Origin of the sequence: Streptomyces sp. NPDC051211 (assembly GCF_040689505.1) — a bacterium.
Classification (GTDB): Bacteria; Actinomycetota; Actinomycetes; order Streptomycetales; family Streptomycetaceae; genus Streptomyces.
In genome coordinates this window covers 55,697-246,188 of sequence record NZ_JBFBAV010000007.1, presented here as the reverse complement: position 1 = coordinate 246,188, position 190,492 = coordinate 55,697, and the positions used below count along the sequence as shown (strand labels likewise).

Below are 190,492 nucleotides of genomic sequence, written 5' to 3'. Positions count from 1 at the left end.
GGGCCCCCGGGCGGGGGGGGGCCGGCCCCCCCCCCCCCCCCCGCCCCGGGGGGCCGGGGGCAGCGCCCCCGGTTCGGGAAGGGGCGGGGTGGGGGAGAAGCCCCGCAGGGCCCCACCCCCACCCCACCTCCATGTCACCCCTTCGCCGCAGTGAGGTCGTACACCGTCACCCCACCCACCTCCACACCCGCATACTCCTCCGCCACCCACGCGGCGATCGCACTACTCCCGGCCCCACCAGGCCCCCCGCCCCGCGCACCAGCCCCAAACCCATCCCCGGAACCAGAGCCGGAGCCGGAACCGGAACCGGAACCGGAGCCAGAACCACTTCCCACGTAGTAGTGGATCTTCCCTGCCCGCACATACCCCTGGAACTGCGCCAACGTCGGCGAAGGATCACTCCCGTTGAACCCGCCGATCGGCATCACCGCACGTTCACTCGCCAGTTGGTAGCTCGCCGCGTTCTGTGCCCCCACGGCCGCCGCCACCCAGGTGTACCGGTCCGCGTCCTTGCGCAGCAGCGCGGTCAGTTCCTCGCTGACCCGCGCCCCGTTCAGCAACCCACCCATACCGCCCCCGGCCCGGGCACCCGCGCCCGGCATCTGCTGCGGCCCCCCACCACCCATGCCCCCAGGCGGCACCGGCGCAGTCCCAGCCCCGGCCCGCCCCCCAGGCGCCTGCCCCGGCCCCTGCACCATCCGCGGCCCCCGCCCCTCACCGCCGCCGCCGGCACCGGTACCGGCACCGGCAAGCCCCAAGGGCCCACCCCGCCCACCCGCAACCGCCGGCCCGGCCGTCACGATCGACCCGGTGTGCCCGGTGTTCACGGTGGTCAGGCAGTACGCCAGCGGCCCGGCCAGGATCACGCCCAGCCCCAGCCCCGCCGCGCCCAGCGTGAGCCGCCGCCCCAGCCGGCCGGCCGCGAGCAGTCCGGCCGCGGCCGCCGCCCCCGCACCCAGGACCGCCCACCGCAGCCACGGCAGGTAGTCCGGCGACCGCGACAGCAGGACGTACGACCACCAGGCGGTCAGCGCGACGGTTCCGGCCAGGGTGGCCGCGGCGGCGATGCCGTGCCGTTCCTCCCACAGCACCGCCGCCCCCATCCCCACCAGCGCGGCCACGAACGGCGCCAGCGCGACCGTGTAGTACTCGTGGAAGATGCCCTGCATCCAGCTGAAGACCGCCATGGTGATCAGCAGGGCGCCGCCCCAGGCCAGGAAGGCCGCCCGGGCCATGGCCTCCAGCGAGTCGGTGGCCCGCCCGGCCCGCCAGGTCACCACCAGGCCGACCACCAGCAGCACCAGCGCGGCCGGCAGCAGCCAGGAGATCTGCCCGCCCACGTTTCCGGAGAACAGCCGGTCGATCCCGGTCTCCCCCCAGCCGCCACCGCCGCCACCGCGGCCTCCCCCGCCCACGCTCCCCGTCTCTTCGCCGTTCAGCCGGCCGAGCCCGTTGTAGCCGAAGGTCAGCTCCAGGAAGGAGTTCGTCTGCGAGCCGCCGATGTACGGACGGGAGGCCGCGGGCCACAGCTCCACGATCGCCACCCACCAGCCGCCGGCCACCGCCATCACCAGCCCGGCCAGCCCCAGCTGGCCCAGTCGGCGGCGCAGCCGGGTCGGCGCGCAGACCGCGTACAGCAGGGCCAGCGGCGGAAGGATGACGAAGGCCTGCAGGGTCTTAGTGAGGAAGCCGAGTCCGAGGGCGACCCCCGCCCACACCAGCCACCGGGTGTGCGCGCCTTCGAGCGCGCGCAGCACGCAGTACACGGCCACCGTCATCAGCAGGGTCAGCAGGGCGTCCGGGTTGTTGAACCGGAACATCAGCGCGGCCACCGGGGTCAGCGCGAACACGCTGCCGGACAGCAGGGCCGCGCCGGGCCCGAACTGGCGCCGCACGGAGGCGTACAGGACCGCCGTGGTGCCCACCCCCATCAGGGCCTGCGGCAGCAGGATCTGCCATGCACCGAGGCCGAACAGCCGCACGGACAGGGCCATCGGCCACAGCGCGGCGGGCGGCTTGTCGACGGTGATGGAGTTCCCGGCATCCGAGGAGCCGAAGAAGAACGCCTTCCAGCTCTCGCTGCCCGCCTGGACGGCGGCGGAGTAGAAGGAGTTGGCGTAGCCGGACGCGCTCAGGTTCCAGAGCAGCAGGACGGCGGTGCCCAACAGCAGGGCGGTGAGGGCCGGGCGCTCCCAGCGGGGGCGTTCCGTGGTCATCGGGTGTCCTTCGGGTGGGTGGTCCGGCGCTCGGGGAAGACCCAGGCGCGGAAGAGCAGGAAGCGCAGCACGGTGGCGGCGAGGTTGGCGGTGACGAGTACGGCGAGTTCGGTGCCGTGCGCCGGGTGGTCGGTGGCGGCGCTCAGCGCGGCCAGTGACCCCGCGGTCAGGGCCAGCCCGATGGCGAACACCAGCAGCCCCTGCGCCTGGTGCCGCAGGGCCCGCTCGCGGCCGCGGACGCCGAAGGTGAGCCTCCGGTTGGCGGCGGTGTTGGCGATCGCGGACAGCAGCAGGGCGGCCGCGTTGGCCGCCTGTGCCCCGGTGCCGAGCCGGAAGAAGGTGTAGAGGGCCAGGTAGCTGAGGGTGGAGAACACCCCGACCACGCAGAAGCCGAGGAGCTGGCGGGCCAGCCCGCGCGGCACCCCGGGCAGGGTCCGGTCGTGCGGGTGGTCGCCGAAGGGGCGGGCCAGCCGGTCCAGTGGCAGGGCGCCGGCGGCGAGGGCCCGGCCCAGCCGCCAGATGCCCTTCAGGTCCTCGGTGGCCGTCCGGATGATGTGGACGGTGGAGTCGGGGTCGTCGACCCAGTCCACCGGGACCTCGTGGATGCGCAGCCCGGCCCGTTCGGCGAGCACCAGCAGTTCCGTGTCGAAGAACCAGCCGGAGTCCTCGACCAGCGGCAGCAGCCGCTCGGCGACCTCCCGTCGGATGGCTTTGAACCCGCACTGGGCGTCGCTGAACCGGGCGGCCAGCGAGGAGCGCAGGATCAGGTTGTAGGCGCGGGAGACGAACTCCCTTTTGGCGCCGCGCACCACGCGGGAGGAGCGGGTCAGGCGGGTGCCGATGGCGAGGTCGGAGTGCCCGGAGATGAGCGGGGCGACCAGCGGCAGGAGGGCGTTGAGGTCGGTGGAGAGGTCCACGTCCATATAGGCGAGGACGGGTGCCTCGGAGCGGGACCACACGGTCCGCAGGGCGCGGCCGCGGCCCTGCTCCTCCAGCCGGGTGCTGCGTACGCCCTCGAAGTCCGCCGCGAGGGCGGCCGCCACCTGCGGGGTGCGGTCGGTGCTCGCGTTGTCGGCGATGGTGATGCGGAAGGGGTACGGGAAGGTCCGGGTCAGGTGCTCGTGGAGCTGGCGGACGCACGGCCCGAGGTCCTTCTCCTCGTTGAAGACCGGGATCACCACGTCGAGTACGGGCCGGCCGGGCATGGCGGCGAGCGGCGCCCGGGCCGGGAGGGACCCGGCGGCCGGAGAGGTGTCGGTTGGCATGGTCCGACCCTCACCGGCCGGGCTGTCACGGCTGTGTGCTGAGGCTGTGCTCCGCCTGTGAGCTGCCCACGGCGGTCGCTCCGGCGCTCTCTGCGGTGCTCTCTCCGCCGGTCTTTTCGATGGTCTCCTCGAAGGTCTCCTCGGCGGTCTCCTCTGCGAGGGGCAGCCGGACGTCGAAGCGGGTGCGGCCGGGCTCGCTGCGTACGCCGACCTGGCCGCCGTGGGCCGTGACCACGGCCCGGACGATGGCGAGGCCCAGGCCGGTGGAGCCCGCGTGCCGGGAGCGGGAGGCGTCCCCGCGGGCGAAGCGCTCGAAGATGCGGGGTTGCAGCGCGGCGGGGATTCCCGGGCCGTCGTCCTCGATCTGGAGGTGGACCGAGGATGTTTCACGTGAAACACGCGCCGTGACCGTGGTGTTGGGCGGGGTGTGGGTGCGGGCGTTGGCCAGCAGGTTGACCAGCACCTGGTGAATGCGGGCCGGATCACCGTGGACGGGCGCGGGCCGATCGGGGAGTTCGAGCCGCCAGTGGTGGCCGGGTCCGGCGGCCCGGGCGTCGCTGACGGCGTCGACGACGAGCGGGGCGAGGTCGGTGTACCGACAGGAAAGCGGGCGGCCGGCGTCCAGCCGGGCCAGCAACAGCAGGTCCTCCACCAGTCCGGTCATCCGGGTCGCCTCGGACTCGATCCGGCCCAGCGCGTGACGGGTGTCGGGCCCGGGTTCTTCCCGTCCCCGGCGGGTGAGTTCGGCGTATCCGCGGATGGAGGCCAGCGGTGTGCGCAGCTCGTGGCTGGCGTCCGCGACGAACTGCCGGACCCGGGTTTCGCTTTCCTGCCGGGCGCTGAGGGCCGAACCGACGTGTCCCAGCATCCGGTTGAGAGCGGCACCCACCTGTCCAACCTCGGTACGGGGGTCGGCCTCGGCCTCCGGGACCCGTTCGAGCAGAGCCACTTCTCCGCTGTGCAGGGGCAGTTCGGAGACCCGGGTGGCGGTGGCGGCGACCCGCCGGAGCGGCCGCAGGGCAACACCGACCATGGCCTGTCCGGCCAGGCCGGCCGCAATGAGTCCGGCCAGGGTGACGCAGACCTCCACCGCGACCAGGGTGTTCACCGTGGAGTCGACTCCGGCCAGCGGAAAACCCAGGACCAGGGAGCGGTCGGCAGTGGCCAGCACCCGGTACCGGCCCAGTCCGGGCAGCTCCCGGTCCACGGCTCCCTCGGCGGCCTGGCGGGCGGCGGCCGCGAAGGCTGAGGCCTGGGCATCGGTGAGCGGGGTCTTGTGGTCGAAGGCCGGGCCGTCATCGGCCACGGTACGGAGGGCGCCGGTGACCTTGCCGTCGGAGTCCAGCCTGATCCCGGCGGTGCCCAGCGGGGTGCCGGGCGGAATGTCCGGGAGGTGGCGCACGTCGGGGCTCTGCCGGCTCGGCTTCCCGGGGCCGCGGGCGGACATCTCGACGGCGGTGCGCAGCTGCCCGTCGAGCTGGTTCACCAGGTAGGAGCGCAGGGCGAGGGTGGTGACCGCCCCGATCGCCGCCCCCACGACGGCGATCAGGGCGACCGCGGAGACCACCAGCCGGGTCCGCAGGGACCACGGTCGGCGCAGGCCCCCGCGCCGGGCCGGGCGCTCGCGCACTACTCGCCCGGCTTGATCAGGTATCCGGCCCCGCGCCGGGTGTGGATCATCGGGCTGAGGCCGGGGCCGCTCTCCAGCTTGCGGCGCAGGTAGGAGATGTAGAGCTCGACCACGTTGGCCTGGCCGCCGAAGTCGTAGGACCAGACCCGGTCGAGGATCTGCGCCTTGCTGAGCACCCGGCGCGGGTTGCGCATCAGGTAGCGGAGCAGTTCGAACTCGGTGGCGGTGAGGTGGATCTCCTGGCCGCCGCGGGTGACCTCGTGGCTGTCCTCGTCCAGCCGCAGATCGCCGACGGCCAGCACGGATCCGCCGCGCGCGGCCTGGGCGGCGCCCGAGCGGCGGACCAGCCCGCGCAGCCGGGCCACGACCTCCTCCAGGCTGAACGGCTTGGTGACGTAGTCGTCGCCGCCGGCCGTCAGGCCGGCGATCCGGTCCTCGACCGAGTCCTTCGCGGTCAGGAACAGCACCGGGATCTGCGGAATCTCCCGGCGGAGCCGGCCGAGGACGGCCAGTCCGTCCATGTCGGGCAGCATCACGTCGAGGACCACGGCGTCCGGCCGGAACTCCCGGGCCGCGCGCACGGCGGCCGCCCCGTCGCCGGCGCTGCGCACCTCGCAGCCCTCGTAGCGCAGGGCCATGGAGAGCAGCTCGGACAGCGAGGCCTCGTCGTCGACGACGAGGATCCGGCAGGGGCCTCCGTCGGGGCGGACCAGCGCCCCGGCCTGGTGCGCGGCGGTGGACGTGGACGCGTGGGAGGTGGTCGTCGCAGTCATGGCGACCACGCTCGCGTCCGCCTCTGAGAGGCCTCTTGCCGATTCCTGTGAATCTCCTGAGAAAGGCGTCAGCGGGACGGGAAGAGCCGGGCGGCGTTGTCGTGGCAGACCGCGCGGAGCCAGTCCTCGCCCAGGCCGAGCCGTTCGAGGGCGTCGAGCTGGTGCTCGTAGGGGTAGGGGATGTTCGGGAAGTCGGTGCCGAGGAGGATCCGGTCGCCGAGCGCGGCCAGCCGTCCGAGTGCGGCCGGCGGGAAGCCGGTGAAGCGTTCGGAGAAGTCGGTGAAGGCCATGGTCGTGTCCAGGCGGACCTCGGGGAACCGGTCGGCGAGGTCGAGGAAGTCCTCGTACTCCGGCATCCCCATGTGCGCGATGATCAGCGGCAGCCGGGGGTGGCGGCCGAGCAGCCGGGCGATGGGCTCGGGTCCGGTGTGCTTGCCGGGCACCGGACCGGATCCGCAGTGGATCACGGTGGGGATGCCGGTCTCGGCGAGCAGCCCCCAGACCGGGTCCAGCCGGTCGTCGTTCGGGTCGTACCCGCCGACCTGAAGGTGCGCCTTGAACACCCGTGCCCCGCTCTCGACGGCCCGCCGGACGTATCCGGCCACCCCGTCCTCCGGGAAGAAGGTCGCGGTGTGCAGGCAGTCCGGTGTGCGGGCGGCGAAGGAGGCCGACCAGGAGTTGAGCCAGGCGGCCATGGCGGGCTTGTGCGGATAGAGCATGGCGGTGAAGGCCAGCACGCCGAACTCGCGCAGCAGGGCGACGCGTTCCTCCTCCTCGTGCCGGTAGGTGATGGGCCATTCGACGCCGGTCAGCGGCCCGACGGCGTCGAAGTAGTCCCATACCTTGTCGAGGACCCGCTCCGGCATGAAATGGGTGTGCACGTCGATCAGGCCGGGCAGGCCGAGCCGGTCCCGGAAGGCGCGGACGGCCCCGGCCGTCCGCGCCGTCTCAGTGCTCGCGGACAAAGCCGGAACTCCGCTCCACGGTGCCGACGTGCAGGGTGTAGCTCTCGTACCACTCCTTGATGCCCTTGGCCTGCGCCGCCCGGTGCTCCATGTCGTTGCGCCAGGTGTCGAGGGCATCCTGGTCGCGGAAGTAGCCGACGGTGATGCTGAGGCCGCCGGGGGTGTGGGCGTTCTCGTGGCCGAGGTAGCCGGGGATCTCCTTGACCAGGGAGGTCATCCGGGCGGAGGTCTCGGAATAGCCGCCGTCCGCCTCGGTGCGAACGGAGGTGAATACGGCCATCAGATACGGCGGTTCGAACGCCGGTACGGGCTGGATGCTCATGCCCCCACCTTCGGTTCCCCGCCTCGGCCGTGTCCACCGCAAAGGGCCCGCCACTGCCAAAGGGATCCAAGATTTGACCTTCGCCGCCCAGGACTCCTGGACTCAGAACAGCCCTTCCTGGCCGTCCGGTTCCTCCCGGGCGAGGGTGGTGACCGGCACGGTGGTGACCGCGTCCGGCCCGGCGGCCGTCAGGACCCATCCGGCCAGCAGCCGGGCGTCCACCACCAGGCCGTCCGCGAAGTGCAGATCGGGGCCGGCCGCGGCCACCAGCCGGCCGGCAACAGTCCCGCCCGGCACCATCCGCTCGGCCAACCGGACCCGACGGGCCTCCTCGCCCACCCCGCCGGCCCCGTCCGGCGCATCCGCCGCGTCCGACCCATCGGACACCGTCGGCCCGGCCGGCCCGGCCAGCCCGGCCAGCCCGAAGGCCACGGCATGGTCGACCACCCCGCACGGCAGCCGTTCCAGTGACTCCGGCCAGCCGGGCAGGGCAGCCGCCCGCTCGTGCAGCGCGGTCACCTCCCGGGCCCGGCCGTCGGCGGCCGGCAGCCGGTCCCGTACGGCCCGCTTGCGCGCGTAGGCGATCCGGTCGGGCACCCCGAGTGCGGCCCGCAGCAGTTCCTCGGTGCGCCGGGTGGCCATCAGCGGCCCCCGGCCGAGCCAGGTCCAGGTCACCGCCCCCTGCTCCAGCAGCCGGGCGGAGCCCCGCTCCTCGGCCGTGATCCCGACCTTGACCAGGCCCGGCCCGAACCAGGCCAGGTAGACGCGGTAGGTGCGCGGGTCGGCCACGTTCGTGTCTGCGGCCACCGAGAAGGACCGGTCGAGGCGGGCGCACTCGGGACACTGCGCGCTGCCGGCCCGGGCCGGGACCGCGGCCGCCGTGGGGCAGGGGGTCCGGCGGCCGCTCCGCCGCACCCCCAGGCAGGCGCGGTCCCCGGCCCCGGTGAACGCGAGCCGCTGACCGTACGCGAGGACACTGGTCCGCTCGCCGCGCCCCTCCGCGTACCAGCCGATCCCGGGGCGCCCCTCGGCCCAACGCGGTCCGGTGCAGCGCCAGATCGCCGTGGTCACAGGGGCAGCGGCCGCTCGAAGAAGGTCTCCAGCGCCACGGTCGCCTGGGTGCCGCTCACCCCGTCGATGGCATAGAGCCGGCGCAGCACGTCCTGCAGCTGCTCGGTGGTGGAGGTCCGCACCTTCACCAGCACCGAGGCGCTGCCGGCGATGATGTGCGCCTCCTGGATCTCGGCGATGGCCGCGAACTGCTCGCCGGAGTCCCCCATCCAGGCGTTCGAGTCGACCATCACGAAGGCGAGCACTCCGCTTCCCACGGCAGCCGGGTCCACATCGACGGTGGTGCGGCGGATCACCCCGCGCTCGCGGAGCTTGCGGACCCGCTCGTGCGCGGCGCCGGCGGAGAGCCCTACGGCCGCGCCGAGGACGGCGTACGACTGCCCGGCGTCCTGCTGCAGCCGCGCGACGATCGCCCGGTCGATCCCATCCATTGCTCTCCTCCACTGGACCCTTGTCAGGACCGTACCGCATCCGGCAATCTTGATCGCGACCGAACAAAATTCGGCACTCAAGGAGATTGACGTAATGCCGTCACCCATAGCGGACCCTGATCTGTACGAAATCCTGGACGATCGCTTCCGGACCGGTCGCTGCGCCAACGGCGACATGCGCCTGGAGCGCCTCCACGACGACTGCCGCTGGGCGGAGGGCCCGCTCTACCTCCCGGCCTGGCGCCAGCTGGTGTGGAGCGACATCCCCAACGACCGGATGCTGCGCTGGGACGAACACACCGGCACCGTCGGGCTGTTCCGCTCCCCGGCCGGCCACCCGAACGGGAACACCCTCGACCGCCAGGGCCGCCTGATCACCTGCGAGCAGGGCGGCCGCCGGGTCAGCCGCACCGAGCCGGACGGCACGGTGACCGCCCTCGCCACGCACTACGGGAACAAGCGGCTGAACAGCCCCAACGACGCGGTGGTCCGCTCGGACGGCTCGGTCTGGTTCTCCGACCCGGACTTCGGCATCACCAGCGACTACGAGGGCCGGCGGGCGGAGAGCGAGATCGGCGCCTGCAACGTCTACCGGGCCGACCCGCTGACCGGCGAGGTCCGCCTGGTCGCGGACGGCTTCGGCGGCCCCAACGGACTGGTCTTCTCCCCGGACGAGCGGCAGTTGTACGTGTCCGACACCCGGGCGGGCCACATCCGGGTCTTCGAGGTCCGCGAGAACGGCACCCTGTCGGACGGCAAGGTCTTCACGGAGGTGGCGGCGGACCGGGAGCGGGCCCGCTTCGACAACATCCGCTTCGACGACCAGGGCCGGCTGTGGGCGGCGGCGATGGAGGACGGGGTGCACTGCTACGCGCCGGACGGAGACCTCATCGGACGCATCCGGGTCCCCGAGCCCGTCTCGAACATCGCCTTCGGCGGCCCCCGGAACAACCGCCTGTTCATCACGGCCAGCACTTCGCTCTACTCGCTGGTGATGTCGGTGACCGGACTGCCCCGCTAAGCGGCGCCCGGCGGACACGGCGTATGCCGCGGACAAAGCAAGAGGCCCTCCGGTGAACCGGAGGGCCTCTTGGGCTGTGCACTCGGCAGGATTCGAACCTGCAACCTTCTGATCCGTAGTCAGATGCTCTATCCGTTAAGCTACGAGTGCTTGTGCTTCCCGGGGTTTTTCGCCCCGTTGGCCTTGCGAGAACAACAATACATGGACCTCGCCGGGACGCGAAATCCGTTATCCAAACCGCTTCTGACCTGCGTAAACGGCCCTTCTGGGGGACCTCTGAGGAACTCCTGGGGGGACAGACGGGGGACAGTCGGCGGACTGCCGGGAACGACGAAGCCCCGGTCCACAGGGACCGGGGCTTCGGTGATCACACAAGCGGAGGCGGAGGGATTTGAACCCTCGATGGGGGGTAAGCCCCAAACCGCATTAGCAGTGCGGCGCCATAGACCGGACTAGGCGACGCCTCCAGCACACCCTCGCGTACGGGGGTGCGTGCAGATGATGACACAGGCGCGGGGCCGGTCACCAATCCGGTCCCACGGTACTAGGCGCAACGGCACCAGGGCAAAGCCTTTGGGCACCGGTCAGCGGAACGTCCGGGCCCGGCTCTCGTTGGGCAGGCGTACGCCCCCGACGTACTGGAGATCTCGATGCGTCTCGCTGCCTTCGCCGTCGCCTCCGCGTTCGCCACCGCGGCGGCCGGCCCGCTGCCGCCCCTCCCGCTGGCCGGGCTCCTCGCGCCCCCGCCCGACCGGCTCACCGTCACCGTGGAGCACAACGGCACCTCCCCGGCGGCCAACGGCACGTACAGCCTGGAATGCGACCCGGTGGGCGGCACCCACCCGGAGGCCAAGCGGGCGTGCGCGCGGCTCGACACCCTCTCCAAGGCCCGGAAGGACCCCTTCGCCCCGGTCGCCGAGGGGCAGATGTGCACCGGCCAGTACGGCGGACAGGCCACCGCGCGGATCACCGGAACGTGGCGGGGACGCGAGGTCGACGCGCGTTTCGGCAGGGGGAACGGTTGCGAGATCAAACGCTGGAAAGACATGGAACCTGTGCTTCCGAGTCCGCGTTCCTGACCAGGGCGGATACCGGAAGCAGCGCGACCGGGCCCCCGATCCGCCGTCCCATGTGAGGAACGTGGCCTTAGACTCCTCCCGTGACATGCCGGTAGTCGTGGTCAGGGAGGAAGCTCGTCGTGAGCAGCAGGCCATCCCGAGGCGCTGCTCGCCTCGCAGCAATACTCGACGCTCTGCCGGACGCGCTGCTGCTCGTCAACGCGAACGGCACCGTCGTCAACGCCAATTCGATCGCGCTCGAGGTCATGGAGAGCCCGGGGACCGGGCTGGTCGGCCGCGGCCTGCTCGACCTGCTGCCCGAGTTCGACTCCAAGCTGATCCCCGGCTCGATGCGCCGCCCCGGCGACGAAGACGCCCTGCGCACCAAACCCACCCGGATGACGGCCCGCCGCACCGACGGCAGCGAGTTCCCCGTCGAGGTGACCAGCGCCGGCCTGGACGGCCGGGACGCCTACCGCGAGCCGCACCACTCCTACACCGGCGACGAGCTGCTGATGCTCGTCGTGCGCGACCTCTCCGGGACCGTCGACACCGAGGCCGAGCTCGCCCGCTCGCAGCGGCAGACCGAGATGATCCTGCGGGCCGCCGCCGAAGGCGTGGTGGGCACCGACACCGACGGCCGCGTGGTCCTGGTCAACCCGGCCGCCGCGCAGATCCTCGGCTACCGGGCCACCGATCTCGGCAACCGCGAGCTGCACGGCCTGATCCAGCACTCCCGGGCCGACGGCTCCCCCTTCCCCTTCGAGGAGTCCCCGCTCGCCGACACCCTGCGCAGCGGGCGCAAGCACCGGGTGCGCGGGCAGGTGCTGTGGAACAAGGCCGGCCAGCCGGTCGCGGTGGACCTCACCACCTCGCCGGTGCGGGACGGCGACCAGCTCGTCGGCGCCGTGATGACCTTCACCGACCGGCGGCCGTACGACGCGCTGGCCGCGCGCCACGCCCAGCTGCTCGCGGTGCTCGGCGACGCCCTCCGCGGCCCGCTGGAGGAGCTGCGCGGCGAACTGGCGACCCTGGCGGCGGACGACGCGGGCCAGCTGTGGCCGGAGGCGAACCAGCTGCTGCACCACCTGGCCGCCGGGTACTCGCGGATGACCACCCTGGTCGACAACGTGCTGGGCTTCCAGCGGCTGGACTCGGGCACCGAGAAGCTCGCCAAGGAGGCCGTGCTGATCGACGGGGTCGTCACGGCCGGCGTCGACGGCGCGGTGGAACTGATCGGCCCCGGCCGCGCCCAGTTCGCGGTGCACGCGCCGACGATCGAGGCGGAGGTCGACCCGGAGCGGATCGCCACCGCGCTCGCCCACCTGATCGCCGATGTGGCCGGGGTCGACGCCACCGGCAAGACCCCGGCCGGCAGCGGCTACATGGACTCCACGATCGTCGTGGCCGTGGCGCAGCGCGGCGATGTCGTACGGATCGAGGTGCGCGGGCCGTACGAAGGCGGCAACCCGGTGCACGAGCCGATCGTGCGGGGCATCGTGGCCGCGCACGACGGAATGCTCCAGACCGTCGAGGTGCCGGGCGCGCCCGGCGGCGCGTACGTGCTGGAGCTGCCGCTGGGGTCGGGGGCCGGCATGGTCACCCTGCCCGATCCGGAACCCGAGCCGGAGCCCGAGGCGGAACGGGCGCCGGAAAAGCCGGGCGCCGGCCGGCGCGGGCGGCGCGGGGTCGACGCCTTCCTGGACGAAGAGGAGCCGCGCCCGGAGCCGGAGTCCGGCGGGAGCGCGCTCGCGCTGCCCTCGGGGCGGCGGCGGGCGGCCGGAGCGGCGGTCCCGCCGCCGGCCGAGCCCACCGGACCCGAGCTCGCGCAGTCCCCGGTGAACCCCGCCGGCCTGGGCACCGGGCGGCGGCGCGGCCGCGACGGTGACGGCCGACCCCTGCCGGTGCTACCGCCGGCCGCCGAGGTCCCGGCCGGGCGCCGCCGCGCCCTGGGCCCGGCCCAGCCCGCGCTCGGCCCGGTCCCCGGCACCGGCATCCCGGTGGGTACGGCGGCCCCCGGATCCGGCAGCTCCGCCGCCGACGGTGCCCCGTCGGGGCCGCCCGCCCCGGCCGCCACAGGAGACGTCCCGGCCCCCGACGGCGGGGCATCCGGCCTGGTGCCCCTCCCCGGCGGCGGTTTCGCCGTGGCGGGCGGGCCGCAGGGTGCCGGTGCGGTGCCGGTGACCGGTGCCGGGGGATCCGGTGCGCCGGACTCCGGGCCGACGGCTCTTCCCGGCGGCGGCTTCTCCGTGCCCGGCGGGCCGCAGAGCGAGGGTTCCGCGCCGGTGGCCGGTCCGCAGGGCGGCCCGGTCGGTGCGAGCCCGCGGCCGGACGGCGGTTTCGCCCTCCCCGCAGCCCCTGCCGGCCCCCCGGCGGCCCCTGCTGCCGCCGCGGCCACGCCCGCCGGGCGCCGCGGCCGCCGCGTGCTGGGAAGCCCGGAGGCCGAGGACGGCCACGAGAGCGCCCCCGAGAACAGCGGGCCGAGCGATCACACGCCCGCCCAGGCGCACCAGCCCACCGGCCGCCGCCGGGCCCTGCCGGGCACCGGCCCCGTCCCCGGCGCAGGCCCCGTTCCCGCCGCCGGGCCGGTCCCGCCGACCGGACCCGTCCCCCCGACCGGGCCTGTCCCGTCGGCCGGACCCGGCACCGCCTGGCCGGTCCCGTCCGCCCGGACCGCACCCGAGGACGACCCCGCCGCGCCCGTCGCCGTACCGGCGGCCCGGCAGCCGCAGGACAACCCGGCACAGCCCATCAGCGTGCGGACCCTGGGCCAGGGCATCAGCCTGGACCCGGCGGGCCCCGCGGCCGGCCCGGGCACGGCGCCCGGTGCGGGCTCCGGTTCGGGGCGGCGGCGCAGGCTCGCCGAACCCGCCCCGCAGGGCCGCGCCTTCGCCATAGGGGCTCCCGAGGCCGGTGCCGCCGAGGGACCCGAGCCGCTGGACGGCCCCGGCGGGGCCGTCGAGGTGGTCAACCGGCCCGTGCCGCAGCCCGTGGACGACGAACTCCCGCCGGAGCCGCTCGACAACCCGCGCCGGCTCCTGGTGTGGCCCGCACCGGACGTGGCGACCACCCAGGCGCTCAGCGACCGCGGCTACCGCCCGGTGATCGTGCACTCCCGCGAGGAGGTGGACGCACAGATCGCCGCGTTCCCCGCCGCGCTGTTCGTCGACCCGCTCACCGGGCCGATCACCCGCACCGCCCTGCAGTCGCTGCGTCAGGCCGCGGGGGCCGCCGAGGTGCCCGTCCTGGTGACGGCCGGCCTGGGCCACGCCACCCGCGAGGCGGCGTACGGCGCGGATCCGGCCGTACTCCTCAAGGCACTCGCCCCGCGCGACAGCGAGCAGCACCCCTCCCGGGTCCTGCTCATCGAGGAGAAGGACGCCATCGCCGGGGCCCTCACCGCCGCCCTGGAACGGCGCGGCATGCAGGTGGGCCGGGCCGGCGCGGACACCGATGCCGTGGAGCTGGCGACCCGGATGCGGCCCAACCTCGTGGTCATGGACCTGATGCAGGTCCGGCGCCGCCGGGCCGGCATCGTGGACTGGCTGCGCGCCAACGGGCAGTTGAACCGGACCCCGCTGGTCGTCTACACGACCAGCGGGATCGAAGAGGCCGAGCTGCCCCGCCTCGCCTCCGGCGAGAGCGTGCTCTTCCTCGCCGAGCGGTCCACCACGGCGGACGTACAGGGCCGCATCGTGGACCTGCTGGCGAAGATCGGCACCAATTAGCCACTCTGGGCCGATGGCCATCATCGAGAGAGACGACCGGTCCGAGCAGCCCGTCCCCGCCGACAACGGCGAGGTGAGCCTGCTGATAGCCCGGCAGGTGGAGCCGGGACACGAGGCGGCCTTCGAGAAGTGGGCCCGCGGGATCCTGGAGACCGCTGCGACCTTCCCCGACCACCTCGGGTACGGGCTGTTCCGGCCGGCGTCCGAGGGCGGGCCCTGGTTCCTGGTCCACCGGTTCAGGAACCAGGCGGCGTTCGAGGCCTGGCAGCACTCGCCGGAACGGGCGGCGTGGTTCGCGAACTGCCAGGGCCACCACCACACCGAGATCGCCCGCCGGGAACTCCACGGCATGGAGACCTGGTTCGCCAAGCCGGGTACGACCCGGCCCGCGCCCCCGCGCTGGAAGATGGCGATCAGCTCGGGGCTGGCCATCTTCCCGATCTCGCTGGCGGGGAACGCGCTGCTCGGGCCGTACCTGGTGGATCTGAACTTCGTGCTGCGGACCGCGGCCTTCGCCGTCGTCTTCAGCACCCTGATGACGTACGTGGCGATGCCCGCGGTCAGCAGGCTGCTGCGGGGCTGGCTCAGCCCAGCGTCGTGACCTCCAGCGCCCCGTCCGCGTACTGCTTGCGGATGACCTTCTTGTCGAACTTGCCGACGCTGGTCTTCGGTACCGCGTCGACGATCGTCCAGCGCTCCGGCAGCTGCCACTTGGCGACCGTCTCGGCGAGGAAGGCCCTCAGCGCGGCGTAGTCGGCGGTGGACCCCGCCTTCAGGACGACCGTGGCCAGCGGCCGCTCGCCCCACTTGTCGTCGGGAACGGCGACCACGGCCGCCTCCGCGACCTCGGGGTGGGCCATCAGGGCGTTCTCCAGCTCCACGCTGGAGATCCATTCACCGCCGGACTTGATGACGTCCTTGGCCCGGTCGGTGAGGGTCAGGAAGCCGTCCGGGCTGATCACGCCGACATCGCCGGTCTTGAGCCAGCCGTCGGCGCTGAACTTGTCCTCGGGGCGGAGGGGCTCGCCGTCGACCCCGTTGTAGTACGCGCCCGCGATCCAGGTGCCGCGTACCTCCAGCTCGCCGGCGGACCGGCCGTCCCAGGGGAGGACGTCCCCGCCCGGCCCTATCAGCCGGCCCTCGACGCCGGCCGGGAAGCGGCCCTGGGTGACCCGGTAGGGCCATTCCTCCTCGGCGGTGAGCCCGGCGGGCGGGTGGGCCATGGTGCCCAGCGGGGAGGTCTCGGTCATGCCCCAGGCGTGGCAGAGCCGGACCCCGAGCTTGTCGTACGCCTCCATCAGGGCGGGCGGGCAGGCGGAGCCGCCGATGGTGACCTGCTTCATCGAGGACAGGTCGCGGGGGTTGGCGGTGACCTCGGCGAGCAGGCCCTGCCAGATGGTGGGCACGGCGGCCGCGTGCGAGGGCTTCTCCCGCTCGATCATCTCGGCGAGCGGGGCGGGCTGAAGGAACCGGTCCGGCATCAGCATGTTGATGCCGGTCATGAAGGTGGCGTGCGGCAGGCCCCAGGCGTTGACGTGGAACTGCGGGACCACGACCAGGCTGGTGTCCCGGTCGGTCAGTCCCATCGACTCGGTCATGTTGACCTGCATGGAGTGCAGGTAGATGGAGCGGTGGGAGTAGACGACGCCCTTGGGGTCCCCGGTGGTGCCGGAGGTGTAGCACATCGCGGCGGCCTGGCGTTCGTCCAGCTGCGGCCAGTCGAAGGCGGTGGAGCGGCCGGCGATCAGGTCCTCGTAGTCGTGCACCTGGACGGGCAGCGGTTCGAGGCCGGAGCGGTCGCCGGGTCCGGCGACGACCACGTGCTCGACGGTCGGCAGGTGCGGCAGCAGCGGGACCAGCAGCGGCAGCAGGGTCCCGTTGACCAGCACCACCCGGTCGGCGGCGTGGTTCACGATGAAGACCAGCTGCTCCGGGGGCAACCGCAGGTTCAGGGTGTGCAGGACCGCGCCCATGGACGGGATCGCGAAGTACGCCTCGACATGCTCGGAGTTGTTCCACATGAGGGTGGCGACCCGCTCGTCCTGCTGGACCCCGAGCTCGTCGCGCAGGGCGTGGGCGAGCTGGTGGGTCCGGGTGCCGATCTCGGCAAAGCTGCGGCGGTGCGGCTCGGCCTCGCCCGTCCAGGTGGTGACCTGGGACTTTCCGTGGATCGTCATACCGTGCTGCAGTATGCGGCTGACGAGCAGTGGTACGTCCTGCATGGTGCTCAGCAAAGCGTCCTCCCGGGGGCGCTGCGGCTCTGCGGCGGCTCGGCTTGGTTCCTGCCGATTCTGCTCACGTACCGGTCGGCATGTCACTACCCGGGAGTACAAAGGCGTGCCGGAATGCATGTGTGGTTCCGTGCACAGGATCGGGGCTCACGCACCGGGCACGGCGCACTGTTTCACGTGAAACACGGCCCGGTCGGTTTCACGTGAAACACGGCAGGTCAGCGGAGCGGGCTGAGCTCCGGGCTGAGCTCAGGGTCCTGGCGCAGCTTGCCGAGCGCGCGGGAGACGGCGCTCTTGACCGTGCCGACCGAGACGCCGAGCAGCTCGGCGGTCTGGGCCTCGCTGAGGTCCTCGTAGTAGCGGAGGACGACCATGGCCCGCTGCCGGTCGGGCAGCCGGGTCACCGCCCGCCACATCGCATCGCGCAGGGCCTCGGTCTCGGCGGGGTCGGCGACCGGCGGCGCCTCGGTCTCGGGGAGCTCCTCGCAGGCGAACTCGTCGACCTTGCGCTTGCGCCACTGCGAGGTGCGGGTGTTGACCAGGGCCCGGCGGACGTAGCCGTCGAGCGCCCGGTGGTCCTCGATGCGATCCCAGGCGACGTACGTCTTGGTGAGCGCCGTCTGCAGCAGGTCCTCGGCATCGCACGGGTTGGCGGTGAGGGAGCGCGCGGTGCGCATCAGGACGGGCCCGCGCGTCCGTACGTACGACGAGAACGACGGGTAGGTCGGGCGTGTCGACGGGAGCGAGGCATCCGTGCACACAGGCGTGGTCATGCCTCCAAACTAGGAGGACGGGCATGCCTTCGGGATCGGCCCCAGGTGCCGAAGCGGTGTCCCCCTCAGGTTGTAGGGGTGGGGGTGGCCCGACCTCCTGTAGGTGGAGAGGCGGACCGGCCACCCCTATCGGTCGGCGGCCAGGATCAGGCCGGAGGTTGGCACGCCGGTGCCGGCGGTGACGAGGACGTGCTCGGCCCCGGAGACCTGGTTCACGGAGCTGCCGCGCAGCTGGCGGACGGCTTCGGCGATGCCGTTCATCCCGTGCAGGTAGGCCTCGCCGAGCTGGCCGCCGTGGGTGTTGAGCGGCAACGCCTCGGCGGCGGTGAACCCGGCGGCCTCGCCGGGCTTGCAGAACCCGAACTCCTCCAGCTGCATCAGCACGAAGGGGGTGAAGTGGTCGTAGAGGATGCCGACGTCGATGTCCGAGGGACGCAGCCCGGAGGTCCGCCACAGCTGGCGGGCGACCACGCCCATCTCCGCCAGGCCGGTCAGGTCGTCGCGGTAGAAGGAGGTCATGCCCTCCTGGCGGCGGCCGGCGCCCTGCGCCGCCGCCGTGATCACGGCGGGCGGGTGCCGCAGGTCCCTGGCGCGTTCGACCGAGGTGACCACGATCGCCTGGCCGCCGTCGGTCTCCTGGCAGCAGTCGAGGAGGCGGAGCGGCTCGACGATCCAGCGCGAGGCCGCGTGGTCGGCGAGGGTGATGGGCTTGTTGTGGAAGTACGCGGCGGGGTTGTTGGCGGCATGGCGGCGGCCGGTGACCGCTACGTGGCCGAACGCCTCGGGGGTCAGCCCGTGGGCGTGCAGGTAGCGCTGGGCGGTCATGGCCACCCAGGACGCCGGGGTGAGCAGCCCCCAGGGCAGGGACCAGCCCAGGGCCGCGCCCTCCGCCGAGGGCTCGCGCTGCTGAACGCCGGAGCCGAAACGCCGGCCGGAGCGCTCGTTGAAGGCGCGGTAGCAGACCACGACCTCGGCGATGCCGGTGGCCACGGCGAGGGCGGCCTGCTGGACGGTGGCGCAGGCCGCACCGCCCCCGTAGTGGATCCGGGAGAAGAAGGAGAGCTCGCCGATCCCGGCCGCCTGGGCGACGGTGATCTCGGGGCTGGTGTCCATGGTGAAGGTGACCAGGCCGTCCACGTCGGCGGGGGTGAGCCCGGCGTCGTCGAGGGCCGCGTGCACGGCCTCCACGGCGAGTTTCAGCTCGCTGCGGCCTGAGTCCTTGGAGAACTCGGTGGCGCCGATGCCGGCGATGGCGGCCCGGCCGCCGAGGAAATCCCGGGTGCGGACGCTCATGCCGCCACCTCCGCGGTGACCGTGCCGGTGACGTGGTGGCCGAGGCCGTTGGCGCCGGTGACCCGGATCTCGACGGTGTCGCCGTCCACGGCGGTGACCGTGCCGGTCAGCACCATGGTGTCGCCCGGGTAATTGGGCGCACCCAGGCGGATCGCCACCTTGCGCAGGACCGCGCGCGGCCCGAGGCGGTCGGTGACGTACCGGCCGACCAGGCCGTTGGTGGTGAGGATGTTCATGAAGATGTCGGGGGAGCCCTTCTGCCGGGCGAGTTCCGCGTCGTGGTGCACGTCCTGGTAGTCGCGGGAGGCGAGGGCGCCCGCGACGATCAGGGTGCGGGTCACGGGGATCTCCAGCGGCGGCAGGGTGTCGCCGATGTTCATGCCTGCTCCTTTGCCAGTACGGCCCCGAGCTCGGCCAGCAGCTCGGCTCCGCAGCCCAGGTACGCGTCCAGCTGGCGGCCCCAGAGGAAGTGCCGGTGGACGGGATGGTCGAGGTCGGCGCCCATGCCTCCGTGCAGGTGCTGGCCGGCGTGGACGACCCGGGTGCCGGCCTCGGAGGCCCACCAGGCGGCGGTCAGTGCGTGCTCCTCCGCCGGCAGGCCCTGGTCGATGCGCCAGGCGGCCTCGTAGGCGGTGACCCGGACGGCCTCGGTGTCCATGTACGCGTCGGCGGCGCGCAGCATCACGCCCTGGTTGGTGGAGAGCGGGCGGCCGAACTGCTCGCGCGTGGAGGTGTGGTCGACGGCGCGGGCCAGCGATCCGGCGCAGACCCCCGCCTGGAGTCCGGCGAAGGCGGTCCGGGCGGCCGCCAGGACGCTCGCGTACGCGTTCCCGCCGTCCGGGCGGCCGAGGGGTTCGGCCTCGGCACCGGACAGGTCCAGCCGGCCGGCGGCCCAGGGGGCGGTGGTCTCCACGGGCTCGGTCCGCACCCCGCGGGCGTCCGTCCGTACCAGCCACAGGGTCCGGTCGGTGTCCGGGACCAGCACGTGGGTGGCGTCGCGGAGCCAGGGGACGGCGGGCAGCACCCCGGTGAGGCGGCCGTCTTCGGCGCGGACCCGGCCGCGGGCGGGGAAGGCTCCGGTGGCGACCGCGGTGCCCTCGCCGAGCGCGGGCAGCAGCCGGGCCTGCTGCTCCGCGGTGCCGTGGGCGGCGAGCGGCCGGATCCCGTACACGCAGGTGGCGGCGAGCGGGACCTGGGCGGTGGTGCGGCCCTGTTCCTCCAGCAGCAGGACCAGTCCCAGCAGGCCGATGTCGAGGGCCGCCGCGGTCAGTCCGGCGGCGGTGAGGGCCTTCCACAGTTCGGCGTCGGTGCCGGTCCCGGCGGCGGTGAGCCGTTCGTGGGTGGAGAGGTCGCGGAAGATCCGGGCGGCCAGGCCGGCGGCCTCGGACTGCTCCTCGGTGGGGTGGAAGTCCATGTCAGCCCCCGTCCGCGCGGAACACGGGCAGTTCGAGGTCGTCGTCGACGCGCAGGAACTCCAGCTGGACGGGCATGCCGATGCGCACCTTGTCGTAGGGGACGCCGGTGATGTTGCTGATCATCCGGACGCCCTCGGCGAGTTCGACGAGGGCGACCGCGTACGGCGGGTCGAAGGCCGGGAACGGGGGGTGGTGCATGACCACGTACGAGAAGACGGTGCCGGCGCCGGAGGCCTCGACGGTGTCCCAGTCGGGGCTCGCGCAGTGGTTGCAGCCGGGGAGCCAGGGGAAGCGGAGGGTGCCGCAGCCGGTGCAGCGCTGGATGAGCAGCCGGTGCTCCCGGACCCCGTCCCAGAAGCCCTGGTTGTCGCGGTTGACCACGGGCCGGGGCCGGAGCGCCTTCGCGGCCCGGGGCTTTCGCTGTGCGGGGGCGTACTTGAGGATGCGGAAGCGGTGCGTGCCGGCGGGTTCGCCGTTGGCGCGCACGTCCATGCGGGTGGTCACGAAGTGGCCGGTGCCCAGCTTGGTGGTCTTGCGGGGGGAGACGGACTCGATGACGGCGTCGAAGGTGATGGTGTCGCCGGGGCGCAGCGGCCGGAGGTACTCCTGCTCGCAGTCGGTGGCGACCACGGAGGTGCAGCCGGCGCCGTCGAGGAGGGCGAACAGCTCGTCGTAGGCGGTGGACCGGCCGGTGCCGGCGGTGTGGCCGGAGAGCCCGCCCATCGTCCAGGCCTGGAGCATGGTGGGCGGGGCGATGGCGTCCGGGCCGGTGTAGGCGGGGCCGGTGTCGCCCATCGCCTCGCACCAGTGGCGGATCATGGGCTGGTTGACCGGGTCCTTGCCCTGGGCGGCGGTCGCGGCGGGCCGCCCTTCGAAGGCTTTGAGCCGGGCGAGGAACGCGTCCTCCTCGCGGTCGCCGTCGGTCATCGCTTCCTGCCCTTCATACCGAGCCGCATCATCGCGACGATCTCCCGCTGGACCTCGCTGACCCCGCCGCCGAAGGTGTTGATCTGGGCGGCGCGGTTCATCCGTTCCAGTTCGCGGCCGCGGATCAGGGCTTCCTCGCCGACGATCTCCTGACACATCCGGTACACGTCGACGGCGGTCTCGGTGCCGAGGAACTTGACCCCGCTGGCATCGCCGGGCGCCAGGGTGCCGGCGCCCACGTCCTGGACGAGCCGCCAGTTGAGCAGCCGTACGGCGGCCAGCCGGGCGTGTGCCTCGGCGAGCCGGGACCGGACCCAGGGCCGGTCGGCGGGGCGCTCGCCGGTGTCCGGGTCGGGGGTGCGGGCGTGCGCGAGGGCCTCGGCGTAGAAGTCCTCGGCCTGCATGCCGATGGCGGCGAGGGCGACCCGCTCGTGGTTGAGCTGGTTGGTGATCAGACCCCAGCCGCCGTGCTCGGGGCCGACCAGGTTGCCGGCGGGCACCCGGATGCTGTCGTAGTAGGTGGCGGTGGTGGTCAGGCCGCCGACGGTGTCGATGGGGGTCCAGGAGAAACCGGGGTCGTCGGTCGGGACCAGGATGATCGAGATGCCCCGGTGCTTGGGGGCCTCGGGGTCGGTGCGGCAGGCCAGCCAGATCCAGTCGGCGTTCTGGGCATTGGAGGTGAAGATCTTCTGCCCGTCGACGACCCAGTCCGCGCCGTCGCGGACGGCCTTCGTACGGAGGGCGGCGAGGTCGGTGCCGGCCTCGGGCTCCGAATAGCCGATGGCGAAGACCAGCTCGCCCTTGAGGATGCGGGGGAGGAAGAATTCCTTCTGCTCCCGGGTCCCGTACTTCATCAGGGTCGGGCCCACGGTGTTGAGGGTGACCATGGAGACGGGGGCGCCGGCCCGGTAGGCCTCGTCGAAGAAGACGAACTGCTCGTCGGGGCCGCGGTCCTGGCCGCCGTACTCCACGGGCCAGCCGAGACCGAGCAGTCCGTCGGCGCCGATGCGGCGCAGCAGCCCGCGCTGGGCGGCACCGTCCCGTGGTGGCCCGTCTGGCATCAACTGCCTGAAGTAGGCCCGCAGTTCGTCGCGCAGCCGCAGCTGGTCTTCGGTCGGGGCGAGGTGCACGGTGCTGCCTCCCGGCATCGCGGCATCGAATGGATCTGACTGTCCGTCAGATCCAGTCCGGATGTCAAGGTCGGGAGCACGCGGCCGGACGAGGTCCGGACATGCACAGGGGCGCCTGCGCTACCGGACCCCAGCCGGTCCGGTCGCACAGGCGCCCTCAGCACTGGGAAGGGGATCTACCACCAGGGGTGGAAGTTCGCCGCCACGTTGGAGTTCGACTGGCCGATGGCCGTGAAGGCCGAGCCGTTGACCTGGGCGGTGTTGTTCTGGTTGGACGCACCGGAGCCGGTGGCGACCTGCTGCGTGGTGGTGGAGTTGCCGTTGTTGTTCCCGCCGACCCCGCTGCCGATGATGCTGGCGACGCTCGCATTCGATCCGTCGTTCGCGAACGCGCCGTTGTCGGCCTGGGCCACCCCGCCCAAGAGGGCGACGGCGAGGGGGAGAGCGGCGACGGCTGCGATGACGCGGGCGGTACGGATGCTTGCCATGTGTGAATCCTCCAGGGACCCGAAGTGGGGGTGTTTCCAAGGCAGTTGGCCGACCGCCCCGGTCGTTGGTCACGACGTCGCGAGATCAGAAGTGCCCACCGAATCCCCGGCGAACCACCCCGGAGGCCGCGATTCCCCCGCAAGCATGAGCAACATCGGATAAACCTCATTCGCGCCCCCGGCGCCCCAGAGCACTCTTCCTTTCACTGCTGAAACCGGTGTCACACAAGGGACGAAGCGTTCCGGCAAACCCACCCGTCCCAGACATGCCGAAAGGGCCGCGACCACGCGGGAGACGGCTCTCTCCCGGGTCAGCGACCCTGCTGTTCCATGCTTCGCGCCCCCGCGCACCCCCGGCGCACGCCGGGGCTTCCGCCCCCTCCGCTGCTGCGCCTACGCGGCCAGACCCACGTCCTCCCGCCCTCCCACGCCACTGGCACCGATGCCTACTGCGGTTCCGGTTCCGGTTCCGGCGAGGGCGGCGGCGGTGGTCGACCGGCGGGCCGACGGGGACGAGCCGTGCGCCTCGGCCCGGATGCGCTGCGCGATGGTCGGCGGGAGCGCACCGTCCCGCATCACGGCCCGCCAACTGCGCGGGGCCCGTACGGCCGGCCGGCGGCCCGCGGCACCCACCGGGGCGGAGGGGGAAGCAGAACCGGCGACGACGGAGGCCGGAGCGGCGGCGGCCTTGGCTCCGAAGCCGAACGAGGCGAAGAGCGCCACGAGTGCGGCGAGAACCGCGGTGACGGCGGTCCGGATCGACGCGACCTTGCTGATGTCAGCCATGACGGCCCCTCACTTCCCGATGTTCCGACGGGCGGATCTGCATACATTCGTCATGATGCGGACGCAACCGCACCGCCGCCCACACCCGCGCCGATCTTCCGACAAACACCACTCCCCCGGAGCAACGCGCGCCCGGAGCCCCAGCACCCGAAGGGCTGTCTCAGGGGAAACGCAGAGGGCGGGCCCCCGGATCGGGGACCCGCCCTCTGACCAGGTACGTACGGCCGAGCAGGATGAGTAGACGTACTCAGGTGGCGGTCCTCGGCAGCTTCGAGACTGGGTGCAGGTCAAACGAAGCGGAACGGGAACGGGGAACGTCATGGTGCGGCGCTGGTCGAAGGCTGAGATGTGGGTGCCCGGTGCGTACCTGGCCCTGGTGGTCGCGATGCTGGTCTACGTCGCGATCGGCAGCCGGACCGGGGACATCGGGCTCTTCGCAGCCTTGCCGATCCTGGCCACCGCGCCGGTCAGCCTCCTGCTGCTGAGCACCTTCGGACCCGCGGCGGACGTCCTGGACGAGTCGGCCCCGGTCGTGGAGCCCACCTACCGCGGCTCGCAGCCGCCTCCCGAGCCGCTGCCCACGGAGTTCGTCCCGGAGTCCGCCCCGCGCCCCTCGGACTGGGTGGCACCTGACACGTCCATCGATACCAAGCTCGACATGTGGTCCGAATTCGGCTTCTACGGCGCGGTCCTGGCCGGCGCCCTGGTCAACGCCGTGGCGATCTGGGCCCTGCTCCGCTACGTGGCGCGGCGGCGCGACGCCAGGAGTGCGCAGGTCTAGCGCCGTGATCCTGGCCCACAGATGGCCCATACGCGCTGGTCAACAGCGGGATACGGGTGCATCAAGGTGAGACAGGATGAGCAGAGAGGGCGGGCACCCTGATCGGGTGCCCGCCCTCTGATCTGCTACTTCTCCGACCTGGCGGTGGGTGTGGGATTTGAACCCACGGTGACATCGCTGCCACGACGGTTTTCAAGACCGTTCCCTTAGGCCGCTCGGGCAACCCACCTGGCCGGTACAGAGTACCGGGCTGCGGGGGGTGGGCGGTGGCTGGTGATCAGGTGTGGGCGGCGGGGCCGGCCGCCGCGGGGTGCGTCAGGTGGTCTGCGCCTTGTCGTAGGCCGCCTTCGCCTCGTTGCCGAGGTACGGGCCGTACATCCGGTTCGGCAGGAAGGTGTAGCCGAAGCTGTTCACCGACACCTGGGTGCCCAGGCCGGTGGCCTCGTTGAAGTCCTGGAACCAGGGGCCGCCACTGGAGCCGCCGGTCATGTTGCAGGCCAGGCTGTGGTCCTTGGTCAGCAGGAAGTCCTTGCCGCTGTTGCCACTGCAGTAGACGAGCTTGGTGCCGTCGTACGGCGAGGCGGCCGGGAAGCCGAAGGAGTACATCCGCTTGTTGTACCCGCCGTTGAACAGCAGGCCCTGGGCTCCGACCACCTGGCTGAGCTTCTGGCCGTTCAGCGGGGCCACGACCGCGTAGCCCACGTCGTGGTTCATGTCCTCGCTGGCCGCCCACTGATCGGTGGCGAAGGTCTTGGTCGCCGACCACTGGCCGTAGGGCGCGCTGCCGTTGTTGTACGCGGGGACGAACACCCAGTTGGTGTGCCAGGCGCCCTGGTACTTCACGCAGTGGCCGGCCGTGATGACCGTGCTGCCGTTGGTGCTGGTGATCGAGTCGCCGGAACAGGAGGCGGTGCGGCCGCCCATCGTGAAGAACACCCGGCCGGACGTCTTCACCACCGCGCCGCCGCCCGTCCAGGCCCCGCCGGCCTGCGGGAACGCGGCGGGGGAGACAGCGGGGGAGGAGGCGGTGGTGGAGGCGGTGGTGGAGGCGGTGGTGGGGGCGATCCGGGTCGGGGCGGCGGAGGTTGCGACCTCCAGGCGGCCCGCGCCGGGGGCGGCCGTCACATCGAGCGGGGTCGCCGAGCGCATCCGCTCGGCGGTCCAGAAGCCCTGGCTGTGCTGCTGCCGGAACGAGGCGGGTGCGTCGGACGCGGCGGCCGTGGGAGCGGCGGCCGTCAGGACACCGGCGACCAGGGCGGCCGCGGCCATCAGGACCGAGGCGGCCGTGCGATTGCGATTCACGCATGACTCCTTCTGCCGTGCCCTGGGCCGGTCGGGCCCGGGCAGGGTGGGGGTGAAGAGCTGTCGGTGCGGATCGGGTTGCGAGGGGCAGAGTGGCACGGCCCGGGCTGATTGTCAGGTACTCGTCAGAACGTTCGGTCGGTTCCGGCCATGATTGGCCGAGGTCATACGCTCAGGAGCGAAAGACATACGCCCAGGAGCGAAGTCATACGGTCAGGAGTACGCCCGCGTACGCCACCCCGGCCACCACCACCCAGGCCCCCAATCCCAGCAGCGCGGCCCGCCCCCCGGTCCTGGCCAGCGTCGGCAGATGCACCGCGCTCCCCAGTCCGAACAGCGCCGCCGCGAGCAGCCCCTCCTGAGCCGTGCGCGACCACTCCAGAGCCGCCTCCGGCACCAGACCCGTGGTGCGCAGGGCCACCGCCGCCATGAAGCCGGCCACGAACAACGGCACCGGCGCCGGCCTGCGGCCCGAAGCCGTGCGTTCCCCGCGCCGTCGGGCCCGCAGGGCGAAGGCCACCGCAGCCACCAGCGGTGCCAGCAGCGCCACCCGCATCAGCTTGATCAGCACCGCTTCGCCGAGCGCCCCCGGGCCGGCGGTCTGGGCCGTGGCCACCACCTGGCCCACGTCGTGCACGCTCGCCCCCACCCAGCGGCCGAAACCGGGATCGGTCAGGCCCAACGGGCCCTGGAGCAGCGGGAGCACGGCTATGGCCAGGGTCCCGCACAAGGTCACCAGCGCCACCGAGGAGGCCACGTCCTCCTCGTCGCTTCCGGACACCTGGCTGACCGCGCCGATCGCCGAGGCCCCGCAGATCGAGTAGCCCGTGGCGATCAACAGCGGCTGGTCCCCGCGCAGGCCGAGCCGGCGGCCCAGCCAGAGGGTGCCCAGGAAGGTCGCGGCCACCACGACGAACACCATGGCCACCGTCGCCCAGCCCAGCCGGAGCACCTCCTCCAGGCCGAGCCCCAGCCCCAGCAGCACAATGCCGATCCGCATCAGCCGCCGCCCCGCCAGCGACAGCCCCGGGCGCGCGGCGCCGCGTACGAAGGTCCGTACGCGGGGCAGGTGCGCCACCGCGATGCCCAGCACCACCGAGGCGGTCAGCATCGGCACCGCCGGCACCAGCCGGTGTACGCCCCAGGCCAGCAGCGCACCAAGGGCCGCGGTCGCCAATCCCGGCCAGGAGGAGGGTGTTTCACGTGAAACATGCCGTCTTTTGACAACCGGGCTCTGCGGCCGGCTGAGGAGGGCCATCAGCCGGCGGGGAGGGCGTAGACGCGCCGGATGCTGGTGCCCAGCCGGGATATGTCGGCGCCGTAGACGTGGATCGATATCGCCTTCGTGCCACAGGAGTTGCGGACCAGGTGGATATCGCCGGGCGGCGCAAAACCGCACACCTCCCCCGGACCGTTGACCACGTCCTCGGTCGGCACCAGCCGTGCCACACCGCCGGCGCCCGGAACCAGCCGGAAGCGGCGCTCGCTCTCCTCGCCCTGGTGCACCCCCGCCACGCACCAGGCGACGTGGTCGTGGATACAGGTCTCCTGACCGGGCAACCACACCAGGGCGACCACGGAGAACCCGCCGTCCGGCTCGGCGTGCAGGACGTGCTGCCGATAGCGGTCCGGGTCGCCCTCCTGCTGCGCCGTGGTGAGCAGGTCCGGCCTTCCCAGGTGCGGGGCGAGGAGCTCACCGACCAGGTAGGCGGTCAGGTCCGGGGCGAGCCCCCGGTCGACGACCGTTCGGATCTCGCGGACGAGGGCGGCCATCCTCGCGGTGGTGCGGGCCGGCAGGGTCGTGGTCATAGTCGCAGCGTCCGCCGCGGCATCCATCACGTCCAACGACAGTTTCGACCCGAAATCCCAAGCCCCGCTTATGGATTCGGATACCCGCCGCCGCTCGGCGGATCAGCAGCCGACGCGGTTCGCGGCCACCCGCTTCAGCTTCTCCAGTACCACTGCCGTCGCCGGGATCCTCAGGTGGTCGCGGTAGACGTAGGCGGAGATGTGGCGGCGGGCATCGGGCTGGAGGGCCCGGCCGCACACCCGGTTCAGCGCCAGCGAGGGCAGCACCAGGGCGGGCATCATCGCCACCCCCAGACCCTGCGCCACCAGGCTCTGCACCACCAGGTTGTCATCGGTGGAGAACCGGATGTCGGGGACGAAGCCCAGCTCCGCGCATTCGTGGAGCAGATTGGCGCGGCAGCGCGGACAGCCCGCGATCCACCGCTCCTCCGCGAGGTCGGCCAGCTGCACGGCCCGCCGCCGGGCCAGCGGATGGCCGTTGGGCAGCAGCACGGTCAGCTGGTCCTCCAGCAGCCTGACCTCGGCGACCCCTTCCGGGACCTCCTCGTGCAGTCCGGGGTAGGTGAACGCCAGGGTGATGTCGCAGTCTCCGCGCTGCAACCGGTGCAGCGAATCCGGCGGCTCCCCCTCCAGCAGCTCGACCTGCACCCCGGGATGGTCCTTGGCCAGCCCGCTGAGGGCCTCGGGGACCAGGGTGACGTTGGCGCTGGGGAATCCGCACAGCCGGACCCGGCCGGTGCGCAGCCGGGCGTACGCCTTCATCTGCTGCTGGGCGGCGGTGAGGCCGGCGAGGATCTGCTCGGCGTGCCGGGCCAGCGATTCGCCGGCCTGCGTGAGCTGCATCTTCCGGCCCACGCGGGTGAACAGCGGGGTGCCGACAGCCCGTTCGAGGGCCTTCATCTGCTGGGTGATCGCGGGCTGGGTGTACCCCAGGACGCGGGCGGCCGCCGAGTAGGACCCGGAGACGACCACCTCGTGGAATGTCCGTATGTGCCGCGAGTCGAACACCTTGGAAGCATAAGCGGACGTTGGGAGGGGCCGTAGGCACATTCGCGCCTACGGCCCCTCACCATCGAGACTGCGGGGTGGGCTACTTGTCGCCGACCCGCGAGCCGAGCGTGATGTCCACCGTGGCCGGCTTCCCGTCGCGCAGGTAGGTCAGCTTCAGGGTCTCGCCCGGCTTGTGCGTCCAGATCTCGCTGATCAGGGTCGGACCGCTGTCGATCTGCTTGTCGCCGAGCTGGGTGATCACGTCGCCGGGCTGGAGCCCCGCCTTGCCGGCCGGGCCGTTGGGGTCGACGAGCTCGCTGGGCGTTCCGCCCTTCGTGGAGATGACGGCGCCGTCGGACTTGGCCTGAAGGTCCACGGAGACCCCGATCACCGGGTAGACCGGCTTGCCGGTCTTGATCAGCTGATCGGCGACGGTCTTGGCCTGGTTGATCGGGATGGCGAAGCCGAGGCCGATCGAGCCGGCCTGGCCGCCGCCGAAGCCGCCGTTGCCCGCGGACTGGATCGCCGAGTTGATGCCGATGACCGCGCCTCGGCCGTCGAGCAGCGGGCCGCCCGAGTTGCCGGGGTTGATCGAGGCGTCGGTCTGCAGCGCACTCATGTACGAGTTCTTGTTGCTGGAGCCGTCGCCGGAGGCCACCGGGCGGTTCTTGGCGCTGACGATGCCGGTGGTGACCGTGTTCGACAGGCCGAAGGGGGCGCCGATCGCGATCGTCGCATCGCCGACGGCGACCCTGTCGGAGTCGCCCAGGGGCAGCGGCGCCAGTCCGGTGGGCGGGGTCTTCAGCTTGAGCACGGCCACGTCGTAGCCCTGGGCCCGGCCGACGACCTCCGCGTCGTACTTCTTGCCGTTGGAGAAGGTCGCGGAAAGCTTTCCGCCGTCGGCGGCGGAGGCCACCACGTGGTTGTTCGTGAGGATGTGGCCCTGCTGGTCGTAGACGAACCCGGTGCCGGTGCCGCCCTCGCCGTCACCGCCCTGCGCCTGGATGGTCACCACGCTCGGCAGCGCCTTCGCGGCCAGGCCCGCGATGGACCCCGGCTCGCGCTTGAGGTCCTTGGGAGTGTTCCCGGCGCTGACGGTGGTCGAGCTCGAGGCGGTGTCCCCGCGCTCGGCGGCCCAGTACCCGATGCCGCCGCCGATGCCGCCGGCGAGCAGGGCGGCCGCCAGGACGCCCGCGATCAGACCGCCCCTGCCCTTGGGCTTGGCGGGCGGGGTGCCGTCGGTGGTCAGGGGCGCACCCCAGACACCGCCGCCGCCTCCCTGGCCGTAGCCGTAGCCGTGGGGGTGGCCGTGGCCCTGGCCGTCGGCCACTCCGTACGCCGGGACGGCGGGCGGGGGCGGCGGCCAGTGGGCGGCGCCGGCGGCGGGCGCGGCCGGCGCGGGAGCCGGCGGCTGCGCGCCGTACCCGGCGTGGACCGGGGGCTGGGCGGCAGGGGTCGGCGGGAGCTGCTGGGTCGGCGGCTCCGCAGGCGCAGGACCCGCCGGGGGTTCCGGGGTCCAGGCAGGGGCTTCGGCTCCCTGGGTGTCCGGCACCGGGGCCGGAGCCACGGGCGGGGCGGGCGGCCCGGCCGGCGGGACGGTGTCACTCGCGGGCGTGGGAGCGGCCACCGGCACAGGGGGTGCGGACGGGGCCGCGGGGGGCGTAGGGGCCGCGGTGCCCTCGTTCTCGGTGCTCACAGCGCTCTCTCCTCGTCGCATACGGCTTCTCGGATATCGACATACAACGGATATCGGTCCGACTGAACGTTCGACCGGCCGTACAAGTTCCTGGGCAAAGCCTTTCCCATGGACTGTCAGAGCACTGTAAGCCGGACCTGTGCGTTGTCGCCCGGCCCGGCACGCGCGCACCCGACAGTGGCACCATGACCCGGTGACCCCCGCAATCCCGCGCCCCATCCAGGTCGTCGCCCACCGAGGCGCCTCGGAGGAGGCCCCCGAGCACACCCTGGCCGCCTACCGCAAGGCCATCGAGGACGGCGCCGACGCGCTCGAATGCGATGTGCGGCTCACCGCCGACGGCCATCTGGTGCTGGTCCACGACCGGCGGGTGAACCGCACCTCGAACGGCCGCGGCGCGGTCTCCGCCCTGGAGCTGGCCGATCTCGCCGCGCTCGACTTCGGGTCGTGGAAGGACCGCGAGGAGTCACCCGACTGGGACTCCGACCCCGACCGCACCTCCGTGCTGACCCTGGAGCGACTGCTGGAGCTGGTCGCGGACGCGGGCCGGCCGGTGGAACTGGCGATCGAGACGAAGCATCCGACCCGATGGGCCGGACAGGTGGAGGAGCGGCTGCTCTTCCTGCTCAAGCGGTTCGGGCTGGACGCCCCGCCGGCCGAGGGCCCGCACCCGGTCCGGATCATGAGCTTCTCCGCGCGTTCCCTGCACCGGGTCCGCGCCGCCGCCCCCACCGTCCCGACCGTGTACCTGATGCAGTTCATCTCGCCGCGCATGCGGGACGGGCGACTGCCGGCCGGGGTGCGGATCGCCGGTCCGGGCATTCGGATCGTCCGCAGCCATCCCGGCTTCATCCGAAAGCTTCAGGCCGCCGGACACTCCGTCCACGTATGGACCGTAAATGAGCCAGAAGATGTTCAGCTCTGCGCTGATCTGGGTGTAGAGGCGATCATCACGAACAGGCCACGGCAGGTTCTGTCCCAACTCGGCCGCTGACGTCCCCTTTCTCCCACCCGCCACAGCACCCCCGCCCATTACAGGGTGTGCTCCGGCGCATCCGGTCCGCGTTCATCGTCATGAATGCGTCAGAGGCCTTCGGCTAGGCGGTTTCCGGTCCAGGCCATTGGGGCATCCAGACCATGGCGTGGGGCTAAGGAGGTTCCGGGGGTGGCGTTGGTGGTGGCACAGGAGGTGCCCACGTCGTCGTGCATGGCCGTACCCCATGGTCCTGCGGGCGTGGGTGAGGCGAGACACCGCATGCGTGAGCAACTGCGCATCAGCGGGGTGTCCGAATCGGTCGTGGACGATGCCGTTCTGATCCTTTCCGAGCTGCTCAGCAATGCCTGCCGGCACGGCAGGCCATTGGGCACCCAGCAGATAGGGGACGGAGACATACGCGCCGCATGGCGCGTCGACAAAGCGGGGCGGCTGACGGTCGAGGTGACGGACGGGGGCGGTCCCACTCGCCCGGTTCCGGCCACGCCTTCGGTCACCGCGCGCGGCGGCCGGGGGCTGAACATCATCAGCGCCCTCGCCCAGGACTGGGGTGTGCGCGACGGGGCGGCCGGCGAGGTCACCGTGTGGGTGATCGTTGCTTCGGGGGCCCGTCACGACGATTTCGCTACGCGCGTTGCGGCGCCGGCGATCGACTTCACCGCCCCCTTCGACGATCTGGATCTGCCGGAGATCCCCTGAGATCCGGAGACGGGATCCGGAGATGAGATCCGGTGATGAGATCCGGAGATCTGCCGAGGTCCGTCGGGATCCGCTGAACGGCCGTTCCGGGAGTGCACGCCGACCGTGCTTCCGGCAGGGCCACCGGTTCGGCGGTGCGGGCGGCGCGAGCGACTAGGCTCGCGCCGTCACGTAACCGCCGCAACCGGGAGACACCGACCATGGCCAAGAAGCGCCCCGCAGCAACGACTGCCAAGCCGCAGCTCAAGGACGGGGAGATCCCGGTTGTCGGTGCCCGCGAGCCGTGCCCCTGCGGATCCGGGCGCCGGTACAAGGCCTGCCACGGCCGCGCCGCCGCACACGCCGGCACCGAGCTGGTACAGCGCCCGTTCCAGGGTCTGCCCGGCGAGTGCGACTGGGTGGCCCTGCGCGAACTGGTGCCCGCCGCCACGGTGGAGCTGTCCCTCAAGGGCGGTCTGCCCAAGGGCGTACCGTCGGTGACGCTGGCGACCGTCCTGCCGATGGCCTGGCCGGCGCTGCGCCGGGAGGACGGCTCGGTTCTGCTCGGCCTGCAGAACGACACCTCCACCGGGGACCTGGCCCGGGACATGGCCGACACGCTGGAGCGCGCACTCGCCACGGAACCGGGGAATCCGGTTCCGGCGCGCAAGGTGCCCGCCGAGGGGCCGCGACTTCAGGATCTCCTCGATGCGGACGGCGTTTTCGAGCCGGTTGTGCACAGCGGCTTCGAATTCTGGATTCCGGATGCGGAGAGCGCCCAGACCGCCTCCCCGGAGATCGCCGCCTCGCTGGAGCGCGCCAACGCCGCCGCCATCCCGACCGTCAAGCTGACGGGCGTGGACGCGGCCTACTGGTGCGAGACCCCGGACAAGAACCACCTGCGCTGGGTCATGCCGCACCCCGAGGAGAAGCTGCTCGACGCGCTGGCCCGGCTGCACGCCGCAGGCGAGTCCTCGCTGGGCGAAGGCACCCGTCTGGTCGGGTCGTTCCGTGCCCACGGCCTGATGGTGCCGGTGTGGGACCTGCCCACCGGGGTCGGTGCGGAGGACGTGGAACAGCCGGCCGTGGCCCTCGCGGAGCGGCTCGCCAAGGCCCTGGCCGACGACGCCCCGCTGACCTCGGAGGAGCGCCGGGCGCGCGGTGGTCTCACCAACCGGCAGGTCACTCTGAGCTGATCCACGAGCACCCACAGGTCCGGTGACTGGAGTCACAACTCCCGCTAATCGTCTGCAAATCGGTGTCTGAATATCAGAGATCGAATTTGCGAACAGGCGATCTCTTGTTACCGTTCTTGTAGCCCGGTCGCTGGTGCATCCCCCGTCGCCAGCGACCGGGCCCTTCATTTTCTGCGCGGTTCAACCTTCTGCAGGGGCCGGTGAGTTGCTCCCGGACCGCAGCAGCAGCTCCCCTTCATCATCCGGAACTGCAAACTCCGCTACTGCCGTGTAGTCCCCCGGTGCTCCCGTCGACCGCTCACGCGGCGTTTCGCACAGTCCGGGCTCGTCGCCGGCGTCGATTGCGCAATGGATCTGTACGGTTCGGCCGGCCGGCCCCATCAGGGTCAGTACGGCGTCCAACGCGCGCCCGCTGGTGTTCCGGTAATAGCTTCGCCCCCAGGTGTGTCCTTCTCCGGCCAGCACGCAGGTCTGCGCCTCCAGCCCGTCGGGGGAGGAGAGTTCGGGGCCGCAGCGGGAATCCGTACGCGGCGCCTCGGGCGGGCCGGGCTGCGCGCCCGGCGCGGTTCCGGCGGGTTTCCCGCCCTCGCCGGCCCGGTCGGGGCGGCCGGAATCCTCCGCCAGGCCGAGCGCGGAGAGCAGCCCGCCGCCCTTTCCGTCGTCCTGACCGCGGAACTCCGGTCCCGCAATCGCCCCGGCGAGCGGAAGCGACAAGATGATCAGTACACCGGCGCCGATAGCGGTCAGGCGGAGATTCATTCGCCGAACATAGCGACGCGGGAAAGGGCTACGAAGATCCCCGCGCCCAATTTCCCTGGAAACTCATGCCGGTGGCACCCGTTCGAGTGAAGCCGCCTCCACTAGCGCGTCCACCACCTCGGCCACGTCCGGCAACCAGGGCCGCTGCCCGCCACCGGTACGGTCACCGCCACCGGTACGGTCTCCGGCCCCGGAACCTGCGCCTGCACCGGCGCCGGAACCTACACCGGCACCCGCACCCGCACCGGCGTCATCCACCGGCTGCGGCTCCCGCTCCCACCGCACCCGTCCCTCGCCCGACCCGCCGGAGGGCGGCAGCAGCAGATACCCGCCCTCCCCGTGGAAGCGCAGCGAGGACGGCACGTGGTCCTTCGCGTAGAGGATTTCGCCGAGCCGTTCCAGCGAGTACGGCGCCACGAGCAGCGACCAGCGTGCCGAGGTGGCGACCACCGGACCCACCCGCAGGCCCAGCGCGTCCAGCCGGCCCAGCGCCAGCGCGGCCGCCCCTGCGGGCAGGCTGACCGCGCAGGGCCCCCGGCCGCCGGTGGCCAGGATCACCGGCGCCGCCGGCCGGTTGGTCCACCACCAGCGCACCATCCGGGCATCGGTGGTGGCGGCGAGCAGGCCGGGGTCGAAGGGGTGCGCACCCGGTACCGGGCAGTCCGGGTCGGGACAGGCGCACCGCCGGCCCTCGGTGCCGGACCGGCCCACACCGGGCAGGACCGGCCACTGCCAGGTGCCGGCGCACTGGAGTGCTCCGTCGAGCGGGCCGGTCGAACCGACCGTCCGGGCCCGGGGACCGGATCGGGAGCCGGCGCGGGAGCGTGCGGACTGCAGAGAACTGCGGAGCCGCTGGAGACGCCTTCCGAGGATCTCGCGCATGAGCGCTCGTTCCTTTCCGTTGAACGCCGAGGGCCACATCACACCACGTATGCGGTGTTTCACCACACGTACACGTTTCGCGTCACTGTCCGCCTGAAGCAGGTTCACACGGTTCGTGCAGTTTTCTTACGGGTCCATGAAACGTCCGGCGGGGGTGGAACGCACCCGCACCGGGGCGAGCCCGGCCGCCGTCAACTCTCCCCGGTCAACACCGATTACGTACCCGTAGCCGTTCCACAGCCCGCCCAGTCGACCTCAAAAAGAGGCCGCTTCCAACCCTTTCCGGCCAAGATTGAGCCTTGGCTTGACGGGGAGTTGCCGCCCCACGGACACCAGGATTCCCACCTGGGCAATGCTGGACATCGATCCACCTGTGCGTGTAGATGTGGATCCATTGATGGCGGCGCAGATTGATCTGGGGGTTTGCAATGCTTTATGGCGAATCGCACCAGGTGGAAAGGCGGACGCCATGAGCGCCCCCCATCTGCCGAAAGTGGCTGGAATCGATCCAGCAGTTACGGCTTCCCCTCACACTGCGGCCCCCGTGCCCGCACGCGCCGCCCCGGACAAGCCCCCGCCGCCGACCCCGAGCACCGTCATCCAGGACCGGCTTGCGGGCATGGTCTCCGACCTCACCACCCTCCACGAACTCACCGAGCGCCTCGCCCGCGCCACCGACCTCGCCTCCTCGCTCCAGGAATTCCTGCGGGCCGGAGCCGCCCTGGTCGGCGCCCGCCGCGGTCTGGTCGTCCTCGAACCCGCCGACGGACTCGGCCCCGCCACCACCATCGGCCTCGGCCTCGGCCGCGCCGACCTCGGGCACATCGAGACCGTGCCGCGCAGCGCCACCTCGTACGGGCGGATCCTCGACGGACTCCCGGACGAGAAGGGGGGCTCCGAGGTGCTCCCCGAGCCGGGCCACGCTCCCGGCAACGGCGGATACGCCGCCCCTGTCGACCCGCGCCACCGGGAAGTCGCCGCCCGGCTCGGCTACGCCGCCAGCTACGCACTGCCGCTGGCCGCCGAGTCCACCGGCCGGCTCGGCGCCGCGGTCTGGCTGTACGACGAACCCGCCGAGCCCGGCGACCGCCAGCGCGACCTGGCCGGCCTCTACGTCCGGCACGGCGCCGAGCACCTCGCCCGGATGCTGGAGGTCGAGCGCGCCCGCACCCGGCTGGCCACCCTCTCCGAGGAACTGCTGCCCAGCCGGCTGCCCCGGATCCCCGGCGTACAGCTCGCCGCCCGCCACCGGACCGGCCCGGCCGGCGGAGGCGACTGGTACGACGCCCTGCCGCTGCCGGAGGGCGCCCTCGGCCTGGCCGTGGGCTCGGTCACCGGTTCCGGCCCGAGTGCGGTGGCCGCCATGGGCCGGCTCCGCGCGTCCCTGCGCGCGTACGCCGTCATGGAGGGCGAGGACCCCGTCGCGGTCCTCTCCGACCTGGAGCTGCTGCTCCGGCTCACCGAACCGGCACGCTCGGCGACCGCCCTGTTCGCCTACTGCGAGCCCGCCCGCCGCAAGATCATCCTGGCCGGGGCCGGGCACACCCCGCCGCTGCTCATCGGCGAGCGCCGCACCGACTACGTGGAGACCTCCCTCTCCGCCCCGCTCGGCATGCTCGCCTGCTGGGAAGCGCCGAGCGTGGAGATCGAGCCCGCCCCCGGAGAAACGGTGCTGCTGTACACCGACGGGCTGCTCCGCCGTACCGGCGACCCGATGGACCGGGCCTACGCGCGGCTGCACGCAGCGGCCGCCGGGGTGCCCCGATCGCTCCGGGACGACCCGGAGGCCCTGTGCGAGTACGTGCTGCGCACCGTCCTGCCCGAGGGCATCGACACCGCCTCCGACGAGGACATCGTGCTGCTGGCCGCACGTTTTGACTGATTTGTCACAGCCCTGCCACCTCCTTGCCCCTCACACATACGATGGATGCGGTCCTACCCGGTCCTTGTCGTGGCCGGCACCGCCGGTACCACCGGCATCGCTGACGTAGCTGTCGTAGCTGAGGAGAAGACGTGGCTGACGAGCTCACCCCGGAGACCCCGGAAGAAGAGCAGCCCAAGAAGACGCACAAGCAGCGCAAGAACGGCCTCTACCCGGGCGTCAGCGACGAACTCGCCGAGAACATGCGCACCGGCTGGGCCGACACCGAGCTGCACGGTCTGGAGCCCATCGCGCAGGCCGCCCACACCGCGGCCCGCCGTGCCGCGCTGTCCGCGCGCTTCCCCGGCGACCGCCTCGTCATCCCCGCCGGCCGGCTCAAGGTCCGCTCGAACGACACCGAGTACCCCTTCCGCGCCTCCACCGAGTACGCCTACCTCACCGGCGACCAGACCGAGAACGGCGTCCTGGTCCTGGAGCCCACCGCCGAGGGCCACACCGCGACCGTCTACCTGCTGCCCCGCTCCGACCGCGAGAACGGCGAGTTCTGGCTGTCCGGCCAGGGCGAGCTCTGGGTCGGCCGCCGCCACTCGCTGGCCGAGGCCGAGCAGCTGCTCGGCATCCCCGCCAAGGACGTCCGCAAGCTGGCCGAGGAGCTCGCCGAGGCCACCGGCCCCGTCCGCAACGTCCGCGGCCACGACTCCGTCATCGAGACCGCCCTGGCCGACAAGGTCACCAAGGAACTCGACGAGGAACTGCGCGTCTACCTCTCCGAGGCCCGCGCCGTGAAGGACGAGTTCGAGATCGGCGAGCTGCAGAAGGCCGTCGACTCCACCGTCCGCGGGTTCGAGGACGTCGTGAAGGTCCTCGACAAGGCGGAGGCCACCTCCGAGCGCTACATCGAGGGCACCTTCTTCCTGCGCGCCCGCGTCGAGGGCAACGACGTCGGCTACGGCTCCATCTGCGCCGCCGGCGCCCACGCCTGCACCCTGCACTGGGTCCGCAACGACGGCGCCGTCCGCGCCGGCGACCTGCTGCTCCTCGACGCCGGTGTGGAGACCCACTCCCTCTACACCGCGGACGTCACCCGCACCCTGCCCATCAACGGCACCTACTCCGACATCCAGCGCAAGATCTACGACGCGGTGTACGAGTCCCAGGAAGCCGGCATCGCCGCCGTCAAGCCCGGCGCGAAGTTCCGCGACTTCCACGACGCCTCGCAGCACGTCCTCGCCGAGAAGCTCGTCGAGTGGGGCCTGCTGGAGGGCCCGGTCGAGCGCGTCCTGGAGCTGGGTCTGCAGCGCCGCTGGACCCTGCACGGCACCGGCCACATGCTCGGCATGGACGTCCACGACTGCGCCGCCGCCCGCACCGAGGCCTATGTCGACGGCACCCTGGAGCCCGGCATGTGCCTCACCGTGGAGCCCGGCCTCTACTTCCAGGCCGACGACCTGACCGTGCCGGAGGAGTACCGCGGCATCGGCGTCCGCATCGAGGACGACATCCTCGTCACCGAGGACGGCAACCGGAACCTCTCCGCCGGCCTGCCGCGGCGGTCCGACGAGGTCGAGGCCTGGATGGCCAGCCTCAAGGGCTGAGCAGCCGGAAGGCCGCGCGCTTCCCGCGCGTCTTGCTCATCCTGCTTGCCTTGCACGTCCTGCGCAGCTCGCGCAGCAAGGGGCGGTGTCCGCGCGACACCGCCCCTTATGACGCCTTCAGCAGTGCACCGTCCTGCCACTTCAGCATCTTGTCGAAGCTGACCACCGCACCCCGGCCCGGCCGGTTCCGGAACCGCACGTGGTCGGCGAGCTGCTCGATCAGGCATAGTCCCCGGCCGGACTCCCGCAGCACCGGTCCGCCCCGCCCCGCCGTCAGCGGGCTGCTCCGGGCCACCGCGTGCGCCGGGAACCCCGGGCCCGAATCGGTCACTTCGATCCGGCAGCGGTCCCCGTCCAGATAGGCGGTGACCCGGTACGCCCCGCACTCGCCTCCGGGATCCCGCCCGCCGTGCTCCACGGCATTCGCACAGGCCTCGCTCAGCGCCACCGAGAGGTCGAAGGAGATGTCCGGGTCCACCCCCGCGGTCTCCATCGTTCCCAGCAGCAGCCGCCGTGCGAGCGGCACGCTCGCTGCCTCGCGCCTCAAGTGGAGAGACCACCAGATGCTCATACCTGTACCTATTGCCGCCCACGGCCGCCCGTAAGCCCCTCGCGGCCGCCAGAGCCCTCATTCGGCCCAGGGCACGAGAGGGACTCAAGGGACCTTCCGGACCTGCCGTATGGGCGGCGTGAGGGCAGTGCGATGATGGCCCGGCCATGACTGCCCCCCAGACGGCGCACGCCGGAGCCGGACTGCGGCTCATCCGGGCCGCGGTGTTCACCGCGGTCTGCGTCGTGCTGTCCGCGGCAGGGCACGCCATCGCCTCCTGTGCCACCGTGCCCTGGTGGGCGATAGGCGCCGGGTTCCTCACCGTGTTCGCCATCGCGGCGCCCCTCGCCGGGCGTCGTCGCAGCCTGCCCGGCATCGCCGCCGGACTCGCCGGCGGCCAGCTCGCCCTGCACGCCCTGTTCGGCCTCGGCCAGCACGGCGCTGCAGCCGCCGCGACACCCGCCGCGCCGGTCCCGGGCACCGCCGACACCTCCCTCGCGGCGCTGGCGGCGCGGCTGGTCTGCGGCGGCAACTCCGTTCCGCTCAGCCCCTCCCAGGCGCGGCAGATCCTCGAAACCGCGGGCATCGATCCCGACGCCCCGGCCCCAACCCTGGCCGGACAGGCCGCCCACGGCGCGCACGCCCACGCCGCCCAGGTCACGCAGCTCGCCGCCGAACCGGCCACCGGCCTGTTCAGCCTGCCCATGCTGCTCGGCCACCTGCTGGCCGCGGTCGCCGCCGGCTGGCTCCTCGGGCGCGGCGACGCCGCCCTCTGCCGGCTCGTCCTGCTGTCCCGGCGATCCGCCGAAGCCGCACCCGTACGTGCCCTGCGCGCCGCGCTGGCCTTCGTACGGGCCCTCGGGACCGGACTTCCCGGCGCGGCTCCCCGTACCGGGCGGGCCACCCGCACCACCCCGGACCGGACCGGCACCCCCGGCCGGGAAGCCCTCCAGCACACGGTCATCAGGCGGGGACCCCCCGCGGCGTACGCCCTCGCAGCCTGACGCGGCCCCAGCGCACCACCCCGGCAGAAGGGGCGGGAGCACCGGTGCCGCGCACTCCGCGCGCGTCCGTGCGCGGAGCCACCGTCACCCCTGCTTCCGTGGAGTTCCCGCCATGAAGACCTCTCGCGTCTCCTTCGCCGCCGCGCTCGCCGCCGGCTCCGTCCTCCTCCTCTCCGGCACCGCTTTCGCGCACGTCAGCGTGCAGCCCGCCGGGGAGGCGGCCCAGGGCGGCTACGCCACGATCAACTTCAAGGTGCCGAACGAGCGCGACAACGCCTCGACGAACAAGCTGGAAATCAGCTTCCCGACCGAGCACCCGCTGACCTCGGCCATGCCGCAGGACATCCCCGGCTGGACGGTGAACGTCGAGAAGACCAAGCTCGACAAGCCGCTGACGGTCCACGGCAAGCAGATCAACGAGGCCGTCAGCAAGATCACCTGGTCCGGCGGCAAGATCGAGCCCGGCAGGTTCCAGCAGTTCCCCGTCTCCGTCGGCAAGCTCCCCGAGAACGCCGACACCGTGGTCTTCAAGGCCATCCAGACGTACGACAACAACGAGGTCGTGCGCTGGATCGAGGAGACCAAGGAAGGCGCCGAGGAGCCGCAGAACCCGGCCCCCGTGCTCAAGCTGACCCCGGCCAAGGGCGACGACCACCACGCAGGCGGGGACAGCGGCAAGAACACCGACGCGAAGAACGACAAGCAGGACGCGCACGGCAAGGACGAGCAGGCCGACGGCCACGACAAGGCGGCCGAGAGCAGCTCCGACACGACGGCCCGGGCCCTCGGCATCACCGGAATCGTCGTCGGCCTCGGCGGCGTCGCCTTCGGTGTCGCCTCCCGCCGCCGCACCTCCTGACTACGCGCCTCCTGACTCTGCACCTCCTGACTCCGCGCCTTCCGATGCGCGCGTCCTGAATGCGCGCGTCCTGACGCACCACACGAACGAAGTCCGTACATCCCCGATCTCAGGGACATCTCTCCATGCGCACCACACGTGTGACGGTCGCCGCCCTGGTAGCGGCGGCCGCCCTCACCCTCTCCGCCTGCGGCGACGGCAAGCCCGCCGACAGCTCGGTGGCCCAGGTGAACGCCCCGGCCAAGACCAAGCCCGGGACCGTCCTCGACCGCCCCTTCGACAAGCCGGGCCTGATCCTCACCGACACCACCGGCAAGCCGTGGAACCTGCGGGAGCAGACCAAGGGCAGGCCCACCCTCATCTACTTCGGGTACACCAACTGCCCCGACGTCTGCCCGCTCACCATGAGCAACATCGCCGTGGCCAAGAAGGCCCTTCCGAAGGCCGACCAGGACAAGCTCCAGGTCGTCTTCGTCACCACCGACCCGGAACGGGACACCCCCGACTCCCTGGGCAAGTGGCTCAAGGCCCAGGACCCGTCCTTCATCGGGCTCACCGGCGACTTCAAGACCATCCAGGCCGGCGCCCGCAGCCTCGGCATCGGCATCGACCCGGCCAAGAAGGAGGCCGACGGCAGCGTCGTCTCCATGCACGGCGCCCAGGTCATCGCCTTCTCCCCCAAGACCGACGAGGGCTACGTCCTCTACGGGGAGGACACCAGCGCCGACGACTACACCAAGGACCTGCCGAAGCTCGTCAAGGGGGAGAACCCGTGAACCGCCGCACCACCCGCACCCTCGCCGCCGCCCTCTCCCTGACGGCCGCCCTCGCCATATCCGGCTGCTCCTCCGACTCCGGCTCCGACAAGCCGGAGAAGCCCGCCCTGACGGTCAGCGGCGCCTTCATGCCCGAACCCGTCAACGACAAGATGGCCGGCGGGTTCATGGTCATCAAGAACGGCTCGGGGACCGCCGACAAGCTCACGGCGGTCACCAGCCCGCTCTCCGACGACGTGCAGATCCACGAGACCAAGAACCAGAAGATGCAGCAGGTCCCGTCCCTGGACGTGCCGGCCAAGGGCGAGCTGAAGCTGGAACGCGGCGGCAGCCACGTCATGTTCATGGGACTCAAGAACAAGCCGAAGGTCGGCGACAAGATCACCATCGAACTGCGCTTCGAGAAGGCCGACCCTGTCAAGGTCGAACTCGACGTGAAGGAACGGACGCACAACCCGCAGAACGAAAACTCCCACTGACGGACCGAGGGACTGACACGCCATGACGGCCACCGCCCCATCCTTGGCCCGCACCACTGCCACGGCATTCCTGCCGCGGCTCGTGCTGGTCCTCGCAGCCCTGCTGGCAACCCTGTTCACCGCGGCCGGCCCGGCCACGGCACACGCCGCACTCACCGCGAGCGACCCCAAGGACGGGTCGGTGGTCGCCACGGCTCCCGCCCAGGTCAGCCTCTCCTTCTCGGAGAAGGTCGCCATGGGCGATGACTCGATCCGGGTCATGGACCCCCAGGGCAGGCGCGTCGACACCGGCGAACTCCGCGACATGTGCAGCGGATCCATCATTCGGTACGGCACCGCCCTGCACACCGGGCTCCCCAACGGCACCTACACGGTGGCCTGGCAGGCGGTCTCCGCCGACAGCCACCCCATCTCCGGCGCCTTCACCTTCTCCATCGGCGCCCCCTCCGCGACCAGCGTCGTCCTGCCCAGCCGACAGGCCGGCGACGGCCCCGTCGGCATCGCCTACGACATCGCCCGCTACGCCGCCTACGGCGGGTTCGTCGTGCTCGTCGGCGGCTCCGCCTTCATCCTGCTGTGCTGGCGCCGCGGCGCCGCCGAACGACCGCTTCAGAAGCTGGTGCTGCGCGCCTGGGTGACCCTCACCGCTGCCACCCTCGCCCTGCTGGTCCTGCGCAGCCCCTACACCGGGTCCGGGGAGTTCGCCGACGTCTTCGACCTCAACGGGCTGAAGGCCGTCCTGGAGACCAAGACCGGCGCCTCCCTGGTCTCCCGACTGCTTCTGCTGGGTGCCGCCGCCCTCTTCATCGCCGTGCTCTTCGGGTCCTTTGCGCGCCGACAGGAGAACGGGGACGGCTCCGAGAACGGGACCGCCACCGCCACCGCCGAGGACGCGAAGGACACCAGCGACCTCACCTTCGGACTGGGCGTCGGCGGTACGGTCGTGGCCGGCGGCATCGCCGCCACCTGGGCCCTGTCCGAGCACGCCTCCAGCGGTATCCAGACCGGCATCGCCATGCCGGTCGACATCCTCCACCTGATGGCCGTCGCCACCTGGCTCGGCGGGCTCACGGCCCTGCTGGTCACGCTGCACACCAGCACCGCCATCTCGCACGCGGCTGTCCGGCGCTTCTCCCGCATCGCCTTCATCAGCGTCCTCGTCCTCGCCGCCACCGGCCTCTACCAGGCCTGGCGCCAGGTCGGCAGCTGGTCCGCCCTGACCGGCACCGGCTACGGGCAGCTCCTGCTCATCAAGATCGGACTCGTCGCCGTCCTCATCGGCGTCGCCTCCCTGTCCCGCAAGTGGACCGCCCGCCTGGCCGCCGACGGCGATGTTTCACGTGAAACAGCGACGGCGACCACCACCACGACTGCGGCGGACGCCGAGGCGGAGCTCGAGCCCGAGGCCGTCACCGTGCCCGAGCACGAGCACGAGCCCGTCACGGTGCCCGCGGACCCCGAACGCGCCGCCCAGCTCGCCCGCCAGCAGGCCGCCCGCACCAAGGCCCGCAAGCAGCAGATCCGCGACGCCGACCCCGACCGCACCGGACTGCGCCGGTCCGTCCTCACCGAAGCCGCCGTCGCCGCCGTCCTGCTCGCCGTCACCACCCTCCTCACCAGTACCGAACCCGGCCGGGCAGCCGAACTGGAGACCGGCCGGGGCGCCGGCGCCGCCACCGCGGTCCCCAACCGCCCCATCAAGTTCACCCTGCCCTTCGACACCGGAGGCCAGAACGGCAAGGGCACCGCGCGGCTCGAGATCGACCCCGGCCGGACCGGCGCCAACACGCTCCACCTCTGGATCGACGACGCCGACGGCAAGCCCCTCGACGCCCCCGAGGTGAAGGTCTCCTTCACCCTGCCCGCCAAGGACATCGGCCCCCTGCCGCTCGTTCCCGACCGCGCCGCCCCCGGACACTGGACCGCGACCGGAGTCCAGCTCCCGCTGCCCGGCGACTGGCGCATCGACGTGACCGTGCGCACCTCCGACATCGACCAAGTGACCGTCAACAAGAACGTGAAGATCGGCTGACCAGCGTGAGCGAGAGCACCACCGACATCGAGATCTCCCGGAGGCGGCTGCTGGGCACCGTCGGCGCGGCCGGCGCGGCGGGCCTCGCGCTGGGCGCGACCGCCGGAGCCCTCGGCCACTCCGCCCTCACCGACGGAGGCAGCGGCACCGGCAGCGGCACCGCGGCCGGGACCCCCGGGGCCCTGTCCACCCTCGGCAGCACCGCGGTGGCCTTCCACGGCGCCCGGCAGGCCGGTATCACCACCCCGATGCAGGCCAAGGGGCATGTGCTCGCCCTCGACCTGGCCCCGGGCGCCGGCCGCAAGGAAGCCGCCGCTCTGCTCCGACGCTGGTCCGACACCGCAGGGCGGCTCATGGCCGGCGAACCGGCCGCAGGCTCCGACACCGGCATCGCCCTCGACGCGGGGCCGTGCTCCCTCACCATCACCTTCGGCTTCGGCCACTCCTTCTTCGACCGCACCGGGCTCACCGGCCACCGGCCCGCCGCCCTGGATCCGCTCCCCGATTTCTCCTCCGACCGGCTCGACCCCAAGCGGAGCAACGGCGACCTGTGGATCCAGATCGGCGCCAACGACGGACTGGTCGCCTTCCACGCCCTGCGCACCCTGCAGAAGGAGGCCGGTGACGCCGCCCGCATCCGCTGGCAGATGAACGGCTTCAACCGCTCCCCCGGCGCCACCGGCAAGCCGATGACCGCCCGCAACCTGATGGGCCAGGTCGACGGCACCGGCAACCCCAAGCCCGCCGACCCCGACTACGACAAGCGGATCTTCGTCCCGGATGCCGGGCCCGGGCCCGCCGAACACGCCTGGATGGCCGGAGGCTCGTACGCCGTCGTCCGCCGCATCCGGATGCTCCTCGACAGCTGGGAGCAGCAGCCCCTCGCCAGGCAGGAGCAGGTCATCGGCCGCAAGAAGGCCGACGGCGCGCCGCTCACCGGCGGCACCGAGACCACCGAGCTCGACCTCGACCGGCTCGGCACCGACGGCAAGCCGGTCATCCCCTCCAATGCGCACGCCCGCATCTCCGCCCCCGAGCAGAACGGCGGTGCCGCCATGCTGCGGCGCCCCTTCTCGTACCACGACGGGATCGGCCCGGACGGCACCCCCGACGCCGGTCTGCTGTTCATCTGCTGGCAGGCCGACCCGCTGCGCGGGTTCGTCCCCGTCCAGCGCAAGCTGGACCGCGGCGACGCCCTGTCCGAGTTCATCCGGCACGAGGCCAGCGGCCTGTACGCGGTCCCCGGCGGGCCCAGGCCGGGCGAGTACGTCGGCCAGCGGCTGCTCGAAGGATGAACGACCCCGCGGCGGGACCCGCCCCGGCATTAGGCTGACCGCATGTCGGCCACCCGCTTCACCTATCTCGGTCCCGAGGGCACCTTCACCGAAGCCGCCCTGCGCACGCTGCCGGAAGCCGCCACCCGGGAACTGGTCCCCATGGTGTCGGTCCCAGCCGCCCTGGACGCCGTACGCAACGGGGAAGCCGCCGCGGCGCTGGTGCCGATCGAGAATTCGGTGGAGGGCGGGGTCACCGCCACCCTCGACGAGCTGGCCTCCGGCGAGCCCCTGATGATCTACCGCGAGGTGCTGCTGCCGATCGCGTTCGCCCTGCTCGTCCGGCCCGGCACCAAGCTGTCCGACGTCAAGACGGTCACCGGGCACCCGGTGGCGCAGCCGCAGGTGCGCAACTGGCTCCGCGCCCACCTGCCCGACGCGGTGTGGGAATCGGCCGCCTCCAACGCCGACGGCGCCCGGCTCGTCCAGGAGGGCCGGTTCGACGCGGCCTTCGCCGGGGAGTTCGCCGCCGCCACCTACGGGCTGGAGCCGCTGGTCACCGAGATCCACGACGCGGAGAACGCAGAGACCCGCTTCGTCCTCGTCGGCCGGCCCGCCCGCCCCGCCGCCCCGACCGGTGCCGACAAGACCTCGGTCGTCCTCTGGCTCGGCGACGACCACCCCGGCGCCCTGCTGGAACTCCTTCAGGAATTCGCGGTCCGCGGGGTCAACCTCATGCTCATCCAGTCCCGGCCGACCGGGGAGGGCATCGGCAACTACTGCTTCGCCGTGGACGCCGAGGGCCACATTTCCGACCGCCGCATGGGCGAGGCCCTGATGGGTCTCAGGCGCACCTGCCCGCAGGTCCGCTTCCTCGGCTCCTACCCGAGGGCCGGTGTCGCGCAGGGTGACATCCGCGCCGCCCGCACGGGGACCACGGACGGCGACTTCACTGCGGCCTCCGACTGGCTGACACGCTGCCTCGACGGGCGCCCCTGAGTTATCCACCGAGTTATCCACAGGACCGGCTGGGGACCTGTGGACTAGTCGACAGTTGGTCCCCATAAGGTCGACAAATCGGTCCACCGGCTCAGGTTTCGCATGAGCGAGCGGTAGGTGAACGACGTCACCCCGGTATCACCAATCAACTCTTTGGGGCGAGTCATTCCCACCCGAATGAGTGTGTGAGGGTGGTTTGAACCCCGATTCGGAGCACCCAGGGCACCATGGGGAATGATCCCCTTTCCTATCCACAGATACCGACCACAGCCTGTGGACAAGCGGTTCCCGCGCTCCATTCCTGTGGACAAGTCAGCTGCTCAGGCCGTGCGGCGAGGCTGCCGATGTGCCCCATTTCGGGGAATCGGAACCCATTTACCGAACCCGTGCGGACTGCCGGGTTCCGGCCACCGGCAAGAGTTTTGCATTAGCGGCAATTGGGACATAGTGACACGCAGCGTGATATCGGTGTGATCCCTCCAGGCCCCGCCCGGTAGCCTGGAGGGGTGATTGACCTCCGGCTGCTCCGTGAAGACCCTGACCGTGTCCGCGCCTCCCAGCGCGCCCGTGGAGAGGACGTCGGGCTCGTCGACGCGCTGCTCTCCGCCGACGAACGCCGCAGGTCCTCCGGCGTCCGATTCGACGAGCTGCGCAACGAGCAGAAGTCGCTCGGCAAGCTGATCCCCAAGGCCACTCCGGAGGAGCGGGCGGAGCTGCTGAAGAAGGCCGAGCAGCTCAAGGCGGACGTGAAGGCCGCCGAGGCCGAGCAGAACGAGGCGGACGAAGCCGCCCGCGCCCTGCTGCTGCAGCTGGGCAACATCGTCCACCCGGACGTGCCGGTCGGCGGCGAGGAGGACTTCGCCGTCCTGGAGACGCACGGCACGATCCGTGACTTCGCGGCCGAGGGCTTCGAGCCGAAGGACCACCTGGAGCTCGGCGAGCTGCTGGGTGCCATCGACGTGGAGCGCGGCGCGAAGGTTTCGGGCTCCCGCTTCTACTACCTCACGGGTGTCGGCGCCCTGCTCGAGCTCGCGCTGGTCAACGCGGCCATCGCGCAGGCCACCGAGGCCGGCTTCATCCCCATGCTGACCCCGGCGCTGGTCCGCCCGCGGGCCATGGAGGGCACCGGCTTCCTCGGCCAGGCCGCGGAGAACGTGTACCACCTGGAGAAGGACGACTTCTACCTCGTCGGCACCTCCGAAGTACCGCTCGCCGCGTACCACATGGACGAGATCATCGACGGCGACAAGCTGCCCCTGCGCTACGCCGGCTTCTCGCCGTGCTTCCGCCGCGAGGCCGGCACGTACGGCAAGGACACCCGCGGCATCTTCCGCGTCCACCAGTTCGACAAGGTGGAGATGTTCTCCTACGTCGCGCCGGAGGAGGCCGAGGCCGAGCACCAGCGGCTGCTGGCCTGGGAGAAGCAGTGGCTGAACTCCCTCGAGCTGCCCTACCAGGTGATCGACGTCGCCACCGGCGACCTGGGCGCCTCCGCCTCCCGCAAGTTCGACTGCGAGGCCTGGATCCCCACCCAGGGCAAGTACCGCGAGCTGACCTCCGCCTCGAACTGCGACGGCTTCCAGGCCCGCCGCCTCTCGGTGCGGATGCGCGACGGGAAGAAGACCCAGCCGCTGGCCACGCTGAACGGCACCCTGTGCGCCGTACCGCGGACCATCGTGGCGCTGCTGGAGAACCACCAGCAGGCCGACGGTTCGGTGCGGGTGCCCGAGGTGCTCCGTCCGTACCTGGGTGGCCGCGAGCTCCTGGAGCCGGTCGCCAAGTGAGCACCGCCCCGTTCCCGTACAAGCTCGTCGCCACCGATCTCGACGGCACGCTCCTGCGTGACGACGGCACCGTCTCGGAACGCACGCGTGAGGCGCTGATCGCGGCCACCGCGGCCGGCGCAGCGCACATCATCGTGACCGGCCGGTCGGTGCCGTGGACCCGGCACGTGCTGGACGATCTGGGCTACCGCGGGATCGCCGTCTGCGGGCAGGGCGCGCAGGTGTACGACGCCGGTGCGCACCGGCTGCTGACCTCGGTGACGCTGGACCGGCAGCTGGCCGGTCTGGCCCTGGCGAAGATCGAGGCCGAGGTCGGCCCGCTGGCGCTGGCGGCGAGCCGGGACGGGCTGGACGGCGCGGTGCTGATAGGCCCCGGCTACCGGGTGCAGGAAGGCGGCCTGCCGACCTTGGACCTGGAGGACACGGCGGCGCTGTGGGCGGCTCCGCTGAACAAGCTGTACATCCAGCATCCGGGGCTCGACGACGATGCGCTGGCACAGGCTGCCCGGGCGACCGTCGGCAACCTGGTCGACGTGGTGATGGCAGGTCCGGGCGTGGTGGAGATCCTGCCGCTGGGGCTGAGCAAGGCCACGGGCCTGTCGCTGGCCGCGCGCCGGTTGGGGGTCAAGGCGGCGGAGACGATCGCCTTCGGCGACATGCCGAACGACATTCCGATGTTCGGCTGGGCCGCGCACGGTGTGGCCATGGCGAACGCCCACGCCGAGCTGAAGGCGGTGGCGGACGAGGTGACGACCTCCAACGAGGAGGACGGCATCGCGGTGGTGCTGGAACGCCTGCTGGGTGCCGCATAGCGGATTGCGAAAGGTCCGGGGCAGCCCGCGCCGTACGGCGCGCTCGAAGTGGCTGCCCCGGACCTTTTTGTTGCTCCCCGCGAGATCCACTGTGCCCGGACCCGGGGTCCCGTACCAGTGAATTTCCGTGCATCAGCCGTGAATCCGGCGGCGGCGCCAGTAGGCGGCGGTCACGATCGCCAGCAGCGGGCCCCAGAGCACGAGCGGGGCATAGCAGGCCGTCATGAGCCACCAGTAGCCGCCGCTGGGAGCTCCCGGGTCGGACATGTTGCCGCTCCAGGTGAAGGCGCCGATCACGGTGATCGCCGTGACGGCGGCGGCGCCGAGGGCGGCGGGGACGACGGCGGCGAGGGGCGGGATCCGGCGGCCGCCCAGCCGGGGGACCCAGGTCGGAACCACCTCGCCCCAGCGCTGTACGAGGCCGAGGGTGAGCAGGCCGAGGCATTCGGCGAAGGCGCTGAGGGCCAGCAGGTAGAAGGACCAGATGCCGGGGAAGAGTTCGGCTTCCAGCCCGCTGCCGGCTCCCCAGCCGACGGGTATGCCGACCGCGATGGCGATGCGCCACAGGCCGCTGGGGAGGAGGGTGAGGGCGGCCAGTCGGGCGGCCCGGTGGACGGAACGGGATACCCCGGGCACCAGGGCGGTGGCGGGAGCGGCGTCAGGTGCGGCGGCCGGGGTGAGGGTCGGCGTGGTCATCGTCCGGGTCCTTTTCGGGAGGGGTTGGTGATGGCTCGAGCCTCGTCGGACGGAGCGCTCGGGACCATCGGCCGATGAGCAGGTTGAGGGCGGCGGGTGATCTGCCGAACGGCAGATGGTCCGGGCGCGCGGACGCTCGTAGGGTCGGCCCGGTGACCGTGACTCCGCGTGCTCTGTACGCCCCTTCGCTGGCCCTGGCGGCCACCCTGTTGCTGGTTGCCTCCGCCGTGGGCGCGCCCGCGACGTGGACGTTGGTCGGGGTCGCCGTCCTGCTGCCCCTGCTCGGGCTCACGGCCCGCTGGGCCGCGGGCCGTTGGGCTTGGCCCTGCTGCCTCCTGGGCGGCGTGGCGGTGGCCTTCTGGCCCGTGTCGCTGCTGGGGAACGCGGGGTGGCCGGAGGTGTCCGGGGCGGCTCTGTTCTGGGCGCTGCCGGCGGCGGGGGCCGTGGCCGCGGGCGGCTACCTGCGACGCCAGGCCGGCCGGGCCCGGCGGGCGGTGACCGAGGCCCGGCGGGAACAGCAGCTGGAACTGGCCCGGGATCTGCACGACTTCGTCGCCCACGACGTCAGCGCGATCGTGGTGCAGGCGCAGGCGGCGCGGTTCGTGGCCGGGCAGGATCCGGCGCAGGCGGTGGCGGCGCTGGAGCGGATCGAGGCGGCCGGGCTGAACGCGCTGGCCACGATGGATCGTACGGTGCACGCGTTGCGGGTGGCGGGAGGCGGGCCGACGGCGCCGACCCCGGGGCTGGCGGAACTGCCCGCCCTGGTTGAGCGGTTCGAAGGAGGGGTACTGGAGGCGGATCCGGCGGCGGTGGCCGGGCTGTCGCGGGAGGCGGACAGTACGGCGTACCGGGTCGCGGTCGAGGCGCTGACGAACGTACGCCGGCATGCCCCCGGAGCGGCGGTGGTGACCGTGGCGGTCCGGCGGACCGGGACGGGGATCGAGCTGAGCGTGGCCAACTCCCCGGCCGGCGGGAGAGGTCGGGGGCGGTGGACACGGCGGCGGAGCGGAACCGGCCTGGAAGGCCTGCGCGGCCGGGTGGAGGCGGCGCAGGGGACGCTCACGGCCGGTGCCGTGGACGGGGGCGGCTGGCTGGTCCGTGCGGTTTTCCCGGCGGTGGCGGGCGCCCAGGGGTGATCATGGCCCGGTGACGACGCGCATTCTGATAGCGGATGACCAGGCGGATGTCCGCAGCGGCTTCCGGCTGATTCTCGATTCCCAGCCGGATATGACCGTGGTGGGGGAAGCGGAGGACGGGGAGAGCGCGGTGGCGCTGGCCCGGGAGCTGCGGCCCGATGTGGTGCTGGCGGACATCCGGATGCCGAAGCTGGACGGGCTGGAGGTGACCCGGCTGTTGGCGCCGATCACCAAGGTGGTCGTGGTGACCACCTTCGATCTCGACGACTACGTGCACACCGCGCTGCACAACGGGGCCTGCGGGTTCCTGCTGAAGCGCTCTGGGCCGGCCCTGCTGATCGAGGGGGTACGGGCGGCCGTACAGGGGGACACGCTGATCAGCCCGCAGATCACGGTGCGGCTGCTGAGCCGGCTCGGTGAGCAGCCTGCCGCGCGGGTTCCCGCTCCGCATCCGCTGACCGAGCGGGAGGTGGAGATCGTACGGCTGGTGGCGCGCGGGCTGACGAATGCGGAGATCGGCTCGGAGCTGTTCATCAGCGCGGGGACGGCCAAGACGCATGTGGCGAACGTGCAGGCGAAGCTGCGGGTGCGGAACAGGGTCGGGATCGCGGCCTGGGCCTGGGAGCACGGGGTGGTGAAGGGGGAAGCCGGCTGATCACGTTTCACGTGAAACAGCGGGTTTCACGTGAAACAGCGGCCGGGCCCTCGGCGTGCCGAGTGAGGGGTCGGGCGAGCAGGCCGACTCGGTGTGCGGCATCATGTGCCGATCACGACGCGTACGGCACTGCCCCGCCCGGCACATGGGCCGGGCGGGGCAGTGGTGCGACTGGGGCAGTGGTGCGGGTGTTGCGCGGGTGGTTACTCCTCGCCCGCGATGGTGAGGCGGCGCAGTTTCTGGCCGGCGTAGACGGTGGCACCGACGGTGACGACGGCGAGCAGGGCGACGGCCGTGGGCAGGCCGACGGTGGCGTCCACATAGCCGGGTCCGGCGACCTTCTCGGCGAGGGCGAGGGCCCACTGCTGCACGCTGAGGGTCTTGGCTCCGGAGACCAGGCTGCCGAACAGGGATTCCCAGATCAGCGCGTAGACGAGGCCGAAGACGACCGCGTGTCGGCTGACGGTGCCCAGCAGCAGGAAGAGCGCGCTGTAGGCGACGGAGGCGATGAGCGCGGCGACCGTGTAGGCGACGGCGATCTGCTGCCCGTTGCCGTTGAGGATGAAGCCGGCGATCAGGGTGGGGATGGCGGAGAACGCCATGGTGACGGCGATGGCGACGATCAGCTTGGTCATGATGATCGTCGGGCGCTTCACCGGCTTGGCGAGCAGGTAGACGATCGAGCCGTCGTCGATCTCGGGGCCGATGGCGCCGGTGCCGGCGATGACGCCGATCAACGGAACCATGGTGGCCAGGGCGAAGCCGCCGAGGAGGTCGGCGGCGACCTTGTCGTCGACGCCGGTGAAGGCGCGTACGGCGAGGGCGATGGCGATCAGCAGGGCGGGCAGCGCGAAGAGGATCAGCGCGCGGCGGCGGCCGAGCAGGGCCCGGTAGGTGAGCCGGGCCACGGTGGGGTTGTACATCGGTGCCAGCTCCTTTCAGGCCGCTACGAGGTAGGAGAAGACCGACTCGAGGGACTCGTCGGAGGGGGAGACCGTCAGCAGCCGGATGCCGTGTTCGCGGGCGACGCGGGGCAGCAGTTCGGTGAAGCGGCCGAAGTCGACGGCCTGGATGCGCAGGGCGCCTTCCTTGTGGTCGACCTCGATTCCGGCGGTGGACGGGTCGGCGATCAGGGCCGCGGCGAGTGCCCGGTCGTCGGAGGAGCGTACGAGGTAGCGGTGCGGGCGGTCCGTCATGAGGCGGCGGATCCGCCGGAAGTCGCCGGAGGCGGCGTGGCGGCCGGCCACGATCACCTCGATGTGGGAGGCGAGCTGTTCGACCTCTTCCAGGATGTGGGAGGAGAACAGGACGGTCCGGCCGTCGTCCCCCATGCGGCGCAGCAGGTCCATGAGCTGCATGCGCTGGCGCGGGTCCATGCCGTTGAAAGGCTCGTCCAGGAGCAGCACGGAGGGGTCGTGGACGAGGGCGGAGGCCATCTTGACGCGCTGGCGCATGCCCTTGGAGTAGGTGGCGATCTTGCGGTCCTGGGCGTACTCCATCTCGACGGTGGCCAGGGCCCGCTGGGCGGCGGCGTCGTCGAGGCCGTGGAGTTCGGCGTTGGCGACGACGAATTCCCGGCCGGTGAGGAAGTCGTACATGGCTTCCCGCTCGGGGACGACGCCGATGTGCTTGTAAACCGTCTCGTTGCGCCAGATCGGGGCGCCGTCGAGGGTGACGGTGCCCGTCGAGGGGGCGAGGAAACCGCCCATCATGTTGATGAGGGTGGACTTGCCGGCGCCGTTGGGGCCGAGGAGCCCGGTGACTCCGGGGCCGATGCGCATGGTCACGTCGTTGACGGCGACGACGTTCCCGAACCAGCGGGAGGTGTGGTCGATGTCGATGGTGGTCACAGCCCGGCCTTCCGGTAGCGGGCCATCAGCGCGGCGTAGGAGCCGGCGATGAGGGCGAAGACGGCGAGCAGGTAGACGATGCCGACGCCGGCCGAGGGGCCGTCACCGCCGGGGAAGGCGGAGTCGGCGCCGAGGAAGGCGGTCTGGACTCCGTCGATCAGGGTGATCGGGGAGAACAGGCCCATCCACTCGATGGCACTGCTGTTGCCGGTTTCCAGGGCGACCACCTGGATGGTGGAGACGGCGCCGTAGGGGATCAGCAGCAGGGCGATGACGGCGGCGACGCCGAAGCCGCGGCGCGGGGTGAGCGCGGCCATGACCAGGCCGAGGCCGGCGAAGAGGAGCGAGAGGAGCAGCACGGAGACCAGTCCCTGGGCGAACCCCTTGCTCTGGTCCGCGAAGTCGAATTTCGCCAGCAGCGAGCCGATGTACATGATCAGCAGCGGGGTGGCGGTGAGGATGAACAGGGCCGAGGCCATCGCGGCGTACTTGGCGACGACGTAGTCGACGCGCTCGATGGGCCGGGAGAAGTAGAGCGGCACGGTCTTGAAGCGGAGGTCCCGCGAGACCGTCTGGGGTGCCTGCGACGCGAGGTAGAGGCCGATGACCACCTGGGTGGTCAGGGCGTACGTCGTGTACTTGATCGGCAGGTCGGTGGAGCCGGGGACGGCGATGGCGACCGCGACGATGATCAGCGCGGGGATGCACATCACCGCGAAGAGGATCATCGGGAGGACCTTGGACTTGGCGGAACGGCCGAGTCCGTAGGCGCCGCGCAGGGACTGCGAGAAGAGCGAGGTCCGGGCGTACGCGCGGCCCAGCCGGGTGCCCTCGTAGGAGCGGTAGCCGATGTTGTGGATCTGGCTGGAGGTGTCAGTTGCCATCGGAACCGGCTCCCTTCGGGTCGCGGAAGACCTCGGCGATGTGGTGGCGGCGCTGTTCCATGCGGACCAGGCCGAGTCCGAGGCCGGCGACGGTGTCGCGGACGGTGTCGTGGATCTGCTCGCCGGTGGCCTCGACGAGGAGGATGTGGCCGGCGCCGGGCAGGCCCTGTTCCTCTCCCGCGTGCAGGGTGACGCCCGCGGCGGCCAGCGCGTGGCGCAGGGCCGCGGTGCCGTCGGGGTGGGTGTCGGAGTCGGTGACCTCGACCGCGAGGGTGGTGGTGGTCTGGGTGAAGTCGCTGGTGGAGCTGGAGCGCAGCAGGGTGCCGCCGTCGACGACCACGACGTGGTCGCAGGTCCGCTCCAGTTCGCCCAGGAGGTGGGAGGTGACCAGGACCGAGATGCCGAAGTCGGTGTAGACGCGGCGGATCAGGCCGAGCATCTCGTCCCGGCCGACCGGGTCCAGGCCGTTGGTGGGTTCGTCGAGGAGGACCAGCTGGGGGTCGTGGACGAGGGCCTGGGCCAGCTTGACCCGCTGCTTCATGCCGGTGGAGTAGCCGCCGATGGGGCGGTAGCGCTCCTCGTACAGCCCGACGTGGCGCAGGGTGTCGGCGGTCCGCTCGCGGGCGGCGGTCGGCGGCAGGCCGGACATGCGCGCCATGTGGACGACGAACTCGGTGGCCGAGACGTCGGGTGGCAGGCAGTCGTGTTCGGGCATGTAGCCGACGCGTTCCCGGATGGCGCTGCCGTGCGTGGCGACGTCGAGTCCGAGTACGGCGGCACGGCCCTCGGTGGCGGGGGAGAGTCCCAGCAGGATTTTGATCAGCGTGGACTTGCCGGCTCCGTTGGCGCCCACGAGGCCGGTCACGCCGGGCCCGATGTCCAGGGAGAGCCGGTCGAGGGCGGTCACTCGGGGATACCGCTTGCTCAGGCTTTCGGTCGCAATGACAGTCACGGCTTCGACGGTAGTGGCGCGGCCGTCGCAGGACGTCAGACCTGGAGCGGGACCGTGTCTCCGCCTTCAGGACTACATGCCCGTACGGGAGGCTGATGCGGGGTGGCTCCCTGGAGCCAACTTCCACTCCTGTTCCGCTCGGGTCCTTGCACAGCCCTTGACGTGACCTCCGGGCATTGTCACATTCATCAGTGTCAACTTACGGGCGCGTACGGCTACGGGACGGACGGCTGGCATGGCAGGGGACGATCTCAACGGGTTCAGGGAAGTGCAGCGGCTCGCCTACGCGTGCGCCGAGGCGGTCGCGGCGCAGCTCAAGGCCGGGATCACCGAGCGGGAGGCAGCCCGGCTGCAGCGCGACTGGCTGCGCGAGCGGGGGGTGCGGGACTGGTTCCACCTGCCCTTCGCCTGGTTCGGGGACCGCACGGCGTTCGTGAACTTCCGGATACCGCTGCAGTTCTTCCCCACCAACCGGCGGCTGGAGCCGGGGATGCCGTTCATCCTGGACGCGGCCCCGATCCTGAACGGCTATGCGGCGGACATCGGCTACTCCGGCAGCCTGGGTCTGAACCCGGTGCAGGACCGGCTGATGGACGATCTGCGGGCGCACCGCGAGCTGATCCTCGCCGAGGTCCGGGAACGGCGGCCGCTGCGGGAGATCTACGAGGACGTCGACCGGCTGATGATCCGGCAGGGGTACGCGAACCGGCACCGCGCCTATCCGTTCGGGGTCATCGCCCACAAGGTGGGCCGGGTCAAGGAGCGGCGCTGGTCGCCGACCGCCTTCGGGTTCGGCACCCAGTCACTGAAGGGGCTGGCGAGCGATGCGCTGCACGGGCACCGTGAGGGCTGGTCCCCGCTGTGGAGTCCGTACCGTTTCTCCGACCATCCGCCACAGCCGGGCCTGTGGGCGGTGGAGCCGCACCTGGGCTTCCGCGGCACCGGGGCGAAATTCGAGGAGATCCTGGTCGTCACCGACTCGAAGGATCCCGAAGAGAGTGCGTTCTGGCTGGACGAGGATCTGCCGCACGTGCGGCGCTGGGCCGAGACCGAGAAGAGGGTGGCATGAGCGGGACGGGGCTGGCGGGGGCGCGCGAGCGCTGGGTGAGCACGGGCGGGATCGAGCTGTGCGTCGTCGAACTCGGCGAGGCGGACCGGCCGACCGTCCTGCTGGTGCACGGCTACCCGGACAGCAAGGAGGTCTGGTCGGAGGTCGCCGAGCGGCTGGCGGAGCACTTCCATGTGGTGCTGTACGACGTCCGCGGGCACGGCCGGTCGACGGCGCCGCAGCCGCTGCGCGGCGGGTTCACCCTGGAGAAGCTGACCGACGACTTCCTGGCGGTCGCGGATGCGGTCAGCCCGGACCGGCCGGTGCACCTCGTCGGGCACGACTGGGGGTCCGTACAGGGCTGGGAGTTCGCGACGGTCAAGCGGACCGAGGGGCGGATCGCGTCCTTCACCTCCATGTCGGGTCCCTCGCTGGACCACTTCGGGCACTGGATCAAGAAGCGGATGCTGCGGCCCACTCCGCGGCGGGCCGCGCAGCTGATCGGGCAGGGCGCCAAGTCCTGGTACGTGTACCTGCTGCACACCCCGGTGCTGCCGGAGCTCGCCTGGCGCGGGCCGCTCGGCAAGCAGTGGCCGAAGGTGCTTCAGCGGATGGAGGACGTGCCGGCCGGCGCGTACCCGACGGCTTCGCTGCCCTCGGACGCGTCGCACGGCGCCTGGCTGTACCGGGACAACGTCCGGCCCCGGCTGCGCCGCCCGCGCGCGGACGCGTATGCGCACGTGCCCGTTCAGCTGATCACCCCGACCGGGGACGCCTTCCTTTCGGAGCGGCTCTACGACGACCTGGAGCTGTGGGCTCCCGAGCTGGTGCGGCGGACGCTGCCGGCCAAGCACTGGGTGCCGCGGACGCGGCCCGACCAGCTGGCCGCCTGGATCACCGAGTTCGTGACGGCCCGGGAGGAGGTGCCCGGCCCGGCGCCCGAGCGGCGGGCCCCGGGGAAGTACGCCGACCGGTTCGGCGGGCAGCTGGTGCTCGTGACCGGTGCGGCCAGCGGCATCGGGCGGGCCACGGCCTTCGCGTTCGCCGAGGCGGGCGCCCGGGTGGTGGCCGTGGACCGGGATGCCGAAGGGGCCGCGCGGACCGCGGAGATGGCCCGGCTGATCGGGGCTCCGGAGGCCTGGGGCGAGTGCGTGGACGTCAGTGACGAGCAGGCGATGGAGAAGCTCGCCGCGAAGGTCGCCGCCGAATACGGGATCGTGGACGTCCTCGTCAACAACGCCGGGATCGGCCTGTCGGGCGCCTTCCTCGACACCAGCTCGGAGGACTGGAAGAAGGTCCTGGACGTCAACCTGTGGGGGGTCATCCACGGCTGCCGGATATTCGGCCGGCAGATGGCCGACCGCGGGCAGGGCGGGCACATCGTCAACACCGCCTCGGCGGCCGCCTATCTGCCGTCCAAGACGCTGCCCGCGTACTCGACCTCCAAGGCCGCGGTGCTGATGCTGTCGGAGTGCCTGCGGGCCGAGCTGGCGTCCCGGTCGATCGGGGTGTCCGCGATCTGCCCCGGCATCGTCAACACCAACATCACCTCCACGGCCCGGTTCGCCGGGGTGGACGAGGCTGAGGAGAAGCGCCGGCAGCAGCGCTCGGCCCGGCTGTACGGGCTGCGGAACTTCCCGCCGGAGAAGGTCGCCGAGGCGATCCTCGACGCGGTGGTCCACAACCGTGCGGTGGTGCCCGTGACACCCGAGTCCAAGGGGGCCCTGTTCCTGTCCCGGTTCTCCCCGCGGATGCTGCGGCGGCTGGCGCGGGTGGAGCCGAAGCTGTGAGCAGCCATGCGATCACCCCGCGCCGGGTGGCCTTCGACTGGCGGACCACCCCGCTGCACTGGATACCGGACGAGCCCACCGCCACCCATGTGATCAATGTGCTGCACCTGCTGCTGCCGGCCGGGGAGCGGTGGTTCGTGAAGGTCTTCAAGGAGGGCCTGCCCCTGGTCACCGACCCGGAGCTGCGCAAGGACGTCAAGGGGTTCATGGGGCAGGAGGCCACGCACAGCGTGCAGCACTCCTACGTCCTGGAGCATCTGGCGGAGCAGCGGCTGCCGACCGAGGCGTACACGAAGTACGTGGACTTCCTCTTCGAGAAGCTGCTGGGGGACACGCCGCCGTTCGGGGCGCCGATACCGGCGCAGGAATGGCTGCGGTTCCGGCTCTCGCTGATCGCCGCGATCGAGCAGTTCACCGCAGTGCTCGGAGACTGGGTACTGGGCGCCGAGGGCCTCGACCGGGCCGGGGCGGACGAGATCATGCTCGATCTGCTGCGCTGGCACGGGGCGGAGGAGGTGGAGCACCGGTCGGTCGCCTTCGACATGTACCAGCACTGCGGGGGCTCCGGCCTGCCACGGTACGCGCGGCGGATCGAGGGCATGCTGGTGACCGCCCCGGTGCTGGCCTGGCTGTGGGCGACCGGGGCCGCGTACCTGATACGCAACGATCCGCAGCTGGCCGGCCGGATGCGGTATTCGCTGCGGGAGCACAACCGGGCGGTGGCCAAGGGGCTGCTGCCGGGCTGGAGAGAGCTCGGCATGGCCATACCCCGCTACTTCCGGCGGTCGTACCATCCCTCGCAGGAGGGCTCGCTGCGCAGGGCGGTCGAGTACCTGGCGGCTTCGCCTGCCGCCCGGGCCGCGGCGGGGGCCATCGGCCGAGCCGCCATGTCGTAGGGAGCCGGGATTGTCCGATCAGGCTGTAGCCGAGTACCGGATCGAGGATCTGGCGCACCACAGCGGGGCGACGGTGCGCACCATCCGCGCGTACCAGGACCGCGGGCTGCTGCCGAAGCCGGAGCGGCGGGGCCGCTCCAACGTGTACCGGGACACGCATCTGGCGCGGCTGCGCCAGATCGCCGACCTGCTCGACCGCGGCTACACCCTGGCCTCCATCAAGGAGCTGCTGGAGGCCTGGGACGCGGGGCGCGGGCTGGGCGGGGTGCTCGGTCTGGTGGCCGAGGTGCACGGGCCGTGGACGGACGAGGAGGCGGCCCGGATCTCCCGGGAGGAGCTCAACGAGCGGTTCGGCGGCCGGTCGGACGACCGGGCGGTGGACGAGGCCTGTGAGCTGGGGGTGCTGGAGCGGGTCCCGGGGTGCCAGGACGAGTTCCTGGTGCCTTCCCCGCAGGAGCTGGCCGTGGCGGCGGAACTGCATGCGGCGGGAGTGCCGCTGGCCGCCATCACCGGGCATCTGCGGGAGCTGCGCGGGCAGGTGGAGCACATCGCGTCGCGGTTCCTGGAGTTCACCACCGAGCACGTCTTCGCCCGCTACCTGGGCCAGCACCCGCCGACGGACGCGGATGCGGCGGAGGCCGCGACGATGGTGCGGCGGCTGCGGCCGCTGGCGCAGCAGACGGTGGATGCCGAGCTGGCCCGGGCGATGCGGCTGTTCGCGACGCGCCATCTGCAGCGGCATCTGGGGGCGGTGGGCCAGCCGCATCCGAGCGGCCCGGCTCCGGTGGCCCTGCCGGCCGAGACGGTGCGGGCGGTGCAGGAGCTGGTGGGGGCCGAGCATGTGGCGGCGTTCGTCCGGGCCGCGACGGAGCGGGAGCTTCAGGCCCGGACGATGAACGATCTGGCGAGGCGGGGCAGCGCGTAGTCCACAGCACTGAGCCGTCCACAGGGTCGTCCACAGGTCGGATCACTCGTTTGCGAGCAATTCCCACCTAAACGGCTGTGGACAAGCCCCTCAACCTGTGGATGATTCAACTGGCCGTCTCGTAGGCCTGGTTGAGCGGGGTGGTGGCGATCGGGGCGGAGGCGGCGGGCCGGCGGCCGTAGAGGACGGCCGCCAGGACCAGCCCGAGGACCCCGCCGAGCAGCTGGGCGGCGACGAAGCCGGGCAGCGATTCGGGGGCGATACCGGTGAAGGAGTCGGTGAAGGAGCGCCCGATGGTGCCGGCCGGGTTCGCGAAGGAGCCGGAGGAGGTGAACCAGATCGCGGCCGCGATGTAGGCGGCGACGGCGGCGGGGATGAGCCGCGGGCGGCCGATGCGGCCGAGGCCCTGGATGACCAGGACCAGGCCGGCGGTGGCGACGATCTCGCCGATGAGCAGGTGGCCCCCGTCGCGGACCTGGGTGGCGAAGGTCCCCGGCGTACGGCCGAACATCGCTTCGGCGAGGAGGGCGCCCGTGATCGCGCCGGCCGTCTGCGCGGCGGTGTAGAGGAGGGCCTGGCGGCCGGTGAGGCCGTCGGGGTCGCCGCCGCGCCGGCCCCACCAGGAGGTGAGGGTGACCACGGGGTTGAGGTGGGCGCCGGAGAGCGGGCCGAAGAGGGTGATGATCAGACCGAGCCCGATGGCGGAGGCGAGCGAGTTGGCGACCAGGGCCACGCCGACGTCGGCAGTGAGGGCGGCGGCCTGGATTCCGGAGCCGATCACCACGACGAGCAGGGCGGCGGTGCCGATGAATTCGGCGGCTGCCCGGCGGGCGAGTGAGGCGGGGGCGGCGGTCATGGAGTCTCCCTCGTGGCAGACGCGCGGCAGAGTTCAGCGGAAAATATATTCCGCATCTTGGAAGTGCGATAGAGGGTGTCCACGCCGGCTCAAGGGCCGAAAATGCCTGCCCCGGGCACCACCGACCAGGCACCCTGTGGGCCATGGATGAGAAACGCACCGTAAAGGTGTCCAAATACGTCTCGAAACACCTCCGACATCAGCCGGAACGCATCGGACTGGTGCTCGATCCGCAGGGCTGGGTGGAGATCGACGATCTCCTGGAGGCGGCCTCCCGCCACCACTTCCCCTTCAGCCGCGCCGAACTCGACCACGTCGTCGCCACCAACGACAAGCAGCGTTTCGCCGTGGACGGCACCCGGATCCGCGCCAGCCAGGGCCACACCGTTTCCGGAGTGGACCTCGACCTGCCGGAGGCCGAACCGCCCGCGTACCTGTACCACGGCACGGTCGCCGCGGCCCTGGACGCCATCCGCACCGAGGGGCTGCGCCCGATGCGCCGCCACCACGTCCACCTCTCCCCCGACCGGGAAACCGCCACCCGGGTCGGCGCCCGCCGCGGCCGCCCCGTCGTGCTCTCCGTGGACGCCGCCGCCATGCGCGCCGCCGGGCACGTGTTCCGGCTCAGCGCCAACGGAGTGTGGCTGGTGGACGCCGTACCGCCGGAGTTCCTGAGCCTGCCTCGAGGCTGACCGGCAGTCGGAAATTCCCCAAGAGATTGTCCGACCCTCCCCCTACGCTGATCTCCACGATCTGTGAGGGGGGGTCCTCGCGGTCGCCCCACCCACCGTGCGCACCCGAGGTGACATCTCATGACGCCCGTGAACAGCTTCCAGGTCGACCTGCGCGGCCTGGTCGACCTGCTCTCCCACCACCTCTACTCCAGCCCGCGCGTCTACGTCCGCGAGCTCCTGCAGAACGCAGTCGACGCCGTCACCGCCCGACGGGCCTGGCAGACACAGCAGGACGCCGAACCGGCCGCCGAGATCCGCATCCGGCTGACCGCCTCCGCCGGCCGGGTCTCCATCGAGGACAGCGGCATCGGCCTCACCGCCGAAGAAGCACACTCCCTGCTCGCCACCATCGGCCGCAGCTCCAAGCGCGGCGGCAGCGGTGCCGTCGACGAACTGCACGGACTGGAGACCGCCCGGCAGGAGTTCCTCGGCCAGTTCGGCATCGGACTGCTCGCCTGCTTCGTCGTCGCCCGCCAGATCCGCGTGGTCACCCGATCGGCCCGCGACCCGAAGGCCGCCCCCGTCGAATGGCTCGCCACCGACGACGGCTCCTACACCGTGCGCGAACTCCCCGACGAGGCCCGCCCCGAGCCCGGCACCACCGTGTACCTGGAGGCCCGACCCGGCGCCGAGGAGTGGACCGCCCCCGCCCGCGTCGAGCAGCTCGCCCGCGACTTCGGCGCCCTCCTGCCGTACGAGATCACCTTCGAGGACGGCACGGGCGAGGCACCCCGCCCGATCACCGACCGCCCGGCGATCTGGGACCGCGCATTCCCGACCCCCACCGCCCGCCGGGTCGCCCTCGCCGGGCACTGCGCCCAGCTGTTCGGATTCACCCCGCTCGACACCATCGACCTGGACCTGCCGGTCGCCGGAGTGCGCGGAGTGGCGTACGTCCTGCCCGAGCCGACCAGCCCCGCCCACCGGTCCGGGCACCGCGTCCACCTCAAGGGCATGCTGCTCACCGAGAAGGCCGACAACCTCCTCCCGGACTGGGCCTTCTTCGTCCGCGCCGTCCTGGACACCGACTCCCTGCGCCCCACCGCCTCCCGGGAAAACCTGTACGACGACGAGACGCTCGCCGCCGTACGGGAAGCCCTGGGCGCCCGGATCCGGGCCTGGCTCGCCGACCTCGCCGCGAGCGAACCCGAGCGACTGGCGGCCTTCCTGAGCGTGCATCACCTCGGCGTGAAATCCCTCGCCCGGCACGACCCCGAACTGCTGGGCCTGATGCTGCCCTGGCTGCCCTTCGAAACCAGCGACGGCTCCGTGAGCCTGGAGGAGTTCGCGGCCGCCCACTCCGACATCCACTTCACCCGCACCGTCGAGGAGTTCCGCCAGATCGCGCCGATCGCGGCCGCCCACGGCCTCGGCGTGATCAACGCCGGCTACACCTACGACGCCGACCTGCTGGCCCTGCTGCCCACCGTGCGGCCCGGCATCAAGGTCACCGAGCTGGATGCCGGAGCCGTCACCGACCGCCTCGATCCGGTGCCGACCTCCGCCGAACTGGCCCTGGCGCCCTTCCTGGCCACCGCCCGCACCCGGCTGGAAGCGCAGAGCTGCGACGTGGTGCTGCGCGCCTTCCAGCCGGTGGCCGTACCCGCCCTGTACCTCGACGACCGGCAGGCCCGGCAGGAGCGCGACCGGGCGGCCGCCGAGGAGAGCGCCGACTCCCTCTGGACCGGAATCCTGGGCGCGCTCCGCGGCTCCGCCCCGCGCGCCCGGCTGGTCCTCAACCACAACAACCCGCTGGTCCGCCGCATCGCGGAACTGCCCGACGAGGCCCTGACGGCCACCGCAGTGGAATCCCTCTACGGCCAGGCCCTGCTGATGTCGCAGCGCCCGCTGCGCCCCGCCGACTCCACCCTGCTCAACCGGGCCTTCCTCGGGCTCCTGGAATGGGCGACCCACTCTCCCGAGGCCAAGGAGGACCGCGCATGAGCACCATGACCTCCGACGAGGTACGCCGCGGCCTGGTCGAGAACCGGCAGGCCCCCTACGGCACCGCGCGCTGCGCACACGCCGAGGCGCTCAGCGCCGCCGCCGAGGCCACCGGGGACCGTGCCCTGCTCCGCCAGGCCCTCGACAACCAGATCGACGCCTACGAGTTCACCGCCGAGCGGACCAAGATGCTGGTCCCCTTCGCCCGGCTGCTCGCGGAGTACGACCGGGACCCGGCTGCGTTCTCCCAGTGGGAGACCCACTCGCTGTTCTGGCAGTTCAAGTGGGTGGCGACCGCCATCGCCAACTCCCCGGAGATCTCCCTCGAATCCGGGGCCGGCTGGATCGCCGAGATGGAGCGCCGCTACCGGATCGCCGGCTACAGCGAGCGGCCGGTACGCGAGGCCGAGCTGTTCCTCGCCGAGGCGATGGCCGACGACGCCCGCGCGCAGCGGGCCGCGGAGGCCTTCATGGCCGCCAAGCGCGACGCTATGAGCGACTGCCACGCCTGTGAGCTCAACACCCAGGGCTGGTTCTGGTCCCACCAGGGCGATGACACCAGGGCCGTCGAGGTCTGGCAGCCGGTCCTGGACGGCGAACGGAGCTGTGCCGAGGAACCCCACCGCACCCTGGCCAACTCCCTGCTGCCCCTGCTGCGCCTGGGCCGGTTCGACGAGGCCCGCGCACACCACCTGCGCGGCTACCGGATGGCGCGCGGCAACGAAAGCCTGCTCCGCTCCATCGGGAAGCACATCGAGTTCTGCGCGCTGACCGGCAACGAGTCGCGGGGGCTGGAGATCCTCTCCGAGCACTCCGCCCACCTGCGCCCCCTCGCCGACCTGGAAGCCCGGGTGACGTTCTACGGCGGCGTCCTCGTGCTGCTGCGCCGACTGGCCGAACTCGGGCACGGCGACGGGCCGGCCGCCCCGTTCGAGGGCACCCCGCGGACGGTCCACGAGCTGTACGAGATCCTGCACGCGGACGCCCTGGACATCGCCCGCCGCTTCGACGCGCGCAACGGCAACTCCCGGGTCTCGGAGCGGTTCGCCGAGCGGATCGCGCAGCAGCCGCTGGTGGACCTGCTGCCGCTCGGAGTGCGCAGCAGCACGCTGCCCTCGGGGCCCGTAGTGCGCGCGGTGCCGACAGCGCCGGCCCCGCATGTTTCACGTGAAACAACGACCACCTTCGCCGAGTTGGTGGCCGCGGCCCGCGCCGCCCGCGCCCAGGGGCACCCGGCGGCCGACGCGGCCTGGGAGGCCGTTTCGGCCCGCGCCGGTGAGGAGCGCGTGGACGCGGTGCTGGCTGCGGATCTGCTGGAACACCGGAGCCTGGCAGCCGCGGAGGCCGGCGACCCGTCGGCCCGGCAGCTGCTCGCCGAGGCCCGGGATGCACACCGGGCTGCCGGGCAGGAGGACCGGGCGGTGCTGGCGGAGCTGTGGCTGGCCTCCGCGGCGGCGCAGTTCGGAGCCGCCCCCGAGGAGGTCCGGGCACTCCTGGCGGTGGCGGCGGCCTCCGCCGCGGCCATGGACGCCGAGGAGCCGCTGCGAGCCCGCCGGATCGCATCGGTGGAGCTGCTCCGGATCCGTCTGGAGTCCCATCTGCGAGGGGAACAGCAGGGGGTGGACACCCGGCTGATTGCGGACCTGACGGATTTCCTGGCCTCTTTCGGGACCTCGGAGGACACCGAGTCGCTCGCCGACCTGCTGGCCGACACCGAGGAGACGCTGGCCCGGCTGGCCCTCGTCGAGGGCGACCCCGGGCGAGCGGAGGCGCTCCTCGCCTCGGCCGCCGACCGGGGTCTCGGCACGGGTCGGCCGTGGCTGGCGGTGGACCCCCTCGCGCTGCGGGCCGGGGTGCTGATGTCGCTGGACCGTGCCGAGGAGGCGGTGGAGGCGGCCCGGGCCGCACTGGCACACGAGGCCGAGCTGCCCGAAGCCGGGCGGCAGGGTGCCGTACGGCTGACCCTGGCGGACGTCCTGCTGCGCACGGGCGAGCCGGCGGAGGCCGCTGCGCATGCCCTGGAGGCGGCCCACCGGTTCGACCAGGCCGGGGCGACGGCCGGCGGCGGTGCCCAGGCCCGGCTGTTGCTGACCCGGGCGTACAGCCGGTTGGAGCGCCGGGCGGAGGCGGCCGAGGTGCTGCAGTCGGCGCTGCCGGATCTGCTGGAGCACGGCGAGCACCAGGCGGTCCATGCCCGGGAGCTGCTCGGAGACCTGCTGCGCGAACTGGACGACCCCCGGGCGGCCGCTGAGCAGTACCTGCAGGCGGCGGAGATCGCCGAGGGCTGGGAGGACCCGCGCCCGCAAGCCGGTCTGGCCCATGCGGCGGCGGAGGCGCTGTCCGGCGCCGGGCTGGTGGCGCAGGCGGTCGCCGCGTACGAACGGGCCCTGGAGCTGCACCGCGCTGCGGGGGACAACCCGGTGGCGGTGGTCCGCGTCCTGCGGTCCCTGGCCTGGCTGAACGTGCGGGAGGAGTCCACGGACGCGACGGTCGCGCCGGCCCGGGCACGGATGGCGGAGGCGGCCGAGCTCCTGGACGGGACGACGGACCCCCAGCTGCAGTACGAGCTCGCCCAGACCTGGCATCAGCTCGCGGTGCTCCTCGACCAGCAGGTGGATGCGCAGGAGGACGACGAGTACCCCGGCACGTCGGCGCCGGCCGAGACGCCGGCGGCGGGGGAGATCCGGGAGCTGCGCCTGGAGGCGATCGGCCTGTGGGACCGAGCCGCCGCCCTCTACGCCGTCCTTGGCCCGGACTACCTGCAGCAGCGCTTCCAGTGCCTGAACGGAATGGCCTGGTCGGAGCGCGAACTGGGCCGTGCGGAGGCGGGCGCCGCCCGCTTGGACGCACTGGCGGCGGAGGTCCGGGCGCTGCCGGAGAACACGGCGCCGGACTGGATAGTCCCCCAGGCGGAGGAGATGGCCAAGAGCCTCCGCTCCTGACCCGTGCCGTGCCGTGCCCGGGCCCCGCAGCGGTGCGGGGCCCGGGCACGGCGCCTAGGCTCAGCCCAGCTGGGCGACGGCTTCGGTCGCGATCCGTTCGAAGACCGCCTCGTCCGCCGCGAAGGCCGAGTCCGCGATCGGCGCGTGGATCACGATCTCGGTGAAGCCGAGCTCCCGGTGGCGGCCCGCGAAGTCGACGAAGGCGTCGAAGGAGTCCAGGACGGAGTTCTTCTCCGGGGTGAACCCCGTGAGCAGGATCTTGTCGAGTTCCGCGACGTCCCGGCCGGTCTCCGCACACGCCTTGCCGAGCTTCTCCAGCTGCCCGCGGATGGCCTCCACCGACTGCTCCGGAGTGCCCTCCTCGTACAGCTTCGGGTCACCCGTGGTCACCCAGGCCTGCCCGTGCCGGGCGGCCAGCTTCAGGCCGCGCGGGCCGGTGGCGGCCACCGCGAACGGCAGCCGGGGCCGCTGAACGCAGCCGGGGATGTTGCGGGCCTCCTCCGCGGCGTAGAACCGGCCCCGGTGGCTGACCGAGTCCTCGGTGAGCAGCCGGTCCAGCAGCGGCACGAACTCCTCGAAGTGGTCGGCCCGCTCGCGCGGCGTCCAGGGCTCCTGGCCCAGCGTGCTCGCGTCGAAGCCGTTGCTGCCCGCGCCGATGCCGAGCGTGATCCGCCCGCCGGAGATGTCGTCCAGCGAGATCAGTTCCTTCGCCAGCGTGACCGGGTGCCGGAAGTTCGGCGAGGTGACCAGCGTGCCCAGGCGCAGCCGCTCGGTCGCGGTGGCGGCCGCGGTCAGCGTGGGGACGGCGCCGAACCACGGACCGTCGCGGAAGCTGCGCCAGGCCAGGTGGTCGTAGGTGTAGGCGGTGTGGAAGCCGAGCTGCTCGGCGCGCACCCACTGGTCGCGGCCCCCTTCCTGCCACCGACGTACCGGGAGGATCACAGTGCTCAGACGCAGACTCATGTCTCAGAGCCTACGGCGGTGGGAGCGCCGACCGCGGACGGTAGCGCGCCCGCGGCCTCCCGCCATGGGCGAAGATGGACCCGTGACCTCGGCTTCCCAGCGCCCTGACGGGCAGGCACCCGCGACCCGGCTCATCGCCACCGACCTCGACGGAACCCTGCTCCGGGACGACAAATCCGTCTCGGAACGGACCGTCGCCGCGCTCGCCGCGGCAGAGGCGGCCGGGATCGAGGTGTTCTTCGTCACCGGCCGGCCGGCCCGCTGGATGGACGTGGTCAGCGACCACGTCCACGGACACGGGCTCGCCATCTGCGCGAACGGCGCCGCCGTCGTCGACCTGCACGACGAGGGCCGGATCATCGAGGTCCGGCCGCTGGCCCGGTCCGCCGCCCTCGCCGTGGTGCACGCCCTGCGCGCGGCCGCCCCCGGCACCTCCTTCGCGGTCGAGCTGACCACCGGCATCCACTACGAGCCCCACTACCCGCCGTTCTTCCAGGACCCCGGTGCCACCGTGGCGGCCGCCGAGAAGCTGCTGCACGAGGAGCCCGGTGGGCACGCCGCCCCGGTGCTGAAGCTGCTCGCGCACCACGCGGAGCTGTCCCCGGACGCGTTCCTGGCACTGGCCCGGTCCGCGGCCGGCGTGCACGCCTCCATCACCCGGTCCAGCCCCACCGCCCTGCTGGAGATCAGCGGGCCCGGGGTGTCCAAGGCCAGCACCCTCGAGATGTGCTGCGCGGAGCGCGGCATCTCCCGCGCCGAGGTGGTGGCGTTCGGGGACATGCCGAACGACGTGGAGATGCTGACCTGGGCGGGCACCTCGTACGCCATGGGCAACGCGCATCCGGATGTGATCGCGGCGGCCTCCGGGCGGACGGTCGCCAACAACGAGGACGGGGTCGCCGTCGTCATCGAACGCATCCTCGCCGACCGCGCCCGCCGCGCCGGAGACACCGCCTAGAGCGGACCCGGCCCGGCGCAAACCCGGCCCGGCGCGGACCCGGCCGAAAGCAGGCTCGGCCCGGCGCGGACCCGGCCGAAAGCAGGCTCGGCCCAAAGCAGACTCGGGCTAAAGCGGGGCCTCCCACACCAGGGTGGTCCCGCCGCCGTCCTCCCCGATGCCCGGCCCGTACGAGCTCGAGCCGCCCAGCGACTCGGCGCGACGGCGCAGGTTCCGCAGTCCGCTGCGCCGGCCGCCCTCCGGGATGCCGACGCCGTCGTCCGCCACCTCCAGCCGTACCCCGGGCCGCCCGTCCGGCAGGGTCACGGTGCAGTCGAGGACAACCTCGATCCGGGAGGCCCCGGCATGCCGGAAGGCATTGGACAGCGCCTCCCGCAGCGCCGCGATCAGGTTCTTGCCGACCAGCTCGCCGACCATTGCGTCGACCGGGCCGAGGAACCGGTGGGAGGGCTTGAAGCCGAGCGGCACGGCCGCCATGTTGATCTCCCGGAGCACCCGGGTGCGGAACCCGGACGGCGCCTCGGCCGGCCCCTGCTGCAAGGCGAAGATCGCCGTGCGGATCTCCTGGATGGTCACGTCCAGCTCGTCCACGGCCTTGCCGACCCCGTCCCGCACCTCGGGCACGATCGACCGGCGCTGGGCGCCCTCCAGCATCATCCCGGTGGCGAACAGCCGCTGGATCACCAGGTCGTGGAGGTCGCGGGCGATCCGGTCACGGTCCTCGAACACCGCCAGCCGCTCCCGGTCGCGCTGTGCCTCCGCCATCATCAGCGCGAGCGCCGCCTGGGAGGCGAACTGGGTGGCCAGGGTCCGCTCGGACTCGCTGAACGGCCGCTCCCCCAGCCCCCGCGGGGTCACCAGCGCCCCCAGCACCCGGCCGCCGCTCTGCAGCGGCAGCATCATGCACGGCCCGTACTGGCTGGTCAGCCGGCCGATCATGCGCGGGTCGGCGGAGGCGTCGTCGACGAACACCGGCTCGCCCTGCAGCAGTCTCTCCACCACGGGGCTCTCGGCCGGGATGAGCACCCCGAGCGAGGTGGCCGGGTTCTCGGCGGAGACCGCGACGATCTCCATCCCGCCGTCGCCGGCCGGCAGCATCACGATGCCCGCGGCCGAGTCGGCCAGGTGGCGGGCCTGTTCGGCCACCACGACGAGCGCGTCGTCCGCGTCGCCGCCCGACAGCAGGGCGGTGGTGACGGCGACCGAGCCGTCGATCCAGCGCTCCCGCTGGGTGGCGGCCTCGTAGAGCCGGGCGTTGCCGATGGCGATCCCCGCCTCGGTGGCCAGCACCCGGACCATGTGCACGTCGTAGTCGTTGAACTCCTCGCCGCCCCGCTTCTCCGCCAGGTAGAGGTTGCCGAAGATCTCGCCCTGCACCCGGATCGGGACGCCGAGGAAGGTCTTCATCGGCGGATGGTGCGAGGGGAATCCGGCCGACCGGGGATCCTTCGTGAGGTCGGCGAGCAGCACCGGGTCGGGATGCCGGATCAGCGCCCCGAGCAGGCCCCGCTTGCCGTCCGGCCGGTGCCCGATCAGCCGGGCCTGCTCGGCGGACATGCCGTGGGTGACGAAGTCGGAGAGTCCGCGGCCCTCGGTGTCGACCACCCCGATGGCCGCGTAGCGGGCATCGGCGAGCTCGGCCGCGGTCTCGCAGATGCGGTCCAGGGTGGAGTGCAGTTCGAGACCGGTACCGACCGAGCGCATGGCCTCCAGCAGTTGCGGTACGCGGGCGGTGAGCTCGGTGGACAGGCCCTGCAGACTCCGGGTGGCCTGAGTGGCGGCCTCCATCGGGTCCGGGGACTCCTGCGACTCCTGCACTGACATGCCCTTGAGCCTAATTAGTCCCTTTTACCGAGGAAAGTCGGCCGTCGGACAGGTCGGCGGGGCCGGCCACCGTGCCCGCCATGACCCCGGCGGCTCCGGCCGCGGCGAGATCGGCTTCCCGTTCCCGGTCCAGCAGCCTGCGCAGCGGCCCCTCGATCGCGGCCAGCTCCTCGTACGCCCCGCGCTGGACGATCCGCCCGGCGTCCAGGACCAGCACCTCGTCCACCTGCTCCAGCCCGGCCAGCCGGTGCGTGATCAGTACCGTGGTGCGGCCCTCGGTGGCGGCCAGCAGATCGGCCGTCAGGGCGTCCGCGGTCTCCGTGTCCAGGTGCTCGGCAGGCTCGTCGAGGACGAGTACGGGGAAATCGGCGAGCAGCGCCCGGGCCAGCGCGAGCCGCTGCCGCTGGCCGCCGGAGATCCGCTCGCCGTGTTCGCCGACCAGGGTGTCCAGGCCGTCGGGCAGCGCGTCCGCCCACTCCAGCAGCCGGGCCCCGGCCAGCGCCCGGCGCAGCTCCGGCTCGGTCGCGCCGGTCCGGGCCAGCCGCAGGTTCTCCCGTACGGAGCTGTCGAAGAGGTGCGCGTCCTGGGCGCACAGCCCGACGAACCGGCGCACCTCGTCGCTGTCCAGCGCGCGGGCGTCGGTCCCGCCCAGGGTGTAGGTGCCGTCCGACGTCTCCAGGAAGCGGAGCAGCAGCTGGGCGAGGGTGGTCTTGCCGGAACCGGACGGCCCGACCACGGCGATCCGCCGGCCGGCCTCCAGGGTGAGGTCGATGCCGTGGACCGCGTCCCGTTCCTGGCCGGGGTACCGGGCGGTGATCCGGGCGAGCCGCAGCGGGAACGGGGAGGCGGGCGCGGGCTCGGCCCGGTCCGGCTCGGTGACCGGCACCGGCGCGTCGAGCACCTCGTACACCCGCTCGGCGCTGCGGCGGACCCGCTGGCGGTACTGGACGGCGAGCGGCAGCCCGGTGACGGCCTCGAAGGCGGCCAGCGGGGTGAGCACCACCACGGCCATGGCCACGCCGGACAGCCGGCCGTCGGCCACCGCCGAGGCGCCCGCCACGGCGGCGAGCACCACGGTGATCCCGCACACGAGCGCGGACAGGCCGCTGCCCAGTCCGGTGGCGGCGGCGCCCCGGGCCGCGATGGCGGTGAGCGTACGGTCGCTCTCCCGCACCTGTGCCTTACGGCCGGCCAGCGCGCCCGCGACGGTGAGCTCGGCGGTGCCGGACAGCAGTTCCGCCACCCTGGTGGCGAGTTCGCCCCGGGCGGGCGCGAGCCGCCGCTCGGCCCGCCGGGCCACGGCTGCGCCGATCAGGGGGATACCGACGCCGGCGGTGAGCAGGCCGAGTGCCAGTACGGCCCCGGCCTCGGGCAGCAGCCAGCCGGTGAACGCCACGGAGCCGGTGCCGACGAGGAGCGCGGTGCCGACCGGCAGCAGCCAGCGCAGCCAGTAGTCCTGCAGGGCGTCGGCGTCGGCGACGAGCCGGGCCAGTAGATCCCCGCGGCGCTGCTCGCGCAGTCCGGCCGGGGCGATCTGCTCCAACCGCCGGTACACGGAGACCCGCAGGTCGGCGAGCATCCGCAGGACGGCGTCGTGGGAGACGAGCCGCTCGGCGTACCGGAACACCGCCCGCCCGATGCCGAAGGCACGGGTCGCCGTGACGGCCATCATGAGGTAGAGCACGGGCGGCTGTTGGGAAGCCCGCGAGATCAGCCAGCCGGACACGGCCATCAGGCCCACGCTGCAGCCGACGGCCAGCGCCCCGAGCAGCAGACCCAGCCCGAACCGCCCGCGCGAGGCCTGCGCGGCCGCCCGGACCCGCCGGAGCGGATTCCGCCCCGCGCCCGCTGCCCCCGGACCGCCGAAGCCGGCTTCCGCGCCCTCGGCTCCGCACTCCGGGCCGCCGGAGGGTGCGGCGGCCGGCTCACCGGCCGGCCCCTCGGCCTCCGCCGACGGACCCAGGATCCAGGCCCCGGGATCCGAGACCGTTCCCCGCCCGGCACCGGCTTCGCCGGCCGCGTCCGGGGCCTGCCCCGCAGGAACAACACCAGGAACAACACCAGGAACCGGACCAGGGACCGGCTCCGCCAAGGCAGGCGATGCCGTTTCCAGCCGCACCACCCGGTCCGCGACCGCGAGCAGCGCCGGCCGGTGCACCACCAGCAGGACGGTGCGGCCGGCGGCGAGCCGCCGTACCGCGTCCACCACGCCCGCCTCGGTCTCGCCGTCCAGCGCCGCCGTCGGCTCGTCCAGCAGCAGCACCGGCCGGTCCGCCAGGAAGGCGCGCGCCAGCGCGAGCCGCTGCCGCTGCCCCGCCGACAGCCCGGCCCCGCCCTCGCCGAGCACCGCCCCGGTACCCCGCGGCAGCGCGGACACGAACTCCCAGGCTCCCGCGTCCCGCAGGGCCGCGACCACGGCCTCCTCGGACGCGTCCGGGCGGGCCAGCCGTACGTTCTCGGCGATCGTGCCCGCGAACAGGTGGGGCCGCTGCGGCACCCACGCGATCCGGGACCGCCAGTCCTCCAGGGCCCCGGGCGAGAGCTCCGCCAGGTCGGCACCCCCGGCCCGCACCCGCCCCTCGGTCGGCGCCACGAACCCCAGCAGCACCGAGAGCAGCGTGGACTTGCCCACCCCGCTCGGTCCGGTGAGCGCCACGCACTCGCCGGGCCGGACGGTGAGGGTGACCGGCCCGGGCGAGGTCTCCGCCCGGCCGGGGTACCGGACGGCCACGCCCTCGACGGACAGGTCCACCGGCCCGGCCGGTACCGCTCCGGAGCCGCTGCCTCCAGGCAGCGGGGTCTCGAGGACTTCGAAGATCTCCTCCGCGGCCGCGAGTCCTTCCGCCGCCGCGTGGTACTGCGCGCCCACCTGCCGCAGCGGCAGGTACGCCTCCGGAGCCAGGATCAGGATCACCAGGCCCGTGTACAGATCCAGCTCGCCGTGGACCAGCCGCATCCCGATCGTCACGGCCACCAGCGCCACCGACAGGGTGGCGAGCAGCTCCAGCGCGAAGGAGGACAGGAACGCGATGCGCAGGGTCCGCAGGGTCGCCCGCCGGTACTCGGCGGTGATGGTGCGGATCGCTTCGGCCTGCGCCTTGGCCCGGCCGAACACCTTCAGCGTGGGCAGTCCGGCCACCACGTCGAGGAAGTGCCCCGACAGCCGGGAGAGCAGCCGCCACTGCCGGTCCATCCGGCCCTGGGTCGCCCAGCCGATCAGGATCATGAACAGCGGGATCAGCGGCAAGGTGACCACGATGATGGCCGCCGACACCCAGTCCTCGGTGACGATGCGGGCCAGCACCGCCACCGGGACCACTACGGCGAGCCCCAGCTGGGGCAGGTAGCGGGAGAAGTAGTCGTCGAGCGCGTCGACGCCCCTGGTGGCCACCGCCACCAGCGAACCGCTGCGCTGCCCGCTGAGCCAGCCGGGCCCCAGGTCCGCGGCCTGCTCCAACAGCCGGCCGCGGAGCTCCGACTTGACCGCCGCACTGGCCCGGTGTGCGGCCAGTTCGGTCAGCCAGGCCACCAGGCCGCGCCCCAGCGCCACCGCCGCCAGGAGCAGCAGGGGCGTCCGGAGCGCGTCCCCGTCGAGGCCCCGCTCGAAGGCCCCGACCACGATCTCGGCGAGGAGCATCGCCTGGCCGACGACCAGCCCCGCCCCGGCCAGGCCGAGTGCCACCACCGCGCCGAGGAACATGCGGGTGGAGCGGGCGTACCGGAGCAGGCGCGGGTCGATCGGTTTCACGTGAAACATGCCCCCTTGGCAGGAGTCAGTGGGCTTGGGCTTCGGCGATGTGCTGAGTGCCGATCCGCTTGCGGAACACCCAGTAGGTCCAGCCCTGGTAGAGGAGCACCAGCGGAGTGGCGATGCCCGCGCACCAGGTCATGATCTTCAGCGTGTACGGGCTGGACGAGGAGTTGGTGACCGTCAGGTTCCACGCCTCGTTCAGCGAAGAGGGCATCACGTTCGGGAAGAGCGTCAGGAACAGCATCGCGACCACGGCGGCGATGGTGACTCCGGACAGCGCGAACGACCAGCCCTCCCGCCCGGCGAGGTTGGCGCCGAGGGCGCCGACCAGGGCGAGCACCGCGACGACCATCGCGGCGAGGCTCGTCCCGTCGCCCTTGGACACCTGCGTCCAGATCAGGAAGACCAGGGCCAGCACTGCGGTGACCGCGCCCAGCCCGGTGGCGAGCTTCCGCGACCGGTCCCGGATCTCACCCACCGTCTTCAGCGAGGTGAAGACCGCGCCGTGGAAGGTGAAGAGGGTGAGGGTGACCAGGCCGCCGAGGATCGAGTAGACGTTCAGCAGGTCCCAGAGGGTGCCGACGTACTCCATGTCCTGGTCGATCTTCACGCCCCGGGTGATGTTGGCGAAGGCCACGCCCCAGAGGAAGGCGGGGATCAGCGAGGTCCAGAAGATCGCGCGTTCCCAGTTGGTCTGCCACTTCTCCTCGGGCCGCTTGGCCCGGTACTCGAAGGCGACCCCGCGGATGATCAGGCAGATCAGGATGATCAGCAGCGGCAGGTAGAAGCCGGAGAACAGGGTGGCGTACCACTCCGGGAAGGCGGCGAAGGTGGCACCACCGGCGGTGAGCAGCCAGACCTCGTTGCCGTCCCAGACGGGTCCGATGGTGTTGATCAGGACCCGCTTCTCGGTGCGGTCCCGGGCCAGCAGCTTGGTCAGGACGCCAACACCGAAGTCGAAGCCCTCCAGGAAGAAGTAGCCGATCCACAGGACGGCGATGAGCACGAACCAGACGTCGTGGAGTTGCATGGTGTGGTCTCCTCAGCCTCAGTACGAGAAGGCCATCGGCCGGTCGGCGTTCTTGTCGTCGCCGCCGATCTTGGTGGGCGGGTTGAGGTCGGACTCGGTGAGCTCGGGCGGGCCGGCCTTGACGTACTTCACCATCAGCCGTACCTCGATGACCGCGAGCACGGCGTAGAGCAGGGTGAAGCCGATCATCGAGGCGAGCACCTCTCCCTGGGAGACGTGCGGGGACACCGCGTCCCTGGTGCGCAGCACTCCGTAGACCACCCAGGGCTGGCGGCCCATCTCGGTGAAGATCCAGCCCCAGGAGTTGGCGATCAGCGGGAAGCCCATCGTCCAGAGGGCGACGATCCAGTACAAGCGGCCGAACTTCGGACTCAGCGCCTTGTTCTTGAAGAGGACGAGGTTCGGGACCTCGTCCTCGCCGGTACGCAGGGCCGGCGGCAGCAGGAACTTCTTGCGGGTCAGCCAGAGCCCGAGCATGCCGAGGGTGAGCGAGGCCATGCCGAAGCCGATCATCCAGCGGAAGCCCCAATAGGCGACCGGGATGTTGGGGCGGTAGTCCCCGGGGCCGAACTTCTCCTGCTCGGCCTTGTTGACGTCGTTGATGCCCGGGACGAACGAGGTGAAGTCGTCGTTGGCCAGGAAGGACAGCAGTCCCGGGATCTCCACCGCGACCTTGTTGTGGCCCTTGTCGACATCGCCGTACGCGAAGATCGAGAACGGCGCGGGCGCCTCGCCGTCCCAGAGCGCCTCGGCCGCGGCCATCTTCATCGGCTGCTGCCTGAACATGACCTTGGCGAGCAGGTCGCCGCTGATGGCGGTGCCCATTCCGGCGATGATCAGGGTGATCAGGCCCAGCCGCAGCGAGGTCCGCATGACGGGTACGTGCTTCTTCCGCGCCAGGTGGAAGGCGGAGATGCCGACCATGAACGCGCCGCCGACCAGGAAGGCGGCCGTGATGGTGTGGAAGAACTGGGTGAGCGCGGTGTTCTGGGTGAGCACCAGCCAGAAGTCGGTGAGCTCGGCCCGCCCCCGCTCCTCGTTGATCCGGTAGCCGACCGGGTGCTGCATCCAGGAGTTGGCCGCGAGGATGAAGTACGCGGACAGGACGGTGCCGATGGACACCATCCATATGCAGGCCAGGTGGATCTTCTTCGGCAGCTTGTCCCAGCCGAAGATCCACAGGCCGATGAAGGTCGATTCGAAGAAGAAGGCGATCAGCGCCTCGAAAGCCAGCGGGGCTCCGAAGACGTCACCGACGAACCGCGAGTAGTCGGACCAGTTCATGCCGAACTGGAACTCCTGGACGATGCCGGTGACGACACCCATCGCGATGTTGATCAGGAAAAGCCTGCCCCAGAACTTGGTGGCCTTGAGGTACTTCTCCTTTTCGGTGCGCACCCAGGCGGTCTGCAGGCCGGCGGTCAGCGCGGCGAGCGAGATCGTGAGGGGAACGAAGAGGAAGTGGTAGACGGTGGTGATGCCGAACTGCCAGCGCGCCAATGTCTCCGGCGCCAAAGCTAGGTCCACGTCGTCTTCTCCTTACATTCGCCGTGGTCACAGCGGGCAGACTGCCTGGCGGGTTCCTCCCATACGGGGAGAAGCAGGACACGCTTGTGAACGCGTTCACATTCACAAGCAATTATGACGCACGCCCTCTTCGATCATTCATCCGGGGGGTCCACCTCTAGCCAAGAAATTCAACAGAATGTTGAATATGGCCATGCAGATTCGTATCTCCTGGCCCGCGGGCCAGCTCACCGCCACCCTCGACGAGACCCCGACCACCAAGGCCCTCGCCGCCGCGCTGCCGCTCTCGGCCACCGCGAACACCTGGGGCGAGGAGGTCTACTTCGACACCGGCGTGTCCGTCGCGCTCGAGCACGACGCCCGGCAGGTCGTCGACCCCGGCACGGTCGCCTTCTGGACCGAGGGGGACGCGCTCGCCCTCCCCTACGGCCCCACGCCCATCTCACGCGGAGGCGAGAGCCGCCTGGCGAGCCCGTGCAACGTCCTGGGCTCCTTCGACGGCGACCCCCGCCTGCTGGCCACCGTCCGCGACGGCGACCCCATCCGTGTGGAACTGGCCTGACGCCGGTCCCACACGGACCTGAGCCGACTACAGCTCCTTGAAGAAGGCCTCCGCCGTATGCAGGAAGAGGTCGTTCGCCTCGGTCTCACCGATCGTGACCCGCAGGCCCTCGCCCGCGAAGGGCCGGACCACCACACCGGCCTTCTCGCAGGCCGCCGCGAACTCGGCGGTCCGCTCCCCCAGCCGCATCCACACGAAGTTCGCCTGGGTCTCCGGAACCACCGTCCAACCCTGCGCGAGCAGGGTCTCGTACACCCGGTTCCGCTCACAGACCAGCGAGCCGACCCGCCCCAGCAGCTCGTCCTCGGCACGCAGCGAGGCCACCGCCGCGTCCTGGGCGAGCTGGCTGACACCGAAGGGCACCGCCGTCTTGCGCAGGGCCGCGGCCACCGGCTCGTGCGCCACCGCGAAGCCGACCCGCAGGCCGGCCAGCCCGTACGCCTTGGAGAAGGTACGCAGCACCGCGACGTTCGGGCGGTTGCGGTACAGCTCGATCCCGTCCGGCACCTCGGCGTCCCGGATGAACTCCTTGTACGCCTCGTCCAGCACCACGAGCACGTCGGACGGCACGCGGTCCAGGAACCGCTCCAGCTCGGCCCGGCGCACCACGGTGCCGGTCGGGTTGTTCGGGTTGCAGACGAAGATCAGCCGGGTCCGCTCGGTGATCGCGTCCGCCATCGCGTCCAGGTCGTGCACATCGCCCGCGGTCAGCGGCACCTGCACCGGCGTCGCCCCGGAGATCCGGGTGATGATCGGGTACGCCTCGAAGGACCGCCAGGCGTAGATGACCTCGTCGCCCGGGCCGGCCGTGGACTGGATCAGCGACTGGGCCACGCCCACCGAGCCGGTGCCGGTGGCGATGTGCTCGACCGGGACGCCGAAGCGGTCGGCCAGCTCGTTCACCAGGCCGGTGCACGCCATGTCCGGGTAGCGGTTGAAGTTCGCCGCCGCCGCGACCGCCTGCTCCAGCACCCCCGGCAGCGGCGGATACGGGTTCTCGTTGGAGGACAGCTTGTAGGCCACGGGCCCGCCGGCGGCGGCGGGCTTCCCCGGCTTGTACGTGGGGATGCCATCCAGCTCGGCGCGCAGCTTCGGGCTCTTCTCGCTCACCGCAGGTCCTCCTCGACCTTCCCGTGCAACTCAATACTGCTCACCTTATGAGGATTCCGCCCGCCCGAAAACGGCGGGCGCCAGGAAAGAGGGGGAGCGCGCACATATATGCACGCGCCGGTGGCCCGCGCCGTGGCGCGCGTCCCTCGTACAGGTGAGTTGAGACCAGTCCGAGACCTCACCGACTTGGCATGCCCGTCACCGACGACAAGCGGCCTCATTACCCACAGCAAACAACTTCCTTCATTTCCAAGGTCATTCGGGGTGGCGAACCATGCAGAATCGTGCCTGTCAACGCGTGCATATGCATCCGGACCAGCCACCCCGCCGAGCCCTACTATCGGCTCGCCATGACAGCAGCAGGGAAGCATCAGGTGAGCCGGACCGAGACCACCCGGCGGGCCGCCGGCCGACAGGGCCGGGCCGGCATCAGGGACGTGGCGGCCGCGGCCGGCGTCTCGATCACAACCGTCTCCGACGCGCTCAATGGCAAGGGGCGGCTCCCGGACGCCACCCGCCGCCACGTCCGCGAGGTCGCCGACCGGCTGGGCTACCGGCCCTCCGCCGCCGCCCGCACCCTCCGTACCGGCAAGTCGGGCCTGATCGGCCTGACCGTGACGACGTACGGGGATGAACCTTTCACCTTCACCGAGTTCGCCTACTTCGCCGAGATGGCCAGGGCCGCCACCTCCGCCGCGCTCGCCCGCGGCTACGCCCTGGTCATCCTCCCCGCCACCTCCCGCCACGACGTCTGGTCCAACGTCGCCCTGGACGGCACCGTGGTCATCGACCCCTCCGACCACGATCCCGTCGTCACCGAGCTGGTCCGCCAGGGCCTCCCGGTCGTCTCCGACGGGCGCCCGGCCGGCTCCCTCCCCGTCACCGCCTGGGTCGACAACGACCACGAGGCCGCCGTACTCAACCTGCTCGACCACCTCGCCGCCGCCGGCGCCCGCCGCATCGGGCTGCTCACCGGCACCACCACCGACACCTACACCCGGCTCTCCACCACCGCCTACCTCAAGTGGTGCGAGCGCGTCGGCCAGGACCCCGTCTACGAGTCCTACCCCGCCCACGACCCGTGCGCCGGCGCCGTCGCCGCCGACCGGCTGCTCGCCCGGCCCGACCGGCCCGACGCCGTCTACGGCCTCTTCGACCCCAACGGCACCGACCTGCTGGCCGCCGCCCGGCGCTACGGCCTGCGCGTCCCCGACGACCTGCTGCTGGTGTGCTGCAGCGAGTCGACCGTGTACGCCAACACCGAGCCGCCCATCACCACCCTCTCCCTCAAACCGCGCCGGATCGGAACCGCCGTGGTGCAGCTCCTCATCGACGCGATCGAGGGCGTGGACACCGGCCGGCCGGTGGAGCAGGTGGTCCCGACCGAACTGATCGTCAGGACTTCTTCGCAGCGCAGGCAGCCCCGCACCACCGTCAGCCCGCCCCGCTCACCGGCCCGTGACTGAGGCAATTCGGGAGAAAATAGGCGGAAGGCCCGCTTCCGCCCAGGATTCACCACCCCTGGTGCGTCACAGAGCGCGAGCTGCATTCCTATGATGGGCGCACGACATCACGGACCCTCCGCGCCGGAGGGCAGGAGGGTCCGCAGGTGTACGGCAGCGCGACGGTGGTGGAGGGGTCGATGACTCAGGGGGCCGGTCAGGGACCCGTGATGCGGACGGACACGCTGCGGGACTTCCGGGTCCCCGCCGTCCCGGCCGTCGCCGAGGCACCCGTGTACGGCGAATACCCCGCCTATTACGAGGACACCGCACCCGTACCGCCTGCCGTGCCGCCGGCCGCCCCGGCGGCCGTCCCGGCGGCCGTCCCGCCGCAGCCCGGGTACGCGCCCTCGTACGACGACCAGGGCGACCGGGGGAGCGGCCCCGCCGACCACGAGGACCCCGACGGCTACACCCCGACCCAGCGCGACCTCCCCGTCATCGGCCGCGGCGCGGCCGGCGGCCCCGGGGACACCGTCCAGGTGCAGTACGTCCCGCAGGACGCCCCGGACGCCGGCCCCGGCCCGCTCTACGTCGTCGGCGACGTCCACGGCTACCTCGACGAGCTCGTCACCGAGCTCCGCGCCCAGGGCTTGATCGACGCCGACGGCCACTGGTCGGCCGGCACCGCCCGGCTCTGGTTCCTCGGCGACTTCACCGACCGCGGCCCGGACGGCATCGGCGTCATCGACCTGGTGATGCGGCTCTCCGCCGAGGCCGCCGCCTCCGGCGGTTACTGCAAGGCCCTGATGGGCAATCACGAACTGCTGCTCATCGGCGCCAAGCGGTTCGGCGACACCCCCGTCTCCTCCGGCGCCGGCACCGCCACCTTCCAGGCCGCCTGGCTGCTCAACGGCGGCCAGCGCACCGACATGGAGCGACTGGAGGACGTCCACCTGCAGTGGATGTCCCGGCTGGACGCGGCGGCACTGGAGGACGGCCACCTGCTGCTGCACTCGGACACCACCGCCTACCTCGACTACGGCAGCTCCATCGAGGACATCAACGACCGGATCCACGAGCTGCTCAACCTCAACGACGCGGACGAGACCTGGGACCTGTTCCGCAAGTTCACCAAGCGGTTCGCCTTCCGCGACCAGGAGACCGGACCCGTCGAGGTCCGCAAACTGCTGGACACCTACGGCGGCCGACGCGTGGTGCACGGGCACAGCCCCATCCCCTACCTGCTGGGCGAGGTCGGCACCGAGGACGGCGACGAGAGCCGCGGACCGGAGACCGTCGTCGGCCCGCACGTGTATGCGGACGGGCTGGCCATCGCGATGGACGGCGGGGTCACCATGGCCGGGAAACTCCTGGTCGTACAACTTCCGCTGAACGACTGATGGTTGTTATTTCCTGAAAGCCCCTGTCAGAGGGTGCCGCGGTCGCTCTACCATCGCTCTATCCGTAGCAGGCTCTCCTCCGTTTGTGCCGGCCGCCCGGTGGACACACGGGCAACACCGGCCCCTGCGGAGCATCGGGGGATGCACATGACCAGCGCTGGGCACCTGCTGAACGAAGACCGCCCGGAGTTCGCACGACTCCTCGACGAAGTGCTGCGCACCGCACACGAACGGCCGGAGCTCGCCCTGGTGGGCGAACGGCTCAACGCCGAGCAGCTGCGCACGATGGCGATCAACGCCAGCGTGCTGCTGACCACCGCGGCCTCCCCCGAGTACGACCACTACGTGAAGGTACGAGGAGAACTGCGCGAGGCGTCCCTGGCCGCACACTCGGCGGCGGCGGCGGACGTCGCGGCGGACGGCCCGGCCGGGGCGGGGGTCAGCGCGATGATCGCGGTACTGGCGCCCGTACTGGCCGGCACCGCCATGGTGATCTTCCTGCTGGTGGGCTACATCCTGAAGATGATCGAGCCCCAGCCGGCCTTCGCCGAAACCATCATCACCACCGGCTGGCTGTTCGGCGCGCTGACCGCCGTGGCCCTGCTCTGCGCTGCGGCCGGGCTGCTGGTGACGGCCGTCCGCAACCGGGCCACCGAGGTGGCGGCCGACAGCGGGGACACGGTGCCCGACGAGGTGTCGCGCGCCCGCGAGGCCTGGCGGCTCGCGCTGCTGGAGCGGGGCATCATGCCGTTCCTGCGCGATGCCCTGGCCGATCCGGGGGCGGCGGGCCTTCCGGTGCCGCACACGCCGAGGGCCGGGCGCATCCCCGATCTGGGGTACACCCGGCCCGATTTCACCAGCCCGGGACCCACCTCGCAGGGGTCCCGGCCCGGCTACACGGCTCCGGACTTCACCAGCCCGGACTTCGGCGGCCCGGAACGCGAGCCGGAGTAGCCTGCCGGCTCGGCGCCGCCTTTACTTCAGTGCTTCACCGTGGGCGGCGGGGGCGGCGGGTCGCCCGGGTTCGGCTGGACGGCCGGGTCGTCCCACACCCCGTCGCATTCGAGTTCGTTCTCACCCGGGTCGACGTTGCAGAAGGTCTCCCAGATCACACCTCCCGTCGTGACCACCTCGATCACCAGCCGGTTGGCCTGGTGGCCGATGGAGATCGCGCAGGCGCCGGACGGGAACCTGCCCTGCGGATTGAGGGTGAGGTCGTACCAGGTCCAGGGCCCCACCGTGACGTTCTGAACCTCGCGGATGCCGGCGTACGCGTTGCCGTCGCCGGGGAGCACCGCCTTGAACTCCCGGTCGTTGTTGTCCCGTACGGAGTCGATGTCCACACAGGCGCCGTCGCCCTTGGGACCGCGCGGTCCCGGCGGGCCGGGCGGGCCGACCAGGCACTTCGCCTTCTTGGGCGGGTCGGCCGTGGCCTTCCCCTTCTTCTCCGGCCCGTTCATGACCGGCTCGCACTCATCGTGCCCGTCGGCCGGGCTCGCCTGCGTGACCGGCGGCCGGAACCCCGGCACGGCCGCCATCGCGGGGGTGGTGATCCCTGCCAGCACCAGCGCGGCCGTTGCGAGGGTGCCACCCGTCAGCCGGGCCGCCCGTCTGGGCAACAGGCCGGTGAAAGTTCTGCTCGTCCTGCCTTCAGGACTCATGCGCCGCTCCTTGCGACAACCGGAAAACCGGATCGGATGATGCTCAGGAAGTCGGACAGCACTTCCGGGGCCATCCTGAGGACCACCGCCACCGCCGCGGCGCCGCCTCGCCCGTTTGTCAGCGGATCGGCCCATCACCGGCCCCCCACTTGGGTGCCCGGCGGTGCCACGCGGCCCGGCCCGGAACACGATCCGTCGGGCTCCCCCTAGCGGTCCGCGGCCGGCCGGCGCCGCTGGGCCGGGTCGGTCAGGGCGGTGGGCCGCCAGGCGCCGTCCGCCTGGTACAGGTTCGTGCCCGGCGGCACGATCTCGTCGATCCTGTCCAGGGTCTCGTCGTCCGGCACCACCGACACGCCCTTCACCAGGGATTGCATCTGCTCCATGGTGCGCGGCCCGATGATCACCGAGGTGACCGCCGGATGCACGAGCGGGAAGGCGACGGCGAGCTCGGGGAGGGTGCATCCGATCGCCTCCGCCACCTCGATCAGCCGCCCGGCGGCCTCAAGCTTCGCGAGGTTGCCGGGCACGGCGGGGTCGAAGCGCCCCGGCGTCAGTGCTGCCCGCCCGCTGGTCAGGTCGACCTCCCGGCCCGGCCGGTACTTTCCGCTGAGGAACCCGGAGGCCAGCGGACTCCAGGTCAGCACGCCCATCCCGTACCGCCGGGCGACCGGGAGCACGTCCTTCTCCACCCCGCGCGCGAGGATCGAGTACGGCGGCTGCTCGGTCCGGAACCGCGGCAGGGCGCGCCGCTCGGACACGTGGTGCGCCTCGGCGATCTCCTCGGCGGGGAAGGTGGAGCAGCCGAAGGCGCGGATCTTCCCCTCGCGCACGAGGTCGCCGAGCACACCGAGGGTCTCCTCGATGTCCGTCCGGGGGTCGGGCCGGTGCACCTGGTACAGGTCGATCCAGTCCGTACCGAGCCGGGTGAGGCTCTCCTCCACGGCCCGCACCAGCCAGCGCCGCGAGTTCCCGCTCCGGTTGCGGCCCTCGCCCATCGGGAAGTGGCCCTTGGTGGCGAGCACGACGTCCTCGCGCCGGCCCTTGAGGGCCTTGCCGACGATCCTCTCGGACTCTCCGGCGGAGTACATGTCGGCGGTGTCCACGAAGTTGATGCCCTCGTCGAGCGCCGCGTGGATGATCCGTACGCAGTCGTCGTGGTCCGGGTTGCCGACCGCGCCGAACATCATCGTGCCGAGGCAGTGCACGCTCACCTCGATGCCGGTCCCACCCAGGTTTCTGTATCGCATCGTCATACCGGCGCACCCTAAGAGCTGGAGTGCACTCCAGCTCAAGCCCCAAAAAAAATGAGCCGGGAACGGGCCGGCCCGCGACTCCCCCCATGAGGTCGCGGGCCGGCCCGTCCGCCGGGCTCGGTCCGTCCGCGCGGTCAGTCCGCCAGCGGCAGGTAGACGCGGTTGCCCGCGGCCGCGAACTCGGCCGACTTCTCCGCCATGCCCGCCTGGATCTCGTCCGCCTTCAGGTCCCCGCCGTGCTCGCGGCGGATGTCCTGGGAGATCTTCATCGAGCAGAACTTCGGGCCGCACATGGAGCAGAAGTGCGCCGTCTTGGCCGGCTCGGCCGGGAGCGTCTCGTCGTGGAACTCACGGGCCGTGTCGGGGTCCAGGGCCAGGTTGAACTGGTCCTCCCAGCGGAACTCGAAGCGGGCGTCCGACAGGGCGTCGTCCCACTCCTGGGCACCGGGGTGGCCCTTGGCCAGGTCCGCCGCGTGCGCCGCGATCTTGTACGTGATGACGCCGGTCTTCACGTCGTCGCGGTTGGGCAGGCCCAGGTGCTCCTTGGGCGTGACGTAGCAGAGCATCGCCGTGCCCCACCAGGCGATCATCGCGGCGCCGATGCCCGAGGTGATGTGGTCGTACGCCGGGGCGACGTCCGTGGTCAGCGGGCCCAGCGTGTAGAACGGGGCCTCCTCGCAGATCTCCTGCTGGAGGTCGATGTTCTCCTTGATCTTGTGCATCGGGACGTGGCCCGGGCCCTCGATCATCGTCTGGACGTTGTGCCGCTTGGCGATGGTGTTGAGCTCGCCCAGCGTCTTGAGCTCGGCGAACTGCGCCGCATCGTTGGCGTCCGCGATCGAGCCGGGTCGCAGGCCGTCACCGAGGGAGTAGGTGACGTCGTACGTCGCGAGGATGTCGCAGAGTTCCTCGAAGTTCGTGTAGAGGAAGTTCTCCTTGTGGTGCGCCAGGCACCAGGCGGCCATGATCGAGCCGCCGCGGGAGACGATGCCGGTCTTGCGGCGGGCGGTCAGCGGCACGTACGGCAGCAGCACGCCGGCGTGGACCGTCATGTAGTCGACGCCCTGCTCGGCCTGCTCGATGACCGTGTCCTTGTAGATCTCCCAGGTCAGGTCCTCGGCCTTGCCGTCGACCTTCTCCAGGGCCTGGTAGAGCGGCACGGTGCCGATGGGGACGGGGGAGTTGCGCAGCACCCACTCGCGGGTGGTGTGGATGTTGCGGCCGGTAGAGAGGTCCATGACCGTGTCCGCGCCCCAGCGGGTCGCCCAGGTCATCTTCTCCACCTCCTCCTCGATGGAGGAGGTGACGGCGGAGTTGCCGATGTTGGCGTTGACCTTCACCAGGAACCGCTTGCCGATGATCATCGGCTCGATCTCCGGGTGGTTCACGTTGGCCGGCAGCACTGCGCGCCCCGCCGCGATCTCCTCGCGGACGACCTCGGGGGAGACGTTCTCGCGGATCGCGACGTACTCCATCTCCGGGGTGATCTCGCCCCGGCGGGCGTACGCGAGCTGGGTGACGGCCTGGCCGTCGCGGCCCCGGCGGGGCAGGCGGGGGCGGCCCGGGAACACCGCGTCGAGGTTCTTGAGGCCACCGCGGGGCGAGGTGTGCTTGATGCCGTCGTCCTCGGGGCGGACCGGACGGCCGGCGTACTCCTCGGTGTCACCGCGGCCGATGATCCAGTTCTCGCGGAGCGGCGCGAGCCCGCGCCGTACGTCGGTCTCGATCTGCGGGTCGGTGTACGGGCCGGACGTGTCGTACAGCGTGACGTCCTGGCCGGTGGTCAGGTGGACCTGGCGAACCGGCACCTGGATGTCGGGGCGGGAGCCCGTGACGTATCCCTTGTGCCAGCCCGGCTTGCGCTCTTCCCGACCGACCTGGCCGTCCCGGCCCTCCTGGCCGTCCTGGCTGGTGGCAGGCGTGCGTGCATCCTGAATGGTCATGAGACCTAATCTCCCTACGCCGGCATTACCCGGTAACAGGTTCGGCGGTCGACGCAGCCTCCTCCCGTACGTGCGTACGGTGATCAGCGCCCTCTCAGCCCGGTGCTCCGAGCTCCCGCGTTGTGCAAAGTAGCCCCCACGCTAGCGTCATCTGTGGCGTGCTGAACAGTGGGCCCCCTCATCTCTTGCGATGATCAGCCCGTGACGTCCTTGCCGCAGCCCCCCACCGGTCCCACCGAACCCACAGGTAACTCCGACCCGTCCGGCCGCGGTGATCACGGCCTCCACGGGCACGGGAACCATGGGCACAGTCATGGGCACAGCCACGGCCACGGACCGGCGGCTCCCGTCTCGAAGCACCTGCGCAAGGTCATCGCCGCCGTGCTGATCCCCTTCGCCACCGCCGTCCTGGTCGGCCTGGTGGTGCTGTGGCCGGGCGGCGCACCCGCCCACGAACGCACCGGGGTCGGCTTCGACCGCCAGACCCAGCAGGCCGCGGTCGTCGCCCTGGAGACCGTCGACTGCGCCTCGGTCAACGCCGCGCAGGTGCCGCCCACCGGGGACACCTCCACTCCTCAGGGCCGTGAAGCGCAGGCCAGGCAGAACGGCCAGTGCAAGAAGGCCACCGTCGAGATCGGCACCGGCCCGGACAAGGGCCGCACCTTCGTCGAGATCGTCCAGCCGGGTGCGCCACGGCAGCTGGAGCACGGGCAGGGCGTGGTCGTCGCGTACGCGCCGGACGCCCCGCGCGACCTCCAGTACTCCGTGATCGACGTGAACCGGAAGCTCCCGATGGCGCTGCTCGCAGGCATCTTCGCCATTGCGGTGGTCGCGGTGGGACGGCTGCGCGGGCTGTTCGCACTGATCGCACTGGCCGTCAGCTTCGGCATCCTGACCCTGTTCATCCTCCCGGCCATCCTCCAAGGTTCGAACCCGCTGGTCGTCGCGGTGGTCGGGGCCAGCGCCATCATGCTGATCGCGCTCTACATGTGCCACGGCCTGACCGCGCGTACCTCGGTCGCTGTCCTCGGCACACTGGTCTCGCTGCTTCTGATCGGGCTGCTGGGCTCGCTGTTCATCGACTGGGCGTTCCTGAGCGGCAACACCGACGACAACACCGGGCTGATCCACGGGCTCTACCCGGACATCGACATGAGCGGCCTGCTGCTCGCCGGCGTGATCATCGGATCGCTCGGCGTCCTCGACGATGTGACGGTCACTCAGACCTCGGCGGTCTGGGAGCTCCACCAGGCCGACCCGTCGATGGGACCGCGCGCGCTGTACCGGGCGGGCATCCGGATCGGCCGCGACCACATCGCATCCGTGGTCAACACTCTGGTCCTCGCCTATGCGGGCGCGGCCCTGCCGCTGCTCCTGTTGTTCTCGATCGCGAACAGCAGCATGGGAACGGTGGCCAACAGCGAGCTGGTCGCGGAGGAGATCGTCCGGACCCTGGTGGGCTCGATCGGACTGGTGGCCTCGGTGCCGGTGACAACGGCGCTGGCGGCGCTGGTGGTTTCGGCCGACCGACCGGGTTCCCCGGCCGCCGGGCCGGCCGGGTCAGGGCCGGTCCGCGGCGGTCGGGGCCGCCGCCGCAAGCGCTGAAGGCACACACTGATCGCACGTGCGGCGCACGGGTGTGGTGGGGGTGAGGGCGCTCGGCGCTGGCACGCCGAGCAGTCGAGCGGTTGGTGCGCCGGGCCGGTCAGCCCGCGTTCTGCTCGTTCTGCTGCGCGCCGGCAAGGATCTTGCCGAGGGCCTCGTCGAGGTTCTCCTCGAAGTCGCCGAGGTTGCGCTCCTGACCGAGCGGCACGAGCCGGTCGGTCCGGTCGAGGAAGGCCACCAGCGGCGCGGCACCGGCCCTGAACAGCGCCCGGTCACCGCCGACCTGGAGCCGGATGTGGACATCGGACAGGTCCTCGGGATGGGTGGGGGCGATGTGCACATCGCCGTCACCGCACGGCTTGTTGATGCCGTCGAGGAGAAGCTCCCGGCCGAACGCCCAGGTCACGGGCGCATCGCCGGGAAGGTGGAAGGTCAGGCGTACGGCATAGGGGTCACGAGCTTCGTACCGGAGTTCCACCGGGATCCGGAACGAGAGCTCCTCGGAAACGAGGAAGCTCATCATGACCTCTGCCTGTACCGACTCGCGCATTGCCTACCCCGCAGTGATTGGAAGTGGCCAGGAATGGTCCCCCAAGGCCCTCTTGACAAGAGTGGTGGACGGGCTGGCAGATCACAAGGAGTGAGTTTTCAGATACTGATAGAGAAGGAGAGCGTACTCAACAGCGCGCCTACTTCACTCCGCAGCCGATCAACTGCACAGCGCAATCGGGCTTCCTGGTGCAGGGGAAGGGAAATGGCCATGGTCGCGGCGGCGTCACCCGCTGTAATCGGAATGGCTGCGCATACCGTGCCCAAGGCATATTCCTGTCGCTCGGTCACGGGTTGCATCCGCTCCATGGCGGAAATTCGTTGTTCCATCGCCCGCATGTCCTGGACTGTGTACGGGGTGACGGCTTCGACCGGGTGCCGGTCGTAATGGTCCCGGCGGGCCTTCTCGTCGAGCTGGCTCAGCAGGCACTGGCCGATGGCGTGCGCATGGCCGGTGGCGCGGAAGTCCGCCCATTCCTCACAGGCGGGATGGCCCGGGGTGTCGGCGACGCCGACCACCTCGATTTCACCCTCCCGGTACACCGCGAAGTAGACGGGGGCCCCGACCACGTCGCGGAAGTGGGCGAGCGAGTCGAGGATCATGCTGCGACGTTTCTGCTGCAGTCCACCGCCGGCCAGCCGCCCGGCAGCGTCCCCGAGCATGAAGACTCCGCTTTCCCGGCGCAAATAGCCCTCGTGGGTGAGCGTGCGCAGCAGGTGGTACGCGGTGGGAAGCGGGAGCCCGGCCTCGCGTGCCAGCTGTTTGGCAGGGGCTCCCTCGCTATGGGACCCCGCGGCTTCGAGCAGTCTCAGCGCCCGCTGCACCGAACCGATCAGCGTCGGTACAGCGGCATTGTGAACCGAAGACAAAGCTCACCCCCAGGCGTGGCGGCGGGCCTTGGGGGACCCGCCCTGCGGGGGCCGCCCCCGCTTGTGCCATGTCTCCTGGGGGTCGTGCTCGGCGGCTAACGACATAACCGCAGGTCAGAGCGGTGTTGCAGGTCGAGTGCCCAGGGTCGGCACAGATTGCCACTCTATCCGCCGATTCCCGTGGTGTGAGTGGTTTCGCACCTCACGTTCCCTCACCTGGGTTAATCCCGGGGGCTCCTGGGGCTGCCGAGCTCGGGGGGACTGACTACCAGTCGGTCGGGGACTTCGCGCCGCTGCCGGCCCCGGTGAACTTCTTGACCACGAAGACCAGACCGCCGACCAGGGCCACGAAGAGCAGCACCTGGAACGCGAAGCTGATGAGCGCACCCAGGATGCTGGTGATCACACCGCCGAAGACGAACAGAGCCAGCAGCGGAACCGCGACCCACTTCACCCACCAGGGCATGCCTGCGAATATCTGCCGGATGCCGTCCATGGCCTCGACCTCTTCCTCGTCCGTGACTTCCTGACCTCGATGCTAGGAGGAAGAGCGGCCCGTCAGGGGCCCGCGGGCCCCCGGAGTCCCCTGATCCGCCCCTTAGGGGGACAGGCCCCGGCGCGGGGTCAGGACTCCGGGTGAGGCCGCCGAAACCAGGGCTCCGGGATCAGGACTCCGGGATCAGGACTCCGGGTTCAGGACCCCGGGTTCAGGACTCCGGGGGTGAGAACACCACCAGCACCTTCAGGTCCTCGCTGATGTGGTGGAACTTGTGCGGCACCCCGGCCGGCACATAGACCACGCTGCCCCGGGCCACCGTCGTCGTCTCCTCCCCCACGGTGATGGAGGCCCGGCCGCTGACGACGAAGTACACCTCGTCCTGCCGGTGCGGGGCCTGCGGGTCGCTCTGCCCCGCATCGAGCGCGTACAGCCCCACGGACATGTTCCGTTCCCTCAGGAACTGCAGATACGCGCCCTCGTTCGCGATCCGCTCCGCCTCGAGCTCATCCAGCCGGAACGCCTTCATGCTCCTCGTGACCCTTTCTTCCGCTTCTCTGCAACGATCGGACTCATGACGAACTTCGTAGTCAAGACGCTCGCCAACGCGGCCGCCCTGGCCGTCGCCATCTGGCTGGTCGCCGGCATCACCCTGACCGGGGAGAACACCGGCCGCAAAGCCCTCACCCTGATCCTGGTCGCGCTGGTCTTCGGCCTGGTCAACCTGATCGTGAAGCCGGTGGTGAAGCTGCTGTCGCTGCCGCTGTTCATCCTCACCCTCGGCCTGTTCACCCTCGTCGTGAACGCGCTGATGCTGATGCTGACCTCCTGGCTGGCCGGCAAGCTCGACCTCGAGTTCCACGTCGACGGCTTCTGGACCGCCGTCATCGGCGCTCTGATCATCTCCCTCGTCTCCTGGGCCGTGAACCTCGCCCTCCCCGACAAGAACTGAGCGGGCTCGACGGCTTCGAGGAATGCCCGGACCTGGTCGAGGCCGCGAGCCCGGGGCTGCTGGAAGCCGTACGCCTGGCACTGAAGGAGCAGAACACGTGACCACCGCCCCCCTCGGCGACGGCACCCGGGCCGTCCGCGCCGGTCTCCCCGAACCCGTCAAGAACCGGCCCACCCTGCCCGGACCGGTCTTCGCCTCCCACTTCCACCTGCCCGGCGAGGTCGACGGCCCGTACACCTACGCCCGCGACAACAACCCGACCTGGACCCTGCTGGAGCGGGCCATCGGTGAGCTGGAGGCACCCCGCGCCGGCGCCGGCGAGTCCGCCGAAGTCCCGGAAACCGTCGTCTTCGCCTCCGGCATGGCCGCCGTCTCCGCCGTCCTGCTCTCCCAGGTGAGCGCCGGGGACACCGTGGTCCTGCCCGATGACGGCTACCAGGTGCTGCCGCTGGTCCGCGAGCAGCTCCAGGCGTACGGGATCCGGGTCCGCACCGCCCCCACCGCCGGTGACGCGCAGCTCGAGGTCCTCGACGGGGCCCGGCTGCTGTGGATCGAGTCGCCCTCCAACCCCGGGCTCGACGTCTGCGACATCCGGCGCCTGGCCGAGGCCGCACACGCGGGCGGCGCCCTGGTCGCGGTCGACAACACCCTCGCCACCCCGCTCGGGCAGCGGCCCCTGGAACTCGGCGCGGACTTCGCCGTGGCCAGCGGTACCAAGGGGCTCTCCGGCCACGGCGACCTGCTCCTCGGCTACGTCGCCTGCCGCACCCCGGAGCTCGCCGGGCGGATCCAGCACTGGCGCAAGATCGTCGGCGCGATCCCCGGCCCCATGGAGGCTTGGCTCGCCCACCGCTCGCTCGCCACCCTCCAGTTGCGCACCCACCGCCAGTGGGCCAACGCCCTGGCCGTCGCCGAGGCCCTCGCCGCCCGCGCCGACGTGTCCGGGCTCCGGTACCCGGGGCTGCCCGGCGACCTCTCGCACAAGACGGCCACCGGGCAGATGCACGGTTACGGGTCGGTGGTGTCCTTCACCCTCGCCGACCGCGGCCACGCCGAACGCTTCCTGCGGGCGCTGACCCTGGTCGAGGACGCCACCAGCTTCGGCGGCGTACGGTCCACCGCGGAGCGGCGCGGACGCTGGGGCGGGGACGCCGTGCCCGAAGGGTTCATCCGGTTCTCCGCCGGTGCCGAGGACACCGAGGACCTGGTCGCGGACGTGCTCCGGGCACTGGGCCGGGCGGCCGCCACGGAGGGTCCGGCCTCCGGCCACTGAGCCGGCGCACACCGCCGCCGATGGAGCCGGCGCGTTTCAGAACCGGAGTACTGGGCCACTCTTCTCCCATGACCGAACGTCCCGTCGTCAAACGCACCGCCCGCGCGATCCTGCTCGACGGTGATGACCTGATCCTGATCAAACGCACCAAGCCCGGAATCGACCCCTACTGGCTCACCCCCGGCGGCGGTGTGGAGCCTTCCGACGCCACCGTCGTCGACGCCCTGCACCGCGAGGTCCACGAGGAACTCGGCGCGAAGATCATCGATGTGGTGCCCTGTTTCGTCGACACCGTCGAGCACATCGCCGACGGCGGAGTGACCGGCTGCAAGGTGCAGCACTTCTTCGTCTGCCGGCTCGAATCGATGGATCCCAGCCTGCGCCACGGTCCCGAAGTGGAGCATCCCGAGGGCGAGTACGAGATCGTCCGGGTGCCCTTCAGCCGGGTGGGCATCGCCGCCGTCCACCTGGTCCCGTTGTCCCTGCGGCACTACCTCGACGGAAACATCGAGGGCGTCCGCGCCATGCACGCACCCGACCTGGGCTGAACCTCCTGGGGGAACCCCCGCGGCTGAGGGGCCTTGCGGCCCCTCAGCCCGCGACACCCGCCCCGGCCAGCTCCTCGACCGCATCGTGCCGGATCCGTTCCCTGGGTATACCGATCCGCTTCAGCGCGTCCACCCCGCTCCGGATCAGTCCCGGCGGGCCCGATATGAATGCGTCGTAGGAATTCCACGGCCCGTGCTCGCCGATCGCCTGCGGCAGCTGCCCGGCCAGCCCGTCGCCCACCACCGGCCGCACCGACAGCCACGGGTGCGAACGCTGTAGCCCCAGCAGGGTGTCCTTGTCGTACAGGTCGCTGTCCGACCGTGCCCCGAAGAACACCTCCACCGGGCGCCGTTCACCGTGCTCGGCCACATCCTCGATGAGCGCCTTGATCGGGGCGATGCCGGTACCGCCGCCCAGGCATAGCATCCCGTTGTCGGTGCTGTGGTCCACCACCATCGAACCGGCCGGCGGCCCCAGTCGCAGCACGTCCCCGGGTCTCGCGTGCCGGACCAGGGCGTTGGAGACCCAGCCCGCCGGAACCGCCTTGACGTGGAAGGACAACAGCCCGTCCGCGCGAGGCGCGGAAGCGAAGGAGTAGTGCCGCCACACCCGGGGCCACCACGGCGTCTCCAGGCTGGTGTACTGCCCCGCCAGGAACGGGTACGGCTGGTCGGGACGGACCGTCACCACCGCGATGTCGGCGGTCCGCAGATCGTGGGAGACCACCTCGGCCTGCCACCACGCCGGAGCGCGCTGCCCGTCCTGCGCCGCCGCATCGATCATGGTCTGGGAGATCGCCGTGTACGCCCGCACCCACGCGGCTTCCGTCTCCGGCCCCCAGGTCCGCTCCGCATACCGGGACAGGGCCCCGATCAGCGCTTCGCCGACCACCGGATAGTGGGCGGGCTGGGTGCCGTACTTGCGGTGGCCCGTGCCCAGCCGGCGCAGATAGGGACCGAGCACCTCCGGATTGTCGATGTGCTCGGCCGCCGTGAGCAGAGCCTTCAGCAGCCGGTCGCGCTGGGCGTCCATCGCCGCCGGGAACATCGACCGCACTTCGGGGTGGCCCGTGAACACCAGCGCGTAGAAGTAGGAGGTCACCTTGTCGGCAACGGGCGCTATCTCCGTGAGAGTGCGGCGGATGAGCACGGCATCGGGGGAGGGCTCCATGGCTTCGCAGCATGCCAGCCGGACCGGGGCCCTGTGGGCAATTGCGCAAATTCAGCGCATCGAACCCACTTCCCTCTTAAGATGTCTCAACTCCCGGGCGTGCCACATCCACCAGCCGGTACGCCTCCCGCAGATCGCGTCCTTCGTACACGTGCGTGGCGCGCTCCGCGAGATAGGGCCGCGCATTGACGGCCACCGAGATCGGCACGGCCTCGAAGAGCACGGCATCGGTCATCGAGTCCCCGTACGCCACACAGTCCGCGCGGCTCACCCCGAACCGCTCGCACAGCCGGTCCGCGACCTCCAGCTTGCCCTCCGGTGTGAGGATCCCGGCGACATCAACCGGCCGGGTGAACGGCACCTCCGGGAAGACCGAACCGTGTGCCGCGTGCGCGCCCCACTCGAGCAGCAGCTCCACGAAGAACGACGGGGACAGGGAGATCACCGCGCAGTACTCCCCGCGTTCCCTGATCTCCCGCCACACGTCCCGGATCCCCGCCAGCCACGGCGCTCCGTCGAAGGCGGCCCGCACATGCCTGGGCGTCAGCGCCGTCCACAGGGAGTGGACCCCCATCGCGAACTCCGGCGGGCCGATCTCCCGCGCGCTGAACGCCCGCTCCAGCTCGGCGATCTCCACCAGCAGGCCCAGTTGCCGGGACAGTTCCACGGGCGCAGCCGAGCCGTACATCAGGGTGCCGTCGAGATCGAAGAGGTGCAGGCGGGTCATAGCCATCGAGGCTAGTGGGTCCGTTTCACGTGAAACACCGTGTTTCACGTGAAACATCAAATCCCCTGGACGGCTTCCGGTCGATGATCCAGTCTGGGCCGGTGACACCATCACACCTCACCGACCAGCCGATCCGCCCGCTGACCGTGGACGATCTCGCCCGCTGCGCCGACCTCTCCGTGGACCGCGGCTGGCACCCCGAAGACCGCAAATGGGGGCTACTGCTCACCGCGGGCACCGGATACGGCATCGACGCACCCGACGGGCAGGGTCTTGCCGCCGCCTGCACCGTCACCCGCTACGGGTTCGCACCCGACTTCGCGGCCATCGGCATGGTCCTCGTCGCCGAACGCTACGCCCGCCAGGGCCTGGGCCGGCGATTGATGACCTACGTCTGCGACGACCTCCTCAAGGGCCTCCCCCTCACCCTGCACGCCACCCCCTACGGCCGTCCCCTCTACGAGGAGCTCGGCTTCACCACCGTCGGCCAGGCCGAGATGCTCCGCGGCAGCTTCCGCCCCGAGCCCGGCACCGACACCTCCCGGGTACGGCCCGCCACGGCCGCCGACCTCCCCGAGATCCTGCGCCGGGACCACGAGGTCCTCGGTACGGACCGGACCCATCTGCTCGCCCGCCTGCCGGCCTTCGCCGACCAGTTGCTGGTCGCCGAGAACGGCGCCGGTCTCCTCACCGGCTACGCCGCGGCCTGGCCCAATACCGACAGCGACGTCATCGGCCCGCTGATCGCCGCCGACACCGAGATCGCCAAGGCCCTGGTCACCGCCCTCGCGAGCGGCACCGATCGGCCCCTGCGCACCGATGTCGACGTACGCCACGAGGAACTGGTGAGCTGGCTGACCGCCCGCGGCCTGGAGTCGATCGCCCGCAACGCCGTCATGACCCGCTCGCTGCCCGCGCTGCCCGGCATCTGGACCCGCCGCTTCGCGCCCCTCACCGTCGCCGCCTGACCCGGCGCCAGAAGGAAAGACACCGCCGTGACCGACCTGGCCATCCGGCCCGCCACCGAGGACGACCTGCCCGAGATCGTCGCCATGCTCGCCGACGATCCGCTCGGGGCCACCCGCGAGTCCCCCGAGGACCTCACCCCGTACACGGCCGCGCTCCGGCGGATCGCCGAGGACCCCCATCAGCGCCTCGTGGTCGCCGTGCGCGGGGAACGCGTGGTCGGCACCCTGCAGCTCACCCTCGTTCCCGGACTGTCGCGCAAGGGAGCGACCCGGTCCATCGTCGAGGGCGTCCGCGTCCACGCCGAGGAACGGGGCAGCGGCCTCGGCACCCTGTTCATGGAATGGGCGATCGAGGAATCCCGCCGGGAGAACTGCTCTCTGGTCCAGTTGACCTCCGACGCCAGCCGAACCGACGCCCACCGCTTCTACGAGCGCCTCGGCTTCACCGCCTCCCACCTCGGTTTCAAGCTCCAGCTCTGACGCCGGCGGGCGGCCGCCGTACGATCCGAGGATGAGCAGCAGCCGCCCCGGGATCACCACGGCCGACCGCCGCAACCGGCTCGGAATCCGCCACCGGCTCGCCCCCTCGGCCCACGGGACCACCGTGGCCGAGGCGGCCGACGCCGTGGTCGCCCTGCACGCCACCGACGCCGCCACGATCTTCCTCTCCGTCCGGGCCCGCCTGACCGACACCGGCGCCGACACCGGACCCAGCGTCGGCTGCGGCACCGAAGCGATCGAGAAGGCGCTCTACGACGAGGTGGCCGTCGTGCGCCTGCTCAGCATGCGCAACACCCTGTTCGCGGTCTCCGCCGAACTGGCGCCGTATGTCGACTCCTCCACCGCCCGCGCCATCGCCGCCAAGGAGCGGCGCACCCTCGTTAAACACCTCCGGGAGGACGGCCGGGGCCTGGACGCCGCCTGGCTGGCCGAGGCCGAAGCGGCCGCCCTCGCCGCGCTCGACGCCCACGGACCCTCCACCGGCAGCCAGCTCTCCGCCGCCGTCCCCGCCCTGCGCCAGAAGATCACCGTCTTTCCAGGCAAGAAGTACGAGACCACCCAGGGGGTCGCCACCCGCGTGATCCGCCTGCTCGCCGCCGACGGCCGGATCCGCCGCGACCGCCCGCGCGGTACCTGGACCTCCAGCCAGTTCCGCTGGACCCACTGCGAACCCTGGCCGGCCCTGCCCGCTCCCGAGGCCCGCGCCGAACTCGCCCGCCGCTGGCTGTACGCGTACGGCCCGGCCACCGAGGCCGACCTCAAGTGGTGGACCGGCTGGACCCTCACCGAGACCCGCAAGGCGCTGGCCGCCGTCGGCCCCGACGAGGTCCTCCTCGAGGACGGCAGCACGGCAATGGTCGCCCCCGGGGACACCGGGCCCGTCCCGGCACCCGAACCGTGGGCCGCCCTGCTGCCCGGCCTCGACCCGAGCGGTATGGGCTGGGCCGACCGCGGTTTCCAGCTCGACCCCGCCCACCGGCCCGCCCTCTTCGACTACGCCGGCAACATCGGCCCGACCGTGTGGTGGAACGGCGAGATCGTCGGCGGCTGGGCCCAGCGGCCCGACGGCGAGATCGTCTGGCGGCTCCTCGGCGATCCCGGCAGCGAGGCCGAGCAGGCCATCGCCGCCGAAGCCGCCCGGCTCGGCGACTGGATCGGCGGCGCCCGGATCACGCCCCGCTTCCGTACCCCGCTCGAACGCGAACTCGCCGCCCCGTAGCCCCGTAGCCCCGGGCGGCGGGCTACCCGATGCCGCGCCAGCCCTCCGCGTCCACCCCGCCCGGTACCGGCGCCCCGCCGTCGTACGGAACCCGTGTGAACACGAACGAGCCCAGGTCCAGATGGCTCACCGCGCCGTCGGGCCGGCGCACCGCCCGCAGCGTCTCCCCCGAGTAATAGCCGTCCAACCCCGTCCATGTGCCGTCCCCCGCGGCCCGGAACCGGGCCGCCCGGCCCATGGCACCCAGCGGACTCAGCTCCAGCAGCCCCTCATGGGTCAGCCGCAGCGCGAACGGCGCCGTCCCCCAGTACCAGGGACCCACCAGGTCCAGGTCCGCCGGATCAGCCGCCCGCAACGGCCGCCACGGCTCCGGGATCCGCGGCTCCGCCTCCGCGACGATCCCCACCAGGTCCGCCGCAACGGTCCCCGGCGGCAGTCCCGACGTGCAGTTGGCCAGCACCACCGCGGCCACGTCGTCCGCCTCGCTGAACCACAGCCCCGCCACGAACCCCGGGACCGAACCCCCGTGGCCCGCCAGCAGCCGCCCGCCCGATTCCATCAGCTGCACGCCCAGCCCGTAGCCCCGCTCGGCGATCCCCTGCTCCGCCGGGGAAGCCGCCGTACGCATCTCACGCACCGACTCCGCGCCGAGCACCCGCTCGTCTCCACGGGCCAGGAACACCGCGAACCGGGCCAGGTCCCGCGTCGTCGACCACAGCTGGCCGGCCGCGGCCATCAGCCCCAGGTCCTCCACCCGCTCCGGCATCATCACGTCCGCCCACGGGTGCACCGCCCAGCCCCCCGCATGCGGCTGCTGGGGCTGCGCGCTCGTCCGCCGGAGCCCCAGCGGCTCCAGCACCTCGGCCCGCAGCGCCTCCTCCCACGAGCACCCGCGCACCGCCTCCACCAGCGAACCGAGCAGCGTGTAGCCGGGATTGGAGTAGTGGAACCGCTGCCCCGGAACGTGCCGGAACGGCTCCTTGCCCAACACGTCCGCGAGCGTCGGCCGCAGCTCGGCGGGGGTGCGCTCCCACCATTCGCCGGGCGTCTCCGCTGCCAGTCCCCCGGTGTGCGACAGCAACTGGCGGATCGTCACCTCGCCCACCCCGGTGCCCGGAAGATGCTTCTCCAGCGGATCCCCGAGCTCCAGCAGCCCTTCGTCCCGCAGCCGCATCACGAGCACCGCCGTGAACGTCTTGCTGATCGAGCCGATCCGGTACTGCACGGTGCCGTCCGGCCCGTGCCCGTCCATCATCGTCCGGGACCCTTCCCAGACGATCTCTCCACCCCGCGCCACGGCCGCCACCAGCGACGGCGACCGCCCCTCGGCCTGGGCCACCGCGATCCGGTGCAACAGCGCACGACGGGTGGAAGCGAGCAACTCGAAATCTGCGGGCACGTCAGTCATGCCCGGGATGCTACGTGTTGGCCATGTCCACGAACCGCGAATAATGACCTTGGAACGCCACGGTGATGGTCGCCGTCGGACCGTTACGGTGCTTCGCCACGATCAGGTCCGCCTCACCCGCGCGCGGGGACTCCTTCTCGTACGCGTCCTCACGGTGCAGCAGGATCACCATGTCCGCGTCCTGCTCGATGGAACCCGACTCACGCAGGTCCGAGACCATCGGCTTCTTGTCCGTACGCTGCTCGGGGCCACGGTTCAGCTGCGACAGCGCGATGACCGGCACCTCCAGCTCCTTCGCCAGAAGCTTGAGGTTTCGCGACATGTCCGAGACCTCCTGCTGACGGCTCTCGGGACGCCGCGAACCACCCGACTGCATCAGCTGGAGGTAGTCGATGACCACCAGCTGGAGATCGTTGCGCTGCTTCAGCCGACGGCACTTCGCCCGGATCTCCATCATCGACAGGTTGGGCGAGTCGTCGATGTAGAGCGGTGCCGCCGAGACGTCCGGCATCCGCCGGGCCAGCCGCGTCCAGTCGTCGTCCGTCATCGTGCCCGAGCGCATGTGGTGCAGCGCCACCCGCGCCTCCGCGGACAGCAGGCGCATGGCGATCTCGTTGCGGCCCATCTCGAGGGAGAAGATCACGCTCGGCAGGTTGCTCTTGATCGAGCAGGCCCGCGCGAAGTCCAGCGCCAGCGTGGACTTGCCCATGGCGGGTCGGGCCGCGATGACGATCATCTGGCCCGGGTGCAGACCGTTGGTCAGCGAGTCCAGGTCCGTGAACCCGGTGGGCACGCCCGACATCTGGCCGCTGCGCGAACCGATCGCCTCGATCTCGTCGAGCGCGCCCTCCATGATGTCGCCGAGCGGCAGGTAGTCCTCGGAGGTCCGCTGCTCGGTGACCGCGTAGATCTCGGCCTGGGCGCTGTTGACGATCTCGTCGACGTCCCCGTCGGCCGCATAGCCCATCTGCGTGATCTTGGTACCGGCCGCCACCAGCCGCCGCAGCACCGCCCGCTCGTGGACGATCTCCGCGTAGTACTCGGCGTTCGCCGCCGTGGGCACCGACTGCACCAGGGTGTGCAGGTACGAGGCCCCGCCCACCTTGGCGATCTCGCCGCGGCGGGTCAGCTCCGCGCCGACCGTGATCGGGTCGGCCGGCTCGCCCTTGGCGTACAGGTCGAGGATGGCCTGGTAGATCGTCTCGTGCGAGGGGCGGTAGAAGTCGTGGCCCTTGAGGACCTCGACCACATCGGCGATCGCGTCCTTCGACAGCAGCATGCCGCCCAGCACCGACTGCTCGGCGTCCAGGTCCTGCGGCGGGACCCGCTCGAAGCCGCCCCCGCCGTCCCAGGAGCCGCCCTCACGGCCCCGCTCGTGCTGCTCCTCGCCACGGCCGCGGCCTTCGCCCCGGCGCGGACGGGAGACCGGCAGACGGTCACCGGGACCGCTGTCGGCCCAGGGGTCGTCCATGGGCTCGGGGATGCTCACCGGGCCGCCTCCTCCCGTCCGCAACGCGGACCTCCCGTGCCACTCTTTCTACGACACGGCTCTGACATGTGGGGCACCCGGAACCGCGCTCGGCGCGTCGGGCAACGCACAACGGTAGGGCCGCGAGCGACGTCAGCCAATCTTGTTATCCACAGGCTGTGTGGATGAGATGTGGATGACGGGGCCGAAGCTGTGGGTAACTCGCTCCGGCCTGTGCACGGACCAGGGGACGGCGCTGTGGACAAAATCACCCGACCCACCCCGTTACCCACGCTGACCTGCGTTTTCTTCATCCACGGGCTGTGGGGGAGAAAATAATTCGACACTGTCTCAAGATCGCCCCAGACGAGCTGCGGAGAACTCCCAAGTCAGCGCCTCGGTAAGGGCCCATTAGCCATTGCATCCATTACCTGTGGAAGATTAGATTGGGCACATGACACAGGCCCCCGCGCTCCCTGCGATACCCGAGGCCGGCCCGAAACGACGGCACGACCGCGAGATCCTCGCACTCGCCGTCCCGGCCTTCGGATCCCTCGTCGCCGAACCCCTCTTCGTAATGGCCGACAGCGCCATCGTGGGCCACCTGGGCACCCCACAGCTCGCCGGTCTCGGCGTCGCGGCGGCCCTGCTCACCACCGGTGTCAGCATCTTCGTCTTCCTCGCCTACGCCACCACTGCGGCCGTGGCCCGCCGAGTGGGCGCCGGAGACCTCCCGTCCGCCATCCGGCAGGGCATGGACGGCATCTGGCTCGCCCTGCTGCTCGGAGCCCTCGTCGTGGCCTCCCTGCTGCCGGCCGCCCCCTGGCTGGTCGACGCGTTCGGCGCCTCCGAAACGGCCGCCCCGCACGCCCTCACCTACCTCAGGATCTCCGCCCTGGGCCTGCCCGCCATGCTGATGGTCCTGGCGGCCACCGGCGTCCTGCGCGGCCTTCAGGACACCCGTACGCCCCTGTACGTCGCCATCGGCGGGTTCACCGCCAACACCCTGCTGAACATCGCCCTGGTCTACGGCGCCGGCCTGGGCATCGCCGGCTCCGCCTGGGGCACCGTCCTCGCCCAATGGGCCATGGCCGCGGCCTACCTGGTCGTGGTCGTCCGGGGGGCCCGCCGGCACGGTGCCTCGCTCCGGCCCGACACCGCGGGCATACGCGCCTGCGCCCAGGCGAGCGCCCCGCTGCTGGTCCGCACCCTCTCGCTGCGCGCCGCGCTGATGCTCGCCACCTCGGTGGCGGCCCGGCTCGGCGACACCGACATCGCGGCCCACCAGATCCTGATCTCCCTGTGGAGCCTGCTCGCCTTCTCCCTGGACGCCATCGCCATAGCCGGCCAGTCGATCATCGGCCGCTACCTGGGGGCGGGGGACACCGAGGGTGCCAGGGCGGTGGGCCGCCGCATGGTGCAGTGGGGGATCGCTTCGGGCGTGGTGCTGGGCCTGCTGGTCATCCTGACCCGGCCGCTGTTCATCCCGCTCTTCACCTCCGACCCGGCGGTGGAGGCGGCCCTGCTGCCGGCGCTGCTGGTGCTGGCGGTCTCTCAGCCCATCGCCGGCATCGTCTTCGTGCTCGACGGGGTACTGATCGGCGCCGGGGACGGCCCCTACCTGGCGCGGGCCATGCTGGTGACCCTGGCCGTGTTCGCACCTGCCGCCCTGCTCGTCCCGGCCCTCGGCGGCGGCCTGACGATGCTCTGGTGGGCCATGACGCTGCTGATGCTGGTCCGGATGGTCACGCTCCAGCTGCGGGCCCGCTCGGGCCGCTGGCTGGTTACCGGAGCCACCCGCTGACCGGGCACCCCGGCCGCCGTTCGGGGTCGTGTTTCACGTGAAACATGACGAAGGGCCGCACCCCCACAGGGGTGCGGCCCTTCGTTCGCAGCACTTAGGCGGCGACGACCTCGACGCCCACGTTCGCGGCGACCTCGGCGTGCAGACGCACGGAGACCGTGTACGAACCCAGGGTCTTGATCGGGGACGCCAGCTCGACGCGGCGCTTGTCGACCTTCGGGCCACCGGAAGCCTCGATCGCCGTGGCGATGTCGGCCGGGGTCACGGAGCCGAAGAGGCGGCCGGCGTCACCCGAGCGGGTGGCCAGACGGACCTTCGTGCCCTCGAGCTTGGCCTTGATCTCGTTGGCCTGCTCGATGGTCGCGATCTCGTGGATCTTGCGGGCGCGGCGGATCTGCGCCACGTCCTTCTCGCCACCCTTGGTCCAGCGGATCGCGAAACCGCGCGGGACCAGGTAGTTGCGAGCGTAACCGTCCTTGACGTCGACGACATCGCCGGCGGCACCGAGGCCAGAAACCTCGTGGGTCAGGATGATCTTCATTAGTCGGTCACCCTTTCCTTAGCGCGCGGTGGACGTGTAGGGCAGCAGCGCCATCTCACGGCTGTTCTTCACGGCCGTGGCGACGTCACGCTGGTGCTGCGTGCAGTTGCCGGTAACGCGGCGGGCACGGATCTTGCCGCGGTCGGAAATGAACTTCCGCAGCATGTTCGTGTCCTTGTAGTCCACGTACGCGGTCTTGTCCTTGCAGAACGCGCAGACCTTCTTCTTAGGCTTGCGCACAGGCGGCTTCGCCATTGTGTCTCTCCTGTGTGATCAAGAAGTGGGGATGCGAGCTGCCCTAGAAGGGCGGCTCGTCCGAGTAGCCACCGCCGGAGCCGCCGGAGCTTCCGCCCCAGCCGCCCCCGCCGCCGCCCTGCTGCTGGCCACCGGCCGGCGCGCTGGACGCCCACGGGTCGTCGGAGGGAGCTCCGCCGCCCTGCTGGCCGCCGCTGGGGGCTCCGCCCCAGTTGCCGCCGCCACCCTGCTGCTGACCGCCGCCGCCGTATCCACCCTGGCCACCGCGACCCGTGGTCTTGGCGACCTTGGCCGTGGCGTTCTTCAGGCTGGGGCCGACTTCCTCGACGTCCAGCTCGTAGACCGTGCGCTTGACACCCTCACGGTCCTCGTACGACCGCTGCCTCAGCCGGCCCTGCACGATGACGCGCATGCCTCGCTGAAGGGACTCGGCGACGTTCTCCGCCGCCTGCCGCCACACCGAGCAGGTCAGGAACAGGCTCTCGCCGTCCTTCCACTCGTTGGTCTGACGGTCGAAGGTGCGGGGGGTGGACGCGACACGGAACTTCGCGACCGCCGCACCCGAGGGGGTGAAGCGCAGCTCGGGGTCGTCGACGAGATTGCCGACGACCGTGATGACGGTCTCGCCTGCCATGGATGGAACCTCTCGGCGGGGATTGCTGCTGGGCTGCTGTGCTACTCGATCCCGATTACCGCTGAACCGGAGTTCAGTGGGTCTCGGGGCGAAGGACCTTGGTCCGGAGAACCGACTCGTTCAGGTTCATCTGCCGGTCGAGCTCCTTGACGACCGCAGGCTCGGCCTGCAGGTCGATGACCGAGTAGATGCCCTCGGGCTTCTTCTTGATCTCGTAAGCGAGACGACGACGGCCCCAGGTGTCGACCTTCTCAACCTTTCCGTTGCCCTCACGGACGACGGAGAGGAAGTTCTCGATCAGCGGGGAGACAGCGCGCTCCTCGAGATCGGGGTCGAGGATGACCATCACTTCGTAGTGACGCATGTGGAACCCACCTCCTTTGGACTCAGCGGCCACGGTCGTTCCGTGGCAGGAGGGTCGTGATGCGTACCGCACGGTGCCGGATCGGAGAGAACAGACACCAGTGCAGACCGTACAGAGTACCTGCTCCCCTCCTTCCGGTTGAAATCCGGCGGGAGAGGTCCACAATCTGTAGGCATCGGGTGTGCTCGGTGCTATGCCCGCTTCAGCCAGGAGGTGCCTTCCGATGGCACAGGCAATGCGAAGCCAGTCCTCCATCTCTCTGCTCGCCACCGACGGCAAACCGCATCCCCTGCAGGACGCCCTGCTCGCGGTGACCCTGGTCCTCGGCGCCGTGGCGTTCGTCACGGCCTTCTTCCACAATCTGCACCTGCTCAGCTCATGGACCGGGCTGATCGGCATCCTGACCGGCGCCTACGGACAGTTCATCTCGGAGACGACGCGCGAGCGCTTCGCACTGATCATCGGGCTGGGCGCGTCCGCGATCGGCTTCTTCCTCGGCATGGCGCACGGCGGCCTCTTCGGCGGCGTACTGGGCTAGCCGGGGCACCTCCGCGGCAGGGCGCCGCTTGTCCCCCGGATGGGTGGCGCCCTTGTCACAGTAGGCTTCGCGGCATACCCAGCGAAGCCGCCGGAGGAGACGCCCCGCATGAGCCTGTCCCTGAGGACCATCAGCCGAGAGCAGCATCTGGCATATCTCCAGAGCCTGCCCTCGGCGAGCCACTGCCAGGTCCCGGCGTGGGCCGACGTGAAGAACGAGTGGCGGTCGGAGAACCTCGGCTGGTTCGACAAGTCCGGCGAACTCGTCGGCGCCGCCCTGGTTCTGTACCGGCAGCTGCCCAAGGTGAAGCGGTACCTGGCGTACCTCCCCGAGGGCCCGGTCATCAACTGGTACGCCCCGAACCTGGAGGAGTGGCTCCAGCCGATGCTGGCGCACCTCAAGCAGCAGGGTGCGTTCACCGTGAAGATGGGCCCGCCCGTCGTCATCCGGCGCTGGAACTCCGCCGCCATCAAGGCCGGCATCCAGGACCCGGAGGTCAAGCGGCTGCGTGACGTGGAGGCCTCGCACATCGAGCCCCGCGCCTTCGAGGTGTCCGACAAGCTCCGCCGGATGGGCTGGCAGCAGGGCGAAGACGGCGGCGCCGGCTTCGGCGACGTCCAGCCGCGCTACGTGTTCCAGGTGCCCCTGGCCAACCGCTCCCTGGACGACGTGCTCAAGGGCTTCAACCAGCTCTGGCGCCGCAACATCAAGAAGGCCGAGAAGGCCGGCGTCGAGGTGGTCCAGGGCGGCTACGAGGACCTGCCGACCTGGCAGCACCTGTACGAGATCACGGCCGAGCGCGACAAGTTCCGCCCGCGCCCGCTCAGCTACTTCCAGCGCCAGTGGACGGCCCTCAACTCCGAGGATCCCAACCGGATGCGGCTGTACATCGCCAAGCACGAGGGGGAGCCGCTGGCCGCCGCCACGATGCTCACCGTCGGCCAGCACGTCTGGTACTCGTACGGGGCCTCGGCCAACCACAAGCGCGAGGTGCGGCCCTCGAACGCGATGCAGTGGCGGATGCTGCGGGACTCGTACGCGCTCGGCGCGAGCGTCTACGACCTGCGCGGCATCAGTGACACGCTGGACGAGAACGACCACCTGTTCGGCCTGATCCAGTTCAAGGTCGGCACCGGCGGCGAGGCCGTCGAGTACGTCGGCGAGTGGGACTTCCCGCTCAACAAGCTGCTGCACAAGGCGCTCGACATCTACATGTCCCGCCGCTGACCAGGCAGTTACCCCCTCCCCCGCAGTTTTCGAGAAAGGTTCCGGACGGGCCATGGCGCTCACGCTCTACGTCGACACCGCGCGCTGGCGTGCGCACCAGAAGCAGGTGCTGGACCAGTTCCCGGGGCTGATCCCGGTCTGCAAGGGCAACGGCTACGGCTTCGGTCACGACCGGCTGGCGGAGGAAGCGACCCGGCTCGGCACGGACATCCTGGCGGTCGGCACCACCTACGAGGCTGCCCGGATCAAGGACATGTTCAGCGGTGACCTGCTGGTCCTGACCCCGTTCCGGCGGGGCGAGGAGCCGGTGCCGCTGCCCGACCGGGTGATCCGCTCGGTGTCCTCGGTGGACGGGGTCCGCGGTCTGGTCGGTGCCCGCGTGGTCATCGAATGCATGAGCTCGATGAAGCGGCACGGGGTCTCCGAGCAGGATCTGGGCCAGCTGGCCGCGGCGATCGAGGACGTGCGGCTGGAGGGCTTCGCCCTGCACCTGCCCCTGGACCGGCCGGACGGCTCGGATGCCGTGGAAGAGGTCATCGGCTGGATGGACCGGCTGCGCGCCGCCCGGCTGCCGCTGCACACCATGTTCGTCAGCCATCTGCGGGCCGAAGAGCTGATCCGGCTGCAGCAGCAGTTCCCGCAGACCCGGTTCCGGGCCCGGATCGGCACCCGGCTGTGGCTGGGCGACCACGAGGCGACCGAGTACAAGGGCGCGGTCCTGGACGTCACCCGGGTGGCCAAGGGCGACCGGTTCGGCTACCGGCAGCAGAAGGCCGCTTCGGACGGCTGGCTGGTCGTGGTGGCGGGCGGAACCTCGCACGGCGTGGGCCTGGAGGCGCCGAAGGCCCTGCACGGCGTGATGCCGCGGGCCAAGGGCGTGGCCCGGGCGGGCCTGGCGACCGTCAACCGGAACCTTTCGCCCTTCGTGTGGGCGGGCAAGCAGCGCTGGTTCGCCGAGCCCCCGCACATGCAGGTGTCGATCCTGTTCGTGCCCTCCGACGCCACCGAGCCGAAGGTGGGCGACGAGCTGGTGGCGCACCTGCGGCACACCACCACCCAGTTCGACCGGGTCATCGACCGCTGACGCCCCAGTCGACCCGCTGTCCTTCCGAGGGCGCCGCCTGCTGCGGCGCCCTCGCGGCGTCTCCGAGGACGAACACGTCCGGGGCGCCGTCGAGGACCCCGCCGGAGGGGTCGTCCGAGCCGTCCCGGCGGACCGGGTCCTTCTCGGGCCGCAGGACGTCGCGTACCACCATCACGCACAGGTAGAGGGTGCCCAGGAGGTGGGCGGCGATCGCCAGCTGGTAGCCCTCCACGGGCAGGCCCTGGTGCTTGTCCCCGCTGGTGGTGTAGGCGAGGTACATCCAGATGCCGAGGAAGTACGCGACCTCGCCGGCCTGCCAGATCAGGATGTCGCGCCAGCGGGGCCGGGCGAGCGCGGCCAGCGGGATCAGCCAGAGCACGTACTGCGGCGAGTACACCTTGTTCGTCAGGATGAAGACGGCGACCACCAGGAAGGCCAGCTGCGCGAACCGCGGGCGGCGGGGGGCGGTCAGGGCGAGCAGGCCGATGGCCGCGCACAGCAGCAGGGTCAGCCCGGTGGCGTAGGTGTTGGCGCCGTCGAGGGGGTTCCCGGAGCGCTGGGAGATCAGCAGCCACACCGAGCCGAAGTCGATGGGGCGTTCCTGGCTGAAGGTGTAGAACTTCGTCCAGCCCTCCCAGGCCCAGATCATCACGGGCAGGTTGACCAGCAGCCAGGAGCCGGCCGCTCCCAGCGCGGCCTGGCCGAAGGCCCGCCAGGTCCCGGCTCGCCAGCACAGCACGAACAGCGGGCCGAGCAGCAGGACGGGGTAGAGCTTTGCGGCGGTGGCGAGCCCGATGAGGATGCCGAAGGCCAGGGCCCGGCCGCGGGACCACATGAGCATCGCGGCGGCGGTCAGGGCGATGGCCAGCAGGTCCCAGTTGATGGTCGCGGTGAGCGCGAAGGCCGGCGCGAGAGCGAAGAGCAGGGCGTCCCAGGGCCGGCGGCGGTGGGTGCGGGCCACGCAGACGGCGATGACGGCGGTGCAGGCCATCAGCAGGCCGGCGTTGACCATCCAGTAGATCTGCTCGCGGTGCTGCATGGAGCCGCTGCCGGGGGTCAGCCAGGAGGCGACCTCCATGAACAGTCCGGTGAGGACCGGGTACTCGAGGTACTGCATGTCCCCGGGGAGCCGGTCGAAGTACGGCGTGAGGTTGTCGGCGAAGCCGCGTACGACGTACAGGTGCGGGATGTCGGAGTAGCAGGCGTGGGTGTACTGGGAGCTCGCCCCCTTGAACCACGCCCAGTTGTAGCAGGGCAGCTTCTGCACCATGCCGAGGGCGAACATGCCCAGGGCCACGAGGACCACGACCCGTACCGGATTCAGCCAGTGGCCGCCGAACAGGGCGTGGCGGCCGAGCGGGCCGCCGATGATCTGGCTGCCTGCGGCGGCGACCTCGTCCTGCCGGGTGGGCGGTACGGGGTGGTCCTCGTGCACCTTGGTCATGCGTTCATCCTGCCCCACCGGGGTCAGCCGGTGTCCTCATCACCGGTGCTGCCCCAGATGGTGCTGCCGTCGGTGGTCCCGCTGGTGGTTCCGCCCGGACGGCCCGGTTTGGTGGAGGACCGGCTGGGGGAGGGGGTGCTTCCGGTGGGCCCGCCGTCGCTGCCGCCGTCGGACTGGCCGCCGGTGTCGTTACCGGAGGTGGTTCCGGCGTCGGTGTTGCAGTCCCACTGCCACGGCTTGCAGGAGGGCTTGCCGCCCTTCGACGGGGAGGGGGAGGGAGACGGGCTGGGGTCCGCCTTCTTCGACTCCGACGGGGAGGGGGAGGGGGACGGGGTCGGGCTGGGGGAGGGAGCTCCCTTGGAGTCGGCGGTCACGCCGATCTCCTCGGCCTCGGGGAACTTCTTCTCCGGGACCCCCTTCAGCGCGACCTTCATGTAGTCCGTCCAGATCTCGGTCGGGATGTCACCACCGTGGATGGAGTCCACGCCGCCGGTGCCGTTCATCGACTCGAGCGTCTTGACCTTGGCATTGGGGTCGGTGCGGAAGAGGGTGACCGCGGTGGAGAGCTCCGGGGTGTAGCCGACGAACCAGGCCGACTTGTTCTTGTCGGTGGTTCCGGTCTTGCCGGCGGCCGGCCGGCCGAGCTTCTTGGCCTTGGTGCCGGTGCCGTTCTGCACCACGTTCTCGAGGACCTTGGTGACGTTGTCGGCGACGGCGCTGTCCATCGCCCGCTCGCCCTTCGGTGCGGCGAAGCCGTCCAGTTCCGTGCCGTCCTTGAGCACCTTGATCACCGAGAACGGCTCGTGGTGGGTTCCGGAGGCGGCGAAGGTGGCGTAGGAGTCGGCCATCCGGATCGCGCTGGGGGTGGAGGTACCGAGCGCGAAGGAGGCGTCGTTGTTCGGGTTCATCGACTCGTCCATGATGCCGGTGGCCCTGGCCACCTTGCGCACCTTGTCGTGGCCGACGTCGAAGACGAGCTGGGCGAACGGCACGTTGATGGACTTCTCCATCGACTCGTTCAGGTCCACGTAGCCGTACGGGAAGGTGCTCTCGTTCTTCTGCCGGAAGGGCTTGCCCTTCGAGTCCCGCAGCGGCTTGCCCTCCCGGTTGTTGATCACCGTGAGGTCGTTGGCCTGGTACTTGCTGTCGACGGAGATGCCCTCGCCGTCGGAGTTCTGGGTGCCGTACTCCATGGCGGCCGCCAGGACGTAGGGCTTCCAGGTCGAGCCGACCGGGACACCGGTGGTGTTGGCGTTGTTGTTGAAGTACTTCTGGTCCCAGCCGGGTCCGCCGTAGAGCGCGACGATGGCGCCGGTCTTCACGTCCACGGAGGCGGCGCCGAACTGCACGTTGGTGTCGTACTGGGGCCGCTTGACCGGGTCGAGGAAGTCCTTGCGGGTATCGTCGACGGCCTTGCTGAGGGCATCCACCTTCGGTTTCTGGAAGGTGGTGTAGATCCGGTAGCCGCCCAGCGCCATCTGGTCGGCGGTGAGCTTCTTGGTCTTCATCACGTACTGCTTGGCCGTCTCGACCAGGTAGCCGGTCTGGCCGGTCAGCGCGCGGGCCTGCTCGGAGTCGACCAGCTTGGGGAAGCCGGCCGCCTTGTGCTGGTCCCGCTCCTGCGGGCTCATCCGGCCGACCTCGACCTCGCGGTCGAGCACCCAGTTCCAGCGCTTCACGGCCCGTTCGGTGTTCGCCTCCGGGGTGGCGGCGCTGCCGATGCCGCCGTCCGGGTTGTAGAGGTTGGGTCCCTTGAGGACCTGGGCCAGGAAGGCGCTCTCGGACGGGGTGAGCTTGTCGCAGTCCTTGCCGAAGTAGGCGCGGGAGGCGGCCTGGATGCCGTACGCGTCGCGGCCGTAGTAGGCGGTGTTCAGGTAGCCCGCGAGGACGGTGTCCTTCTCCTCGCTGACACCGAGCTTTATCGAGATGAAGAGCTCGGTCACCTTTCGCTTGAGCGTCTGCTCGGAAGTGAGGAAGGTGTTCTTGACGTACTGCTGGGTGATGGTCGAGCCGCCCTGGGTGGAGCCGCCGGTGGCCATGTTGTACACGGCCCGGGCGACACCCATGGGGTCCACGCCCTTGTCGGTCTCGAAGGACTCGTTCTCCGCCGCGATCACTGCGTTCCGCATCGACTTCGGGATCTTGTCGATGGTGACGATCTGCCGGTTGGTGGAGCCTCCGGTGGCCGCCATCTGGGTGTTGTCGGCCCAGTAGTAGACGTTGTTCTGCGCCTGGGCCGCCTTGTGGGGGTCGGGCGTGCCGACCATCGCGATGCCGATACCGGCGCCCGCCGTCACGATCGCGAAGAATCCCAGGGCCGTACCGCCGACCAGCTTCCAGGACGGCATGAAGCGCTTCCAGCCGTCCTTGTCGGACCGCGGGTAGTTGATGAACCGCTTGTCCGGCGGGCCGCCGCCCGTGCCCCTGCCGCGGCCGGTGCCGCGCTGGGCGGCCCGGCGGGCCTCGGCACGGCTGCCGTAGGCGGTCTGCCCGCCGTACGGATCCCCGTACGGGCCGCTGGGCGAGGCGGTCGGGACATCGCGTCCGGGCATGGCGCTACGGCCGGCGCCGCGCTGGCCGGCCCGGCGGGACGCTGCGCGGCCGCCGCCCTGAGGCTGCGGCGGTTTGCGGCGGTGCTCGCTCATGGCCCACAGACTACGCACGCTCAAAACCCATCCAGTGCCAAAGTTCACCCCAAATCCGGCAACTTGCCTCCTGCAAATCAGTGATGTGACACCGGTCACCATGCCCCCCCTTGTCGCAGGAGGCCGCCCGTTCTATCGTCTGGATGTATCGAGTCGATACATCGGCCCGACATGACATACGGGACTCCGCCGTGGGGGAAGGGGGCTGACAGGTGAGTCGACGCTCAGGCATCCTCGAATTCGCAGTCCTCGGCCTGCTCCGCGAATCCCCCATGCACGGGTACGAACTCCGCAAGCGGCTCAACACCTCACTGGGGGTGTTCCGGGCCTTCAGCTACGGGACGCTCTATCCCTGCCTCAAGACGCTGGTCGCCAACGGCTGGTTGATCGAGGAACCGGGGAACGCCCCGGAGGATGCCCTCGCCGCTTCACTCGCAGGGCGGCGGGCCAAGATCGTCTACCGGTTGACGGCGGCGGGCAAGGAGCACTTCGAGGAGCTCCTCTCCCACACCGGACCGGAGACGTGGGAGGACGAGTCCTTCGCCGCCCGCTTCGCCTTCTTCGGCCAGACCGAACGGGAAGTCCGGATGCGCGTCCTGGAGGGACGCCGCAGCCGGCTCGAGGAGCGCCTGGAGAAGATGCGCGCCTCGCTCGCCCGTACCCGGGAGCGTCTCGACGACTACACGCTGGAGCTTCAGCGGCACGGCATGGAGTCCGTGGAGCGCGAAGTTCGCTGGCTGAACGAGCTCATCGAGAGTGAGCGGGCGGGACGGGACCAGAGACGTCCCGGTCCGTCCGACGAAACCGCAACATGAGGTCCTGCACTCGCAGGCCTCGTCCGAGAACAAACAGGGAGCAACCGGAATGGGTTCGGTTCGCGTAGCCATCGTCGGCGTGGGCAACTGCGCCGCCTCGCTGGTGCAGGGCGTCGAGTACTACAAGGACGCCGACCCGGCGGCCAAGGTCCCCGGTCTGATGCACGTCCAGTTCGGCGACTACCACGTGCGTGACATCGAGTTCGTCGCCGCGTTCGACGTCGACGCGAAGAAGGTCGGCCTCGACCTTTCGGACGCCATCGGCGCCAGCGAGAACAACACCATCAAGATCTGCGACGTCCCGAACAAGGGCGTGACCGTGCAGCGCGGCCACACCCTCGACGGCCTGGGCAAGTACTACCGCCTGACCATCGAGGAGTCCGCCGAGGCTCCGGTCGACGTGGTCCAGATCCTCAAGGACCGCCAGGTCGACGTCCTGATCTGCTACCTGCCCGTCGGTTCCGAGGACGCTGCGAAGTTCTACGCGCAGTGCGCCATCGACGCCAAGGTCGCGTTCGTCAACGCCCTCCCGGTCTTCATCGCCGGCACCAAGGAGTGGGCGGACAAGTTCACCGAGGCCGGTGTCCCGATCGTCGGCGACGACATCAAGTCGCAGGTCGGCGCCACCATCACGCACCGCGTGATGGCCAAGCTGTTCGAGGACCGCGGTGTCCGTCTTGAGCGCACCATGCAGCTCAACGTGGGCGGCAACATGGACTTCAAGAACATGCTGGAGCGCGACCGCCTGGAGTCGAAGAAGATCTCCAAGACCCAGGCCGTCACCTCGCAGATCCCCGACCGCGAGCTCGGCGAGAAGAACGTCCACATCGGCCCGTCCGACTACGTCGCGTGGCTCGACGACCGCAAGTGGGCCTACGTCCGCCTCGAGGGCCGCGCCTTCGGCGACGTCCCGCTGAACCTCGAGTACAAGCTCGAGGTCTGGGACTCCCCGAACTCGGCCGGTGTCATCATCGACGCCCTGCGCGCCGCGAAGATCGCCAAGGACCGCGGCATCGGCGGCCCGATCCTGTCGGCGTCCAGCTACTTCATGAAGTCCCCGCCGGTCCAGTACTTCGACGACGAGGCCCTGGCCAACGTCGAGAAGTTCATCAAGGGCGAGGTCGAGCGCTAAGCACGACGGACAAGGCGCGCCGAGCGTTCGCCTTCTCTTCCACGGAGGGTCCCCGGGCAATCTGCCCGGGGACCCTCCGCGTGTGTGACCCTTGCCCTCATGCCTGTCGTACGGGATCTGCGCGTGCTGCTGCGCCTGAGGAACTTCCGGAAGTTGCTCGCCGTACGACTGCTGTCCCAGGCGGCCGACGGCGTCTACCAGGTGGCCCTCGCCACCTATGTGGTGTTCTCCCCCGAGAAGCAGACCTCGCCGACGGCCATCGCCTCGGCCATGGCGGTCCTCCTGCTGCCCTACTCGGCGATCGGCCCCTTCGCCGGAGTCCTGCTGGACCGGTGGCGCCGCCGCCAGGTCTTCCTCTACGGCAATCTGCTCCGGGCCGTCCTGGCCTGCGGCACCGGCGTGCTCATCGTCGCGCAGGTGCCAGACTGGCTCTTCTACGCCTCCGCGCTGTCGGTCACCGCCGTCAACCGGTTCGTCCTGGCGGGGCTGTCCGCCTCCCTGCCCCGGGTGGTCGGCCGGCACCAGCTGGTCACGGCGAACGCCCTGTCGCCCACCGCCGGCACCCTGGCCGCGGCCGCCGGCGGGGGTCTGGCCGTCCTGGTCCGGCTGCTGGCCGCCGATTCCAATGCCGTGGTGGTCCTGCTGGGCGCCGTCCTCTACCTGTGCGCTGCCCTGGCCTCACTGCGGCTGGCCGTCTCCCTGCTCGGGCCGGACCGGGACCCCGAGCCCCGGTACCCGTCGGTGGCCGAGGGGGTCGCACTGACCCTGCGGGGCATGGGCGCGGGACTCCGGCACCTGGGCGAGCGCCGGGAAGCGGCTCAGGCGCTCGTGGCGATGGCCCTGATGCGGTTCTGCTACGGGGCGCTGACGGTGATGCTGCTGATGCTCTGCCGGTACGCCTGGTCGGAGCGCGAGTCGGATGGCCTGGCCCTGCTGGGGCTGGCCGTAGGGGTTTCCGCGGCCGGGTTCTTCGCGGCTGCCGCGGTCACGCCGTGGATGGTGGGCCGGCTGGGGACCCGGGGCTGGATCACGGCATGCGCCGGCTGCTCCGCGGTGCTGGTGCCGGCCTTGGGGCTGTTCTTCGCGCCCGGCCCGATGCTGGCCGCCGCCTTCGTGCTGGGCCTGGCCACCCAGGGAGCCAAGATCGCCACCGACACGGAGGTCCAGTCCCGTATCGACGACGGGTTCCGCGGCCGGGTCTTCTCCGTCTACGACGTGCTCTTCAACGTCGCCTTCGTCAGTGCCGCGGCAGCCGCAGCGCTGATCCTCCCGGCCGACGGGAAGTCCGGGACGCTGATCGTGTGCGTGGCCGTGGTGTACGCCTCGATCGCTGTAGGGCTGGCACGGCACGGGCGACGTTTCACGTGAAACATCGCCCGCCGCCGTGCCGCGCTGCCCGATGTTTCACGTGAAACATCGCCTCACCGGCTCAGCCCTGTGCGGCCCACCACTCCTTGAGGGCGGTGACGGCGGCATCCCGTCCCATCGGCCCGTTCTCCAGGCGCAGCTCGAGCAGGAAGGCGTAGGCCTTGCCGATCACGGGGCCCGGGCCGACGCCGAGGACCTGCATGATCTCGTTGCCGTCCAGGTCGGGCCGGATCGCGTCCAACTCCTCCTGCTCCTGCAGCTGGGCGATCCGGTCCTCAAGACCGTCGTAAGCCCGGGAGAGGGCGCCGGCCTTGCGCTTGTTGCGGGTGGTGCAGTCGGAGCGGGTCAGCTTGTGCAGCCGGCTCAGCAGCGGGCCCGCGTCGCGTACGTAGCGCCGCACCGCGGAGTCGGTCCACTCGCCGGTGCCGTAGCCGTGGAAGCGCAGGTGCAGCTCGACCAGCCGGGAGACGTCCTTGATCATCTCGTTGGAGTACTTCAGCGCGGTCATCCGCTTCCGGGTCATCTTCGCGCCCACCACCTCGTGGTGGTGGAAGGAGACCCGGCCGTCGACCTCGAACCGGCGGGTGCGCGGCTTGCCGATGTCGTGCAGCAGCGCGGCCAGCCGCAGCACCAGGTCGGGGCCGTCCTCCTCCAGGTCGATCGCCTGCTCCAGCACGATCAGCGAGTGGTCGTAGACGTCCTTGTGCCGGTGGTGCTCATCGCTCTCCAGCCGCAGCGCGGGCAGCTCGGGCAGCACCCGGTCGGCCAGCCCGCTGTCCACGAGCAAGCCGAGGCCCTTGCGGGGGTGTGCGGAGAGCAGCAGCTTGTTCAGTTCCGTCTGGATCCGCTCGGCCGAGACGATCTCGATCCGGTCGTACATGGACTCCATGGCCGCGACGACATCGGGAGCCACCTCGAAGTCGAGCTGCGCGGCGAACCGGGCAGCCCTCATCATGCGCAGCGGGTCGTCGGAGAAGGAGTCCTCCGGGGTGCCGGGGGTCCGCAGGATCCGCGCCGCCAGGTCCTCCAGACCGCCGTGCGGGTCGATGAACTCCTTCTCCGGGAGAGCCAGGGCCATCGCGTTGACCGTGAAGTCGCGGCGGACCAGGTCTTCCTCGATGGAGTGGCCGTAGGACACCTCGGGCTTGCGCGAGGTCCGGTCGTACGCCTCCGACCGGTAGGTGGTCACCTCGATCTGGAAGCTCCGGTCGGTGTCGCCGACCCGTGCCTCCTTCTGGCAGCCGACGGTGCCGAAGGCGATGCCGACGTCCCATACGGAGTCCGCCCAGGGCCGGACGATCTTCAGGACGTCGTCGGGGCGGGCATCGGTGGTGAAGTCCAGGTCGTTGCCGAGGCGCCCGAGCAGCGCGTCACGGACGGAGCCGCCGACCAGGGCCAGGCGGAATCCCGCCTCCTGGAACCGGCGTCCGAGCTCGTCGGCGACGGGGGCGACCCGCAGCAGTTCGTTCACCGCGCGGTGCTGCACCTGACTCAGGGTGCTGGAGTTGTCTTCATTGGCGTTCGGCACAACAGAAAAGGGTACGTGCCCCGCCCGCGGGGAGCTTCCCCGTTTATGGGCACCCCGCGCCCGCACCCCGGTCCGGCGGCCCCGATCATGTGGAGCAGTGCGCGGCACTCACGCACAGCGGGCCTCGTTACCATGCGTGGACGCACAGACGACGACCACTGACACCGAGGGACGGGCGAGCGCGCGTGGCCGATGCGGCAGACACGGGAGACTTCACCGGACCGGCCCCCGCTCCTGCCCGGCGCCGCTGGCTGCGGCGCGCGGTCGTCCTGCTCGCGGGGACACCCGTGCTGGCCGGTCTGGTCTACGCTCCGGCGCCCGAGGCCGGGGCGGCCGAGAACGGCAACGGCACCGTGGACGTGCAGCTGCTGTCGCTGGCTCCCGCCGCTCCGATGAAGGGCGACACCCTCACGATCACCGGCACCGTGACGAACACGGGGACCGAAACGATCACGGATGCCCATGTGGGCCTGCGGGTGGGTCCGACGTCGAACAGCCGGGACGCCATCGACGAGGTCTCCGAGCGGACCCGCTTCCGGCCCGCTGCCGACCCCGGTGAGATCGACAGCGCCTATGCGGTCAAGATCGCCTCGCTGCCCTCCAAGGTCGGCCAGGAGTTCACCCTGAAGGTTCCGGTCAACAAGCTGGAACTGGACAAGGACGGGGTCTACCAGCTCGGCGTCTCGCTATCCGGAGAGACCGAGAGCCGTCCCGTCGAGCAGGTCCTCGGCATCGGGCGGACCTTCCTGCCCTGGCAGCCGGAGGCCGCCGCCAAGCGCTCCCACCTCACCTACCTGTGGCCGCTGATCTCCACCACGCACCTGACCGCCGAGACCCTGGCCGACGAGACCCAGACCCCGGTGTTCCTGGACGACGACCTGGCCAAGGAACTTGCTCCCGAGGGCCGCCTGGGACAGATGGTCTCCCTGGGCCGCGAGCTCCCCATCACCTGGGTCATCGACCCCGACCTGCTGTACACGGTCGACGCGATGACCAAGGGCTACCGGGTGCGCACCCCGGGAGGGAAGCCCGTCCAGGGCAAGAACAAGGCCGTCGCCGAGCAGTGGCTGAACTCCCTCGAGGCGGCCGTGCAGGGCAAGAAGGTGGTCGCGCTGCCCTTCGCCGACCCCGACATCGCCTCCCTCGCCCACCGCGGGAAGGACGTCTCGGGCAGTCTGGGCCAGCTGCGGCCGGCCACCGACAAGGCGGCGCAGGCGGTCGAGACCGTCCTGCACATCACCCCGTCCACCGATTTCTCCTGGCCCCTAGAAGGGGCCATCGACCCGGCGATCGTCAACGTGGCCACCTCGGCCGGCGCCCACAACGTGCTGACCCGCAGTGACAGCCTCCAGGAGACCGGCGGCCTCGGCTACGCACCCTCGGCCGCCCGCCCCATCGGAGCCGGCACCACCGCCGTGGTCGCCGACGCCCGGCTGTCCACCGCCTTCCAGGGCGACATGCTGTCCGCCGGGAGCTCCACGCTCGCGGTGCAGGAGTTCCTCGCCCAGAGCCTGGCCCTGAACCTCCAGCCCACCGACGTCCAGCGCAGCTTCGTGGTGGCCCCGCAGCGGATGCCCACGGCCAGCCAGGCGCAGACGATGGCCGCCGCGCTGCGCGGCCTGCAGGCCGGCCGCTGGACCATGCCCCTGGACCTGGAGGCGGCGGCCAAGGCCACACCGGACCCCGGTGCCACCACCCAGGTTCCCGGCGCCGGCCAGTACCCGGAGGCCCTGCGCAAGACGGAACTCCCGCAGGCGGCGTTCGAGAAGATCCGCACCACGCAGAACACCCTGGACCACTTCAAGGTGATCCTGAGCGCTCCCGACCGGGTCACCATCCCGTTCGGGAACACCATCAACCGGGAGATGTCCACGTCCTGGCGCGGCCGCCCCCAGGAGGCCCGCCAGTACCGGGACGAGGTCCAGCAGTACCTCATCGGGCTCACCGACAAGGTCCGGCTGATCCCCAAGTCCGACGCCACGCTCTCCGGGCACAGCGCCACCATCCCGGTCTCCGTGCAGAACGGCCTGGTGCAGGACGTACAGGGCCTCGTCCTGCGGCTGAGGTCCACCAACCCCACGCGCCTGATGTTCGAGGGGAAGGACGGCGAGGTCCAGCAGGAGGTGGCCGTCCAGGGCGGGCACAGCCAGACCGTGAAGTTCACCGCCAACGCCACCGCGAGCGGCCCCGTCGAGGTCACCGCGCAGCTCTTCACCAAGGAGGGCGTGCCCTACGGCAAGGAACGCAAGTTCACCGTGGAGGCCACCGAGATCACCTCCACCGTGATGCTCGTCATCGCCGGCGGTGTGCTGCTCCTCGTCCTGGCGGGCATCAAGATGTACGCGGCCCGCAAGCGCGTGGCGGCCCGTGCCGCCGCCGAGGAGAGCACGCAGCCGAGTGACGAGAGCGCGGACACCGGACCGCAAAGCAACGGCACGTCCGGCCCGAGTGAGACAGTGGACCGTTGAGCGATGCCGTGGCCGGTCGGCCTGGGGACGATGAGGTGGGGTTTCGATGAACGCGCCGTACGAAGGTGACCGCGCGCAGGGCGCCGGCGGGCCCGCGCCCGCCCAGGGCACTGCGCCGGGCACCCCGGTGCCCGGGCAGGCGACCCCGCCTGCCTCCGTGCCGGACCGCGACCCGTATGTCCAGGACGCCTACGACTACGACCCGTACCGGGCACAGGACCTGTCCGCGCAGGACCCGGTCACCGAGGCCCTCTACGACCGGGCCGCACACCCCCCGCCGCCCCCCGGCACCTACCAGGAACCGGGCCCGCTGTACGCGGCTCCGCCGGCGCCCCCGTACACCCCCGACCCGCGGGTGTGGGCGCAGACCCCGCCGCCCGAGCCGGACGGCCCGTCCCGGCACATGTCGTACGGGGACAACGCCGCCACCACCCAGTTCGTCGGCGTCGACTCGCTGGTCACCACGGCCGCCGAGGAGGAGCCCGAGCCGGACGCCTTCGCCCACCTCTACCGCGACCAGCAGGCCACCCCCCGGACCCCTGCCGAGGAAGCCCCGGTCGCCGCTCCGGCCCCCGCGAAGCCCGCAGGCCGGGCCGCGAGCCTGCTGAAGTCCAGCGCCCTGATGGCCGCCGGCACGATCGTCTCCCGCATCACCGGCTTCCTGCGCACCCTGGTGATCGCCGCCGCGATCGGTGTCGGCACCTTCAACGACACCTACCAGGTCGCCAACACCCTGCCGACGATGATCTACGTGCTGGTCGGCGGCGGTGCCCTCAACGCCGTGTTCATCCCGCAGCTGGTGCGGGCCATGAAGAACGACAGCGACGGGGGAGAGGCCTACGCCAACCGGCTCCTCACCCTGGTGGTCGTCCTGCTGGCCGGCGTCACCACGGTCTGTGTGCTGGCCGCGCCGCTGTTCATCACCATGATGTCGCCGAAGATCGCCTCCGACCCGAAGCAGATGGAGGTGGCCGTCGCCTTCGCCCGCTACTGCCTGCCGACCATGTTCTTCATGGGCATCCACGTGGTCCTCGGCCAGATCCTCAACGCCCGCGGCCGGTTCGGCGCGATGATGTGGACCCCCGTCCTCAACAACATCGTCGTCATCACCACGTTCGGCGCCTTCATCTGGGCCTTCGGCGGGTTCACCACCTCGGGCGTCAACGCCTCCACCGTCACCGCCGACGGCGTGCGCCTGCTGGGCCTGGGCACCCTGCTGGGCCTCACCGTGCAGGCCCTGGCGATGCTGCCCTACCTGCGGGACGCCGGCTTCCGCCCGAAGCTGCGCTTCGACTGGAAGGGCCACGGCCTCGGCAAGGCCGCCCGCCTGGCGAAGTGGACGTTCTTCTTCGTCCTCGCCAACCAGGTCGGGCTCGTCGTCGTCACCCAGCTCGCCACCTGGGCCGGTTCCGTCGCCGAGAAGCAGGGCCACCCCGGCACCGGTATCACCGCCTACAACTACGCGCTGCTGCTGTGGCAGATGCCGCAGGCCATCATCACCGTCTCCGTCATGACGGCCGTCCTGCCCCGCATCTCCCGCTCCGCCCACGACGGGGACGCCGCGGCCGTCCGCGACGACATCTCGTACGGCCTGCGCACCTCGGCCGTCGCGATCGTCCCCTGCGCCTTCGCGTTCCTCGCACTCGGCGTGCCCATGGCCACCCTGCTGTACGCCGGCTCCGGCGCGGGCGCCCAGAACATCGGCTACGTCCTGATGGCCTTCGGCCTGGGCCTCATCCCGTACTCCGTCCAGTACGTCGTCCTGCGCGGCTTCTACGCCTACGAGGACACCCGGACGCCCTTCTACAACACCGTCATCGTGGCCGGCGTCAACGCCGCCGTCTCCGCCGCCGCCTTCTTCGTCCTGCCCGCCCGCTGGGCGGTCGTCGGCATGGCGGCCGCCTACGGCCTCGGCTACACCGTGGGCGTCGGGGTGGCCTGGCGCCGTCTGAAGACCCGGCTGGGCGGCGACCTCGACGGCGCCCACGTCATGCGCACCTACGCCCGCCTGACCGGAGCCTGCATCCCCGCCGCCATCGCCGCCGGTGCCGCCGCCTGGGGCGTCACCCGGTTCCTCGGCAACGGTGTCACCGGATCCCTCGCCGCGCTCGTCGCCGGCGGCATCGCCCTTGCGGCCGTATTCCTCACCGCCGCCAAGCGCATGCGGATCGAAGAGCTCAACGCCATGGTCGGGATGGTGCGCGGACGTCTGGGGCGCTGATGCGCACAACCATCGGCCCCCATCGTGTGTCGTGCATAGCGTCGGACTGTGGGCACAATTGGCGTGGCTTCGCAGACTGGCCGACAGCGTGCAACGGATGGGGAGGCAGGAACGACGGTGGCGGAACGTAGCACGGCTGCCGTCGACGTGGCCGACAACAGCGGCGACGAGCCGCTGGCCGCTCAGGCGGCCAAAGCCACGGCCGACGGGGTGGAACCGCAGGACGCCCGACAAGCCCCGGACCAGCCCATGCCCGAATCGGACGGCGAACGGAAAGCAGCGGCACCCACCGCCGCGCCCGAACTCCACAGCGGCCACAAACTCGCCAGACGCTACCGGCTCGAGGAGTGCGTCACCCGTCTGGACGGATTCAGCAGCTGGCGTGCGATGGACGAGAAGCTGCGCCGCGCGGTGGGCGTGCACCTGCTGCCCGCCGACCACCCGCGGGCCCGCTCGGTCCTGGCCGCCGCCCGCTCCTCGGCCCTGCTCGGCGACCCCCGGTTCGTCCAGGTCCTCGACGCCGTCGAGGAGAACGACCTCGTCTACGTCGTCCACGAATGGCTGCCGGACGCCACCGAGCTGACCGCTTTCCTCGCCACCGGCCCGATGGAGCCCCACGAGGCGTACCAGCTCGTCAGCCAGGTCGCCCAGGCCATGACCGCCGCGCACCGCGAGGGCCTGTCCCATCTGCGCCTCACTCCCGGCGCGATACTGCGGACCTCCACCGGCCAGTACCGCATCCGCGGCCTCGCCGTGAACGCCGCCCTGCGCGGCATCACCAGCGACAGCCCGCAGCGCACCGACACCGAGGCGATCGGCGCACTCCTGTACGCCGCACTCACCCAGCGCTGGCCCTACGAGACCGATGCCTACGGCCTCACCGGCCTGCCCAAGGGCGTCGGCCTGATCCCCCCGGACCAGGTCCGGGCCGGTGTGCACCGCGGCCTGGGTGAGATCGCCATGCGGGCCCTCGCCAACGACGGGGCCACCGCCTCCCGGCAGGAGCCGGCCTTCACCACCCCCGAGGAGCTGTCCAAGGCGGTCACCGCGATGCCCCGCATCCGGCCCCCGGAGCCCGCCTTCACCGCCCCGCCCGAGTACCAGCACACCACCTACCAACAGGGCAGCTACGGAACGCCCCGGCCCGGGGCCGTCACCACGGCCGTCCCGGTGGCTCCCCCGCCGCCCCCGCTGCAGAGCCCTACCGGCAAGGCGCTCAAGTGGGGCGTCGCCGCGCTGCTCATCGCCGCCCTGGGCCTGGGCAGCTGGCAGCTCGCCGACGCCCTGCTGGACCACATCCAGGGCGGCAACAGCACGCAGAACCAGCCCCCGCCCAAGGACGACGAGGCCCCGCCGAAGAAGGACCCCGTCCCGCTCACCATCGAGGACGCCGAGGAGTATTTCCCGGACGGCAACCCGCAGAACCTCGACGGGGTCCGCGCCAGCTATGACAAGGACGAGTCCTCGCACTGGCGGACCAAGAGCTTCAACGACGGCCCCGACCTGCGGGACTACAAGGGCGGCGTCGGCATCGTCTACGACCTCGGCTCCGAGCAGGAGGTCAAGGCCGCCTCGATAGGGCTCAAGTTCACCGGCGACCACACCACCATCACGCTCTATGCGGCGAAGTCGATGTCCAGCTCGAAGCCGGTCAGCTCGATGGACAAGATCGTCACCGGCACCACCTCGGACGGCACCATGAGCCTGACGGCCGAGCAACCGCGCAAGACCCGCTACGTGGTGCTCTGGATGACGGCCGTGCCGAAGGCCGCCAGAACCGAGTTCAGCCAGGCCGGATACAAGCAGGGCATCACCGACGTGAAGTTCTCGGGCTGACCGACAGCAGGGGAGGGGCTCACCGTTGGACGACGCCACACCCGGCGGCGACAGCGACCAGGAACTCCTGGCGCGCCATGTCGCCGGAGACCCCGATGCCTTCGGTGAGCTCGTCCGCCGTCACCGGGACCGGCTCTGGGCTGTCGCCCTGCGCACCCTCGGCGACCGCGAGGAAGCCGCCGATGCCGTCCAGGACGCCCTCGTCTCCGCCTACCGGGCCGCCCACACCTTCCGCGGTGATTCGGCCGTCACGACCTGGCTGCACCGCATCACCGTGAACGCCTGCCTGGACCGGGCCCGCAAGGCCGCCACCCGCCGGACCGCTCCCTTGGACGACACCGAGCGCCTGGAACGGCTTCTGGAGCCCCACGAGTCCGCCGAGGCACCCGCGGAGCGCCAGGACCTCCACCGGCAGCTCCTGGCCGCCCTGGCCACCCTGCCCGCCGATCAGCGGGCCGCCCTCGTCCTGGTCGACATGCAGGGCTACCCCGTCGCCGAAGCCGCCCGGATCCTCGACGTGCCCACCGGCACCGTCAAGAGCCGCTGCGCCCGTGGCCGGGCAAAACTCGTTCCGATGCTCACTCATCTGCGCACGGATCCCGGGGATAACCCCGCCATCGAGCGGGGAAGGAACCGGTCGCAGGGGACTCCCGTCCCACCAGCAGCAGAACCCAGGGACCCGAATGCTGTGAAGGGCGGAGGTGGACGAACGTGAGCCCCACAACCGGCGCGCCCGGAACGATCCGGCACCCGGACGTTTCGGAGATCTCCGACCTCACAGAAGGCCTGCTCTCCCCGTCCCGCTCGGCGGAAGTCCGCCGTCACCTCACCGACTGCGACCTGTGCGCCGACGTACGCACCTCGCTGGAGGAGATCCGCAGCCTGCTCGGCACCCTGCCCGGACCGGCCCGGATGCCCGTGGACGTCGCCGGCCGGATCGACGCGGCCCTCGCCGCCGAAGCCCTCCTCGACCGGACCGCGCCCCCGGCCGCCCGGAAGCAGCCCGAAACCCGGCCGGACGTCCGGCTCCCTGTTTCACGTGAAACATCGCCCGCCGCCCCCACGGGCCCCGCCGGGCACTCCCGTGCCGCCACCGGCCCCGGCCGGAGCCGGGCCCGCCGCCGTATGGCCGCGCTCGGCGCCCTGGCAGGGGCGGCCGCCTGCGTTCTCGGCATCTACCTCTCCGGCGGTTTCCCCTCCGGCGAGGCCGGCCACGACGCGGCCACCAAGCAGGCACCCAGCGCCGCCTCCGACCAGTCGGAACGGGCAGCCGGCTCCTATACGGCCGAGGGACTCCAAGGCCGCGTCCAGCAGCTCCTCGCCGGCGGGGCGGCCGAGCCCGGGGACAAGAGCACCTACATGGACGCCACCAGCCCCCAGCCCGGACTCGTCGCCCCCGAGGGCCGCAGCGCCGACGCGGTACCCCCGTGCGTCCAGGCGGGCACCGGCCGCACGGAGGCGCCGCTCGCCGCCGAACGGGGCACCTTCCAGGGCACGAACGTGTACCTGCTCGTCCTCCCGCACCCCGGCGACCCCGCCCGGGTCGACGCGTACCTCGTCGACACCGCCTGCGAAAGCACCCCGGGAGCAGCACCCGGAAAGACCCTGCTCACGACCAGCTATCCGCGCCGCTGACGCGTTCGGGCGGTCACGGGGACAACCCGGGAATGCACGCGCCGTAGGATCCGTTGGGTGGGGTGAGAGTTCGCACCGGCCCCCCGGTAGGCAGCAGGCAGTCCGTAGAGACGAGGAAAGTACCCGTGAGCGACGTCCGTAACGTGATCATCATCGGCTCCGGGCCGGCCGGTTACACCGCCGCCCTGTACACCGCACGCGCATCGCTCAAGCCCCTGGTCTTCGAGGGCGCCGTCACCGCCGGTGGCGCGCTGATGAACACCACCGAGGTGGAGAACTTCCCCGGCTTCCGTGACGGCATCATGGGCCCGGACCTCATGGACAACATGCGCTCCCAGGCCGAGCGTTTCGGCGCCGAGCTGGTCCCGGACGACGTCATCTCCGTGGACCTCGCCGGCGAGATCAAGACCGTCACCGACACCGCCGGCACGGTCCACCGCGCCAAGGCCGTCATCGTCACCACCGGCTCCCAGCACCGCAAGCTCGGCCTGCCGAACGAGGACGCCCTCTCCGGCCGCGGCGTCTCCTGGTGCGCGACCTGCGACGGGTTCTTCTTCAAGGACCAGGACATCGCCGTCGTCGGCGGCGGCGACACCGCGATGGAGGAGGCCACCTTCCTCTCGCGCTTCGCCAAGTCCGTCACCATCGTCCACCGCCGTGACAGCCTGCGTGCCTCCAAGGCCATGCAGGACCGTGCGTTCGCCGACCCGAAGATCAAGTTCGCCTGGGACAGCGAGGTCGCGGAGATCCACGGCGACAGCAAGCTCGCCGGCCTGACCCTGCGCAACACCAAGACCAGCGAGACCTCCGAGCTGGCCGTCACCGGCCTGTTCATCGCCGTCGGCCACGACCCGCGCACCGAGCTCTTCAAGGGCCAGCTGGACCTCGACGAGGAGGGCTACCTCAAGGTCGACGCCCCCTCGACCCGCACCAACCTCCCGGGTGTGTTCGGCGCCGGTGACGTCGTCGACCACACCTACCGCCAGGCCATCACCGCCGCGGGTACCGGCTGCTCCGCCGCCCTCGACGCCGAGCGGTTCCTGGCTGCGCTGACGGACGCCGAGCAGGCCGCCGCAGCCGTCTGATCCACCCCCCGTTCCACCCTCACACCCCACACCCCGCAGGAAGAAGGAGGCCGCTGTGGCCGGCACCCTGAAGAACGTCACCGACGCAGACTTCGACACCGAGGTTCTGAGCAGCGACAAGCCCGTCCTCGTCGACTTCTGGGCGGCCTGGTGCGGCCCCTGCCGCCAGATCGCCCCGTCGCTGGAGGCCATCGCTGCCGAGTACGGCGACCAGATCGAGATCGTCAAGCTCAACATCGACGAGAACCCGGCCACGGCCGCCAAGTACGGCGTGATGTCCATCCCGACGCTGAACGTCTACCAGAACGGCGAGGTCGCCAAGACCATCGTCGGCGCCAAGCCCAAGGCTGCCATCCTGCGCGACCTCGACAGCTTCATCACGGCCAAGAGCTGACCGCTCGCACCACGGCTCCACGACGGACGGGGCCGCCCCCTTTCACCAAGGGGGCGGCCCCGTCCGCGTACCGGCACGGCCAACGGCGTTCACAGCGGACGCAGCGCCGGTTCCTTCCGAGCCGCACCCAGCAGCCGGTCCAGCGCCAGCTCCACGTCTTCCTTCCACGACAGCGTGGACCGCAGCTCCAGCCGCAGCCTCGGATGAGCAGGATGCGGGCGCACCGTCTTGAAGCCCACCGCCAGCAGGTGGTCCGCCGGCAGCAGACATCCCGGCCGCTCCCAGCGCGCGTCCCCGAAGGCCTCGATGGCCCGGAACCCCCGCCGCAGCAGGTCCTTCGCAACCGTCTGCACCATCACCCGGCCCAGCCCCTGCCCCTGGTACCCCGGCATGATCCACCCCGTGATCAGCTGTACCGCATCGGGGGACACCGGACTGGTCGGGAAGGCCGTGGACCGCGGCACATAGGCCGGCGGTGCGAACAGAACGAACCCCACCGGGACCTCGTCCACGTAGACCACGCGGCCACAGGATCCCCACTCCAGGAGCACAGCGGAGATCCAGGCCTCCTTCTCGAGCTCCGGAGTACCCGCCTTCACCGCCGCCTCGCCGCTGACGGGATCCAGTTCCCAGAACACACAGGACCGACAACGGCTGGGCAGGTCCTGCAGGTTGTCCAGCGTGAGCGGTACCAGCCGACGACCCATGAACACATCGTATAAGGGCAAAGGGCGGGCCGCACCGGTCAGCCACCGGCACGGCCCGCCCTTCCGACGGGGAACTACTCCCCTGCGAGGCCCTGTTCCAACACCCGGCCTTCACCCGGTGCCAGCGTCCCCAGAATCCGCTCCAGATCCTCCATCGAAGCGAATTCGACGGTGATCTTCCCCTTCTTCTGGCCCAGATCGACCTTCACCCGCGTCTCGAAGCGGTCCGACAGCCGCGAGGCCAGCTCGCTCAGCGCCGGCGAGACCCGGGCACCCGCCCGGGGACCCTTCGGCTTCACCATGGCCGACGGCTCCGACGCCATCAGGGTCACGATCTCCTCGACCGCCCGGACCGAGAGCCCCTCGGCCACGATCCGGTGCGCAAGCCGGTCCTGCTCCTCGGTGTCCGCCACCGAGAGCAGCGCCCGTGCATGCCCCGCCGACAGCACACCGGCAGCCACCCGCCGCTGCACCGGGGCCGACAGCTTCAGCAGCCGCAGCGTGTTCGACACCTGCGGACGTGAACGCCCGATGCGGTCCGCCAGCTGGTCATGCGTGCAGTTGAAGTCCCGCAGCAGCTGGTCATAGGCCGCGGCCTCTTCCAGCGGGTTCAGCTGGGCCCGGTGCAGGTTCTCCAGGAGGGCGTCCAGCAGCAGCTTCTCGTCGTCCGTAGCCCGGATGATCGCCGGAATCCGCTCCAGACCGGCTTCCCGGCACGCCCGCCAGCGCCGCTCACCCATGATGAGCTCATAGCGGTCCTGGCCCGACTGCCGCACCACCACCGGCTGGAGCAGCCCCACCTCCTGGATGGAGGTGACCAGTTCCGCCAGCGCGTCCTCGTCGAACACGTCCCGCGGCTGCCGCGGGTTGGGCGTGATCGCGTCCATCGGAAGCTCCGCGAACGTCGCCCCCGCCACCATGTTCGAGGGTGCCGGCTCCGCAACGGGCGGCAACTCCGTTTCACGTGAAACATCGGCCTGCGCCAGCGAAGCCAGCTTCGCCGCCGCGCCGCCGCGCTCCGCCGTCAGTACCGGCACCGCCGCCGGGGAGGTCGAACCCTCCCCCACCGCCGACACGGCCTTCTCCTGCGGCGCCGCGGGGATCAGCGCACCGAGCCCCCGCCCCAGACCCCTACGTCGCTCACTCACTGGATCCCCTCCGCCGTTCTCTGCATGTTGTTCGTGCCCCGCAGCGCAATCTCCCGCGCCGCCTCCAGATAGGAGAGGGAACCACTGGACCCCGGATCGTAGGTCAGAACCGTCTGACCGTAGCTCGGCGCCTCCGAAATGCGCACCGACCTGGGGATGCTCGTCCGGAGCACCTCGTTCCCGAAGTGGCTGCGAACCTCGTCGGCCACCTGCGAGGCCAGGCGCGTCCGTCCGTCGTACATGGTCAGCAGGATCGTCGACACGTGCAGGGTGGGGTTCAGATGCGCCCGCACCAGGTCGACATTGCGCAGCAGCTGACCCAGACCCTCCAGCGCGTAGTACTCGCACTGGATCGGGATCAGCACCTCCGCGCCCGCCACCAGAGCATTGACGGTCAGCAGCCCCAGCGAGGGCGGACAGTCGATGAGGATGTAGTCCAGCGGCTGCTCATAGGCCTGGATGGCCCGCTGAAGCCGGCTCTCGCGGGCCACCAGCGACACCAGCTCGATCTCCGCGCCCGCCAGGTCGATCGTGGCCGGCGCACAGAACAGGCCCTCCACGTCCGGAACGGGCTGGACGACCTCCAGCAGCGGCCGGCTCTCCACGAGAACCTCGTAGATGGACGGCACCTCGGCGTGGTGGTCGATTCCCAGGGCCGTGGACGCGTTGCCCTGCGGATCGAGGTCGATCACCAGCACCCGGGCGCCGTGCAGCGCCAGCGAGGCCGCCAGGTTCACGGTCGTCGTGGTCTTGCCCACGCCGCCCTTCTGGTTGGCGACCACCATGACCCGGGTCTGCTCCGGCCGGGGCAGACCTTCGCCCGCACGGCCCAACGCCTCTACGGCCAATTGGGCGGCACGGCCGATCGGGGTGTCGTTGTCCACCAGGGGCGGAGGCGGTGTTTCACGTGAAACATCCTCGCCCGCCGCTTCGGTACGGGGGCCGGGGACCGGGTCGGCCATCGGCCCCGCGAGGTTGGCGTCTGACCGCACGGATTCACTCTCCTCGACATCAGGCTCGCGATGAACAGAGCCTGCCATGCCTTCGGGGTCGCGAACCAGCGGGGCCGGTACTCCTGTGGATGAATCCACCGTTGTGGACAACGGATCCACCGGATCGGTGGCCCCCGCTTCCTTACGGTGACGAGGGGACGCAGCCGCACGACCGCGGCTGATGATTCCGTGCAGCAGAGAGCGACGTTTCACGTGAAACACGATGCACGGACGGAGTCTTCACCCCGCTACGACACTCCGAAATCCATACCTACTGGGATCAACCGGCCTTCAACGCCGACGGCGAGTCCGACCCGTGCGGGCCGCCTTGGCCCGCTTGGCGGCGAACCGCACTCCGCCAGGACTCTCCCCGACCTCGACCCGGACCAAGGTCGACAGCGGATCCACCACGCCCTCACCGACATGGAGCACTGAGGTCTTCACCACACCGAGCTTCGTCAGCGCCGTCTTGGCCGCCACGAGCTCCTCCTCCGCGGTGTCGCCCTTCAGCGCCAGCATCTCCCCGTAGGGACGCAGCAGCGGAACACCCCAGCCGGCCAGCCGGTCCAGCGGGGCCACCGCACGCGCGGTCACCACATGCACCGGCGGGAGCTTGCCCAGCATCTCCTCGGCCCGGCCCCGCACCACGGTCACGTGGTCCAGGCCCAGCAGCTCCACGACTTCCTGGAGGAAGGTGGTGCGCCGCAGTAGCGGCTCCAACAGGGTGATTTTGAGATCCGGGCGGACCAGGGCCAGCGGAATACCCGGAAGCCCCGCCCCCGAGCCCACATCGCAGACGGTGACTCCCTGGGGCACCGCCTCTGCCAGCACCGCACAGTTCAGCAGGTGGCGCTCCCACAGCCGCGGCACCTCGCGCGGCCCGATCAGGCCCCGCTTCACGCCCGCATCGGCCAACAACTCTGCGTACCGGACGGCTTCCGGGAAATGCTCACCGAATACCGCGCGCGCCTCTTCCGGCGCCGGGGGAAGCTCTGCTGCTGCCTCCGTCACGGGGAACCGTCCTTCCGTACCGCACTGTGATGTACCAGGCTGACAAACTTCGGCCCCGTCTGCGACACAGACGGGGCCGAGCACTCTTGATTCCGGTCAGGCCGGGAGCACAACGACGAAGCGCTGCGGCTCCTCGCCTTCGGACTCGCTCCGCAGACCGGCCGCGGCCACGGCGTCGTGGACGACCTTGCGCTCGAAGGGGGTCATCGGCGCCAGCTTCATCGGCTCGCCGGAGGCCTTCACGTCCGCGGCCGCCTTGGCGCCCAGCGCCGCGAGCTCCTCGCGCTTCTTCGCCCGGAACCCGGCGATGTCCAGCATCAGCCGGCTGCGGTCCCCGGTCTCCCGGTGCACGGCCAGCCGGGTCAGCTCCTGCAGAGCCTCCAGGACCTCGCCGTCACGGCCGACGAGCTTCTGCAGCTCACGGCTGGACGAGTCGCTGATGATCGACACCGCCGCACGGTCGGCCTCGACGTCCATGTCGATGTCGCCGTCCAGGTCGGCGATGTCCAGCAGACCCTCGAGGTAGTCGGCCGCGATCTCACCCTCCTGCTCCAGGCGGGTCAGGGTGTCGCCACCCTCGGCGGCGGCGGCGGAGGTGGTGCCTTCCGTCACGGGATGACTCCTTCTTGCTTCTCGGGGGCTTACTTCTTGGACGAGGGCTTGCCGGGCGTCTGGCGCTGCGACTTCGACTGCCGCTTCGGCTGCTGCCGCTTCGCGGCACCACCGCTCGCCGCATCGGAGTCCACCGTGGCCTCGACGCTCTTGATCACAGTGCCGTCCGCCTGCGCGGCCATGCCCTGCTTCGTCAGCGCGGAGATGAACTTGCGCTCGTTGTCATTGCGGTCCGGGCCCTTGGCCACGATCGCCGCGACGACCTTCTTCTTGCTCCGGCCCTTGACCTCTCCGTGCGAGGTCACCTGCTTCAGCAGCCGGGTCAGGTACTGGTCCTGGGCCTTGCTGCCCGGCGTCGGGTTCTGGTTGATCACGTACATCTGCTGACCCATGGTCCAGACGTTGGTGGTCAGCCAGTAGACGAGGACACCGACGGGGAAGTTGATACCCATGACCGCGAAGATCACCGGGAAGATGTACATCAGCATCTTCTGCTGCTGCATGAACGGCGTCTTGACCGAGAGGTCGACGTTCTTCTGCATCAGCTGACGCTGGGTGTAGAACTGCGACAGCGACATCAGGATGATCATGACCGCGGTCACGATCCGGACGTCCGTGATCGACGCGTTCAGGGAGGCGACCTTCTCGGCGCTGTCCGTGAACTTGGCCGCCAGCGGCGCTCCGAAGATGTGGGCCTGACGGGCGCTGGCCAGGAGCGGCCCGTCGATGACGCCGATCTCCTTGCCGTTGGCGATGCTCGCCAGCACGTGGTAGAGGGCGAAGAAGAACGGGGACTGCGCCAGGATGGGAAGGCACGAGGAGAGCGGGTTGGTACCCGTCTCCTTGTACAGCTTCATCATCTCTTCGGACTGACGCTGCTTGTCGTTCTTGTAGCGCTCCTGGATCGCCTTCATCCGCGGCTGGAGCGCCTGCATGCCCCGCGTCGCCTTGATCTGCTTCACGAAGAGCGGGATCAGGCAGATACGGATGATGATCACCAGGGACACGATGGACAGGCCCCAGGCCCACCCACTGTCCGCCCCGAAGACTGCACCGTACAGCGAGTGGAACTGGACGATGATCCACGAGACGGGGTAGGTGATAAAGCTGAACAGACTGGCAATCGTGTCCACTAATCAGGCTCCTTGAGCATTGCGAGGTCTACGCAACGCACTGCGCAGCTGCTCGTGCCAACGCGGGCGTTTCCGAGGTGGGACGTGGTCCACGCCGCCCGGGGACCACGGATTGCACCGCAGGATCCGCCAGGCGGTCAGAGCAGTCCCCTTCACCGCACCATGCCGGTCGATGGCCGTGTACCCGTAGTGCGAGCACGAGGGGTAGTAGCGGCACACCGGCCCGAGCAGCGGACTGATCGTCCACTGGTACAGCTTGATCAATGCGAGCAGCGGGTATTTCATCGAGCCACGCCTCCCAGCAGCCGCGTGAAAGCGGCATCCAGGTCCCGGGCCAAGTCCTCAGCGCCGGCGTCGCCCGCTCCGGGCAGTGCCCGTACCACCACCAGGCTACCGGCGGGCAGCGCGGACAGCCGGTCCCGCATCAGGTGGCGCAGTCTGCGCTTGACCCGGTTGCGGACCACGGCTGTGCCGACGGCCTTGCTGACGACGAAACCCGCACGCGTCGAGGGAGCGATCTCCCCCGGCTCGTGCGGGTCCGTTGCACCGCTGGTACGTAGGTGAACGACGAGGAGCGGGCGTCCTGCCCGGCGGCCTCGGCGTACCGCGTTCGCGAAGTCCTCGCGCCGCCTCAGCCGATGTTCGGGAGACAGCACGACGTCCTTACCTGTCTGATCAGGCGGACAGGCTGGCGCGACCCTTGCCACGACGGGCGGCAAGAATCGCACGACCGGCACGGGTACGCATGCGGAGACGGAAGCCGTGCGTCTTCGCGCGACGACGGTTGTTCGGCTGGAAGGTGCGCTTGCTCACTCGGGGGCTCCAGAGAATGAATCGTTGTGGCGGTACATCGCCTGGCTGTCACCGTGCGCCCACGAGGAACTTCGCGTGTTCGCCCGAGTGGACACCGCTAAATGATCACGTTCAGTGATCTTCGCCCATCGGTAGGCAGGCGGCAGCAGCCATCGACAACTCGACCTCGTTACGGTACGCGGGGCTACGCCATCCGGTCAAACCGAGCCGACGGCGGTTGTCCACGGGCCTCCACTGTGCACAGCCTGTGGACAACGACTTGAACCCTACCCGTCAGGCTGACTACCGTTGCCTGATCCCGGATTTTTTTGTCCCGACCGTCCCAAAGAACCACACATTCGTGGGACCTGTGAGAGAGCGTGCTCTGTGGCTGACGTACCTGCCGATCTTGCCGCAGTGTGGCCACGAGTGCTCGAGAAGCTCCTCGGGGAGGGTCAGCAAGGGATCGAGCCCAAGGACAAGCAGTGGATCGAGCGCTGCCAGCCCCTGGCCCTCGTCGCCGACACCGCACTGCTCGCCGTCCCGAACGAATGGGGCAAGCGCGTCCTGGAGGGCCGGCTCGCCCCGCTCATCAGCGACGCCCTGAGCCGTGAATGCGGCCGCCCCATCCGGATCGCGATCACGGTGGACGACTCCGCCGGCGAACCCGCGCCCCCGCCGGCCGCCCCGCAGCGCGAGTCCTACGGGGACCGGCGCGAGTCGTACGGCGACCAGCTGCCCACCGCCCGGCCCGCCTACCCGGACTACCAGCAGCAGCGGCCCGAGCCCGGCGCCTGGCCCGGCTGGCAGCAGCCCCGCCTCGGCGGCTTCCCCGAGCGCGACCCGTACGCCTCCCCGCAGCCCGGCTACCTGCAGCAGCCGGATTCCGGGTACGAGCCCTCGTACGAGCCCCCTTCGTACGATCAGCAGCCGTCCTACGACCAGAAGTCATACGAGCAGCCGGCCACGCTGCCCCCGCCCGGCCGGACCGGCCCCGGGGCACCCCCGGCGCCCTCCGGAGGATCCTCGTCCGGACCGCTGGAGCCGACCGCCCGGCTCAACCCCAAGTACCTGTTCGACACCTTCGTCATCGGCGCCTCCAACCGCTTCGCGCACGCCGCCGCGGTCGCCGTCGCCGAAGCCCCGGCCAAGGCCTACAACCCGCTCTTCATCTATGGCGAGTCGGGTCTCGGCAAGACCCACCTGCTGCACGCCATCGGGCACTACGCGCGGAGCCTCTACCCCGGCACCCGGGTGCGGTACGTGAGCTCGGAGGAGTTCACCAACGAGTTCATCAACTCCATCCGCGACGGCAAGGGCGACGCGTTCCGCAAGCGCTACCGCGAGATGGACATCCTGCTGGTCGACGACATCCAGTTCCTCGCGAGCAAGGAGTCGACGCAGGAGGAGTTCTTCCACACCTTCAACACGCTCCACAACGCGAACAAGCAGATCGTGCTGTCCTCCGACCGGCCGCCCAAGCAGCTGGTGACCCTGGAGGACCGGCTCCGCAACCGCTTCGAGTGGGGCCTGATCACCGACGTCCAGCCGCCCGAGCTGGAGACCCGGATCGCGATCCTGCGCAAGAAGGCGGTGCAGGAGCAGCTCAACGCCCCGCCGGAGGTACTGGAGTTCATCGCCTCCCGCATCTCGCGCAACATCCGCGAGCTGGAGGGGGCGCTGATCCGCGTCACCGCATTCGCCAGCCTCAACCGGCAGCCCGTCGATCTCGGCCTCACCGAGGACGTGCTGAAGAACCTGATCCCGGGCGGGGAGGACACCGCTCCCGAGATCACCGCGGCCGACATCATGGCGGCCACCGCCGACTACTTCGGGCTGACCGTGGACGACCTGTGCGGGTCCTCGCGCAGCCGGGTCCTGGTGACCGCCCGGCAGATCGCCATGTACCTGTGCCGGGAGCTCACGGACCTGTCCCTGCCGAAGATCGGCGCCCAGTTCGGCGGCCGCGACCACACCACGGTGATGCACGCGGACCGCAAGATCCGGGCCCTGATGGCGGAGCGCCGCTCCATCTACAACCAGGTAACCGAGCTTACGAACCGCATCAAGAACGCCTGACGCCACCCGTCTTGGAAGGCGCTCCCGGACCATTCCGGGGGCGCCTTTCGGCGTTCCCGGGGGCGCACGGCGTCGGTCGTGCGCCTCTGACCTGTTCGAATACGCCCCTGCCAGCCCAACTTGTCCACAGATTCCACAACTTTCTGCCGTCCACACCCTGGGGACCGGATCGGCCACCCACAATCTGTCCACAGGGCAGCATGGTGAGGCACCATCAGGCCAGGTCAGACGGCTGTGGATTTGTTGAAGAAAGTGATCCACAGCCTGTGGACGAGCAGATCGTCCACAGGCCCGCCCACCTCACCGTCCCCAGGCAACCCACAGGGTCGGGTCCTCTGTGCACAGGATCAGGCCTCTCATCCACATCCTTGTCCACTGTTCGGCAACCGCACCGCCCTCCTCACCGCCCCGAGTGAAAGCCGTCACACCACCGTGGACGTTTGGGCTGTGGAGTAGTGGGGGAAACCTGGGGACACAGCTGTGGACTGTCGGGGGTCGCCTGGGGACGGCCTGTGCAGAAGTTTTTGTTCTCCACAGACACAGTGGGTTGTCCACCGCCTCCGCCCACAGGCCCGGTGGATAAAAAACTGGGGTTGACCAGCGGAAATCGGGTTATCCACCGTTTCCACAGGCCCTACTACTACTCCCATAGACAGTTAGGCCGGATTCGGTTTTCAAGCAGGTCCTGTGCACAACTCGCCGGATCGCTCTCCCGACGCCTCGCTCCCGACTTGACGGCCGGCCGCACCGACTGTCGGCGCCGTACGTCAGACTGGACTCCGGCATCGAGCCGACGACGAAGGCCAGCAACAGCAGGAGGCGGTTTCCGGTGAAGATCCGGGTGGAGCGCGATGTACTCGCGGAGGCGGTGGCGTGGGCGGCCCGTAGCCTTCCGGCCCGGCCGCCGGTGCCCGTTCTCGCGGGCCTTCTCCTGAAGGCCGAGGAGGGCATGCTCAGCCTCTCCGGCTTCGACTACGAGGTCTCGGCCCGCGTCTCGGTCGAGGCGGACGTCGAGGAGGACGGCACCGTCCTCGTCTCCGGCCGGCTGCTCGCCGACATCTGCCGCGCCCTCCCCAACCGCCCGGTGGAGATTTCCACAGACGGTGTACGGGCGACCGTGGTCTGCGGCTCCTCCAGGTTCACACTCCACACCCTGCCTGTGGAGGAATACCCGGCGCTCCCGCAGATGCCGACCGCGACCGGCACCGTGCCCGGTGAGGTCTTCGCCTCCGCCGCCGCCCAGGTCGCCATCGCCGCCGGCCGCGACGACACGCTGCCCGTGCTGACCGGTGTGCGCATCGAGATCGAGGGCGACCGGGTCACCCTGGCCTCCACCGACCGCTACCGCTTCGCGGTCCGCGAGTTCCTGTGGAAGCCGGAGAACCCGGACGCGTCCGCCGTGGCCCTGGTGCCGGCGAAGACGCTCCTCGACACCGCCAAGTCCCTGACCAGCGGAGACACGGTCACCCTGGCGCTGTCCGGCTCGGGTGCGGGCGAGGGTCTGATCGGTTTCGAGGGCGCCGGCCGACGCACCACGACCCGTCTGCTCGAGGGCGACCTGCCCAAGTACCGCACGCTGTTCCCGACCGAGTTCAACTCCGTCGCCGTCATCGAGACCGCCCCGTTCGTCGAGGCCGTCAAGCGTGTGGCCCTGGTCGCCGAGCGGAACACCCCGGTGCGGCTGAGCTTCGAGCAGGGCGTGCTGATCCTGGAGGCCGGTTCCTCCGACGATGCACAGGCTGTGGAAAGGGTCGACGCCAAGCTGGAGGGCGACGACATCTCGATCGCCTTCAACCCGACCTTCCTGCTGGACGGCCTGAGCGCGATCGACTCGCCGGCCGCGCAGCTGAGCTTCACCACCTCGACCAAGCCCGCGCTGCTCAGCGGCCGCCCGGCTGTCGACGCGGAGGCGGACGAGGCCTACAAGTACCTGATCATGCCGGTTCGGCTGTCCGGCTGACCCCACAGGTGTGCACCCGTGTCCGGGCGTAGGCTCGGACGCGGGTACGAAACTGCACACACACTTAAGGAACCACCTGATGGAGCTCGGTCTCGTCGGTCTCGGCAAGATGGGCGGCAACATGCGCGAGCGCATCCGCCGCGCAGGCCACACCGTCATCGGATACGACCGCAATCCGGACCTCGCGGATGTCCACAGCCTGGAAGAGCTTGTGGGCAAGCTGAAGGGCCCGCGGGTGGTGTGGGTGATGGTGCCCGCCGGCGCTGCCACCCAGTCCACGATCGACGAGCTGGCCGCTCTGCTGTCGCCCGGCGACATCGTGGTCGACGGCGGCAACTCCCGCTGGACGGACGACGAGAAGCACGCCGCGGAGCTGGCGGCCAAGGGCATCGGCTTCGTCGACTGCGGTGTCTCGGGCGGCGTCTGGGGCCTGGAGAACGGCTACGCGCTGATGTACGGCGGGGACAAGGAGCACGTCGCCCTGGTCCAGCCGGTCTTCGACGCGCTCAAGCCGGAGGGTGACTTCGGCGCCGTGCACGCCGGCAAGGTCGGTGCCGGGCACTTCGCCAAGATGGTCCACAACGGCATCGAGTACGCCATGATGCAGGCCTACGCCGAGGGCTGGGAGCTGCTCGAGAAGGTGGACTCGGTCACCGACGTGCGCGAGGTCTTCCGCTCCTGGCAGGAGGGCACGGTCATCCGTTCCTGGCTGCTGGACCTGGCGGTGAACGCGCTGGACGAGGACGAGCACCTCGAGCAGCTCAGGGGTTATGCACAGGACTCCGGTGAAGGCCGGTGGACGGTGGAAGCGGCGATCGACAACGCGGTCCCGCTGCCGGCGATCACGGCCTCGCTGTTCGCGCGGTTCGCCTCCCGTCAGGAGGACTCCCCGCAGATGAAGATGATCGCCGCGCTCCGCAACCAGTTCGGCGGGCACGCGGTCGAGAAGAAGTAACGACACAGCAGTACACAGCAGTAGCCGGGGGAGGTCGGCGCCGTCATGCACGTTTCGCATCTGTCGCTGGCCGACTTCCGCTCGTACGCCCGGGCCGAGGTTCCCCTCGACCCGGGCGTCACCGCTTTCGTGGGCCCGAACGGGCAGGGCAAGACCAATCTCGTCGAGGCGGTCGGCTATCTGGCGACCCTGGGCAGCCACCGGGTGTCCTCGGACGCCCCCCTGGTCCGGATGGGCGCCGAGCGGGCCGTGATACGTGCCGCGGTGCGGCAGGGCGAGCGGCAGCAGCTGGTGGAGCTGGAGCTGAACCCGGGCCGCGCGAACCGGGCCCGGATCAACCGGTCCTCGCAGGTCAGGCCCCGGGACGTGCTGGGGATCGTACGGACGGTGCTGTTCGCCCCGGAGGACCTGGCCCTGGTGAAGGGCGACCCGGGGGAGCGCCGCCGGTTCCTGGACGAGCTGATCACGGCGCGGTCGCCGCGGATGGCGGCGGTGCGGTCCGACTACGAGCGGGTGCTGAAGCAGCGGAACACCCTGCTGAAGACGGCGGCGATGGCGCGCCGGCACGGCGGCCGCTCCATGGACCTGTCCACCCTGGACGTGTGGGACCAGCACCTCGCGCGGGCGGGCGCGGAGCTCCTGGCGCAGCGGCTGGACCTGATCGGGACGCTCCAGCCGCTGGCGGACAAGGCGTACGAGCAGCTGGCGCCCGGCGGCGGTCCGCTGGGGCTGGCGTACCGCGGGAGCGCGGAGCTGGCCGGGGCGCAGTCCCGGGAGGAGCTGTACGAGGTGCTCCTCGCGGCGCTCGCGGAGGCGCGCAAGCAGGAGATCGAGCGGGGCGTGACCCTGGTGGGCCCGCACCGCGACGAGCTGGTGCTGAAGCTGGGCGAGCTGCCGGCCAAGGGGTACGCGAGCCACGGGGAGTCCTGGTCGTACGCGCTGGCGCTGCGGCTGGCCTCGTACGATCTGCTGCGCTCGGAGGGGAACGAGCCGGTGCTGGTGCTGGACGACGTGTTCGCGGAGCTGGACGCGCGGCGCCGGGAACGGCTGGCGGAGCTGGTGGCTCCTGGGGAGCAGGTGCTGGTCACCGCCGCTGTGGACGATGACGTACCGGGTGTGTTGGCGGGTGCTCGGTTCGCGGTCTCGGGTGGAGAGGTGACCCGGCTGTGAGTGATCCGAAGAGCGAGGAGCCGCGGAAGGCGCCGGAGCCGTCCGGGGTGGACCTGGCCCGGCAGGCCCTGTACGCGGCCCGGGAACAGGCGCGGGCCCGCGGGCAGGGCCTGGCCGGGCGGAAGAGGCAGGGCCAGCCGGGGCTGAGGTCGGGTGCGCGGGCGGACGGCCGGGACCCGATGCCGCTGATGGCGGCGCTGGACCGGCTGCGGACGGAGCGCGGCTGGGAGATGCCGATGGCCGTGGCCGGGGTGATGGAGCGCTGGCCGGAGATCGTCGGGCGGGAGATCGCCGTCCACTGCGTGCCGGAGAAGTACGAGGACCGCGAGCTGACCGTGCGCTGCGACTCCTCGGCGTGGGCGGCACAGCTGAAGCTGCTGGCCCCGCAGCTGGTGGCGACGCTGAACAAGGAGCTCGGCCAGGGCACGGTGCGGTTGATCCGAGTGCAGGGCCCGGGTGGCCGGCCGCGCCGGTACGGCCCGCTGCGGGCGCCCGGCAGCGAGGGCCCCGGCGACACCTGGGGCTAGGGCTGCCCCCCTGCGCTCGTCCCCCTGCGCTCGTCCCCCTGCGCCCGTCTCACTGCGCTCGTCCCACTGCACCGGCCCCCCTCCAGGAGGCACTTCCTGTGCCCCTCATACCCGGGACCGGAGGCCGAACCCCCGGGCCCCGTCCGTCCGTGGGTTCCAGTGGTGTCCCTCACGGTAGCCGGAGGTTGACAGGCCGAAGCGCTGGATGCCCGTGTGAGCCTCTTAGAGCCCCTTCCTGAATATGGGGAGTCGGCCGAGGGAGGTTGAGGGCGGCACATGCGGACTCAGGTACCGGCAAACCCCCATTCATGTCAGCGCTACCGGTAGACTGGTGTAATAGTGGCGTCCCGCTTGCGGGATCCGCCGACTGACCGCTGACAACGCAGATCGACGCAGCCGCTCCTGCTTGCATGCCTGCTGGCCCGGAGTACGGCCTGTGCTGTGCCAGAAAGGGCGCTTCGTGGCCGATTCCGGCAACTCCAACGAGAACAATCAGTACACCGGCAGCAACATCCAGGTCCTGGAGGGCTTGGATGCTGTGCGCAAGCGGCCCGGCATGTACATCGGGTCGACGGGTGAGCGGGGCCTCCACCACCTCGTGTACGAGGTGGTCGACAACTCGGTCGACGAGGCGCTGGCCGGTCACGCGGACACCATCGACGTGACCATCCTGGCCGACGGTGGCGTGCGCGTGATCGACAACGGCCGCGGCATCCCCGTGGACATCGTGCCCTCCGAGGGCAAGCCGGCGGTCGAGGTCGTGCTCACCGTGCTGCACGCGGGCGGCAAGTTCGGCGGCGGCGGCTACGCCGTCTCCGGTGGTCTGCACGGTGTGGGTGTCTCCGTCGTGAACGCGCTGTCGACGAAGGTCTCGGTCGAGGTCAAGCGGGACGGCTACCGCTGGAGCCAGGACTACAAGCTCGGTGCCCCCACGGCGGCGCTGCAGAAGAACGAGGAGACCGACGAGACGGGTACGTCGGTGACCTTCTGGGCCGACTCCGACATCTTCGAGACCACCGAGTACTCGTTCGAGACGCTGTCGCGGCGCTTCCAGGAGATGGCGTTCCTCAACAAGGGGCTGACGCTGTCGCTGACGGACGAGCGCGAGTCGGCGAAGGCCACGGTGGGCGCGGATTCGGCCGAGGAGGCCGATGACAACCAGGCGCGGACGGTGAAGTACCACTACGAGGGCGGCATCGTCGACTTCGTGAAGTACCTCAACTCGCGCAAGGGCGAGCTGATCCACCCGACGGTGATCGACGTCGAGGCCGAGGACAAGGAGCGGATGCTCTCGGTCGAGATCGCGATGCAGTGGAACTCGCAGTACAGCGAGGGTGTCTACTCCTTCGCGAACACGATCCACACGCACGAGGGCGGTACCCACGAAGAGGGCTTCCGCGCCGCGCTGACCTCGCTGGTCAACAAGTACGCGCGCGACAAGAAGCTGCTCCGGGAGAAGGACGACAACCTCACGGGTGACGACATCCGCGAGGGTCTCACCGCGATCATCTCGATCAAGCTGGGCGAGCCGCAGTTCGAGGGCCAGACCAAGACCAAGCTGGGCAACACGGAGGCCAAGACCTTCGTGCAGAAGGTCGCGCACGAGCACCTCAACGACTGGTTCGACCGCAATCCGGTCGAGGCCGCGGACATCATCCGCAAGTCGATCCAGGCGGCGACCGCCCGGGTGGCGGCGCGCAAGGCCCGCGACCTGACCCGCCGCAAGGGGCTGCTGGAGAGCGCCTCGCTGCCGGGCAAGCTGTCCGACTGCCAGTCGAACGACCCGACGAAGTGCGAGATCTTCATCGTCGAGGGCGACTCGGCCGGCGGCTCGGCCAAGTCCGGCCGCAACCCGATGTACCAGGCCATCCTGCCCATCCGCGGCAAGATCCTGAACGTCGAGAAGGCGCGCATCGACAAGATCCTCCAGAACACCGAGGTGCAGGCGCTGATCAGTGCCTTCGGCACCGGTGTGCACGAGGACTTCGACATCGAGAAGCTCCGCTATCACAAGATCATCCTGATGGCGGACGCCGACGTCGACGGCCAGCACATCAACACCCTGCTGCTGACCTTCCTGTTCCGCTTCATGCGGCCGCTGGTGGAGGCGGGGCACGTGTACCTGTCCCGGCCGCCGCTGTACAAGATCAAGTGGGGTCGTGACGACTTCGAGTACGCGTACTCGGACCGCGAGCGCGACGCCCTGGTGGAGCTCGGCAAGCAGAACGGCAAGCGGATCAAGGAAGACTCGATCCAGCGCTTCAAGGGTCTCGGCGAGATGAACGCCGAGGAGCTCCGCGTCACCACCATGGACGTGGACCACCGGGTGCTCGGCCAGGTGACCCTCGACGACGCGGCGCAGGCCGACGACCTGTTCTCGGTGCTGATGGGTGAGGACGTCGAGGCCCGGCGCTCCTTCATCCAGCGCAACGCCAAGGACGTCCGCTTCCTCGACATCTGAGTCGGTCCGTCGCTGACCGCCTGAAAGGATCTGAAGACCAGCAATGGCCGACGAAACCACCCCCACCACCGAAGCCGCCGAGGAAGAGCCGCAGCTGCGCATCGAGCCCGTCGGGCTCGAGACGGAGATGCAGCGCTCCTACCTCGACTACGCGATGTCCGTCATCGTGTCCCGCGCGCTGCCCGACGTACGGGACGGCCTCAAGCCGGTCCACCGCCGGGTGCTGTACGCGATGTACGACGGCGGCTACCGGCCCGAGAAGGGCTTCTACAAGTGCGCCCGCGTCGTCGGTGACGTCATGGGTACGTACCACCCGCACGGCGACTCCTCGATCTACGACGCGCTGGTCCGGCTGGCCCAGCACTGGTCGATGCGCCTGCCCCTGGTGGACTCCAACGGCAACTTCGGTTCCCCGGGCAACGACCCGGCCGCCGCCATGCGGTACACCGAGTGCAAGATGATGCCGCTGTCGATGGAGATGGTCCGGGACATCGACGAGGAGACCGTCGACTTCCAGGACAACTACGACGGCCGCAACCAGGAGCCGACGGTCCTGCCGGCCCGGTTCCCGAACCTGCTGGTGAACGGCTCCGCCGGTATCGCCGTCGGTATGGCCACCAACATCCCGCCGCACAACCTCCGCGAGGTCGCGGAGGGCGCGCAGTGGTACCTGGCCAACCCGGAGGCCTCGCACGAGGACCTGCTGGACGCGCTGATGGAGCGCATCAAGGGCCCCGACTTCCCGACCGGCGCCCTGGTGGTGGGCCGCAAGGGCATCGAGGAGGCCTACCGGACCGGCCGCGGCTCGATCACGATGCGCGCGGTGGTCGAGGTCGAGGAGATCCAGAACCGGCAGTGCCTGGTGGTCACGGAGCTTCCGTACCAGACCAACCCGGACAACCTCGCGCAGAAGATCGCCGACCTGGTGAAGGACGGCAAGATCGGCGGCATCGCCGACGTCCGCGACGAGACCTCCTCCCGTACCGGCCAGCGCCTGGTGATCGTCCTCAAGCGGGACGCCGTCGCCAAGGTCGTGCTGAACAACCTGTACAAGCACACCGACCTGCAGACCAACTTCGGCGCGAACATGCTGGCGCTGGTCGACGGGGTGCCTCGGACGCTCTCGCTGGACGCGTTCATCCGCCACTGGGTGCACCACCAGATCGAGGTCATCGTCCGCCGGACGAAGTTCCGTCTGCGCAAGGCGGAGGAGCGCGCCCACATCCTGCGCGGCCTGCTGAAGGCGCTGGACGCGATCGACGAGGTCATCGCCCTGATCCGGCGCAGCGACACCGTCGAGGTGGCCCGCGAGGGCCTGATGGGCCTGCTCCAGATCGACGAGATCCAGGCGAACGCGATCCTGGAGATGCAGCTCCGCCGGCTCGCCGCCCTGGAGCGGCAGAAGATCGTCGCCGAGCACGACGAGCTGCAGGCGAAGATCAACGAGTACAACGCGATCCTGGCCTCGCCGGAGAAGCAGCGGTCCATCGTCAGCGAGGAGCTGGCGGCCATCGTCGAGAAGTTCGGCGACGACCGGCGCTCCAAGCTGGTGCCCTTCGACGGTGACATGTCCATCGAGGACCTGATCGCCGAAGAGGACATCGTCGTCACGATCACCAACGGCGGGTACGTCAAGCGCACCAAGACCGAGGACTACCGGTCGCAGAAGCGCGGCGGCAAGGGTGTGCGCGGCACCAAGCTGAAGCAGGACGACATCGTCGACCACTTCTTCGTCTCGACCACCCACCACTGGCTGCTGTTCTTCACGAACAAGGGCCGGGTGTACCGGGCGAAGGCGTACGAGCTGCCGGACGCCGGCCGGGACGCGCGCGGCCAGCACGTGGCGAACCTGCTGGCCTTCCAGCCGGACGAGCAGATCGCGGAGATCCTGGCGATCCGCGACTACGAGGCCGCGCCGTACCTGATCCTGGCCACCAAGGCGGGCCTGGTGAAGAAGACGGCGCTGAAGGACTACGACTCGCCCCGTTCGGGTGGTGTGATCGCCATCAACCTGCGGGAGACCGCGGACGGCGGCGACGACGAGCTGATCGGCGCGGAGCTGGTGTCCGCGGACGACGACCTCCTGCTGATCAGCCGGAAGGCGCAGTCGATCCGCTTCACCGCCACCGATGACGCGCTGCGCCCGATGGGCCGTGCCACCTCGGGCGTGAAGGGCATGAGTTTCCGCGAAGGCGACGAGCTGCTTTCCATGAGCGTGGTCCGGCCCGGTACGTTCGTCTTCACCGCGACCGACGGCGGCTACGCCAAGCGGACGCCGGTCGACGAGTACCGCGTCCAGGGTCGTGGTGGTCTGGGTATCAAGGCCGCGAAGATCGTGGAAGACCGCGGGTCGCTCGTCGGAGCGCTCGTGGTGGACGAATCGGATGAAATTCTGGCAATCACCCTCGGCGGTGGTGTGATTCGTACGCGCGTCAACGAAGTCAGGGAGACCGGCCGTGACACCATGGGCGTCCAGCTGATCAACCTGGGCAAGCGTGACGCCGTCGTGGGTATCGCGCGCAATGCCGAAGCCGGTCAGGAGGCCGAGGAGGGCGACGAGCCCGAGACGGTCGAGGGACAGGCCACCGAGGCCGCCGAGGACACGCAGTCCTCGGCCGGGGAGCAGTAGGAGCAATCGTGAGTGGAGCCACGGGCGCCGGACCGGCCACGCCTGGAGCGAACGGTGCCCGTGGCCCTGCCGCGGACTCCCAGGGGGGAACCGTGACGGACACCCGGGGGCCGCAGCCCCAGCCGCAGCCGTACCACCCGCCGCAGGCGTACGCGGGTCCGGGCGCGCAGCGCGGGGAGCAGGCCCAGGGCCAGGCCGGCCAGCGAAAGCCGCGGACGGGCGGGCGTACGACGCCCAGGACGCGCAAGGCACGACTGCGGGTGGCGAAGGCCGATCCGTGGTCGGTGATGAAGGTCAGCTTCCTGCTGTCGATCGCGCTGGGCATCTGCACGATCGTGGCGTCGGTGGTGCTGTGGATGGTCATGGACGCCATGGGGGTCTTCTCGACCGTCGGCGGGACCATCAGCGAGGCCACCGGCTCCAACGAGAGCAACGGCTTCGATCTGCAGTCCTTCCTGTCGCTGCCGCGCGTGCTCATCTTCACCTCGGTGATCGCGGTGATCGACGTGGTGCTGATGACCGCCCTCGCGACGCTGGGCGCCTTCATCTACAACCTGTCGGCGGGCTTCGTGGGCGGTGTGGAGCTCACCCTCGCCGAGGACGAGTAGGCCGCTGATCAGCGATTTGGGAACTCCCGGGTCTGTGCGCTAATCTTCAGAGGTCAGCGCACAGCGCGGAGGGGCTATAGCTCAGTTGGTTAGAGCGCATCCCTGATAAGGATGAGGCCACAGGTTCAAATCCTGTTAGCCCCACAGTACGGTTACGGCCCGGCGGAGATTCTCCGCCGGGCCGTTGCCGTTGGGCCTCCCGGGGCGTTTCCAGGTCGTTCCCAGGTAACCGATCGGTATCGGTCGGTGTGTATTGTTGGGCGCCTGAAGTCCCCTACGTCAAAGAGAGACGAGGTCGCGCGGTGAAGAAGCTGCTCCTGGTCGCACTGGCCGCCATCGGCGGGCTCCTCGTGTACCGCCAGATCCAGGCGGACCGCGCCGAGCAGGACCTGTGGACGGAGGCGACCGACTCCGTGCCGTCCGGTTCCGGTGTGTGAGACCGAACGCTGTGACGCGAAGCCCCGGCTGCCGCTGCGGCCGGGGCTTTGTGCTGTTCCGGGGCGATACGACCCCGGAGTTCCGATTCGCTAATATTTGAGTTGCGTCAGCAAATCCGGGGTGGGGCGTGATGGGTCGGGTCCGTACGGGTCGGGTGGCAGCCGGGGCTGCGGCCCTCTGCGCGGCGGTTGCCGCGGTCGTGGCCGGTGCCGCACCGGGAGCGGCGTACGCGGCGGCCGGACCGGACCAGGGCTCCGCGTACCGGACGGGGCCGGACAGCCGCCGGATCGAGGGCGGGGCGAACGGCGCGGTCGGGCCCGCGCTGGACGTGGGCCGGTTCTACGAGGACACCCTCGCGCCCGCGCAGGAACGCTTCTACCAGGTGGTCCTCGACGACCGGTCCAGCGTGTACGTCTCCGCCGTCGCCCGGCCGGCTCCGCAGAGCAAGGTGGCGTACGGGGACGGCATCGAGGTCGCGCTGACCGACACCGCCGGGCAGTCCTGCACCAGCACGGACGACGTCAACTTCGGCTCCGAGCAGGCACGGCCGATCGCCGACGCGGACGTGCGCCGCCTGGAGGAGGACGGCAAGTGCCAGCAGGCGGGCCCCTATTACGTGAAGCTGACCCGGACCAGCGCCAAGGAATCCGATCAGGCGCCGTGGCCGGTGGAGCTCCACGTGATGCGGGAGCCGAAGCTGTCCGGCAGCAACGCCCCCCAGACCGCGCCCAGCGCCTGGCCCTCGGCCCCGGTGACCCCGCCCTCCGACCAGCGGGTGGTGCGCACCGGCGGCACCGGCTTCAACGACGCGCGGGCCCTGGACACCGGCGTGTGGGGCGACTCCGTGAAGCCGGGGCAGACCCTCTTCTACCGGGTGCCGGTGGACTGGGGGCAGCAGCTCAGCGTCAGCACCGAACTGGCCGGCGGCAAGCTCACCCGGAGCTCCGGGTACGCGGGCTACGGGCTCGTCACCGAGGTGTACAGCCCGGCGCGGCTCCTGGCCGCGTCCGAGAGCGAGTCGTTCGACGGCAAGCAGGCGAAGGCGGACCTGGGGCCGCTGGCCCCGGTGGCGTACGAGAACCGGTACGCGGACGCTGCGGCGGCCCGGCCGGTGCGGACGGCCGGCTGGTACTACCTGGCGGTGACCGTCGACAAGGAGGTCGGCGAGTTCACGGCGGAGGACGTGCCGCTGCAGCTGACCATGCGGGTGAAGGTCGGCGGGACGGCGAAGGCCTCGCCGGCGTACGCGGAAAGCCTGACCGCGGCCGGGTTCGGGGTCGACGAGGAGGACCGGGCTGCGGCCCGCGAAGGCCTGACGGCGCCGGAGGCCGCCGACGCGGCGGACACCCGGTCGGCGATGACGGTGGTGGCCGCGGCCGGGTTCGGTACGGGCACCCTGCTGCTGCTCGGCCTGGGCGGCTGGATCCTGCTGGCGCGGCGGTCCGCTACATCCGGGTGAGCGCCCAGATGCCCACCGCGTAGCAGGCCAGCGCGGCGACCAGCAGGGACAGCTTCGTACGGGCGGAGGGACCGGCGGCTGTGCGGGAGGCCGGAACCGCCGGCGAGGCGGCCATCGCGGTGGGCGCCGACGGCATCGGCGCGGTGTGGACCGGCGGTGCGAGATGGAAGCTGCCGGTCTGCGAGGCCGGGGACTCCTGCGGGGGCCGGGGCACCGGGTACTGGGGCTGCGGCGCTGCGTACGCACGCTCTGGTGCCGCGTACGGCTGCTGCGCCGCGTACGGCTGCTGTGCCGAGGTCCGGGTCTGCTCCGCGTCGAGGGCGGCGGCGCCCTGCTCGGACAGCACGGTCGCCTCGCCCAACGGCGGTCCCGGCCGGGGCGCGGACTGCTGCGGGACGGTCCCCGCGGTCGGGGAGCCGGGAGTGACCGCCGAGGTGCCCTGCGGGCCCTGGGGGCCCTGGGGGCCGAATCCGGCCGGGAGCGGACCGAGCTGGTCGAAGACCTCCACCGGTTCCGCACCCGGGTCGGCCGGCGGCAGCAGCTCCACGGCCTCGGCGAGGGCCCTGCGGGCCCCGGTGGCGGTGCGGAACCGGGCGTCGGGGTCCGGCTGCAGGAGGTTCGCCACGACCTGCCAGACCGGCCCGGGGACGCCCTCCGGGGGGCCGGGCGTGCCGTGGGCGCGGAAGTGGTCGACCAGGGCCTGGGAGTCGGGTTTGCGGCCCTGGAGGAGGTAGAGGGCGACCAGGCCGACGGCGTACAGGTCGGCCGGGAAGTCGGGTTCGGCGCCGAGGAGTTGCTCCGGGGCGAAGTAGCCCGGGGTGCCGACCACGTAGTTGGTCTCGGTCAGCCGGGGCTCGCCCTTGCGCATGGAGATCCCGAAGTCGGACAGCCGCAGGTGCGGCTGCCCGGATCCGGTGGCCTCCATCAGGATGTTGGCCGGTTTGATGTCGCGGTGGACGACCCCCTCCGCGTGGACCGCCGCCAGCCCCGACAGGAGCTGGTCGAGCAGGGTGCACACGAACCGGGGCGGCAGCGGCCCGTAGTCGCCGATGACGTGGGCCAGCGAACCGCCGCTGACCAGGTCCATGGTGAACAGGACCTTGTCGTCGTCCGCGGCCCAGCTGGCCGGGGCCAGCACGTGCGGGTGGTCGATGCGCAGGGCCTGTTCACGTACGAAGCGCAGCAGGGTGTGGGCGTCGCTCTGCAGCAGCACCTTGGCGGCGACGTACCGGCGGCGCCGGTGGTCCCAGGCGCGCCAGACGGCGCCTGCTCCGCCACGTCCGATCGGATCGATCAACTCGTACCGACCGGCGAAGATCTCACCCATCCGCTGCGCCCGTCCCCCGTGCTCCGCTGCCGTGTGCAGACTGCCGTCAGTTCTGGTGGGCCTCGTAGTGGGCGACCGCGTCCGCGGTGCGTCCGGCTCCGTACACCCGGAGGAACTCTGCCAGCTCCGGGTGGCTGGGGGCGAGGGTGTCCGCCGCGTCGATGATGTCCCCGGCCGCGGAGACCGAGCGCAGCAGCGACTGGATCTCACGGACCACGCGCTTGACGGTGGGAGCGCCCGAACCGGTCGCGGTCTGGCCGCTGTTGCTGAGGACCGAGCCTCCCTGGGTCTTCTTGATCTCGTCCATCCGGTCGGTGGCCTCGGCGGCGCTGACGCTGCCGGCGGCGACCTGTCCGGCCAGATCCTGGAGGGCCTGGACCCGCTGGACCACGGCAGGGTTCCCGATCTTCGCGCGCTGGCCGCTCATCAGCTGGGAGAGCATGGGCGCGGACAGGCCGAGGACGGCAGCGAGGCGTGCCTGGTTCAACCCGAGATCATCTATGAGCCGGCGGAAGAGCGCCCCGAGCGGCTCCCCGTACCAGCTGCGCTGAAGCTCTCTGGCTCTGGCGGTGGCCTCTTGCTGTACTGCGTCCACTCTTACTACTCCCCTTCGCTGGTGCGAACCTCGCGAGCATCTTACGGAGAGTGGTCGCGGGGCGGGAGTCCCTATCATTTTGCGGGATCAGGGGGTACACCCGGTACTCTGGTCTGCGGACGTGGCCGCACCCGCACGGGTGGTGGTCCCATCCGTTTTTCCGGGGGCCTTAGCTCAGTTGGTAGAGCGCTGTCTTTGCATGGCAGATGTCAGGGGTTCGACTCCCCTAGGCTCCACAGATAGACCCTCCTGACCTGCGTAAACGCGGGTCAGGAGGGCATTTTTGTTTTCGCTGGTGGGCACATCGGGCGGCTTACCGCCGTTCCACGGCCTACATCGAAACCAAGGAGCGAAGGGCCGGAGACCCCGCGTTCGTCGTCCGCCGGCGCGCAGTCGGCAAGCCGGGCGGGCGGGCACAGTGCCCCGCCGCGCGGGCCCATGAGGCTCGACGAGGCCGGCGAGCCGGTGCACGGGCCGCGCGACCATCCCGACCTCGCCAAGATGGCGGCGCTCGGGCTGCCGTTCTGGCTCGCCGGCGGCCAGGCGAGCCCGGAGGCGGTGGCTGCCGCCCGGGCCGAGGGGGCGGCCGGGCGGCAGGTCGGCAGCGCCTTCGCGCTGTGCGAGGAGTCGGGGATGGCCGCCCACCTGCGCGAGGAGCTGCGCGGCCGGGCCCACGCGGACACCCTCACCGTCCGCAACGACCCCTACGCCTCGCCTACCTCGTTCCCCATGCTGAGGCTCTCCCCGGACGCGGAGCCGTACGCGGCGGCGGACGTGGTGGCGGACGTGGTGGAGTGGCCGGCGGCCGGGACGGGTTCCGCGGGATGAGCGTGACGGCAACGGACCGGCCGGTGGCGGGGGCGGGAGCCCCGGCACCGGCCGGTCGGAGGGCGGCGCGCGCCCGGAGGCGGGGCGCCGGGTCAGCGCGCGGCCGGCCCCAGCGTCGAGGCGAACCGGGCGAGTTCGGCCACGGCTTGGTCGATCCGGGCGGTGAGCGCGGCGGGGTCGGCGAAGTCACTGCGCTGCGCCATCAGCTGGGTGGGCACGGCCCAACCGCCGAGGGCGCGGACCACCGCCCGCAGGTGGTCGCAGGCGCCCGAGGCGTTGTGCAGGCTGGTCGCGGTGGCCGCGACCAGGACCGGGCGGTCGGCGAACGCGGTGTCCGGCAGGTGGTCCAGGACGTTCTTGAGCACCCCGGAGAGGCTGCCGTGCTGGACCGGAGTGACCAGCACCACGGCGTCGGCGGCGGCCACCTCCTTGCGCAGCCGGGCCACCGCCGGGTCCCGCAGCAGTTCGCCGGTGCGGTAGCGCTCAGGGTCGAGGGCGGGCAGGGCTAGCAGCGAGCGGTCGAGTTGGCCTGCCGTCAGGGTCCCGGTAAGTGCGGACCGTTCGGCGATCAGGCCGGTGAGCCTGTGGCAGCTGGACGTGCCGGCCATGCTGCCGGCGACCAGCAGGAGGTTCACGAATCCGCCCCGCGGGCCGCCCAGGCCTCCTTGAGGAGGTTCAGGTGCTCCAGGGCGGCCAGTACCTGGTCGGGGTCCACTCCGAAGTCGATCAGGCAGGCCACCTCGTCGATGCCGAGCGCGTCGAGGCGCTCCAGGGTGCGCAGGCCGTCCTCGACCGTGCCGAACAGGCCTCCGGTGTCGAAGTATCGGTCGAAGGAGCGCTCCACCAGGAAGTCGAGGTCGTCGTCGTCGAGCTCCTTCGGGTCGACGCCGGGCAGGATGTCCCCGGCGGCCTTCATGATCAGGCCGATCGAGCTGCGGATGTAGTCGCTGAACGGCCGGCGGACGGTCTCCCGGACGGCGTCCCGGTCGGTGCCGAGGAAGGTGTGCAACATCAGTGCCACCCGCCCGGCGGCTCCCCCCGCCTCTGCGGGCAGGGCGGCCCGGTAGGCGGCGATCTTCTTGGCCAGGTCGTCCACGTCCTGGCCGAGCAGGTGGGTGAGCAGGCCGAGGCCCAGTTCGCCGGCCTGCCGGAAGGTGTCGGGGCTGCCCGCACTGGTGAGCCAGACGGGCAGTTCGGACTGCACGGGCGCGGGGTAGCTGCGGACGGCCACCGGGGTGCCGTCGCCGTTCGGCAGGGTGACCTCCTCCTGGCGCCAGAGGCGCCGCACCGTGTCGATGGTCTCGGTCAGCACCTCCTTGCGCCCGGCGTAGTTCTCCGGGCGCAGCACGAAGTCGTTGGCGTGCCAGCCGGAGGCGAAGGAGAGGCCCACCCGGCCCTCGGACAGGTTGTCGACCACCGACCACTCCTCGGCGACCCGCACCGGGTGGTGCAACGGGCCGACCACGCTGCCGGCCCGGATGCCGACGCGCTCGGTGACGGCGGCGAGCGCCGCGCCGGTGACCGCCGGGTTGGGGTACTGGCCGCCGAACTCGTGGAAGTGCCGCTCGGGCGTCCAGACGGCGCTGAAGCCGTGGGTGTCGGCGAACCGCGCGCCCTCGAGCAGCAGCCGGTACTGCTCGCGCCCGCGGCCTTGGCCGTCCGCGAAGTAGAAAAGACTGAAGTGCACTGCCTTGCCCCCTGTGGCGAAGGTGGATCCGGACCGGGCGGGAGCCGGCGGCCCGACGGAGCCCAGACTCCGGTGAGAAGAGAATCGATGTGACGGCCGGTCAGGATTTGCTGCTGGCGGCCCGCTCCGGCGCCGTGGCGTCGGTACCGTCGTCGGCCTTGCCGGTCGTGGGCCGCGAGTGCCGCACCAGCAAGGTGGCCAGCGCGGCGACCACCAGGACGGCGGCCGGCAGCAGGAAGGTGGTGCGGATGGCATCGGTGGTGTCGTCGTGGACGAGCCGGGCCTGCAGGAGTGCACCGACCATGGCGCTACCGAGCAGGCTGCCGCACAGGCGGGTGGTGTTGAACAGGCCGGACGCGGCCCCCGACATGGCCGGCTCGATCTTGTCGAAGGCGACCACGCCGGCCGGGGCGAAGGCCACGCCCATGCCCAGGCCGACGAAGACCAGCCCGGGCAGCAGCGCCGTCCAGCTGGAGTCGGCGCGGGTCAGCGCGGCCAGCAGCCCGATCCCGGCGGCGAACAGCGACAGGCCCGCGATCATCACGTACTTGCCCCCGAACCGGTCGCAGAGCCGACCGGAGTACGGTGCGATGAAGATCGAGACGAGCGGCGCGACGGCGATCAGCAGGCCGGCCTGGAAGGCGCTGAAGTCCCGCACCTCTTGAAGGTACAGCGGGGTGAGCAAGAGCATGCCGCCGAGGCCGCACGGGAGCGCGCCGACGACCACGGCCATCACGGTGAAGTTGCGGTCGCGCAGGATGGCGAACGGCACCAGCGGGTCGCGGTCCTGCCGGCCGCGCTCGACCAGCAGGAACACCGCGAGCACGGCCACGCCGATCAGCATCAGCAGCGGCACGCTGAGCGGGCCCCACAGGTTGCCCCAGTTGTGGGACTCCCCCTCCATCAGGCCGTACACCACGCAGAACATGGCGAGGGTGAGCAGGGCCGAGCCGAGGACGTCGATGCGGGGCTTGCTCCTCGGCGCCAGGGCCGGGACGAAGGCCAGCACCAGGACCGTGCCGATCACACCGACCGGGATGTTGATGTAGAAAATGCCCCGCCAGCCGAGCCAGGAGACCAGGAAGCCGCCGAGAGTGGGACCGGCGGCGGCGGTGATGCCCGCGAAGGAACCCCAGACGCCCATCGCCGTGCCGCGCCGGCTGGCCGGGAAGATCATGGTGATGATGGCCATCGCCTGCGGGGTCTGCAGCGCGCCGCCGACGCCCTGCAGGACGCGCGCGGCGATCAGCTGTCCGGGCGTCTGCGCCATACCGCAGGCCGCCGACGCGACGACGAACACGACCAGGCCGATGAGGAACATCTTGCGCGTGCCGTACAGGTCGCCCAGCCGACCGCCGATGACCAGCAGCACCGCGTAGGAGAGCAGATAGGCGTTGATCACCCAGAGCACCTGGTCGACCCCGGCGCCCAGACCCTCGGCCAGCGCGGGCACCGCGACGTTCACCGCGGTGGTGTCCAGCAGGACGACCGCCTGGGTGAAGCAGATGGCGAACATCGCCATCCACGGGTTCCGGTGGCGGTCTGGCACGCCGGGACGGCCGCCCGTGTCCGTGTCGGTGGCGTTCATCGGGCCGCCTTGCTTCGCTCGCTCATGGTTCTCTCCGAAGGTTGTAAGACGGCCCGAGAGGGCCTGGTGTGACTGATGGACTCTCGCCGTGCGCGGCTTCCGACGAGGGGACCGTGACACGGCGACAGGCCCGGGTCCGTCGCCGCGGCCCGGCTGACGGCCCGCCCGGCGAACCGCGGTGGGCTCGGCGCGGACACCGTCGCGGCCGGCACCCCGGAAGCCACCGAGGCCCGGTGCACGGTCCCGCCCACCGTGGGGCCGGCCCCGGGTGCGGCGTTCGTCCTGCCGCCGGCGGCCTGTCGGCCCACGCCGATGCCGGCCCTCTCGCCCACGCCCAGCCGGTCGCTCAGGCGGCATGACTTCGTCATTGGGACTCCTCGGTGCCCTGGTCCATCGGCGGCGGGGCCGTTCGACCGGCGGGCACGCCCGTCCGGTGGCGCGCCCCGCCCGTCGTGCGCCGGTCAGGCGTGGTCGGCCAGGCTGCGCGGGCGCAGGTCCGTCCAGTTGGCTTCGATGTGGTCGAGGGCGGCCTGGCGGCTGTCGGGGCCGAACGCGGTGTCCCAGCCGGCCGGGACCGCCACGGTGGTCGGCCAGAGGGAGTGCTGGCCCTCCTCGTTGACCAGGACCAGGTAGCTGCCGTCGCCGTTCTCGAACGGGTTGATGCTCACGGGGCGTTCCTTTCGGTGGAGCGGAGCGGAGCCGGGCCGGCCACGGACGGCCGACCCGGCGGATTGCGGGGTCAGTCGGTCGCGGGCAGGCGGAGCTCGGCGGCGAGCACCGAGCCGATCCGGGCGATCGGCTGCGGACGGGTCATCGCACCGTGCTCGCAGTCCACCGGGTGGTCGCGGACCTCCCCGGTGACGTGCGCCGCCCAGTCACCGGCGGTCGGGTCGTCGGGCGCCTTGTCCGCCGTGGCGGTGAAGAACAGCAAGTCGCCGTCGAATTGACGAGGCGTGAACTCCCTCATCAGGCGTGCGTTACGGACGAACCCGCGGGCCAGGTTCGTCAGCTGTTCGGAGGTCGCCCCGGCGAGCGGGCTCTGCTGCTCCCTGAGCAGGTCCAGCGCAAGCTCTGGCGTGAGCACCTCAACCTCGCCAGTCTGCACCGGGTGCCCAAGCGAGTCAAGAAGATCCGCCAGCGCGTACTGATCACCCGTCAGGCGAATTTCGGACACCGGAGCGGGGTAGCTGTCGAGCAGCGCGAGCAGTGCGACCTGCTCGCCCTGCTCGCGCAGACGGACCGCGATCTCGTGCGCCACCGTGCCGCCGAACGACCACCCGAGCAGGTGGTAGGGGCCCTCGGGCTGCACCTCCCGGATCAACGCAAGGTAGTCCTCGGCCATCTCGGCGAGCGTTGCGGGCGAGGTCTCGGTTTCGGTCAACGTGCGGGCCTGAAGACCGTACAGCGGTCGCTGCGGCTCCAGTTCGCGTAGCAGGCCTGAGTACACCCAGGCGATGCCGGCCGCCGGGTGGACGGCGAACAGTGGCGGCAGGGTGCCCTCGGCGCGCAGCGGCAGCAGGGTGGCGAAGTCGTCCGACCAGACCGAGGCGCCTGCCTCGGCGTCGGCCAGCCGCTCGGCCAGCCGGGCCACCGTCGGCGCCTCGAACAAGGCACGGATGCCCAGCTCGACCCCTGTGGATTGGCGCAGCCGGGCGGTCAGGCGGGCGGCGAGCAGCGAGTGGCCGCCGAGGTCGAAGAAGCCATCGTCGATGCCGACCTCGGGGAGGCCGAGCACGTCCGAGAAAGCGGCGCACAACTCCTTCTCCAGCGCGGTGCGCGGGGCCCTGCCCGCCACGACGGTGCCGAAGTCGGGCTCGGGCAACGCCTTGCGGTCGGTCTTGCCGCTGGGTGTCAGCGGCAGCGCGTCCAGGACCACGACCACGGTCGGCACCATGTAGTCGGGCAGCGCGCCGGCCAGGAAGGCGCGCACCTCGGCCGGGTCGAGCCCGGCGTCGGTGGCCGGAACGGCGTAGCCGACCAGCCGCTTCACTCCGCCGGCACCCTCGCTGACCACCACGGCACCCGCGGCCACGCCGGGGTGGCGGGCCAGCACGGTCTCGATCTCACCCAGCTCGATCCGGAAGCCGCGCACCTTGACCTGGTGGTCGACCCGGCCGAGGAACTCCAGGTTGCCGTCCTGCCGGCGGCGCACCAGGTCGCCGGTGCGGTACATCCGGCTGCCGGGCGGGCCGTACGGGTCGGCGACGAAGCGCTCGGCGGTCATGGCGGGCCGCTGCCAGTACCCGCGCGCCAGGCCGGATCCCGCTATGTAGAGCTCGCCGGGCACACCGACCGGGACGGGCCGCAGGCCGGCGTCCAGGACGTGGGTGCGGGCGTTCCAAATCGGCCGGCCGATCGGCGGGGCCTGCGGGGCGGGGCTGAGCGGGTCGCTCATGGTCGCGACCACGGTGGTCTCGGTGGGGCCGTACACCTGCATCACGGTGCGGCCCGGAGACCAGCGCTCGACCATGTCGGCGGGCAGGGCCTCGCCACCGACCACGAAGCCGCGCAGTGTGGGCAGGTCGCCGTCGGGCAGCGAGGCGAGCATCGGGGCGACCAGGTCCGTGTGGGTGACGCCGTACCGGGTGATCAGGTCGTACAGCTCCTGGCCGACGGCCTGCTGGTCCGGTCCGGGCACCACCAGGGCGGCGCCGGAGGAGAGCGTCATCACGATGTCGGCCATCGACACGTCGAAGCTGATCGAGACGACGAGCAGGAAGCGGCTGCCGGGGCCGAGGCCGAGCCGGTCGACGTGGGTGCCGGCCACCGAGGCGATACCTCGGTGGGAAACCACCACACCCTTGGGGCGGCCGGTGGAGCCGGAGGTGTAGATGACGTAACCGGGCCGGTCGAGGGTGAGCGGCGCGGTGCGGTCCGCGTCGCTCGGGTCGGTGGCCGGGTACGTCCCGTCCTCGTCCTGGTCGAGCACGATCACAGGACGTTCGCCGGCGGGCAGCCGGTCGGCAACGGCCGCCGTGGTGAGCACCAGGGCCGGGTCTCCGTCGGCCAGCATGTACTCGATGCGGTCGGCCGGGTATCCGGGGTCGATCGGCAGGTAGGCGGCGCCGGCCTTCACCACGCCGAGCAGCGCCACGACCATCTCGACCGACCGGGGCACGGCGAGCGCGACGAACTGCTCGGGGCCGACGCCGAGGCCGATCAGGCGGTGCGCGAGCCGGTTGGCCCGCTCGTTGAGCTCGCGGTAGGAGACCACCGTGTCGCCGAACACCACGGCGTCGCCGTCCGGTGTGCGGGTCGCCTGGGCCTCGAACAGCTCCGGCAGGGTCGCGGCCGGGACCTCGCGGGCGGTGTCGTTCCAGCCGTGCAGCAGCAGCTCGCGCTCGTCCGCGCCGAGGATCTCCAGCTCGCCGATGCGGCGGCCGGGGTCGGCCACCACGCTTTCGAGCAGCCGCAGCAGGTGACCGGCGAAGCGCTCGACGGTGGTGTGGTCGAACAGGTCGGCGCTGTACTCGACGACGCCCTCGATGCCGGCGGGCAGGCCGTCCGCGCCGCGCCGCTCGACCAGGTCGAGCGCCAGGTCGAACTTGGCCAGCCCGAGCGGGACGATCTCGGCGCGGCCGGTCAGCCCCGACAGGTCGAGCTCGGCGTTCAGACTCTCCTGGAAGGCCAGCATCACCTGGAACAGCGGGTGGCGGGACAGCGACCGGGACGGGTTGACCAGCTCGACCAGCCGCTCGAACGGCAGGTCGGGGTGGGCGTACGCGGCGAGGTCGTGGGTGCGGACCCGGTCCAGCAGCTCGGTGAAGGCCGGGTTGCCGGAGGTGTCGGTGCGCAGTACCAGGGTGTTGACGAAGAAGCCGACCAGCTCGTCCAGCGCGTCGTCGGTGCGGGCGGCGATCGGGCTGCCGATCGGGATGTCCTCGCCGGCACCGAGCCGGGTGAGCAGGGTGGCCAGCGCGGTCTGCAGCAGCATGAACACGGTGGAGCCGTTCGCCCGGGCCACCTCCTGCACCCGGCGGTGCAGTTCGGCGTCGATCCGCAGCGGCACGGTGCCGCCGCGGTAGCCGGCGACGGCCGGGCGCGGCCGGTCGGTGGGCAGGTCGAGCTGGTCGGGCAGGCCGGCCAGCGCGGTGCGCCAGAAGTCGAGCTGCTGGGAGAGCTGGCTCTGCTCGTCCGCCTCCTCGCCGAGCACCTCGCGCTGCCAGAGCGTGTAGTCGCCGTACTGGACCGGCAGCTCCTCCCACTGCGGGGACGAGCCGGCGGTGCGGGCGGTGTAGGCGCGGGACAGGTCGCGGGTGAGCGGGGTGGTGGACGGGCCGTCGGCGGCGATGTGGTGCAGCACCAGCAGCAGCACGTGCTGCTGCTCGCCCAGTTCGAACAGGTGGGCGCGCAGCGGGATCTCGGTGGCCAGGTCGAAGCCGCCGACGGCGGCGGTGTGCAGCTCCTCGGCCAGGGTCTCGCGGGTCGCCGCCTGCTCGTGCAGCCGGAGGCGGGCCTGTTCCGGGGTGAGGACCAGCTGGTACGGCGCGCCGTCGAAGTCCGGGAACAGGGTGCGGAGTGCTTGGTGGCGCTCGGTCACATCGTTCAGCGCCGCGGTGAGCGCGGTGCGGTCGAGCGGGCCGTCGAGGTGCAGCGCCACGGGGATGTTGTACAGCGGCGAGCCGCCCTCGAAGCGGTTGAGGAACCAGAGCCGGCCCTGCTGGTAGGAGAGCGGCAGCCGCTCCGGCCGCTCGTGGCGGCGCAGCTCGGGGCGGGCGCCGGAGGCGCCGGCCAGCCGCTCGGTGAGGCCGGCCACGGTGGGCGACTCGAACAGGTGGCGGATCTTCAGTTCGGCGTTGAACACCGCACGGATGCGGCTGATCAGCCGGATGGCGAGCAGCGAGTGGCCGCCCAGGGCGAAGAAGCTCTCCTCCAGCGGCACCGACGGCAGGCCGAGCACCTCGGCGAACAGGCCGGCGACCAGCTCCTCCTGGGCGGTCCGCGCGGCGCGCCCGGCCTGGGCACCGGGCTCCTCCTCGTGGACGGGGGCGGGCAGGGCCTTGCGGTCGAGCTTGCCGTTGGGCGTGAGCGGCAGCCGGTCGAGCAGCACCACGGCGCCGGGGACCATGTAGTCGGGCAGCTCGGTCGCGGCGTACCGGCGCAGCTCGGCGGCGTCGGGGCCGGCCGCGTCCGGGGTGCCGTCCGCGGCGGGCACGACGTACCCGACGAGCCGCTTGTCGCCCGGGCGGTCCTCGCGGACCAGGACGGCGGCCTGCCCCACCCGCGGGTGGGCGGCGAGCACGGACTCGATCTCGCCGAGCTCGATCCGGAAGCCGCGCAGCTTGACCTGGTAGTCGACGCGGCCGAGGTACTCGAGGTTGCCGTCGGCGGCCCAGCGGGCCAGGTCGCCGGTGCGGTACATCCGGCTGCCGGGCGGCCCGTACGGGTCGGCGGTGAACCGCTCGGCGGTCAGGCCGGGGCGGCCGAGGTAGCCGCGGGCCAAGCCGTCGCCGGCGATGTACAGCTCGCCGGCCACGCCGGGGGCGGTGAGGGCGAGGTTGCCGTCCAGGATGCGGATCTGGGTGTTGTCGATGGGCCGGCCGATGACGGGCGCGCCGGGGCGCTCGTCCAGCAGCGCCGAGGTGGACCAAATGGTGGTCTCGGTGGGGCCGTACATGTTCCGGACGCCGGCGGCCAGTTCGCGCAGCCGGGCGGCCAGGGCGGGCGGCAGGGCCTCGCCGCCGACCAGGACCCGCACCCCGGCGAGCGCCTCCGGGTGGGAGGCGATCAGCGCCTGCCAGAGCGAGGGGGTGGCCTGGACGACGCGGACGTGCTCGGCCTCGATGAGGGCGGCGAGCGCGGCCGGGTCCTGGACGGTCTCCTTGGCGGCGACCACCAGGGCGGCTCCGGAGAGCAGCGGCAGGTACATCTCGAGCGCGGCGATGTCGAAGGCGATGGTGGTGACGCCGAGCAGCCGGTCGTCGGCGGTCATCGGGACCTGCTCGCCCATGGCGGCGAGGAAGTTGACGAGCGAGGAGCGGGGCACCACGACGCCCTTGGGACGGCCGGTGGAGCCGGAGGTGTAGATGACGTACGCCGGGGTGGCCGCGTCCACGGTGATGCCCGGGCTGGTCGCGGGCTGGCCGGCGAGCCGGTCCTCCTGGTCGAGCAGCAGCCGGGGTACGGCGCCGTCGGTGGGGGTGTCGGCGGTGGTGACGAGCAGGGCGGGGGCCGCGTCCTGGAGCATGTAGGCGATCCGCTCGGCCGGGTAGTCCGGGTCCAGCGGCAGGTAGCCGGCGCCGGTCTTGAGGACCGCGAGCAGGGCGGTCACCAGGTCGGCGGTGCGCGGCAGGGCGAGGGCGACGTACTGCTCGGGCCGCACGCCCTCGGCGATCAGCAGGTGGGCGAGCCGGTTGGCGCGCTCGTCGAGTTCGCGGTAGCTGAGCCGCTCGGTGCCGGCGACGACCGCGAGGGCGTCCGGGGTGGCCCGGACGACGGCCTCGAACTGCTCCACGAGGCCCTGTGCGGGCAGGGCGCGGGCGGTGTCGTTCCAGCCGTACAGCAGCTGCTCCCGCTCGTCGTCGGCGAGGACGTCGAGCCCGCCGAGCCGCCGGCCGGGGTCGGCGACGACTGCCTGCAGCAGTCGGCGCAGCCGGGTGAGCAGCAGTTCGACGCTCTGCCGGTCGTAGAGGTCGAGGCTGTACTCGGCGACGCCGGTGATGCCGCCGTCGGGCCGCTCCTCGCAGTACAGCGAGAGGTCGAACTTGGCCGCGTCGAGGGCGACCTCGACCGGCTCGGCGGTGAGGCCCGCCAGGTCGTGGTCGGCGACGGGCGTGTTCTGCAGGGCCAGGAACACCTGGAACAGCGGGTGGCGGGCCAGCGAGCGGGTCGGGTTCAGCGCCTCGACCAGCCGCTCGAACGGCACGTCCTGGTTGCCGTAGGCGGCGAGGTCGGTGTCGCGGACCCGCCGGATCAGCTCGGTGAAGGCCGGGTCGCCGGAGGTGTCGGTGCGCAGCACCAGGTTGTTGATGAAGAGGCCGACCAGGTCGTCCAGGGCCTCGTCGGTACGGCCGGCGACGGGGCTGCCGATCGGGATGTCGGTGCCGGCGCCGAGCCGGGTGAGCAGGGTGGCCAGGGCGGCCTGCAGCACCATGAAGAGGGTGGCCTGCTGGGAGCGGGCGAGCGCGAGCAACTCGCGGTGCAGTTCGGCGTCCAGTTCGAACGGGATGCTCTCGCCGCGGTAGCTCGCCCGGGCCGGCCGGGGCCGGTCGGTGGGCAGTTCGAGCTGGTCCGGCAGTCCGTCCAAGGCCTGCCGCCAGTAGTCGAGCTGGCGGGCGTAGGGGCTGTCTCCGTGGTCCTCGGAGCCGAGTGCGTCGCGCTGCCAGAGTGCGAAGTCGGCGTACTGCACCGGAAGTTCGTCCCACAGTGGGGCACTGCCGGCAGTTCGGGCCGCGTATGCACGGGCCAGGTCGCGGCGCAGCGGCGCGATCGACCAGCCGTCGGAGGCGATGTGGTGTAGCACCAGCAGCAGCACGTGCTCCTGCTCGCCCAGTTCGAATAGGTGGGCACGGAAGGGGAGTTCAGTGGCCAGGTCGAACGGACGGGCGGCCTCGCCGGTCAACGCGGCGGCGAGGCCGGTGGCGGCAACCGGGGTGACCGGCAGTTCGGGCGTGGCGTCGGCGAGTACCAGCTGGTACGGCTCGCCGGCCTCGGCGGGGAAGAGGGTGCGCAGTCCCTCGTGTCGCGCGGTGAGGTCGGCCAGCGCCGCGGTGAGCGCCGCCCGGTCCAGTGTGCCCCGCAGGCGCAGGGCGAGCGGGATGTGGCCGGCCGCCGGGTTCTCGTCCATCCGGCTGAGGAACCAGAGCCGCTGCTGCCCGTAGGACAGCGGCGGGCGCTCGGGCCGCGGGCGCGGGGTGAGCGCGGCGCGGGCCGTGGCCGCGCCGTCGAGCTGCAGCGCCAGGGCCTCGGGAGTGGGCGCGTCGAACAGGGCGCGGACGCCGAGTTCCACGCCGAAGGTGGTGCGGATCCGACTGACCAGCCGGGTGGCGAGCAGCGAGTGGCCGCCGAGGGCGAAGAAGTCGTCCTCGACGCCGACCCGATCCACGCCGAGCACATCGGCGAACAGGCCGCAGAGCAACTCCTCGGGCAGGCCGCTGGCGGCCCGGCCGTTGCCGGCCTCGAGGGCGGGCGCGGGCAGCGCCTTGCGGTCGAGCTTGCCGTTCGGGTTGAGCGGGAACGCCTCCAGCACCACGACGGCGGACGGCACCATGTGCGCGGGCAGCCGCTCCGCCAGGACGTGCCGGATCTCGGCGGGTTCGGCGTCGCCGGTCACGTAGCCGACGAGGCGGCGGTCACCGGGGCGGTCCTCGCGGACCACCGCGACGGCCTGGGCGACCCCCTCGACTCCGGCGAGCTCGGCCTCGATCTCGCCGAGTTCGATCCGGAAGCCGCGGATCTTCACCTGGTGGTCGAGGCGGCCGAGGTACTCGATCTGGCCGTCGGCCGACCAGCGGGTGAGGTCGCCGGTGCGGTACATGCGGGTGCCGGGCGGCCCGTACGGGTCGGCGACGAAGCGCTCGGCGGTCAGTCCGGGGCGGCCGAGGTAACCGCGGGCGACGCCGTCACCGGCGATGTACAGCTCGCCGGCGACACCGGCCGGCACCGGGCGGAGCGCGGAGTCCAGCACGTACACCCGGGTGCGGCGCAGCGGCCGGCCGATGGGCGGGGCGCTGCGCACAGGGCCGTTGGTGTACCAGGCGGTGGCGTAGACGGTGGCCTCGGTGGGTCCGTAGATGTTGGCCAGCCGGTCTGCGCCGAGGGCGGCCTGGATGTCGTTGCCGGCCTGGGCGGGCAGGCCCTCACCGGCGAGGACGACGGTGCCGGCGGTGGCGTCCAGGTCGCCCTGGGCGACCAGCTGGGCGAGGGCCGAGGGCACGCCGCTCACCAGGGTGGCGGAACGTCCGCCGCGGTCGGCGAGCGCCAGCAGGTCGTCCAGCACCTCGACCGTGCCGCCGGAGAGCAGCGGTCCGAACAGCTCGAACACCGAGACGTCGAAGTTGAGCGAGGTGGTGAGCAGCACGTGCGCCAGACGCTCCTGGCCGAACTCCTCGTGGGCCCAGGCTGCCAGGTTGGCCACCGAGGCGTGCTGGACGACCACGCCCTTGGGGCGGCCGGTGGAACCGGAGGTGTAAATGGCGTACGCCGGGTGCTCGGGCCGCAGCGCCACCACCGGGTCGGTGGCGGGACGGCCGGCGGCGAGGCCGGAGTCGTCGAGCAGCAGCCGGGGAACCCCGGAGTCGGGCAGGTCGATCCCGTCGACGGTGAGCACGAGGGCGGGCCGTGCGTCACGGAGCAGGTAGTCGATGCGGTCGGCCGGGTACTTGGGGTCGACCGGCAGGTAGCCGGCTCCGGCCTTGAGGACGGCCAGCAGCGCCACCACGGCCCGCTCGTCGCGCGGCAGGGCGAGTGCCACGAACTGCTCCGGGCCGACGCCGCGGTCGATCAGCTCGTGGGCGAGCCGGTTGGCTTGCGCGTTGAGCTCGGCGTAGGTGAGCCCCCGGTCGCCGGCCAGCACGGCGACGTGCTCGGGGGTGGCTGCCACCTGGGCCTGGAAGAGCGCGGGCAGCGTCCGGTGGACGACGGGCGCATCGGTGTCGTTCCAGGTCTCCAGGATCTGGTGGCGCTCGGCCGTGGAGAGCACCGAGACCTCGTCGGCCGACTGCTCCGGGTCCTCGGCCAGGGCGGTCAGCAGGCGCACCAGACGCTCGCCGAGCCGGACCGCCTCGAGCCGGCTGAAGGTGTGGGTCTGGTGGCTCAGCCGCAGCCGCAGCCGCTCGCCGGGGTGGATGAGCAGCGCCAGCGGGTAGTGGACGGCGTAGCGGCTGTCCACCGCGGCGCCGGTGCGGTCGCCGGGGAAGCTCTCGAAGACCGTCAGGGTGTCGAACAGCGCACCGTGGCCGACCAGCTGCTGTATCTCGCCCAGCCCGGTGTACTGGTGCGCGGCCATTGCGGCCTGCTGCTCCTGGATGCCGGACAGCAGGCTGGACAGCGTCCGGTCGGGTGCGATCCGGACCCGGACCGGCACGGTGTTGATGAACAGGCCCACCATGCTCTCGATGCCGGGCAGTTCGGGTGCCCGGCCCGAGACGGTGGTGCCGAACACCACGTCGTCGCGGCCGGTGAGCCGGGCCAGCAGGAGTGCCCAGGCGCCCTGCACCGCGGTGTTGAGGGTCAGCCCGCGTGCGCGCAGCACACCCTCGAGTCGGGCGGTGAGCTCGGTGGACAGCTCCACCCAGTGATCGCGGGGCAGTTCGTCGGCGACGCGGTCGCCGCCGACGGCCGCCGGGGCGAGCAGGGTGGGCTCTTCCATCCCGTCGAGCAGCTCGCGCCAGGCCTCCCGGGAGGCCGCGTGGTCGTGGCCGGAGAGCAGGGCCAGGTAGTCGCGGTACGGGGTGACCGGGCTCGGCTCGGCGCCGGCCAGTAGGGCGGACAGCTCGTCCATCAGCAGCGGCAGCGACCAGCCGTCCACCAGGATGTGGTGGAAGGTCAGGGCTGCACGCCGACCGTGCCGGCCGAGGTCGGCGACGGCGATCCGCACCAGTGGCGGCGCGGAGAGGTCGAAGCCGCGCTTGCGCTCGGTGTCGAACAGCTCGGCGGCCTTGCGCGCCGCGTTCGGGCCGACGTACTCGCCGACGGTGAACTCCGGTTCGCCCCCGGCGGGGACGAACTGGACGGGCTGCGCCTGGTCGTCGTGGGCGAAGCCGGCCCGGAGGTTGGGGTGGCGGTCCAGCAGCCGGCCGACCGCGGTCCGCAGCTCCTCGGGCTCGGCATCCAGCTCGAACACCAGCTGTACCGAGTAGACGTCCAGGCCGCCCTTGGAGTACTCGGCGTGGAACAGCAGGCCCTTCTGGAGCGGGGCGAGCGGCCAGAACTCGTCGGCGTCGGGGTGGGCTGCTCGCAGCCGGGCGAGCTGGGCGGCGGGCGGCTCGAGCAGGGCGGGCAGCGCGAGGGTGGCCTCCTCGACCGGCTCCCCGGCGACCTCGGCGAGGGCGGCGACGGTGCGGTGGGTGAAGACGTCGTGCTGGGTGAGCGCCAGCCCTGCCCGGCGCGCCCGGCTGACCAGCTGGATGGACCGGATGGAGTCGCCGCCGAGGTCGAAGAAGCTCTCCTCGACGGAGAGTTCGGGCAGACCCAGCAGCTCGGCGGCCAGGTCGTGCAGCACCCGCTCGGTGGGTGTGCGCGGGGCGGTGCGCTCGCCGGCCGGAGCGAGGGCGGGCGCCGGCAGCGCCTTGCGGTCGAGCTTGCCGTTGGGTGTCAGCGGGAAGGCGTCGAGCAGCACGAAAGCGGTCGGCACCATGTACTCGGGCAGGTCGGCGGCCGCGGCCGCGCGGACCGCCGTCACGTCGATCTCGGCACCGGGCGCCGGCACCAGGTAGGCCACCAGTCGCTTGCTGCCGGGCCGGTCCTCCCGGGCCAGGACGGCGCAGGCGCCGACGCCGGGCCGGGCTTCCAGCACGGCCTCGATCTCGCCCAGTTCGATCCGCAGGCCGCGGATCTTCACCTGGTGGTCGACTCGGCCCGCGTAGACGACCACGCCGTCCTCACGCCACCGGGCGAGGTCGCCGGTGCGGTACATGCGGGTGCCGGGCGGCCCGTACGGGTCGGCGACGAACCGCTCGGCGGTCAGGCCGGGGCGGCCCAGGTATCCACGGGCCAGCTGGACCCCGGACAGGTAGAGCTCGGCCGTCTCGCCGACCGCGGCCGGCCGCAGTTCGGCGTCGAGCACCCGCACCTGGGTGTTCCAGACCGGACGGCCGATCGGAACGGACACCTCGCCCGGCTCGGGGACGCACTCCCAATAGGTGACGTCGACGGACGCCTCGGTCGGCCCGTACAGGTTGTGCAGCGGCACGCCGGGCAGCACCGCCCGGAAGCGGGCCGCGAGTTCGACCGGCAGGGCCTCGCCGCTGGCGATCACACGGCGCAGCCCGGCGCAACCTGCGGCCGCCGGTTCGTCGACGAACGCCTGCAGCATCGACGGCACGAAGTGCACGGTCGTGATGCGCTGGTCGCGGATCAGCTCGGCCAGGTACGCCGGGTCGCGGTGCCCCTCGGGGCGGGCGACCACCAGCACGGCGCCGGTGATCAGCGGCCAGAAGAACTCCCAGACCGAGACGTCGAAGCCGGACGGGGTCTTCTGCAGCACCCGGTCGTCCTCGGTCAGGCCGTACTCCGCCTGCATCCAGTGCAGGCGGTTGACGATGCCCTCGTGCGGGACGACGACGCCCTTGGGGCGGCCGGTGGAGCCCGACGTGTAGATGACGTACGCAGCGTCGGCCGGACACGGGGCGACCACGGTGGCAGGCTCGCGGCCGGCGACGTCCGCGTCGGCGTCGGGGAGGCGGTCGAGGACCAGGGTGGGGATGGCCTCCCCCACCGGGTGGCCGACGGTGCTGTGGCTGAGCAGCAGCACAGGTGCGGCGTCCTGGAGCAGGTACGCGATCCGGTCGGCCGGGTAGTCCGGGTCGACGGGCAGGTACGCGGCGCCGGTCCGGAGCACCGCCAGCAGGCCGACCACCAGCTCGACCGAGCGCGGCACGGTGAGCGCGACGAGCCGATCCGGCCCGGCCCCGTACCCCCGCAGCCGTTCAGCCAACTGCTCCGCACGGGCGTCGAGTTCGGCGTAGCTCAGCTCAATGTCCTCGAAGACCAGCGCGGTCCGGTCCGGGGTGCGGGCCGCCTGGGCTGCAAGCAGTCCGGCCAGGGTCTCCGAAGTGCCCGGCAGCTCGTGCGCGGTGTCGTTCCAGTCTGCCGGCGCGTTCCGGCGCCCGTCCGTGTGCTGCCCAGTCATGTCTTCCCCTCGAAAGTGGCATCGTGCTCGGTGACGCGTCGTGCGCAGTGACGCGTCGACATGTGCGACGCGTCACTGCTCGGTGGCGCGACGCTTGTGGTGCGGGCGCGCGCCGGCCCGGCGGTCAGTCCGACGGCGACCTGAAGCTGCGCTCGGTGTGGGCGCGGAGTCGGTATGGCGTGGTGGCGTCGATGAAGGTGCGGGGCGGCACGTCCGGCGTACCGCCGCGCGCACGCGCCCAGTCGGGCGTCTGCGACGGATCCATCGGGACCGGTGGGTGCCCGGGAAGTTCGACGCAGTCCGCTCCGAGGTTGGCCCGGGTGGTCATCGCCCACAGCAGCTCCTCGGCACTGCGGACCCGGACGTCGTCGTCGGTGAACAGCACCGTCTTGACGAACGGATGCCGGCGGACGACCTCCTCGGCGATCGCGGGCAGGGCCCGGTCCGCCGCGGCGGAGCCCTTGCGCACGGCGACGGCCAGCAGCAGCATGCCCCCGCCGGCGGGCGAGAAGTGCAGGTCGTGCACGTGCAGGCCGGGAGCGGACGGCAGCGACAGGGCCACCGAAAGCGCTCCGGCGACACCCAGGATGTGCGACTGCTCGCGGCCGGGCCCGATGACGGCCTGGTAGAGCGGGTGGCGCCGGGTCGTGACGGCGGTGACGGTGAGCACCGGCAGCCCGCTCTTGGCCCGCCCGTCGTAGCCCAGGAACTCCGGCAGCGACCCCTCCGGTGCGGCGCCCGGCAGGGCCTCGTCGGCCAGCGTGCCGTCGAGGTAACCCTCCAGGACGATCTCGCTCTCGGCGAGCGCGGCCACTCCGGGCTGGGTGAGCGCCGGGACCAACGTGAGGGGCGCCCCGGCGAGGCCACCGGCCACCGCCGGCTTGTCCGACCCGTCCGGCAGGAATCGTGAGTTCAGCGCCGAGGCGATCATCGCGGCGGGCGGCACACCGAGGTTGACGGTGACCGGCAGGCGCTCGCCGCGTGCCACCGCCTGCTCGCGCAGCTGTCCGAGCCGGCGGCCGGGCACCATCCAGATGGTCAGCCGGTCACGGCCGATCACCAGCATCCGGTGCGCGGAGAGCGCGCTCTCCCCGGTGAGGGCGTCCCCGGCGTGCACCAGGGCGGCCGTCAGGTACGGCCCGGCATCCCTGGGGGTGGTGGTGAGCACCGGCAGCTCGCGCAGGTCCACCTCACCGAAGACCACCTCCTGGCAGGGCGCCGTGGTCACCCTGACCGGCGCGATGCCGGCGGCCACCAGCGCGGCGGCGCTCTGCGGCGTGGTGTGCCGGGGCAGGCCGGGCAGCCAGCCCCGCAGCCGGTCCTCGTCGCCGTACATGCCGAGCAGCACCGGCGGGCCGGCGGCGCCGGAGCGCACCCCGGTGTACAGCACGGCCGGTTCGGGCCGGGCCACGCCGACCGCGGGGACGCCGGCGTACCGCTCGGCGAAGTCGGCGGCCACCGCCTCCCGGGCGATCGGCTCGTCCCGGGTGATCACCGGCATCCCGGCCAACGCGGTACGCAGCGACAGGCCGGCGGTGGCCGTGCGCTCCGCGGTGCCCGCCTCGGTGGTCACCATGCCGCCGCCACCCCCTCGCCGAGTTCGCCGAACCAGCCGTTCAGGTCCGGGTGGCGCAGCAGACCGGTGCCGATGAGCAGGCCCCGGTACCCGGCGGCCAGCAGTTTGGTGGCGTCCTGCGGCGTCTCGATGCCGCTGGCACTGACCGGCACCCGGGTGCCGGTGGCGAGGACGTCGGGCAGCAGTCGCAGGCTTCGCCCGAGGTCGGGCGCGTCCTGCTCCTTCTGCCGGATGTCCTTGTTGTTCACGGCCACCACACAGGACTCGCCGTGCACCAGGGACGCCAGCTCCCTTTCATCGGTGACCTCGACGAACGGGGTCAGCCCGTGCTCCAGGGCGGCCTCGATCAGCCCGGGCAGCACACCGTTCGGCAGCACCGTGGCGGTGAGGAGCACGGCGGACGCGCCGGCCGCGCGGGCCTCGGCGAGCTGCCGCTCCTTGGTGAAGAAGTCCTTCACCAGGACCGGCAGTTCGGTGGCGGCCGCGACCTCGTCCAGCAACGCGGCGGTGCCGCCGAACCACGAGCCGGTGACCACCGAGAGGGCGGGCGCGCCCAGCCGGGTGTACTCGTCCACGATGGCCCGCACCGACCGGCCGCGGAACAGGTCCTCGGCGTGGGCGCTGCGGGCCTTGAGCTCCATGATCACCGGCAGTCGGGCGGCCAGCAGCGCCGCCGGGAAGTCCTCGGCGGTGGAGCGCCAAGCCGCCCGGATCCGCTCGATCCGGGGCGTCTCGAAGGCGCCGCCCGCGCCGCGCGCGGCGCTGTCCACGTCGATGCCGACGAAGCCGGTGTGGCTCCGGGCCGCCCGGTGCGCACCGGCGTTGACGGTGCTGATTCCGCCGGCGAGCATGAACGGCTTGGTCAGCCGGGCGAGCACCGCCTCGACGGCCCCGGCCGCCAGCGGCACGCCGGTGCTGCCGATCTTGCCGTCGGCGCCCACCGAGTCGAACAGGAAGACATCCACACCCGCCCGCTCGTACGCCCCGATCAGCGGTGCCTCCAGCACCTGGCCGTCCCGGACGTGCAGCACCTTCAGCAGTTCGACAGCGGGCAGCTCCGCGCGGATCGCCGCCACCTGGGCCGGCGTGGCGTAGCCGTGCAGCTGTACCCGGGACACCCCGGAGGCGGTGACCGCCTCCAGCAGCACCGCCGGGTCGGCGAGCAGGGTCACCAGGACCGGCGCCGGCCCGCCGACCGCCCGAGCGAGGCCGGCCAGCCGGACCACCTCCGCCAGGGTGAGGTCGGCGGGTCCGTCAGGCACGCCGTACCAGAGTCCGATCAGATCGACCGGGGCCCCGGCGAGCAGCCTCAGCTGGTCCTCGCCGGTCACCCCGCACACCTTCAGCCGCACCGTCCGCTCAGCTCCCCGCGACCGAAGAGGCCGCGGACTCCGACCCGAACTGCTCCGGCAGCTTGGCCAGCGAGCGCGCGACCAGCTCCTGGTCGAATCCCTCGTCCACGAGCTCGCCGCCCAGGTACTTCTCGTACGCCGTCAGGTCGAAGTGGCCGTGGCCGGAGAGTCCGAACAGGATCGCCTCGGAGCGGCCCTCTTCCTTGAGCCGCAGCGCCTCGTCGATGGCCACCCTGATGGCGTGGGTGGACTCCGGGGCGGGCACGATTCCCTCGGTGCGGGCGAAGGTCACACCTGCTTCGAAACAGCGGGTCTGCGGTACGGCGCGCGCCTCCATCAGCCCGTCCTCGAGGGCCTGGCTGACCAGCGGCGCGATGCCGTGGTAGCGCAGGCCGCCGGCGTGGATCGAAGGCGGCACGAAGGAGTGGCCGAGGGTGTGCATCTTCAGCAGCGGGGTCAGGCCGGTGGCGTCGCCGAAGTCGTAGGCGATGCGACCCTGGGTGAGGCTGGGGCAGGCGGCCGGCTCGGCGGCGATCACCCGCACCCGGCGGCCGCCGCGCAGCTGCTCGCCGAGGAAGGGGAAGGCCAGGCCTGCCAGGTTGCTGCCGCCGCCGGCCGCGCCGATGATGATGTCCGGGTAGTCCTCGGCCATCTCCAGCTGGAGCAGCGCTTCCTTGCCGATCACCGTCTGGTGCAGCGCGACGTGGTTGAGCACGCTGCCGCCGGCGTAGTTGGTGAACGGGTCGTTCATCGCGAGTTCGATCGCCTCGGAGGTGGCGATGCCGAGGCTGCCGGGGCAGTCCGGGTCGTCGGCGAGGATGCCGCGACCGGCGGCGGTCTCGGTGGACGGGCTGGGTACGCAGGTGGCGCCGTAGGAGTGCATCAGGGCGCGGCGGTAGGGCTTCTGGTGGTAGCTGACCTTCACCATGAAGACCTTGACCTCGAGGCCGAAGAAGGCCCCGGCGAGCGAGAGCGAGGAGCCCCACTGACCGGCCCCGGTCTCGGTCGCGAGCCGGCGGATGCCGGCCGCCTTGTTGTAGAAGGCCTGCGCGATACCGGTGTTGGGCTTGTGGCTGCCGGCCGGGCTGCCGCCCTCGTACTTGTAGTAGATCCGAGCGGGGGTGTCGAGCAGCTTCTCCAGGCGGCGGGCCCGGAACAGCGGCGCCGGCCGCCACTGGGCGTAGATCTGCCGGACCACGGAGGGGATCTCGATGTCACGCTCCAGCGTGAGCTCCTGCTCGGCCAGCTCCTTCGGCATGATGTGGATCAGGTCGTCGACGGAAGCGGGCTGCCCGGTGCCCGGGTGCAGCGGGGGCGACAGCACGGGCAGGTCGGCGGCGAGGTTGTACCACGTCTCCGGGATCTGTGAATCCGCGAGCTGGTACTTGATGGTGTCCACGGTGGCGGCCTCCGGGCCTGGTTGTGGCGAGGTGGGAAGGGCGTCGTCAGGCGTTGCTGCGGGCGGCCGCGTCGGCCACCAGCGAACCGGCGGCGAACCGCCGGCTGTCCGGTCCGGCGAACAGAGCGGGGTGCTCACGGAGCATCCCGGTCAGCACCAGGTCGTACGGAAGATCGTCGAACTCGCCGTGCTCGCGCAGGAATTCCATCTGCCGGGCACCGTGCTCGTCGAAGGGGTGGTGCACACTGTCGGCCGTCCCGTCGAACTCCAGCGGCTTCATCCCGTACAGGCGGCAGAGCAGCTTGTTGAACACGGGGGTGGCCCGCACCCAGCGCCCGCCCAGGTGCACTGAGGTGAGCGCGTGGTAGTGAAAGACGTCTCCGCCCACGTACTGCTTGATCCGCTCGGACGCCAGGTGGTTGCGCACGTCGGTGAGTACCAGGCGGCCGGGGATGCCGACCGAGCGCAGCGCGGCCAGGTACACCAGCGACTTGTGGATGCACATCCCGCGCTTCGCCGAGACGATCTGACTTGCCGTCATCGCCTCGCGGGAGAAGTCCGCTCCGTAGATCTCGTAGGTGATCCGGTCCCGCACGGCGTAGTAGAGCCGCACCGCGCGGTCTCGGTCGTCTGTTCCCCCGTCCGGCAGCACCTCCGCGACGAAGGCACTCACCTCCGACGAGGCGTGGTCGATGAATTCGGTCGCCGCCAGCGTGCTGGCGAACGCGTCGCTCGACATGGGAAGGACTCCGTACTCTCGGAAGGGGCCGGTCACAGGCCGAGCATGGTGGCGATCCGGACCCGCTGGACCTCGGAGGTTCCGGAGTAGATCGTCCCGGCGACGGCGTTGCGCAGCTCCTGCTCGACGCCGTACTCGGCCATGTAGCCGTTGCCCCCGAAGATCTGCACGGCGTGGAGGGCGGAGGCCAGGTTCGCCTCGCTGACCACCAATTTGGTGGAGGCCAGGTCGATGGTGACGTCCCGGCCGGCGGTGAGGGCCGCGGCAGTGTCGTAGAGCCAGCGCCGGGAGGTCTCGACGCCGATCCGCATCTCCACGATCCGGTTCGCCACCATTTGGAACGAACCGATCGGCTGCCCAAAGGCGGTGCGCTCCGTGGCGTAGGCGATGCACTCCTCGAGCCGGCGCTGCATCTCACCCAGGGTGACGGCGAAGGAGCACAGGATCTCCCACTTCATCACGTGGTCGAGCACCATGAATCCGGTCCCGACCCGGCCGATCACGTTGGCCTTCGGCACCCGGCAGTCGTCGAAGAAGAGCTCCGACATCGGGGACGACTTGAGGCCCATCTTCTCGATCGGTTTGCCGGCGGTCAGCCCGCGGGTGTCCCGCTCCACCAGGAACGTGGTCACCCCGAGCGGACCGGCGGTCGGATCGGTCTTGGCGTAGACGGCGATCACGTCGGCGACCGGCCCGTTGCTGACGAAGGTCTTGCTTCCGTTTAGCACGAACTCGTCGCCGTCGAGCACCGCGGAGGTGCGCATCGCCAATGCGTCCGAGCCACCGCCGGGTTCGCTGATCGCGTGGGCGCCGATCAGGCTGCCCTCGGCGATCCCGGTCAGGTACCGCTCCTTCTGGGCGGCCGTACCGAAACGCTGCAGCGGAACTCCGACGCTCACCATGCTGGTGGTGACGGAGAAGTTCAACCCGCCGTTGCGGCAGCCGTGGCCGAGGCCCTCCAAGACGTACATGGTGGTCAGCAGATCCTGGCCAAGCCCGCCGTGTTCGGACTCGAAAGGCAGCCCGAGCAGGCCCGAGTCGACGACCGCCTGCCACGATCCGCGCGGGAACCGCGCGGCCTTGTCGTGTGCCAGGTGGTCGTCACCGAACTTCTCGAACCACGGTGTCAGGACGTCGCGCAACTCGCGAGCGTCGGCAGACCATTCGATCATCGCAGCTTCATTCCCCGGTCGGTGGTCGGTGGCGCGGGTGGGCTCAGTAGTGGGAGGACGACGCACCGGTGAGGTCGTGCACCTCGTCGCCGCGCAGCGCCGGGGTGAAGACACACACCAGGCGCAGGTCCTCCTCCGGCCAGGCGATCAGCCAGTGCGCGTCGTTCCGGTCCAGCGCGTAGAGCGTGCCGGGCTCGATGAAGTGGCTGTTGCCGGCCATGTCGACGACCTCACCACGGCCGGAGATGCAGTAGCAGGCCTCCAGGTGTCGCTTGTATTCCAGCAGCGACTTGCTGCCGGCGGAGACGACGGTGTCGGTGACCGAGTAGCCCATCTGGTCGGCCTCCACCAGGAAGCGGCGGCTGATGCCGTTGCCCCACTCGACCGTCTTCACGTCCTCGAGCTTGCGAATGATCACTGTGATCTCCGTTGGTTAGTTGGTCGGTTGTTCTTCACGTACGGGCGTGTGACGCAGCCCGCGGACGAACCCGCGGAGTTCGGCGAGCAGATCGCCGCCGGACTCCAGGACCCGTTCGGTCTCCGCCACCAGGGCGCTTCCGACGATTGCCGCGTCCGCACCCAACTCGCCCATGGCCGCCACGTCCTCGGCGGTGCGAACCCCGAAGCCCACGGCCACCGGGGCCGCGGTGAGCCCCTTGAGGGTGGCGACCACCGGCGCCAGCGCCGAGCGGTCCGGGGCCGGTGCGGTGCCCGACCGGCCGAAGTGGGCCACCAGGTACAGGTACGCCGAGGCGAACTCGGCGCTTTCGGCCAGGACCTCCCCGGCCGAGTTCGGGTAGCAGGTGGTCACCACCGGCTGCCCGATCCGCTCCGCGGCCTCCAGGTACCGCCGGCGGGCAAGCGGCGGGAGACCGTGCAAGAGCGTCGCGTCGGCCCCCGCACCCCTGGCCCGGCGCAGGAACTCCTCCAGGCCCACCGGCTTCACCGAATGGCCCCAGTCGGCGAGCAGTGCGATCCGGGTGTGCCGCAGGTCCGGCCGCACCCGCTCGACGAAGCCGAGTACGGCATCCAGGTCCACGCCCCGGTCCAGCGCCCGCCGCGCGGAGCGCCGGATGACCGGGCCGTCGGTCACCGAGTCCGGGAACGGCACAGCCAGTTCGAGGCAGTCCACCCGCTCGGCGTCCAGCAGCCGCACCAGCTCGTCGAGCCGGTCCAGCCCCGGGTCGCCGGCGTTGAGGAACAGGGCCAGGCCCGGGTCGGCGGGGCCGCGGCCGGGGAAGAATCCGGTCCCGGCGTCCGTGTGCCCCGCGCTGTCCGTGCTGTCCGTACCGTCAGACACCGGCTCGCACCTCCCGCCGCAGCCGCTCCACCAGCTCGACCGCGGCCCCGTCGGACACGGCCGCCCGGGCCGTCGCGTACGCCTGCGCCCAGTCGGTGCTCCGTCCGGACGCGATGGCTGCGGCGGCCGCGTTGAGGCAGATGCTCTCCACCGCCGCCGCCGGGCCGCGGCCCCGGAGCAGTCCGAGCAGGTGCTCGGCGGGGTCGGTGCCCTCCTCGGCCGGCCGGAGGTCGGCGAGGGTGCCGTCCACCGCCGAGCCGACCGTCTGGGGCCCCACGACCCTCTCCGCGCCGTTGGCCAGCACGGTGTTCGCGGTGAAACTGAGCAGCTCGTCCACGCCGAGGCCGTTGCGGACCAGCCAGATCCGCCGGTCGGCCGCCAACTCGGCGAAGCTGTCCCAGAGCTCCGGCGAGGAGACGCCGGTCAGCTGGACCTCTACGGGCACTGCGGCCAGGAACGGACCGAGCACGTTGACGAACCGGCCGATCTGCTGAATGCCGTACGGCAGTACGGCACGGGCCAGCTCGGTCAGCTCCGCCGGGTAGACGAACCCCGAGGCGAAGGCCAGGTTGAACCGGCCGAGCAGGTCCTCGCACTCGGCGTAGGAGCGCGCGGTGGGAATGCCGAGCCGGTCCAGGATGTCGATCGAGCCGTACCGGCTGCTGTAGCCGCGCGACCCGGTCTTGACGATCGGCACCCCGGTCGCCGCGGCCACCAGGACCGCGGCGGTGGTCAGGTTGAAGGTGGCGGGGCCGCCTCCGGTACCGACCAGGTTGACGACGCCGGGCCAGCGGGCCGGCAGCGGTGCGGACCGGTCGGCCAGCGAACCGAGGAACGACTCCAGGGTCGGAGTGGCCGGCGTGCGGGTGGAGATCGAGGCGAGTACCGCGACGGCCTCACCGCCCTTCAGCCGACGCGCGTGCAGCCGCTCCCAGAAGTCCGCCCAGACGTGGCGCTCCACCGGTTCGGAGCCCCGGACCAGACTGTGCAGCAGATCGGGCACGGCTACTTCGCCCCGATGGCCACCGCGTCGGCCTGGGTGAGGAAGGCGTCGATGGCGGCGACCGACCGGAAGTTCTCCGGCAGGATGTCGAGCGAGTCGATGTCCAGCTTGTAGGTGTTTTCCAGCCAGCCCACCAGGGTCAGCAGGCCGAGGCTGTCGACCACGCCGTTGGCCAGCAGGTCGAAGTCGTCGTCGATCTCATCGACGTTGACCTCCAGCAGGAACTGCTCGATCAGGTATCGCTTGATGTCGTCGGTGCGCGCCATGTCAGCCTCCGGTTGCAGTGGTGGGTCGGTCGGTTTGCGCCTGCCGGGAGACGCGCTGTACGGCCTTGCGGTCGAGCTTCCCGGTACTGGTGCGGGGCAGCGGGGTGTCCACCAGCTCGACGGTGCTCGGGATGGCCACCCTGGGCAGCAGCCCGGCAATGTGTTGACGGATGATCAGGGAGTTGAGCCGCGCGCCCTCGGCGCGTTCCACGACGGCGTGCAGCCGCATGCCCGCGAGTTCGTCGGGCTCGGCGAGCACCACCGCCTCGTCGACCGCCGGATGGCTGCGCAGGGCGGCCTCGACCTCGGTGGTGTTGATCCGCACGCCGCGGACCTTCACCACGTAGTCCCGCCGGCCCTCGAGGGTCAGCACACCGTCGGCGTGGCGGCGAACCAGGTCGCCGGTGCGGTAATAGCGCCCGTCGGGGCGCTCCGAGAAAACGCCCCGGTCGAGCTCGGAGTCCAGATAGCCGACGGTCTGGAACGGGGTGGAGACCACGAGTTCGCCGCGGCCCGGACCGTCCAGCTCGGCGCCGTCCTCGTCCAGGACCAGCGCGCGGACCCCGTCGATCGGCCGGCCGATCGGCACCGTACCGTACGGCATCGGGTCCATCGGGTCGATCGTGTGGATGAAGCTGTCGTTGGTCTCGGTGCAGCCGTAGACGTTGTGGAAGATCGCCTTGGGCAGCAGGGCCGGCAGCGGTTCGAAGCCCCGGGCGCTGACGGCGTCACCGGTGAGCAGCGCGTGCTCGACGCCGTCCAGCATCAGCCCGTGGTCCGCCTCGGCGGCCTGGGCGAGCAGCTGGTAGAGCATCGGGACGCCCTGGACGACCTGGACCGGCCTGGCCCGGAACTGCGCCAGCAGGTGGGCCGGGTTGGCGGCCAGGTCCTGGTCGATCAGGGTGACGCAGCCGCCGCGGGCCAGCGTGGTCCAGATGTCGAGCAGGCAGAGGTCGAAGTTGAGCGGCGCATAGTTGAGCACCCCGCTCTCCGGACCGATGCCGAAGTAGTCGGCGGCCCAGTCGGTGAACCGCTCCACCGCACCGCCGGTCAGCGGCACGACCTTGGGCAGCCCGGTGGAGCCCGAGGTGGTCAGGAGCAGCACGACGTCATCCGGGTCGGACTCCTCGGGGTCCGCGAACTCTCCGCCGCCACACGTCAGTTGGCCCGGATCGGGCAGCCGACGGGCACCACAGCGGTCCAGCAGGCCGGCCAGCGTCTCGGCACCGAGCTCCGCCGAGGGCAGGAGCACTGGCTGGCGGAGCATCAGGCAGGCCAGCACCACGGCGATGGCCTCCGGCGACTTCTTCGCCACCATGGCCACCGGCTCGACGGAAGGCAGGCCCAGCCCGACCAGCTGCACAGCGGCCGCGCCGGCCATCCTGCGCAGTTCCGCGTAGCTCACCTCCTCCGCGTGCCAGAGCAGTGCCGGCGCCTGCGGACGGATCATTGCCTGTTCGGCGATCCGGCCAGGGAGCGATCTCCATGGCATCGAGCAGTCCTCCGTCTCACGTAGAAATGTCTGCATCAGCAGCCGAGAATCGATCACGGTTTTGGCAGAAAATGTGCGCACGCGGAATAGCCGCGGCGACGAGCGGCCGCGACGATGGGTACGCCGGAGCCCTCAAAGATTGAATGGTTGAATATGTGCTCAGAAGTTGATTACTGAACTTCCCCATTGGCACGGAGAAGCTCCTGATGTCGCTCATCCGACGCCAGGGATTCCGGATATGCGGCCGGACTCAGTCCGCTTGCCGCCCCGAGGGCTGCGCGAACGCGGCGAAGACGCCGAGCAGAAGGTAGGTAATTCCGGTAACGTATTTCTGCGCGCGGGCGAACCGCACATTGCGGGCGAGCCAGGCGCCCACGCCGACCGAGGCCATCGCGTACAACAGGTCCATGGCCAGGGCGATCCCGAAGAACACCAGCCCGAGAGTCAGCGTCTGGCTCGCCACCGAACCCCGGTCGGGGTCGACGTACTGCGGCAGCAGCGAGAGGAAGAAGAGCGCGACCTTGGGGTTGAGGACGTTCACCAGGACACCTTGCCGCATCAGCGCCCCGATGGGCCGATGGTCGTCGGCCCCTGACGCCCCCTCACTCACCGTGCCGCTCGTGGACAGCAGGGTGCGAACGCCCAGGTAGACGAGGTAGGCGGCACCGGCGTACTTCACCACGTTGAACGCCAGCGTGGAGGTGGCGACCAGCGCCGACACCCCAACCACCGTGCCCACGACGTGCACCAGCGTGCCGAGTTCCACCCCGACCGCCGAGGCGAACGCCGCCCGCCGGCCCTGGCCGATGCCGCGACTGAGGATCAGCAGCATATTCGGCCCGGGCACGGCGACCACCGCGAGCACCGTCGGCAGGAACAGCATCAGCGCCGCCGTCGACGGAAGCGTCAGCTCCACGGGGTCCGTCCTCCGCCGCAGCCTGCGGACTGACCTTGACTCAGCCCCACTCCAGGTCCTCGCCCTTGCAGCCTGCGCCGCCGGCAGCGAAACCGGAACCCGCCCAATTGGCTTGAAATGCTGTTCGACTGTCCGCCATGCCGCTCATCCCCCGTTAATTCACCGCGCTTTGACATACCCCGCCCATACGCTGGGTCTCGAGCGGGGATACCTTCGATCCTGCCACCAAATCTCGGTAAGTCCAGGGATGACCGGTGTCCCAAAGGTGCCGTGACTGGTGACGGCCAGGTTGTCCGCGAGAGAACCACCGAGCAGTACCACCACCACGGAGTAGCAGATGGATCTCGAGAAGGACCGGAAAGTCCTGACGTCCCTGTACCGGCAGTTGAGAAATGAGCCGAATCTGGGCACGCCGGAGATCTGCGCCCGGGCGGGCCTGGATCCGTCCTCCCTGCACGAGGCCGTGGCACTGCTCACCGAGCTCGGCCTGCTGGCCGAGTCCGGCCACCGCGACGGACGGCCGGCCGTCACGGCCACGGAGACCGCTCTCAACCGCCTCGCGCAGCAGGCGGAGCAGACTGCTGCGCGCTCACTCGAGGAGACCATCCGGATCCGTAAGGCGATCCGGCTGCTCACCACCGAACTCGCCGATCAGTACCAGCAGCAGGAGAGCATGGCGCCTGCCGAGCTGATCGTCGGCCTCGATCGCATCTCGGAAGTTTTAGAGGACTGCACGGAACTCGCCCAGGACGAGGTTCTGAGCATGCACCCGGGCCCGGTCGTGGAGAGCCGCTCCAAGGCCCGCCTGGAGCGCAATCAGAAGGTGCTCGACCGCGGCGTGGGGATGCGCACCATCCACCTCGCCTCTACCGCGCGGCTGCCGCAGGGCCTGGCCCTGCTCGAGGAGATGCAGCGCGCGGGGGTCAGCATCCGGCTCGTCCCCACGATCCCGTTCCGGCTGATCATCATCGACGAGGTGATGGCCTTCACGCCGGCCTTCGGCACCGAGGCGCAGCCCACCGCCATGGTCACCCGCGGGCCGGTGATCACCCGGCTCCTCAGGCGGGTCTTCGAGCACTGCTGGCAGTCCGCAGTCGAGCTCGGCACCGACACCCTGCCGCCGCAGGTCCCCGAGGACACCCCGATCACCGGCCAGCAGGCAGGCATCCTGCGGCTGATGAACGCCGGCTTCAAGGATGAGGCGATCGCCCGCGAGCTCGGAGTGTCCACCCGTACGCTGCGCCGTCTGATGAACGACCTGATGGAGAAGCTCGGGGCGGACAACCGCTTCCGGGCCGGCGTCCGGGCCCAGCAGCTGGGCTGGCTCAAGTAGCCCTCGTCGTCGCCGTTCCAGTCGCCCCGACGGCGGCGAGCTCCCGCACCCGGGGGTTGGGCGAGCCGAGCCGAGCCGCGTGGACGCGTGAGCCGGGGTCGGCGTCCAGGACGTCGAGGTGGTTCAGGTCGAGGGCCGAGCCGGTTGGCGTCCTCACGTTCACCGGGCCGGACGGTCAGCCTCGCACCATCGAGCTGACGACCGGACGGCGGCGTGGCTGGGTGTCCAGAGCTGCCTATAGTCGGCTGAGATCGGCTGCACGGGGACGGTGGGGGCCGTGCTCGCAACGCGCGCGGTCAGCATCCGGGCCGGGGGTAGCCGCGGGCGAGGATCGTCCACTCCGTCTCGTCCGCCAGCGCGGCGGCCGACTGCCGTGCAGACGGCATTGCCTGTTTTCGTCTGCGCACCGAAGGGTTGGGAGCAGCATGCCGGAAAGGCGCATCCTCATCACGGGCGGTACCGGGTTCATCGGATCCCACGTGGTCCGCCGGCTGTCCTCCCCCGGGGAAGGAACCGCCGCACCCGCCCTGCGGCTCCTGACCCATCGGCGCACACCCGTGGCGGGCTCCCCGGCGGCCTCCGGAGCGGCGGCCGAGTTCGTGCGGGGCGACCTCTGCGACCCCGCGTCCCTGCGCGGCCTCTGCGACGGCGTGGACACCGTCCTCCATCTCGCCGCACACATCGGCGGGAACCGGGAACGCTGCCGCGCCGTGAACGACGAGGGCACCGGGCACCTGCTCGCGGAGGCCGCCCGGGCCGGCGTCGGCCGGATCGTCCAGCTGGGCACCGCCGCGGTCTACCGGGACGGCCCGCACCGGGGCGAGGCGGAGGGCGAACTCGCCGTCGGGCCGGTCTCGCCCACCAGCGTCAGCCGCCTCGCCGGGGAGGAGAGGGTGCTGGCGGCCGGCGGGACCGTACTCCGCCCCCACCTGGTCTACGGCGAAGGGGACACCTGGGTGGTGCCGGCCCTCGTCGACCTGGTGCGGCGGATCCCGCACTGGGTCGACGGCGGCCGGGCCCTCGTCTCCCTGGTCAGCGCCGACGACCTGGCCCGGGTGATCGCCGCACTGGCCCTCCACCCCGCTCCCCCGACGGGGGGCGTCCTGCACGCGAGCCATCCCGAACCGGTTCCGGTCCGCGAGCTGGTGTCGGTGGTGGCCCGGCAGCTCGGGCTGCCGCTGCCCCAGGGGAAGATCTCGGCCGGCCGGGCCCTCGAGCTGCTGGGTGCGGGCGGTGACCCGGTGTGGGCCCGCCGGCTCTCGCTCCTCACCGTCGACCACTGGTACGACAGTTCACGCCTGTGGCAGCTCACGGGCTGCCGGCCCGGCCCCGCCTTCGCCGAGGCGTTCGCGCGCTGCGCACCCTGGTACCAGACCGCGCTCAACCCGCTCTGACCTGCGCATACGCGGGTCGGAGGGGCTCTTGGCGGGGGCTGGGGCGGGGGTGCCGGTGGGTAAGCCGGTGGTCGGCCACACCCCCGTCGGCGGGGCCCGTGACACCGCCGCACCCGGCTGCGAGCCCGGTGATGGCCCGGGACCCACCCATGGGGCCCAGGTGTGTGACGGGCACACCTGGGCAACGCATCGGCCCGGGGCGCACCGTGGGGGTCCTGCCGGAAGCGGCGGGCGCCGACGCAGGGGGGAGACATGGGGATGCGTCTCGTTCGGGAGAGCCAGATCAGCCACCGGGTACCGGAGGGTGCCGTGGGCGCGCTGTGCACGGAGTTGTTCGCACCACTGCCGCGCAGCGACCAGCGGCGCAAGGGGGAAATGTACGTCCGCGGACTGCTGTCGGCCGGGGGCCGCAAGTCGATCCGCAACATCGCGGCCTGTGTGGGCGACCGGGCGGCCGAGCAGAGCCTGCACCACTTCATCTCCTCCTCCACCTGGGACTGGACCCTGGTACGGGAGGCACTCGCGCGGCGTCTGGAGCGGACCCTGCGCCCCCGGGCCTGGGTGGCCCATTCCGTGGTGATCCCGAAGGCGGGGCAGCACACGGTGGGGGTGGAGCGCAGGTTCGTGCCGAGCCTGGGCCAGGTGGTCAACAGCCAGCAGGTGTTCGGGATCTGGGCGGCGAACGAGGAGCTGAGCGCCCCGGTCAACTGGCGGCTGATGCTCTCCGGGGGCGGCCAGGAGGCCGAGGACGCCGGGGACCCGCTGGAGTGCGTGGCGGGGGCCGCCCTGGAAGCGCAGCGCTGGGTCGGCGGACGTCCCCACCCGGTGGTGATGGACCTGCCGGACAGCGAACCGGCCGCGGTGGCACGCCGGTTCGAGGCGGCCGGGCTGCCGTTCCTGGCCTCCGTACGCGGCTCCACGGGGGTCGTGCCCGCGGCGTCGGCCCTGCTGGGCCCCGGACGCCTCGCGGCCGCGTCGCCGGTCCTGCCGGGCCGTGACAGCCGCGAGGTCCCCGCCGATCAGCTCCTGCGCATGCTGCGCACCCTGCGGCGCCCGGTGACCTGGACGGACCCGGCCACCATGGCGGTGCGGACCAGCCTGGTGGCCGCGGTGCCGGTGCGGCTGCCGGGCACCCGGCGGCCCCTGGTCCTGCTGGGCGAATGGAACGGCCCGGGGGTCCGGCCGCAGAAGTGCTGGATCACCGATCTGAGCGCGGTGCCCTGGGGCGGCCTGCTGCGGCTGACGAAGCTGACCCAGCGCACGGGGCGGGACTTCTCCGGGATATCCACCCGGGTCGGGATGGTCGACTTCGAGGGCAGGTCCTTCGAGGGGTGGCACCGGCACACCACGCTCGCCTCGGCCGCGCATGCCGTGCAGGCGCTCACCGGGGCGTGCGCGGCGGTTCAGCCGGAGGCGCGGCCCGCCTGATCGCGGCGGCCGCGCACCAGGGCCTGCCGGGTGCGCTGCATCTGCAGGGCCAGCTGGACCTCCAGGGCCTGCGCCGGCTCCAGCCAGTCGGGGCCGAGGAGTTCGGCTATCCGTTCCAGTCGGCGGGAGACGGTGTTGGGGTGGACGTGGAGGCTTTCGGCGGCCCGGGTGGGGCTGCAGGCCGAGGCGAAGTACGCCTCCAGGGTGCGGGCCAGGTCGGTGCGCTGCTGGGTGTCGTAGTCCAGGACCGGGCCGATGGTGTTGTTGATGAACTCGGCGGTGTTGGGGCTGTCGGACAGCAGCAGGCCCAGGAAGCCCAGTTCGCGGGGTGAGGCGGTGCCGCCCTTGCCGCCGAGGGCGGTCAGGGCGTCGAGGCAGCAGCGGGCTTCCTGGTAGGTGCGGCTGATCCCGGACAGGTCGGTGACCGGGCCCGCCGTACCGATGGTGACCGGGTGGGTGAGTGCCGAGGAGAGGTCTTGGGAGACGGCCTTGCCGACGGTGCCGGGGTCGGTGCCGGGCAGCAGCAGGATGATGCAGCCGCCGTCCACGCTCTTGAGGCCGGAGTGCTGGTGTGCGTAGGAGGAGGCCCAGATCACGGCCCGGCCCAGGGAGCCGCCCTCGGGGCGGGCCACCACGACCACGTGCGGGCCGTCCAGGTTCACACCGAGGCGGCGGGCGCGTTCGGCGAGCTTGGCCGCCGGCATCTGGTCCTCTTTGAGGAGGTCGTTGAAGAGCTCGTCGCGGACCTGGCCCTCGGCGGCCGCCGCGCTCCGCTGCATCAGCAGTACCAGGGCTGCGGCCTGGGCCACCAGGCCCAGCAGCTGGATGTGCTGCGAGGTGTCCGAGGACCGTTCCGGGGCCGCCGGGTCCGGGGCCAGCAGGATGGTGCCGAGCATCTCCTGGCCGGCGATGGCCGGGGCGACCCAGAGGCCGTCGGCGGCGCGGACCGGCCGGCGTTCGGTGTGGGCGTCCAGGGAGGCGGCCCGGATGGTGTTCTCGTCCAGGGTGGGGAAGGCGCCGACGGTGTTGAGGTCGCGTCCGACGTGGTCGCGGATGATGAGGGAGCCGCCGAGGAGCGGGGCTGCCTCGGTGGCCAGGGCGTGCAGCCCGCCGCCCTCCAGGACCAGCTCGATCAGCCGGCTGTGGGTGGCGCGCAGCCGGTGGGCGGCGGCGGAGGAGTCCATGGCGCGGGAGGTGTCGAGCTCCAGACCGGCGACCTCGTCGCGTACCCGGTCCAGCAGGCGGGTCTTCTCGATGGCCACGGCGGCGAGGTCGGCGAGGGAGCTCATCAGGGAGAGCTCGTCGGGGTCGAAGTGCCGGATGCGGCGGCCGGCGACGTACAGGTTCCCCAGGTCGCTGTCCTCGTGCCGGAGGGGCACCGCCATGATGGCGTGCAGCCCTTCGGCCCGCACCACGTTGTCGATGACGTCGGAGTGGGTGAAGCTGTCGTCGCGGAGGTAGTCCGCCGACCAGAAGGGCGCGGACCGCTGCCGCGCCTGCCGGCCGACTCCGCCGGTCATCGGGACCTCGAAGCCGACGGTGATCGCCGAGGTGTGTCCGTCCGCCGCGCGGACGACGGAGCACTCCTTGGGGAAGTCGTGGAAGGTCACCCAGGACATGTCCAGGCCCAGCAGCAGGCGGGCGCGGCGGGTGATCACCTTGAGCAGGGTGTCGAGGTTGTACGGGTGGGTCAGGTCCCGTGCGGTGTCGACGAGGGCGCTGAGTCCTGCTTCGCGCTGCTGGCGGCGGGCGAAGAGGCCCCGGATGCTGAGCGAGAGGTCCTTGGCGCGGGTCAGGCGGGTCAGGTCCTCTTCGGTGGCTCCGGCTGCGCGGGCCGCGTACACGAGGCGCTCGAACTCCTCTGCGGGTGCCTCACGCGCCAGGAGTTCCAGCATGTCGGAAACATCCGTATGCGGTTTTTGGCTCCCTGACATCACAATCGTCTCCCCCTCGACGTACTGCTGTGCTGCCTCGCCCCGGTGGAACGTAGTGCGGTCAACGGGGCCCGGTCAAGAATGTCTTGAGTCCAGAATGCCAGGTCAGAGAGGCGTGGTGTGGTGGCATCACCACCCGCTGTGAGTGATGTGGTTGTCTGGCCACCTTTTGGGTGGACCCTGCGCAGATCAGGCTGTGTGCGGCGCCAACACCGGCTGCCTTACCACTGGTTGCCGCGGGGGCCCGATGACACAGGTTCAGAGCTTTGAACGCTCCGTCCACCGAAGTCGCATGTCGCCGGAGCGTACGGACCGGCCGCAGGTGTTCTCGCTGTGCGACCGCGAGTGGGATCTGCTCGACGAGTTGTTCGCTCCGGCCTTCTCCCCGTCGACCGCGCTGGCGGTGGATTTCCTGGACCTGGCCGGCCCTCACTCCGCCCCGCGCGGCGGGTCCTTCCTCGAAGTGGGCTGCGGGGCCGGGGTGGTCGCCGTCATGGCGGCGCTGGCCGGCTACGACCGTGTCGTCGCCTCCGACATCATCCCGCGGGCGGTGGAGAACGCCGCCGTCAACGCCGAGCGCCACGAGGTGCAGGACCGGCTGAGCGCGCTGCACAGCGACCTGTTCTCCGGCCTGTCCGACGGCGACCGGTTCGACGTCATCTTCTGGAGCTCCAACTACGTGCGGGCACCCGAGGATCACCGGTACCGGTCGGTGCAGGAGAGTGCCTCAGCGGACTCCGACCGGGCCCACCGCCGCTACCTGGAGCAGGCGCCGCACTGGCTCACCCCGGAGGGCTCGGCGCTGCTGCACCTCAGCGACCGGGGCGATGTGCCGGCGCTGTACCGGATCGCCGAGGAGTGCGGGCGCGAGCTGAGCGTGCTGCGCAGCCACCGGGTGCGGGAGGGGCAGTACGGGGACGCGATGGTCGAGCACCTGCTGGTGCGGATCCTGCCGGTCAGGACCTGAGGACCCAGACGTCCTGAAGCCGGCCCAGTTCCGCTGCCTCCAGCGCGGTGGCGACCTCCGACATCCGGATCCCGAGGGTTTCCAGGATGTCCAGGGCCCGGCGGCCCTCCATGTGCGCGTTCAGCAGGGTGTCTCCCCGGAGCTCCACCTGCGCCGCGGCGCTCTCCAGAACCTCCAGGGACGCGGCCTGGGCCGTGTTCGTGCCGATGAGCCCGCTGATGTGGCGGGGTGAAACCGCTGTCCACACCAGGCCCGGAGGCAGCGCCCCGGCCGCCCGGAGCACCCGCCACCAGGCGCCGCCCAGGCGTTGTTCGCGCAGCCGGTAGATCTGCCGGGCGACGGCGACGGCCGCGGTGTCCTCGGCCCTGATGGCGGGCCCGCCGCGGCGGGGGAGCGCCGCGAGGCGGGCGTTGACCGTGTCGTCGAGGAGTCCGACCGGGATGGAGGCCACGGCGGCCATGCCTTCGAGCGGCCGGCCGTCGGTGAGGGCGCGTTCCAGGCCGTTCAGGTAGGCGCCCATCACCTGGTCGTAGCGTTCGGCGGAGAACACCAGGTCGGCGTCGACTCCCATGCCGAGGGCCACACAGTCCTCCAGCGCCACCAGTCCGGCCTTCGTGGCCGGGATGCGGAGCAGCAGGTTGGGCCGTCCCACCTCCTCGTGGACGGAGCGGGCATCGGCCACGATGGCCTGCGGGTCGTGGGCGACCCGCGGATCCACGGGTACGGACACCCGGCCGTGCCGGCCCTCGCTCGTCAGATAGGCGTCCCACAACGCGTCGCAGGCCCGCCGGGCCGCGTCCGGGTCGGCGCTGGAGGCCACGGCTCCGTGCAGCACGGAGGCTTCTGCCGGGCGGAACAGCGGGCCCGGTAGAAGATGGACGTCACTCGCGGCCAGCCAGGGCGAGACTCCCTCTGCCGCCAGCTGCTTCAGCAGTGCCACGGCTGGTTGGCTCATCATGAGTCGAGCCTAGGGGGGCGCTTCCAAAGGCCGCATGCTTTCCTCCCGGTCCTTGTCAGGTGCAGTGAACGGGTCCGGCGGTAGCCGATGTTTCACGTGAAACATCCGCCACCGCCGGACCCGTTCTTCCCGGGGGACTAACCCCGCCGGGGTCCCCGCAGGGCCACCGCGGCCACCACCATGGCCAGCGCCAGCAGCCCCGCACCCACCCCGAAGGCCAGGTGGTAGCCCCCGGTCAGGGCCTCCGCCCCGGAGCGGCCCGCCGCGGCCAGCGACTCCGAGCGGGAGGCGGCCAGGGTGGACAGCACCGCCACACCCAGCGCCATCCCGATCTGCTGGGTGGTGTTGAAGAGTCCGGAGGCGAGTCCCGCGTCGGCCTCGTCGGCACCGGACATGCCCAGGGCGGTCAGCGCCGGCAGGGCCAGGCCGAAGCCGGCGGCCAGCAGCATCACCGGCAGCAGGTCACGGACGTAATCGGCCTGCACCGGCAGCCGGGTCAGCCAGCCCAGCGCCACGACCAGCAGCCCCAGCCCCGACAGCAGCACGGTGCGCTCCCCGAACCGGGCCGCCAGCCGGGCCGAGATCCCCAGCGAGACCGCGCCGATCATCAGCGCCGCCGGCAGCATCGCCAGACCCGTCTCGGCCGCCCCGTATCCGCGGACCTTCTGGAGGTACAGGGCCACCAGCACCTGGAAGGCGAACAGGGCGGCCACCATCAGCATCTGCACCAGGTTCGCGCCGACCACGGCCGCCGAACGGAACACGCGCAGCGGCATCAGCGGGGTACGGGCCGTCGCCTGGCGCACCCCGAAGCCGGCCAGCAGTACCAGGGACAGCGCGCCGAGGCCGAGGGTGTGGGCGGAGGTCCAGCCGTACTGCTCCACCTTGACCACGGTGTAGATGCCGAGCATCAGTCCGGCGGTGACCAGCACCGCGCCGAATATGTCCGCTCCGGCGCGCAGTCCCAGGCCGCGGTCGTCGGGCAGGGACGGCAGGGCGAGCAGCAGGGCGGCGAGGCCGATCGGCAGGTTGATGAAGAAGATCCAGTGCCAGTCCAGGGCGTCGGTGAGGATCCCGCCCAGTACCTGTCCCAATGAGGCGCCGGCCGCCCCGGTGAAGGAGAAGACGGCGATCGCCCTGGCCCGCTCCCGGGTCCCGGTGAACAGCGTGACCAGGATGCCCAGGCTGACCGCCGAGGCCATCGCGGAGCCGAGGCCCTGGAGGAAGCGGGCGGCGATCAGCAGGCCGGGGGAGGAGGCGAACCCGGCGAGCAGCGATGCGCCGGTGAAGACGCCGGTCCCGGCGAGGAACATCCGCTTGCGGCCGATGAGGTCGCCGAGCCGGCCTGCCAGCAGCAGCAGGCTGCCCACGGCGATCAGGTACGCGTTCACCACCCAGCTGAGCCCGGCGGGGGAGAAACCCAGGTCGTTCTGCATGGCCGGCATCGCCACCGTGACGATGCTGCCGTCCAGGACCGTCATCAGCATGCCGGTGGAGAGCACGCCCAGTGCGGTCCAGCGGGAGCGGAGGCGGCGCCCGGCCGGGGGCTCCGTACGGGATGCGGATCGCGGGGTGGAGCTGAGTGCGGCAGGCATCGGTCTCTCCCATTCGTGAGGGCGCCGGTGAGGCGATGAGAGAGACCGTAGCAGATAGTTTTGTTACAGACGATTTGCTTGGGGATGATTGTTAGGCTGACGTACATGACTGCGATGGCACCCACCCGGACCGAGCCCGACCTCTCCTTCCTGCTGGACCACACCAGCCACGTCCTGCGCACCCGGATGTCCGCCGCCCTCGCCGAGATCGGCCTCACCGCGCGCATGCACTGCGTCCTCGTCCACGCCCTGGAGGAGGAGCGCACCCAGATCCAGCTCGCCGAGATCGGCGACATGGACAAAACGACCATGGTGGTCACGGTCGACGCCCTCGAGAAGGCGGGTCTTGCCGAACGGCGCCCGTCCAGCACGGACCGCCGAGCGCGGATCATCGCCGTGACCGAGATGGGCGCGCAGGTCGCGGTCGAGAGCCAGGCCATCGTCGACCGGGTCCACCAGGAGGCCCTGGCCTCCCTCACCGCCACCGACCGCAAGGCCCTGCTGCGCGGCCTGAACCTCCTGGTCGAGGGCGATCTGGCCACCCCGTCCGACAGCCCCCGACCGGCCCGCCGGGCCCGCCAGTAGATCCCCCGGACGGACCAGTCACACGGCCGCCCGGCCGCCGGTGGCCGACAGTGGGTGAAGGCACACGGCCCAGGGGGACAACCACGCCGGAGGCGTACCACCATGGGAATCTTCGACTTCCTCAAACACGACAAGAAGAAGGCGCAGGACGCAGCCGCCAAGCACGCGGAACAGCGCTCCGCCGCTCCGGCCCCGGCACCCCCCAGGCCTCCCGCGGGCATGCCGACGACCCACACGCCGCCGGAAGCCGCGAAGCGGTCCGCCCCGCCCATGCACACCCCCATGCCCGGCGCCGCCCCGCCCGAGCCGGCCACTCCCCACGTGCCGCCGGGCACGGCCAAGCGCTCCGCGCCCAAGCCCGACCGGGCCGCCAAGAAGCGCGACCGCGACTGACCGCAGGACGCGGCAAAAAGAGACGCGGCGAAGAGACACGGTGAAGGGCCCGGATCCACCGGATCCGGGCCCTTCACACGTGTCCTCAGCGGTTCTTGTCGGCCTCCGAGGCGTCGGCCTCCGCCTCGGCCGCCTCCTTCGCCTGCAGCTCGTCATCGAGGTTCGCCGGCTCGCCGTCCCGCGCCGGCACCTCCGTCGCGGCCGGCGGCTCCACCAGCCAGTCCGGGTTCGACTGCTGGTCCCACCACTTCCACGCCCAGTAGGCGGCACCGGCCACCACACCGACCACGGCCACGCCGCGGAACAGCCGCCCGCGCTTCGCGCGCCGTTCCTGACGCCGCACCAGCCGGCGCACATCCCTGGCGGACACCTTGCCGCTCAGGGCCGCCAGCGCCGCGGTCGACCGGGACGCGGCCTCCTCGGCGACCGGCTGCGCCGCGGCGATGGCGTGCTCGATCCGCGGTGCCGTGTAGTCGGCCGCCTGCCGGGCCGCCCGGCGGGTCTGCCGCACCGCCCTCGTCGCCGCCCGGTCGACATTCGGCGGCACATGCGCGCGCGCCGCCCGCATCCGCGGATGCAGATGGGCGTCGTAGGCCGAGCGGGCCTGGCGCGAAGCTTCGTTGGCGGCGTACGAGACCTTCGGCGCCAGCCGCACATTCGCCTCGTGTGCGTAATGCACCGCCGCGTCCTTGGCGGTTCCTGCGTACGGCGCCACCACTTCCGCTGCGTGACGCACGGTGTCCTTCGCACTTCCGGCCGTTGCGCGCACGCTGTCCTTGCGGGTCACGGGATCCTCCTCCTCGGTGGCGGACACAGTTCACCTTTCCACCCTTTGTCGGATCATGCCTGCCGTACCGCCTTGCGGCATGCGTGACAGGGCATACGGGTGGCCGATTCCGGCGATTTCTTGACCAAGCGGCACAGCGTGCGAGGATCTGGAACCGACAGTGATGACTATGGAAGGCAGATCCGTGGCCGAGAAGCTCTACGCCACCCTGAAGACGAACCACGGCGACATCGAGATCGAGCTGCTGCCGAACCACGCGCCCAAGACCGTCCGCAACTTCACCGAGCTCGCCGCCGGCGAGCGCGAGTGGACCCGCCCCAGCGACGGCCAGAAGACCACCGACCGGCTCTACGACGGCACCGTCTTCCACCGGGTCATCAGCGGTTTCATGATTCAGGGCGGCGACCCCCTCGGCAACGGCATGGGCGGCCCCGGCTACCAGTTCGCCGACGAGTTCCACCCCGACCTCGCCTTCACCGAGCCCTACCTGCTCGCCATGGCCAACGCCGGCCCCGGCACCAACGGCTCGCAGTTCTTCATCACCGTCGCCCCGACCGCCTGGCTGACCCGCAAGCACACCATCTTCGGCAAGGTCACCGACAAGGCCAGCCAGGCCGTCGTCGACAAGATCGCGAAGCTCCCCACCAACCCGCGCACCGAGCGCCCGGTCGACGACGTGATCCTCGAATCCGTCGTGATCGAGAAGCGCTGACCCCTACGCGCCCCCGCCGCCGGGAACCAATGGGCCCTGCCCGTCCGTACTCGATGTGTACCGGACCGGCGGGGCGGCGTCCCGCCTCCGTCGCCGCCGACCGAGGGAACCGATGGACACCTGTTACCGGCATCCGGACCGGGAGACCGGCATCCGCTGCACCCGCTGTGACCGGCCGATCTGCCCGGACTGCATGATCAGCGCCTCGGTCGGCTACCAGTGCCCCGAGTGTGTCCGCGGCGCGCCCTCGGCCGTCCCGCGCAACGTCGCGGGCGGCGCGCTCACCGCCGGGGACCCCCACCTGGTCACCAAGATCCTCATCGGGATCAATGCGGCCGTCTTCCTCGCGGTGCTCTCCACTCCCACGATCACGGTCCAGCTGGAGCTGCTGGGCCGGTACGTCGAATACATCGGCGGACCGGTCGAGGGGGTGTCCACCGGCGAGTACCACCGGCTGCTGACCTCGATCTTCCTGCACCAGGAGGCGTGGCACATCGCCGGCAACATGCTCGGCCTGTGGGTGGTCGGCGGCCCGCTGGAGGCGGCCCTCGGCCGGGCCCGCTACCTGACCGTCTACCTGCTGTCCGGCCTGGCCGGCAGCGCCCTGGTCTATCTGCTCACCCCGCCGAACCTGGCCACGCTCGGCGCGTCCGGCGCGGTCTTCGGCCTGTTCGGCGCGACCGCCGTGCTGATGCGGCGGATGCGGTACGACATGCGGCCGGTCGCCGGGATGCTCGTCCTGATGCTGGCGATGACCTTCATCCCCGAGGGGATCTCCTGGCAAGCCCACATCGGCGGCCTGGTGGCGGGTGCCCTGGTCGGAGCGGGCATGGTCGGGCCCGCGGCCGGCCGCCGGAACCGGGCGGTCGTGCAGTGGGCCGCCTGTGCCCTGGTGTTCTGCGCGTCCGCAGCGCTCATCGTGCTGCGGACGGCCGAACTGACTCCCTGACCGACTGATCACACCGGCGTCAACAAGGGGCCACCCACTTACTTATCCACAGACCTTCGTATCTTTTCCTCAGGTGTGGATAGCGCTGTGGATAACTAAGGGGAGAGCTTGCGCTCGAACCCCTTCACCCCCTTGGGGATGCGGCTACTTCCACTGTGTGGATACGCCGAAACCTGCCGCGATAAAGCCGAAACCAACCACAATGTTCCAATTGCCCAGCGTCTCGATCGGCAGCTGGGTATCGGTCACGTAGAAGACGACGATCCAGGCCAGACCGATCAGGAAGAGCGCCAGCATCACCGGGGCGACCCAGCTGCGGCTCGTCAGCTTGATGGCCTGGGCCTGCTTCGCCGGCGGCGGCGTGTAGTCGTCCTTCTTGCGGATACGTGACTTCGGCACGAGGGTCTCTCCTGTCGATGCGCTGGGGACCTTGCCTCCCCCGGGCGTCCGTTAGCGTAGTGGGTCTTCGGCGTGTTGAAGGAGAAGGGTACGTTGAGCAATTCCGACGGCTCCTCCGCGGGTCCCCATCGCCGGGCCAGACCGGTCCGGCTGCTGACCGCCGCCGTGTTCGCCCTGGCCGGGCTGATCTTCGTGACCAGCTTCAACACCTCCAAGGGTACGAACATCCGGACGGACGATTCACTCCTCAGGCTCTCGGACCTGATCCACGCCCGCTCCCAGAACAACAAGGAGCTCGAGGAGACCACCTCGGCGGTCCGCCGGGAGGTCGACACCCTCGCCGAACGCGACGACGGCAGCACCCGCGCCGAAGACGCCAGACTCCAGGCCCTGCGCACCGCCGCCGGCACCGAGGAGCTCTCCGGCAGGGGCCTCACCGTCACCCTGAACGACGCCCCGCCCGACGCCACCGCCCGGATCCCCAACGTGCCGGAGCCGGAGCCCAACGATCTGGTCATCCACCAGCAGGACCTCCAGGCGGTGGTCAACGCGCTCTGGCAGGGCGGAGCCCGCGGGATCCAGGTGATGGACCAGCGGCTGATCTCCACCAGCGCGGTGCGCTGCGTCGGCAACACCCTGATCCTCCAGGGCCGGGTCTACTCGCCCCCCTACAAGGTGACGGCGGTCGGCGACCTGGGCGCGCTGGAGAAGGCCCTGGCGGCCTCCCCGGCGCTGCAGAACTACCAGCTGTACGTCAACGCCTACGGGCTCGGCTGGAAAGTCGACCAGCACAAGGCGGTGACTCTGCCCGGCTACTCCGGCACAGTGGACCTCCACTATGCGAAGCCGGTCAGCAACTCGGAGAGCACCCCGAGTTCCCCGTGAGGTCGTGGTCCGCCTGGTGGTGCGGACGTTCAGCGAGGTGTGCCTGACGGCCGGCACGCTGATCGTGCTGTTCGTGGCGTACGTGCTGCTGTGGACCGGGGTGAAGGCCGACCGGGCCATGGACGGGGAGATGGAACGGCTGCACGGCCGCTGGGCGGCTGCTCCGCAGGCCGGCCGGGCTCCCGGTGCCCCGCAGCCCCCGCAGGCCCCAGGCGCCCCCCAGGCCCCGCAGACGCCCGTCTCCTACCCCCGCGGCCAGGCCTTCGCCGAGATGTACATTCCGCGTTTCGGTCCGGACTGGGTCAAACCGGTCCTGGAAGGAACCGGAACCGAACTGCTGAAGAAGGGCCTGGGCCACTACGAGGGCACCGCGCAGGCGGGCGGAACCGGGAACTTCGCCGTGGCCGGCCACCGGCGCACGTACGGCGACCCGTTCAAGGACTTCCCCGAACTGCGGCCCGGCGACACGGTGGTGCTCAAGGACGCCACCAGCTGGTACACGTACACCGTCCGGAACCGGCCGCTGCGCACCCTGCCGACCGAGGTCGGCGTGGTGGACCCGGTGCCGAAGCGCTCCCCCTTCACCGGGCCGGGCCGCTACCTGACACTCACCACCTGTGATCCTGAGTGGGGGCACAGTCACCGTCTTATCGTGTGGGCGGAACTGACCGAGACAAGGCCGGTGAGGCGCGCCAGCCTTTAGTCTGTTCCGGAACACGCACGGGGGGTACGGGAAGGACGACGGGCGGTATGTACGGCTGGATCTGGCGGCATCTGCCGGGCAACGCGTGGGTTCGCGCGCTGATCTCCCTGGCGCTGGTGCTCGCCGTGGTGTTCGTGCTGTTCCAGTACGTCTTCCCGTGGGCCGAGCCGCTTCTCCCGTTCAACGATGTGACCGTCGACGAGGGATCGGGAGCCAATCGGTGAGCGCGCGCATTCTGGTTGTGGACAACTACGACAGCTTCGTCTTCAACCTCGTTCAGTACCTGTACCAGCTCGGGGCCGAGTGCGAGGTGCTGCGCAACGACGAGGTGGAGCTCTCCCACGCCCAGGACGGCTTCGACGGCGTGCTGCTGTCGCCCGGCCCGGGCACCCCGGAAGAGGCCGGCGTCTGCGTGGACATGGTCCGGCACTGTGCCGACACCGGCGTCCCGGTGTTCGGCGTCTGCCTGGGCATGCAGTCCATGGCGGTGGCCTACGGCGGCGTGGTCGGCCGGGCCCCGGAGCTGCTGCACGGCAAGACCTCGCCGGTCACCCACGAGGGTCTGGGCGTCTTCAAGGGCCTCCCCTCGCCCTTC

General features: G+C 71.2%; 164 protein-coding genes, 5 tRNA genes, 1 pseudogene and 1 riboswitch (1 of these 171 only partly in view). Of the genes and pseudogenes, 79 read left to right on the top strand and 91 right to left on the bottom strand.

Annotation, left to right across the window (positions count from 1 at the left end):
• Positions 1-134: 134 nt before the first annotated feature.
• From AB0447_RS10720 to AB0447_RS10685, 8 genes are all read right to left on the bottom strand, one after another.
• Positions 135-2,216, bottom strand: coding sequence for a glycosyltransferase family 39 protein (locus AB0447_RS10720; RefSeq protein WP_366476214.1), 2,082 nt, complete (start codon positions 2,214-2,216; stop codon positions 135-137).
• On the bottom strand, positions 2,213-3,481 hold the full coding sequence (locus AB0447_RS10715; protein ID WP_366476213.1) for a glycosyltransferase: 1,269 nt from the start codon (positions 3,479-3,481) through the stop codon (positions 2,213-2,215). Before AB0447_RS10715 ends, AB0447_RS10720 begins: the two co-directional genes overlap by 4 nt.
• Before the next feature lie 25 nt (positions 3,482-3,506).
• Positions 3,507-5,081: a HAMP domain-containing sensor histidine kinase gene (locus tag AB0447_RS10710; protein ID WP_366476226.1), complete on the bottom strand. Its 1,575-nt coding sequence runs from the start codon at positions 5,079-5,081 to the stop codon at positions 3,507-3,509.
• 29 nt (positions 5,082-5,110) lie between these two features.
• Positions 5,111-5,884 carry a response regulator transcription factor gene (locus AB0447_RS10705; protein ID WP_366476212.1) on the bottom strand — a complete coding sequence of 258 codons (774 nt, stop codon included), beginning with the start codon at positions 5,882-5,884 and terminating at the stop codon, positions 5,111-5,113.
• Between the two features lie 68 nt (positions 5,885-5,952).
• Positions 5,953-6,849: an amidohydrolase family protein gene (locus AB0447_RS10700; protein ID WP_366476211.1), complete on the bottom strand. Its 897-nt coding sequence runs from the start codon at positions 6,847-6,849 to the stop codon at positions 5,953-5,955.
• Positions 6,833-7,171 (bottom strand): antibiotic biosynthesis monooxygenase, encoded by a 339-nt coding sequence (locus tag AB0447_RS10695; protein WP_366476210.1) that lies wholly within the window; start codon positions 7,169-7,171, stop codon positions 6,833-6,835. The genes AB0447_RS10700 and AB0447_RS10695 overlap by 17 nt, the downstream gene beginning before the upstream one ends.
• A 102-nt stretch (positions 7,172-7,273) precedes the next feature.
• Positions 7,274-8,242, bottom strand: coding sequence for a DUF2797 domain-containing protein (locus tag AB0447_RS10690; RefSeq protein WP_366476209.1), 969 nt, complete (start codon positions 8,240-8,242; stop codon positions 7,274-7,276).
• Entirely contained in the window at positions 8,239-8,673 is a 435-nt protein-coding gene (locus tag AB0447_RS10685; protein ID WP_366476208.1) for an Lrp/AsnC family transcriptional regulator, read from the bottom strand. The genes AB0447_RS10690 and AB0447_RS10685 overlap by 4 nt, the downstream gene beginning before the upstream one ends.
• Positions 8,674-8,767: 94 nt before the next feature.
• Here AB0447_RS10685 and AB0447_RS10680 point away from each other — a divergent pair, with 94 nt between their 5' ends.
• Entirely contained in the window at positions 8,768-9,694 is a 927-nt protein-coding gene (locus AB0447_RS10680) for an SMP-30/gluconolactonase/LRE family protein (protein ID WP_366476207.1), read from the top strand.
• A 77-nt stretch (positions 9,695-9,771) separates the two neighbouring features.
• Here AB0447_RS10680 and AB0447_RS10675 read toward each other — a convergent pair.
• Both AB0447_RS10675 and AB0447_RS10670 read right to left on the bottom strand, forming a co-directional pair.
• A tRNA-Arg gene (locus AB0447_RS10675) sits at positions 9,772-9,844 on the bottom strand.
• A gap of 226 nt (positions 9,845-10,070) precedes the next feature.
• Positions 10,071-10,161 (bottom strand) — tRNA-Ser (locus AB0447_RS10670).
• Positions 10,162-10,344: 183 nt separating this feature from the next.
• Between AB0447_RS10670 and AB0447_RS10665 the strand changes: the two genes are divergently transcribed.
• The 3 genes from AB0447_RS10665 (at position 10,345) to AB0447_RS10655 (ending at position 15,081) form a co-directional block, all read left to right on the top strand.
• On the top strand, positions 10,345-10,773 hold the full coding sequence (locus tag AB0447_RS10665; RefSeq protein ID WP_366476206.1) for an SSI family serine proteinase inhibitor: 429 nt from the start codon (positions 10,345-10,347) through the stop codon (positions 10,771-10,773).
• A 119-nt stretch (positions 10,774-10,892) separates the two neighbouring features.
• Positions 10,893-14,480, top strand: coding sequence for a PAS domain-containing protein (locus AB0447_RS10660; protein WP_366476205.1), 3,588 nt, complete (start codon positions 10,893-10,895; stop codon positions 14,478-14,480).
• Positions 14,481-14,493: 13 nt separating this feature from the next.
• Positions 14,494-15,081, top strand: a complete 588-nt coding sequence (locus AB0447_RS10655; RefSeq protein ID WP_366476204.1) for an antibiotic biosynthesis monooxygenase — start codon at positions 14,494-14,496, stop codon at positions 15,079-15,081.
• Here the strand turns inward: AB0447_RS10655 and AB0447_RS10650 are convergent.
• The 9 genes from AB0447_RS10650 to AB0447_RS10610 all read right to left on the bottom strand — a co-directional run bounded on the left by AB0447_RS10650 (position 15,065) and on the right by AB0447_RS10610 (position 23,523).
• Positions 15,065-16,714: a long-chain fatty acid--CoA ligase gene (locus tag AB0447_RS10650; protein ID WP_366476203.1), complete on the bottom strand. Its 1,650-nt coding sequence runs from the start codon at positions 16,712-16,714 to the stop codon at positions 15,065-15,067. The genes AB0447_RS10655 and AB0447_RS10650 overlap by 17 nt on opposite strands.
• A gap of 215 nt (positions 16,715-16,929) precedes the next feature.
• On the bottom strand, positions 16,930-17,484 hold the full coding sequence (locus AB0447_RS10645) for a SigE family RNA polymerase sigma factor (RefSeq protein WP_366476202.1): 555 nt from the start codon (positions 17,482-17,484) through the stop codon (positions 16,930-16,932).
• A gap of 126 nt (positions 17,485-17,610) precedes the next feature.
• Entirely contained in the window at positions 17,611-18,777 is a 1,167-nt protein-coding gene (locus AB0447_RS10640; RefSeq protein WP_366476201.1) for a lipid-transfer protein, read from the bottom strand.
• Complete coding sequence (locus AB0447_RS10635) at positions 18,774-19,157, bottom strand: MaoC family dehydratase (protein ID WP_366476200.1); 384 nt, start codon at positions 19,155-19,157, stop codon at positions 18,774-18,776. Before AB0447_RS10635 ends, AB0447_RS10640 begins: the two co-directional genes overlap by 4 nt.
• Positions 19,154-20,191 carry an acyl-CoA dehydrogenase family protein gene (locus AB0447_RS10630; RefSeq protein WP_366476199.1) on the bottom strand — a complete coding sequence of 346 codons (1,038 nt, stop codon included), beginning with the start codon at positions 20,189-20,191 and terminating at the stop codon, positions 19,154-19,156. The genes AB0447_RS10635 and AB0447_RS10630 overlap by 4 nt, the downstream gene beginning before the upstream one ends.
• 1 nt (position 20,192) lies before the next feature.
• Positions 20,193-21,119 (bottom strand): bifunctional MaoC family dehydratase N-terminal/OB-fold nucleic acid binding domain-containing protein, encoded by a 927-nt coding sequence (locus AB0447_RS10625; protein WP_366476198.1) that lies wholly within the window; start codon positions 21,117-21,119, stop codon positions 20,193-20,195.
• The gene (locus AB0447_RS10620) at positions 21,116-22,249 is read right to left on the bottom strand and encodes an acyl-CoA dehydrogenase family protein (RefSeq protein ID WP_366476225.1); all 1,134 of its coding nucleotides are present in this window, start codon (positions 22,247-22,249) and stop codon (positions 21,116-21,118) included. The genes AB0447_RS10625 and AB0447_RS10620 overlap by 4 nt, the downstream gene beginning before the upstream one ends.
• 176 nt (positions 22,250-22,425) lie before the next feature.
• On the bottom strand, positions 22,426-22,737 hold the full coding sequence (locus AB0447_RS10615) for a hypothetical protein (RefSeq protein WP_366476197.1): 312 nt from the start codon (positions 22,735-22,737) through the stop codon (positions 22,426-22,428).
• A 393-nt stretch (positions 22,738-23,130) separates the two neighbouring features.
• Positions 23,131-23,523, bottom strand: coding sequence for a DUF6344 domain-containing protein (locus AB0447_RS10610; protein ID WP_366476196.1), 393 nt, complete (start codon positions 23,521-23,523; stop codon positions 23,131-23,133).
• Positions 23,524-23,842: 319 nt separating this feature from the next.
• On the opposite strand from AB0447_RS10610, the gene AB0447_RS10605 reads away from it, so the two are divergent.
• Entirely contained in the window at positions 23,843-24,304 is a 462-nt protein-coding gene (locus AB0447_RS10605; RefSeq protein WP_366476195.1) for a hypothetical protein, read from the top strand.
• Positions 24,305-24,443: 139 nt separating this feature from the next.
• On the opposite strand, the gene AB0447_RS10600 is transcribed toward AB0447_RS10605, so the two are convergent.
• The 6 genes from AB0447_RS10600 to AB0447_RS10575 form a co-directional block, all read right to left on the bottom strand.
• Positions 24,444-24,533: transfer RNA gene (locus tag AB0447_RS10600), tRNA-Ser, on the bottom strand.
• 86 nt (positions 24,534-24,619) lie between these two features.
• Positions 24,620-25,606 carry a peptidase gene (locus AB0447_RS10595; protein WP_366476194.1) on the bottom strand — a complete coding sequence of 329 codons (987 nt, stop codon included), beginning with the start codon at positions 25,604-25,606 and terminating at the stop codon, positions 24,620-24,622.
• Positions 25,607-25,811: 205 nt separating this feature from the next.
• Positions 25,812-26,864 carry a putative sulfate exporter family transporter gene (locus tag AB0447_RS10590; protein ID WP_366476193.1) on the bottom strand — a complete coding sequence of 351 codons (1,053 nt, stop codon included), beginning with the start codon at positions 26,862-26,864 and terminating at the stop codon, positions 25,812-25,814.
• A complete protein-coding gene (locus AB0447_RS10585) occupies positions 26,864-27,415 on the bottom strand; it encodes a cysteine dioxygenase family protein (protein ID WP_366476192.1) in 552 nt (183 codons plus the stop codon). The genes AB0447_RS10590 and AB0447_RS10585 overlap by 1 nt, the downstream gene beginning before the upstream one ends.
• 102 nt (positions 27,416-27,517) lie before the next feature.
• The gene (locus tag AB0447_RS10580) at positions 27,518-28,423 is read right to left on the bottom strand and encodes a LysR family transcriptional regulator (RefSeq protein ID WP_366476191.1); all 906 of its coding nucleotides are present in this window, start codon (positions 28,421-28,423) and stop codon (positions 27,518-27,520) included.
• 82 nt (positions 28,424-28,505) lie between these two features.
• Complete coding sequence (locus AB0447_RS10575) at positions 28,506-30,101, bottom strand: trypsin-like peptidase domain-containing protein (RefSeq protein WP_366476190.1); 1,596 nt, start codon at positions 30,099-30,101, stop codon at positions 28,506-28,508.
• Between the two features lie 193 nt (positions 30,102-30,294).
• Here AB0447_RS10575 and AB0447_RS10570 point away from each other — a divergent pair, with 193 nt between their 5' ends.
• The 3 genes from AB0447_RS10570 (at position 30,295) to AB0447_RS10560 (ending at position 32,969) form a co-directional block, all read left to right on the top strand.
• The gene (locus AB0447_RS10570) at positions 30,295-31,095 is read left to right on the top strand and encodes a glycerophosphodiester phosphodiesterase (protein WP_366476189.1); all 801 of its coding nucleotides are present in this window, start codon (positions 30,295-30,297) and stop codon (positions 31,093-31,095) included.
• Between the two features lie 84 nt (positions 31,096-31,179).
• The gene (locus tag AB0447_RS10565) at positions 31,180-31,794 is read left to right on the top strand and encodes an ATP-binding protein (protein ID WP_366476188.1); all 615 of its coding nucleotides are present in this window, start codon (positions 31,180-31,182) and stop codon (positions 31,792-31,794) included.
• A 200-nt stretch (positions 31,795-31,994) separates the two neighbouring features.
• Positions 31,995-32,969 (top strand): DUF5926 family protein, encoded by a 975-nt coding sequence (locus AB0447_RS10560; RefSeq protein ID WP_366476187.1) that lies wholly within the window; start codon positions 31,995-31,997, stop codon positions 32,967-32,969.
• Between the two features lie 180 nt (positions 32,970-33,149).
• Here the strand turns inward: AB0447_RS10560 and AB0447_RS10555 are convergent, their stop codons facing one another.
• Both AB0447_RS10555 and AB0447_RS10550 read right to left on the bottom strand, forming a co-directional pair.
• The gene (locus AB0447_RS10555) at positions 33,150-33,728 is read right to left on the bottom strand and encodes a hypothetical protein (protein ID WP_366476186.1); all 579 of its coding nucleotides are present in this window, start codon (positions 33,726-33,728) and stop codon (positions 33,150-33,152) included.
• Between the two features lie 63 nt (positions 33,729-33,791).
• Positions 33,792-34,610, bottom strand: a complete 819-nt coding sequence (locus tag AB0447_RS10550) for a bifunctional DNA primase/polymerase (RefSeq protein WP_366476185.1) — start codon at positions 34,608-34,610, stop codon at positions 33,792-33,794.
• 352 nt (positions 34,611-34,962) lie between these two features.
• On the opposite strand from AB0447_RS10550, the gene AB0447_RS10545 reads away from it, so the two are divergent.
• Complete coding sequence (locus AB0447_RS10545) at positions 34,963-36,492, top strand: PP2C family protein-serine/threonine phosphatase (protein ID WP_366476184.1); 1,530 nt, start codon at positions 34,963-34,965, stop codon at positions 36,490-36,492.
• Positions 36,493-36,623: 131 nt separating this feature from the next.
• On the top strand, positions 36,624-38,087 hold the full coding sequence (locus AB0447_RS10540) for an aminopeptidase P family protein (RefSeq protein ID WP_366476183.1): 1,464 nt from the start codon (positions 36,624-36,626) through the stop codon (positions 38,085-38,087).
• 106 nt (positions 38,088-38,193) lie between these two features.
• On the opposite strand, the gene AB0447_RS10535 is transcribed toward AB0447_RS10540, so the two are convergent.
• Positions 38,194-38,658 carry an ATP-binding protein gene (locus AB0447_RS10535; RefSeq protein ID WP_366476182.1) on the bottom strand — a complete coding sequence of 155 codons (465 nt, stop codon included), beginning with the start codon at positions 38,656-38,658 and terminating at the stop codon, positions 38,194-38,196.
• Positions 38,659-38,804: 146 nt separating this feature from the next.
• Between AB0447_RS10535 and AB0447_RS10530 the strand changes: the two genes are divergently transcribed.
• The 9 genes from AB0447_RS10530 (at position 38,805) to AB0447_RS10490 (ending at position 48,656) form a co-directional block, all read left to right on the top strand.
• Positions 38,805-39,641: a hypothetical protein gene (locus tag AB0447_RS10530; protein ID WP_366476181.1), complete on the top strand. Its 837-nt coding sequence runs from the start codon at positions 38,805-38,807 to the stop codon at positions 39,639-39,641.
• A 112-nt stretch (positions 39,642-39,753) separates the two neighbouring features.
• Positions 39,754-40,500: a YcnI family protein gene (locus AB0447_RS10525; RefSeq protein ID WP_366476180.1), complete on the top strand. Its 747-nt coding sequence runs from the start codon at positions 39,754-39,756 to the stop codon at positions 40,498-40,500.
• 125 nt (positions 40,501-40,625) lie between these two features.
• Complete coding sequence (locus tag AB0447_RS10520) at positions 40,626-41,276, top strand: SCO family protein (RefSeq protein ID WP_366476179.1); 651 nt, start codon at positions 40,626-40,628, stop codon at positions 41,274-41,276.
• Positions 41,273-41,755, top strand: coding sequence for a copper chaperone PCu(A)C (locus tag AB0447_RS10515; protein WP_366476178.1), 483 nt, complete (start codon positions 41,273-41,275; stop codon positions 41,753-41,755). Before AB0447_RS10520 ends, AB0447_RS10515 begins: the two co-directional genes overlap by 4 nt.
• Positions 41,756-41,777: 22 nt before the next feature.
• Entirely contained in the window at positions 41,778-43,787 is a 2,010-nt protein-coding gene (locus tag AB0447_RS10510) for a copper resistance protein CopC (RefSeq protein WP_366476177.1), read from the top strand.
• On the top strand, positions 43,784-45,082 hold the full coding sequence (gene efeB, locus AB0447_RS10505; RefSeq protein ID WP_366476224.1) for an iron uptake transporter deferrochelatase/peroxidase subunit: 1,299 nt from the start codon (positions 43,784-43,786) through the stop codon (positions 45,080-45,082). The genes AB0447_RS10510 and efeB overlap by 4 nt, the downstream gene beginning before the upstream one ends.
• A 42-nt stretch (positions 45,083-45,124) precedes the next feature.
• On the top strand, positions 45,125-46,060 hold the full coding sequence (pheA, locus tag AB0447_RS10500) for a prephenate dehydratase (protein WP_366476176.1): 936 nt from the start codon (positions 45,125-45,127) through the stop codon (positions 46,058-46,060).
• A 506-nt stretch (positions 46,061-46,566) separates the two neighbouring features.
• Complete coding sequence (gene serS / locus AB0447_RS10495) at positions 46,567-47,844, top strand: serine--tRNA ligase (RefSeq protein WP_366476175.1); 1,278 nt, start codon at positions 46,567-46,569, stop codon at positions 47,842-47,844.
• Positions 47,841-48,656, top strand: a complete 816-nt coding sequence (locus AB0447_RS10490; RefSeq protein WP_366476174.1) for an HAD family hydrolase — start codon at positions 47,841-47,843, stop codon at positions 48,654-48,656. Before serS ends, AB0447_RS10490 begins: the two co-directional genes overlap by 4 nt.
• Positions 48,657-48,788: 132 nt before the next feature.
• Here AB0447_RS10490 and AB0447_RS10485 read toward each other — a convergent pair whose 3' ends face one another.
• Positions 48,789-49,352, bottom strand: a complete 564-nt coding sequence (locus tag AB0447_RS10485; protein WP_366476173.1) for a hypothetical protein — start codon at positions 49,350-49,352, stop codon at positions 48,789-48,791.
• A 152-nt stretch (positions 49,353-49,504) separates the two neighbouring features.
• On the opposite strand from AB0447_RS10485, the gene AB0447_RS10480 reads away from it, so the two are divergent.
• Both AB0447_RS10480 and AB0447_RS10475 read left to right on the top strand, forming a co-directional pair.
• On the top strand, positions 49,505-50,488 hold the full coding sequence (locus AB0447_RS10480) for a histidine kinase (protein ID WP_366476172.1): 984 nt from the start codon (positions 49,505-49,507) through the stop codon (positions 50,486-50,488).
• Between the two features lie 10 nt (positions 50,489-50,498).
• Positions 50,499-51,143: a response regulator transcription factor gene (locus AB0447_RS10475; protein WP_366476171.1), complete on the top strand. Its 645-nt coding sequence runs from the start codon at positions 50,499-50,501 to the stop codon at positions 51,141-51,143.
• A 203-nt stretch (positions 51,144-51,346) separates the two neighbouring features.
• On the opposite strand, the gene AB0447_RS10470 is transcribed toward AB0447_RS10475, so the two are convergent.
• Genes AB0447_RS10470 through AB0447_RS10455 form a run of 4 tightly spaced genes read right to left on the bottom strand, consistent with a single transcriptional unit; the run spans position 51,347 to position 54,829 of the window.
• Positions 51,347-52,066: an ABC transporter permease subunit gene (locus AB0447_RS10470; protein ID WP_366476170.1), complete on the bottom strand. Its 720-nt coding sequence runs from the start codon at positions 52,064-52,066 to the stop codon at positions 51,347-51,349.
• A 15-nt stretch (positions 52,067-52,081) separates the two neighbouring features.
• On the bottom strand, positions 52,082-52,993 hold the full coding sequence (locus AB0447_RS10465) for an ABC transporter ATP-binding protein (protein ID WP_366476168.1): 912 nt from the start codon (positions 52,991-52,993) through the stop codon (positions 52,082-52,084).
• Positions 52,990-53,877, bottom strand: a complete 888-nt coding sequence (locus tag AB0447_RS10460; RefSeq protein ID WP_366476167.1) for an ABC transporter permease — start codon at positions 53,875-53,877, stop codon at positions 52,990-52,992. Before AB0447_RS10460 ends, AB0447_RS10465 begins: the two co-directional genes overlap by 4 nt.
• Positions 53,867-54,829 carry an ABC transporter ATP-binding protein gene (locus AB0447_RS10455; protein WP_366476166.1) on the bottom strand — a complete coding sequence of 321 codons (963 nt, stop codon included), beginning with the start codon at positions 54,827-54,829 and terminating at the stop codon, positions 53,867-53,869. Before AB0447_RS10455 ends, AB0447_RS10460 begins: the two co-directional genes overlap by 11 nt.
• A 235-nt stretch (positions 54,830-55,064) precedes the next feature.
• Between AB0447_RS10455 and AB0447_RS10450 the strand changes: the two genes are divergently transcribed.
• From AB0447_RS10450 to AB0447_RS10435, 4 genes are read left to right on the top strand one after another with little or no spacing between them, the layout of a single operon-like run.
• Positions 55,065-55,898: a M24 family metallopeptidase gene (locus tag AB0447_RS10450; protein ID WP_366476165.1), complete on the top strand. Its 834-nt coding sequence runs from the start codon at positions 55,065-55,067 to the stop codon at positions 55,896-55,898.
• On the top strand, positions 55,895-57,667 hold the full coding sequence (locus tag AB0447_RS10445; RefSeq protein WP_366476164.1) for an SDR family oxidoreductase: 1,773 nt from the start codon (positions 55,895-55,897) through the stop codon (positions 57,665-57,667). Before AB0447_RS10450 ends, AB0447_RS10445 begins: the two co-directional genes overlap by 4 nt.
• A complete protein-coding gene (locus tag AB0447_RS10440; protein ID WP_366476163.1) occupies positions 57,664-58,563 on the top strand; it encodes a metal-dependent hydrolase in 900 nt (299 codons plus the stop codon). Before AB0447_RS10445 ends, AB0447_RS10440 begins: the two co-directional genes overlap by 4 nt.
• A 10-nt stretch (positions 58,564-58,573) precedes the next feature.
• Positions 58,574-59,488: a MerR family transcriptional regulator gene (locus tag AB0447_RS10435; RefSeq protein ID WP_366476162.1), complete on the top strand. Its 915-nt coding sequence runs from the start codon at positions 58,574-58,576 to the stop codon at positions 59,486-59,488.
• 106 nt (positions 59,489-59,594) lie between these two features.
• Here the strand turns inward: AB0447_RS10435 and AB0447_RS10430 are convergent, their stop codons facing one another.
• Positions 59,595-60,344, bottom strand: coding sequence for an aquaporin (locus AB0447_RS10430; RefSeq protein ID WP_366476161.1), 750 nt, complete (start codon positions 60,342-60,344; stop codon positions 59,595-59,597).
• A gap of 143 nt (positions 60,345-60,487) precedes the next feature.
• On the opposite strand from AB0447_RS10430, the gene AB0447_RS10425 reads away from it, so the two are divergent.
• From AB0447_RS10425 to AB0447_RS10415, 3 genes are all read left to right on the top strand, one after another.
• Positions 60,488-61,036, top strand: a complete 549-nt coding sequence (locus AB0447_RS10425; protein WP_366476160.1) for an RNA 2'-phosphotransferase — start codon at positions 60,488-60,490, stop codon at positions 61,034-61,036.
• A gap of 120 nt (positions 61,037-61,156) precedes the next feature.
• Positions 61,157-63,022, top strand: a complete 1,866-nt coding sequence (locus tag AB0447_RS10420) for an HSP90 family protein (RefSeq protein WP_366476159.1) — start codon at positions 61,157-61,159, stop codon at positions 63,020-63,022.
• A complete protein-coding gene (locus AB0447_RS10415; protein ID WP_366476158.1) occupies positions 63,019-65,964 on the top strand; it encodes a tetratricopeptide repeat protein in 2,946 nt (981 codons plus the stop codon). The genes AB0447_RS10420 and AB0447_RS10415 overlap by 4 nt, the downstream gene beginning before the upstream one ends.
• A gap of 60 nt (positions 65,965-66,024) precedes the next feature.
• Here the strand turns inward: AB0447_RS10415 and AB0447_RS10410 are convergent, their stop codons facing one another.
• Positions 66,025-66,927, bottom strand: a complete 903-nt coding sequence (locus AB0447_RS10410) for an LLM class flavin-dependent oxidoreductase (protein ID WP_366476157.1) — start codon at positions 66,925-66,927, stop codon at positions 66,025-66,027.
• Between the two features lie 64 nt (positions 66,928-66,991).
• Here AB0447_RS10410 and AB0447_RS10405 point away from each other — a divergent pair, with 64 nt between their 5' ends.
• On the top strand, positions 66,992-67,885 hold the full coding sequence (locus AB0447_RS10405; RefSeq protein WP_366476156.1) for a Cof-type HAD-IIB family hydrolase: 894 nt from the start codon (positions 66,992-66,994) through the stop codon (positions 67,883-67,885).
• A gap of 108 nt (positions 67,886-67,993) precedes the next feature.
• On the opposite strand, the gene AB0447_RS10400 is transcribed toward AB0447_RS10405, so the two are convergent.
• From AB0447_RS10400 to AB0447_RS10385, 4 genes are read right to left on the bottom strand one after another with little or no spacing between them, the layout of a single operon-like run.
• Entirely contained in the window at positions 67,994-69,709 is a 1,716-nt protein-coding gene (locus AB0447_RS10400; protein ID WP_366476155.1) for a GAF domain-containing protein, read from the bottom strand.
• Between the two features lie 10 nt (positions 69,710-69,719).
• Positions 69,720-73,466, bottom strand: coding sequence for a thiol reductant ABC exporter subunit CydD (gene cydD, locus AB0447_RS10395; protein ID WP_366476153.1), 3,747 nt, complete (start codon positions 73,464-73,466; stop codon positions 69,720-69,722).
• Positions 73,467-73,482: 16 nt separating this feature from the next.
• On the bottom strand, positions 73,483-74,490 hold the full coding sequence (cydB, locus tag AB0447_RS10390; RefSeq protein WP_366476152.1) for a cytochrome d ubiquinol oxidase subunit II: 1,008 nt from the start codon (positions 74,488-74,490) through the stop codon (positions 73,483-73,485).
• An 18-nt stretch (positions 74,491-74,508) separates the two neighbouring features.
• Complete coding sequence (locus tag AB0447_RS10385) at positions 74,509-76,017, bottom strand: cytochrome ubiquinol oxidase subunit I (protein WP_366476151.1); 1,509 nt, start codon at positions 76,015-76,017, stop codon at positions 74,509-74,511.
• 193 nt (positions 76,018-76,210) lie between these two features.
• Between AB0447_RS10385 and AB0447_RS10380 the strand changes: the two genes are divergently transcribed.
• Positions 76,211-76,579, top strand: coding sequence for a cyclophilin-like fold protein (locus AB0447_RS10380; protein WP_366476150.1), 369 nt, complete (start codon positions 76,211-76,213; stop codon positions 76,577-76,579).
• Positions 76,580-76,606: 27 nt separating this feature from the next.
• On the opposite strand, the gene hisC is transcribed toward AB0447_RS10380, so the two are convergent.
• Positions 76,607-77,689 carry a histidinol-phosphate transaminase gene (gene hisC, locus AB0447_RS10375; RefSeq protein ID WP_366476149.1) on the bottom strand — a complete coding sequence of 361 codons (1,083 nt, stop codon included), beginning with the start codon at positions 77,687-77,689 and terminating at the stop codon, positions 76,607-76,609.
• A gap of 350 nt (positions 77,690-78,039) precedes the next feature.
• Here hisC and AB0447_RS10370 point away from each other — a divergent pair, with 350 nt between their 5' ends.
• The 3 genes from AB0447_RS10370 (at position 78,040) to AB0447_RS10360 (ending at position 81,488) form a co-directional block, all read left to right on the top strand.
• The gene (locus tag AB0447_RS10370; protein WP_366476148.1) at positions 78,040-79,155 is read left to right on the top strand and encodes a LacI family DNA-binding transcriptional regulator; all 1,116 of its coding nucleotides are present in this window, start codon (positions 78,040-78,042) and stop codon (positions 79,153-79,155) included.
• Between the two features lie 161 nt (positions 79,156-79,316).
• Positions 79,317-80,534 carry a metallophosphoesterase gene (locus AB0447_RS10365; RefSeq protein ID WP_366476223.1) on the top strand — a complete coding sequence of 406 codons (1,218 nt, stop codon included), beginning with the start codon at positions 79,317-79,319 and terminating at the stop codon, positions 80,532-80,534.
• A gap of 141 nt (positions 80,535-80,675) precedes the next feature.
• Positions 80,676-81,488 (top strand): hypothetical protein, encoded by an 813-nt coding sequence (locus AB0447_RS10360; protein ID WP_366476146.1) that lies wholly within the window; start codon positions 80,676-80,678, stop codon positions 81,486-81,488.
• A gap of 26 nt (positions 81,489-81,514) precedes the next feature.
• Here AB0447_RS10360 and AB0447_RS10355 read toward each other — a convergent pair whose 3' ends face one another.
• From AB0447_RS10355 to thiC, 3 genes are all read right to left on the bottom strand, one after another.
• Entirely contained in the window at positions 81,515-82,195 is a 681-nt protein-coding gene (locus tag AB0447_RS10355; RefSeq protein ID WP_366476145.1) for a hypothetical protein, read from the bottom strand.
• Between the two features lie 206 nt (positions 82,196-82,401).
• Positions 82,402-83,442 carry an aldo/keto reductase gene (locus AB0447_RS10350; RefSeq protein WP_366476222.1) on the bottom strand — a complete coding sequence of 347 codons (1,041 nt, stop codon included), beginning with the start codon at positions 83,440-83,442 and terminating at the stop codon, positions 82,402-82,404.
• A gap of 140 nt (positions 83,443-83,582) precedes the next feature.
• A complete protein-coding gene (thiC, locus tag AB0447_RS10345) occupies positions 83,583-85,391 on the bottom strand; it encodes a phosphomethylpyrimidine synthase ThiC (protein WP_366476143.1) in 1,809 nt (602 codons plus the stop codon).
• Positions 85,386-85,520: riboswitch (TPP riboswitch) on the bottom strand. Its footprint overlaps the gene before it by 6 nt.
• Before the next feature lie 72 nt (positions 85,521-85,592).
• Here thiC and AB0447_RS10340 point away from each other — a divergent pair.
• Entirely contained in the window at positions 85,593-86,996 is a 1,404-nt protein-coding gene (locus AB0447_RS10340; RefSeq protein WP_366476142.1) for a YibE/F family protein, read from the top strand.
• 100 nt (positions 86,997-87,096) lie between these two features.
• Here the strand turns inward: AB0447_RS10340 and AB0447_RS10335 are convergent, their stop codons facing one another.
• From AB0447_RS10335 to AB0447_RS10320, 4 genes are all read right to left on the bottom strand, one after another.
• Complete coding sequence (locus AB0447_RS10335) at positions 87,097-87,546, bottom strand: SsgA family sporulation/cell division regulator (RefSeq protein ID WP_366476141.1); 450 nt, start codon at positions 87,544-87,546, stop codon at positions 87,097-87,099.
• Positions 87,547-87,644: 98 nt separating this feature from the next.
• The gene (locus tag AB0447_RS10330; RefSeq protein WP_366476140.1) at positions 87,645-88,415 is read right to left on the bottom strand and encodes a helix-turn-helix domain-containing protein; all 771 of its coding nucleotides are present in this window, start codon (positions 88,413-88,415) and stop codon (positions 87,645-87,647) included.
• Between the two features lie 265 nt (positions 88,416-88,680).
• Positions 88,681-88,911 carry a DUF5326 family protein gene (locus AB0447_RS10325; protein WP_366476139.1) on the bottom strand — a complete coding sequence of 77 codons (231 nt, stop codon included), beginning with the start codon at positions 88,909-88,911 and terminating at the stop codon, positions 88,681-88,683.
• Between the two features lie 211 nt (positions 88,912-89,122).
• Positions 89,123-89,440, bottom strand: a complete 318-nt coding sequence (locus tag AB0447_RS10320; protein WP_366476138.1) for a cupin domain-containing protein — start codon at positions 89,438-89,440, stop codon at positions 89,123-89,125.
• A gap of 45 nt (positions 89,441-89,485) precedes the next feature.
• On the opposite strand from AB0447_RS10320, the gene AB0447_RS10315 reads away from it, so the two are divergent.
• The 3 genes from AB0447_RS10315 to AB0447_RS10305 all read left to right on the top strand — a co-directional run bounded on the left by AB0447_RS10315 (position 89,486) and on the right by AB0447_RS10305 (position 91,684).
• Positions 89,486-89,863: a phage holin family protein gene (locus tag AB0447_RS10315; protein ID WP_366476137.1), complete on the top strand. Its 378-nt coding sequence runs from the start codon at positions 89,486-89,488 to the stop codon at positions 89,861-89,863.
• Between the two features lie 22 nt (positions 89,864-89,885).
• Positions 89,886-91,136 carry a cystathionine gamma-lyase gene (locus tag AB0447_RS10310; RefSeq protein WP_366476136.1) on the top strand — a complete coding sequence of 417 codons (1,251 nt, stop codon included), beginning with the start codon at positions 89,886-89,888 and terminating at the stop codon, positions 91,134-91,136.
• 68 nt (positions 91,137-91,204) lie between these two features.
• Positions 91,205-91,684, top strand: coding sequence for an NUDIX hydrolase (locus AB0447_RS10305; RefSeq protein WP_366476135.1), 480 nt, complete (start codon positions 91,205-91,207; stop codon positions 91,682-91,684).
• Positions 91,685-91,727: 43 nt separating this feature from the next.
• Here the strand turns inward: AB0447_RS10305 and AB0447_RS10300 are convergent, their stop codons facing one another.
• Both AB0447_RS10300 and AB0447_RS10295 read right to left on the bottom strand, forming a co-directional pair.
• Positions 91,728-92,855 carry a globin domain-containing protein gene (locus AB0447_RS10300; RefSeq protein ID WP_366476134.1) on the bottom strand — a complete coding sequence of 376 codons (1,128 nt, stop codon included), beginning with the start codon at positions 92,853-92,855 and terminating at the stop codon, positions 91,728-91,730.
• Between the two features lie 76 nt (positions 92,856-92,931).
• Positions 92,932-93,582 carry a haloacid dehalogenase-like hydrolase gene (locus AB0447_RS10295; RefSeq protein ID WP_366476133.1) on the bottom strand — a complete coding sequence of 217 codons (651 nt, stop codon included), beginning with the start codon at positions 93,580-93,582 and terminating at the stop codon, positions 92,932-92,934.
• Positions 93,583-93,665: 83 nt separating this feature from the next.
• On the opposite strand from AB0447_RS10295, the gene AB0447_RS10290 reads away from it, so the two are divergent.
• Genes AB0447_RS10290 through AB0447_RS10280 form a run of 3 tightly spaced genes read left to right on the top strand, consistent with a single transcriptional unit; the run spans position 93,666 to position 96,270 of the window.
• Positions 93,666-94,550: a GNAT family N-acetyltransferase gene (locus AB0447_RS10290; RefSeq protein WP_366476132.1), complete on the top strand. Its 885-nt coding sequence runs from the start codon at positions 93,666-93,668 to the stop codon at positions 94,548-94,550.
• A 27-nt stretch (positions 94,551-94,577) separates the two neighbouring features.
• Entirely contained in the window at positions 94,578-95,030 is a 453-nt protein-coding gene (locus tag AB0447_RS10285) for a GNAT family N-acetyltransferase (protein ID WP_366476131.1), read from the top strand.
• 31 nt (positions 95,031-95,061) lie between these two features.
• Positions 95,062-96,270 carry a winged helix DNA-binding domain-containing protein gene (locus AB0447_RS10280; RefSeq protein ID WP_366476130.1) on the top strand — a complete coding sequence of 403 codons (1,209 nt, stop codon included), beginning with the start codon at positions 95,062-95,064 and terminating at the stop codon, positions 96,268-96,270.
• A gap of 22 nt (positions 96,271-96,292) precedes the next feature.
• Here AB0447_RS10280 and AB0447_RS10275 read toward each other — a convergent pair whose 3' ends face one another.
• Together AB0447_RS10275 and dnaB are read right to left on the bottom strand one after the other, a co-directional pair.
• Entirely contained in the window at positions 96,293-97,678 is a 1,386-nt protein-coding gene (locus AB0447_RS10275) for a serine hydrolase domain-containing protein (RefSeq protein WP_366476129.1), read from the bottom strand.
• Positions 97,679-97,688: 10 nt separating this feature from the next.
• Positions 97,689-99,167: a replicative DNA helicase gene (dnaB, locus tag AB0447_RS10270; RefSeq protein ID WP_366476128.1), complete on the bottom strand. Its 1,479-nt coding sequence runs from the start codon at positions 99,165-99,167 to the stop codon at positions 97,689-97,691.
• A 433-nt stretch (positions 99,168-99,600) separates the two neighbouring features.
• Between dnaB and AB0447_RS10265 the strand changes: the two genes are divergently transcribed.
• A complete protein-coding gene (locus AB0447_RS10265; protein WP_366476127.1) occupies positions 99,601-100,950 on the top strand; it encodes an MATE family efflux transporter in 1,350 nt (449 codons plus the stop codon).
• A 94-nt stretch (positions 100,951-101,044) separates the two neighbouring features.
• Here AB0447_RS10265 and rplI read toward each other — a convergent pair whose 3' ends face one another.
• From rplI to rpsF, 4 genes are all read right to left on the bottom strand, one after another.
• The gene (rplI, locus tag AB0447_RS10260; RefSeq protein WP_366476126.1) at positions 101,045-101,491 is read right to left on the bottom strand and encodes a 50S ribosomal protein L9; all 447 of its coding nucleotides are present in this window, start codon (positions 101,489-101,491) and stop codon (positions 101,045-101,047) included.
• An 18-nt stretch (positions 101,492-101,509) separates the two neighbouring features.
• Complete coding sequence (gene rpsR / locus AB0447_RS10255) at positions 101,510-101,746, bottom strand: 30S ribosomal protein S18 (protein ID WP_005315025.1); 237 nt, start codon at positions 101,744-101,746, stop codon at positions 101,510-101,512.
• A gap of 43 nt (positions 101,747-101,789) precedes the next feature.
• Complete coding sequence (locus AB0447_RS10250) at positions 101,790-102,380, bottom strand: single-stranded DNA-binding protein (protein ID WP_366476125.1); 591 nt, start codon at positions 102,378-102,380, stop codon at positions 101,790-101,792.
• Positions 102,381-102,453: 73 nt separating this feature from the next.
• A complete protein-coding gene (gene rpsF / locus AB0447_RS10245; RefSeq protein ID WP_004950685.1) occupies positions 102,454-102,744 on the bottom strand; it encodes a 30S ribosomal protein S6 in 291 nt (96 codons plus the stop codon).
• A gap of 223 nt (positions 102,745-102,967) precedes the next feature.
• Here rpsF and AB0447_RS10240 point away from each other — a divergent pair, with 223 nt between their 5' ends.
• From AB0447_RS10240 to AB0447_RS10230, 3 genes are all read left to right on the top strand, one after another.
• Positions 102,968-103,282: a hypothetical protein gene (locus AB0447_RS10240; RefSeq protein ID WP_366476124.1), complete on the top strand. Its 315-nt coding sequence runs from the start codon at positions 102,968-102,970 to the stop codon at positions 103,280-103,282.
• A gap of 108 nt (positions 103,283-103,390) precedes the next feature.
• The gene (locus tag AB0447_RS10235) at positions 103,391-104,509 is read left to right on the top strand and encodes a peptidoglycan bridge formation glycyltransferase FemA/FemB family protein (protein WP_366476123.1); all 1,119 of its coding nucleotides are present in this window, start codon (positions 103,391-103,393) and stop codon (positions 104,507-104,509) included.
• A gap of 52 nt (positions 104,510-104,561) precedes the next feature.
• A complete protein-coding gene (locus tag AB0447_RS10230) occupies positions 104,562-105,593 on the top strand; it encodes an alanine racemase (protein ID WP_366476122.1) in 1,032 nt (343 codons plus the stop codon).
• Here the strand turns inward: AB0447_RS10230 and AB0447_RS10225 are convergent.
• Together AB0447_RS10225 and AB0447_RS10220 are read right to left on the bottom strand one after the other, a co-directional pair.
• Positions 105,580-107,037, bottom strand: a complete 1,458-nt coding sequence (locus AB0447_RS10225) for a glycosyltransferase 87 family protein (protein ID WP_366476121.1) — start codon at positions 107,035-107,037, stop codon at positions 105,580-105,582. The two genes, AB0447_RS10230 and AB0447_RS10225, sit on opposite strands and share 14 nt — an antisense overlap.
• A gap of 23 nt (positions 107,038-107,060) precedes the next feature.
• Positions 107,061-109,682, bottom strand: coding sequence for a transglycosylase domain-containing protein (locus AB0447_RS10220; RefSeq protein ID WP_366476120.1), 2,622 nt, complete (start codon positions 109,680-109,682; stop codon positions 107,061-107,063).
• 212 nt (positions 109,683-109,894) lie between these two features.
• Between AB0447_RS10220 and AB0447_RS10215 the strand changes: the two genes are divergently transcribed.
• From AB0447_RS10215 to AB0447_RS10205, 3 genes are all read left to right on the top strand, one after another.
• Positions 109,895-110,497: a helix-turn-helix transcriptional regulator gene (locus AB0447_RS10215; RefSeq protein ID WP_366476119.1), complete on the top strand. Its 603-nt coding sequence runs from the start codon at positions 109,895-109,897 to the stop codon at positions 110,495-110,497.
• 49 nt (positions 110,498-110,546) lie between these two features.
• A complete protein-coding gene (locus AB0447_RS10210) occupies positions 110,547-111,629 on the top strand; it encodes an inositol-3-phosphate synthase (RefSeq protein WP_366476118.1) in 1,083 nt (360 codons plus the stop codon).
• A gap of 99 nt (positions 111,630-111,728) precedes the next feature.
• Complete coding sequence (locus AB0447_RS10205; protein WP_366476117.1) at positions 111,729-112,997, top strand: MFS transporter; 1,269 nt, start codon at positions 111,729-111,731, stop codon at positions 112,995-112,997.
• A 61-nt stretch (positions 112,998-113,058) separates the two neighbouring features.
• Here the strand turns inward: AB0447_RS10205 and AB0447_RS10200 are convergent, their stop codons facing one another.
• Positions 113,059-114,525: a CCA tRNA nucleotidyltransferase gene (locus AB0447_RS10200; RefSeq protein WP_366476116.1), complete on the bottom strand. Its 1,467-nt coding sequence runs from the start codon at positions 114,523-114,525 to the stop codon at positions 113,059-113,061.
• 185 nt (positions 114,526-114,710) lie between these two features.
• On the opposite strand from AB0447_RS10200, the gene AB0447_RS10195 reads away from it, so the two are divergent.
• The 7 genes from AB0447_RS10195 to trxA all read left to right on the top strand — a co-directional run bounded on the left by AB0447_RS10195 (position 114,711) and on the right by trxA (position 124,164).
• Entirely contained in the window at positions 114,711-116,993 is a 2,283-nt protein-coding gene (locus AB0447_RS10195; RefSeq protein WP_366476115.1) for a DUF6049 family protein, read from the top strand.
• A 46-nt stretch (positions 116,994-117,039) separates the two neighbouring features.
• Complete coding sequence (murJ, locus tag AB0447_RS10190) at positions 117,040-119,214, top strand: murein biosynthesis integral membrane protein MurJ (RefSeq protein ID WP_366476114.1); 2,175 nt, start codon at positions 117,040-117,042, stop codon at positions 119,212-119,214.
• Between the two features lie 117 nt (positions 119,215-119,331).
• A complete protein-coding gene (locus AB0447_RS10185) occupies positions 119,332-121,050 on the top strand; it encodes a protein kinase family protein (protein WP_366476113.1) in 1,719 nt (572 codons plus the stop codon).
• A 25-nt stretch (positions 121,051-121,075) separates the two neighbouring features.
• Positions 121,076-121,765: an RNA polymerase sigma factor SigM gene (sigM, locus tag AB0447_RS10180; RefSeq protein ID WP_366476112.1), complete on the top strand. Its 690-nt coding sequence runs from the start codon at positions 121,076-121,078 to the stop codon at positions 121,763-121,765.
• Entirely contained in the window at positions 121,762-122,685 is a 924-nt protein-coding gene (locus AB0447_RS10175) for a hypothetical protein (RefSeq protein WP_366476111.1), read from the top strand. Before sigM ends, AB0447_RS10175 begins: the two co-directional genes overlap by 4 nt.
• Positions 122,686-122,810: 125 nt before the next feature.
• Positions 122,811-123,770: a thioredoxin-disulfide reductase gene (gene trxB, locus AB0447_RS10170; protein WP_366476110.1), complete on the top strand. Its 960-nt coding sequence runs from the start codon at positions 122,811-122,813 to the stop codon at positions 123,768-123,770.
• Positions 123,771-123,825: 55 nt separating this feature from the next.
• Positions 123,826-124,164, top strand: coding sequence for a thioredoxin (gene trxA, locus AB0447_RS10165; RefSeq protein WP_366476109.1), 339 nt, complete (start codon positions 123,826-123,828; stop codon positions 124,162-124,164).
• A gap of 89 nt (positions 124,165-124,253) precedes the next feature.
• Here trxA and AB0447_RS10160 read toward each other — a convergent pair whose 3' ends face one another.
• The 9 genes and pseudogenes from AB0447_RS10160 to rpmH all read right to left on the bottom strand — a co-directional run bounded on the left by AB0447_RS10160 (position 124,254) and on the right by rpmH (position 130,580).
• Positions 124,254-124,871: a GNAT family N-acetyltransferase gene (locus tag AB0447_RS10160; protein ID WP_366476108.1), complete on the bottom strand. Its 618-nt coding sequence runs from the start codon at positions 124,869-124,871 to the stop codon at positions 124,254-124,256.
• A 74-nt stretch (positions 124,872-124,945) separates the two neighbouring features.
• Positions 124,946-126,019, bottom strand: a complete 1,074-nt coding sequence (locus AB0447_RS10155; RefSeq protein ID WP_366476107.1) for a ParB/RepB/Spo0J family partition protein — start codon at positions 126,017-126,019, stop codon at positions 124,946-124,948.
• Positions 126,016-127,059, bottom strand: a complete 1,044-nt coding sequence (locus tag AB0447_RS10150) for a ParA family protein (RefSeq protein ID WP_366476221.1) — start codon at positions 127,057-127,059, stop codon at positions 126,016-126,018. Before AB0447_RS10150 ends, AB0447_RS10155 begins: the two co-directional genes overlap by 4 nt.
• A 243-nt stretch (positions 127,060-127,302) precedes the next feature.
• Positions 127,303-128,022 carry a 16S rRNA (guanine(527)-N(7))-methyltransferase RsmG gene (rsmG, locus tag AB0447_RS10145; RefSeq protein WP_366476106.1) on the bottom strand — a complete coding sequence of 240 codons (720 nt, stop codon included), beginning with the start codon at positions 128,020-128,022 and terminating at the stop codon, positions 127,303-127,305.
• A gap of 96 nt (positions 128,023-128,118) precedes the next feature.
• Entirely contained in the window at positions 128,119-128,634 is a 516-nt protein-coding gene (locus tag AB0447_RS10140) for a R3H domain-containing nucleic acid-binding protein (protein ID WP_366476105.1), read from the bottom strand.
• 29 nt (positions 128,635-128,663) lie between these two features.
• Complete coding sequence (gene yidC, locus AB0447_RS10135; protein WP_366476104.1) at positions 128,664-129,767, bottom strand: membrane protein insertase YidC; 1,104 nt, start codon at positions 129,765-129,767, stop codon at positions 128,664-128,666.
• A gap of 30 nt (positions 129,768-129,797) precedes the next feature.
• Positions 129,798-130,052, bottom strand: a pseudogene (gene yidD, locus AB0447_RS10130) (membrane protein insertion efficiency factor YidD); the annotation flags it as partial.
• Positions 130,049-130,423, bottom strand: coding sequence for a ribonuclease P protein component (rnpA, locus tag AB0447_RS10125; RefSeq protein WP_366476103.1), 375 nt, complete (start codon positions 130,421-130,423; stop codon positions 130,049-130,051). The gene rnpA and the pseudogene yidD, both read right to left, overlap by 4 nt.
• A 19-nt stretch (positions 130,424-130,442) precedes the next feature.
• The gene (gene rpmH / locus AB0447_RS10120) at positions 130,443-130,580 is read right to left on the bottom strand and encodes a 50S ribosomal protein L34 (RefSeq protein WP_030059672.1); all 138 of its coding nucleotides are present in this window, start codon (positions 130,578-130,580) and stop codon (positions 130,443-130,445) included.
• A 366-nt stretch (positions 130,581-130,946) separates the two neighbouring features.
• Between rpmH and dnaA the strand changes: the two genes are divergently transcribed.
• The 11 genes from dnaA to AB0447_RS10065 all read left to right on the top strand — a co-directional run bounded on the left by dnaA (position 130,947) and on the right by AB0447_RS10065 (position 144,845).
• Entirely contained in the window at positions 130,947-132,638 is a 1,692-nt protein-coding gene (gene dnaA / locus AB0447_RS10115) for a chromosomal replication initiator protein DnaA (protein WP_366476102.1), read from the top strand.
• Positions 132,639-133,467: 829 nt separating this feature from the next.
• Positions 133,468-134,598: a DNA polymerase III subunit beta gene (gene dnaN, locus AB0447_RS10110; RefSeq protein ID WP_366476101.1), complete on the top strand. Its 1,131-nt coding sequence runs from the start codon at positions 133,468-133,470 to the stop codon at positions 134,596-134,598.
• 79 nt (positions 134,599-134,677) lie between these two features.
• Positions 134,678-135,553, top strand: a complete 876-nt coding sequence (gene gnd / locus AB0447_RS10105; RefSeq protein ID WP_366476100.1) for a phosphogluconate dehydrogenase (NAD(+)-dependent, decarboxylating) — start codon at positions 134,678-134,680, stop codon at positions 135,551-135,553.
• Between the two features lie 45 nt (positions 135,554-135,598).
• Positions 135,599-136,723, top strand: a complete 1,125-nt coding sequence (recF, locus tag AB0447_RS10100; RefSeq protein ID WP_366476099.1) for a DNA replication/repair protein RecF — start codon at positions 135,599-135,601, stop codon at positions 136,721-136,723.
• Positions 136,720-137,250 carry a DciA family protein gene (locus tag AB0447_RS10095; protein ID WP_366476098.1) on the top strand — a complete coding sequence of 177 codons (531 nt, stop codon included), beginning with the start codon at positions 136,720-136,722 and terminating at the stop codon, positions 137,248-137,250. Before recF ends, AB0447_RS10095 begins: the two co-directional genes overlap by 4 nt.
• A 436-nt stretch (positions 137,251-137,686) precedes the next feature.
• Positions 137,687-139,711: a DNA topoisomerase (ATP-hydrolyzing) subunit B gene (gene gyrB / locus AB0447_RS10090; protein ID WP_366476097.1), complete on the top strand. Its 2,025-nt coding sequence runs from the start codon at positions 137,687-137,689 to the stop codon at positions 139,709-139,711.
• Between the two features lie 43 nt (positions 139,712-139,754).
• A complete protein-coding gene (gene gyrA / locus AB0447_RS10085) occupies positions 139,755-142,340 on the top strand; it encodes a DNA gyrase subunit A (protein ID WP_366476096.1) in 2,586 nt (861 codons plus the stop codon).
• Between the two features lie 8 nt (positions 142,341-142,348).
• Positions 142,349-142,948, top strand: coding sequence for a DUF3566 domain-containing protein (locus tag AB0447_RS10080; protein WP_366476095.1), 600 nt, complete (start codon positions 142,349-142,351; stop codon positions 142,946-142,948).
• A 70-nt stretch (positions 142,949-143,018) separates the two neighbouring features.
• Positions 143,019-143,092: transfer RNA gene (locus AB0447_RS10075), tRNA-Ile, on the top strand.
• 158 nt (positions 143,093-143,250) lie between these two features.
• A complete protein-coding gene (locus tag AB0447_RS10070) occupies positions 143,251-143,385 on the top strand; it encodes a DLW-39 family protein (protein WP_208809277.1) in 135 nt (44 codons plus the stop codon).
• Between the two features lie 131 nt (positions 143,386-143,516).
• Positions 143,517-144,845 (top strand): hypothetical protein, encoded by a 1,329-nt coding sequence (locus tag AB0447_RS10065; RefSeq protein WP_366476094.1) that lies wholly within the window; start codon positions 143,517-143,519, stop codon positions 144,843-144,845.
• Here AB0447_RS10065 and AB0447_RS10060 read toward each other — a convergent pair.
• Together AB0447_RS10060 and AB0447_RS10055 are read right to left on the bottom strand one after the other, a co-directional pair.
• Positions 144,832-146,172 (bottom strand): protein kinase, encoded by a 1,341-nt coding sequence (locus tag AB0447_RS10060; RefSeq protein ID WP_366476093.1) that lies wholly within the window; start codon positions 146,170-146,172, stop codon positions 144,832-144,834. The two genes, AB0447_RS10065 and AB0447_RS10060, sit on opposite strands and share 14 nt — an antisense overlap.
• 46 nt (positions 146,173-146,218) lie before the next feature.
• The gene (locus AB0447_RS10055; protein WP_366476092.1) at positions 146,219-146,767 is read right to left on the bottom strand and encodes a DNA-binding protein; all 549 of its coding nucleotides are present in this window, start codon (positions 146,765-146,767) and stop codon (positions 146,219-146,221) included.
• A 163-nt stretch (positions 146,768-146,930) separates the two neighbouring features.
• On the opposite strand from AB0447_RS10055, the gene AB0447_RS10050 reads away from it, so the two are divergent.
• Positions 146,931-147,003: transfer RNA gene (locus AB0447_RS10050), tRNA-Ala, on the top strand.
• A gap of 202 nt (positions 147,004-147,205) precedes the next feature.
• Complete coding sequence (locus tag AB0447_RS10045) at positions 147,206-147,595, top strand: hypothetical protein (protein WP_366476091.1); 390 nt, start codon at positions 147,206-147,208, stop codon at positions 147,593-147,595.
• 92 nt (positions 147,596-147,687) lie between these two features.
• On the opposite strand, the gene AB0447_RS10040 is transcribed toward AB0447_RS10045, so the two are convergent.
• The 16 genes from AB0447_RS10040 to AB0447_RS09965 all read right to left on the bottom strand — a co-directional run bounded on the left by AB0447_RS10040 (position 147,688) and on the right by AB0447_RS09965 (position 174,875).
• Positions 147,688-148,230 (bottom strand): NAD(P)H-dependent oxidoreductase, encoded by a 543-nt coding sequence (locus AB0447_RS10040; RefSeq protein ID WP_366476090.1) that lies wholly within the window; start codon positions 148,228-148,230, stop codon positions 147,688-147,690.
• Positions 148,227-149,282, bottom strand: a complete 1,056-nt coding sequence (locus tag AB0447_RS10035; RefSeq protein ID WP_366476089.1) for a MupA/Atu3671 family FMN-dependent luciferase-like monooxygenase — start codon at positions 149,280-149,282, stop codon at positions 148,227-148,229. Before AB0447_RS10035 ends, AB0447_RS10040 begins: the two co-directional genes overlap by 4 nt.
• 100 nt (positions 149,283-149,382) lie before the next feature.
• Entirely contained in the window at positions 149,383-150,870 is a 1,488-nt protein-coding gene (locus tag AB0447_RS10030; RefSeq protein ID WP_366476088.1) for a DHA2 family efflux MFS transporter permease subunit, read from the bottom strand.
• Positions 150,871-151,331: 461 nt separating this feature from the next.
• Positions 151,332-151,538 (bottom strand): MbtH family protein, encoded by a 207-nt coding sequence (locus AB0447_RS10025; protein WP_366476087.1) that lies wholly within the window; start codon positions 151,536-151,538, stop codon positions 151,332-151,334.
• A 71-nt stretch (positions 151,539-151,609) separates the two neighbouring features.
• A complete protein-coding gene (locus AB0447_RS10020) occupies positions 151,610-163,660 on the bottom strand; it encodes an amino acid adenylation domain-containing protein (protein WP_366476086.1) in 12,051 nt (4,016 codons plus the stop codon).
• 124 nt (positions 163,661-163,784) lie between these two features.
• The gene (locus AB0447_RS10015; protein WP_366476085.1) at positions 163,785-165,236 is read right to left on the bottom strand and encodes a UbiD family decarboxylase; all 1,452 of its coding nucleotides are present in this window, start codon (positions 165,234-165,236) and stop codon (positions 163,785-163,787) included.
• On the bottom strand, positions 165,230-166,567 hold the full coding sequence (locus tag AB0447_RS10010) for a hypothetical protein (protein WP_366476084.1): 1,338 nt from the start codon (positions 166,565-166,567) through the stop codon (positions 165,230-165,232). The genes AB0447_RS10015 and AB0447_RS10010 overlap by 7 nt, the downstream gene beginning before the upstream one ends.
• A 28-nt stretch (positions 166,568-166,595) precedes the next feature.
• Positions 166,596-167,987 (bottom strand): TrpB-like pyridoxal phosphate-dependent enzyme, encoded by a 1,392-nt coding sequence (locus AB0447_RS10005; RefSeq protein WP_366476083.1) that lies wholly within the window; start codon positions 167,985-167,987, stop codon positions 166,596-166,598.
• Positions 167,988-168,033: 46 nt separating this feature from the next.
• On the bottom strand, positions 168,034-168,726 hold the full coding sequence (locus AB0447_RS10000; RefSeq protein ID WP_366476082.1) for a transglutaminase-like domain-containing protein: 693 nt from the start codon (positions 168,724-168,726) through the stop codon (positions 168,034-168,036).
• 32 nt (positions 168,727-168,758) lie between these two features.
• Positions 168,759-169,898 carry an acyl-CoA dehydrogenase family protein gene (locus AB0447_RS09995; protein ID WP_366476081.1) on the bottom strand — a complete coding sequence of 380 codons (1,140 nt, stop codon included), beginning with the start codon at positions 169,896-169,898 and terminating at the stop codon, positions 168,759-168,761.
• Positions 169,899-169,941: 43 nt separating this feature from the next.
• Positions 169,942-170,316 (bottom strand): ectoine synthase, encoded by a 375-nt coding sequence (locus AB0447_RS09990; RefSeq protein WP_366476080.1) that lies wholly within the window; start codon positions 170,314-170,316, stop codon positions 169,942-169,944.
• A gap of 15 nt (positions 170,317-170,331) precedes the next feature.
• A complete protein-coding gene (trpA, locus tag AB0447_RS09985) occupies positions 170,332-171,198 on the bottom strand; it encodes a tryptophan synthase subunit alpha (protein WP_366476079.1) in 867 nt (288 codons plus the stop codon).
• A complete protein-coding gene (locus AB0447_RS09980) occupies positions 171,191-172,201 on the bottom strand; it encodes a hypothetical protein (RefSeq protein ID WP_366476078.1) in 1,011 nt (336 codons plus the stop codon). The genes trpA and AB0447_RS09980 overlap by 8 nt, the downstream gene beginning before the upstream one ends.
• A gap of 2 nt (positions 172,202-172,203) precedes the next feature.
• Entirely contained in the window at positions 172,204-172,467 is a 264-nt protein-coding gene (locus AB0447_RS09975) for an acyl carrier protein (RefSeq protein ID WP_366476077.1), read from the bottom strand.
• Position 172,468: 1 nt separating this feature from the next.
• Positions 172,469-173,959 carry an AMP-binding protein gene (locus AB0447_RS09970; protein ID WP_366476076.1) on the bottom strand — a complete coding sequence of 497 codons (1,491 nt, stop codon included), beginning with the start codon at positions 173,957-173,959 and terminating at the stop codon, positions 172,469-172,471.
• A 250-nt stretch (positions 173,960-174,209) separates the two neighbouring features.
• A complete protein-coding gene (locus tag AB0447_RS09965; protein ID WP_366476075.1) occupies positions 174,210-174,875 on the bottom strand; it encodes a LysE family translocator in 666 nt (221 codons plus the stop codon).
• A gap of 337 nt (positions 174,876-175,212) precedes the next feature.
• Between AB0447_RS09965 and AB0447_RS09960 the strand changes: the two genes are divergently transcribed.
• Positions 175,213-176,208 (top strand): LuxR C-terminal-related transcriptional regulator, encoded by a 996-nt coding sequence (locus AB0447_RS09960; RefSeq protein ID WP_366476074.1) that lies wholly within the window; start codon positions 175,213-175,215, stop codon positions 176,206-176,208.
• Here the strand turns inward: AB0447_RS09960 and AB0447_RS09955 are convergent.
• A complete protein-coding gene (locus AB0447_RS09955; RefSeq protein WP_366476073.1) occupies positions 176,201-176,365 on the bottom strand; it encodes a hypothetical protein in 165 nt (54 codons plus the stop codon). The genes AB0447_RS09960 and AB0447_RS09955 overlap by 8 nt on opposite strands.
• Before the next feature lie 268 nt (positions 176,366-176,633).
• Here AB0447_RS09955 and AB0447_RS09950 point away from each other — a divergent pair, with 268 nt between their 5' ends.
• Both AB0447_RS09950 and AB0447_RS09945 read left to right on the top strand, forming a co-directional pair.
• The gene (locus AB0447_RS09950; RefSeq protein ID WP_366476072.1) at positions 176,634-177,602 is read left to right on the top strand and encodes an NAD(P)-dependent oxidoreductase; all 969 of its coding nucleotides are present in this window, start codon (positions 176,634-176,636) and stop codon (positions 177,600-177,602) included.
• A 258-nt stretch (positions 177,603-177,860) separates the two neighbouring features.
• Positions 177,861-179,030, top strand: a complete 1,170-nt coding sequence (locus AB0447_RS09945; protein WP_366476070.1) for a transposase — start codon at positions 177,861-177,863, stop codon at positions 179,028-179,030.
• Here AB0447_RS09945 and AB0447_RS09940 read toward each other — a convergent pair.
• Entirely contained in the window at positions 179,006-180,925 is a 1,920-nt protein-coding gene (locus AB0447_RS09940; RefSeq protein WP_366476069.1) for a helix-turn-helix domain-containing protein, read from the bottom strand. The two genes, AB0447_RS09945 and AB0447_RS09940, sit on opposite strands and share 25 nt — an antisense overlap.
• A gap of 331 nt (positions 180,926-181,256) precedes the next feature.
• On the opposite strand from AB0447_RS09940, the gene AB0447_RS09935 reads away from it, so the two are divergent.
• A complete protein-coding gene (locus tag AB0447_RS09935) occupies positions 181,257-181,931 on the top strand; it encodes a 50S ribosomal protein L11 methyltransferase (protein ID WP_366476068.1) in 675 nt (224 codons plus the stop codon).
• Here AB0447_RS09935 and AB0447_RS09930 read toward each other — a convergent pair.
• Positions 181,921-182,889, bottom strand: a complete 969-nt coding sequence (locus tag AB0447_RS09930; protein ID WP_366476067.1) for a transaldolase family protein — start codon at positions 182,887-182,889, stop codon at positions 181,921-181,923. The two genes, AB0447_RS09935 and AB0447_RS09930, sit on opposite strands and share 11 nt — an antisense overlap.
• Before the next feature lie 137 nt (positions 182,890-183,026).
• Positions 183,027-184,484 carry an MFS transporter gene (locus tag AB0447_RS09925; protein ID WP_366476066.1) on the bottom strand — a complete coding sequence of 486 codons (1,458 nt, stop codon included), beginning with the start codon at positions 184,482-184,484 and terminating at the stop codon, positions 183,027-183,029.
• 105 nt (positions 184,485-184,589) lie between these two features.
• Here AB0447_RS09925 and AB0447_RS09920 point away from each other — a divergent pair, with 105 nt between their 5' ends.
• Positions 184,590-185,069, top strand: coding sequence for a MarR family winged helix-turn-helix transcriptional regulator (locus AB0447_RS09920; protein ID WP_366476065.1), 480 nt, complete (start codon positions 184,590-184,592; stop codon positions 185,067-185,069).
• Between the two features lie 102 nt (positions 185,070-185,171).
• On the top strand, positions 185,172-185,462 hold the full coding sequence (locus AB0447_RS09915; RefSeq protein ID WP_366476064.1) for a hypothetical protein: 291 nt from the start codon (positions 185,172-185,174) through the stop codon (positions 185,460-185,462).
• Between the two features lie 85 nt (positions 185,463-185,547).
• Here the strand turns inward: AB0447_RS09915 and AB0447_RS09910 are convergent, their stop codons facing one another.
• Positions 185,548-186,249, bottom strand: a complete 702-nt coding sequence (locus AB0447_RS09910; RefSeq protein WP_366476063.1) for a DUF5324 family protein — start codon at positions 186,247-186,249, stop codon at positions 185,548-185,550.
• A 184-nt stretch (positions 186,250-186,433) separates the two neighbouring features.
• On the opposite strand from AB0447_RS09910, the gene AB0447_RS09905 reads away from it, so the two are divergent.
• Both AB0447_RS09905 and AB0447_RS09900 read left to right on the top strand, forming a co-directional pair.
• Positions 186,434-186,961, top strand: coding sequence for a peptidylprolyl isomerase (locus AB0447_RS09905; protein ID WP_366476220.1), 528 nt, complete (start codon positions 186,434-186,436; stop codon positions 186,959-186,961).
• 112 nt (positions 186,962-187,073) lie between these two features.
• Positions 187,074-187,910 (top strand): rhomboid family intramembrane serine protease, encoded by an 837-nt coding sequence (locus tag AB0447_RS09900; RefSeq protein WP_366476061.1) that lies wholly within the window; start codon positions 187,074-187,076, stop codon positions 187,908-187,910.
• 144 nt (positions 187,911-188,054) lie between these two features.
• Here the strand turns inward: AB0447_RS09900 and crgA are convergent, their stop codons facing one another.
• Complete coding sequence (gene crgA / locus AB0447_RS09895; RefSeq protein WP_366476059.1) at positions 188,055-188,309, bottom strand: cell division protein CrgA; 255 nt, start codon at positions 188,307-188,309, stop codon at positions 188,055-188,057.
• Between the two features lie 93 nt (positions 188,310-188,402).
• Here crgA and AB0447_RS09890 point away from each other — a divergent pair, with 93 nt between their 5' ends.
• The 4 genes in view from AB0447_RS09890 to AB0447_RS09875 are tightly spaced (at most 47 nt apart) and all read left to right on the top strand, a layout consistent with a single transcriptional unit that may run on beyond the window.
• Complete coding sequence (locus tag AB0447_RS09890) at positions 188,403-189,194, top strand: DUF881 domain-containing protein (RefSeq protein ID WP_366476058.1); 792 nt, start codon at positions 188,403-188,405, stop codon at positions 189,192-189,194.
• Positions 189,148-189,897 (top strand): class E sortase, encoded by a 750-nt coding sequence (locus tag AB0447_RS09885; protein ID WP_366476057.1) that lies wholly within the window; start codon positions 189,148-189,150, stop codon positions 189,895-189,897. The genes AB0447_RS09890 and AB0447_RS09885 overlap by 47 nt, the downstream gene beginning before the upstream one ends.
• Before the next feature lie 47 nt (positions 189,898-189,944).
• Positions 189,945-190,121, top strand: a complete 177-nt coding sequence (locus tag AB0447_RS09880) for a hypothetical protein (protein ID WP_366476056.1) — start codon at positions 189,945-189,947, stop codon at positions 190,119-190,121.
• On the top strand, positions 190,118-190,492 hold the 5' portion of the coding sequence (locus AB0447_RS09875; RefSeq protein ID WP_366476055.1) for an aminodeoxychorismate/anthranilate synthase component II. It continues 264 nt past the right edge of the window; the window shows 375 of its 639 coding nt (coding positions 1-375); it begins with the start codon at positions 190,118-190,120; its stop codon lies off the right edge, out of view. Before AB0447_RS09880 ends, AB0447_RS09875 begins: the two co-directional genes overlap by 4 nt.

What these genes read in the sequence shown, in the direction of transcription:
- AB0447_RS10590 (WP_366476193.1), bottom strand. Translation starts at nt 26,864, where the DNA reads ATGGCCCTCCTCAGCCGGCCGCAGAGCCCGGTTGTCAAAAGACGGCAT.
- AB0447_RS10220 (WP_366476120.1), bottom strand. Translation starts at nt 109,682, where the DNA reads ATGAGCGAGCACCGCCGCAAACCGCCGCAGCCTCAGGGCGGCGGCCGC.
- AB0447_RS10290 (WP_366476132.1), top strand. Translation starts at nt 93,666, where the DNA reads ATGATCCAGTCTGGGCCGGTGACACCATCACACCTCACCGACCAGCCG.
- AB0447_RS10545 (WP_366476184.1), top strand. Translation starts at nt 34,963, where the DNA reads ATGCTGGACATCGATCCACCTGTGCGTGTAGATGTGGATCCATTGATG.
- AB0447_RS10640 (WP_366476201.1), bottom strand. Translation starts at nt 18,777, where the DNA reads ATGAGCGTCCGCACCCGGGATTTCCTCGGCGGCCGGGCCGCCATCGCC.
- AB0447_RS10715 (WP_366476213.1), bottom strand. Translation starts at nt 3,481, where the DNA reads ATGCCAACCGACACCTCTCCGGCCGCCGGGTCCCTCCCGGCCCGGGCG.
- thiC (WP_366476143.1), bottom strand. Translation starts at nt 85,391, where the DNA reads ATGACCATTCAGGATGCACGCACGCCTGCCACCAGCCAGGACGGCCAG.
- AB0447_RS10240 (WP_366476124.1), top strand. Translation starts at nt 102,968, where the DNA reads ATGGCACAGGCAATGCGAAGCCAGTCCTCCATCTCTCTGCTCGCCACC.
- AB0447_RS10510 (WP_366476177.1), top strand. Translation starts at nt 41,778, where the DNA reads ATGACGGCCACCGCCCCATCCTTGGCCCGCACCACTGCCACGGCATTC.
- AB0447_RS09925 (WP_366476066.1), bottom strand. Translation starts at nt 184,484, where the DNA reads ATGCCTGCCGCACTCAGCTCCACCCCGCGATCCGCATCCCGTACGGAG.
- AB0447_RS10635 (WP_366476200.1), bottom strand. Translation starts at nt 19,157, where the DNA reads ATGAACATCGGCGACACCCTGCCGCCGCTGGAGATCCCCGTGACCCGC.
- AB0447_RS10405 (WP_366476156.1), top strand. Translation starts at nt 66,992, where the DNA reads ATGGGCGAAGATGGACCCGTGACCTCGGCTTCCCAGCGCCCTGACGGG.
- AB0447_RS10335 (WP_366476141.1), bottom strand. Translation starts at nt 87,546, where the DNA reads ATGCGCGAGTCGGTACAGGCAGAGGTCATGATGAGCTTCCTCGTTTCC.
- AB0447_RS10020 (WP_366476086.1), bottom strand. Translation starts at nt 163,660, where the DNA reads ATGACTGGGCAGCACACGGACGGGCGCCGGAACGCGCCGGCAGACTGG.
- pheA (WP_366476176.1), top strand. Translation starts at nt 45,125, where the DNA reads ATGTCGGCCACCCGCTTCACCTATCTCGGTCCCGAGGGCACCTTCACC.
- AB0447_RS10485 (WP_366476173.1), bottom strand. Translation starts at nt 49,352, where the DNA reads ATGACCACGCCGACCCTCACCCCGGCCGCCGCACCTGACGCCGCTCCC.
- AB0447_RS10565 (WP_366476188.1), top strand. Translation starts at nt 31,180, where the DNA reads ATGCGTCAGAGGCCTTCGGCTAGGCGGTTTCCGGTCCAGGCCATTGGG.
- AB0447_RS10525 (WP_366476180.1), top strand. Translation starts at nt 39,754, where the DNA reads ATGAAGACCTCTCGCGTCTCCTTCGCCGCCGCGCTCGCCGCCGGCTCC.
- AB0447_RS10630 (WP_366476199.1), bottom strand. Translation starts at nt 20,191, where the DNA reads ATGGACTTCCACCCCACCGAGGAGCAGTCCGAGGCCGCCGGCCTGGCC.
- AB0447_RS10695 (WP_366476210.1), bottom strand. Translation starts at nt 7,171, where the DNA reads ATGAGCATCCAGCCCGTACCGGCGTTCGAACCGCCGTATCTGATGGCC.
- AB0447_RS09880 (WP_366476056.1), top strand. Translation starts at nt 189,945, where the DNA reads ATGTACGGCTGGATCTGGCGGCATCTGCCGGGCAACGCGTGGGTTCGC.
- AB0447_RS09995 (WP_366476081.1), bottom strand. Translation starts at nt 169,898, where the DNA reads ATGATCGAATGGTCTGCCGACGCTCGCGAGTTGCGCGACGTCCTGACA.
- gnd (WP_366476100.1), top strand. Translation starts at nt 134,678, where the DNA reads ATGGAGCTCGGTCTCGTCGGTCTCGGCAAGATGGGCGGCAACATGCGC.
- AB0447_RS10230 (WP_366476122.1), top strand. Translation starts at nt 104,562, where the DNA reads ATGGCGCTCACGCTCTACGTCGACACCGCGCGCTGGCGTGCGCACCAG.
- AB0447_RS10250 (WP_366476125.1), bottom strand. Translation starts at nt 102,380, where the DNA reads ATGGCAGGCGAGACCGTCATCACGGTCGTCGGCAATCTCGTCGACGAC.
- AB0447_RS10535 (WP_366476182.1), bottom strand. Translation starts at nt 38,658, where the DNA reads ATGAGCATCTGGTGGTCTCTCCACTTGAGGCGCGAGGCAGCGAGCGTG.
- AB0447_RS10045 (WP_366476091.1), top strand. Translation starts at nt 147,206, where the DNA reads ATGAGGCTCGACGAGGCCGGCGAGCCGGTGCACGGGCCGCGCGACCAT.
- AB0447_RS10065 (WP_366476094.1), top strand. Translation starts at nt 143,517, where the DNA reads ATGGGTCGGGTCCGTACGGGTCGGGTGGCAGCCGGGGCTGCGGCCCTC.
- AB0447_RS10450 (WP_366476165.1), top strand. Translation starts at nt 55,065, where the DNA reads ATGGCAGGGGACGATCTCAACGGGTTCAGGGAAGTGCAGCGGCTCGCC.
- AB0447_RS09975 (WP_366476077.1), bottom strand. Translation starts at nt 172,467, where the DNA reads ATGGCGCGCACCGACGACATCAAGCGATACCTGATCGAGCAGTTCCTG.
- rplI (WP_366476126.1), bottom strand. Translation starts at nt 101,491, where the DNA reads ATGAAGATCATCCTGACCCACGAGGTTTCTGGCCTCGGTGCCGCCGGC.
- AB0447_RS10060 (WP_366476093.1), bottom strand. Translation starts at nt 146,172, where the DNA reads ATGGGTGAGATCTTCGCCGGTCGGTACGAGTTGATCGATCCGATCGGA.
- AB0447_RS09935 (WP_366476068.1), top strand. Translation starts at nt 181,257, where the DNA reads ATGTCGCCGGAGCGTACGGACCGGCCGCAGGTGTTCTCGCTGTGCGAC.
- AB0447_RS09930 (WP_366476067.1), bottom strand. Translation starts at nt 182,889, where the DNA reads ATGATGAGCCAACCAGCCGTGGCACTGCTGAAGCAGCTGGCGGCAGAG.
- AB0447_RS10610 (WP_366476196.1), bottom strand. Translation starts at nt 23,523, where the DNA reads ATGGCTGACATCAGCAAGGTCGCGTCGATCCGGACCGCCGTCACCGCG.
- AB0447_RS10605 (WP_366476195.1), top strand. Translation starts at nt 23,843, where the DNA reads ATGGTGCGGCGCTGGTCGAAGGCTGAGATGTGGGTGCCCGGTGCGTAC.
- AB0447_RS10015 (WP_366476085.1), bottom strand. Translation starts at nt 165,236, where the DNA reads ATGGTGACCACCGAGGCGGGCACCGCGGAGCGCACGGCCACCGCCGGC.
- AB0447_RS10685 (WP_366476208.1), bottom strand. Translation starts at nt 8,673, where the DNA reads ATGGATGGGATCGACCGGGCGATCGTCGCGCGGCTGCAGCAGGACGCC.
- AB0447_RS09940 (WP_366476069.1), bottom strand. Translation starts at nt 180,925, where the DNA reads ATGCTGGAACTCCTGGCGCGTGAGGCACCCGCAGAGGAGTTCGAGCGC.
- AB0447_RS10655 (WP_366476204.1), top strand. Translation starts at nt 14,494, where the DNA reads ATGGCCATCATCGAGAGAGACGACCGGTCCGAGCAGCCCGTCCCCGCC.
- AB0447_RS10470 (WP_366476170.1), bottom strand. Translation starts at nt 52,066, where the DNA reads ATGTACAACCCCACCGTGGCCCGGCTCACCTACCGGGCCCTGCTCGGC.
- AB0447_RS10420 (WP_366476159.1), top strand. Translation starts at nt 61,157, where the DNA reads ATGACGCCCGTGAACAGCTTCCAGGTCGACCTGCGCGGCCTGGTCGAC.
- AB0447_RS10300 (WP_366476134.1), bottom strand. Translation starts at nt 92,855, where the DNA reads ATGGAGCCCTCCCCCGATGCCGTGCTCATCCGCCGCACTCTCACGGAG.
- AB0447_RS10520 (WP_366476179.1), top strand. Translation starts at nt 40,626, where the DNA reads ATGCGCACCACACGTGTGACGGTCGCCGCCCTGGTAGCGGCGGCCGCC.
- AB0447_RS10205 (WP_366476117.1), top strand. Translation starts at nt 111,729, where the DNA reads ATGCCTGTCGTACGGGATCTGCGCGTGCTGCTGCGCCTGAGGAACTTC.
- AB0447_RS10150 (WP_366476221.1), bottom strand. Translation starts at nt 127,059, where the DNA reads ATGGCAGGCTCTGTTCATCGCGAGCCTGATGTCGAGGAGAGTGAATCC.
- AB0447_RS10030 (WP_366476088.1), bottom strand. Translation starts at nt 150,870, where the DNA reads ATGAACGCCACCGACACGGACACGGGCGGCCGTCCCGGCGTGCCAGAC.
- AB0447_RS10410 (WP_366476157.1), bottom strand. Translation starts at nt 66,927, where the DNA reads ATGAGTCTGCGTCTGAGCACTGTGATCCTCCCGGTACGTCGGTGGCAG.
- rpsR (WP_005315025.1), bottom strand. Translation starts at nt 101,746, where the DNA reads ATGGCGAAGCCGCCTGTGCGCAAGCCTAAGAAGAAGGTCTGCGCGTTC.
- AB0447_RS10680 (WP_366476207.1), top strand. Translation starts at nt 8,768, where the DNA reads ATGCCGTCACCCATAGCGGACCCTGATCTGTACGAAATCCTGGACGAT.
- AB0447_RS09960 (WP_366476074.1), top strand. Translation starts at nt 175,213, where the DNA reads ATGGATCTCGAGAAGGACCGGAAAGTCCTGACGTCCCTGTACCGGCAG.
- murJ (WP_366476114.1), top strand. Translation starts at nt 117,040, where the DNA reads ATGAACGCGCCGTACGAAGGTGACCGCGCGCAGGGCGCCGGCGGGCCC.
- AB0447_RS10380 (WP_366476150.1), top strand. Translation starts at nt 76,211, where the DNA reads ATGCAGATTCGTATCTCCTGGCCCGCGGGCCAGCTCACCGCCACCCTC.
- AB0447_RS10310 (WP_366476136.1), top strand. Translation starts at nt 89,886, where the DNA reads ATGCCCGGACCTGGTCGAGGCCGCGAGCCCGGGGCTGCTGGAAGCCGT.
- AB0447_RS10415 (WP_366476158.1), top strand. Translation starts at nt 63,019, where the DNA reads ATGAGCACCATGACCTCCGACGAGGTACGCCGCGGCCTGGTCGAGAAC.
- AB0447_RS10275 (WP_366476129.1), bottom strand. Translation starts at nt 97,678, where the DNA reads ATGACTGACGTGCCCGCAGATTTCGAGTTGCTCGCTTCCACCCGTCGT.
- AB0447_RS10645 (WP_366476202.1), bottom strand. Translation starts at nt 17,484, where the DNA reads ATGACCACGCCTGTGTGCACGGATGCCTCGCTCCCGTCGACACGCCCG.
- recF (WP_366476099.1), top strand. Translation starts at nt 135,599, where the DNA reads ATGCACGTTTCGCATCTGTCGCTGGCCGACTTCCGCTCGTACGCCCGG.
- AB0447_RS10430 (WP_366476161.1), bottom strand. Translation starts at nt 60,344, where the DNA reads ATGACCGCCGCCCCCGCCTCACTCGCCCGCCGGGCAGCCGCCGAATTC.
- AB0447_RS10460 (WP_366476167.1), bottom strand. Translation starts at nt 53,877, where the DNA reads ATGGCAACTGACACCTCCAGCCAGATCCACAACATCGGCTACCGCTCC.
- AB0447_RS10280 (WP_366476130.1), top strand. Translation starts at nt 95,062, where the DNA reads ATGAGCAGCAGCCGCCCCGGGATCACCACGGCCGACCGCCGCAACCGG.
- AB0447_RS10225 (WP_366476121.1), bottom strand. Translation starts at nt 107,037, where the DNA reads ATGACCAAGGTGCACGAGGACCACCCCGTACCGCCCACCCGGCAGGAC.
- AB0447_RS10425 (WP_366476160.1), top strand. Translation starts at nt 60,488, where the DNA reads ATGGATGAGAAACGCACCGTAAAGGTGTCCAAATACGTCTCGAAACAC.
- AB0447_RS10615 (WP_366476197.1), bottom strand. Translation starts at nt 22,737, where the DNA reads ATGGCAAGCATCCGTACCGCCCGCGTCATCGCAGCCGTCGCCGCTCTC.
- AB0447_RS09920 (WP_366476065.1), top strand. Translation starts at nt 184,590, where the DNA reads ATGACTGCGATGGCACCCACCCGGACCGAGCCCGACCTCTCCTTCCTG.
- AB0447_RS10235 (WP_366476123.1), top strand. Translation starts at nt 103,391, where the DNA reads ATGAGCCTGTCCCTGAGGACCATCAGCCGAGAGCAGCATCTGGCATAT.
- AB0447_RS10000 (WP_366476082.1), bottom strand. Translation starts at nt 168,726, where the DNA reads ATGTCGAGCGACGCGTTCGCCAGCACGCTGGCGGCGACCGAATTCATC.
- AB0447_RS10360 (WP_366476146.1), top strand. Translation starts at nt 80,676, where the DNA reads ATGCACATGACCAGCGCTGGGCACCTGCTGAACGAAGACCGCCCGGAG.
- AB0447_RS10530 (WP_366476181.1), top strand. Translation starts at nt 38,805, where the DNA reads ATGACTGCCCCCCAGACGGCGCACGCCGGAGCCGGACTGCGGCTCATC.
- AB0447_RS10295 (WP_366476133.1), bottom strand. Translation starts at nt 93,582, where the DNA reads ATGACCCGCCTGCACCTCTTCGATCTCGACGGCACCCTGATGTACGGC.
- AB0447_RS10315 (WP_366476137.1), top strand. Translation starts at nt 89,486, where the DNA reads ATGACGAACTTCGTAGTCAAGACGCTCGCCAACGCGGCCGCCCTGGCC.
- AB0447_RS10550 (WP_366476185.1), bottom strand. Translation starts at nt 34,610, where the DNA reads ATGCGCGAGATCCTCGGAAGGCGTCTCCAGCGGCTCCGCAGTTCTCTG.
- AB0447_RS09970 (WP_366476076.1), bottom strand. Translation starts at nt 173,959, where the DNA reads ATGCCATGGAGATCGCTCCCTGGCCGGATCGCCGAACAGGCAATGATC.
- AB0447_RS10445 (WP_366476164.1), top strand. Translation starts at nt 55,895, where the DNA reads ATGAGCGGGACGGGGCTGGCGGGGGCGCGCGAGCGCTGGGTGAGCACG.
- gyrA (WP_366476096.1), top strand. Translation starts at nt 139,755, where the DNA reads ATGGCCGACGAAACCACCCCCACCACCGAAGCCGCCGAGGAAGAGCCG.
- AB0447_RS10350 (WP_366476222.1), bottom strand. Translation starts at nt 83,442, where the DNA reads ATGCGATACAGAAACCTGGGTGGGACCGGCATCGAGGTGAGCGTGCAC.
- cydD (WP_366476153.1), bottom strand. Translation starts at nt 73,466, where the DNA reads ATGTTTCACGTGAAACCGATCGACCCGCGCCTGCTCCGGTACGCCCGC.
- AB0447_RS10265 (WP_366476127.1), top strand. Translation starts at nt 99,601, where the DNA reads ATGACACAGGCCCCCGCGCTCCCTGCGATACCCGAGGCCGGCCCGAAA.
- AB0447_RS10400 (WP_366476155.1), bottom strand. Translation starts at nt 69,709, where the DNA reads ATGTCAGTGCAGGAGTCGCAGGAGTCCCCGGACCCGATGGAGGCCGCC.
- AB0447_RS09885 (WP_366476057.1), top strand. Translation starts at nt 189,148, where the DNA reads ATGCGAAGCCGGTCAGCAACTCGGAGAGCACCCCGAGTTCCCCGTGAG.
- AB0447_RS09915 (WP_366476064.1), top strand. Translation starts at nt 185,172, where the DNA reads ATGGGAATCTTCGACTTCCTCAAACACGACAAGAAGAAGGCGCAGGAC.
- cydB (WP_366476152.1), bottom strand. Translation starts at nt 74,490, where the DNA reads ATGCAACTCCACGACGTCTGGTTCGTGCTCATCGCCGTCCTGTGGATC.
- AB0447_RS10560 (WP_366476187.1), top strand. Translation starts at nt 31,995, where the DNA reads ATGGCCAAGAAGCGCCCCGCAGCAACGACTGCCAAGCCGCAGCTCAAG.
- AB0447_RS10370 (WP_366476148.1), top strand. Translation starts at nt 78,040, where the DNA reads ATGACAGCAGCAGGGAAGCATCAGGTGAGCCGGACCGAGACCACCCGG.
- AB0447_RS10320 (WP_366476138.1), bottom strand. Translation starts at nt 89,440, where the DNA reads ATGAAGGCGTTCCGGCTGGATGAGCTCGAGGCGGAGCGGATCGCGAAC.
- AB0447_RS09945 (WP_366476070.1), top strand. Translation starts at nt 177,861, where the DNA reads ATGCGTCTCGTTCGGGAGAGCCAGATCAGCCACCGGGTACCGGAGGGT.
- AB0447_RS10210 (WP_366476118.1), top strand. Translation starts at nt 110,547, where the DNA reads ATGGGTTCGGTTCGCGTAGCCATCGTCGGCGTGGGCAACTGCGCCGCC.
- AB0447_RS10555 (WP_366476186.1), bottom strand. Translation starts at nt 33,728, where the DNA reads ATGAATCTCCGCCTGACCGCTATCGGCGCCGGTGTACTGATCATCTTG.
- AB0447_RS09950 (WP_366476072.1), top strand. Translation starts at nt 176,634, where the DNA reads ATGCCGGAAAGGCGCATCCTCATCACGGGCGGTACCGGGTTCATCGGA.
- AB0447_RS10160 (WP_366476108.1), bottom strand. Translation starts at nt 124,871, where the DNA reads ATGGGTCGTCGGCTGGTACCGCTCACGCTGGACAACCTGCAGGACCTG.
- AB0447_RS10585 (WP_366476192.1), bottom strand. Translation starts at nt 27,415, where the DNA reads ATGACCACGACCCTGCCGGCCCGCACCACCGCGAGGATGGCCGCCCTC.
- AB0447_RS10305 (WP_366476135.1), top strand. Translation starts at nt 91,205, where the DNA reads ATGACCGAACGTCCCGTCGTCAAACGCACCGCCCGCGCGATCCTGCTC.
- AB0447_RS09900 (WP_366476061.1), top strand. Translation starts at nt 187,074, where the DNA reads ATGGACACCTGTTACCGGCATCCGGACCGGGAGACCGGCATCCGCTGC.
- AB0447_RS10325 (WP_366476139.1), bottom strand. Translation starts at nt 88,911, where the DNA reads ATGGACGGCATCCGGCAGATATTCGCAGGCATGCCCTGGTGGGTGAAG.
- AB0447_RS10355 (WP_366476145.1), bottom strand. Translation starts at nt 82,195, where the DNA reads ATGAGTCCTGAAGGCAGGACGAGCAGAACTTTCACCGGCCTGTTGCCC.
- AB0447_RS10705 (WP_366476212.1), bottom strand. Translation starts at nt 5,884, where the DNA reads ATGACTGCGACGACCACCTCCCACGCGTCCACGTCCACCGCCGCGCAC.
- rpsF (WP_004950685.1), bottom strand. Translation starts at nt 102,744, where the DNA reads ATGCGTCACTACGAAGTGATGGTCATCCTCGACCCCGATCTCGAGGAG.
- AB0447_RS10720 (WP_366476214.1), bottom strand. Translation starts at nt 2,216, where the DNA reads ATGACCACGGAACGCCCCCGCTGGGAGCGCCCGGCCCTCACCGCCCTG.
- AB0447_RS10625 (WP_366476198.1), bottom strand. Translation starts at nt 21,119, where the DNA reads ATGACCGACGGCGACCGCGAGGAGGACGCGTTCCTCGCCCGGCTCAAA.
- AB0447_RS10665 (WP_366476206.1), top strand. Translation starts at nt 10,345, where the DNA reads ATGCGTCTCGCTGCCTTCGCCGTCGCCTCCGCGTTCGCCACCGCGGCG.